General features: G+C 59.3%; 197 protein-coding genes, 2 tRNA genes, 3 rRNA genes, 1 other RNA gene and 23 pseudogenes (2 of these 226 cut by a window edge). 125 read left to right on the forward strand and 101 right to left on the reverse strand.

Annotated elements, in window-relative coordinates:
- The 10 genes and pseudogenes from BLW24_RS19135 to BLW24_RS27020 all read left to right on the forward strand — a co-directional run.
- Nucleotides 1-281, forward strand: a 16S ribosomal RNA gene (locus BLW24_RS19135) (it extends 1256 nt beyond the left edge of the window).
- Between the two features lie 65 nt (nucleotides 282-346).
- Nucleotides 347-423: transfer RNA gene (locus tag BLW24_RS19140), tRNA-Ile, on the forward strand.
- Between the two features lie 31 nt (nucleotides 424-454).
- Nucleotides 455-530 (forward strand) — tRNA-Ala (locus BLW24_RS19145).
- A 244-nt stretch (nucleotides 531-774) separates the two neighbouring features.
- Nucleotides 775-3665, forward strand: a 23S ribosomal RNA gene (locus BLW24_RS19150).
- Between the two features lie 133 nt (nucleotides 3666-3798).
- Nucleotides 3799-3914, forward strand: a 5S ribosomal RNA gene (rrf, locus tag BLW24_RS19155).
- The 16S, 23S and 5S rRNA genes sit together here with 2 tRNA genes alongside, the layout of an rRNA operon.
- Before the next feature lie 206 nt (nucleotides 3915-4120).
- A pseudogene (gene istA, locus BLW24_RS19160) lies at nucleotides 4121-5621 on the forward strand (IS21 family transposase).
- Nucleotides 5614-6417, forward strand: a complete 804-nt coding sequence (gene istB, locus BLW24_RS19165; protein ID WP_090385927.1) for an IS21-like element ISPst3 family helper ATPase IstB — start codon at nucleotides 5614-5616, stop codon at nucleotides 6415-6417. The pseudogene istA and the gene istB overlap by 8 nt, the downstream one beginning before the upstream one ends.
- A gap of 194 nt (nucleotides 6418-6611) precedes the next feature.
- Nucleotides 6612-7091: pseudogene (locus BLW24_RS19170) on the forward strand (methyl-accepting chemotaxis protein); the annotation flags it as partial.
- A gap of 100 nt (nucleotides 7092-7191) precedes the next feature.
- Nucleotides 7192-7288, forward strand: an RNA gene (ffs, locus tag BLW24_RS19175) — signal recognition particle sRNA small type.
- 143 nt (nucleotides 7289-7431) lie between these two features.
- Nucleotides 7432-7569, forward strand: a complete 138-nt coding sequence (locus BLW24_RS27020) for a DUF6538 domain-containing protein (protein ID WP_338062098.1) — start codon at nucleotides 7432-7434, stop codon at nucleotides 7567-7569.
- A gap of 277 nt (nucleotides 7570-7846) precedes the next feature.
- Here BLW24_RS27020 and BLW24_RS19185 read toward each other — a convergent pair whose 3' ends face one another.
- A complete protein-coding gene (locus BLW24_RS19185) occupies nucleotides 7847-8134 on the reverse strand; it encodes a DUF3509 domain-containing protein (protein WP_090385930.1) in 288 nt (95 codons plus the stop codon).
- Nucleotides 8135-8204: 70 nt separating this feature from the next.
- Nucleotides 8205-8381, reverse strand: a complete 177-nt coding sequence (locus BLW24_RS19190) for a hypothetical protein (protein ID WP_420875006.1) — start codon at nucleotides 8379-8381, stop codon at nucleotides 8205-8207.
- A gap of 485 nt (nucleotides 8382-8866) precedes the next feature.
- On the opposite strand from BLW24_RS19190, the gene dnaX reads away from it, so the two are divergent.
- The 4 genes from dnaX to BLW24_RS19210 all read left to right on the forward strand — a co-directional run bounded on the left by dnaX (nucleotide 8867) and on the right by BLW24_RS19210 (nucleotide 13281).
- Nucleotides 8867-10936: a DNA polymerase III subunit gamma/tau gene (dnaX, locus tag BLW24_RS19195; protein WP_090385934.1), complete on the forward strand. Its 2070-nt coding sequence runs from the start codon at nucleotides 8867-8869 to the stop codon at nucleotides 10934-10936.
- 18 nt (nucleotides 10937-10954) lie between these two features.
- Entirely contained in the window at nucleotides 10955-11281 is a 327-nt protein-coding gene (locus BLW24_RS19200; RefSeq protein ID WP_090385942.1) for a YbaB/EbfC family nucleoid-associated protein, read from the forward strand.
- A gap of 143 nt (nucleotides 11282-11424) precedes the next feature.
- A complete protein-coding gene (gene recR, locus BLW24_RS19205; RefSeq protein ID WP_090385944.1) occupies nucleotides 11425-12024 on the forward strand; it encodes a recombination mediator RecR in 600 nt (199 codons plus the stop codon).
- Between the two features lie 108 nt (nucleotides 12025-12132).
- Entirely contained in the window at nucleotides 12133-13281 is a 1149-nt protein-coding gene (locus BLW24_RS19210; protein WP_090385948.1) for an acyl-CoA dehydrogenase family protein, read from the forward strand.
- 75 nt (nucleotides 13282-13356) lie between these two features.
- Here BLW24_RS19210 and BLW24_RS19215 read toward each other — a convergent pair whose 3' ends face one another.
- From BLW24_RS19215 to BLW24_RS19220, 3 genes are all read right to left on the reverse strand, one after another.
- Nucleotides 13357-13569: a cold-shock protein gene (locus tag BLW24_RS19215; RefSeq protein WP_069516724.1), complete on the reverse strand. Its 213-nt coding sequence runs from the start codon at nucleotides 13567-13569 to the stop codon at nucleotides 13357-13359.
- Nucleotides 13570-13700: 131 nt separating this feature from the next.
- A complete protein-coding gene (locus BLW24_RS25720) occupies nucleotides 13701-13916 on the reverse strand; it encodes a hypothetical protein (protein ID WP_139272711.1) in 216 nt (71 codons plus the stop codon).
- A complete protein-coding gene (locus BLW24_RS19220; protein ID WP_139272712.1) occupies nucleotides 13913-14839 on the reverse strand; it encodes an AraC family transcriptional regulator in 927 nt (308 codons plus the stop codon). Before BLW24_RS19220 ends, BLW24_RS25720 begins: the two co-directional genes overlap by 4 nt.
- Before the next feature lie 296 nt (nucleotides 14840-15135).
- On the opposite strand from BLW24_RS19220, the pseudogene BLW24_RS19225 reads away from it, so the two are divergent.
- Nucleotides 15136-15872 (forward strand): annotated as a pseudogene (locus BLW24_RS19225) (SDR family oxidoreductase).
- Nucleotides 15873-15916: 44 nt separating this feature from the next.
- Nucleotides 15917-16177, forward strand: a complete 261-nt coding sequence (locus BLW24_RS19230; protein WP_167360411.1) for a putative quinol monooxygenase — start codon at nucleotides 15917-15919, stop codon at nucleotides 16175-16177.
- Nucleotides 16178-16232: 55 nt separating this feature from the next.
- Here the strand turns inward: BLW24_RS19230 and BLW24_RS19235 are convergent, their stop codons facing one another.
- The 5 genes from BLW24_RS19235 to BLW24_RS19255 form a co-directional block, all read right to left on the reverse strand.
- Nucleotides 16233-17249, reverse strand: coding sequence for an alpha/beta hydrolase (locus BLW24_RS19235; RefSeq protein WP_090385956.1), 1017 nt, complete (start codon nucleotides 17247-17249; stop codon nucleotides 16233-16235).
- A 52-nt stretch (nucleotides 17250-17301) separates the two neighbouring features.
- Nucleotides 17302-17730: an organic hydroperoxide resistance protein gene (locus BLW24_RS19240; RefSeq protein ID WP_090385959.1), complete on the reverse strand. Its 429-nt coding sequence runs from the start codon at nucleotides 17728-17730 to the stop codon at nucleotides 17302-17304.
- 511 nt (nucleotides 17731-18241) lie between these two features.
- Complete coding sequence (locus tag BLW24_RS19245) at nucleotides 18242-18691, reverse strand: MarR family winged helix-turn-helix transcriptional regulator (protein WP_090385962.1); 450 nt, start codon at nucleotides 18689-18691, stop codon at nucleotides 18242-18244.
- A gap of 227 nt (nucleotides 18692-18918) precedes the next feature.
- Nucleotides 18919-19803 (reverse strand): SDR family NAD(P)-dependent oxidoreductase, encoded by an 885-nt coding sequence (locus BLW24_RS19250; protein ID WP_090385965.1) that lies wholly within the window; start codon nucleotides 19801-19803, stop codon nucleotides 18919-18921.
- The gene (locus BLW24_RS19255) at nucleotides 19800-21353 is read right to left on the reverse strand and encodes a flavin-containing monooxygenase (RefSeq protein WP_090385968.1); all 1554 of its coding nucleotides are present in this window, start codon (nucleotides 21351-21353) and stop codon (nucleotides 19800-19802) included. The genes BLW24_RS19250 and BLW24_RS19255 overlap by 4 nt, the downstream gene beginning before the upstream one ends.
- Nucleotides 21354-21468: 115 nt before the next feature.
- Here BLW24_RS19255 and BLW24_RS19260 point away from each other — a divergent pair, with 115 nt between their 5' ends.
- Complete coding sequence (locus BLW24_RS19260) at nucleotides 21469-22203, forward strand: TetR family transcriptional regulator (RefSeq protein ID WP_090385971.1); 735 nt, start codon at nucleotides 21469-21471, stop codon at nucleotides 22201-22203.
- Between the two features lie 109 nt (nucleotides 22204-22312).
- On the forward strand, nucleotides 22313-23878 hold the full coding sequence (locus BLW24_RS19265; protein WP_090385974.1) for a cation:proton antiporter family protein: 1566 nt from the start codon (nucleotides 22313-22315) through the stop codon (nucleotides 23876-23878).
- A 23-nt stretch (nucleotides 23879-23901) separates the two neighbouring features.
- Here BLW24_RS19265 and BLW24_RS19270 read toward each other — a convergent pair whose 3' ends face one another.
- The 4 genes from BLW24_RS19270 to fnr all read right to left on the reverse strand — a co-directional run bounded on the left by BLW24_RS19270 (nucleotide 23902) and on the right by fnr (nucleotide 27263).
- On the reverse strand, nucleotides 23902-24729 hold the full coding sequence (locus BLW24_RS19270; protein WP_090385977.1) for a metal-dependent hydrolase: 828 nt from the start codon (nucleotides 24727-24729) through the stop codon (nucleotides 23902-23904).
- A 313-nt stretch (nucleotides 24730-25042) separates the two neighbouring features.
- Nucleotides 25043-25858, reverse strand: a complete 816-nt coding sequence (locus BLW24_RS19275; protein WP_090385980.1) for an ion transporter — start codon at nucleotides 25856-25858, stop codon at nucleotides 25043-25045.
- A 96-nt stretch (nucleotides 25859-25954) separates the two neighbouring features.
- On the reverse strand, nucleotides 25955-26503 hold the full coding sequence (locus BLW24_RS19280) for an adenine phosphoribosyltransferase (protein WP_090385983.1): 549 nt from the start codon (nucleotides 26501-26503) through the stop codon (nucleotides 25955-25957).
- Between the two features lie 25 nt (nucleotides 26504-26528).
- Nucleotides 26529-27263, reverse strand: a complete 735-nt coding sequence (gene fnr / locus BLW24_RS19285; protein ID WP_090385986.1) for a fumarate/nitrate reduction transcriptional regulator Fnr — start codon at nucleotides 27261-27263, stop codon at nucleotides 26529-26531.
- 152 nt (nucleotides 27264-27415) lie between these two features.
- Between fnr and BLW24_RS19290 the strand changes: the two genes are divergently transcribed.
- The gene (locus BLW24_RS19290; RefSeq protein ID WP_090385989.1) at nucleotides 27416-27880 is read left to right on the forward strand and encodes a DUF1931 family protein; all 465 of its coding nucleotides are present in this window, start codon (nucleotides 27416-27418) and stop codon (nucleotides 27878-27880) included.
- 10 nt (nucleotides 27881-27890) lie between these two features.
- On the opposite strand, the gene hemN is transcribed toward BLW24_RS19290, so the two are convergent.
- The 15 genes and pseudogenes from hemN to ccoN (BLW24_RS19365) all read right to left on the reverse strand — a co-directional run bounded on the left by hemN (nucleotide 27891) and on the right by ccoN (BLW24_RS19365) (nucleotide 41927).
- Nucleotides 27891-29273 carry an oxygen-independent coproporphyrinogen III oxidase gene (hemN, locus tag BLW24_RS19295; RefSeq protein ID WP_090385992.1) on the reverse strand — a complete coding sequence of 461 codons (1383 nt, stop codon included), beginning with the start codon at nucleotides 29271-29273 and terminating at the stop codon, nucleotides 27891-27893.
- 84 nt (nucleotides 29274-29357) lie between these two features.
- Complete coding sequence (locus tag BLW24_RS19300; RefSeq protein WP_090385995.1) at nucleotides 29358-30041, reverse strand: sulfite exporter TauE/SafE family protein; 684 nt, start codon at nucleotides 30039-30041, stop codon at nucleotides 29358-29360.
- A complete protein-coding gene (gene ccoS, locus BLW24_RS19305; RefSeq protein ID WP_090386000.1) occupies nucleotides 30034-30261 on the reverse strand; it encodes a cbb3-type cytochrome oxidase assembly protein CcoS in 228 nt (75 codons plus the stop codon). Before ccoS ends, BLW24_RS19300 begins: the two co-directional genes overlap by 8 nt.
- Nucleotides 30262-30264: 3 nt before the next feature.
- Nucleotides 30265-30543 (reverse strand): hypothetical protein, encoded by a 279-nt coding sequence (locus BLW24_RS19310; RefSeq protein WP_139272713.1) that lies wholly within the window; start codon nucleotides 30541-30543, stop codon nucleotides 30265-30267.
- Between the two features lie 101 nt (nucleotides 30544-30644).
- Entirely contained in the window at nucleotides 30645-33044 is a 2400-nt protein-coding gene (locus BLW24_RS19315; RefSeq protein WP_090386006.1) for a heavy metal translocating P-type ATPase, read from the reverse strand.
- An 8-nt stretch (nucleotides 33045-33052) separates the two neighbouring features.
- Nucleotides 33053-33577 carry a FixH family protein gene (locus BLW24_RS19320; protein ID WP_244161212.1) on the reverse strand — a complete coding sequence of 175 codons (525 nt, stop codon included), beginning with the start codon at nucleotides 33575-33577 and terminating at the stop codon, nucleotides 33053-33055.
- A gap of 12 nt (nucleotides 33578-33589) precedes the next feature.
- Nucleotides 33590-35002, reverse strand: a complete 1413-nt coding sequence (ccoG, locus tag BLW24_RS19325) for a cytochrome c oxidase accessory protein CcoG (RefSeq protein ID WP_090386009.1) — start codon at nucleotides 35000-35002, stop codon at nucleotides 33590-33592.
- Nucleotides 35003-35139: 137 nt separating this feature from the next.
- Entirely contained in the window at nucleotides 35140-36129 is a 990-nt protein-coding gene (ccoP, locus tag BLW24_RS19330) for a cytochrome-c oxidase, cbb3-type subunit III (RefSeq protein WP_090386012.1), read from the reverse strand.
- Complete coding sequence (locus BLW24_RS19335; RefSeq protein ID WP_090386015.1) at nucleotides 36126-36311, reverse strand: cbb3-type cytochrome oxidase subunit 3; 186 nt, start codon at nucleotides 36309-36311, stop codon at nucleotides 36126-36128. Before BLW24_RS19335 ends, ccoP (BLW24_RS19330) begins: the two co-directional genes overlap by 4 nt.
- Nucleotides 36312-36316: 5 nt before the next feature.
- The gene (gene ccoO, locus BLW24_RS19340) at nucleotides 36317-36925 is read right to left on the reverse strand and encodes a cytochrome-c oxidase, cbb3-type subunit II (protein WP_090386018.1); all 609 of its coding nucleotides are present in this window, start codon (nucleotides 36923-36925) and stop codon (nucleotides 36317-36319) included.
- Complete coding sequence (gene ccoN, locus BLW24_RS19345) at nucleotides 36925-38367, reverse strand: cytochrome-c oxidase, cbb3-type subunit I (protein ID WP_090386021.1); 1443 nt, start codon at nucleotides 38365-38367, stop codon at nucleotides 36925-36927. The genes ccoO (BLW24_RS19340) and ccoN (BLW24_RS19345) overlap by 1 nt, the downstream gene beginning before the upstream one ends.
- A 380-nt stretch (nucleotides 38368-38747) precedes the next feature.
- A pseudogene (gene ccoP / locus BLW24_RS19350) lies at nucleotides 38748-39681 on the reverse strand (cytochrome-c oxidase, cbb3-type subunit III).
- On the reverse strand, nucleotides 39678-39863 hold the full coding sequence (locus BLW24_RS19355; RefSeq protein WP_090386026.1) for a cbb3-type cytochrome oxidase subunit 3: 186 nt from the start codon (nucleotides 39861-39863) through the stop codon (nucleotides 39678-39680). Before BLW24_RS19355 ends, ccoP (BLW24_RS19350) begins: the two are co-directional and overlap by 4 nt.
- A gap of 4 nt (nucleotides 39864-39867) precedes the next feature.
- Nucleotides 39868-40476: a cytochrome-c oxidase, cbb3-type subunit II gene (ccoO, locus tag BLW24_RS19360; protein WP_090386030.1), complete on the reverse strand. Its 609-nt coding sequence runs from the start codon at nucleotides 40474-40476 to the stop codon at nucleotides 39868-39870.
- The gene (ccoN, locus tag BLW24_RS19365) at nucleotides 40476-41927 is read right to left on the reverse strand and encodes a cytochrome-c oxidase, cbb3-type subunit I (protein WP_090386033.1); all 1452 of its coding nucleotides are present in this window, start codon (nucleotides 41925-41927) and stop codon (nucleotides 40476-40478) included. The genes ccoO (BLW24_RS19360) and ccoN (BLW24_RS19365) overlap by 1 nt, the downstream gene beginning before the upstream one ends.
- Before the next feature lie 106 nt (nucleotides 41928-42033).
- On the opposite strand from ccoN (BLW24_RS19365), the gene BLW24_RS19370 reads away from it, so the two are divergent.
- Both BLW24_RS19370 and nfuA read left to right on the forward strand, forming a co-directional pair.
- Nucleotides 42034-42720 carry an alpha/beta family hydrolase gene (locus BLW24_RS19370; protein ID WP_090386035.1) on the forward strand — a complete coding sequence of 229 codons (687 nt, stop codon included), beginning with the start codon at nucleotides 42034-42036 and terminating at the stop codon, nucleotides 42718-42720.
- 108 nt (nucleotides 42721-42828) lie between these two features.
- Nucleotides 42829-43413 (forward strand): Fe-S biogenesis protein NfuA, encoded by a 585-nt coding sequence (nfuA, locus tag BLW24_RS19375; protein ID WP_090386038.1) that lies wholly within the window; start codon nucleotides 42829-42831, stop codon nucleotides 43411-43413.
- A gap of 102 nt (nucleotides 43414-43515) precedes the next feature.
- On the opposite strand, the gene BLW24_RS19380 is transcribed toward nfuA, so the two are convergent.
- Complete coding sequence (locus tag BLW24_RS19380) at nucleotides 43516-44547, reverse strand: RNA methyltransferase (protein ID WP_090386041.1); 1032 nt, start codon at nucleotides 44545-44547, stop codon at nucleotides 43516-43518.
- Between the two features lie 154 nt (nucleotides 44548-44701).
- Here BLW24_RS19380 and BLW24_RS19385 point away from each other — a divergent pair, with 154 nt between their 5' ends.
- Entirely contained in the window at nucleotides 44702-45004 is a 303-nt protein-coding gene (locus BLW24_RS19385) for a DUF1883 domain-containing protein (protein WP_090386043.1), read from the forward strand.
- Between the two features lie 54 nt (nucleotides 45005-45058).
- Here BLW24_RS19385 and BLW24_RS19390 read toward each other — a convergent pair whose 3' ends face one another.
- A complete protein-coding gene (locus BLW24_RS19390; RefSeq protein ID WP_167360412.1) occupies nucleotides 45059-45958 on the reverse strand; it encodes a sterol desaturase family protein in 900 nt (299 codons plus the stop codon).
- A gap of 97 nt (nucleotides 45959-46055) precedes the next feature.
- Between BLW24_RS19390 and BLW24_RS19395 the strand changes: the two genes are divergently transcribed.
- Entirely contained in the window at nucleotides 46056-46670 is a 615-nt protein-coding gene (locus BLW24_RS19395) for a Crp/Fnr family transcriptional regulator (protein ID WP_167360413.1), read from the forward strand.
- Nucleotides 46671-46873: 203 nt separating this feature from the next.
- Complete coding sequence (locus tag BLW24_RS19400) at nucleotides 46874-47419, forward strand: hypothetical protein (protein WP_090386049.1); 546 nt, start codon at nucleotides 46874-46876, stop codon at nucleotides 47417-47419.
- A gap of 57 nt (nucleotides 47420-47476) precedes the next feature.
- Here BLW24_RS19400 and metH read toward each other — a convergent pair whose 3' ends face one another.
- Nucleotides 47477-51193 (reverse strand): methionine synthase, encoded by a 3717-nt coding sequence (metH, locus tag BLW24_RS19405; protein ID WP_208600198.1) that lies wholly within the window; start codon nucleotides 51191-51193, stop codon nucleotides 47477-47479.
- Nucleotides 51194-51361: 168 nt separating this feature from the next.
- Here metH and BLW24_RS19410 point away from each other — a divergent pair.
- Nucleotides 51362-53614 (forward strand): annotated as a pseudogene (locus BLW24_RS19410) (fatty acid cis/trans isomerase).
- Nucleotides 53615-53733: 119 nt separating this feature from the next.
- Here the strand turns inward: BLW24_RS19410 and BLW24_RS19415 are convergent.
- Entirely contained in the window at nucleotides 53734-55299 is a 1566-nt protein-coding gene (locus tag BLW24_RS19415; protein ID WP_090386052.1) for a methyl-accepting chemotaxis protein, read from the reverse strand.
- 259 nt (nucleotides 55300-55558) lie between these two features.
- Between BLW24_RS19415 and rlmM the strand changes: the two genes are divergently transcribed.
- Nucleotides 55559-56614, forward strand: coding sequence for a 23S rRNA (cytidine(2498)-2'-O)-methyltransferase RlmM (gene rlmM / locus BLW24_RS19420; protein ID WP_090386055.1), 1056 nt, complete (start codon nucleotides 55559-55561; stop codon nucleotides 56612-56614).
- A gap of 4 nt (nucleotides 56615-56618) precedes the next feature.
- Here the strand turns inward: rlmM and BLW24_RS19425 are convergent, their stop codons facing one another.
- Entirely contained in the window at nucleotides 56619-58160 is a 1542-nt protein-coding gene (locus tag BLW24_RS19425) for an alpha/beta hydrolase (protein ID WP_090386058.1), read from the reverse strand.
- A 187-nt stretch (nucleotides 58161-58347) separates the two neighbouring features.
- Between BLW24_RS19425 and tusA the strand changes: the two genes are divergently transcribed.
- Together tusA and BLW24_RS19435 are read left to right on the forward strand one after the other, a co-directional pair.
- A complete protein-coding gene (tusA, locus tag BLW24_RS19430) occupies nucleotides 58348-58602 on the forward strand; it encodes a sulfurtransferase TusA (protein ID WP_090386063.1) in 255 nt (84 codons plus the stop codon).
- Nucleotides 58599-59054: a gamma-glutamylcyclotransferase family protein gene (locus BLW24_RS19435; protein ID WP_090386066.1), complete on the forward strand. Its 456-nt coding sequence runs from the start codon at nucleotides 58599-58601 to the stop codon at nucleotides 59052-59054. The genes tusA and BLW24_RS19435 overlap by 4 nt, the downstream gene beginning before the upstream one ends.
- Here BLW24_RS19435 and BLW24_RS19440 read toward each other — a convergent pair.
- Entirely contained in the window at nucleotides 59012-60094 is a 1083-nt protein-coding gene (locus BLW24_RS19440; RefSeq protein ID WP_090386069.1) for a DUF3080 family protein, read from the reverse strand. The genes BLW24_RS19435 and BLW24_RS19440 overlap by 43 nt on opposite strands.
- Nucleotides 60094-61473 (reverse strand): MATE family efflux transporter, encoded by a 1380-nt coding sequence (locus BLW24_RS19445; protein WP_090386072.1) that lies wholly within the window; start codon nucleotides 61471-61473, stop codon nucleotides 60094-60096. The genes BLW24_RS19440 and BLW24_RS19445 overlap by 1 nt, the downstream gene beginning before the upstream one ends.
- 179 nt (nucleotides 61474-61652) lie before the next feature.
- On the opposite strand from BLW24_RS19445, the gene pdxB reads away from it, so the two are divergent.
- Nucleotides 61653-62798 (forward strand): 4-phosphoerythronate dehydrogenase PdxB, encoded by a 1146-nt coding sequence (gene pdxB, locus BLW24_RS19450; protein ID WP_090386075.1) that lies wholly within the window; start codon nucleotides 61653-61655, stop codon nucleotides 62796-62798.
- 86 nt (nucleotides 62799-62884) lie between these two features.
- Here the strand turns inward: pdxB and BLW24_RS26065 are convergent, their stop codons facing one another.
- Nucleotides 62885-63061, reverse strand: a complete 177-nt coding sequence (locus tag BLW24_RS26065) for a PA1571 family protein (protein ID WP_338062079.1) — start codon at nucleotides 63059-63061, stop codon at nucleotides 62885-62887.
- A 137-nt stretch (nucleotides 63062-63198) separates the two neighbouring features.
- On the opposite strand from BLW24_RS26065, the gene BLW24_RS19455 reads away from it, so the two are divergent.
- From BLW24_RS19455 to BLW24_RS19485, 8 genes are read left to right on the forward strand one after another with little or no spacing between them, the layout of a single operon-like run.
- Nucleotides 63199-64314 (forward strand): ATP-NAD kinase family protein, encoded by a 1116-nt coding sequence (locus BLW24_RS19455; protein ID WP_090386078.1) that lies wholly within the window; start codon nucleotides 63199-63201, stop codon nucleotides 64312-64314.
- A gap of 24 nt (nucleotides 64315-64338) precedes the next feature.
- Nucleotides 64339-64914: a DUF1287 domain-containing protein gene (locus BLW24_RS19460; protein WP_090386081.1), complete on the forward strand. Its 576-nt coding sequence runs from the start codon at nucleotides 64339-64341 to the stop codon at nucleotides 64912-64914.
- Between the two features lie 23 nt (nucleotides 64915-64937).
- A complete protein-coding gene (locus BLW24_RS19465) occupies nucleotides 64938-65378 on the forward strand; it encodes a thiol-disulfide oxidoreductase DCC family protein (protein ID WP_090386084.1) in 441 nt (146 codons plus the stop codon).
- Entirely contained in the window at nucleotides 65371-65760 is a 390-nt protein-coding gene (locus BLW24_RS19470) for a DoxX-like family protein (protein WP_090386087.1), read from the forward strand. The genes BLW24_RS19465 and BLW24_RS19470 overlap by 8 nt, the downstream gene beginning before the upstream one ends.
- Nucleotides 65761-65787: 27 nt before the next feature.
- On the forward strand, nucleotides 65788-67566 hold the full coding sequence (locus tag BLW24_RS19475) for an ABC transporter transmembrane domain-containing protein (protein ID WP_090386090.1): 1779 nt from the start codon (nucleotides 65788-65790) through the stop codon (nucleotides 67564-67566).
- A 16-nt stretch (nucleotides 67567-67582) separates the two neighbouring features.
- Nucleotides 67583-67795, forward strand: coding sequence for an SDR family oxidoreductase (locus tag BLW24_RS26650; RefSeq protein WP_244161213.1), 213 nt, complete (start codon nucleotides 67583-67585; stop codon nucleotides 67793-67795).
- Between the two features lie 5 nt (nucleotides 67796-67800).
- Nucleotides 67801-68706, forward strand: coding sequence for a saccharopine dehydrogenase family protein (locus BLW24_RS19480; RefSeq protein WP_244161214.1), 906 nt, complete (start codon nucleotides 67801-67803; stop codon nucleotides 68704-68706).
- Nucleotides 68694-69158: a DUF2269 family protein gene (locus tag BLW24_RS19485; RefSeq protein WP_090386093.1), complete on the forward strand. Its 465-nt coding sequence runs from the start codon at nucleotides 68694-68696 to the stop codon at nucleotides 69156-69158. The genes BLW24_RS19480 and BLW24_RS19485 overlap by 13 nt, the downstream gene beginning before the upstream one ends.
- A 61-nt stretch (nucleotides 69159-69219) precedes the next feature.
- On the opposite strand, the pseudogene rhtA reads toward BLW24_RS19485, so the two are convergent.
- The 3 genes and pseudogenes from rhtA to BLW24_RS19500 form a co-directional block, all read right to left on the reverse strand.
- A pseudogene (gene rhtA / locus BLW24_RS19490) lies at nucleotides 69220-70092 on the reverse strand (threonine/homoserine exporter RhtA).
- Nucleotides 70093-70169: 77 nt separating this feature from the next.
- Entirely contained in the window at nucleotides 70170-70451 is a 282-nt protein-coding gene (gene ppnP, locus BLW24_RS19495) for a pyrimidine/purine nucleoside phosphorylase (RefSeq protein ID WP_090386096.1), read from the reverse strand.
- A gap of 61 nt (nucleotides 70452-70512) precedes the next feature.
- Nucleotides 70513-71064 (reverse strand): 3'-5' exonuclease, encoded by a 552-nt coding sequence (locus tag BLW24_RS19500; RefSeq protein ID WP_090386103.1) that lies wholly within the window; start codon nucleotides 71062-71064, stop codon nucleotides 70513-70515.
- Nucleotides 71065-71278: 214 nt separating this feature from the next.
- On the opposite strand from BLW24_RS19500, the gene BLW24_RS19505 reads away from it, so the two are divergent.
- From BLW24_RS19505 to BLW24_RS19525, 5 genes are all read left to right on the forward strand, one after another.
- On the forward strand, nucleotides 71279-72148 hold the full coding sequence (locus tag BLW24_RS19505) for an NAD(P)-dependent oxidoreductase (RefSeq protein WP_090386107.1): 870 nt from the start codon (nucleotides 71279-71281) through the stop codon (nucleotides 72146-72148).
- Between the two features lie 234 nt (nucleotides 72149-72382).
- Complete coding sequence (locus BLW24_RS19510; RefSeq protein ID WP_090386110.1) at nucleotides 72383-74329, forward strand: putative bifunctional diguanylate cyclase/phosphodiesterase; 1947 nt, start codon at nucleotides 72383-72385, stop codon at nucleotides 74327-74329.
- Nucleotides 74330-74445: 116 nt separating this feature from the next.
- A complete protein-coding gene (locus tag BLW24_RS19515) occupies nucleotides 74446-76341 on the forward strand; it encodes a sensor histidine kinase (protein ID WP_090386112.1) in 1896 nt (631 codons plus the stop codon).
- Between the two features lie 88 nt (nucleotides 76342-76429).
- Complete coding sequence (locus BLW24_RS19520; protein WP_090386115.1) at nucleotides 76430-76690, forward strand: YkgJ family cysteine cluster protein; 261 nt, start codon at nucleotides 76430-76432, stop codon at nucleotides 76688-76690.
- A 36-nt stretch (nucleotides 76691-76726) separates the two neighbouring features.
- Nucleotides 76727-77329 carry an START domain-containing protein gene (locus tag BLW24_RS19525; RefSeq protein ID WP_090387803.1) on the forward strand — a complete coding sequence of 201 codons (603 nt, stop codon included), beginning with the start codon at nucleotides 76727-76729 and terminating at the stop codon, nucleotides 77327-77329.
- Between the two features lie 68 nt (nucleotides 77330-77397).
- Here the strand turns inward: BLW24_RS19525 and gltA are convergent, their stop codons facing one another.
- Entirely contained in the window at nucleotides 77398-78672 is a 1275-nt protein-coding gene (gene gltA / locus BLW24_RS19530) for a citrate synthase (protein ID WP_090386118.1), read from the reverse strand.
- A 353-nt stretch (nucleotides 78673-79025) separates the two neighbouring features.
- On the opposite strand from gltA, the gene sdhC reads away from it, so the two are divergent.
- The 12 genes from sdhC (at nucleotide 79026) to BLW24_RS19590 (ending at nucleotide 93258) form a co-directional block, all read left to right on the forward strand.
- A complete protein-coding gene (gene sdhC / locus BLW24_RS19535) occupies nucleotides 79026-79412 on the forward strand; it encodes a succinate dehydrogenase, cytochrome b556 subunit (protein ID WP_208600239.1) in 387 nt (128 codons plus the stop codon).
- Entirely contained in the window at nucleotides 79406-79774 is a 369-nt protein-coding gene (gene sdhD / locus BLW24_RS19540) for a succinate dehydrogenase, hydrophobic membrane anchor protein (RefSeq protein WP_090386123.1), read from the forward strand. The genes sdhC and sdhD overlap by 7 nt, the downstream gene beginning before the upstream one ends.
- A gap of 3 nt (nucleotides 79775-79777) precedes the next feature.
- Nucleotides 79778-81550 carry a succinate dehydrogenase flavoprotein subunit gene (gene sdhA / locus BLW24_RS19545; protein ID WP_090386126.1) on the forward strand — a complete coding sequence of 591 codons (1773 nt, stop codon included), beginning with the start codon at nucleotides 79778-79780 and terminating at the stop codon, nucleotides 81548-81550.
- Between the two features lie 26 nt (nucleotides 81551-81576).
- Nucleotides 81577-82284: a succinate dehydrogenase iron-sulfur subunit gene (locus BLW24_RS19550; RefSeq protein WP_090387804.1), complete on the forward strand. Its 708-nt coding sequence runs from the start codon at nucleotides 81577-81579 to the stop codon at nucleotides 82282-82284.
- Between the two features lie 247 nt (nucleotides 82285-82531).
- Nucleotides 82532-85363, forward strand: coding sequence for a 2-oxoglutarate dehydrogenase E1 component (locus BLW24_RS19555; protein ID WP_090386129.1), 2832 nt, complete (start codon nucleotides 82532-82534; stop codon nucleotides 85361-85363).
- A 69-nt stretch (nucleotides 85364-85432) separates the two neighbouring features.
- Nucleotides 85433-86656 (forward strand): 2-oxoglutarate dehydrogenase complex dihydrolipoyllysine-residue succinyltransferase, encoded by a 1224-nt coding sequence (gene odhB, locus BLW24_RS19560; protein WP_090386133.1) that lies wholly within the window; start codon nucleotides 85433-85435, stop codon nucleotides 86654-86656.
- A 66-nt stretch (nucleotides 86657-86722) separates the two neighbouring features.
- Nucleotides 86723-88159 carry a dihydrolipoyl dehydrogenase gene (lpdA, locus tag BLW24_RS19565; RefSeq protein WP_090386137.1) on the forward strand — a complete coding sequence of 479 codons (1437 nt, stop codon included), beginning with the start codon at nucleotides 86723-86725 and terminating at the stop codon, nucleotides 88157-88159.
- Between the two features lie 208 nt (nucleotides 88160-88367).
- On the forward strand, nucleotides 88368-89534 hold the full coding sequence (sucC, locus tag BLW24_RS19570; RefSeq protein ID WP_090386140.1) for an ADP-forming succinate--CoA ligase subunit beta: 1167 nt from the start codon (nucleotides 88368-88370) through the stop codon (nucleotides 89532-89534).
- Nucleotides 89534-90421: a succinate--CoA ligase subunit alpha gene (sucD, locus tag BLW24_RS19575; RefSeq protein ID WP_090386142.1), complete on the forward strand. Its 888-nt coding sequence runs from the start codon at nucleotides 89534-89536 to the stop codon at nucleotides 90419-90421. Before sucC ends, sucD begins: the two co-directional genes overlap by 1 nt.
- A gap of 285 nt (nucleotides 90422-90706) precedes the next feature.
- Nucleotides 90707-92020: a branched-chain amino acid transport system II carrier protein gene (gene brnQ, locus BLW24_RS19580; RefSeq protein WP_090386145.1), complete on the forward strand. Its 1314-nt coding sequence runs from the start codon at nucleotides 90707-90709 to the stop codon at nucleotides 92018-92020.
- Between the two features lie 114 nt (nucleotides 92021-92134).
- Entirely contained in the window at nucleotides 92135-92869 is a 735-nt protein-coding gene (locus tag BLW24_RS19585; protein WP_090386150.1) for a DUF599 domain-containing protein, read from the forward strand.
- Entirely contained in the window at nucleotides 92866-93258 is a 393-nt protein-coding gene (locus BLW24_RS19590; protein ID WP_090386153.1) for an MAPEG family protein, read from the forward strand. Before BLW24_RS19585 ends, BLW24_RS19590 begins: the two co-directional genes overlap by 4 nt.
- Nucleotides 93259-93315: 57 nt before the next feature.
- Here BLW24_RS19590 and BLW24_RS19595 read toward each other — a convergent pair whose 3' ends face one another.
- The gene (locus tag BLW24_RS19595; RefSeq protein ID WP_244161215.1) at nucleotides 93316-93567 is read right to left on the reverse strand and encodes a hypothetical protein; all 252 of its coding nucleotides are present in this window, start codon (nucleotides 93565-93567) and stop codon (nucleotides 93316-93318) included.
- A gap of 228 nt (nucleotides 93568-93795) precedes the next feature.
- Between BLW24_RS19595 and BLW24_RS19600 the strand changes: the two genes are divergently transcribed.
- From BLW24_RS19600 to BLW24_RS19630, 8 genes are all read left to right on the forward strand, one after another.
- Nucleotides 93796-94260, forward strand: coding sequence for a PaaI family thioesterase (locus BLW24_RS19600; protein ID WP_090386156.1), 465 nt, complete (start codon nucleotides 93796-93798; stop codon nucleotides 94258-94260).
- Nucleotides 94257-94703 carry a PaaI family thioesterase gene (locus BLW24_RS19605; RefSeq protein ID WP_090386159.1) on the forward strand — a complete coding sequence of 149 codons (447 nt, stop codon included), beginning with the start codon at nucleotides 94257-94259 and terminating at the stop codon, nucleotides 94701-94703. Before BLW24_RS19600 ends, BLW24_RS19605 begins: the two co-directional genes overlap by 4 nt.
- Nucleotides 94704-94757: 54 nt before the next feature.
- On the forward strand, nucleotides 94758-96011 hold the full coding sequence (locus BLW24_RS19610; protein ID WP_090386162.1) for an MFS transporter: 1254 nt from the start codon (nucleotides 94758-94760) through the stop codon (nucleotides 96009-96011).
- 87 nt (nucleotides 96012-96098) lie between these two features.
- Complete coding sequence (htpG, locus tag BLW24_RS19615) at nucleotides 96099-98003, forward strand: molecular chaperone HtpG (protein ID WP_090386166.1); 1905 nt, start codon at nucleotides 96099-96101, stop codon at nucleotides 98001-98003.
- A 119-nt stretch (nucleotides 98004-98122) separates the two neighbouring features.
- On the forward strand, nucleotides 98123-98419 hold the full coding sequence (locus BLW24_RS26655; RefSeq protein WP_244161216.1) for an MHYT domain-containing protein: 297 nt from the start codon (nucleotides 98123-98125) through the stop codon (nucleotides 98417-98419).
- A complete protein-coding gene (locus tag BLW24_RS19620) occupies nucleotides 98356-101763 on the forward strand; it encodes a PAS domain S-box protein (RefSeq protein ID WP_244161217.1) in 3408 nt (1135 codons plus the stop codon). The genes BLW24_RS26655 and BLW24_RS19620 overlap by 64 nt, the downstream gene beginning before the upstream one ends.
- The gene (locus BLW24_RS19625; protein WP_090386169.1) at nucleotides 101760-102758 is read left to right on the forward strand and encodes a response regulator; all 999 of its coding nucleotides are present in this window, start codon (nucleotides 101760-101762) and stop codon (nucleotides 102756-102758) included. Before BLW24_RS19620 ends, BLW24_RS19625 begins: the two co-directional genes overlap by 4 nt.
- Nucleotides 102759-102872: 114 nt before the next feature.
- Complete coding sequence (locus BLW24_RS19630; RefSeq protein WP_090386172.1) at nucleotides 102873-103658, forward strand: dienelactone hydrolase family protein; 786 nt, start codon at nucleotides 102873-102875, stop codon at nucleotides 103656-103658.
- 41 nt (nucleotides 103659-103699) lie between these two features.
- Here the strand turns inward: BLW24_RS19630 and BLW24_RS19635 are convergent, their stop codons facing one another.
- From BLW24_RS19635 to BLW24_RS19660, 7 genes are all read right to left on the reverse strand, one after another.
- Complete coding sequence (locus BLW24_RS19635; protein WP_090386175.1) at nucleotides 103700-104491, reverse strand: DUF4394 domain-containing protein; 792 nt, start codon at nucleotides 104489-104491, stop codon at nucleotides 103700-103702.
- Nucleotides 104492-104644: 153 nt separating this feature from the next.
- A complete protein-coding gene (locus tag BLW24_RS26660; protein ID WP_244161289.1) occupies nucleotides 104645-104935 on the reverse strand; it encodes an anti-sigma factor domain-containing protein in 291 nt (96 codons plus the stop codon).
- Nucleotides 104935-105357 (reverse strand): hypothetical protein, encoded by a 423-nt coding sequence (locus BLW24_RS26665; protein WP_244161218.1) that lies wholly within the window; start codon nucleotides 105355-105357, stop codon nucleotides 104935-104937. The genes BLW24_RS26660 and BLW24_RS26665 overlap by 1 nt, the downstream gene beginning before the upstream one ends.
- Nucleotides 105354-105902: a sigma-70 family RNA polymerase sigma factor gene (locus BLW24_RS19645; protein ID WP_090386178.1), complete on the reverse strand. Its 549-nt coding sequence runs from the start codon at nucleotides 105900-105902 to the stop codon at nucleotides 105354-105356. Before BLW24_RS19645 ends, BLW24_RS26665 begins: the two co-directional genes overlap by 4 nt.
- A gap of 90 nt (nucleotides 105903-105992) precedes the next feature.
- Nucleotides 105993-106853, reverse strand: coding sequence for a pirin family protein (locus BLW24_RS19650; protein ID WP_090386186.1), 861 nt, complete (start codon nucleotides 106851-106853; stop codon nucleotides 105993-105995).
- Nucleotides 106853-107251 (reverse strand): OsmC family protein, encoded by a 399-nt coding sequence (locus tag BLW24_RS19655; protein ID WP_090386189.1) that lies wholly within the window; start codon nucleotides 107249-107251, stop codon nucleotides 106853-106855. Before BLW24_RS19655 ends, BLW24_RS19650 begins: the two co-directional genes overlap by 1 nt.
- On the reverse strand, nucleotides 107248-108072 hold the full coding sequence (locus BLW24_RS19660) for a substrate-binding periplasmic protein (protein WP_208600199.1): 825 nt from the start codon (nucleotides 108070-108072) through the stop codon (nucleotides 107248-107250). The genes BLW24_RS19655 and BLW24_RS19660 overlap by 4 nt, the downstream gene beginning before the upstream one ends.
- Nucleotides 108073-108223: 151 nt before the next feature.
- Here BLW24_RS19660 and BLW24_RS19665 point away from each other — a divergent pair, with 151 nt between their 5' ends.
- The 3 genes and pseudogenes from BLW24_RS19665 to BLW24_RS19675 all read left to right on the forward strand — a co-directional run bounded on the left by BLW24_RS19665 (nucleotide 108224) and on the right by BLW24_RS19675 (nucleotide 111575).
- The gene (locus BLW24_RS19665; protein WP_090386194.1) at nucleotides 108224-109246 is read left to right on the forward strand and encodes an amidohydrolase family protein; all 1023 of its coding nucleotides are present in this window, start codon (nucleotides 108224-108226) and stop codon (nucleotides 109244-109246) included.
- 62 nt (nucleotides 109247-109308) lie between these two features.
- Nucleotides 109309-109761, forward strand: a complete 453-nt coding sequence (locus BLW24_RS19670; RefSeq protein ID WP_090386197.1) for a DUF3859 domain-containing protein — start codon at nucleotides 109309-109311, stop codon at nucleotides 109759-109761.
- Nucleotides 109762-109949: 188 nt separating this feature from the next.
- A pseudogene (locus BLW24_RS19675) lies at nucleotides 109950-111575 on the forward strand (methyl-accepting chemotaxis protein).
- 77 nt (nucleotides 111576-111652) lie between these two features.
- Here BLW24_RS19675 and fabB read toward each other — a convergent pair.
- The 3 genes and pseudogenes from fabB to BLW24_RS19690 form a co-directional block, all read right to left on the reverse strand.
- The gene (gene fabB / locus BLW24_RS19680; RefSeq protein WP_090386200.1) at nucleotides 111653-112873 is read right to left on the reverse strand and encodes a beta-ketoacyl-ACP synthase I; all 1221 of its coding nucleotides are present in this window, start codon (nucleotides 112871-112873) and stop codon (nucleotides 111653-111655) included.
- A gap of 12 nt (nucleotides 112874-112885) precedes the next feature.
- Nucleotides 112886-113401: a 3-hydroxyacyl-[acyl-carrier-protein] dehydratase FabA gene (gene fabA, locus BLW24_RS19685; RefSeq protein ID WP_090386203.1), complete on the reverse strand. Its 516-nt coding sequence runs from the start codon at nucleotides 113399-113401 to the stop codon at nucleotides 112886-112888.
- A 172-nt stretch (nucleotides 113402-113573) separates the two neighbouring features.
- Nucleotides 113574-115503, reverse strand: a pseudogene (locus BLW24_RS19690) (ATP-binding protein).
- 251 nt (nucleotides 115504-115754) lie between these two features.
- On the opposite strand from BLW24_RS19690, the gene BLW24_RS19695 reads away from it, so the two are divergent.
- From BLW24_RS19695 to BLW24_RS26670, 11 genes and pseudogenes are all read left to right on the forward strand, one after another.
- Nucleotides 115755-116777 (forward strand): NAD(P)H-dependent glycerol-3-phosphate dehydrogenase, encoded by a 1023-nt coding sequence (locus BLW24_RS19695; RefSeq protein WP_090386205.1) that lies wholly within the window; start codon nucleotides 115755-115757, stop codon nucleotides 116775-116777.
- 34 nt (nucleotides 116778-116811) lie between these two features.
- On the forward strand, nucleotides 116812-117159 hold the full coding sequence (locus BLW24_RS19700; RefSeq protein WP_090386208.1) for a DUF4389 domain-containing protein: 348 nt from the start codon (nucleotides 116812-116814) through the stop codon (nucleotides 117157-117159).
- A 25-nt stretch (nucleotides 117160-117184) separates the two neighbouring features.
- On the forward strand, nucleotides 117185-117649 hold the full coding sequence (gene sixA, locus BLW24_RS19705) for a phosphohistidine phosphatase SixA (protein WP_090386212.1): 465 nt from the start codon (nucleotides 117185-117187) through the stop codon (nucleotides 117647-117649).
- A 114-nt stretch (nucleotides 117650-117763) separates the two neighbouring features.
- Entirely contained in the window at nucleotides 117764-119431 is a 1668-nt protein-coding gene (locus BLW24_RS19710) for an AMP-binding protein (RefSeq protein WP_090386215.1), read from the forward strand.
- Between the two features lie 68 nt (nucleotides 119432-119499).
- The gene (locus BLW24_RS19715; protein WP_090386217.1) at nucleotides 119500-119946 is read left to right on the forward strand and encodes a hotdog fold thioesterase; all 447 of its coding nucleotides are present in this window, start codon (nucleotides 119500-119502) and stop codon (nucleotides 119944-119946) included.
- A 137-nt stretch (nucleotides 119947-120083) separates the two neighbouring features.
- Nucleotides 120084-120883 (forward strand): annotated as a pseudogene (locus BLW24_RS19720) (alpha/beta fold hydrolase); the annotation flags it as partial.
- 6 nt (nucleotides 120884-120889) lie between these two features.
- Complete coding sequence (locus BLW24_RS19725; RefSeq protein ID WP_090386223.1) at nucleotides 120890-121753, forward strand: alpha/beta fold hydrolase; 864 nt, start codon at nucleotides 120890-120892, stop codon at nucleotides 121751-121753.
- Nucleotides 121754-121804: 51 nt separating this feature from the next.
- A complete protein-coding gene (locus BLW24_RS19730) occupies nucleotides 121805-122467 on the forward strand; it encodes a glutathione S-transferase family protein (protein ID WP_090386229.1) in 663 nt (220 codons plus the stop codon).
- Nucleotides 122464-123276 carry a DUF4892 domain-containing protein gene (locus BLW24_RS19735; protein WP_090386232.1) on the forward strand — a complete coding sequence of 271 codons (813 nt, stop codon included), beginning with the start codon at nucleotides 122464-122466 and terminating at the stop codon, nucleotides 123274-123276. Before BLW24_RS19730 ends, BLW24_RS19735 begins: the two co-directional genes overlap by 4 nt.
- 91 nt (nucleotides 123277-123367) lie before the next feature.
- Nucleotides 123368-124432: an AI-2E family transporter gene (locus BLW24_RS19740; RefSeq protein ID WP_090386235.1), complete on the forward strand. Its 1065-nt coding sequence runs from the start codon at nucleotides 123368-123370 to the stop codon at nucleotides 124430-124432.
- Nucleotides 124433-124663: 231 nt separating this feature from the next.
- Nucleotides 124664-126207 (forward strand): annotated as a pseudogene (locus tag BLW24_RS26670) (YdgA family protein).
- A gap of 305 nt (nucleotides 126208-126512) precedes the next feature.
- Here BLW24_RS26670 and BLW24_RS19755 read toward each other — a convergent pair.
- Nucleotides 126513-127538 (reverse strand): patatin-like phospholipase family protein, encoded by a 1026-nt coding sequence (locus BLW24_RS19755; protein ID WP_090387806.1) that lies wholly within the window; start codon nucleotides 127536-127538, stop codon nucleotides 126513-126515.
- A 244-nt stretch (nucleotides 127539-127782) separates the two neighbouring features.
- Here BLW24_RS19755 and BLW24_RS19760 point away from each other — a divergent pair, with 244 nt between their 5' ends.
- From BLW24_RS19760 to BLW24_RS19790, 7 genes are all read left to right on the forward strand, one after another.
- Complete coding sequence (locus BLW24_RS19760) at nucleotides 127783-128061, forward strand: hypothetical protein (RefSeq protein ID WP_090386246.1); 279 nt, start codon at nucleotides 127783-127785, stop codon at nucleotides 128059-128061.
- Nucleotides 128061-128669 (forward strand): flavin reductase family protein, encoded by a 609-nt coding sequence (locus tag BLW24_RS19765; protein WP_090386249.1) that lies wholly within the window; start codon nucleotides 128061-128063, stop codon nucleotides 128667-128669. The genes BLW24_RS19760 and BLW24_RS19765 overlap by 1 nt, the downstream gene beginning before the upstream one ends.
- Nucleotides 128670-128856: 187 nt before the next feature.
- Nucleotides 128857-130821, forward strand: coding sequence for a HAMP domain-containing methyl-accepting chemotaxis protein (locus BLW24_RS19770; RefSeq protein WP_090386252.1), 1965 nt, complete (start codon nucleotides 128857-128859; stop codon nucleotides 130819-130821).
- A gap of 65 nt (nucleotides 130822-130886) precedes the next feature.
- Nucleotides 130887-131867 carry an IS5 family transposase gene (locus tag BLW24_RS19775; protein ID WP_090375326.1) on the forward strand — a complete coding sequence of 327 codons (981 nt, stop codon included), beginning with the start codon at nucleotides 130887-130889 and terminating at the stop codon, nucleotides 131865-131867.
- Between the two features lie 215 nt (nucleotides 131868-132082).
- The gene (gene tnpB, locus BLW24_RS19780) at nucleotides 132083-132478 is read left to right on the forward strand and encodes an IS66 family insertion sequence element accessory protein TnpB (RefSeq protein WP_244161054.1); all 396 of its coding nucleotides are present in this window, start codon (nucleotides 132083-132085) and stop codon (nucleotides 132476-132478) included.
- An 18-nt stretch (nucleotides 132479-132496) separates the two neighbouring features.
- A complete protein-coding gene (gene tnpC / locus BLW24_RS19785; RefSeq protein ID WP_090386255.1) occupies nucleotides 132497-134053 on the forward strand; it encodes an IS66 family transposase in 1557 nt (518 codons plus the stop codon).
- A gap of 33 nt (nucleotides 134054-134086) precedes the next feature.
- A complete protein-coding gene (locus tag BLW24_RS19790) occupies nucleotides 134087-134887 on the forward strand; it encodes a hypothetical protein (RefSeq protein ID WP_139272714.1) in 801 nt (266 codons plus the stop codon).
- A gap of 580 nt (nucleotides 134888-135467) precedes the next feature.
- Here BLW24_RS19790 and BLW24_RS19795 read toward each other — a convergent pair.
- Complete coding sequence (locus tag BLW24_RS19795) at nucleotides 135468-136448, reverse strand: IS5 family transposase (RefSeq protein ID WP_090375425.1); 981 nt, start codon at nucleotides 136446-136448, stop codon at nucleotides 135468-135470.
- Nucleotides 136449-136603: 155 nt separating this feature from the next.
- Here BLW24_RS19795 and BLW24_RS19800 point away from each other — a divergent pair, with 155 nt between their 5' ends.
- The gene (locus BLW24_RS19800) at nucleotides 136604-137965 is read left to right on the forward strand and encodes a UDP-glucose dehydrogenase family protein (protein WP_090386261.1); all 1362 of its coding nucleotides are present in this window, start codon (nucleotides 136604-136606) and stop codon (nucleotides 137963-137965) included.
- A 45-nt stretch (nucleotides 137966-138010) separates the two neighbouring features.
- Complete coding sequence (galU, locus tag BLW24_RS19805) at nucleotides 138011-138850, forward strand: UTP--glucose-1-phosphate uridylyltransferase GalU (RefSeq protein WP_090386263.1); 840 nt, start codon at nucleotides 138011-138013, stop codon at nucleotides 138848-138850.
- A 51-nt stretch (nucleotides 138851-138901) separates the two neighbouring features.
- On the opposite strand, the gene BLW24_RS19810 is transcribed toward galU, so the two are convergent.
- Nucleotides 138902-139324 (reverse strand): VOC family protein, encoded by a 423-nt coding sequence (locus BLW24_RS19810; RefSeq protein ID WP_090386265.1) that lies wholly within the window; start codon nucleotides 139322-139324, stop codon nucleotides 138902-138904.
- Between the two features lie 83 nt (nucleotides 139325-139407).
- On the opposite strand from BLW24_RS19810, the gene gorA reads away from it, so the two are divergent.
- A complete protein-coding gene (gorA, locus tag BLW24_RS19815; RefSeq protein WP_090386267.1) occupies nucleotides 139408-140766 on the forward strand; it encodes a glutathione-disulfide reductase in 1359 nt (452 codons plus the stop codon).
- Nucleotides 140767-140773: 7 nt separating this feature from the next.
- A complete protein-coding gene (locus BLW24_RS19820; RefSeq protein WP_090386268.1) occupies nucleotides 140774-141397 on the forward strand; it encodes a trimeric intracellular cation channel family protein in 624 nt (207 codons plus the stop codon).
- A 336-nt stretch (nucleotides 141398-141733) separates the two neighbouring features.
- Here the strand turns inward: BLW24_RS19820 and BLW24_RS19825 are convergent, their stop codons facing one another.
- A complete protein-coding gene (locus BLW24_RS19825) occupies nucleotides 141734-142342 on the reverse strand; it encodes a hypothetical protein (RefSeq protein WP_139272715.1) in 609 nt (202 codons plus the stop codon).
- A 166-nt stretch (nucleotides 142343-142508) separates the two neighbouring features.
- Nucleotides 142509-142913, reverse strand: coding sequence for a substrate-binding domain-containing protein (locus BLW24_RS19830; protein WP_090386273.1), 405 nt, complete (start codon nucleotides 142911-142913; stop codon nucleotides 142509-142511).
- 80 nt (nucleotides 142914-142993) lie between these two features.
- On the opposite strand from BLW24_RS19830, the gene tnpB (BLW24_RS19835) reads away from it, so the two are divergent.
- The 3 genes and pseudogenes from tnpB (BLW24_RS19835) (at nucleotide 142994) to BLW24_RS19845 (ending at nucleotide 145471) form a co-directional block, all read left to right on the forward strand.
- A complete protein-coding gene (tnpB, locus tag BLW24_RS19835) occupies nucleotides 142994-143389 on the forward strand; it encodes an IS66 family insertion sequence element accessory protein TnpB (protein ID WP_244161054.1) in 396 nt (131 codons plus the stop codon).
- 18 nt (nucleotides 143390-143407) lie between these two features.
- Nucleotides 143408-144963 (forward strand): annotated as a pseudogene (gene tnpC, locus BLW24_RS19840) (IS66 family transposase).
- 229 nt (nucleotides 144964-145192) lie between these two features.
- Nucleotides 145193-145471 carry a helix-turn-helix domain-containing protein gene (locus BLW24_RS19845; RefSeq protein ID WP_090386274.1) on the forward strand — a complete coding sequence of 93 codons (279 nt, stop codon included), beginning with the start codon at nucleotides 145193-145195 and terminating at the stop codon, nucleotides 145469-145471.
- Between the two features lie 740 nt (nucleotides 145472-146211).
- Here the strand turns inward: BLW24_RS19845 and BLW24_RS19850 are convergent.
- From BLW24_RS19850 to BLW24_RS19955, 21 genes and pseudogenes are all read right to left on the reverse strand, one after another.
- Nucleotides 146212-147483, reverse strand: a complete 1272-nt coding sequence (locus tag BLW24_RS19850) for a zonular occludens toxin domain-containing protein (protein ID WP_090386275.1) — start codon at nucleotides 147481-147483, stop codon at nucleotides 146212-146214.
- Nucleotides 147484-147488: 5 nt separating this feature from the next.
- The gene (locus tag BLW24_RS19855; RefSeq protein WP_090386276.1) at nucleotides 147489-147779 is read right to left on the reverse strand and encodes a hypothetical protein; all 291 of its coding nucleotides are present in this window, start codon (nucleotides 147777-147779) and stop codon (nucleotides 147489-147491) included.
- A gap of 3 nt (nucleotides 147780-147782) precedes the next feature.
- A complete protein-coding gene (locus tag BLW24_RS25725; protein WP_139272717.1) occupies nucleotides 147783-149270 on the reverse strand; it encodes a hypothetical protein in 1488 nt (495 codons plus the stop codon).
- 142 nt (nucleotides 149271-149412) lie between these two features.
- Nucleotides 149413-149631 (reverse strand): hypothetical protein, encoded by a 219-nt coding sequence (locus BLW24_RS19860; protein ID WP_090386277.1) that lies wholly within the window; start codon nucleotides 149629-149631, stop codon nucleotides 149413-149415.
- Between the two features lie 248 nt (nucleotides 149632-149879).
- Complete coding sequence (locus BLW24_RS19870; protein WP_090386282.1) at nucleotides 149880-150173, reverse strand: hypothetical protein; 294 nt, start codon at nucleotides 150171-150173, stop codon at nucleotides 149880-149882.
- 68 nt (nucleotides 150174-150241) lie between these two features.
- Nucleotides 150242-150475 carry a hypothetical protein gene (locus BLW24_RS19875; RefSeq protein WP_090386284.1) on the reverse strand — a complete coding sequence of 78 codons (234 nt, stop codon included), beginning with the start codon at nucleotides 150473-150475 and terminating at the stop codon, nucleotides 150242-150244.
- A 160-nt stretch (nucleotides 150476-150635) separates the two neighbouring features.
- Entirely contained in the window at nucleotides 150636-151775 is a 1140-nt protein-coding gene (locus BLW24_RS19880) for a phage/plasmid replication domain-containing protein (protein WP_090386286.1), read from the reverse strand.
- A gap of 605 nt (nucleotides 151776-152380) precedes the next feature.
- Nucleotides 152381-152611 carry a hypothetical protein gene (locus tag BLW24_RS19890; protein ID WP_090386288.1) on the reverse strand — a complete coding sequence of 77 codons (231 nt, stop codon included), beginning with the start codon at nucleotides 152609-152611 and terminating at the stop codon, nucleotides 152381-152383.
- A gap of 192 nt (nucleotides 152612-152803) precedes the next feature.
- On the reverse strand, nucleotides 152804-154075 hold the full coding sequence (locus tag BLW24_RS19895; protein ID WP_090386275.1) for a zonular occludens toxin domain-containing protein: 1272 nt from the start codon (nucleotides 154073-154075) through the stop codon (nucleotides 152804-152806).
- A gap of 5 nt (nucleotides 154076-154080) precedes the next feature.
- Entirely contained in the window at nucleotides 154081-154371 is a 291-nt protein-coding gene (locus BLW24_RS19900) for a hypothetical protein (protein ID WP_090386276.1), read from the reverse strand.
- A 3-nt stretch (nucleotides 154372-154374) separates the two neighbouring features.
- Entirely contained in the window at nucleotides 154375-155862 is a 1488-nt protein-coding gene (locus BLW24_RS25730) for a hypothetical protein (protein WP_139272717.1), read from the reverse strand.
- A 142-nt stretch (nucleotides 155863-156004) separates the two neighbouring features.
- Nucleotides 156005-156223, reverse strand: a complete 219-nt coding sequence (locus BLW24_RS19905; RefSeq protein ID WP_090386277.1) for a hypothetical protein — start codon at nucleotides 156221-156223, stop codon at nucleotides 156005-156007.
- Between the two features lie 248 nt (nucleotides 156224-156471).
- Nucleotides 156472-156765 carry a hypothetical protein gene (locus tag BLW24_RS19915; protein ID WP_090386282.1) on the reverse strand — a complete coding sequence of 98 codons (294 nt, stop codon included), beginning with the start codon at nucleotides 156763-156765 and terminating at the stop codon, nucleotides 156472-156474.
- 68 nt (nucleotides 156766-156833) lie between these two features.
- Nucleotides 156834-157067, reverse strand: coding sequence for a hypothetical protein (locus tag BLW24_RS19920; RefSeq protein ID WP_090386284.1), 234 nt, complete (start codon nucleotides 157065-157067; stop codon nucleotides 156834-156836).
- A 160-nt stretch (nucleotides 157068-157227) separates the two neighbouring features.
- On the reverse strand, nucleotides 157228-158367 hold the full coding sequence (locus tag BLW24_RS19925) for a phage/plasmid replication domain-containing protein (protein ID WP_090386291.1): 1140 nt from the start codon (nucleotides 158365-158367) through the stop codon (nucleotides 157228-157230).
- Nucleotides 158368-158972: 605 nt separating this feature from the next.
- Nucleotides 158973-159203, reverse strand: a complete 231-nt coding sequence (locus BLW24_RS19935; protein ID WP_090386288.1) for a hypothetical protein — start codon at nucleotides 159201-159203, stop codon at nucleotides 158973-158975.
- A gap of 192 nt (nucleotides 159204-159395) precedes the next feature.
- Nucleotides 159396-160667, reverse strand: coding sequence for a zonular occludens toxin domain-containing protein (locus BLW24_RS19940; protein WP_090386275.1), 1272 nt, complete (start codon nucleotides 160665-160667; stop codon nucleotides 159396-159398).
- A 5-nt stretch (nucleotides 160668-160672) separates the two neighbouring features.
- Nucleotides 160673-160963, reverse strand: a complete 291-nt coding sequence (locus tag BLW24_RS19945) for a hypothetical protein (protein ID WP_090386276.1) — start codon at nucleotides 160961-160963, stop codon at nucleotides 160673-160675.
- Nucleotides 160964-160966: 3 nt separating this feature from the next.
- Nucleotides 160967-161962 carry a hypothetical protein gene (locus BLW24_RS25735; RefSeq protein WP_167360415.1) on the reverse strand — a complete coding sequence of 332 codons (996 nt, stop codon included), beginning with the start codon at nucleotides 161960-161962 and terminating at the stop codon, nucleotides 160967-160969.
- 182 nt (nucleotides 161963-162144) lie between these two features.
- Nucleotides 162145-163700 (reverse strand): annotated as a pseudogene (tnpC, locus tag BLW24_RS19950) (IS66 family transposase).
- A gap of 181 nt (nucleotides 163701-163881) precedes the next feature.
- Nucleotides 163882-164637: pseudogene (locus BLW24_RS19955) on the reverse strand (IS5 family transposase); the annotation flags it as partial.
- A 64-nt stretch (nucleotides 164638-164701) separates the two neighbouring features.
- Between BLW24_RS19955 and BLW24_RS19960 the strand changes: the two are divergent.
- Nucleotides 164702-165190, forward strand: a complete 489-nt coding sequence (locus BLW24_RS19960) for an FUSC family protein (RefSeq protein ID WP_244161219.1) — start codon at nucleotides 164702-164704, stop codon at nucleotides 165188-165190.
- A 33-nt stretch (nucleotides 165191-165223) separates the two neighbouring features.
- The gene (locus BLW24_RS19965) at nucleotides 165224-165574 is read left to right on the forward strand and encodes a hypothetical protein (protein WP_090386293.1); all 351 of its coding nucleotides are present in this window, start codon (nucleotides 165224-165226) and stop codon (nucleotides 165572-165574) included.
- An 80-nt stretch (nucleotides 165575-165654) separates the two neighbouring features.
- Here the strand turns inward: BLW24_RS19965 and BLW24_RS19970 are convergent, their stop codons facing one another.
- Both BLW24_RS19970 and katG read right to left on the reverse strand, forming a co-directional pair.
- Nucleotides 165655-166125 (reverse strand): ATP-dependent zinc protease family protein, encoded by a 471-nt coding sequence (locus BLW24_RS19970; RefSeq protein WP_420875041.1) that lies wholly within the window; start codon nucleotides 166123-166125, stop codon nucleotides 165655-165657.
- Nucleotides 166126-166352: 227 nt separating this feature from the next.
- On the reverse strand, nucleotides 166353-168563 hold the full coding sequence (katG, locus tag BLW24_RS19975) for a catalase/peroxidase HPI (RefSeq protein WP_090386297.1): 2211 nt from the start codon (nucleotides 168561-168563) through the stop codon (nucleotides 166353-166355).
- Nucleotides 168564-168769: 206 nt separating this feature from the next.
- Here katG and BLW24_RS19980 point away from each other — a divergent pair, with 206 nt between their 5' ends.
- Nucleotides 168770-168976, forward strand: a complete 207-nt coding sequence (locus tag BLW24_RS19980) for a hypothetical protein (RefSeq protein WP_090387808.1) — start codon at nucleotides 168770-168772, stop codon at nucleotides 168974-168976.
- 169 nt (nucleotides 168977-169145) lie between these two features.
- Nucleotides 169146-169400, forward strand: coding sequence for a cupin domain-containing protein (locus BLW24_RS26245; protein WP_208600244.1), 255 nt, complete (start codon nucleotides 169146-169148; stop codon nucleotides 169398-169400).
- On the opposite strand, the pseudogene BLW24_RS26675 reads toward BLW24_RS26245, so the two are convergent.
- Nucleotides 169363-169902: pseudogene (locus BLW24_RS26675) on the reverse strand (DUF1203 domain-containing protein). The gene BLW24_RS26245 and the pseudogene BLW24_RS26675 sit on opposite strands and share 38 nt — an antisense overlap.
- Between BLW24_RS26675 and BLW24_RS19995 the strand changes: the two are divergent.
- From BLW24_RS19995 to BLW24_RS20010, 4 genes and pseudogenes are all read left to right on the forward strand, one after another.
- Complete coding sequence (locus BLW24_RS19995; RefSeq protein WP_244161220.1) at nucleotides 169889-170464, forward strand: hypothetical protein; 576 nt, start codon at nucleotides 169889-169891, stop codon at nucleotides 170462-170464. The pseudogene BLW24_RS26675 and the gene BLW24_RS19995 overlap by 14 nt on opposite strands.
- A 73-nt stretch (nucleotides 170465-170537) precedes the next feature.
- A complete protein-coding gene (locus tag BLW24_RS20000) occupies nucleotides 170538-171038 on the forward strand; it encodes a disulfide bond formation protein B (protein WP_090386303.1) in 501 nt (166 codons plus the stop codon).
- Nucleotides 171039-171355: 317 nt separating this feature from the next.
- Nucleotides 171356-172343: pseudogene (locus BLW24_RS20005) on the forward strand (TRAP transporter substrate-binding protein).
- 261 nt (nucleotides 172344-172604) lie between these two features.
- On the forward strand, nucleotides 172605-173612 hold the full coding sequence (locus tag BLW24_RS20010) for a DctP family TRAP transporter solute-binding subunit (protein WP_090386305.1): 1008 nt from the start codon (nucleotides 172605-172607) through the stop codon (nucleotides 173610-173612).
- Between the two features lie 59 nt (nucleotides 173613-173671).
- Here BLW24_RS20010 and BLW24_RS20015 read toward each other — a convergent pair whose 3' ends face one another.
- The 8 genes and pseudogenes from BLW24_RS20015 to BLW24_RS20050 form a co-directional block, all read right to left on the reverse strand.
- Entirely contained in the window at nucleotides 173672-175117 is a 1446-nt protein-coding gene (locus tag BLW24_RS20015) for an efflux transporter outer membrane subunit (RefSeq protein WP_090386307.1), read from the reverse strand.
- Nucleotides 175114-178221: a multidrug efflux RND transporter permease subunit gene (locus tag BLW24_RS20020; protein ID WP_090386309.1), complete on the reverse strand. Its 3108-nt coding sequence runs from the start codon at nucleotides 178219-178221 to the stop codon at nucleotides 175114-175116. The genes BLW24_RS20015 and BLW24_RS20020 overlap by 4 nt, the downstream gene beginning before the upstream one ends.
- Entirely contained in the window at nucleotides 178218-181316 is a 3099-nt protein-coding gene (locus tag BLW24_RS20025; protein ID WP_090386311.1) for an MdtB/MuxB family multidrug efflux RND transporter permease subunit, read from the reverse strand. The genes BLW24_RS20020 and BLW24_RS20025 overlap by 4 nt, the downstream gene beginning before the upstream one ends.
- A complete protein-coding gene (locus BLW24_RS20030; protein ID WP_090386313.1) occupies nucleotides 181313-182539 on the reverse strand; it encodes an MdtA/MuxA family multidrug efflux RND transporter periplasmic adaptor subunit in 1227 nt (408 codons plus the stop codon). The genes BLW24_RS20025 and BLW24_RS20030 overlap by 4 nt, the downstream gene beginning before the upstream one ends.
- 161 nt (nucleotides 182540-182700) lie before the next feature.
- Nucleotides 182701-183201, reverse strand: coding sequence for a thiol peroxidase (gene tpx, locus BLW24_RS20035; RefSeq protein ID WP_090386315.1), 501 nt, complete (start codon nucleotides 183199-183201; stop codon nucleotides 182701-182703).
- A 142-nt stretch (nucleotides 183202-183343) separates the two neighbouring features.
- The gene (locus tag BLW24_RS20040; protein WP_090386317.1) at nucleotides 183344-184687 is read right to left on the reverse strand and encodes an alanine/glycine:cation symporter family protein; all 1344 of its coding nucleotides are present in this window, start codon (nucleotides 184685-184687) and stop codon (nucleotides 183344-183346) included.
- 294 nt (nucleotides 184688-184981) lie between these two features.
- On the reverse strand, nucleotides 184982-188647 hold the full coding sequence (locus BLW24_RS20045) for a translocation/assembly module TamB domain-containing protein (RefSeq protein WP_090386319.1): 3666 nt from the start codon (nucleotides 188645-188647) through the stop codon (nucleotides 184982-184984).
- Nucleotides 188644-189885 (reverse strand): annotated as a pseudogene (locus tag BLW24_RS20050) (autotransporter assembly complex protein TamA); the annotation flags it as partial. The gene BLW24_RS20045 and the pseudogene BLW24_RS20050, both read right to left, overlap by 4 nt.
- Nucleotides 189886-189952: 67 nt before the next feature.
- Here BLW24_RS20050 and BLW24_RS20055 point away from each other — a divergent pair.
- On the forward strand, nucleotides 189953-190933 hold the full coding sequence (locus BLW24_RS20055; protein ID WP_090375425.1) for an IS5 family transposase: 981 nt from the start codon (nucleotides 189953-189955) through the stop codon (nucleotides 190931-190933).
- A 147-nt stretch (nucleotides 190934-191080) separates the two neighbouring features.
- Here BLW24_RS20055 and BLW24_RS20060 read toward each other — a convergent pair.
- Together BLW24_RS20060 and BLW24_RS20065 are read right to left on the reverse strand one after the other, a co-directional pair.
- Nucleotides 191081-191566: pseudogene (locus BLW24_RS20060) on the reverse strand (POTRA domain-containing protein); the annotation flags it as partial.
- 310 nt (nucleotides 191567-191876) lie between these two features.
- Nucleotides 191877-192518, reverse strand: coding sequence for a GNAT family N-acetyltransferase (locus tag BLW24_RS20065; protein WP_090386325.1), 642 nt, complete (start codon nucleotides 192516-192518; stop codon nucleotides 191877-191879).
- A gap of 143 nt (nucleotides 192519-192661) precedes the next feature.
- On the opposite strand from BLW24_RS20065, the gene xthA reads away from it, so the two are divergent.
- The 6 genes and pseudogenes from xthA to BLW24_RS20095 all read left to right on the forward strand — a co-directional run bounded on the left by xthA (nucleotide 192662) and on the right by BLW24_RS20095 (nucleotide 197153).
- On the forward strand, nucleotides 192662-193477 hold the full coding sequence (xthA, locus tag BLW24_RS20070; protein ID WP_090386327.1) for an exodeoxyribonuclease III: 816 nt from the start codon (nucleotides 192662-192664) through the stop codon (nucleotides 193475-193477).
- A gap of 103 nt (nucleotides 193478-193580) precedes the next feature.
- Nucleotides 193581-194963 carry a substrate-binding domain-containing protein gene (locus BLW24_RS20075; RefSeq protein ID WP_090386329.1) on the forward strand — a complete coding sequence of 461 codons (1383 nt, stop codon included), beginning with the start codon at nucleotides 193581-193583 and terminating at the stop codon, nucleotides 194961-194963.
- Nucleotides 194964-195072: 109 nt separating this feature from the next.
- Nucleotides 195073-195360 carry a hypothetical protein gene (locus BLW24_RS25745; protein WP_139272719.1) on the forward strand — a complete coding sequence of 96 codons (288 nt, stop codon included), beginning with the start codon at nucleotides 195073-195075 and terminating at the stop codon, nucleotides 195358-195360.
- Nucleotides 195303-195815: a substrate-binding periplasmic protein gene (locus BLW24_RS20085; RefSeq protein ID WP_090386333.1), complete on the forward strand. Its 513-nt coding sequence runs from the start codon at nucleotides 195303-195305 to the stop codon at nucleotides 195813-195815. The genes BLW24_RS25745 and BLW24_RS20085 overlap by 58 nt, the downstream gene beginning before the upstream one ends.
- A gap of 146 nt (nucleotides 195816-195961) precedes the next feature.
- Nucleotides 195962-196945, forward strand: a pseudogene (locus tag BLW24_RS20090) (TerC/Alx family metal homeostasis membrane protein).
- A 4-nt stretch (nucleotides 196946-196949) separates the two neighbouring features.
- Entirely contained in the window at nucleotides 196950-197153 is a 204-nt protein-coding gene (locus tag BLW24_RS20095) for a hypothetical protein (protein WP_090386335.1), read from the forward strand.
- 54 nt (nucleotides 197154-197207) lie between these two features.
- Here BLW24_RS20095 and BLW24_RS20100 read toward each other — a convergent pair whose 3' ends face one another.
- Entirely contained in the window at nucleotides 197208-198437 is a 1230-nt protein-coding gene (locus BLW24_RS20100; protein WP_090386337.1) for an acyl-CoA dehydrogenase, read from the reverse strand.
- 158 nt (nucleotides 198438-198595) lie between these two features.
- Here BLW24_RS20100 and BLW24_RS20105 point away from each other — a divergent pair, with 158 nt between their 5' ends.
- The 10 genes from BLW24_RS20105 (at nucleotide 198596) to BLW24_RS20150 (ending at nucleotide 210232) form a co-directional block, all read left to right on the forward strand.
- Nucleotides 198596-199528 carry a LysR family transcriptional regulator gene (locus tag BLW24_RS20105; RefSeq protein WP_090386339.1) on the forward strand — a complete coding sequence of 311 codons (933 nt, stop codon included), beginning with the start codon at nucleotides 198596-198598 and terminating at the stop codon, nucleotides 199526-199528.
- Nucleotides 199529-199546: 18 nt separating this feature from the next.
- Nucleotides 199547-199876, forward strand: a complete 330-nt coding sequence (locus BLW24_RS20110) for a low molecular weight protein tyrosine phosphatase family protein (RefSeq protein WP_090386341.1) — start codon at nucleotides 199547-199549, stop codon at nucleotides 199874-199876.
- Nucleotides 199877-200021: 145 nt separating this feature from the next.
- Nucleotides 200022-200423, forward strand: a complete 402-nt coding sequence (locus tag BLW24_RS20115; protein WP_090386343.1) for a MerR family transcriptional regulator — start codon at nucleotides 200022-200024, stop codon at nucleotides 200421-200423.
- Between the two features lie 29 nt (nucleotides 200424-200452).
- The gene (locus tag BLW24_RS20120; RefSeq protein ID WP_090386345.1) at nucleotides 200453-201616 is read left to right on the forward strand and encodes an isovaleryl-CoA dehydrogenase; all 1164 of its coding nucleotides are present in this window, start codon (nucleotides 200453-200455) and stop codon (nucleotides 201614-201616) included.
- A gap of 103 nt (nucleotides 201617-201719) precedes the next feature.
- Nucleotides 201720-203327, forward strand: a complete 1608-nt coding sequence (locus BLW24_RS20125) for a carboxyl transferase domain-containing protein (RefSeq protein ID WP_090386348.1) — start codon at nucleotides 201720-201722, stop codon at nucleotides 203325-203327.
- 90 nt (nucleotides 203328-203417) lie between these two features.
- Complete coding sequence (locus BLW24_RS20130; RefSeq protein ID WP_090386350.1) at nucleotides 203418-204218, forward strand: gamma-carboxygeranoyl-CoA hydratase; 801 nt, start codon at nucleotides 203418-203420, stop codon at nucleotides 204216-204218.
- Entirely contained in the window at nucleotides 204215-206176 is a 1962-nt protein-coding gene (locus tag BLW24_RS20135) for an acetyl/propionyl/methylcrotonyl-CoA carboxylase subunit alpha (protein ID WP_090386353.1), read from the forward strand. The genes BLW24_RS20130 and BLW24_RS20135 overlap by 4 nt, the downstream gene beginning before the upstream one ends.
- A 242-nt stretch (nucleotides 206177-206418) precedes the next feature.
- Entirely contained in the window at nucleotides 206419-207321 is a 903-nt protein-coding gene (locus BLW24_RS20140; RefSeq protein WP_090386355.1) for a hydroxymethylglutaryl-CoA lyase, read from the forward strand.
- Between the two features lie 217 nt (nucleotides 207322-207538).
- Nucleotides 207539-209494, forward strand: coding sequence for an acetoacetate--CoA ligase (locus BLW24_RS20145; RefSeq protein WP_090386357.1), 1956 nt, complete (start codon nucleotides 207539-207541; stop codon nucleotides 209492-209494).
- A gap of 153 nt (nucleotides 209495-209647) precedes the next feature.
- The gene (locus BLW24_RS20150) at nucleotides 209648-210232 is read left to right on the forward strand and encodes a substrate-binding periplasmic protein (RefSeq protein WP_090387809.1); all 585 of its coding nucleotides are present in this window, start codon (nucleotides 209648-209650) and stop codon (nucleotides 210230-210232) included.
- Between the two features lie 88 nt (nucleotides 210233-210320).
- Here the strand turns inward: BLW24_RS20150 and BLW24_RS20155 are convergent, their stop codons facing one another.
- Entirely contained in the window at nucleotides 210321-211550 is a 1230-nt protein-coding gene (locus BLW24_RS20155) for a PilT/PilU family type 4a pilus ATPase (RefSeq protein WP_208600200.1), read from the reverse strand.
- Between the two features lie 155 nt (nucleotides 211551-211705).
- On the opposite strand from BLW24_RS20155, the gene BLW24_RS20160 reads away from it, so the two are divergent.
- From BLW24_RS20160 to BLW24_RS20170, 3 genes are all read left to right on the forward strand, one after another.
- Nucleotides 211706-211972: a peptidylprolyl isomerase gene (locus BLW24_RS20160; RefSeq protein WP_090386359.1), complete on the forward strand. Its 267-nt coding sequence runs from the start codon at nucleotides 211706-211708 to the stop codon at nucleotides 211970-211972.
- Between the two features lie 6 nt (nucleotides 211973-211978).
- The gene (locus BLW24_RS20165) at nucleotides 211979-212347 is read left to right on the forward strand and encodes an MmcQ/YjbR family DNA-binding protein (protein WP_090386360.1); all 369 of its coding nucleotides are present in this window, start codon (nucleotides 211979-211981) and stop codon (nucleotides 212345-212347) included.
- 133 nt (nucleotides 212348-212480) lie between these two features.
- Nucleotides 212481-212819 (forward strand): exonuclease/endonuclease/phosphatase family protein, encoded by a 339-nt coding sequence (locus BLW24_RS20170; protein WP_090386362.1) that lies wholly within the window; start codon nucleotides 212481-212483, stop codon nucleotides 212817-212819.
- 135 nt (nucleotides 212820-212954) lie between these two features.
- Here BLW24_RS20170 and BLW24_RS20175 read toward each other — a convergent pair whose 3' ends face one another.
- From BLW24_RS20175 to BLW24_RS20195, 5 genes and pseudogenes are all read right to left on the reverse strand, one after another.
- Nucleotides 212955-213935, reverse strand: a complete 981-nt coding sequence (locus BLW24_RS20175; RefSeq protein WP_090375222.1) for an IS5 family transposase — start codon at nucleotides 213933-213935, stop codon at nucleotides 212955-212957.
- A 385-nt stretch (nucleotides 213936-214320) separates the two neighbouring features.
- A pseudogene (locus BLW24_RS27225) lies at nucleotides 214321-215102 on the reverse strand (LrgB family protein).
- A complete protein-coding gene (locus tag BLW24_RS20185; RefSeq protein ID WP_090386365.1) occupies nucleotides 215099-215626 on the reverse strand; it encodes a DUF934 domain-containing protein in 528 nt (175 codons plus the stop codon). The pseudogene BLW24_RS27225 and the gene BLW24_RS20185 overlap by 4 nt, the downstream one beginning before the upstream one ends.
- A gap of 259 nt (nucleotides 215627-215885) precedes the next feature.
- Entirely contained in the window at nucleotides 215886-216866 is a 981-nt protein-coding gene (locus tag BLW24_RS20190) for an IS5 family transposase (RefSeq protein WP_090375570.1), read from the reverse strand.
- 88 nt (nucleotides 216867-216954) lie between these two features.
- A pseudogene (locus BLW24_RS20195) lies at nucleotides 216955-218423 on the reverse strand (nitrite/sulfite reductase); the annotation flags it as partial.
- A 221-nt stretch (nucleotides 218424-218644) separates the two neighbouring features.
- Here BLW24_RS20195 and BLW24_RS20200 point away from each other — a divergent pair.
- The 7 genes and pseudogenes from BLW24_RS20200 to BLW24_RS27240 all read left to right on the forward strand — a co-directional run.
- Nucleotides 218645-219301 carry a DsbA family oxidoreductase gene (locus tag BLW24_RS20200; protein ID WP_090386367.1) on the forward strand — a complete coding sequence of 219 codons (657 nt, stop codon included), beginning with the start codon at nucleotides 218645-218647 and terminating at the stop codon, nucleotides 219299-219301.
- A gap of 207 nt (nucleotides 219302-219508) precedes the next feature.
- Nucleotides 219509-220924 (forward strand): cytochrome c oxidase accessory protein CcoG, encoded by a 1416-nt coding sequence (gene ccoG / locus BLW24_RS20205; RefSeq protein ID WP_090386370.1) that lies wholly within the window; start codon nucleotides 219509-219511, stop codon nucleotides 220922-220924.
- A 64-nt stretch (nucleotides 220925-220988) separates the two neighbouring features.
- Nucleotides 220989-222398: a GntR family transcriptional regulator MpaR gene (gene mapR, locus BLW24_RS20210; protein ID WP_090387811.1), complete on the forward strand. Its 1410-nt coding sequence runs from the start codon at nucleotides 220989-220991 to the stop codon at nucleotides 222396-222398.
- A 126-nt stretch (nucleotides 222399-222524) separates the two neighbouring features.
- Entirely contained in the window at nucleotides 222525-223604 is a 1080-nt protein-coding gene (locus tag BLW24_RS20215) for a metal-dependent hydrolase (protein WP_090386372.1), read from the forward strand.
- A gap of 90 nt (nucleotides 223605-223694) precedes the next feature.
- A complete protein-coding gene (locus BLW24_RS27230) occupies nucleotides 223695-224072 on the forward strand; it encodes an MCP four helix bundle domain-containing protein (protein WP_208600201.1) in 378 nt (125 codons plus the stop codon).
- Nucleotides 224073-224120: 48 nt separating this feature from the next.
- Entirely contained in the window at nucleotides 224121-224639 is a 519-nt protein-coding gene (locus tag BLW24_RS27235; protein ID WP_208600202.1) for a methyl-accepting chemotaxis protein, read from the forward strand.
- 53 nt (nucleotides 224640-224692) lie between these two features.
- A pseudogene (locus BLW24_RS27240) lies at nucleotides 224693-225223 on the forward strand (methyl-accepting chemotaxis protein); the annotation flags it as partial.
- A gap of 13 nt (nucleotides 225224-225236) precedes the next feature.
- On the opposite strand, the pseudogene BLW24_RS20225 reads toward BLW24_RS27240, so the two are convergent.
- The 3 genes and pseudogenes from BLW24_RS20225 to maiA form a co-directional block, all read right to left on the reverse strand.
- Nucleotides 225237-227191 (reverse strand): annotated as a pseudogene (locus BLW24_RS20225) (methyl-accepting chemotaxis protein).
- 473 nt (nucleotides 227192-227664) lie between these two features.
- A pseudogene (locus BLW24_RS20230) lies at nucleotides 227665-229121 on the reverse strand (sodium-dependent transporter).
- Nucleotides 229122-229283: 162 nt separating this feature from the next.
- Nucleotides 229284-229714, reverse strand: the 3' portion of a protein-coding gene (gene maiA, locus BLW24_RS20235; protein ID WP_090386374.1) for a maleylacetoacetate isomerase. The gene runs 229 nt beyond the window's last position; the window shows 431 of its 660 coding nt (coding positions 230-660); the start codon falls outside the window, past its right edge; the stop codon is at nucleotides 229284-229286.

The following is a 229714-nucleotide window of genomic DNA, read 5'->3' on the forward strand; positions in this document are numbered from 1 at the left end:
AGCCGCGAGGTGGAGCTAATCCCATAAAACCGATCGTAGTCCGGATCGCAGTCTGCAACTCGACTGCGTGAAGTCGGAATCGCTAGTAATCGTGAATCAGAATGTCACGGTGAATACGTTCCCGGGCCTTGTACACACCGCCCGTCACACCATGGGAGTGGGTTGCACCAGAAGTAGCTAGTCTAACCGCAAGGGGGACGGTTACCACGGTGTGATTCATGACTGGGGTGAAGTCGTAACAAGGTAGCCGTAGGGGAACCTGCGGCTGGATCACCTCCTTAATCGAAGACTTCAGCTTCTTCATAAGTTCCCACACGAATTGCTTGATTCATTGCGAAAGACGATTGGGTCTGTAGCTCAGTTGGTTAGAGCGCACCCCTGATAAGGGTGAGGTCGGCAGTTCGAATCTGCCCAGACCCACCAATTGTTGTGGGGTTTGGCCTTGTAAGAATATGGGGCCATAGCTCAGCTGGGAGAGCGCCTGCCTTGCACGCAGGAGGTCAGCGGTTCGATCCCGCTTGGCTCCACCATATACAGCCTCGTTGAGAGTTCAGAAATGAACGTTCCTACTGCAAGTAGATGAATGTTGATTTCTGGTCTTTGATCAGTAACAAATCGTTCTTTAAAAATTTGGGTATGTGATAGAAGTGACTGATTAATTACTTTCACTGGTAATTAATCTGGTCAAGGTAAAATTTGTAGTTCTCAATTGCAAATTTTCGGCGAATGTCGTCTTCACGTTAGAGGCAATAACCAGATTGCTTGGGGTTATATGGTCAAGTGAAGAAGCGCATACGGTGGATGCCTTGGCAGTCAGAGGCGATGAAAGACGTTGTAGCCTGCGATAAGCTCCGGGGAGTCGGCAAGCAGACTTTGATCCGGAGATCTCTGAATGGGGGAACCCAGCCAGCATAAGCTGGTTATTACACACTGAATACATAGGTGTGTAAGGCGAACCAGGGGAACTGAAACATCTAAGTACCCTGAGGAATAGAAATCAACCGAGATTCCCTTAGTAGTGGCGAGCGAACGGGGACTAGCCCTTAAGTTGATTTGAGAATAGTGGAAGGCTCTGGAAAGTGCCGCCGTAGTGGGTGATAGCCCCGTACACGAAATTCTCTTATCAATGAAATCGAGTAGGACGGAGCACGAGAAACTTTGTCTGAATATGGGGGGACCATCCTCCAAGGCTAAATACTACTGACTGACCGATAGTGAACTAGTACCGTGAGGGAAAGGCGAAAAGAACCCCGGAGAGGGGAGTGAAATAGATCCTGAAACCGTATGCGTACAAGCAGTGGGAGCCCACTTTGTTGGGTGACTGCGTACCTTTTGTATAATGGGTCAGCGACTTATATTCAGTGGCGAGCTTAACCGAATAGGGGAGGCGTAGCGAAAGCGAGTCTTAATAGGGCGTTTAGTCGCTGGGTATAGACCCGAAACCGGGCGATCTATCCATGGGCAGGTTGAAGGTTAGGTAACACTGACTGGAGGACCGAACCGACTACCGTTGAAAAGTTAGCGGATGACCTGTGGATCGGAGTGAAAGGCTAATCAAGCTCGGAGATAGCTGGTTCTCCTCGAAAGCTATTTAGGTAGCGCCTCGTGTATCACTGCTGGGGGTAGAGCACTGTTTCGGCTAGGGGGTCATCCCGACTTACCAAACCGATGCAAACTCCGAATACCAGCAAGTGTCAGCACGGGAGACACACGGCGGGTGCTAACGTCCGTCGTGAAAAGGGAAACAACCCAGACCGTCAGCTAAGGTCCCAAAGTTATGGTTAAGTGGGAAACGATGTGGGAAGGCTTAGACAGCTAGGAGGTTGGCTTAGAAGCAGCCACCCTTTAAAGAAAGCGTAATAGCTCACTAGTCGAGTCGGCCTGCGCGGAAGATGTAACGGGGCTCAAACCATACGCCGAAGCTACGGGTTCAACGTAAGTTGAGCGGTAGAGGAGCGTTCTGTAAGCCTGTGAAGGTGAGTTGAGAAGCTTGCTGGAGGTATCAGAAGTGCGAATGCTGACATGAGTAACGACAATGGGAGTGAAAAACTCCCACGCCGAAAGACCAAGGTTTCCTGCGCAACGTTAATCGACGCAGGGTGAGTCGGCCCCTAAGGCGAGGCAGAAATGCGTAGTCGATGGGAAACGGGTTAATATTCCCGTACTTCTAATTACTGCGATGGAGGGACGGAGAAGGCTAGGCCAGCACGGCGTTGGTTGTCCGTGTTTAAGGTGGTAGGCTGGTTTCTTAGGTAAATCCGGGAAATCAAGGCCGAGAACTGATGACGAGTTACCTTTTAGGTGACGAAGTGGTTGATGCCATGCTTCCAGGAAAAGCTTCTAAGCTTCAGGTAATTAGGAACCGTACCCCAAACCGACACAGGTGGTTAGGTAGAGAATACCAAGGCGCTTGAGAGAACTCGGGTGAAGGAACTAGGCAAAATGGCACCGTAACTTCGGGAGAAGGTGCGCCGGTGAGGGTGAAGTATTTACTACGTAAGCCCATGCCGGTCGAAGATACCAGGCCGCTGCGACTGTTTATTAAAAACACAGCACTCTGCAAACACGAAAGTGGACGTATAGGGTGTGACGCCTGCCCGGTGCCGGAAGGTTAATTGATGGGGTTAGCTAACGCGAAGCTCTTGATCGAAGCCCCGGTAAACGGCGGCCGTAACTATAACGGTCCTAAGGTAGCGAAATTCCTTGTCGGGTAAGTTCCGACCTGCACGAATGGCGTAACGATGGCGGCGCTGTCTCCACCCGAGACTCAGTGAAATTGAAATCGCTGTGAAGATGCAGTGTATCCGCGGCTAGACGGAAAGACCCCGTGAACCTTTACTATAGCTTTGCACTGGACTTTGAGTTTACTTGTGTAGGATAGGTGGGAGGCTTTGAAGCGTGGACGCCAGTTCGCGTGGAGCCATCCTTGAAATACCACCCTGGTAACCTTGAGGTTCTAACTCTGGTCCGTTATCCGGATCGAGGACAGTGTATGGTGGGTAGTTTGACTGGGGCGGTCTCCTCCTAAAGAGTAACGGAGGAGTACGAAGGTGCGCTCAGACCGGTCGGAAATCGGTCGTAGAGTATAAAGGCAAAAGCGCGCTTGACTGCGAGACAGACACGTCGAGCAGGTACGAAAGTAGGTCTTAGTGATCCGGTGGTTCTGTATGGAAGGGCCATCGCTCAACGGATAAAAGGTACTCCGGGGATAACAGGCTGATACCGCCCAAGAGTTCATATCGACGGCGGTGTTTGGCACCTCGATGTCGGCTCATCACATCCTGGGGCTGAAGCCGGTCCCAAGGGTATGGCTGTTCGCCATTTAAAGTGGTACGCGAGCTGGGTTTAGAACGTCGTGAGACAGTTCGGTCCCTATCTGCCGTGGACGTTTGAGATTTGAGAGGGGCTGCTCCTAGTACGAGAGGACCGGAGTGGACGAACCTCTGGTGTTCCGGTTGTCACGCCAGTGGCATTGCCGGGTAGCTATGTTCGGAAAAGATAACCGCTGAAAGCATCTAAGCGGGAAACTTGCCTCGAGATGAGATCTCACTGGAACCTTGAATTCCCTAAAGGGCCGTCGAAGACTACGACGTTGATAGGTTGGGTGTGTAAGCGCTGTGAGGCGTTGAGCTAACCAATACTAATTGCCCGTGAGGCTTGACCATATAACACCCAAACAATTTGATGTTTGTGTGTCTCTATGAAGACTGCAACAGCCGAAAATTTGCGAAACTACAAACTAAGACATCACATACCCAATTCGGGATAGCGCCTAACCGCGACATCCCAGCTGAATCGCTTGACGACCATAGAGCATTGGAACCACCTGATCCCATCCCGAACTCAGTAGTGAAACGATGCATCGCCGATGGTAGTGTGGGGTTTCCCCATGTGAGAGTAGGTCATCGTCAAGCACCTACACCAAAACCCCCGACCGTGAAAACGGTCGGGGGTTTTACTTTGTGCACGATAAATTCAGACATGGTCTTGCAGCAAAGCGCGCTCTGTTGCCGCTGACCGAAAACTGACCCAGTAGAGGCTGTTCTGCCGACTGAAAACTGACCCAGGTGTTCAACTGCTTCTGCTCAATTTTTGAGCAGGAGAACACAGGGTGATCAGTATGGAAATGATGGGCGAAATTCGTCGGATGTATTTCCGCGACAAGCTGTCGCTGCATGAGATAGCCAAGCGCACTGGGTTGGCGCGCAACACCATTCGCAAGTGGGTCAGAGCGCCGGAAGCCAAGCAGCCGGTGTACCAGCGCCGTGCGATCTTCAACAAACTCAGCCCTTTTCACGCCACGCTGGAGCAGGCGCTAAAAGCCGATTCGCTGCGGCCCAAGCAACAGCGGCGCAGTGCCAAGGCGCTGTTGGCGCAAATCAAAGCCGAAGGTTATGACGGTGGCTACAGCCAGCTCACCGCGTTCATCCGTGCCTGGCGAGGGGGACAGGGCAAGGCGTCGCAGGCCTTTGTGCCGCTGACCTTTGCCTTGGGTGAGGCGTTTCAGTTCGACTGGAGCGAAGAAGGTTTACTGATCGGCGGCATTTACCGGCGCATGCAGGTGGCGCACCTGAAACTCTGTGCCAGCCGTGCGTTCTGGCTGGTGGCGTATCCGAGCCAGGGCCACGAGATGCTGTTCGACGCCCATGCCCGCTCATTCAGTGCCTTGTGCGGCGTGCCGCGCCGGGGCATCTACGACAACATGAAGACCGCCGTCGACAAGGTCAATAAGGGCAAAGGCCGGACGGTGAATGCGCGTTTTGCGGTGATGTGCGCGCACTACCTGTTCGATCCGGACTTCTGCAACGTCGCCGCTGGTTGGGAAAAGGGCATCGTTGAAAAGAACGTGCAGGACAGCCAGCGGCGCATCTGGCTGGGCGCCCAGGACTGCCATTTTCACTCCTTCGAGGAACTCAATGCCTGGCTGGGCCAGCGCTGCCGCGCGCTTTGGAACGAGCTGACGCACCCGCAATACAGCGGGCTGAGCGTGGCCGAGGTGTTGGAGTTGGAGCGCACCGAACTGATGCCGATGCCCGCGGCCTTCGACGGTTACGTCGAACGGCCTGCGCGGGTTTCCAGTACCTGCCTGGTCAGCGTCGGGCGTAACCGCTACTCGGTGCCTTGTGAGTACGCCGGTAAGTGGGTCAGCAGCCGTTTGTATCCGACCTGCATCGAGGTAGTGGCCGATGATGCGCTGATTGCCAGCCATGCGCGTTTGCTGGATCGCGACCAGGTCAGCTACGACTGGTAGCACGACATCCCGCTGATCGAACGCAAGCCCGGAGCGTTGCGCAACGGCGCGCCCTTTGCTGATTTACCAGCGGCGCTGCGTCAGCTCAAGCACGGCCTAAAACGTCATGCCGGCGGTGATCGGATCATGGCGCAAGTCCTGGCCGCCGTGCCGGTGGCTGGGCTCGATGCGGTGCTGGTAGCCGTTGAACTGGTACTGGAGAGCGGCAGCCTGAGCGCCGAACACATCCTCTAATGTGGTGGCACGCCTGACCGCGAGCGAACCGCCGCCCAGCGTCGAAACCCACTTGTCGCTCAAGGAAGCCCCCGTCGCCAACACGGCGCGCTACGACCGCCTGCGTGGCCATACCGAGGAGATCGGTCATGCGTGATTTGATGGCGGAACTCAAGGAACTGCGCCTGCACGGCATGGCCACTGCCTGCGCGGAGTTGACTGTGCAGGGTGAGTCGAACACAGCCTCGTCCAAGTGGTTGCTTGAACACCTGCTGGAACAGGAGCACACGGATCGTGCCATGCGCTCGGTGAGCCACCAGATGAACATGGCCAAGCTGCCGATGCACCGCGATCTGACCGGCTTCGACTTCAGCGCCTCCAGCGCCGACGCTCGCTTGATCAGCGAGCTGGCCAATCTGAGCTTTACCGACACCGCGCAGAACGTGGTGCTGATCGGCGGCCCAGGCACCGGCAAAACCCACCTGGCCACCGCACTGGCCGTGTCCGGCATCACCCGGCATGGCAAGCGCGTGCGCTTCTACTCCACGGTCGACCTGGTCAATCTACTGGAGCGTGAGAAACACGACGGCAAGGCTGGGCGGATCGCCCAGGCACTGCTGCGCATGGATCTGGTCATCCTCGACGAGCTGGGGTATCTGCCCTTCAGTCAAGCCGGTGGCGCGCTGTTATTTCACCTGCTGTCCAAACTGTACGAGCACACCAGCGTGGTGATCACCACCAACCTGAGCTTTGCCGAATGGTCGAGCGTGTTCGGCGACGCCAAGATGACCACAGCTCTGCTGGATCGGCTGACGCACCACTGCCATATCGTCGAAACTGGCAATGAGTCCTATCGCCTGCAACACAGCAGCTTGGCGGCCCAGGCCAAGATCAAATCACGGGAGCGAAAACGTAAGGGCGGCCAAGATCTGGAGGGCGATGAGCCGTTCTGAACAAAACGTGAGGGTGACCTGCTGCATGACTGGATGCGGTAGGTCTTCAATAGCCGAATTGGGCTAGCGAAGGAGTGGGTTCAAAAGCAGCTGCGTTGCTAAACTTATCCACAGTTGCTGATGCACAAATCAGCAATCCGCCCTGGGTCAAATTTCAATCGGCAGGGTGGGTCAATTTTCCATCAGCGCCAACAGAGCAGACCAACCTACTGGCACTAAATGCGGCCATTGAGGCTGCGCGTGCCGGAGAGCAGGGGCGCGGCTTTGCGGTTGTGGCTGATGAGGTGCGAGCATTAGCGGCGCGTACGCAGGAGTCGACAAAGGATATCCAGGTGATGATCGAGCGCTTGCAGATCGGCGTGCAGAATGCCGTGAAAGCTACTCATTCGGGGAGCAGTAAGGCAAGGCAGAGCGTCGAACAGGCTGCCGGAGTGGATCAGGCTCTCACTGACACCAGTGACTCGGTGCAGCGCATAAACGATATGACCGCGCAGATCGCGACAGCCAGCGAAGAACAAAGCAGTGTCACTGAGAAAATTGCACGCAATATCAGCGATATTCGTGACCTGTCCAATGAAGCAGCACTAACCTCCGAGCAGAGTGCTCGAGCCAGTCAGCGGCTATCTGAGTTATCGCACGGTTTAAGTGCGCTGGTTGGCCGGTTTCGTGTCTGATGTGCGTTTCGATGAGCTAAGTGTTTGAAACGGTTGTAACTTCGATCCAAGCCGGTACAATGGCGCGGCTCGCTTATGGCGAGCCGCGTTATGGTGGCCCTGCCGGTCCCCTCGCAACGATCAGCCGTGAACCCGGTCAGGCCTGGAAGGGAGCAGCCGCAGCGGTGACATTGTGTGCCGAGGTGTGGCTGGTAGGGTTGCCTCCAATATTTTATCTGGTTGATTTATAAAGGTTTTTCACTCCAAGCCACGCGGTGGTACAAGGAGTGATACAACCGTGTCGACCGTTCCAACCTATCTCCTGTTATCTCGCCACTCGGTCTATTACTTCCGAATCGTGGTGCCTGACGTCATTCGTTCGTTGTTTCATCGCAGGGAGATACGGCGCTCTCTTCAGGCCCGCTGCAGACGTGAAGCCCTGATACGTGGGCGTGAGCTATTGCTGCAGGTTCAGCGGCTTTTCACTGAGGTATTCTAGGGCATTAAGTCGACGGTCGAGCGCCTGCGTGGTGCATGGGGGGGCGGGCGGAAAAAGGGGCGCGAGTTGGGCGCTATGGCTTAGGCAGCAGCAACTTGAATCGCTGTCCTCCAGCGCGCTGCCGGCATTGCCGGAGAGGTCCATAGAGCCTCCGCAGGTGATTGCTCCGGTATAGCCGATGGGGTTACAGCGGGAAGGGGGCGCGAAGCGTCCTGTCTGTAAGCAATGGTGTGGGTGTTGGAGGCTGCCCTGCTGGCTGGCAGGGCGCCGAACGATCCTAGCTTGTGTGGTAGCTAAGCACGCTGTCCTGTTCCTTCAAGGCTTTGCGCATATCCGCTGGGATGCTGCCGGAGCGCATGGCAAGTTCCAGGCGGATGTCTTCAAGGCTTTGAGCAAAGGCTTGCGGGTCTGTGCGTTGAGCTGCACTGAGCACGCGGCTGTATGCAGTGGCGTCGCTGGCATCCAGCAGAGATAGAACAACCCCACCATCTGGGCGGGGTGGGCTGAATATAGCGCGCAGCGGGGCAAACAGCTGTTCAACGAGTTCGCGGTTAATGCTTTCCATGACCATGCTCCATCCTGAGGGTGATAGCTTCAGACCTCGAAGATGCTTGATGGTTCGCGGGCTTCGTTAATCAGGCAGTCAGTGACTGTCGCGCGCGTTCGATGACCTGCTCTAGGTGGGCGCCGCTGTACTGGCCGGGGTACAGGCGCTGGCTGTGCTTGGCGATGCCGGCATCGTTGACGATAGTGAAGCTGAAGCTGCCTTTGCGGGCGGCCAGGATGCGGCAATCAAAGGGTGCGAATAGCATCCTGAATTTGGTGTTGAGTGTTCATTTTTGGTGTTTCCTAAAACAGCGGGCGCGTCATTGCGCTAAATAGAGCTCCAGGCTGTCGACCTAATGTGTCGATTGCATGTGCAGATAGGAGCTGGACTGCGCGCACAAGTTCCCTAGTGGTTACAGTGTGCGGGTCGGTACGTCGGAGGCGGGCTTGAGTCAGCGCTTGCGCGGGACGGCCAGATCAGTCAGCAGGTTGGGATATGGGTTAGAGCTGTGCGGCATTACCCTTAGGTGATGCGCTCTTACCTGGAAACCATCGAGGTGGCCAAAAAGGCCTGATTGACTTACAGCGTGGTACGAACGAGGTAGATGATACTCACTTGGTTGATTTTTCGCCAGTTTATTTGCAGGCAATGCTGCAGCTTGGCCATTAGTGGGCTGCGCATCGGATGCATTTTGCCCCATGCTCCGTTAGGATTAGCCCCACTTTTGCTTTCCTCTCGTGACGGGTTTCGATGAGTTATCAGGTTCTTGCACGCAAGTGGCGTCCGCGCTCGTTCAACGAAATGGTTGGCCAGACGCATGTGCTCAAGGCGCTGATTAATGCGCTCGATAGCCAGCGATTGCACCATGCCTATCTGTTCACGGGCACACGTGGTGTGGGCAAGACCACTATTGCGCGAATTATTGCCAAGTGCCTGAATTGCGAGACTGGTATCAGCTCTACGCCTTGCGGTGTCTGTTCGATTTGTAAAGAGATTGATGAAGGCCGCTTTATCGACCTGATCGAAGTCGATGCTGCCAGCCGTACCAAGGTTGAAGACACCCGCGAGTTGCTTGACAACGTGCAGTACTCGCCGAGCCGTGGACGCTTCAAGGTCTACCTGATCGACGAAGTGCACATGCTCTCCACCAGCTCCTTCAATGCGCTGCTGAAGACCCTGGAAGAGCCGCCGCCCCACGTTAAATTCCTCCTGGCCACCACGGATCCGCAGAAGCTGCCGGTTACCGTGTTGTCACGCTGCCTGCAGTTCTCACTGAAGAATATGCCGCCGGAGCGGGTGGTCGATCACCTCACTCATGTACTGACGGCGGAAAACATCCCGTTCGAAAGTGACGCGCTCTGGTTGCTCGGCCGCGCGGCCGATGGGTCGATGCGCGATGCCATGAGTTTGACTGATCAGGCGATTGCCTTTGGTGAGGGTAAGGTGCTGGCCGCCGATGTGCGAGCCATGCTTGGCACCCTCGACCATGGCCAGGTCTACGGTGTGCTGCACGCCCTGCTGGAGGGTGATGCGCGCAGCTTGATCGAAGCGGTTCGGCATCTGGCTGAGCAGGGGCCGGACTGGAATGGCGTGTTGTCCGAGATGCTCAATGTGCTGCACCGCGTTGCGATTGCCCAGGCGCTGCCCGAAGCGGTGGATAACGGCCAGGGTGATCGTGAGCGGGTGCTTGAGCTGGCCAGGGCTCTGCCTAGCGAAGATGTGCAGTTTTATTATCAGATGGGTTTGATTGGGCGACGCGATTTGCCGTTGTCGCCCGACCCACGTAGTGGCTTCGAGATGGTGCTGTTGCGTATGTTGGCATTCCGCCCTGCGGATGCCCACGATGCGCCGAGGGTGGCGCTAAAGCCGCTGGGGATTAGTCAGGCCACTGCTGATCCCGCGACTAACCCAGTGGCCGGTGCGGCTGTCCCGCCACCGGTAAGCATTCCTGTTTCTGTTCTGCCTACGCCGCCGACTCCTGTAGTTGAAGCTGCGCCTGAAGCGGCTGTGGCAGTGCTGCCGCCCGCACCGGAAGCGGTCAGCGAGCCCGCCGCGCAGCCGTCGCTGACTGAAGCGACAGCTGCCCCTGTTGCATCCGCGCCCGTTGTGGATCTGCCCTGGGAAGAGCAGGTTAGTGTGCCGGTTGCTCAAACACCTGAGCCTGCTATAGAAGTCGTAGAGCCTGCCGTTGCTGCGATAGAGTCCGTCACGCTAACTACCGAGCCGCCGCAAGCGGCATTGCCTGATCCGCAACTGATTGAGCCGCCAGCTCCGTCCGCCGATACGGATGACGATGAACCTCCGCTGGGCGATTACGACTATGTCGAAATGGACGCCGAATCGTTTGATTACGACTTTGATGCAGTAGAGCGCACCGCACCTGCCGAACCGGAAGTTTTGCCTGCGGCGCAGCCGGCGACCGGGCTGGCGGCTGACTGGCTGGAACTGTTCCCGAAGCTTGGTTTGTCCGGGATGACTGGCAGCATCGGGGCCAATTGCACCCTGATAAGCGCAGAGGGCGATAGCTGGTTGCTGCACCTGGACCCGGCGCATTCGGCGCTGTTCAACCTGACCCAGCAGCGGCGCCTGAATGATGCGCTCAATCAGTTTCATGGGCGTGAACTCAAGGTGCTGATCGAGTTGTGCAAGCCTGAGCAGGAGACGCCAGCGCAGGCGGCTGCGCGTAAGCGGGCCAATCGCCAGCGTGAAGCGGAGGCATCGATCCATCAGGACCCGATTATTCAACAAATGATTCAGCAGTTCGCCGCAGTTATCCGCGCGGACAGCATTGAACCCCTGGACACTCCCGTTAACCCCTAATTACCGAGGACTTACACCATGATGAAAGGTGGCATGGCCGGCCTGATGAAGCAGGCTCAGCAGATGCAGGAAAAAATGCAGAAGATGCAGGAAGAGCTGGCAAACGCCGAAGTGACCGGTCAATCCGGGGCCGGGCTGGTCAGCGTGGTCATGACTGGGCGTCACGATGTCAAACGTGTCAGCCTGGATGACAGCCTTATGCAGGAAGACAAGGAAATCCTTGAGGACCTGATCGCTGCAGCGGTAAACGATGCCGTGCGCAAGGTCGAGCAGAACAGCCAGGACAAGATGTCTGGTATGACTGCCGGTATGCAGTTGCCACCAGGCTTCAAAATGCCATTCTAAAAAGCATCGGATCAGCGCACATAGCTGCGCTGCAGGCGGGTGTGGGTATCCTCAGCTCACGCCTGCTTGAGCCTTGATTTCTCAGGGCTCAATAGCCCCGTAGGGTTTTGTTGGTAAGCGTTAGTAGTCATCGAGTATTTCCCATGAGTTTCAGCCCGCTGATCCGCCACCTGATTGATTCTCTGCGCATTCTTCCGGGCGTTGGGCAGAAGACTGCACAGCGTATGGCATTGCAGATGCTTGAGCGTGATCGCTCCGGCGCCTTGCGTCTGGCGCAGGCGTTGACGCAGGCGATGGAGGGGGTGGGCCATTGCACGCAGTGCCGTAGCCTGAGCGAGGACGAGGTGTGCCAGCTGTGTCTGGATCCGCGGCGTGATGACAACCTGCTGTGCGTGGTCGAGGGACCGATGGATGTGTATGCGGTCGAGCACACCGGATTCCGTGGGCGTTACTTTGTGCTCAAGGGGCATCTGTCGCCGCTCGACGGCTTGGGCCCGGAGGCAATTGGCATTCCCGAGCTACTGGCGCGAATCACTGCCGGCAGTTTTACCGAGGTGATTCTGGCTACTAACCCAACAGTGGAGGGCGAGGCTACCGCGCATTACATCGCTCAGCTGTTGGCGGGCAAGGGGCTGATTGCCTCACGCATTGCCCATGGTATGCCGCTTGGCGGTGAGCTGGAGTTGGTGGACGGCGGCACTTTGGCGCATTCGATTGCCGGGCGTCGGCCTATCCAGCTCTAAGCCCGCGCCTTGCGATCGGCTTGATCGCCCTTGTGCATGGCATAATCCTCTTCTTGTAAACCAAGCAAGCGCTTGGTAATTTCCCTGAAAACTCAGTGGGAATACCTCATGTCTGCCTTCCAGGAATACTTCGACGAATCGCACCAGTTGGTGCGCGATTCGGTCAGGCGCTTTGTCGAGCGCGAAATTCTGCCGCATATCAATGATTGGGAAGAGGCCGAGGAGTTTCCGTGCGAGCTTTATCTCAAGGCAGGGGCGGCTGGGATTCTCGGTATTGGCTACCCGGAAGCTTTTGGCGGTAGCCATGAAGGTGATGTATTCGCCAAGGTCGCGGCCAGCGAGGAATTGATGCGCTCGGGTTCTGGCGGCTTGGTGGCTGGGCTCGGTTCCCTGGATATCGGCTTGCCGCCTGTGGTGAAGTGGGCCAAGGCGGAGTTGCGTGAGCGTATCGTGCCGCAGGTGCTGGCAGGTGAGAAGATCATGGCCCTGGCGGTGACCGAGCCATCTGGTGGTTCGGATGTGGCTAATCTGAAAACCCGCGCAGTGCGCGATGGCGACTTCTATCGCGTCAGTGGCAGCAAAACCTTTATCACCAGCGGCGTGCGTGCGGATTACTACACAGTGGCTGTGCGTACCGGAGGCGAAGGTTTTGGCGGCGTCAGCCTGTTGCTGGTGGAAAAGGGCACGCCTGGTTTCACCGTGGGGCGCAAGTTGAAGAAGATGGGTTGGTGGGCATCGGATACCGCCGAGCTTTTCTTCGATGATTGCAAGGTGCCGGTAGGCAGTCTGATCGGTGCTGAGAACATGGGCTTTGCTTGCATCATGGCCAATTTCCAGAGCGAGCGGTTGTCGCTGGCGATCATGGCCAATATGACGGCGCAGCTGGCGCTTGAGGAGGCACTGAAGTGGGCCAAAGAGCGCGAGGCGTTCGGTAAGCCTATCGGCAAGTTTCAGGTGCTCAAACATCGTCTGGCAGAGATGGCGACCCGGCTTGAGGTGTCGCGTGAGTTTACCTATCGGCAAGCAGCGAAGATGGCGGCAGGTAAAAGCGTGATCAAGGAGATATCCATGGCCAAGAACTTTGCCACTGATATTGCCGATCGACTGACCTATGACGCGGTGCAAATCATGGGTGGCATGGGGTATATGCGCGAAAGTCTGGTGGAGCGGCTGTACCGCGATAATCGCATTCTGTCGATTGGTGGTGGCTCGCGTGAAATCATGAACGAGATCATCAGCAAGCAGATGGGTTTATAGATAAGGTAGGTTTTACAACCGCCAGATAAAACAAACCCCGCGAGCGCGGGGTTTATTTTAAAGCAGGACAGGGGCTTAGGCCACCTGTACCTCTTCAGCTTGCATACCTTTCTGACCGCGAGCGGCCACGTAGGTAACAGTCTGGCCTTCTTTCAGGCTTTTGAAACCGTCGCTTTGGATGGCTTTAAAGTGAACGAAGAGATCATCGCCGCCGTTAGTCGGGGTAATGAAGCCGAAGCCTTTCTCATCGTTGAACCATTTGACGGTGCCAGTTTCGCGATTTGCCATGGTGTGTCTCTTAAATCGATACGAAGTGCGGTGCCAGAGTGCTCATAGCACCTATGCGGTTTTGCTGATAACTACAAGTCAGCTCAGCCATAATAGGCCGTTTTCACGGGAAGTGTTGGGTTTAACGTTAATTATTCATATTTTCTCTGCACATAACCTGCAACGTCCCTATTGGCCTGGGCTGCAGGGCGTTGGGCGTCTGTCAGATGTTGTGGCTGATAATGAAGTTTGGCCAGTTTTGCCTGCTTAAGCGCTAACTTGATTCCAAGTAAAACGCCCCGGTGCTCTTGAAAGGCGCCGGGGCGTTTGTTTTTCAGTCTGCGGCCAGAGATTTTTAGCCGTGTCATGCCAAACTGCGTAAGCGGGCCAGGTCGCGTAGCGGCGGTGCACCGAACAGGCGGCTGTATTCACGGCTGAACTGCGAAGGGCTTTCATAGCCGACGCGGTAACTGGCTGAAGCCGCTTCCAGCCCTTCGCAAAGCATCAGGCGCCGCGCTTCTTGTAGGCGTAGCAGTTTCTGATACTGCAGAGGGCTGAGGGCGGTTACGGCCTTGAAGCGGTGATGCAGGGTCGAGGTGCTGAGGCTGACTTCACGGGCCAGATCCTCGATGCGTAGCGGTTGGTCGAAATTCAGGTTCAGCCATTCGATGGCGCGGTTGATGCGTTGGCCCTGGCTATCGACGATGGCGATTTCGTGCAGACGATGGCCCTGCGGACTGTGTAGCAGGCGGTAGAAAATCTCGCGCAGAGCCAGCTGCGCAAGTATGGCGATATCGCGCGGAGTCTCCAGCAGGCGCAGCAGGCGCAATACCGCGTCGAGCAATTGAGTATCCAGACGATCCAGATACAGCGCCCGACGTGGGCCGTGATTGGGCACGCCGATGGGGCCAATATCGGCGATCAGGCTCGTGATCAGTGCCGGATCAATATCCAGGCGAAGACTCAGGTAAGGCTGCTCTGGGGTTGCGCCGATCACCTGGCCGGTAACCGGCAGGGTGACAGAGGCCACCAGGTAGTTCAGTGGGTCGTAGGCGTACTGTTCATCGCTGAGGCGCACATCCTTGCGGCCCTGGGCAATGATGCACAGGCATGGCCGATAGAGCGTTGGTATGGGTAGGCTGGGCTGCGTTGCACAGGCCAAGTCGAGGCCGACAATGGCACTGCTATGCAGGCCATCAGACGGGCACTGGCGTTGGATCAGCGCGGCCAACTCTGCCTGGCGCTGGGCAAGGTTTTCATCGAGGGCTTCGGGGTTTACGAGCGATGTCATGAGATGCTCCTGTTGTTGGCCGCAGGCTAGCTCGGTTTTTCAGGCAAGGCTGTGCTGAACATAAAGAGCTGCAGGATCAGGCAATAATTTGCTAGCAATAGGCAAACAGCCAGCGTTATGGGCTATCAGTGTAATTCTGATCTCGTCTTGGTTTGTGGTGAGTGAGTTGTATCCGATTTGATGCTTGCAGTTTTAGGCAATAATTCGCTAGAAATCGTCTAGCCCAAAACGTGTCATCTCGCCGAATCTGTTGTTGCTGCGGCAACCCTTGTCGCTTACCTGCAGAGGATTCGGCCATGTTGAATATCCAAGACAAAGTCATTCTGATCACCGGCGCCAGCAGCGGTATCGGCGAGGCCTGTGCCCGTTTGCTGGCCGAGAAGGGTGCGCGGTTGTTGCTTGGCGCACGGCGTACCGAGCGCCTGGAACAGTTGGTCGGCGAGATCCGCGAGGTTGGCGGCAACGCGGATTACCGTCGCCTGGACGTGACCAGCCAGGCTGACACCCAGGCATTTGTCGACGTTGCTCTGGCGCAGTACGGCCGCGTTGATGTGCTGATCAACAACGCCGGGGTCATGCCGCTGTCGCGCCTGGATGTGCTGAAGGTCGATGAGTGGAACCGCATGATCGACGTGAATATCCGTGGCGTGTTGCACGGCATCGCCGCTGCGTTGCCGGTGATGCAGCGTCAGCGCAGCGGTCAGTTCGTCAATATCGCCTCCATTGGCGCCTACAGCGTGGTACCGACCGGTGCTGTTTATTGCGCGACCAAGTATGCGGTGCGCGCTATCTCCGAAGGCTTGCGTCAGGAAGTGGGCGGCGATAGCGCGTGACCCTGGTATCGCCGGGCGTGGTCGAGTCGGAGCTGGCTGAGAGCATTTCCGATGAGTCGAGCCGTGAGGCGATGAAGGCATTTCGCAAGGTCGCCATTCCCCCGGATGCGGTTGCCCGCGCTATCGCCTATGCGGTCGAGCAACCGGCGGATGTCGACGTCAGCGAGCTGATCGTGCGGCCGACGGCCAGTCCTTATTGAGCCTGTATCCCTGGAGGGCAAGCCGATGCTGAGTCATAGCAGCAGTGCTGCATGCCAGGGCGGAACGCACCGAGCAGTTGGGGTTGTGCCTGCATGGCTTGGGTGAATCCATGCAGACCTTTCCCGGTTGCCTGGGTGTTGAGGTGCAGCAGCTGCCGGATGATGCGGCGCAGTGGCTGCTGCAGAGTCGCTGGCAATCGACAGCGGCGCTGCAGGCATTCTTCGCCGCGCCGCTGTTGCAGCAGGTGCTCGACCAGACCTTGCAGCAAGGCCTGTTGCGTAGCCTGCAATGCCAGGCCGCTTGAACAGCAGAACGCCCCGGCACGCTAAGCGCGTCGGGGCGTTTTGTTGTAACGCGGGCTACTTGAGATTGGCTTTCAACGCTGCTGCAGCTTGCTGCATGGCGCTTTGCGTGCCGGGTATCTGGCTGATCACGTTGAGTAAGCCGAAGTCATGGATCATGCCGTTGTAGCGTAAGTAGGTGACGTTGACACCAGCCGCATCCAGCTTGCGCGCATAGGCTTCGCCTTCATCACGCAGCACGTCGAACTCGGCGGTTTGCACCAGGGCTGACGGCAAGCCTTGCAGCTGTTCCACCGATGCCTGCAGCGGCGAGGCGTAGATTTCGGCGCGCTGTTTCGGGTCGGTGGTGTAGTTGTCCCAGAACCACTGCATCAGGCTCTTGCTGAGGAAGTGACCGTCGGCGAACTGGTTGTAGGAGGCGTTGTTGAAGTTGGCGTCGGTTACCGGCCACATCAGCAGCTGGAACTTGATCGCTGGGGTGCCTTTGTCTTTGGCCATCAGGCTGACCACAGCGGCCATATTTCCGCCCACACTGTTGCCGGCCACTGCCAGGCGCTTGCCGTCGACACCAATCTGCGCACCGTTTTGTGCCACCCACTGGGTTGCGGCGTAGGCCTGGTTGATCGCAGTCGGGTACTTGGCTTCGGGTGACGAGGTGTAGTCGACATACACCGCCGCCGCGCCGGAGCCTACCACCAGGTCACGGATCAGCCGTTCGTGGGTCGGGTAGTCGCCCAGTACCCAGCCGCCACCATGGAAGAACATAAAGACCGGCAGCGTGCCCTGGGCATCGGCCGGACGCACAACTTTGAGCTGGATCGACTGGCCATCGACGCTGATGTTTTTGTCAGTCACTTGAATGCCGGATACATCGACCTTGACCCCAGCCTGCGCACCGACCAATACGGCGCGGGCATCTTTCGGGCTCAGTTGTTCGAGGGGCTTGCCACCGCCAGCGGCGAGGGCATTGAGGAAACCTTGGGTATTGCGTTCCACCCCGGGGCTGCCAGCGGCAAACGCGCTATTGACGGCAAGGGCGAGTACGGCGATCGACAAACTGTGTTTGATGTTCATGTGCAGCCTCCTGGGTGGGCCGCTGACTGGCAGCGGCCGGGTGAGTGGTGGGTTAGTCGAGCAGCGTCAGGGTGACGTCGATATTGCCGCGAGTGGCGTTGGAGTACGGGCAGACGATGTGCGCGCGGTCGATCAGGGTCTGTGCTTGCTCACGGTCCATGCCCGGCAGGCTGATACGCAGCTCGACCTCGATGCCGAAACCGTTGGGGATCGCACCGATACCTACGACACCTTCAATCGAGGCGTCTGCTGGCATCGCTAGCTTGTCGCGGCCGGCAACGAATTTCATTGCGCCGATAAAGCAGGCTGAGTAGCCGGCAGCGAACAGCTGCTCGGGGTTAGTGCCCGTACCGCCAGCACCGCCGAGTTCTTTCGGGGTGGTCAGGGCGACGTCGAGTACGCCGTCGGAGGAGATGGCGCGGCCGTCACGGCCGCCGGTGGCTTCTGCATAGGCACGGTAAGCAATGGTTTGAATCGACATGGTGGTAATCCTCTCGAGCTGTTTGGGATGGTTTGTTTAAAGCGTTGCTGTGTCAGGTGGCGATCAACCTTCGTGGCTGATCAGCCAGTTCGGGTAAAGGCCTTTGCCATCTGCCTGGCTGTCGTCAGCCAGAACCGGGGCGGAAAGGGCGAGCAGGGCGGTGAAAGCGATCAGGGTTTTCATAACGGTGCTCCACGACTGTCAGGTTGTTGGGTTGGATGAAGATAACTGCAGGTCTACGTGGTATTTTCGCGCTAATATTTTGCGCGCTAATCAATCAATGAGGCGAACTCTAGCCAGCATTAATTTAGCGCGCAAGATATATTTTTGAACATTTAGCGATAAGCGCTGCTGTATTCAGGCATAAGCCAGGCGTGGCGGGCGGTTGCGCGAGCTTCTGAGCGTGGCGGTTGGATGGAGATGCTGAGCCGAGCGGGAAAATAACCGCTAAGAGGGCGGGAGGTGGACGGCGAGGTTACCGGCGCGGGCGACAGCCTCGTCGGCCTGGTGCTTACACGGCATGCTGCAGGTTGCTGCGCAGGGTGACCAGCTCAGCTTTCAGGGCGCCGAGTTCTGCCGCGGATTGCTGGGTGGCGGTGAGGATGCATCCGGGTATGCGCTTGGCTTGTTCGCGCAGGTTGTGGCCTTTGTCGGTGAGGAACAGCTCGACCACACGCTCGTCGACACTGCTGCGGGTGCGCTTGAGCAGGCCTTCGGCTTCCAGGCGTTTGAGCAGTGGGGTGACGGAACCTGGGTCGGTGAGCAGACGGTTGCTGATCTCGCCCACGGTGATGCCATCACCTTCCCAGAGCACCATCATCGCCAGGTATTGCGGGTAGGTCAGGCCCAGTTCCTGTAGCAGCGGCTTGTAGACCTTGGTCAACAGCAGCGAAGTCGAATACAGGGCAAAGCACAGCTGGTTATCGAGTAGCAGTTCGGCGCAAGGGTCTGGCGTAGTCATGGCGTTCTCCAGCGGCACAGGACAGGTGCCGACAATTTATCGCGCCAACTACTGTTATGCCAATTGAATGCGCGCGGTATTCATCCGGCCAAGCAAACGTTAGACGTTAAAAACGGCCGGGAGCCATTTTAACGTCCCGTAGCGACGGCCCGCAGGGTGGCCACCAGGGATGGCAGGCATAAAAAAGCCCCAGACACCTGCGGTGCTGGGGCTTGGGCGTTAGCCGACTACTCCACGGCCGCCTGGGCTTTCTTGCTTGAGCCTTTCGGCGCAAAGCGGGCGGCCAGACGCATGGAGGCGGTCACCAGGCGTTGATAGAAGGCCGGCCATAGGCGTTGCATGCCATCCAGGGCGTAGGCGTCCGGGCCGATCAGGATGCGCCGCTTGTTCGCCAGCGCACCGTTGATGATCACCTGGGCGGCTTTCTCCGGCGTGGTGCGCAGCAACTGATCGTTGAACTGCTGGCGCGCCTTGTCGGCGTCCTGGCCGGTGACGCTGCTCAGGCTGGCATTCATCCGCGCGGTCTTGGCGATATTGGTCTTGATCCCGCCAGGGTGCACGCAGCTGGCCGATACGCCGCAGTCGGCCATGTCCAGTTCCTGGCGCAGCGACTCGGTAAAGCCGCGCACGGCAAATTTGCTGGCGTTATAGGCGCTCATACCCGGCTGGGAAAACAGTCCGAAGACGCTGGAAACGTTGACGATATGGCCCTGGCCGCTGGCTTTGATATGCGGCAGGAAGGCCTTGGTGCCGTTGACCACGCCCCAGAAGTTGATGTTCATGATCCACTCGTAGTCGGCGTAGTCGTTGCCTTCCACGGTGCCGCCCTGGGCCACGCCGGCGTTGTTGAAGATTGCGTTGACCCGACCGAACTCGCTCACTACTTGATCGGCCCAGGCATGCACGGCCTCACGGTCGGCAACGTTGACCAGGGTTTCACTGACCTGCACACCGAGCTTGCGTGCCTGGGCGGCGGTTTCCGCCAGCCCTTCGGCATTCACATCGGAGAGCGCCAGTTGGCACCCCTGACGAGCCAGGCCGAAAGCCAGTGCACGGCCAATGCCGGAACCCGCGCCGGTGATGGCGGCTACCTTGTTTTCAAACGACTTCATGCGCTGGCCTCCTGGGCAGCCAACTGGATAGCGCTGTTCTGCGCCGGGTGTGCCGCGTGCTTGCGGCTGAAATGATAGGCCGCTGGGTCAAAGTTGCGCGTCAGCAGGCGAAAACGCCAGGTAAAACCAGGCCATACGGTGCAGTTGCGACCGCTCACCGGGTGCAGATACCAGCTCTTGCAGCCGCCGGCATTCCACACGGTGTTGCCCAGGCTGCCCTGCAGCTTGCCGTTGAACTTGTCTTGCACTGCCTGTTTGACCTCCAGGCTCTGCAGTTCTTGCTCACCCACCAGCTTGAGCGCGCCGAGCACGTAATGTATCTGCGACTCGATCATATAGACCATCGAGTTATGGCCCAGACCGGTGTTCGGCCCCATCAGGAAGAACAGGTTGGGGAAGCCGGCGGTCAGCGAGCCTTTGTAGGCCTGCGGGCCTTCCGGCCAGGTGTCGAGCAGGTCGACACCGCCACGACCAAACACCACGCCGCGCGGCAGTGGATCGCTCGGGGTGAAGCCGGTACCGAAGATGATCGCGTCAATCTCGCGCTCTTTACCGTCCACGGTGCGGATGCTGCCGCTGCGGATTTCCTCAATGCCATCGGTGATCAGGTCGACGTTAGGCTGGGTCAGCGCCGGGAAATAATCGTTGGAGATCAGCACGCGCTTGCAACCCATCAGGTAATCCGGGGTGACCTTGGCGCGCAGTACCGGGTCTTTGATCTGCTTGTTGATGTACCACTTGCCGACTTTCTGCGCGACGGTCATCACCTTGGGCAGCATGGCAAAGCCGATCACCCGGCTTTCCAGCAGGGCATAGATGGCGCCGCGCCAGAGTTTTTGCAGCAGCGGGAAGCGTTTGAAGCGGTTGCGCTCGCGCTCGCTGATGGCACGGTCGGGCTTGGGCATGATCCACGGTGCGGTGCGCTGGTACAGATCGAGCTGGCTGACCTGCTTCTGGATCTGCGGCACGAACTGAATCGACGAGGCGCCGGTGCCGATTACTGCGATACGCTTACCCGTGAGGTCATAGCTGTGGTCCCACTGCTGCGAGTGGAAGATCTTGCCGGTGAAGTCGCCCAGGCCCTTGAGCGCCGGAATCGAGGGAGTGGACAGTGCACCCATGCCGGACACCACAAATTGTGCGGTGTAGCTGTTACCGGCGCTGTCACTGATCTGCCACAGCTCCTGCTGTTCATCCCAGGCGAGGCGGGTGATTTCGGTGTTCAGCTGGGTGTGGTTTTGCAGGCGATACTTGCTCCAGCAGCCTTCCAGATAACCCTGGATTTCTGGTTGCTTGGCGAACATGCGCGTCCAGTTGGGGTTCTGCTCGAAGGAGAACGAATACAGGTGCGATTGCACGTCACAGCCGCAACCCGGGTAGTTGTTGACCCGCCAGGTACCGCCGACGCCAGCTTCTTTCTCGAACAGCAGGAAATCATGTTCACCAGCCTGCTTCAGGCGGATGGCCATGCCCAGGCCGGAGAAGCCCGTGCCGATTATGGCTACCTTGCAGTGGCGGGTGGCAGTTGGGGGTGAGACGGGTGCATTCATGGCCAAGCTCCTGTTATGTTTATTGCTGGCGTATACAGCTGTATACCAAGGTAGACAAATGTATACTCGCCAGCAAGCAGCATTCTCACAAGCCAACTTTTAGGTAGGGTTCGTTATGCAGGCAGACGCCAGCGAGCAGCAGCCAGCCGCAGAAAAAGCCACCGAGGCCCCAGGCAAGACTCTGCTACTGGAGGCCGCGTTACGTCTCACCTCAACTAGTCGCAGCTTGAGTAATCTGGGCCTGCGCGAGTTGGCGCGTGAGGCGGGGCTCAACCCCAATACCTTCTATAGGCACTTCAAGGATGTGGATGACCTGGGGTTGACGGTGATTCGGCAGATCTCCACCCAGCTGCGCCAACCGCTGCGCGACCTGCGCCGTGAGGCGGCCGAGCGAGCGGTGCAGACGAGACGCAAAAGCCTGCCGATGCTGTTTGGCATTGACTTGCAACGCGGCCGGCGGGTGTGCCACGAAACCGTGCAGCTGTTCTTCGATTTTGTTGCGCAGAACCCCGAAGCTTTCATCATCGGAGTGCGCGAACTGCATGGTGCTTCTGCGGTGCTGCGGGCGGCGCTGCGGGCGGCGCTGCAGGAGGTGATGGATGAGTTTGGCGCGGACATGGCCGAGGACATCATTGCCTTCAAGCTGTTGCCGGACATGGTCAACCCGTCAGTGGTACGGCAGGTGTCGAACCTGATCAGCCGCAACCTGTTCCAGCTGTCGCTGGACTATATCGAGCAGCCTGAGCGGCAAGCGGCGATCTGTGCACTGGCCGAAGAGCAGATCGTTATGCTGTTTACCGGGGCCAGCGTGTTGCAAAGTCTGGGGCAGTTGAAGTTGCCCGCCGAATAAACGCGGCTACAACTGAGGCGAATCAATGGCGGTGCCATCTGCGGGCGTTATGCTAGATCGGCATAGTGCTGCCGTGCTGTTCCAACGTTTTCCCCACTAAGGATCCCCCATGATTGAAGCCACCTGGATTGCTTTTGCCTTTGTCATGGGGCTGGTGGCGCGGGGTATTGGCCTGCCGCCGCTGGTGGGCTACCTGGCGGCTGGCTTTGCTCTGGCCGGTTTTGGCGAGCATATCGGCGTTGGCCCGCGTGACAGTGTGGTGTTGGATCACGTCGCCCATCTGGGTGTGCTGCTGTTGCTGTTTACCGTGGGCCTCAAGCTGAAAATCGGCAACCTGGTGCGGCGTGAAGTGATCGGCGGCGGCCTACTGCATTTCGCTATTTCCAGTCTGATCTTCCTCCCGGCGATTCTGTTGCTGCTGGAGTTGCCCTGGCAGCAGGGACTGCTGTTGGCCATTGCCCTGTCGTTTTCCAGCACGGTGCTGGCGGCCAAGGTGCTGGAGGGTAAGCGCGAGCTGCGCGCCTTCCACGGGCGCGTGGCGATTGGCGTGTTGATCATCCAGGACCTGATTGCCCTGGTGGTGATGAGCCTGGCCAGTGGCAAGGTGCCTTCGGCCTGGGCATTGCTGCTGTTCGGTTTGCCACTGCTGCGCCCGTTGCTGTTTAAGCTGCTCGATGTCAGCGGTCACGAGGAGCTGATGGTGCTGCTCGGCTTGCTGCTGGCGCTGGTGCTGGGCGGTTACGGCTTCGAGCAATTGGGGCTGAGTTCCGAGCTGGGCGCGTTGGCCTTCGGTGCCATGCTGGCCAAGCACAAGCGCGCCACCGAGCTGGCCAACTCGCTGTGGGGCATCAAGGAAATCTTTCTGGTCGGCTTCTTTCTGCAGATCGGCATTGGTGGGCTACCGGATGCCGCAGCCTTGAAGTTCGCCCTGGTCATGGCGGTGCTGCTGCCGCTCAAGGGCGTGCTGTTCTTCTTCCTCTTTCTGTTGTTCCGCTTGCGCGCGCGCAGTGCCTTTCTCAGCAGCGTGACCCTGACCAACTACAGCGAATTCGGCCTGATCATGGCCAGCGTGGTGCTGCCGGAGTGGATGATTCCCCTGGCCATTACCGTGGCCCTGTCTTTTGTGATTTCCGCACCGCTCAACCGGGTTGTTCACCCGCTATACGAGCGCCTGGCTAAACGTTTGACGGCCCTTGAACGCAATATCCGTCATCCGGATGAGCAGCCGGTTTCTCTCGGCTTTTCCCAGGTGCTGGTGATGGGTATGGGGCGTACCGGGCGTGCAGCTTATGACTACTTGCGGGAGAAGGGCTATCAGGTGGTCGGTCTGGATTCCGACCCGGTGGTGATCGAGCAGAGCAACAAGGTAGGACGTAGCGTGCTGTTTGCCGACGGTGAGGACCCGATGTTCTGGCAGCACCTGCAGATGCCCAATATCGACGCGGTGATCCTTGCGCTCAACGATGAAGAGGCCAAGGTGATTGCCACGCAGAAGCTGCGCGAGCGCGGGTTTAACGGTTTGGTGGTGTCCCATGCGCTGTACGAGGATATCGCCATGCGTATCCAGCAGGCCGGAGCCGACCGTACTTACCTGACGATGAGTGAGGCGGGTGCCGGCCTGGCCGAGCATGTGTTGCGCACGCTGAAAAGCCGGGCCGAGGCTGACGCGAATTAGCGGTCAGCCTCGGCAAGCTGGGCTTAGCTGAAGCCCAGACGCTGGCGCCAGCGTTTTTCCAGCGCCTTGCTATCGTGGTCCAGCGGATGGAAACCAGGGCGGTAGTAGTCCAGGTACGGCAGGATCAGTTTGCTCAGGAAGCCGTTGCGTGGGCCAAACAGGGTCTTCAGGCCTTTGCCCCAGCTGCGCCAGTTGAACAGTTGGCCGTCTTTGCGCAGCAGGTGTAGCTGGAACCAGCCGATCACGCCGAAGAAGATCACCGTGGAAATCGCCATCATGCCAACGCGGGTGAAGTAGCCGCCGTAGACCTTCTGGTATACGTCGTAGCAGACTGCCTTATGCTCGTTCTCTTCAATCGCGTGCCACATCCACAGTTGATACAGCTTGGGGTCGTTCATCTGGGTGGTCAGGTCTTCGCGTTGCAGCAGTTGCTCGGCCATGGTTGCGGTGAAGTGCTCCAGGGCACAGGTGGCAGCCAGACGCTGCTTCTTGGTGGTGATCTTGGTAACCCACTCCAGCAGCACCTTGATGCGCAGTTCCAGCAACTCTAGGTCGATATTGTGCTCGGCGGCGTAGTCGTTGTAGGCCGCGTGTTCCTTGGAATGCATGGCTTCCTGGCCGATGAAGGCGCTGATGTCCTTCTTCAGCTGCGGCTCGCTCACCTGTTCGCGCACGGCGCGCACGCTGTCGACGAAGAACTTCTCGCCATAGGGAAACAACGACGACAGGTTGTTCATGAAGTGGCTCATAAAGGGGGCGCCGGCAAACCAGAACTTCTGGCTTTCATCGAAGCTGAAGTCCATGCGACGCACGGGGAAACTGGCGGTTGGGGTGCTGGTTTTGGCTGTCATAAGGGCGACTCCTCGGCATCTTGATCGCGTTCGCGACCGCTCTTGTTATGGGGCTTGGGACGACAGGCTGGGCTGTCTTGGGCCGTGATTTATCTTTAGCCGAGGGCGTTTTAGGCGCGAGGTCATTCCTGGCCAGGGCGGCCGGAATTACGCCAACTTATGGATAGTTGTCGGACAGTTCGTCACGCCTGGCGCTTTAAGGACGCGAGCTAGCAGCGAGTGGGCTGGTCGGGGCGGGGCGGGGCGCTTCGATACAGCCCTGCCGCACGAGGAAGGCACGGCAGGGCTGCTGATTGTCACTGTTTTAGGACGCTCAGCGTTGCTGGCGCAGCTCAGCAACTTCCGTGCGCAAGGCGCGCAGTTCATCGAGCAGCAATTGTTCGGTGGGCGAGGGCGGCGCCAGCTTGGCTTCCTGTTCATGGGTGGTCTGCATGGCATTGACCACCACAGCGATAAACAGATTGAGCATCATAAAGGTGGCAATCAGGATAAACGGCAGGAAATACATCCACGCCAGCGGGAACTGCTCCATTACCGGGCGCACGATGCCCATCGACCAGCTTTCCAGGGTCATCACCTGGAACAGGGTATAGAGGCTGGCACCGAGGCTGCCGAACCATTCGGGGAAGGCTTCGCCGAACAGTTGCGTGGCCATCACCGCCGCCACGTAGAACACCAGGCCGAGCAACATGGCGATGCTGCCCATGCCTGGCAGCGAGGACAGCAGTGCTTCGACCACTCGGCGCATGTTCGGGTTGATCGAGATCAGTCGCAGCACGCGCAACACGCGCAGCGCACGCAGCACGGCGAATGGACCGCTGGACGGCACCAGCGCAACGCCTACCACCAGGCAGTCAAATACCGCCCAGGGGTCACGCAGCAGACCCAGGCCGCGGGCAACAAAGCGCAGCGCCAGCTCCAGGATAAACACCGCGAGAATCAGCTGATCCAGCGTCAGCAGCAGCTCGCCCCATTCGGCCATCAGGCCTGGGTAGGTCTGGATGCCGAGAATGGCGGCGTTGAGCACGATCAGGGTGGTAACCAGGCGGGTAATGGCTTTGCTTTCCATCAGCGCGCCGAGGCGCAGACGCCAGTGGCTGGCTGTCGGGTTCATGGGTATTTCATTCATGGTCTGTGGGTACTTGTGTAGACGGTGGGCGAATCAGTTGGCGAGGGGCAGCCAGGCCCGGACATGCAGCGCTGCCGTCAGGGCCGTGAAGCAGAGTTATTGGTCGGTGAGGGCGAAGCGGGTCAGGGCAAAGGTGGGGATGCCGCTGTCCTGCAGTTTCTGCGAGCCGCCCAGCTCGGGCAGGTCGATGATTGCGGCGGCTTCGATGATGCTCGCGCCCATGCGCCGTACCAGTTGTGCGGCGGCCAGCAGGGTGCCGCCGGTGGCGATCAGGTCATCGAAAATCAGCACCTTGTCGCCTTCGCAGAGGCTGTCGGCGTGCACTTCCAGTTTGGCTTCGCCGTGCTCGGTCTGGTAGCTCTCGCTGAGCACATCGGCAGGCAGTTTGCCCTGCTTGCGGAACAGAATCAGTGGCTTGTTCAGTTCATAGGCGATGATCGAGCCGATCAGAAACCCGCGCGCATCCATGGCGCCTATATGGCTGAAATCGGCTTCGACGTAACGCTGGATAAAGCTGTCGGCGACCATGCGCAGGGCACGTGGCGACTGGAACAGCGGGGTGATATCGCGAAAGATCATCCCCGGTTTGGGGAAGTCCAGCACCGGGCGGATCAGGGTTTTGATAGTGAATTCGTCGAAGATCATCGGCTAGGTCCTCAGGGCGGGTCGATCAGCCCTCGAGGTTACCGCCGGCCAGGGCGCACAGCTCGATGGGGTCGAGGATATGCACTTCCTTGCCTTCGGCTTCGAGCAGCTTGTTCTGTTGGAAGCGGGTAAATACCCGCGATACGGTCTCCACCGCAAGGCCCAAATAGTTACCAATTTCGTTGCGCGACATGGCCAGGCGGAACTGATTGGCTGAGAAGCCGCGGGCGCGGAAGCGTGCCGAGAGGTTGACCAGAAAGGTCGCAATGCGTTCGTCGGCGGTTTTCTTCGAGAGCAGCATCATCATCTGCTGATCGTCGCGGATCTCCCGGCTCATGATGCGCATCAGCTGGCGGCGCAGTTGCGGCAGCTGCACCGAGAGCTCGTCGAGACGTTCGAAGGGGATTTCGCATACCGAAGTGGTTTCCAGGGCCATGGCCGACACGGGGTAGCTCTCGCTGTCCATGCCGGACAGGCCGACCAGCTCGCTGGGCAGGTGGAAGCCGGTGATCTGCTCATCACCGCTGTCGCTCAGGCTGAAGGTTTTCAGTGCGCCGGAACGCACGGCGAACACCGAATTGAAGGCATCGCCCTGGCGGAACAGGAATTCGCCCTTTTTCAGCGGGCGGCCGCGTTTGACGATTTCGTCGAGCGCGTCCATGTCCTCCAGGTTCAGGGACAGCGGCAGGCACAAGCTCGCCAGGCTGCAATCCTTGCAATGGGCTTGGTGTGGGGTATGCAACTTGATGCTTTCGGACATCGCTGGCGATCCTGGCTAAACACACAATAGCCGTAAGGTTACAGCAGGGCGCAGAACAGAGCCACTAAGACGCAAGTCTGATCGAATGTTCAAGTTTTATCCTGGCTGGCCGATAACCCAGGCGGCTTTGAATATCGGCAAGGAGCATCGCTATGCGTCTGGAATCGACTCAGTTGAGCACCCGTATGAACCTCGCGCTGGAGCGCAAGAGTGCTGCGGCCGAGGGCGTTGTGGCGAGCAGCGAAGGGGATGAGCAGGCACTGCGCGACAGCCTGCGGGTTAGTCTGTCGGAGCTGGGCAAGGCGCGCTCCGCCGCCGCGCAGAAAAACCGCGATATTGATGAGAGCAGCCTGCCGGATGTGGTCAAGGATCTGCTCAAGCGAATCCGTGAGCTCAAGGCGCAGATCGAGGCGAAGAAAGACGAGCTGAAAGAGGTGATGAGCGATCAGAGCCTCGATCCCGAGGCCAAGCGTATAAAGATCGAAATGCTACAGGGCGAGCTGGCTTCTCTGCAGGGCGCCTTGAGCAGCGCCAATGCGACGCTGATCAAGGTTATGCGCGAGCAGGATCTGAGTGATCAGCAGATGCAGGAAGTGGCCAGCCTGATCATGAAATAGAGCTTGCCTACTAAATCACTCGGGAAAAACGCTGCCTGCTCAGCTCGGTCAGGTAGCGATCAAACAGCATACACAGCGAGCGCACCAGCAGGCGACCCGCGGGCCGCACTTCGATGCCCTGGGCATTCAGCTCAATCAATCCATCACTGGCCATCTGCTGCAGTTGCGGCCAGATATCGGCAAAGTAACTGCGAAAATCGATGGCATAAGCCTGCTCGATATCAACAAAGCGCAACTGGAAATGGCAGATCAGCTGTTGAATTACCGCCCGGCGCAGACGGTCGTCGGCATCACAATGCAGGCCGCGTAGGGTGGCCAGTTCGCTGTGGCCGAGGCAGTCCTGGTATTTGCTCAGGTCGCTGTTGTTCTGGCAGTACAGATCGCCAATCTGGCTGATCGATGACACGCCTAGACCGATCAGGTCGCAATGGCCGTGGGTGGTGTAGCCTTGGAAGTTGCGTTGCAGGCTGCCGTCTTCCTGGGCGCTGGCCAGTTCGTCGTCAGGCAGGGCGAAGTGATCCATGCCTATATAGCGGTAACCGGCGGCGCTCAGTTGCTCGATGCTGGCCTGCAACATGGCCAGCTTGTCACCTGGGCTGGGCAAGTCGCAGGTGTTGATCCGCCGCTGTGGCATAAAGCGCTCCGGCAGGTGGGCGTAATTGAACAGCGACAGGCGATCCGGCTGCAGGGCAATCACTTCAGCCACGGTGCGGGCGAAGCGCTCCGGGGTTTGCAGCGGCAGGCCGTAGATCAGGTCGATGTTTACCGAGCGGAACTGCAGGGTGCGCGCCGCTTCGACGATGGCGCGGGTTTCTTCCAGGGTTTGCAGGCGATTGACCGCCCGTTGCACGGCCGGGTCGAGGTCCTGCACACCCAGGCTGACCCGGTTGAAACCCAGCTCGCGGAGCAGGCCCATGGTCGACCAGTCGGCTTCGCGCGGGTCGATCTCGATGCTGTAGTCGCCGCTGTCGTCATCCAGCAGGTTGAAGTGCTGGCGCAGGTGGCCCATCAGATGGCGCAGTTCATCGTGGCTGAGAAAGGTCGGGGTGCCGCCGCCGAAGTGCAGTTGCTCGACTTTCTGCTGCGGGTCGAGGTGACGGCTGATGATCTCTATTTCGCGTTCGAGCTTTTCCAGATAGGGCTGAGCGCGGCCGCGATCCTTGGTGATCACCTTGTTGCAGGCGCAGTAGTAGCAGATGTGCGCGCAGAACGGGATGTGCACATACAGCGACAGCGGCCGCAGCGCTTTGCGACTTTCGCGCAGGGCGTGCAGCATGTCGAACTGGCTGATGCGCTCATGGAATTGCAGCGCGGTTGGATAGGAGGTGTAGCGCGGGCCGGCCTGGTCGTAGCGGCGAATCAGGGTGCTGTCCCACTGGATGGCGTTGAGCATGCGGGTATTCCCGGTTTGGCTTTCAATACCGGGCAGTCTATGAGCGCTGCGTCTGGGGTGTTTTGACCTGTATCAAGCGGCCTGCTAGTGACCCATCAGCCAGTGCTGGTGCGGGCCGGGCATTGTCCATAGGCCGAAGAGGATCACCAGAATACCGCCGGCCGTGCGCACGCCCTGTTTGCGCAGCAATGCGGTCAGGCGTTCGGCGGCCATGCCGGTGGCCAGCAGCACCGGCAGGGTGCCGAGACCAAAGGCCAACATCAGAGCAGCGCTGTCGACTGCACTACCTTGGCTCGCGGCCCATAGCAGGGTGCTGTAGACCAGGCCGCAGGGCAGCCAGCCCCATAGGCCGCCGAGCATCAAGGCGTGCGGCAGGCTGGTGACCGGCATAAAGCGCCGGGTCAGTGGCTGGATATGCCGCCAGAGACCACGGCCGAGAGCTTCGATACGGGTCAGTCCACTCCACCAACCAGCCAGGTACAGGCCCATGGCGATCAGCAGCAGCGCCGCAACCACCCGTAAGCCCATGACCAGCGGGCTATTGGCCACTACCCAGCCGGCCAGGCCGAGCAGTAGGCCTGCCAGGCTGTAGCTGAGAATGCGCCCCAGGTTATAGGCCAGCAGCAGCTGAAAGCGCTGGGCGCGCCGCTCGGGCGGAATGGCCAGGGTCAGCGCGCCCATCAGGCCGCCGCACATGCCCAGACAGTGCCCGCCGCCGAGCAGGCCGAGGATCAGTGCCGAGATCAGTAGCGGCAGTAGCTCAAGCACCGGGCTTGTCCTGTGGGGCCTGATCGGCCTGAGGCTCGTCGAGTTGTTGCACCTGGCTTACGGCTGCAGTGTGCTTGGGGTCTTCGTCGTCGAACAGGATGCTGTGCGCCGGGCCGTCGAGGTCATCGTACTGACCGCTGTCCACCGCCCAGAAGAACAGCCAGATGGCAAAGGCCACCAAAGCAATAGCAACCGGGATCAGAATATAGAGGGCGGGCATGGCTTAGTGGCTCCGGCGCAAGAGTTGCCGCAGATCAAGGCTGGCAACTGGGAAGAGTCTGTCCGGGCTGCGACCGGTCAGCGCGACGAAGGCAAGCAGAGCATTTAGGAAAAGCATGATCAGGGTGTCCGGCAGGCTGTCAGTAAACAGACTGCTGAGCGTGGTCTGCTGGCGGATCAGCGCGGTAGCAACGTGGTATGCCATAAACAGCTGCAGGCTGAACAGCGCTACGGCCAGTAAGCGCACCCGCCCGGCAACCTTGCCAGTCATGTTGTTTCGCATAGAACCTCGCCGAGCGTATTAGTGGACTGTTTGATCCGTGGATGTCGGTTGTTACTGCCCCCCCTACGGCGCGGTAGCGGATCGGTGAAGCGTGATCCACCTTAAGTGCGAGTCAGGCGCAGAGCGTTAACCACCACCAGCAGCGAACTGACCGACATACCAAGCGCCGCCCAGATCGGGGTAATCCAGCCGATAGCGGCGAAGGGCAGCACCAGGCCATTGTACAGGCTGGCCCAGGTGAGATTCTCGATGATGATGCGCCGGGTTCGTTGCGCCATGTGTAGTGCCTGCACCAGGCTGCTCAGGCGGTTGGACAGCAGCACGGCATCGGCGCTGGTTTTTGCCAGGTCGGTGGCACTGCCCATGGCCACGCTGATATCGGCGGCGGCCAATACAGGCACATCGTTGACCCCATCGCCGAGCATCAGCACCCGGCGGCCCTCGCTGTGCAGCTGTTTCAGTACGTCCAGCTTGGCATCCGGAGTCAGGCCGCCACGGGCATCATTGATGCCCAACTGGCGCGCCACTTCATTGACCATGGGCGAGCTGTCGCCGGACAGCAGCATGATCTGCCAGCCTTTGGCCTTGGCCATGTCGATCAGTTGCGGCGCGTCTTCGCGCAGGCGGTCATTCAATACAAACCAGGCCAGCGGCCCTTGCTCATCGCCCAGCAGCAGCCATTGGCCGTGTTCACCGCTAATCGCTGGCTTTGTCTGCGCACTCAGCGCGCAGACAAAGCCAGCCTCACCGATGCGCAGCAGCCGGTTGCCAACACGCCCCTGCAGGCCCTGGCCCGGATGGCTTTCAACTGCATCTGCAGCTTCTGGCGCCTGACCGAAGGCGCGGGCAATCGGGTGTTCTGAGCGGTTTTCCAACGCCGCGGCCAGGGCCAGACAGGCGTCGGCATCGAGCTCGCGCAGGGGGTGGATGGCGCTAAGGGTCAGGCGACCTTCAGTGAGGGTGCCGGTCTTGTCCAGCACCAGGGTGTCGATCTGGTTCAGACCTTCCAGTACGTGGCCACGGGTCAGCAGCATGCCCAGTTTGTGCAGTGAGCCGGTGGCGGCGGTCAGTGCCGTGGGGGTGGCCAGCGCCAGCGCGCACGGGCAGGTGGCGACCAGCAGGGCCAGGACAATCCAGAACGCCCGCGAGGGGTCGAGTTGCCACCAGACCAGGCCGACGACAGCGGCCACTATCAGGACAATCAGCAGGAACCACTGCGCAACCTGATCGGCCAGTACCGCCAGGCGCGGTTTGTCGCTCTGCGCGCGCTCCAGCAGGCGGACGATGGCCGATAGGCGCGTGGCATCACCGAGGGCCTGGACTTCAATCTGCAGCGGGCCTTCGACGTTGAGGGTGCCCGCCGTGACGCTGTCACCTGTGTTACGCGGTTGCGGCAGGTATTCGCCGGTCAGCAGCGATTCATCCACGCTCGACTGGCCCTGGATGATGCAACCATCGGCGGGCAGCAGGGCGCCGGGCGGCACCAGCACTTGATCGCCGACCTGCAGTTCATTGAGCAGAATGCGCTGGCTCTGGCCTGCTGCGTCCAGGCGTAGACAGGAGGCCGGTAGCAGATTGACCAGCTGTGCGGTGGCGGCAGCCGTGCGTTCGCGAGCGCGGCGCTCCAGATAGCGGCCTGCCAGCAGAAACAGGGCGAACATGCCCACCGCATCGAAATACAGCTCGCCCTGGCCGGTGACGGTTGACCAGATACCGGCGATGTAGGCGCCGCCAATCGCCAGGGACACCGATACATCCATGGTCAGGTGGCGGGTGCGCAGGTCGCGCAGCGCGCCACGGAAGAACTGGCCGCAGCAATAGAAGACAATCGGCGTGGTGAGAAACAGGCTGACCCAGCGCAGGATCTTGTCCAGCTCGGGGCTGAGGTCGATGTTGAATTCCGGCCAGGTGGCCATGGTCGCCATCATCACCTGCATCCACAGCATGCCGGCTACACCGAGCTCGCGCATGGCGCGGCGGTTCTCGCGGTGCAGCTGTTCGGCGGCGGCATCGGCCTGCCAGGGGTGAGCGGCGTAGCCGATCTTGCGCAGCGCCTTGAGCAGGCTGCTGAGCGGCAGTTGGCTGTCGGCCCAGCGCACTTGCAGGCGGTGGTTGGACAGGTTGAGGTGCGCCTCGCTGACGCCTGGAAGGCTACGCAGGTGTTTCTCGATCAACCAGCCACAGGCCGCGCAGCTGATGCCCTCGATCAGCAGACAGGTCTCGCTGAGTTCGCCGTCATGTTCGACAAAGGGCTGCTGTACATCGCTGCGGTCATACAGCGCCAGCTCGTCAGGCAGCGCCTGGGGCAAGCTTTGCGGGTTGGCGGCGCTTTCGCTGCGGTGCTTGTAGTAGTGCTCCAGGCCGCCGCTGACAATGGCTTCGGCCACTGCCTGACAGCCCGGGCAGCACATCTCGCGGGTTGCACCCAGTACCTGGGTCTGAAAACGGCTGCCGGCAGGAACCGGCAGGCCACAGTGATAGCAGGGAGTCGGACTGGCCATCGGTGTGCTTATTGGGCATCCCCGAGGTTGATCGTCTGTCCGCTCTGCACATTTTCTTCTTCGAACAGGCGCCAGTCCTTGCCGCCTTCCTGGCCGATCAGCTCGACAAAGCGGCGGCCTTGCACGGCATCAACCATCTGTCCGCTGTAACTGCCATCGGCCTGCGGCTGCAGAATCACCCGGCGGTCGCGCTCGGGTTGGGTTGGCGAGATCAGGTTGAGCACCAGTTGCTGCGGACGGCTATTGCCGCTCAGCTGCAGGGTGGCGGTGCCGTTGTCATCGTTGAGCAGCAGGCTGGCGTGCAGCTTGAGGCGAATGGCGTGGTTTTCCCGCTCCAGCGACTGGTTGATGCCTTTGCCGACATCGTAATAGTCATCGGAAATCAGCCCCGGTGGGTTCTTCGTGGCGATGGTCAGCAGGGTCAGCCCCTGGACCACTGAATAGGCCAGCAGGCCAATCAGGAACCAGGGCCAGAATTGCTTGTACCAAGGCTTGACGATATCGGGGTTCTTTTCAGTTATGGGTTCAGACATGGGCTTCTCTAATCAGCGCACGCTCGGGCCGATAAAGCGGCTGGCGGCGTCGGTTTTGATGCTTGGGTCATCCGCCGAGTGCAGGCGGAAGGTGATTTCATTGGTGCTCGAAGGTAATTTTTCCGGCTCGATGGACAACTCGACTGGCAGCGACAGCACCTCGCCAGCGATTGCCTTGATCTCGCGCTTGCCTTCGTACACCAGACCGTCGAGGCCATCGGCTTCGATCAGGTAGGTCACGTCGTGCTGGGCCTTGTTCATGATCTTCAGGGTGTAGACATTCTCGATCCGGCCTTCTTCGTTTTCGCGGTAGAGCACGCGGTCCTTGAGCACATCCAGTTCCACCAGCGAACGGTCGGCAATGGCCCAGGCGAAGACGCAGAACATGGCGGTCAGCGCCACTGCATAACCGATCAGGCGCGGGCGCACCAGATGGGTTTTTTGCCCGGACAGATTGTGTTCGGTGGTGTAGCTGATCAGCCCTTTCGGGTAGTTCATTTTCTCCATGATGCTGTCGCAGGCGTCGATACAGGCGGCGCAGCCGATGCATTCGATCTGCAAACCGTCGCGGATATCGATGCCGGTAGGGCAGACGTGTACGCACATCTTGCAGTCGATGCAGTCACCCAGGCCCTGGGCCTTGTAGTCGGCGTCCTTCTTGCGCGGGCCACGGGATTCGCCACGACGCGGGTCATAGGAAACGATCAGGGTGTCCTGGTCGAACATCACGCTCTGGAAGCGTGCGTAGGGGCACATATAGATGCACACCTGTTCGCGCAGGTAGCCGGCGTTGCCATAGGTGGCCAGGGTAAAGAAGCCGACCCAGAACAGTGCCCAGCCACTGGCCTCAAGGGTGAAAAGTTCCGGGATCAGTTCGCGAATCGGTGTGAAGTAGCCGACGAAGGTAATCGCGGTGACCAGCGATACGCCGACCCAGATGCCGTGCTTGGCCAGCTTGCGCAGAAATTTCTGCGTGGTCATCGGTGCCTTGTCGAGCTTCATGCGCTGGTTGCGATCACCTTCGGTGACCTTTTCCGCCCACATGAAGACCCAGGTGAACACGCTTTGCGGACAGGTGTAGCCGCACCACACGCGGCCGGCGAACACAGTGATAAAGAACAGGCCGAAGGCGGCGATGATCAACAGCGCCGAGAGCAGGACGAAGTCCTGCGGCCAGTAGGTGGAGCCGAAAATATAGAACTTGCGCTCCGGCAGGTTCCACCAGACGGCCTGACGGCCATTCCAGGTCAACCATACGGTGCCGAAGTACAACAGGAAGAGGGCTGCGCCACCGAGCATGCGCAGGTTGCGGAAGATGCCGGTGAAGGAGCGGGTGTAGATTTTTTCGCGGTTGGCGTACAGGTCGACAACTTCGACCTTGGCCGGGGCAGGGGTGACGTCTTTAACTGGAATCTGTGCACTCATCAGTTCGTACCACGGCGGTTGATTGGCTGCCCTGGTCGATGCGTGCCGGCCGGGGTCATACGGACTCTTGCGCTATGGTACGCCTGACGATTGCTCGGCAGGTGCGACCAGCGGTCGCGCCTGCCAGAGCCGGAGAATTACTTCTCGGTTTTACCTTGCGACAGGCTGTACACGTAAGCCGCCAGCAGATGCACCTTATCGTTGCCCAGGAAGTCAGCCTGGGCTGGCATCTTGCCGTTACGGCCATAGCGCAGAGTTTGTTGTACCTGAGCGAAACTGGAGCCGTAGAGCCAGGTTTTGTCGGTCAGGTTGGGTGCGCCCATGGCCTGTTGGCCCTTACCTTCAGCGCCATGACAGACTGCACAAGTCGTCGCGAAGATGTCTTGACCTGCGGCAAGGTCAACCGCGATACCTTCCGGGTTTTTCAAGCCGGAGAGGCTACGGATGTAGCCAGCCACGTTGCGGATACCTTCCTCGCCCAGTGCATCGAGCTGCGCAGGCATCATGCCCTGACGACCAGCCATGATGGTGGTCTTGATGGTTTCCGGCTCGCCGCCGTACAGCCAGTCGTTGTCGGTCAGGTTGGGGAAGCCATAGGCACCCTTGGCGTCGGAGCCGTGGCAGACCGAGCAGTTGGAGGCAAACAGGCGGCCGCCCATTTTCAACGCTTGCTCGTCCTGGGCCACTTGTTCGATCGGCATGGCGGCATATTTGGCGAAGATCGGGCCATATTGGCCTTCAGCCTTGGCCATTTCCTTTTCCCACTGGTGTACGCCGGTCCAGCCTGCGTTGCGCTCTACACCACCAGCAATTTCGATATTGGTGGCGAAGGGCGTTTTGGCTTCGGTGTCGAGGTAGTCGTAGCCTGGCAGCAAACCTTTCCAGTTACCCAGGCCCGGGTAGAGCGCCAGATAGCCAAGGGCAAAGATGATGGTGCCGACAAACAGCATGAACCACCACTTGGGCAGCGGGTTGTCGAACTCTTCGATACCGTCGAAGGAATGGCCGACGGTTTCTTCGGTGGTTTCTTCGCGCTGGCCCTTGCGGGTGCCGAAGATCAGCCAGGTCAGGGCAAAGATGGTGCCCAGAGACAGAATGGTTACGTACCAACTCCAGAACGTGGTCATTGGTTATTGCTCCTGGAAGATTGCTCGTCACGCTCAGTGGGTTTGGGATCGTCGGCGAAGGGCAGGTTAGCGGCCTCGTCGAAACTGGATTTACGCTTGCTGCTGTAGGCCCAGAGCACCACGCCAATAAAGGCGACGAATACCACTGCTGTGCCTATGCCGCGAATCATCCCGATATCCATGTGCGTTACCGTTTGTTCTTGATGGAAGTGCCGAGAACCTGCAGGTACGCAACGATGGCGTCCATTTCGGTCTTGCCTTTTACTGCGTCCTGGGCCCCTGCGATGTCTTCATCGGTGTAGGGAATGCCAAAGCCACGCATGATTTCCATCTTCTTGGCGGTGTCCTTGCCGTCGAGCTTGTGCTCGACCAGCCATGGATACGCCGGCATCTTCGACTCAGGCACCACGTTGCGCGGGTTGTACAGGTGCGCACGCTGCCATTCATCCGAGTAGCGGCCGCCAACACGGGCCAGGTCCGGGCCGGTACGCTTGGAACCCCACAGGAACGGGTGGTCCCAGACGCTTTCACCGGCTACCGAGTAGTGGCCGTAACGTTCGGTTTCAGCACGGAACGGACGAATCATCTGCGAGTGGCAGCCGACGCAGCCGTTGGCGATGTACACATCGCGGCCTTCCAGTTGCAGCGCGGTGTAAGGCTTGAGGCCTTCCACCGGCTCATTGGTAACGTCCTGGAAAAACAGCGGAACGATTTGAGTCAGACCGCCGATGCTGACGGCCAGAACCATCAGCAGCGCCATCAGGCCGATATTCTTCTCAATGATTTCGTGTTTCATCAGTGCGCTACTCCGGCAGGAATCTGTGCAGCCGCTTCGTATTCAGAAGCCTTGGCGGCACGCACGGTGCGGTAGGTGTTGTAAGCCATCAGCAGCATGCCAGCGACGAAGAAGGCGCCGCCGATCATGCGCACCACGTAACCGGGGTGGCTGGCTTCCAGCGCTTCAACGAAGGAGTAGGTGAGCGTGCCGTCTTCGTTGACTGCGCGCCACATCAGACCCTGGGTGATGCCGTTGACCCACATCGAGGCGATGTACAGCACGGTGCCGATGGTGGCCAGCCAGAAGTGCGCGTTGATCAGGCCAACGCTGTGCATCTGCGGACGACCAAAGACTTTCGGCAGCAGGTGATACAGGGCGCCGATGGAAATCATCGCAACCCAGCCGAGAGCGCCGGCGTGTACGTGGCCGATGGTCCAGTCGGTGTAGTGGGACAGGGCGTTGACGGTCTTGATTGCCATCATCGGGCCTTCGAAGGTCGACATGCCGTAGAACGCCAGCGATACCACCAGGAAACGCAGGATTGGGTCGGTACGCAGCTTATGCCAGGCGCCCGACAGGCTCATCATGCCGTTGATCATACCGCCCCAGCTGGGTGCCAGGAGAATGATCGACATCGCCATACCCAGGGACTGTGCCCAATCCGGCAGTGCGGTGTAGTGCAGGTGGTGCGGACCGGCCCAGATGTACAGGGTGATCAGTGCCCAGAAGTGCACGATGGACAGACGATAGGAGTAGATCGGACGCTCAGCCTGCTTGGGTACGAAGTAGTACATCATCCCCAGGAAACCGGTGGTCAGGAAGAAGCCTACGGCGTTGTGGCCGTACCACCACTGAATCATCGCGTCAGTCGCACCGGCGTAAGCCGAGTAGGACTTGAACAGGCTGACCGGAACGGCAGCACTGTTGACGATGTGCAGCATCGCAGTAACCAGGATGAAGGCACCGTAGAACCAGTTGCCCACATAGATGTGCTTGGTTTTACGCTTGACGATGGTGCCGAAGAACACCACGGCGTAAGTGATCCAGACGATGCCCAGAAGGATATCGATTGGCCACTCCAGCTCAGCGTATTCCTTGGAACCGGTGAAACCCATTGGCAGGGTGATCACCGCAGCAACGATCACTGCTTGCCAGCCCCAGAAGGTGAAAGCAGCCAGACCATCGGAAACCAGGCGCGTCTGGCAGGTCCGCTGGACCACGTAATAAGACGTGGCGAACAGCGCGCAACCGCCGAAGGCGAAGATTACCGCGTTGGTGTGTAGCGGACGCAGACGGCCGAAGCTCGTCCATTCCATGCCCAGGTTGAGTTCAGGCCACACGAGTTGCGCGGCGATGAAAACACCTAGAGCCATGCCAATGACTCCCCAAATCACCGTCATTACGGCGAACTGGCGAACCACCTTGTAGTTATAAGCAGTCTGACTGATTGCTGTGCTCATTATGGGTTCCACGGTTAATGGATTTTTTAGGGGCAAAAATCGGCGGCAAGTATGGAGAAAGCGGGTAGCCATTGCAACGACACAAGCCGGCGCGATAAGGCTTTCAGGGCTGTTGGCAAGCATGCATGGCCGCTTATGCAGGGCATTGCCGCGAGCATAAAACGCCTTAGACAGGCGTAGCGCAAAGATGGGAATCGCCTTGGAGTTATGACAGGTGGCGACTGTCGACAAGATTAGCTCAAGTCAAACATCGCGCATGCACTTGGTCGGAAGGGTGCGACCTTGGGTCGCATGGTTCGGGCGGCTGTCCGGGCGCGGGAGAGGTTTGCTTGAGTGGCTGACGACCTGGGGTCGCCAGCCGGATGCTGCGGTTCTAGTGATTACTGTGCGGCGGTGTTCTGTTGTTTCTGGCTCAGGCTCAGTACATAAGCGGCCAGCAGATGCACCTTGTCGTTGCCCAGATACTGTTCTTGCGCCGGCATCTGGCCGTGGCGGATGGTCTGCTGCAACTGCACCAGGCTGCTGCCGTAGATCCAGCCAGCCAGCCGGGCTGGTCAGGTCGGGCGCGCCGAGCATGGCCATGCCTTTGCCTTCTGCACCGTGGCAGGCCAGGCAGTTGGCGGCATAGATGGCGGCGCCTTTTTCCAGGTCGAAGTTCTTGTCGGCTGGCAGTGGCAAACCGGCCAGATCCTTGCGTACATAAGCGGCGACCTGCTGCACGCCTTCTTCGCCAATCACGGCGACCCAGGCCGGCATGGCACCAATGCGACCATTGAGGATGCTGGTCTTGATTACATTAGGCTCGCCGCCCCAGCGCCAGTGGCTGTCGGTCAGGTTGGGGAAGCCCACCGCACCCTTGGCGTCTGAACCGTGGCAGACCGAGCAATAGGTGGCAAACATACGGCCGCCCATTTTCAGTGCTTGCTCGTCTTTAGCAACTTCTTCCAGGGGCATGGCCGCGTATTTGGCGAAGATTGGCCCATATAGCTCGTCAGCCTTGTCGACTTCGCGCTGCCATTGCTTGACCTGGGTCCAGCCGTCTTCATAGCCCGGCAATACACCTTTCCAATTGCCCAGGCCGGGGTACAGCACCAGGTAGCCAATCGAGAAGATCAATGTGCCGAGAAACAGCATGAACCACCACTTGGGCAGCGGGTTGTCATACTCCTCGATGCCGTCGAAGGCATGGCCCATGGTCTGCTCGGTGGGATTCTTGTGAACCTCACTCTTGCGGGTGGCGAATATCAGCCAGAATAGCGCAAGCAGGGTGCCGACGGTCAGCAGGGTGATATACCAGCTCCAGAACGTGCTCATGGGGTCTTGCTCCTTGGTGCAGCCAGCTTGGGTTCATCGGCAAAGGGCAGTAAGGCGGCCTCATCGAACGCCGGGCGGCGCTTGCCGCTGTAAGCCCACAGGGTGACGCAGACAAACGACAGCAGAACCAGTGCCGTGCCGATGCCGCGCAGGGTGCCTATATCAATAAAGTCGAATGACATGGCTCTACCTCTTGTTCTTTACGGCAATGCCGAGCACTTGCAGGTAGGCAACCATGGCGTCCATCTCGCTCTTGCCTTTTACAGCTGCGGTGGCGCCGGCAATGTCCTCATCGCTGTAGGGCACGCCTAGCAGGCTCAGGGCCTTCATCTTGGCCGGGGTGTCTTGGCCATCCAGGGTGCTTTCCACTAGCCATGGGTAAGCGGGCATTTTCGACTCCGGCACCACGTTGCGCGGGTTGTACAGGTGCGCGCGGTGCCATTCATCCGAGTAGCGGCCGCCTACCCGAGCCAGGTCCGGCCCGGTGCGTTTGGAGCCCCAGAGGAAGGGGTGGTCATAAACGCTTTCACCGGCTACCGAGTAGTGGCCATAGCGCTCGGTTTCGGCGCGGAACGGGCGAATCATCTGCGAATGACAGCCGACACAGCCCTCGCGGATATAGATGTCGCGGCCTTCCAGTTGCAGCGCGGTGTAGGGCTTGAGACCGGCCACCGGCTCATTGGTAACGTCCTGGAAGAACAGCGGGACGATCTGCGTCAGGCCGCCGATACTCACGGCCAGCACCATCATCAGCGCCATCAGGCCGATATTCTTCTCGAGTATTTCGTGTCTCATCAGTGGGCTCCCTCAAGCGAAAACTGCGCGGCGGCGTCCATCTCGGCGGCTTTGGTATGACGCACGGTCTGCCAGACGTTCCAGGCCATCACCAGCATGCCGGCGAAGAAGATCGCGCCGCCGATTACCCGCACCACAAAGCCCGGGTGGCTGGCTTCCAGTGCTTCGACGAAGGAGTAGGTGAGGGTGCCGTCTTCGTTGACTGCACGCCACATCAGGCCCTGGGCGATACCGTTGACCCACATCGAGGCGATATAGAGCACGGTGCCGATGGTGGCGAACCAGAAGTGCACGTTGATCAGGCTGGTGCTGTGCATTTCGTCGCGGCCGAAGACTTTCGGCAGCATGTGATACAGCGAGCCGATGGACACCATGGCCACCCAGCCGAGTGCGCCTGCGTGCACGTGGCCGATGGTCCAGTCGGTGTAGTGGGACAGGGCATTGACGGTCTTGATCGCCATCATCGGGCCTTCGAAGGTCGACATGCCGTAGAACGCCAGGGAGACGACCAAGAAGCGCAGGATCGGGTCGGTACGCAACTTATGCCAGGCCCCCGAGAGGGTCATCATGCCGTTGATCATGCCGCCCCAGCTCGGTGCCAGGAGGATCAGCGACATCACCATGCCCAGGCTCTGCGCCCAATCTGGCAGCGCGGTGTAGTGCAGGTGGTGCGGGCCGGCCCAGATATACACGGCGATCAGCGCCCAGAAGTGCACGATGGACAAGCGGTAGGAATACACCGGCCGCCCGGCCTGCTTGGGCACGAAGTAATACATCATCCCCAGGAAGCCCGCAGTGAGGAAGAAGCCCACGGCGTTGTGACCGTACCACCACTGGATCATCGCGTCTGTCGCCCCGGCGTAGGCCGAGTAGGATTTGGTCAGGGTGACTGGCACTTCCAGGTTGTTGACCAGGTGCAGCAGCGCCACGGTGAGGATAAAACCACCGAAGAACCAGTTGCCCACATAGATATGGCTGACGTTACGCTTCATCACTGTGCCGAAGAACACGATGGCGTAGCTGACCCAGACAATGGTGATCAGAATGTCGATCGGCCACTCCAGCTCGGCGTATTCCTTGGAGCTGGTCCAGCCCAGTGGCAGGCTGATGGCCGCCAGGAGAATCACCAGTTGCCAGCCCCAGAAGGTGAAGGCCGCCAGTTTGGGGGCGAACAGTGTGGTCTGCGAGGTGCGTTGCACCGCGTAATAGCTGGTGGCGAATAGCGCGCAACCACCGAACGCGAAGATCACCGCGTTGGTGTGTAGCGGACGCAGACGGCCGAAGCTGGTCCACGGCAGGTTGAAGTTGAGTTCGGGCCAGGCCAGTTGCGCGGCGATAAATACGCCGAGTCCCATCCCGACAATGCCCCATACCACCGTCATGATGGCGAATTGGCGAACCACCTTGTAGTTGTAGGCGGAACTGGTTGCTGTGTTCCCGGTTATGTTCATTTCAGGGGGCTTCCATCCACGGTTATAGGTCAATCATCGAAAATCCATGGCTGCGCGCCTGTACGATCTGCGTCGCAGTCCAACGGATTCTTTAAGCGAGGCAAGCATGAGCAAAGGGCAGGTTGCGGGTATTGACGGGGATCAATACGGGCAGGGGCAGGGGCAGGGTGATGGCACGTGGCTGTGGGATCGCCCGCTTGGCGAGACGCATGCCACCCTGATTCTGGCCCACGGTGCTGGTGCGCCGATGGACAGCGAATTCATGCAAAACATGGCGCAAAGCCTTGCTGCGCGTGGGATTGCCGTACTGCGCTTCGAGTTCGCCTACATGGCCGCGCGGCGTCTGGATGGCAAGAAGCGCCCCCCCAATCCCCAGGCCAGACTGCTTGAGCAATGGCGTGAGGTCTATGCGCAGGTGCGCCAACAGGTCGCAGGGCCGTTGGCCATCGGCGGCAAGTCCATGGGCGGACGCATGGCCAGCCTGCTGGCCGACGAGTTGGGCGCCGATGCGCTGGTGTGCCTGGGTTATCCCTTCTACGCCGTCGGTAAGCCGGAAAAGCCGCGTGTCGCGCACTTGGCCGAGCTACGCACACTGACGCTGATCATCCAGGGCGAACGCGATGCCCTGGGCGATCGTCAGGCGGTGGCGCGCTACGCGCTTTCTGAGGCGATCACGCTGCACTGGCTGACCGCCGGCGACCATGACCTAAAGCCGCTGAAAAGCTCGGGCCTCAATCATCAGCAGCACATGCAGGCGGCAGCCGATGCGATTGCACAGTTTCTCTGTGCATAGCCGGCGAGGGCTGGCGTGGGTGAATAAGTTCTATTCCTACTAAAACACTAGGACTTTGCCGGCGCTGGCGAGTGGCGTACACTGCGCCCATGTTTGCGAGGAGTTGCCATGAGCACCATTACCATTACCGACGCTGCCCACGATTATCTGGCTGACCTGCTGAGCAAGCAGAACACCCCGGGCATCGGCATTCGCGTGTTTATCACTCAGCCGGGCACCCAGTACGCTGAAACCTGCATTGCCTACTGCAAACCGGGTGAGCAGAAGGCTGAAGATACTGCGCTGGGCCTGGCCAGCTTCACCGCCTGGATCGACGCCGTCAGCGAGCCGTTTCTCGAGGACGCCGTGGTCGACTACGCCACCGACCGCATGGGCGGCCAGCTGACCATCAAGGCGCCGAACGCCAAAGTGCCGATGGTCAACGAAGACAGCCCGATCAACGAGCGCATCAGCTACTACCTGCAGACCGAGATCAATCCCGGTCTGGCCAGCCATGGCGGTGAAGTCAGCCTGATCGACGTGGTTGACGATGGCATTGCCGTGCTGAAGTTCGGCGGCGGCTGTCAGGGCTGCGGTCAGGTCGACCTGACGCTCAAAGAAGGCATCGAAAAAACCCTGCTTGAGCGCATTCCCGAGCTCAAAGGCGTGCGTGACGTGACCGACCACAGCATCAAGGAAAACGCCTACTACTAAGTAGATGGCCAAACCAAAATGCCCGCGATCTGCGGGCATTTTTTATGCTGCTTACTTGGCGTGGGAGCGGCTTTAGTCGCGACGCAGCAGTGCAGTCATCACTTATGCACGGCTTTTGCGTCGATCGAGCACCTCGGTCGCCCGCGCGCGCAGTTGTCCGCAACCGCCATCGATGTCCTGACCCGCCGAATTGCGCACCTTGGTCAGTACGCCGCGGCTGTGCAGGTAGCGCACGATCTGCACGATGCGGTCGCCATCAGGGCGCTGGAATTCGTCGGCCTCCAGGCTGTTGTAGGGGATCAGATTCATGATCGCGTACTTGCCCTTGAGCAAACGCAGGATGCCGTCCATTTCTTCCTGGCTGTCGTTGATGCCCTTGAGCAGCGTCCACTGGTACTGAATCGGGTAATCGATTTGCCGCGCGTAGGTTTCTCCCAGCTCGACCAGCTCTTCAGGATCAATACGCGGTGCACGCGGCAGCAACGCCTGGCGCAACTCGGCATCGGTGGTATGCAGCGACAGCGCCAGGGCAGGTTTGATCTGCTGCTGCGGTAAGCGCTCGAACACCCGCGGGTCACCAACGGTGGAGAACACCAGGTTGCGTTGGCCGATACCACCTTCGGTGCCGAGCAGGTTGATCGCTTCGAGTACGTTATCGAGGTTATGCGCCGGTTCGCCCATGCCCATAAACACCACTTTCTTCACGGGGCGAAAGCGTCGGGCGAGCGCCACCTGGGCGACGATCTCGGCGGTGCTCAGCTGGCGCAGCAGGCCGCTCTTGCCGGTCATGCAGAACACGCAACCCACTGCGCAACCGACCTGGCTGGAGACACACAGGCCATCGCGCGGCAGTAGCACGCTTTCCACCATCTGTTTGTCGGCCAGCTCCACCAGCAAGCGCGCCGAACCGTCCGTCGCCGGGTGTTCAGAGCTGAGGCGCGCCAGTCCATCGAGTGCGCTGCTTATCTCGGGCAGGGCATTGCGTACCGCCAGCGGCAGGAAGTTTTCGGTCTTCTGGTTTCGCGTACCGGTATCCAGGGGCATGCCGCGCAGCCAGGCACGGGTAATCCGCCCGATGTGCATGGGCTTGGCACCGAGCTCGGTAAGGCGTTGTTGAAAGTCGTGAATATGCATGGGGCGCGCATGCTACCACCGGCCCGCTTGCGGTGGTATGTGTGACGGCGGGCAGGCGTCGGAGTGAGGCGAAACCGCTTAGTCTTTGCTCAAGCTGCCTAAGGCACTCATACTAGCGACCTGATTGGTCTGACCCAGCTGTGCGGAGCGGTAGATGAAATTTATACACCAGCGCGACCACCTCAACGAAGACGACGTGGTCGTGATCGAGTGCTCGCAAACCTGCAACATTCGCCTGATGAGCGATGCCAACTTCCGCAGCTTCAAGAATGGCGGCCGACACACTTACCACGGTGGCGCATTCGATACCTTCCCGGCCAAGATCACCGTACCCAGCAGCGGTTTCTGGAATATCACCATCGATACGGTCACGCGCAAAGCCATCAGCGTCACACGCAAACCGACGCTCAAACATTCGATCAAAATCGTGCGCAAATCGACTTCGCGCCTGAGTTGATGCGTTGGGGGGCGGCTAAGCGTCCTTGTTCCTCGTCCTTCTATCACTGTGTACCTATTTGCTCTGTTTAGGGTGCACTTCTCCCGGCCGCGAACGCCCGAACGGGTAGCTGAGGAGGCCACGAATATCGTGCTCGTCTGGGTGCTCGGAACTGGTTTTTACACCCAGTGCGGCAGGCTCGCCAGCGCTCCAGCGGAAGGTGCCGAACAGCTGGTCCCAGAGCGGTAGTGCGGTGCCGAAATTCTGCGCTTCGGCAATATTTACGCTGTGATGCCAGCGGTGCAGTTCGGCACTACCAATGAGAAAGTTCAACCAGCCCAGGGTGCCGCGGCTGTTGGCGTGAGTGGCGAACGACTGGGTCTGCGAGAACAGCGCCGCCAGTGCGATGGCCATGGGATCGAAGCCCAATAACCAGAGCGGCAGCATATGCACCGACTTGCGCAGAAGCAGGTCCAGCGGGTGCGTGGTGAAGTTGTTGCTGACGTTCAGAGCGCTGGGGCGGTGGTGCACGAAATGCACGCGCCACAGCCAGCCACCGCGATGCTTGTAACGGTGCAGCCAGTAGTCGCCAAACTCCCCCAGCAGCGCTGCTGCGGGCACTGCCAGCCAAAGTGACAGCTCCGTGGCAGGACCCTGTGCCTCGGCGTTAAACAGCATCACCAAGCTACGTATCAATGTGTCGGCCAGGGCGTCGGTGGCAAACAGCGCGAGCATAAATAGTCCGTCGCGCTTGCGGTCGACGGGGCGGGCTTGCCAATCCGTGCGGTGTGGCCAGCGCCATTCCCACAGGCCAAACCAGAGCAGCGCCAAAAGCAGTCCGCCACCCAGCAGAACGAAACTGCTCCAGCCCTTGTAAAGCCCCAGCGTTGCCCAAATGGCGACCAGTAACAGAGCGCCGAGATGGGCCCTGTTCAGGCCGCTGTATAAGGTTTTTTTGTCGGTATTTGAGGTCATGGGTTGTTTTAGGCTGTACATGCGGGGTGTCATCCAGAACGAGGTGGTGCTAGCTTCATGCTTGCGCCACTGGCTGCGCATTAACCTCGGTTTATCGATGTCCTCAGATTCTCTTTATGACTGCCTGGCCTGCGCGCCGCAGTTGCTCGGCATGCTTGAGCAATACCCGCAACTCACCGATCTCTGGCAGAACCTGCCGCGCCAGAGCTACGCGGCAAATCAGACAGTGCTACGGCCGGGGCAACTCAGTGACCGTTGCTGGTTCGTTGTCAGCGGTCTGCTGCGTGTGGTGCATTTGTCCGAGCAGGGGCTGGAGCGTACTGCGGCCTTTCATGCCGAGGGCAACTGGGTCGGTTGGGGAACGCCGCCCTATGCCGTTATCAGTGCGGTGGGCATCGTGACCCTGGAGCCGACTGTGCTGCTGGAGTTGCGCTATGAAGTGCTGCGCCGTTGGCAGGCTGAGTTGCCGGTGGTTCAGGAGATTCTTAGCGACGGTATTCGTGCCGTGTTGGAGCGCAGTGCTCAGCGGGAAGCCGAGCTGCTGTTGCTGGATGCGGGCGAACGCTACCGCTTGTTTCTGCAGCAGCGCGCCGCCCTGGCGCCGCGTATTGCGTTGCAGCATGTGGCCAGCTACCTGGGCATCACCAATGTGGCGCTGTCACGCATCCGTTCGCGTATGGGGCTGGTGCAGGGGCGGAGTAAGCAGCAGTAGCACTATCGAGTGAGTTACCGGACTGGGGATGATGCAGGCACTAGCAGTTAGCACCGAGTCATCCGAAAGAAATCTTGCCTTTGACGGGGCGCGCAGGAAAATCGTTATCCAGCCGGCAGTTCCTTGTTCTGCGACTCGCTTTTCCGACGGCCTACGATCAATCTGTCGCTCATTTCATCCGCCGTCATTGCAGGAGTAGGATCATGAATAGGATTTCACCGCTGGCTATCACCTTGGCTTTCGCATTGGGCACGCCAGCTGCTTTCGCCGAGGAAGCGGCAACGCATTCGAGCAGCATCAAGGATTCCGCCAAGGCGGCCGTGTCTACGGCGATTACCGCCGGCAAGAACCTGCTAGGTGGGGTGTCTGACGGCGTTACCGAAGGGCGGGTTGAAGCCCAGGGCGCCGACGGCTCGATTGTTGTCTCCAGCCTGGATCAGCTCGATGGCCAGGTCAGCGTGCAGCTGCTCAAGGTCTATACCGCCGAAGGTGGCAATCTGAATGCTTTGCTGGGGTTCAAGAACACCACCGACAAACCGCTGCGCCTGATCAACCTGCGCATGACCGGCGCGCTGTTGGCCATCGACCAGGAGGGTTATTCCAGTGCGCCATTGCCGGGCCTAGTCAATCCGGATGATGTAACCATTCCAGCGTTGACCGGTGTGCGCCAGAAATTCGTCTTCGAGGGGCCGGTCGAGGGTGTGCAGTCGATTCGTCTATGGGGGCGTGATTTCGAGGTGAAGAAGTAGACCCCGCCCATCCAACATAAAAAAGCCCGCGTCTGCGGGCTTTTTTATGTTGGGGCCTTAGTTGTCATAGCCCAGGTTGGGAGCCAACCAGCGTTCGCTGACGTTCAAGTCCTGCTTTTTCCGGGCCGTGTAGCTGTCAACCTGATCCTTATCCACCTTGCCTACGGCGAAGTACTGCGCCTCGGGGTGGGCGAAGTACCAGCCGCTGACGGCGGCGGCGGGGAACATGGCGTAGTGCTCGGTGAGGAACACACCGCTGCGGCCAGCCTTGTTGAACTCGGCCTCGGGGTCGAGCAGGGCGAACAGGGTCTTCTTCTCGGTATGGTCCGGGCAGGCCGGGTAGCCGGGGGCCGGGCGGATACCTTTGTACTGCTCCTTGATCAGTGCGTCGTTATCCAAGGCTTCGTCTTTGTCGTAGCCCCAGTAATCGGTGCGCACTTGTTTGTGCAGCCACTCGGCGCAGGCCTCGGCGAGGCGGTCGGCCAGGGCCTTGACCATGATCGAGTTGTAGTCGTCGCCGGCGTCCTGGTAGGCCTTGGCTACTTCCTCGGCGCCGATGCCGGCGGTGGTGATAAAGCCGCCCACATAGTCGGTGATGCCGCTGTCCTTGGGTGCAACGAAGTCGGCCAGGGAGAAGTTCGGCTTGCCGTCCGGCTTGATGGTCTGTTGGCGCAGGTGGTGCAGCTTGGCCAGCGGCTGGCCGTCCTCGCCGTAGACTTCGATGTCGTCATGCTCGACCTGGTTGGCCGGCCAGAAACCGAAGATAGCGCGGGCGCTGATCAGCTTCTCGTCGATCAGCTTCTTCAGCAGCGCCTGGGCGTCGGCGAACAGCGCGGTAGCGGCTTCGCCCACCACCTCGTCGGTGAGGATGCGCGGGTACTTGCCGGCCAGGTCCCAGGAGATAAAGAACGGCGTCCAGTCGATGTACTCGGCCAGTACATTGAGGTCGATATCGTCCAGCACCTTCACGCCGGTGAAGCTCGGCTTGCTGGCCTGGTAGGCGCTCCAGTCGAACTGCGGTTTATTGGCTACGGCGTCGGCGTAGCTCAGGCGTTCGGTGCGCGAGCTGCGCGCGGCGGTGCGCTCGCGCACCACCACGTATTCTTCGCGGGTCTTCTCGACGAAACCGGCTTTCAGCTCCTTGGACAGCAGCTGGGTGGCCACGCCGACTGCGCGCGAGGCGTCGGTGACGTAGATCACCGCGTCGTTCTGGTACTTGGGCTCGATCTTCACCGCCGTGTGAGCCTTGGAGGTGGTGGCGCCGCCGATCATCAGCGGCAGGTTGAAGCCCTGGCGCTGCATCTCGCGGGCGACATGCACCATCTCGTCCAGCGAGGGGGTGATCAGGCCGGACAGGCCGATGATGTCGCACTTCTCGGCGATGGCCGTTTGCAGGATCTTCTCCGCCGGCACCATCACGCCCAAGTCGACGATGTCATAACCATTACAGCCGAGTACCACGCCGACGATGTTCTTGCCGATGTCGTGCACGTCGCCCTTCACGGTGGCCATAAGGATCTTGCCCTTGGCTTCCGGCTTGTCGCCTTTCTCGGCTTCGATAAAGGGGATCAGGTGCGCTACGGCCTGCTTCATCACCCGGGCGGATTTCACCACCTGCGGCAGGAACATCTTGCCGGCGCCGAACAGATCGCCTACCACGCTCATGCCGGCCATCAGCGGGCCTTCGATGACTTCGATGGGGCGTGCGCACTGCTGACGGAACTCTTCGGTGTCTTCGACGATGTGCGTGGTCACACCTTTGACCAGCGCGTGCTTGAGCCGCTCTTCGACGCTCAGGTTGCGCCACTCTTCGGTTTCGGCCTCTTTGACGCTGCCATCGCCCTTGTAGTTGTCGGCAATCGCCAGCAACGCTTCGGTGGCACCGTCGTGGCGGTTAAGTACTACGTCCTCCACGGCGTCGCGCAGCTCTTTGGGAATCTCGTCGTAGATTTCCAGCTGGCCGGCGTTGACGATGCCCATGGTCAGGCCATTCTGGATCGCGTAGTACAAGAACACCGAGTGAATCGCTTCACGCACCGGGTTGTTGCCACGGAAGGAGAACGACACGTTGGACACGCCGCCGCTCGACAGGGCGTGGGGCAGGTGGTCGCGGATATAGGCGCAGGCCTCGATAAAGTCGACCGCGTAGTTGTTGTGCTCTTCGATGCCGGTGGCCACGGCGAAGATGTTCGGGTCGAAGATGATGTCTTCCGGCGGGAAGCCCACTTCGTTGACCAGAATGTCGTAGCTGCGCTGACAGATCTCGCGCTTGCGCTCGGCGGTGTCGGCCTGACCCACTTCATCGAAGGCCATGACCACCACGGCGGCGCCGTAGCGTTTGCACAGACGGGCGTGGTGCTTGAATTGCTCGACGCCTTCCTTCATCGAAATCGAGTTGACGATGCCCTTGCCCTGGATGCATTTCAGGCCGGCTTCGATCACTTCCCACTTGGAGGAGTCGATCATGATCGGTACGCGGGAGATGTCCGGCTCGCCGGCAATCAGATTCAAGAAGGTGACCATGGCCTTCTGTGAATCGAGCATGCCCTCGTCCATGTTGATGTCGATCACCTGGGCGCCGGCTTCGACCTGCTGCAGGGCGACTTCCAGGGCTTCGGTGTAGTTGTCCTCACGGATCAGTCGGGCGAACTTGGCCGAACCGGTGATATTGGTGCGTTCGCCGACGTTGATAAACAGCGAGTTGCGGTCGATGGTGAAGGGCTCCAGGCCCGACAGGCGACAGGCTTTGGGGATGTCCGGGATGGCGCGTGGCGGGTATTTGCTCACCGCTTCAGCAATCGCCTGGATATGCGCCGGGGTCGTGCCGCAGCAGCCGCCGACGATGTTCAAAAAGCCCGAGGTGGCGAACTCTTCGACCACCACGGCCATTTCCGCCGGGGTTTCGTCGTATTCACCAAAGGCGTTAGGCAGGCCGGCGTTGGGGTGCGCGGAGACAAAGGTGTCGGCTTTGTTGGCCAGCTCTTCCAGATACGGGCGCAGGTCGCTAGCGCCGAGGGCGCAGTTCAGCCCCACGGAAATGGGGTTGGCGTGGCGTACCGAGTTCCAGAGGGCTTCGGTGGTCTGCCCGGACAGGGTGCGGCCGGAGGCATCGGTGATGGTGCCGGAGATCATGATCGGCAGCTCGAAGCCCTGCTGCTCGAAGACTTCCTGCACGGCGAAGATCGCCGCCTTGGCGTTCAGGGTGTCGAAGATGGTTTCGATGAGAATCATGTCCGCGCCGCCTTCGATCAGGCCGCGGGTGGCTTCCACGTAGTTTTCCACCAGCTCGTCGAAGGTGACGTTGCGGTAGCCGGGATTATTCACGTCCGGGGAGATCGAGCAGGTACGGCTGGTTGGGCCCAGTACGCCGGCAACGAAACGCGGGCGATCCGGAGTTTCCAGGGTCTTGGCATCGGCCACGCTGCGGGCCAGGCGCGCGCCTTCGACGTTCAGCTCATACACCAGGCTTTCCATGCCGTAGTCGGCCTGGGACACCTGGGTGGCGTTGAAGGTGTTGGTTTCCAGGATGTCGGCGCCGGCATCCAGATAAGCTTTCTCGATAGCGCCGATTACATCCGGGCGGCTGAGGATCAGCAGGTCGTTGTTGCCTTTTACATCCTGCGGCCAATCGGCGAAGCGCGCACCGCGGTAGTCCTCTTCCTCCAATTTGTAGCTCTGGATCATGGTGCCCATGCCGCCGTCGAGGATCAGGATGCGTTCCTTCAGGGCTTGCTGAAGTGCGTTAGAGCGGGCGCTGCGATCGGACAGAGACATGGAGAGAACTACCTGGGACGCGTGAAAAAAAGATGCGCGATGATAACAAAGCTGCACGCTTTTGCAGTGTACTGCGCTTTTACATGAATCTTACTCATGTTTGCGGGTTGGCCTTGGCCAGCCGGCGCCAGCTAGAATCGGCGCTTAAGCCATTTTAGAGATGTTTCCATGGTCTGCCGTTTACTGCTTGGCGTGTGTTTGTTGTTCATCGGCTCATTACAAGCGGCCGAACCCATCTCCTACAGTCGCGATATCCAACCGATTTTTACCAAGAACTGCGTGGCCTGCCATGCCTGCTACGACGCTGCCTGCCAGCTCAATCTGGGCAGTGGCGAAGGTGTGCAGCGCGGCGCCAGCAAGGCCACGGTGTACAACGGCACGCGCACCGAGGCCCAGGCCACCACGCGCCTGTTTGTTGATGCCCATGGCGCAGAAGCCTGGCAGCGCAAGGGCTTTACCTCCGTGCTGGATGCGCAGGGCAGTCAGGCCGCGCTGATGGCGCGCATGTTGGAGCTAGGCCATCAGCAACCATTGGCCGCCAACAGCAAGCTGCCGGCGGAGCTGAATATCAACATCGACCGGGTCAACCAGTGCCCGTTGCCGCCGGAGTTCGACGAGTTTGCCCGCAAGAACCCGCAAGTCGGCATGCCGTTTGCGGTGACCGGGCTGAGTGAGGCCGACTACCAGACGCTGCAGGCCTGGGGGCGCCGATCAATCAGCAAGCGCTGCAGGCCAGCGCAGCCGAGGCGCAGCAGATCGCCACCTGGGAAGCTTTTCTGAACGCTCCCGGCGCTCGCGAGTCGCTGGTTTCACGCTGGCTCTACGAGCATCTGTTTCTTGCCCATCTGTATTTTGCCGGCGGCGAGCCAGGGCATTTTTTCCAGATGGTGCGTTCGCGTACACCCAGCGGTAAGCCGGTGGACATCATCGCCACGCGCTTGCCCAATGAAGACCCCGGTAACCAGTTCTACTACCGCCTGACGCCGGTGCAGGGGGTGATCGTGCACAAGACCCACATCACCTACGGGCTGAGTGCGGCCAAGCTGGCGCGGGTCAAGGAGTTGTTCTTTGCCAGTGACTGGCAGGCCGACGCCGTGCCCGGTTATGGCCTCCAGCGCCGCGCCAATCCATTTGAGACCTTTGCCGCGATTCCGGCGCAGGCACGCTATCAGTTCATGCTGGATAACGCCGAATACTTCGTGCGTACCTTTATTCGCGGCCCGGTATGCCGGGGGCAGATTGCCACGGATGTGATTCGCGATAACTTCTGGGCGGTGTTTCAGGACCCGCAGCACGACCTGTATATCACCGACCCCGAGTATCGCGATCAGGCCAAGGAGCTGCTGGCCATGCCTGGGCAACTGGACAGCATCAGTGATCTGCTCGGCCTGTGGCGCACCTACCGCGATAAGCGCAATGAGTACGAAGCCCTGCGTATGCAGCGCTATGCCGATGCGCCTGCGCCAAGCTGGTCGCATATCTGGGCCGGTAATGACAACGCATTGCTGTCGATCTTTCGCCAGCACGACAGTGCGTCGGTGCGCAAAGGCCTGATCGGCGAGGTGCCACAAACCATCTGGTGGCTGGACTTCCCGCTGCTGGAGCGCACCTATTACCAGTTGGTGGTGAAACGTGTCGCATCAGGCGCAAACACGGTTGTACTTCGACTTGATCCGCAACGGCGCCGAGGTCAACTTCTTGCGGCTGATGTCAGCCGAATCGCGCCAGGGCTATCTCAGCGACTGGTACCAGAGCAGCGGCAAGCTGAAGATCTGGCTGGATTACCAGCCCATCGACAGCGAAAGCCCGAGCGCCCTGCGCCTGCCTGGTAGCGATCCCAAGCGCAGCTTTGTCGACGCTCTGCTGGAGCGCTACGGCAGCCTGAATGCGCGACCTGATCCGATTAACCGCTGTACTGGCGCACATTGCCATCGCCCGGGGCTGGACGTCGAGTTGCAGCGCGCCGAGCAGTCCCTGAGTCGGTTGACGGCAAAACCTGCGGGCACGCTCAAGGTGATCGAGCAACTGCCGGAGGCAACCTTGCTACGGCTGGAAATGGCCGATGGCCAACGTGAGGTATACAGCCTGCTGCGCAACCGAGCGCACAGTAACGTGGCATTTATGCTCGGTGAGGAACTGCGCTACCAGCCGGCGCTGGATACCCTGACGGTGTATCCGGGGGTGCTTAGCAGCTATCCGAACTTTATCTTCAATATGCGGGTGGAGCAGGCGGCGGAGTTTGTCACGGCACTGGAACAGGCGCGTGATCAGTCGGCGTTTGAGAAGGTCGTCGAGCGCTGGGGTATTCGCCGCACTCATCCAGAGTTCTGGCGCTACTTCCACGACATGTCGGCCTATATCCAACAGACCGAACCGCTGGAAGCTGGTGTGCTGGATATGAACCGTTACGAGAACTTGTAGCAAGCAGGCAGGCGGCGCACTGCAGGGCGTAGGTTGGGTTAAGGCGCGCAGCGCCGAAGCCCAACATAGCTTGGCGTTCCTGCGTTGGGCTTCGCTGCGCTCAGCACCAACCTACGGTTTTAGCGATTGAAGCGTTCCACCAGTGCGTACTGACCATTGGCAGTGGCCGTCAGGGCTTCGCTGAGCAGGGCGGTGTCGTGCGCTTCACCTGCGGTCTGGTCGGCCAGTTGGGCAATGGTGGTGATACTGCGGTTGACCTCATCGGCCACCGCGCTCTGCTCTTCAGCGGCTGCCGCAATCTGGTTGGCCATATCGGTGATATTGGCCACCGCGTCGCTGATGCCGGCCAGCGCTTCATCGGCTTGCTGCACGCGTTCAACCCCTTCGTCGGCCTGTTTGCGGCCGACCTCCATGGTCAGCACCGCTTCTTCGGCGGTGCGCTGCAGTTTGGCGATCAGCTGGTGAATCTGCCCGGTGGATTCGGCAGTGCGCTGCGCCAGTGAGCGCACTTCATCAGCCACCACGGCAAAGCCACGGCCCATTTCACCGGCGCGTGCGGCCTCGATGGCGGCGTTGAGGGCGAGCAGGTTGGTCTGGTCGGCGATGCCCTTGATTACATCGACCACGCCGCCGATTTCAGTGCTGTCCTGGGCCAGGCGGGTCACGGTTTCGCCGGTATCACCGACCGATTGCGACAGGCGCTGAATGGCCTGGCGGGTTTCTGCTGCAATGCCACGGCCGGCGCTGGTCAGGCGGTTGGCGTCCTGGGTGGCGATGGCAGTGCGGGCGACGTTGCTTGCCACTTCCAGGGTGGTGGCGGCCATTTCGTTGATCGCGGTAGCGACCTGGTCGGTTTCGCTGCGCTGGCGTTCAAGTCCGGCGGAGCTGTTGTGCGCCAGGGCGTCGGCCTGTTTGGCTTGCAGGGTGAGCTGCTCGGCAGTGTCCTGCAGACGGGTCAGACAGGTTTTCAGGCGGGCTTCCTGGCTGAGGATGGACATATCCAGACGGCCCTGAGCGCCGCGGCTGTCGGTGTACATCTGCGCGATCAACGGGTCGGAGGTGGTCTGGTCGGCCAGGCGCAGCAGACGCTTGAGGCCGCGTTGCTGCCAGTTCAACCCGGCCAGCCCCAGTGGCACCGACAAACCGGCGGCGATGGCAAAGCCCCAGCTGGAGTCGAGCCATACGCCGATCAGAAAGCCGACCTGGCTGACCAGGATAAACGGCAACCAGTCCTGCACGATTGGCAGCCAGCGATCACTGTTGGGGATTGCCGATTTACCACTGTTGATACGTTGATACAGCGCCTCGGCGCGACGTACCTGCTCGGCAGTCGGCTTTACCCGTACTGATTCGTAGCCTACGACCTGGTTGTTTTCTGTGACCGGCGTGACGTAGGCGTTAACCCAGTAATGGTCACCGCTCTTGCAGCGATTCTTGACGATACCCATCCACGGCTGGCCCTTCTTCAGGGTGTCCCACATATGCTGGAACACCGCTGCCGGCACGTCCGGATGGCGCACCAGATTATGTGGCGCACGAATCAGCTCATCGCGGCTAAAGCCACTGATCTCGACAAAGGCGTCATTGCAGTAGGTGATCTGGCCTTTGAGGTCGGTGGTGGAGATCAGTCGTTGCTGCGCGGGGAAGGTGCGCTCGCGCTGAGTAATAGGTTGGTTGTTGCGCATGGCGTTCTTTATTCCTTTAAACGTTACCGGTACTTCGGCCGTTGCTGGCGGAAGTTTAGCCGTGAATCCAGGTGTAACTGGCAAGAGGCAGGTTGTGGTCGTTTACCCCGTTGTTTTGCTAGGGCGGCCGATGATCGATTGGCAGGGCCAGAGCCTTGCGCGATGGCGCCAGTCTAACCTGCAGATCAGGAAAAGGCCGATGCAAAGCAAGCATAGGCGGGTGACTCGGCTATGATGCGCGCCTTGAGGAGAGTCGCTGATGAATACGTTGTTGTTGCACTGCCGTCCGGGTTTTGAAAATGAGGTGTGCGCGGAAATCGCCGAGCACGCCGCGCGTCTGGACGTTGCCGGGTATGCCAAGGCCAAGCCGAGTACCGCCTGCGCGGAATTTATCTGCACCGAGGATGACGGTGCCGGGCGCCTGATGCACGGGGTGCGTTTCACTCAGCTGATCTTTCCTCGGCAGTGGGCGCGCGGCGTATTTATTGACCTGCCGGAAACGGATCGCATCAGTGTGCTACTGGCTTATCTGGCCGACCTGCCGGCGTTTGGCAGCCTGTGGCTGGAAGTGCTGGACAGCAACGACGGCAAGGAGCTGTCGAATTTCTGCAAGAAGTTCGAAGCGCCGCTGCGCAACGCCCTGAGCAAGGCTGGCAAGCTGGTTGACGATGCACGCAAGCCGCGCTTATTGCTGACGTTCAAAAGTGGTCGCGAGGTGTTTGTCGGCATGGCCGAGGCGAATAACTCGGCGCTGTGGCCCATGGGCATTCCTCGGCTGAAATTCCCCCGCGAAGCGCCGAGTCGTTCGACCCTCAAGCTGGAAGAGGCCTGGCACACCTTTATCCCCCGCGAGCAGTGGGATGAACGCCTGTCCGATGAAATGACCGGGGTCGACCTTGGCGCCGCGCCGGGCGGCTGGACCTATCAGCTGGTCAAGCGCGGCATGCTGGTCACCGCCATCGACAACGGGCCGATGGCGGAAAGCCTGATGGACACTGGCCTGGTCAATCACCTGATGGTCGACGGTTTCACCTGGACACCCAAGCAGCCGGTGGACTGGATGGTCTGCGATATCGTCGAGAAACCGGCGCGAACTGCGGCGATGGTGGAAACCTGGATTGGCGGCGGCCATTGCCGGGAAGCGGTGGTCAACCTCAAGCTGCCGATGAAGCAGCGTTACGCCGAAGTGCGTCGCCTGTTGCTGCGCATGCAGGACGCGTTTGCAGCGCGCAAGATCAAGGTGTCGATCGCCTGCAAGCAGCTTTATCACGACCGCGAAGAAGTCACCTGTCATCTGCGCCGCTTAGGTAAATAGCCCCTCAGTGCCTGGCCAGTTGCGGTTGCAGCGGCAGCAATTGCGGCCACTCGATGCTGCCGTGCAGTGTGCTGCTAGCGAACTGCCAGGAGCCATTGAACAGGTATTGGCCACTAAAGCCGCTGATACGCAGGCCCAAGGTGTCGCCCGGCTGCAGCTGTGCGCTGACGGCAGCCAGCTCTGTGCTGGCTTGCCCGTTGAGTGGGGTGACCTGTTCACTGAGCACTGTACTGCTGCCATCGGCACGCTTGACCACCATGGAGGCAAACAGTGTCGGCATTCCTTCGGCATTTTCCAGATACACGCGTGGCACGCCAACCAGGGCGCTGCTCGCCTGCACCTGTTGCAGCGGGATAAAGCGCGACGGTTGCAGCAGGCCGCTGCTTAACGGCCGAATCAGGGTGGCCGGCAGTTCGATACGTTGACTGGCCGGTAGTTGCTGCAGGGCCACACCCTGATCCAGATCGAGGCTGACGCAGAAATCGGGAATGCTCGCCGCCACGCCCTTGCGCCCGCGTAGTTTGTCTTCGTACCAACTGATGATGTTCTGGTAGAGATTGATCGCCCGGCCGTCGCAGTGCAGCACCGCTTCGTTATTAAAGGGGGGCAGGCCGCTCCAGCGCTGCACCGGGGGCGGCAGGATATGCCCGCCTTGCATACCCAGCAGGCGTACATCGCGGTTCGCCTGTTGCAGGCAATCTCGGATCGCCAGGCCCTGATTGAGCGGGAACAGGGTGTCACGCATGCCTTGGATCAACAGTGCGTCAGCCTGAGGGCGTTGGCCGCGTGCACAGAAACTGCTCAGGCTATGGGCTTTGAGTTCAGCGCGTACCGGCTCACGCATGCGACCATCAACGCTTTTCAGGTAAGGCGCTTGCACGAACTTGCCCAAGTCATACCCCGTCGACAAGCCCAGACCCAGTAGCACGCTAGTCCAGCCGCTCTTCAAGTGACCGTCGGGTGCCAAGGCCTCGCTCAAGTCATACCAGGTGGCAATCGGCACAATGGCATCAATGCGCGGGTCTGTCGCAGAGGCCAGCAATTGCACGGCGCCGCCGTAGCTTTCACCGAGCATGCCGACTTTGGGATCGTTTTCGGCATCCATGCTCAGACGTGGCAGGTGAGCACTGGCCCAGTCGATCACCGCCAGGGCGTCTTGCACTTCGTAGTCGGGGTTCATCATCTCAATGTCGCCCTCACTGCCGCCCCAGCCACGCTGGTCGTAGCTGATTACCCAGTAGCCAGCCTGCCAGGCTTTTAATGCGGCGCGCCCGGACATCATCTGCGTGCCGTAGAAACCGTTCGGCCGGGTGACGCGCCAGCCGCCCCAACCATGGGTGTGTACGATCACCGGAGCCTGCTCGCCGGCCTTCAGCGCCGGCTGGAATACCGTGGCAGACAGCCGTGTGCCATCGCGGCCATGGATCACAGCATCGAAATAGGTTGCAGGCAGGTTCTGCTGCGCGGTGGCGCTGAAGTCTGGCAGTTGGTCACGGGCGGCACAGCCGCTGAGCAGCAGGGCGGCAAGTAGCAAGGCAAGGCGCATAGATGGCTCTTATTGGAATGATGGACGCTGCGCAGCCTGCCTGATCAGGGCGTGGCTGCCTGCCCATCCAAGGTTGTGTTGACCTGTTGTCGGGCCAATCTCGTTCCGCAGGCGTTTTCCATCAGGCGCTAGATGACCTTTGGGTCAGCTTTGCGCGAGAATAGCGGCCTGCTACTGGAGCCAGCCGATGTCTTTGCAAACCACCGCCATTCCCGATGCCACCCTCGACGCCACTGGGCTCAACTGCCCCGAGCCGGTGATGATGCTGCACAACAAGGTGCGCGACCTGCAGGCCGGCGGCCTGCTCAAGGTGATAGCCACCGATCCCTCGACCCGTCGCGATATTCCAAAATTCTGCGTGTTTCTTGGCCATGAGCTGGTGGAGCAGGCTGAAGACGGCGCGACGTACCTGTACCTGATTCGCAAGAAATCTGACGAATGAATTGGTACTTCGCCTACGGCTCGAATATGAATCCGGCCCGCATGCAGGCGCGCGGCATGACGGTGCTGGAGGCGCTATCAGGGCATCTGCCGGGTTACAGCCTTTGCTTTAACAAGCGGGCGGCGGATCGAGCGCCGGGGCGGGCTTATGCCAATATTCGGCATCAGCGCGAGGGGCGGGTGGAAGGCGTTCTGTATCGCCTGGCCGACGCCGGTGAGATCGCCAAGCTGGATCACTTCGAAGGCACGCCGATCTATTACAGCCGCGAGTGTCTGCCGATTGTCGCGGCCCACGGCGTGCAGCCAGCCTGGGTGTATATCGCCAACCCGGCGTTTCGCGAAGAAGGTTTGCTGCCCAGCGCCGATTACCTGGCTCATCTGCTGGCTGGGCGTGAGTTGTTGTCCGAAGCCTACTGGTCGACGCTGGCGGCCTGGTCGGTCCATCCCGACTGACCGGGGGCCAGGCCGCAGCTGTTCAGCACCGTTTGCCAGCTGCGCACATGCCTTGCGGTGGCCTGCTGAAAGTCCGCCCATAACGACGCTTGGTTGCCGCTCAGTTGCTGCAGATACTCCCGCGTCGCTGGCGGTATCTGCGCCACGCCACTGAGGCTGCGCAGGCTGCTGCTCCAGGCCTGGCCACGCTGATCTACCTGCGCCAGGTAGGGCTGCAGGCTGCCAGCGTAATACTTGACGAAGATGTTCTGCACGATGCGTGCACGTTCCGTGGCCTTGCCCGTGGGGCAGAGCGGTCGGCCCTTTTGGCGACTGTCCAGCATGTCGCTGCCCTGGTTGAGGCTGTAGGTCAGGCTGGCCAGGCTGCTGATCAACTGGCCGCCCTGGTCGCTGGCATGTAAGGCGAAGAACAATGGATCAAGCTGCTCTGCACTCGGTGGCAGCGCATCAGGCAGCGCGCTGCCGATGGCGGCCAGCTGTGCCAGGGCATCCAGCGCGGCATTATCTTCGCTGGCATTGGGCGGGAGGGGCTGTTCGGCAAAGCGCAGGTAGCGTTCGACCTCCGGGCTGGCATTCAGGGCATTCCAGAATACGCCGGGCAGTTGTGCGCGTTTTTCCTGCGCCAGTTGTTCAAGGGTGTTGTGCAGGGGGGCGGATCCTGGCTGCGCAGGTGTGCGCTGCAGGCATCCAGGGCACGCAGCAGCGTCGCCTTCATAAGCCAGACGGCTGCTGGGTGTGAGTTGTTTACCGAGGCTGTTGTTGCGCTGGCTGATTTGCTGTTGCAAGGCAGGGCAACGACGCACATCGACCAGCAGGTCGAGCAGGCTGATGCGCAGCTCGGCAATTTCTATCAAGCGTTTGCGGCGTGCTGGCAGGCGGTAGTGGGTCAGTTCGCTGGAGTCGAAGGCGGTTGCCGGTTCGACATTCAGGGCATTGCTTAAACGCTGCAGGTAATCAGCCTGCAGCGCCAGGCCATCATCGGCGGGCGTGCAGGCGCACAGGCAAAGTGCAGCGAGCAGAAGCAGCAGGCGAGCGTTCATCAGGCCATCTTAGCGGCTCGAATACGTTTGCGCGCGCTGCTGGCCAAGCGCACGGCGAGCATGCCACCGGCACAGGTCAGGCCGACCACCAGGCCCTGCCAGAGCCCGCTGGGCCCGCTGGGCTCGCCGAACCAGTCGGTCAGGCCGAGCGCATAGCCCACCGGCAAGCCTATGCCCCAATAGGCGAACAGGGTCAGGATCATGGTCACGCGGGTGTCCTGATAGCCACGCAGCGCGCCGGCTGCGGTTACCTGAATAGCATCGGAGAACTGGAACAGCGCCGAATACACCAACAGCGTGGTGGCCACCACAATCACTGCGCGGTCCGGGGTATAGATCTGCGCAATTTGTTCGCGCAACAGCAGCATCAGACTGGCCGACAGGCAGGCGTAGCCTAGCGCCGCCGCCATGCTTACCCCCGCAGCAAAGCGCGCTTCACGCGGCTCGCCACGGCCGAGGGCCTGACCGACGCGCACGGTGGCGGCCATGCCGAGGGAATAGGGGATCATGAAGACCATGGAGCTGAAGTTCAGGGCGATCTGGTGCCCGGCCACAACGGTGGCGCCTAGGCCGCCGATCAGCAGCGCGATCACAGCGAAAATGCTCGACTCGGCAAACACCGCGATGCCAATCGGCAGACCGACCGAAAGCAGGCGCTTGAGCACCGGCCACTGCGGCCATTCGAAGTTGCTGAAGATTTTGCTCGGTTGATAGAACGGCGCCCACTTCACCCACCAGAGCATGCTCAGGAACATAAAGCCCATCACCAGACCAGTGGCCCAGCCGCAGCCGACGCCGCCCATGGCTGGCAGGCCGAGCTTGCCGTAGATAAAGATGTAATTGAGCGGAATATTCAGCGCCAGGCCGCACAGACCGATGACCATGCTCGGCCGGGTATGCCCGAGGCCGTCACTGAAGCAGCGCAGCACGTGGTACAGCGCTACGGCCGGAAAGCCGCAGGCCACGGCGCGCAGGTAACCCATGGCCGGTTCGATCAGCGCCGGGTCGACATTCATCAGGCTGAGGATGATTTCCGCGTTCCACAAAATTACCGCTGCCGCGATGCCTACGGCCAGCGCCAGCCACAGTGCCTGGCGCACCAGCGGGCCGATCTCGGTATGCGCGCCTGCGCCGAAGCGCTGCGCGACCTTGGGCGTGGTGGCCAGCAGAATGCCGGTCATCAGCAGAAACACCGGCACCCAGATCGAGTTGCCCAGCGCCACCGCGGCCAGATCCTGCGGGCTGACCCGGCCAGCCATCACGGTATCGACGAAGCCCATTGCAGTGTTGGCCAGTTGGGCAATGATGATCGGCGTTGCCAGCTTCAGCAGGCTGTAGAACTCGGTGCTGACGCGTTGCAAGCGGGTTTGGGCAAGCATTGAGGTGTATCCGGCTGTATATCAGGAAACCGCGCAGTCTACGCCTTGACGGCTTGGTCAGGAAACCTTGTTGCGCGATGTTTCAGTGCAATCGACGCATTACACGAGTCAGCGTAGCCAAGCGCTGCCGGCAGGTTAGAATGCCGGCCTGATTTGCGGAGCACGGGAACAGACCCTCTATGCGCATCGTTGCTGACGAAAATATCCCTCTGCTTGACGAATTCTTTGCCGGGTTTGGCGAGATTCGCCGCCTGCCCGGCCGCAGTATTGATGCGGCGGCGGTCGCCGATGCCGACCTGTTGCTGGTGCGCTCGGTGACTCAGGTTAACCGCGCGCTGCTCGAAGGCTCGCCAGTAAGATTTGTCGGTACCTGCACCATCGGCACCGACCATCTGGACCTCGACTACTTCCAGCAGGCCGGCATCACCTGGGCCAGCGCACCGGGCTGCAATGCCCGTGGCGTGGTTGATTATGTGCTGGGCAGCCTGCTGGTATTGGCCGAGCAGCAGGGCGTTGATCTTGCAACGCGCACCTATGGGATAGTAGGCGCGGGGCAGGTTGGTAGCCGTTTGCTCAAGGTGCTGCGTGACCTGGGCTGGCGTGTGCTGGTCTGCGATCCGCCGCGTCAGGCGGTGGAGGGTGGCGATTTCGTCAGCTTGCAGCAGGTGCTGGATGAGTGTGACGTGATCAGCCTGCATACGCCGCTGGAACGTCTGGGCGATCACCCGACGTATCACCTGTTCGATCACGCGCGTTTGAGCGCGCTCAAACCAGGCAGTTGGCTGATCAATGCCAGCCGTGGCGCGGTGGTGGATAACCAGGCCTTGCGTGAGTTGCTGATGCAACGCACTGACCTGCAAGTGGTGCTGGATGTCTGGGAGGGTGAGCCGCAGGCGGATGTTGATCTGGCCGCGTTATGCCGCATCGCCACGCCGCATATTGCCGGTTACAGCCTGGACGGCAAGCTGCGCGGCACGGCGCAGATCTACCAGGCGCTGTGTCAGTACCTGGGCGTTGCGCCCAGCGTTGAACTGCAGCAACTGATGCCTGCCGCCTGGCTAAGTGAGCTGACTATCGATGCCAGCGCTGATCCGGCCTGGGCCTTGGCCAGTATCTGCCGTGCGGTGTATGACCCGCGCCGCGATGATGCGGATTTTCGCCGTAGCCTGCAGGGCGATGTGGCAACCCGGCGTACGGCGTTTGACGGGCTGCGCAAGCACTACCCGATGCGCCGGGAAATTGACGGATTGGCGGTTTGCGTAAAGGATGATGCGCCGACGTTGGTCAGCCTGGTGCAGGCGTTGGGCGCAAAGCTGAAGGCGTAGGGTGGATGGCGCTTGACCCATCCACCATGAGCGGCCTACCTAAATGGTGGATGAAAAGAACGTCATCCACCCTGCAAAGGGCAGGCTTACTTGGCTTGAGAGGCTTGCTGTTGAGCTTTTTCCAGCGCGTTGCAGGCCTGTTGGATCATCTCTTCGGTGATCGGAATTTCACGGCCCTGGGCGTCGATGACAAAGCCGCCAATCGGCATGGTCGGGGCTTTTTGCGAATTCTGTTGTTGGCTGTGCATGGCGGGTCTCCTCATCGGTTAGCGCGATTTTATGAGTGTTGGATGAAGGCGCTATGACAACTGCGACGGCAGAAAACCGCCGCAAGACACAGGGCAAGTCAGGCATTGCAGACAATGTGCCAGGGCCTGCAGGTATTGAATCAGAGGGTGTTATGGGGCTTTTCCATATTGGCTTGATCATCAACCCATTGGCCGGGCTGGGCGGCCCGGCGGGGTTCAAGGGCAGTGACGGCATGGCCGAGCAGGCCCTGGCTTTGGGGGTTGAAGCCAAAGCGGCGCTGCGCACGCAAACGGCGCTTGAGGTGTTGCTGCCGCTACGTGAACGTCTGGAGTTCGTCACCTTTCCCGGCGCCATGGGCGCCGATCTGCTGACCGAGATGGGCTTTGCCCACCGTGTGGTCGGTGAGCTGGGCGAAGGGCCGAGCAGCGCCGCCGATACCTGTCAGGCCGTTGAACTGCTGCAGGATGTTGGCGTGGCGCTGATTCTGTTTGCCGGCGGCGATGGCACGGCGCGGGATATCTGCGCCGCAGCGCGCGAAGGGCAGCCAGTGCTGGGGATTCCGGCTGGGGTAAAGATCCAGTCCGGGGTCTACGCTATCAGCCCGCGCGCCGCCGGCGAGCTGACCGCACGGCTGATCGAGGGCGGCCTGGTGCGCCTGAGCAGTGGTGAAGTGCGCGATATCGATGAAAGCGCCCTGCGCGAAGGCCGCGTGACCGCGCGCTGGTACGGCGAGCTGACCGTACCGCAGGAAGGCGGCTATGTGCAGCAGGTCAAGCAGGGCGGGGTGGAGTCCGAAGAGCTGGTGCTGAATGATCTGGCCGACTGGCTGCAGGACAGCTGGGAAACCGATGTGCGCTATGTGTTCGGCCCCGGCTCGACCCTGCATGGCCTGGCGCAGAACCTCGGCGTGCAGACCACCTTGCTCGGCGTCGATGTGATCGAGAATGGTCAGCTGTTGGCCAGTGATGTCACCGAGGCGCAGTTGTTCGAGCTGATTGATGGCCATCCAGCGCGGCTGCTGGTGACTGCGATTGGCGGCCAGGGTCATATTATTGGCCGCGGCAATCAGCAGATCAGCCCACGGGTGCTGCGCGCCATCGGCCTGGAGAACCTGCGTGTCGTCGCTACCAAGCGCAAGCTCGGCACGCTGGAAGGCCGGCCGTTGCTGGTGGACAGCGGCGACGTGGCGCTGGACGATACCTTTCCCGATGCCGTGCGGGTGTGGGCCGGTTATAAGGAAGAGCTGCTGTATCCCGTGGGCAAATAGCCGTTGAACCACTGAGGAGGCGTTATGCGGGCGATTCTGCTGTTTGCATTGGCTATGTTGCTAAGCGCCCAGGCCTGGGCACTGCAGGGCGATGCCCTGGTCACAGCGGCCCGCGAGCAGGTCGGCGTAACCCTGAGTTATGACCCCGCCTACCGCCGCCTGAGTTACCCCAATGGCGATGTACCGCTTAATACCGGTGTGTGCACTGATGTGGTAATCCGCGCGCTGCGCAAGCAAGGCCTGGATTTGCAGCAAGCGGTGCATCAGGATATGCGCGCGAATTTTCGCCTGTATCCCAAGAACTGGGGGCTAAGCCGCCCCGACAGCAATATTGACCACCGCCGTGTGCCTAACTTGATGACTTGGTTCAAGCGTCAGGGCTGGGCGCTGGCGCTTGGCCAGGATGCTGAGCGCTATCGGCCTGGTGATATCGTCACCTGGGATCTGGGCGGCGGCCTGACCCATATCGGCATTATCAGCGACCGCCAAGCCGGTAGCGGCGTACCCCTGGTGCTGCACAATATCGGCCGCGGCACCCAGGAAGAGGACATTCTCTTCAGCTTTAAGATTACCGGTCACTACCGTATTCCCGCAGCCTGAGGGCTGTGCAGCAGGAGTTGGCTATGCAGGAGCAATCACAAACACCGCCACCGCTTATCCAGCCTGGCGAACGCGTGGTGCTATTTGATGGGATATGTAAGCTGTGTAACGGTTGGGCTAAGTTTCTGATTCGCCATGACGTTGAGCAGCGCTTTCGCTTGGCCTCGGTGCAGTCGGCCGAGGGCCAGGCGTTATTGAAGTGGGGCGGTTTGCCCACCGATCATTTCGACAGCATGGCGCTGATCGAGAATGGTCAGATGCTGTTGCGCTCGGACGCAGTGTTGAGCATTGTCGCCCTGCTGCCGCAGCCATGGCGCTGGCTGGCCTGGCTGCGGCTGATCCCACGGCCTGTGCGCGACTGGTGCTACGACCGTATTGCCCTGAATCGCTACCGGCTATTTGGTCGCTACGACAGTTGCCTCATACCAAACGCCGACCATGCCCGGCGCTTCTTGCATGACTGATCCCCGTTTACAGCAGATCGCCTGGGTCGCGCGTATCGCCCTGGCGCTGGTGTTTATCTGGCACGGCCTGGTGCCGAAGATTCTCTGGCTAAGCCCGGATGAGCTGACGATGATCCAGGCCCATAACCTGCCGGCTCCCGTATGGGTAGCGCGCATCGCCGGGCTGGCGGAAATTACTCTGGGTTTGTTGCTGCTGTGGCGGCGTCAGCGTTGGCCCTTGCTGCTGGCCGGCGTGCTGTTGATTGGGCTGCTGCTTGATGTGGCGCTATTCAGCCCCCATCTACTGCTGCAGGCATTCAATCCGCTGAGCACCAACCTCGCCGCCCTGGCGCTGTGTTGGCTGGCCTGGCGGGCGGAAACGCCGCAATCGCCTTCTCATTAACGGGCGTCAGCGCCCCAGCGAGCTTTCATGCTTTCGATCCTGTCTTCCCGTCAGCGCAATGCCCTGCGCATGGCGTGGCGCTTTATCGCGCCGTATCGCGGTCGCGTGTTCGGGGCCTTGCTGGCGCTGATGTTTACTGCGGCCATCACTCTGTCCATGGGGCAGGGCATCAAACTGCTGGTCGATCAGGGTCTGGCCACTCAATCGCCGGCAGCCTTGCAGCAGTCGATCGGGCTGTTTTTTGTGCTGGTGCTGGCACTGGCCATCGGCACCTTTACTCGGTTTTACCTGGTGTCGTGGATTGGCGAGCGTTTTGTCGCCGATATCCGCAAGCGCGTGTTCAACCACCTGATCGAACTGCATCCAGGCTTTTATGAGAGCAACCGCAGCTCGGAGATTCAGTCGCGTCTGACTGCCGATACCACGCTGCTGCAATCGGTGATCGGCTCGTCGCTGTCGATGGCGCTGCGCAACCTGATCATGCTGGTCGGCGGCAGTGTGCTGCTGGTGGTGACCAACGCCAAGCTCAGCGGCATCGTGTTGATGGCGCTGCCGCTGGTGGTCGCGCCGATTCTGATATTCGGCCGCCGCGTGCGCGCGCTGTCGCGGCAGAGCCAGGACCGGGTGGCAGATGTCGGCAGCTATGTCGGCGAGGTGCTGGGGCAGATCAAGACCGTACAAGCCTACAACCACCAGAATGAGGACAAGCGCCGTTTCGGCCTGTCCGCCGAGGCCGCCTTCGACACTGCGCGTCAGCGGATTGCCCAGCGTGCCTGGCTGATTACCGTGGTGATCGTGCTGGTGCTCGGCGCGGTGGGGGTGATGCTCTGGGTCGGTGGCATGGACGTGATCGCTGGGCGGATTTCCGGCGGTGAGCTGGCGGCGTTCGTGTTCTACAGCCTGATTGTCGGCTCGGCCTTTGGCACCTTGAGTGAGGTGATCGGCGAGCTGCAACGCGCCGCTGGCGCTGCCGAGCGCATCGCCGAGCTGTTGCAGGCGCGCAATGAAATCACCCCACCGGCTACGGATGCCTTGCATCTGACCCGGCCGGTGCAGGGCCGCATCGAACTGCAAGGGCTGCGTTTCGCCTATCCGTCGCGCCCCGGTAGTTTCGCCGTGGACGGTATTGATCTACAGGTTGCAGCGGGGGAAACCCTGGCGCTGGTCGGGCCGTCTGGCGCAGGTAAATCGACGCTGTTTGATCTGCTGTTGCGCTTTTTCGACCCGCAGCAGGGCGGCATCCTGATCGACGGCGTGCCGATCCAGCAGCTTGATCCGCGCGAGCTGCGCAACAGCTTTGCCCTGGTGTCGCAGAATCCGGCGCTGTTCTTCGGCTCGGTGGAGGACAACATTCGCTATGGACGTACCGATGCCAGCCTGGCTGAGGTCGAAGCTGCGGCCAAAGCGGCGCATGCCCACGAATTTATTATGAAGCTGCCGGATGGCTACCAGACTCACCTCGGCGATGCCGGGTTGGGACTTTCCGGTGGTCAGCGTCAGCGCCTGGCGATTGCTCGGGCATTGCTGGTGGATGCGCCGATTCTGCTACTGGATGAAGCTACTAGCGCGCTGGATGCCGAGAGCGAACATCTGATTCAGCAAGCCTTGCCGCCGCTGATGGAAGGCCGAACCACCCTGGTGATTGCCCATCGCCTGTCCACGGTAAAAAGCGCTGACCGCATCGCAGTGATCGAGCACGGCAAGCTGGCGGCTATCGGCAGCCATAGCGAGCTGGTCAGTAACAGTCCGCTGTATGCGCGGCTGGCCGAGTTGCAGTTCAATAGCGACAGCGTAGAAACCGCCTGAGAAAGGAAATCGCACAGTGTCAGATAAGAACTTCAAGGTTGTGGTGCTGGGCGGTTACGGCAATTTCGGCACTGTTATCGTCAATCGTCTGTGCAGCATCACTGGCATGAGTGTGTGGGTTGCCGGTCGCGATCAGGCCAAGGCCGAGCGGTTGGCGGCCCAGGCGGGTTGCCAAGCCGTGCGTCTGGATGGCAATCAGGCAGATCTGGCCGAGCGACTGAGCGACTGAGCGAATTGGGTACCGATTTGCTGATTTCCACCGCTGGCCCGTTTCAGGACCAGGATTATCGCGTGGCCCAGGCCGCCATTGCTGCCGGCGTGCATTACCTTGACCTGGCCGATGCCCGCAAATTCGCCTGCGGCATAGGCGAACTCGACCAGGCGGCGCGCCAGGCCAATGTGCTGATCAGCAGCGGTGCCAGTTCGGTGCCGGCTCTGAGCGCTGCGGTGATCGATCAGTTGCTGCCGCGCTTCGGTCGCCTGGACAGCATCTGGCACGGCATCAGCTCCTCGGAGAAAACCCCAGGGGTATCGACCCTGGCGGCGGTACTCAACTATTGCGGCAAGCCGTTTCGCCAGTGGCGCGAGGGTCAGTGGCGTGAGGTCTATGGCTGGCAGGAGCTGACGGCTCATGACTTTCCCGCACCGCTGGGCCGGCGCTGGCTGGGCAACTGCGATATTCCCGATCTGGAGCTGTTTCCCGCTCGCTATGTGGGCGTGCGCAATGTGCGTTTTTCGGCAGGGGTAGGTTTGCGCGTGACCCAGTTCGGCACCTGGTTGCTGTCCTGGTTGGTGCGCGGCGGCTTGTTGCGCAGCGGCGTGCCCTTGGCCGGCTTGCTGCATCGCGGTGCGGTGCTGGTGGAGCCCTTCGGCGACCGCCTGAGCGGCATGTTCGTCAAGCTGCAGGGGCAGGGCGCGGATGGCCAGCCCTTGGGCCTGTGCTGGGAACTGATCGCCCGTGACAACCATGGGCCGAATATCCCCTGCATGGCGGCGGTGGCGCTGGCGCGCAAACTGGCCGCCGGCAACCTCGAACAACGCGGCGCCATGCCCTGTATGGGATTGCTTAGCGTCGACGAATATCTGGCCGAACTGGAGGGGCTGCAGATCGAAGCAGGCCTACGCCCATGCTCTACCTAAGCCTTAAATGGCTACATATCCTCAGTGCCACCGTGCTGGTGGGCGTGGGGTTCGGTACTGCCTTCTACAAATGGATGATCGACCGCAGCGGAGATGTGCGGGCCATCGTCTATACCAGTCGACTGGTGGTGCTGGCCGATTGGCTGTTCACCACCCCGGCGATCATCCTGCAACCGCTGACTGGTTTGTGGATGCTGCATATCGCCGGCTATTCGCTGAGCAGCACCTGGATCGCCTGGACTCTGCTGCTATATGTCCTGGCCGGGGTCTGTTGGCTGCCGGTGGTCTGGCTGCAGTACCGCATGCGCGCCCTGGCAGCGGCGGCGCTGGCGACCGATCAGGCGCTACCGGCGAGCTATTGGCGCTGTGCGCGTATCTGGTTCTGGCTTGGTATCCCGGCTTTTTTCGCCATGTTGGCGATCTATGCACTTATGGTGTTCAAGCCACAGTAAGCACCGATTGCGGGTCTCACACCTGCCAGGCTACTGCTCGCCTGCATGTCACAGTGGCGACTCAGAAGGCCTTGGTTTTCGGCCTGATCGTCGCCGCCGCACCGGCTGAGGCAAGGATGATGGCGCTGATCGCCAGCCATTGACTGAGGGTCAAGCGCTCGCTGAGGAACAGCAGGCCGGAAAGCGCGGCAATCGCCGGCTCCATACTCATCAGGATGCTGAAGGTACGTGCGGGCAGGCGGGTCAGGGCGACCATTTCCAGGCTGTAGGGCAGGGCCGAGGACAACACGGCGACGCCGAGGGCAATGGGTAGCAGGTCCACGGAGAACAGACCGCTGCCGGCTTGCCAAAGGCCAATCGGGAACACCAGCAGGGCTGCGACTATGGTGCCGAGTGCCACGGTGTGCTTGCCGTGTTCCGATCCGGCTTTTTGCCCGAAAATGATATACAGCGCCCAGCACAGCCCTGCTGCCAACGCCAGGCCCATGCCGGCCGGGTCCAGCGGTACATCGCTTTGCCCAGTGGGTAACAGCAGTCAGAGGCCGAAAACCGCCAGGGCAATCCAGATGAAATCCACCAGACGGCGTGACGATAACAGCGCCAGGCCCAGTGGCCCGGTAAATTCCAGGGCTACGGCAATGCCCAGTGGAATGGTTTTCAACGAGAGATAGAACAGCAGGTTCATGCCGCCCAGCGACAACCCGTAAGCCAGCAGCGAACGGCAGGACTTCAGCGTCAGCTTGGCCTGCCAGGGTCGCATCAGGATGCACAGGATCAGCGCGCCAAGGCTCAAACGCAGGGCCGTGGTGCCGCTGGCACCAATCTCCGGGAACAGTCCTTTGGCCAGGGACGCGCCGCTCTGGATCGAGGTCATGGCGATCAGCAGCAACAGGATCGGCAGGATCACCAGAGAGAATTGCGCTGAGCGCGGCATGGCTGTTCCTTTGGATATCTATCCAGTAATAAAAAAACCGGCCACTGAGGCCGGCTTTTATGCACCACGGCTAAGGCTTAGCGGTATTCACACAGATAGGCGGTATCAGCTGCCACCTTGAGCAGAAATTTGCTGTCGGCCGGTACAGTGAACTTGCTGCCGCTGGTGAAGGTTTCCCAGCTGTCGCTGCCTGGCAGTTTCACGGTCAGGGCGCCGGCGACCAAATGCATGATTTCCAGCTGGTTGGTGCCGAATTCATACTCGCCTGCAGCCATCACGCCAATGGTGGCCGGGCCTTCAGCCATGCCGAAGGCGATGGATTTGACGGTGCCGTCGAAGTATTCATTGACCTTGAACATCTGCAGTTCCTCGAAAGGGGTTAGAAAAGGTCAGCCAGTATGCCCAAGCGGTTTTTCTTCGTCATCTGCTTTGCGCAGGCAAAACCAGTGGCAGCAGCCGGGCGGTATTGCGCGCATCGGTGAGGGCACGGTGTTGCTGGCCCTGGAACTGCAAACCCGCCAGATTCAGCGCCATTTTCAAACCAATCGGGCTGGGCAGCTGGCGGGCTTCGGCAAAGCGTTTTTTCAGGTTGATATGCGGGATCTGGCTCAGGTAACTGTTCAGCCCATGGGCATGCCATTCCTGTTCAAACTGACGGCGGTCGTAGTCGCCCCAGCTGGCCCAGCCCACCAGTTGCGCTTGATGGGCCAGCAACCAACGTTCGAATTGCGCCCACACCGTACTCAGCGGCGCCGCGGCATCGACATCGGCCTGGCTGATCTGCGTGAGCTGACGGCAGAAGTGGGTCAGGTGCGGGCGCCGAGTGGGCCGCACAAAGCGTTGGAAATGCTCAATTTCATGGCCGCCAGCATTGACCAGGCTGGCGCCGATTTCGATGATTTCCATATCTGTGACCGGCCAACCGCCTTCTTCGGTGGTGGCTTCCAGGTCGATTACCAGCCAATGCTGCATAGGCCCTCCTTAGCGTGCCGCGAGTATGGAAGCAGTTTTAACTCTGGGTAAAGCCTGTTGGTCGGGTGCATCCATACAGTTTTGCCCTATGGCTGTACTGGCGCTGACCCCATGTGGCGGGCATGCTTGCAGCCGGGTTCGTATCTGCCGGGCAATGCGGATATGAGGTTAAGCAAAAACGCGTTGTGAATGGCGCTAGAAGGTAGAGGTGGATATGGCAAAGCTGGCGTTTATCGGGCTGGGCGTAATGGGTTACCCGATGGCCGGGCATCTGGCGCGCGCCGGGCATCAGGTGTGTGTGTACAACCGCACTGCCGCCAAGGCTGTGCAGTGGGCCGCCGAATATGCCGGTAGCCACGCGCCGACCCCGCGTGAAGCGGCTGCGGGCGCTGAGTTTGTGATGGTCTGCGTGGGCAATGATGATGATCTGCGTGGTGTGGTGTTGGGTGAGCAGGGCGCCTTTGCCGGCATGCAACCCGGTGCGGTGTTGGTCGATCACACCACCGCCTCGGCGCAGGTCGCGCGTGAGCTGGCCGAGCAGGCCGCTGCCCACCAACTGGGTTTTCTCGATGCGCCGGTATCCGGCGGTCAGGCCGGTGCGCAGAACGGTGCGCTGACCATCATGGTCGGTGGCGAGGCTGCGACCTACGCCAAGGCTGAGCCGATCATTCAGGCCTATGCACGCATGACCCGCTTGATGGGCGAAGCCGGTAGCGGTCAGCTGACCAAAATGGTCAACCAGATCTGCATCGCCGGCCTGGTGCAGGGTTTATCCGAGGCCCTGCATTTTGCGGAGTGCGCCGGGCTCGATGCACATGGCGCGATGGACGTGATCAGCAAGGGCGCGGCGCAGTCCTGGCAGCTGGAAAATCGCCACAAGACCATGTTGGCTGGCGAGTTCGAGCACGGCTTTGCCGTGGACTGGATGCGCAAGGACCTGTCGATTCTGCTGGCCGAGGCACGCAGCAATGGCGCGCAGTTGCCGGTAACCGCGTTGGTCGATCAGTTTTACGCTGATGTGCAGGACATGGGCGGCGGCCGTTGGGACACTTCCAGTCTGTTTGCCCGCCTGAACAAGCGCTAGCTGGCAGCTACAGCCGTCTATACTGGGTTCAAAGCCAGTATGGATTCGGCGCTGTTCTCTCTGTTCAGGCAGGCGGGCACTGTTCATGGATGACCAATTTGCATTCAGTGACGACCTTCCCTGCACCACCAGCCAGCCCGTGTGGCGCGTGCTGGCAGTTGATGATGACGCCGCTTCCAGCGTGCCATCGCCTTTGCCCTGAGCGAACTGGAGCTGCTGGGCGGGCGTATTGAGTTGATTCAGGCGTTCAGCTGCCGTGAAGCCTCGATGCTGCTGGCCAAGCACCATGACATTGCCCTGGTGTTGCTTGATGTGGTGATGGAAACCGAAGACGCCGGCTTGCGCCTGATCAAGGCGCTGCGTGAGGTGATCGGCAATCGCGAAACCCGCGTGGTGATGCTCACCGGTGAGCCAGGCCTGGCGCCGGCCCATGAAGTGATGCGCGATTACGACATCATTGACTATTGGACCAAGAGTGAACTCAGTGCCGAGCGCTTGCTGACGGTGCTCACCGCCGCGGTGCGCGGTTATGCCCAGCTCAGGGCTGTAGCCAGTGCGCGGCGCGGTTTGCAGATGATCGTCGAGTCGAGCAATGCACTTTTCTGTTCGAAGAATACCCGCGAGCTATCGGCCAAGATTCTGTCGGAGATCACCTCGCTGCTTGATCTGCAGACCGAGGGCATTGTCTGCGTGCGCGCCGATGAGGGGGACGCCACGGCTGAACCCAATGCGCGAATTGTCAGCGCCAGCGGGCGTTTTTTCGACTGTGTCGACGCCAATCTGGACGTGTTGCAGCTAGAGGTCGCAGCGGCGGTGCGCCAATGCCTGCAGGCGCAGCAGACCCTGCGTCTGAGCGATTGCACGGTGTTGTTCTTTCCGCGCTTTCAGGCTGGCTCGGATTACGTTTGCTATATCGACAGTGCGCGGACTCTGGATGACACCGAGTTGGAGCTGCTCAAGGTGTTCAGTGTCAGTATCAGTCGTGGCCTGTACAACATCGCGCTGTTCAGCCGCCTGGAGGAGATGGCCTATCAGGACGACCTGCTGAAGATCCCCAACCGCAATGCGCTGATTCGCATGCTGGATATGACCCTGAAGTCCGAGGCCAAGGATCAGCGCGTGCTGGTGCTTATCGATATCGATAATTTCTCCGGTGCCAACACCGCCTTTGGCACCGGTTATGGCGACTTTATTCTCGGCCTGGTGGCGAAGAAACTACGTGACGCTTTCACCCATGAGGTTCTGATTGCCCGGGTACGTGATGACCTGTTTGCCATCCTCGGCCCGCAAACCCAGGTTAATGCCGCGGACGTGGTGGCACTGTTCCGCCGGCATAAACGCCCTTATGAGCTGGGCCAGGTGCACAGTCTGAGCAGCGTGACCATGCACCTGGCTGATTTTACCGGCAGCGCCAGCGTGGCCCTGCAAGATGCGTTGTTGACCCTGAAACAGGCCAAGCGCCTGGGTCACGACCAGCATGGTGTCTATGATCCGCGCCTGCAGAGTGCGCATGCCGAGTCATACCGCATGCTGCTGGCTTTGCGCGATGCGGTGGAGGCCGGGCAGATCAGTGTCGAGTTACAGCCGCAGATCGACCTGCAAACCCGTCGCATTACCGGTGTGGAAGCGCTGGCTCGCTGGCGCAAGGCCGACGGCAAGATGGTTCCGCCGCTGAGTTTTATCCCCCTGGCCGAGGCCACCGGTTACATCCTGCCGCTCGGCGATCTGTTGATGCGCTTGGCCCTGCAGGCGGCGAAACAGCTGACTGATGCCGGTTATCCGCATATTCGCGTGGCCGTTAACGTCTCCGCGCCGCAGCTGCTGCAGCATGACTTTATCGAGCGGTTCAACTCGCATCTGCAGGCGGCGGGGGTAGTGCCTGAGCAGATCGAGGTGGAAATTACCGAATCGGTAGCCATGCGCACCTTTGATACAGTCTGTGAAAAGCTCCGTGCGCTACGCGCTATGGGCGTAGAGGTGGCCATCGATGACTTTGGCACTGGTTTCTCATCACTCAGCTACCTGCGACTGTTGCCAGCCGATCGCTTGAAAATCGATCGCAGTTTTGTTCTGGAAATCGGTGAGGTCAGCGATCAGCAAATGATCGCCGAGGCGGTGATCCAGATTGCTGCGCGGGTTGGCATGCAGGTAATTGCCGAAGGCGTCGAAACCCAACAGTAGGCCGACTGGATTCTCAAGCATGGCTGCCGGCAGGCGCAGGGCTATCTGTTTGCCAAGCCGATGGCCTGCGCAGATTTACTCAGCTGGCTGAGTGACTGGCCAGGGCGCATGGCCTGATGCAGCAATCCAGGCGCGACAGGCTGTTGTCGCAACCGGTCAGGCGCAACCTATTGCTGTTATTTGTGCCGTGGACGTTGCTGATTCTGCTGCTGATGGCGCTGCTTTACGAGCGCCTGTTGGATGTGCGACTTGAGCCGTTGTTGCGCGATCAGCAGGTCAGCCTGAACGAGGGGGGCGGTGTGCTCAATCGGCACCTGGCGACCTTGCGTGGCAATCTGCAATTTCTCACTCAACAGCCGCTGTTGGCTGAAGTGCTACAGGACCCTAGTACGGATAACCGGCGTGCCCTGAGTCAACTGTTTGTCGAGTTCGCCCGTAGCAGTATGGTTTATGACCAGATTCGCTGGCTGGATGAGCGTGGTGTAGAGCAGGTGCGGGTTGATTGGCGTGATGGCGAGCCACTGGCGAGTGATCAGGCGCAATTGCACAACCAGGCGCAGCACTATTATTTCGTTGAAACCATGAACCTGCCACCGGGCGCGTTCTATCTCTCACGTTTTGACCTGAACGCTGATTTGGGCCGCGTCGAACAACCACTCAAGCCTACGCTGCGGGGTGCCGAGCCGATTTTCGATGGCGAGGGCGAGCGACGCGGAATTCTGATCCTCAATTACCTGGGGCAAGTGCTGCTGCAGCGTCTGGCCGAGGTGTCCAAGAGTTACGGCAACAACCTGACTCTGGTCGACCATGAAGGCTATTGGATGCTCGCCGCTGATGTGCAAGATGCCTGGGGCTTTGCTCTGGGCAGGCCTGAGGCAACGCTGGCCAGCCGCTTTCCGGGTAGCTGGCGGCGTATGCAGGCTGCCCGCAATGGCGTGTTTAGCGACAGTGGTGGTTATTGGGCCTTCAATAAGTTCGATCCCTACCAGGGCAACGGCCAAGGCGCGGCAGCGGGTGAGTACTGGTTACTGGTTTCACACCTGCCTCAGGAGCAGATTCAGGGGCTGCGTGGGCAAGTACTCTGGCAGGTTTTACTGTTTGTCTGCGTGATGCTCTCTCTTGGGTTATTGGTGGTGTTGCACCTCGGCTTGGCGGAGTTCGAGCGTGATCAGGTGCGTGAGGCTCTGGAAGTCAGCAGTCAGGCGTTGCAACAGAGCAATACTGAGCTGCGTGACACGGTGGAACAGTTGCAGCGCACGCGCGGGGCCTTGATTCAGGCGGAAAAACTATCCTCGCTGGGCACCTTGGTCGCCGGCGTGGCGCATGAGCTGAATACGCCGATTGGGGCCGCAATCATGGCTGCCTCAACCCTGGATAAGGGTAATCAAGGGCTGCAGAAGAGTCTCAGTGAAGGGTTGCAGCGTTCGGCGCTGGAGCGCTTTGTGCAGCGCAATGATGAAGGACTGGCGATTATCCTCAATAGCCTGACGCGCATGGCGCAGTTGACCCGGGCCTTCAAACAACTGGCCAGTGACCGTGCGAGTACCGAGCGTCGCTGCTTTGATCTGGTCGAGTTGGTCGGTGAGGTCATGCTGCTGTTTGCCCCCAAGCTCAAGCAGTCAAACCATCGGGTGCAGCTGGAGCTGCCGCCGAGCCTGATGCTCGACAGCTATCCGGGACCTCTGGGCCAGATCCTGCAGAACCTGATCGACAATGCGCTGATCCATGCCTTTGATTCGGGCATGAACGGCGTGGTTACGGTCAGGGTCGAGCATGATGAGATGCGCCGCGAATGCGTGATCGAAGTCAGCGATAACGGCGACGGCATGAGTGAGGAGGTGCTGGGGAAGATCTTCGATCCGTTCTTTACCACCCGGCGCGGACGCGGAGGCACCGGGCTTGGTCTGCATATCACCCACCAGTTGGCCGTGGATATTCTCGGCGCAGAACTGCAGGTACGCAGTGTGCCGGGGCAGGGCACGCAGTTCCGCCTGCGCTTACCGCTCGCCTGAATCTATAGATGGACGGCTGCCAAGCCATCTGTACCCACGTAGAATCGTCGGTCTGTACTCTGTGCTGTGATTTTGAGGTTTTCCTGTCATGAATTGCCGTGCCGGCTGCGGCGCCTGCTGCATTGCCCCTTCAATCAGCTCCCCCATCCCAGGTATGCCCGATGGCAAGCCGGCGGGTGTGCGCTGCGTGCAGCTGGATGCGAATAACTACTGCCTGATTTTCGGCCAGCCTGAGCGGCCTGCAGTGTGTTCCGCATTTCATGCTGCCGAGTATGTATGCGGCAGCACCACGGCAGAGGCGCTGCAGTTGATTGGTTGGCTGGAGCAGAGCACGGCCGTTGCAGTCTGATACTGTGGCGCAGAGTTATTGGCTGCCGGAGGCATGATGGTGCGGTTTACAGGGCTGCTCTTGGGCATTGTCGCGTTGCTGTCGGTGAGCGGGGCGCAGGCGACGCAATGGCGCCTGGTCAAGGATGAAGCGGGTATTCAGGTCTATCTGCAGCAGATCCCAGGTTCAAGTTTTCAGGCGTTTCGCGGTGTCACTCGTATACGAGTGGATATGCCACGCTTGTTGGCCCTGCAGGATGATGTCAGTGCAGCCTGCGCCTGGATTCATGCCTGCAGCGAGCAAAGGCTGCTCAAACATGAGGGCGATCAGAGTTGGGCCTATAGTCGCTTCCATACACCCTGGCCGGTGCAACCGCGTGATTCAATCCTGCAGGTAACCACCACGCGTGATACCGATGGCCGGGTGACCCGCACCCTGCATGGGGTTGCCGACTATTTGCCACTGCAGCAAGGCTTTGTGCGGGTGAGCAAGGTTGAAGGCTTCTGGAGCCTTACGCCGCGCGAGGGCGAAATCGAGGTGATCTACCAGGTGCATTCTGAGCCCGGTGGCAGCGTGCAGGCCTGGTTGGCCAATAGCTTTGTTGTGGATGCACCGTTCAATACCTTGCAGGGGTTGCGTCAGTTGGCTGAACAGCCGTAATGCTGGCTTATTCAGCACAATAAAAAAGGCTGCCCGAGGGCAGCCTTTTTTGTGCGGCGAAAGCTGAATTACTTCTTCAGGTCGCGCTGCTCGTAGCCGGTGTACAGCTGGCGTGGACGGCCAATCTTGTACGGGCTGGAGAGCATTTCTTTCCAGTGCGAGATCCAGCCGACGGTCCGCGCCAGGGCGAAGATCACGGTGAACATGCTGGTCGGAATACCGATGGCCTTGAGGATGATGCCCGAGTAGAAGTCGACGTTCGGGTACAGGTTGCGCTCTTTGAAGTACGAGTCGGTCAGGGCGATTTCTTCCAGACGCATCGCCAGTTCCAGCTGCGGATCGTTCTTGATGCCCAGCTCTTTCAGTACTTCGTCGCAGGTCTGCTTCATCACGGTGGCGCGCGGGTCGCGGTTTTTGTAAACGCGATGACCGAAGCCCATGAGTTTGAACGGGTCGTTCTTGTCCTTGGCCTTGGCGATGAATTTGTCGATGTTGGAAACATCGCCAATCTCATCCAGCATGCTCAGTACGGCCTCGTTGGCGCCACCGTGCGCCGGGCCCCAGAGGGCGGCGATACCAGCAGCGATACAGGCGAACGGGTTGGCGCCCGAGGAGCCAGCCAGGCGTACGGTAGAGGTAGAGGCGTTCTGCTCATGGTCGGCGTGCAGGATAAAGATCTTATCCATGGCCTTGGCCAGTACCGGGCTGATCGGTTTGATCTCGCACGGGGTGTTGAACATCATGTGCAGGAAGTTTTCCGCGTAGTTCAGGTCGTTACGCGGATACATCATCGGCTGACCCATGGAGTACTTGTAGGTCATGGCGGCGATGGTTGGCATCTTGGCGATCAGGCGCATGGCCGATACTTCGCGGTGATGCGGGTTATTGATGTCCAGTGAGTCGTGGTAGAAGGCCGAAAGGGCACCCACTACGCCGCACATGATGGCCATCGGGTGAGCGTCACGACGGAAGCCGTTGAAGAAGGTCTTCAGTTGCTCGTGAACCATGGTGTGGTTCTTGATGGTGCTGACGAACTTGGCTTTCTCTTCTGCGTTCGGCAGTTCGCCGTTTAGCAGCAGATAGCAGGTTTCCAGATAATCGGATTGCTCAGCCAGCTGCTCGATGGGGTAGCCGCGGTGCAGCAGGATGCCCAGGTCGCCGTCGATGTAGGTGATCTTCGACTCGCACGAGGCGGTGGACATAAAGCCAGGATCAAATGTGAAACGGCCCGTGGCGGTTAAGCCCCGCACGTCAATTACATCGGGACCAACGGTGCCGGTTAAAATGGGCAGCTCGACGGGGGCTGCGCCCTCGATGATCAACTGCGCTTTTTTGTCAGCCATGTTTGGCCTCCTAGTTATGCTTGAAATCATCTGACTGCCCCCCCCACGCAGGGCTCGCACCACTATAGTGAGATAAATTCGAATGTCAATTTGCGAAAACCCAGGCGGCAGAAGGGTTTGCGGGTTGTTTTCGGGCTTTTAAAGCGGCTCTTTACGCCATTTATTAGAGGTGTGCAATGCGCTTTTAGGTAGGGGGCTTTGCGTTGTCATTAGTAACCTAACTGTCTATACTCTGCGCCCAGCTACCAAGGGCTTTAGCCTGTCTTTTGGTGGCTGTCACTCCTTGGGTGATGGGTACCTGACCAGTGCACTTCCCGACAACTTTGCCCTGATAGTTAGGGGCTCTCAGTGTGATAAAAAAAGCCGTGAATAGCCAAAGACCTGTAAACCTCGACCTTAGGACGATCAAACTTCCTATCACTGGCGTTACGTCATTCCTTCACCGCGTTTCTGGAATCATTCTGTTTTTCGGCATTGCCGTGCTGCTGTACGGGCTCGACAAGTCGCTGACATCTGCAGAAGGTTTTGCCGAGGTGAAAGAGTGCTTGACCAGCCCGCTGGCCAAGTTTGTGATTTGGGGGCTGTTGTCCGCTCTGCTGTACCACCTGGTGGCCGGTATTCGCCACTTGATCATGGACATGGGCATCGGTGAGACGCTGGAAGGCGGCAAGCTGGGTTCGAAAATCGTTATCGTCGTTTCGACGATCGTGATCGTGCTGCTGGGGGTGTGGATATGGTAACCAACGTCACGAACTTCTCGCGTTCGGGTCTTTATGACTGGATGGCGCAGCGTGTATCTGCTGTCGTCCTCGCGGCTTATGTGCTTTTCCTGCTGGGCTATGTGGTGTGCAATCCGGGCCTGGGTTATGCCGAATGGCAGGCGCTGTTCTCCAATAACGCAATGCGTATCTTCAGTCTGTTGACCCTGGTGGCGCTCAGCGTACACGCCTGGGTTGGCATGTGGACAATTTCCACCGACTACCTGACGCCAATGGCGCTGGGTAAGTGGGCGACTGTTGTGCGTTTTCTGTTCCAGGCTGCGTGTGGCGTTGCCATGTTCGCGATGTTCGTCTGGGGCGTGCAGATTTTTTGGGGTAACTGATCCATGACAAGCATTCGCACTCTTTCTTATGACGCCATCATTGTTGGTGGCGGTGGTGCAGGCATGCGTGCCGCGCTGCAACTGGCTCAGGGCGGCCACAAGACCGCGGTGGTCACAAAGGTTTTCCCGACTCGTTCGCACACTGTATCTGCTCAGGGTGGTATCACTTGCGCCATCGCTTCGGCCGATCCGAACGACGATTGGCGCTGGCACATGTACGACACCGTCAAGGGTTCCGACTATATCGGTGACCAGGACGCTATCGAATACATGTGTTCCGTGGGTCCAGAGGCCGTATTCGAACTGGAGCACATGGGGCTGCCGTTTTCCCGTACTGAACAGGGCCGCATCTATCAGCGTCCGTTCGGTGGCCAGTCCAAAGGTCCGAATAACCCAACTCAGGCTGCACGTACCTGCGCTGCTGCTGACCGTACCGGTCACGCACTGCTGCACACCTTGTACCAGGCCAACCTGAAAGCTGGCACTTCGTTCCTTAACGAGTGGTATGCCGTGGACTTGGTGAAGAACCAGGACGGCGCGATTGTCGGTGTCATTGCCATCTGCATTGAAAACGGCGAGACCGTTTACATTCGCTCCAAGGCTGTGGTTCTGGCCACTGGCGGTGCGGGGCGTATCTACGCCTCCACTACCAACGCCCTGATCAATACCGGTGATGGCGTGGGCATGGCCCTGCGCGCTGGTGTGCCGGTGCAGGACATCGAGATGTGGCAGTTCCACCCGACCGGTATTGCCGGTGCTGGCGTACTGGTTACTGAAGGTTGCCGTGGTGAAGGTGGTTACCTGATCAACGCCCATGGCGAGCGGTTCATGGAGCGCTATGCGCCGAACGCTAAAGACCTGGCTGGTCGCGATGTGGTTGCCCGCTCCATGGTCAAGGAAGTCATCGCCGGCAACGGCTGTGGCCCGGACAAGGACCACGTACTGCTGAAGCTCGACCACCTTGGTGAAGACGTGCTGCACAGCCGCCTGCCAGGCATCTGTGAGCTGTCGAAGACTTTCGCTCACGTCGACCCGGTCGTCGCTCCGGTTCCGGTCATCCCTACCTGCCACTACATGATGGGCGGCGTGCCGACCAATATTCACGGTCAGGCCATCACCCAGGATGCCAACGGCAACGACAAGATCATCGAAGGTCTGTTCGCCGTGGGCGAAGTGGCGTGCGTATCGGTTCACGGTGCCAACCGTCTGGGTGGCAACTCGCTGCTCGACCTGGTGGTGTTTGGTCGCGCTGCTGGCCTGCACCTGGAAAAAGCGCTGAAAGAAGGCGTGGAAGTCCGTGGTGCCAGCGAAACCGACATCGAGCTGTCGCTCAAGCGTCTGGCGGGCGTCAACGAGCGCACCACTGGCGAAGATGTCGCGCCGCTGCGTAAAGAGCTGCAACAGTGCATGCAAAACTACTTCGGTGTATTCCGCACCGGTGAGTACATGCAGAAGGGCATCGCCCAACTGGCCGACCTGCGTGAGCGGATCGTGACTGTCAAGATCGCGGACAAGAGCCAGGCATTCAACACTGCGCGTATCGAAGCATTGGAACTGCAAAACCTTCTCGAAGTGGCAGAAGCCACCGCGATCGCTGCCGAGGTTCGTAAAGAATCCCGTGGTGCTCACGCTCGTGAAGACTTCGAAGAACGTGACGACGAAAACTGGCTGTGCCATTCCCTGTATATCCCAGGTGAAAAGCGCGTGAGCAAGCGTTCGGTCAACTTCTCGCCGAAGACAGTTCCAGCGTTTGAACCCAAGGTCCGGACTTATTAAGGGTGCCTGATATGTCGCAAGCCAATCTGTTGCAAGTAAGCGTTTATCGTTACAACCCGGAAAAAGATGCTGCTCCGTTTATGCAGGATTTCCAGGTCGACACCGGCGGCAAGGACATCATGGTTCTTGACGTACTGGCGCTGATCAAGGAACAGGACGAGGGTTTCTCCTATCGTCGTTCCTGCCGTGAAGGCGTGTGCGGTTCCGATGGCATGAACATCAATGGCAAGAATGGCCTGGCCTGCATCACGCCGATCTCGGCGGCTGGCCTGAAAGGCGGCAAGCTGGTAATTCGCCCGCTACCTGGCCTGCCGGTCATCCGTGACCTGGCTGTTGATATGAGCATCTTCTACAAGCAGTACGAGAAGGTGCAGCCATACCTGCAGAACAACACGCCGGCTCCGGCCATCGAGCGTCTGCAGTCGCCGGAAGAGCGTGAGAAGCTGGATGGTCTGTACGAGTGCATCCTGTGCGCGTGCTGCTCGACCAGCTGTCCGTCGTTCTGGTGGAATCCAGACAAGTTCCTCGGTCCAGCTGCGCTGCTGCAGGCTTATCGTTTCCTGGCGGACAGCCGTGATACCCAGACCGAACAGCGTCTGGCGTCGCTGGATGATCCGTTCAGTGTGTTCCGTTGCCGTGGCATCATGAACTGCGTGAACGTCTGCCCTAAGGGTCTCAACCCGACCAAGGCGATCGGCCACGTCCGTAACATGCTGCTGAAAAGCGGTACCTGATTCACGGTTGTTTGCTAGACCTGTAACACCTGCGGCGCTGCTTTCAACCCAGCGCCGTAGTTTTAGCCAGGGCTGCTGCTCACAAAGCGGTGGTTCTTAATTTGAAAAATATGACGACCAGCAGGGGCATCCGGGCTGGTGCCCGGACTATCTGCGGGATCCGTAGTGGCTTACCAGTCGCTGCTTCAGGACTGACAGCCATGCGGTTTCTTCGCCGGTGGTGTCCCCTTACCGAGGGTGACCAAGCATGCAAGAAAGCGTGATGCAGCGCATGTGGGACAGTGCCCACCTATCCGGTGGTAACGCTGCCTATGTGGAAGAGCTCTATGAGCTTTACCTGCACGATCCCAACGCTGTGCCAGAAGAGTGGCGCACTTACTTCCAGAAGTTGCCGACCGACGGCAGCGCCGCCACAGACGTATCGCACTCAACGATTCGCGATCATTTCGTCCTGCTCGCTAAAAATCAGCGCCGCGCCCAACCAGTGTCCGCTGGCAGCGTCAGCAGTGAGCACGAGAAGAAGCAAGTCGAAGTGCTACGCCTGATTCAGGCTTATCGCATGCGCGGCCATCAGGCTGCCCAGCTCGATCCGCTTGGCCTCTGGAAGCGTCCTGTGCCGGCTGACCTGGCAATCAATCACTATGGTCTGACCGATGCCGACCTGGACACTACCTTCCGTACCGGTGGGCTGTTCATTGGCAAGGAAGAGGCTACTCTGCGCGAAATTCGCGATGCGTTGCAGCAGACATATTGCCGCACCATCGGTGCCGAGTTCACCCATATCGTTGATTCCGAGCAGCGCAGCTGGTTCCAGCAGCGTCTGGAAAGCGTCCGTGGTCGCCCACAATTTTCGGTTGAGGTGCAGAGCCACCTGCTTGAGCGCCTGACCGCAGCTGAAGGTCTGGAAAAGTACCTTGGCACCAAGTATCCAGGCACCAAGCGTTTCGGTCTGGAAGGCGGCGAGAGCCTGATTCCGCTGCTCGATGAGCTGATCCAGCGTTCCGGTTCTTACGGCACCAAGGAAATCGTCATTGGCATGGCCCACCGTGGCCGCCTCAACGTACTGGTCAACACCTTCGGCAAGAACCCGCGCGACCTGTTCGACGAGTTCGAAGGCAAGAAAACCGAAGGCCTGTCCTCCGGTGACGTGAAATACCACCAGGGTTTCTCCTCCAACGTGATGACCGCTGGCGGTGAAGTACACCTGGCGATGGCATTCAACCCGTCCCACCTGGAGATCGTTTCTCCAGTGGTCGAAGGTTCCGTACGCGCCCGTCAGGACCGTCGCAGCGATGCCAGCGGCGAAAAAGTGCTGCCGGTTTCCCTGCACGGTGATGCGGCCTTCGCCGGTCAGGGTGTGGTCATGGAAACCTTCCAGATGTCGCAGACTCGCGGCTTCAAGACGGGCGGCACCATCCACATCGTGATCAACAACCAGGTCGGCTTCACCATCAGCAACCCGCTGGACTCGCGTTCCACCGAGTACTGCACCGATGTGGCGAAGATGATTCAGGCGCCGATCCTGCACGTGAACGGTGATGATCCGGAAGCAGTGCTGTTCGTCACCCAGCTGGCTGTCGATTACCGCATGCAGTACAAGCGTGATGTGGTCATCGACCTGGTCTGCTACCGCCGTCGCGGCCACAACGAGGCCGACGAGCCGAGCGGCACCCAGCCGATCATGTATCAGCAAATCACCAAGCAGCGCACCACTCGTGAGCTGTATGCCGAAGTGCTGACTGCAGCCGCGCGTCAGTCGGCCGATGAGGTGCAGGCCAAGATCGACGAGTACCGCACAGCGCTGGACAACGGTCAGCATGTGGTCAAGAGCTTGGTCAAAGAGCCGAACAAGGAGCTGTTCGTCGATTGGCGTCCGTACCTGGGTCACGCCTGGACCGCGCGTCACGACACGCGTTTCGAGCTGAAAACCCTGCAGGAGCTGTCCAACAAGCTGCTGGAAATTCCGGAAGGCTTCGTCGTGCAGCGCCAGGTTGCGAAAATTCTCGAAGACCGCCAGAAGATGAGCGCAGGTGCGCTGCCGATCAACTGGGGCTACGCCGAGACCATGGCCTACGCCACCCTGTTGTTCGAAGGCCACCCGATCCGCATGACCGGCCAGGACATCGGCCGCGGCACCTTCTCGCACCGTCATGCGGTGCTGCACAACCAGAAGGATGCCGGCACCCATCTGCCGCTGCAGAACCTGTATCAGGGGCAGCCACGTTTCGATCTGTACGACTCCTTCCTCTCGGAAGAAGCCGTACTGGCCTTCGAATACGGCTACGCCACCACACAGCCGCAGTCGCTGGTGATCTGGGAAGCGCAGTTCGGCGACTTCGCCAACGGTGCTCAGGTGGTGTTCGATCAGTTCATTTCCAGTGGCGAGCACAAGTGGGGCCGTCTGTGCGGCCTGACCATGCTGCTGCCGCACGGTTATGAAGGGCAGGGGCCTGAGCACAGCTCGGCGCGTCTGGAGCGTTATCTGCAGCTGTGCGCCGAGCACAACATGCAGGTGGCGGTACCGACCACCCCAGCGCAGATCTACCACTTGCTGCGTCGTCAGGTGATTCGCCCGCTGCGCAAGCCATTGGTCGTATTGACGCCGAAGTCGCTGCTGCGCCACAAATTGGCCATCTCGACTCTGGAAGATCTGGCCGAAGGCTCGTTCCAGACCGTGATTCCGGAGATCGATGCCATCGACCCGAAGAAAGTCGAGCGTCTGATTCTGTGCAGCGGCAAGGTTTACTACGACTTGCTGGAGAAGCGCCGCAACGAAGGCCGCGAAGACATCGCCATTGTGCGTATCGAGCAGCTCTATCCGTTCCCGGAAGATGATCTGGCCGAGGCAATTGCCCCGTACAAGAACCTCAAGCACATCGTCTGGTGTCAGGAAGAGCCGATGAACCAGGGCGCCTGGTACTGCAGCCAGCATCACATGCGTCGCGTGGCGACAGCGCACAAGAAAGCGCTGTTCCTCGAGTACGCCGGTCGTGATGCGTCTGCTGCACCGGCCTGTGGTTATGCATCGATGCACGCCGAACAGCAGGAAAAACTCCTGCAAGACGCCTTTACTGTTTAACGCCTTCGCGCAACAGGCGGCCAACTGGGCCGCCTGCTAGAAGAAACCGAATTTAAGGAACCACACACAATGGCTATCGAGATCAAAGCCCCTACTTTCCCGGAATCGGTTGCCGACGGCACCGTGGCCACTTGGCACAAGAAGCCGGGCGATGCGGTCAAGCGCGACGAACTGATCGTCGACATCGAAACCGACAAGGTAGTGATCGAAGTGCTGGCCGAGGCCGATGGCGTCCTCGCGCAAATCATCAAGAATGAAGGCGACACCGTTCTGTCCAACGAACTGCTCGGCACCCTGGGTGAAGGCGGCGCTGCTGCTCCTGCGCCGGCTGTTGCCGCTCAGGCTGCTGCACCTGCCGCCGCTGCACCAGCTGCTGCCGCAGGCGACGACCAGATCCTCTCCCCAGCTGCGCGCAAGATCGCCGAAGAAAATGGCATTGACCCGAACAGCATTGCTGGCACCGGTAAAGGCGGTCGTGTAACCAAGGAAGATGTGGTTGTTGCCGTTGAAGCGAAGAAGAACGCGCCGGCTGCTGCACCTGCCGCCAAGCCTGCCGCGCCTGCTGCTGCACCGGTATTCGCCACTGGCGATCGTACCGAGAAGCGTGTGCCAATGACCCGCCTGCGTGCCAAGATCGCCGAGCGTCTGGTCGAAGCTCAGTCCTCCATGGCGATGCTGACTACCTTCAACGAAGTCGACATGACCGAAGTCATGGCGCTGCGTTCGAAGTACAAGGACCTGTTCGAAAAGAGCCACAATGGCGTGCGCCTGGGCTTTATGTCGTTCTTCGTCAAGGCCGCTACCGAGGCGCTGAAGCGTTTCCCGGCAGTCAACGCCTCGATCGACGGTAATGACATCGTTTACCACGGCTACGCCGACATTGGTGTTGCCGTGTCCAGCGACCGTGGCCTGGTAGTCCCGGTGCTGCGTAATGCCGAGCTGATGAGCTTGGCTGAAATCGAGAACGGCATCGCCACCTTCGGCAAAAAAGCCAAAGACGGCAAACTGTCGATCGAAGAAATGACCGGCGGCACCTTCACCATCACCAATGGTGGTACTTTCGGTTCGATGATGTCGACGCCGATCGTCAACCCACCGCAAGCCGCGATTCTGGGTATGCACAACATCATCCAGCGTCCGATGGCCGTGAATGGTCAGGTGGTTATCCGTCCGATGATGTACCTGGCGTTGTCCTACGACCACCGCCTGATCGATGGTAAGGAAGCCGTGACCTTCCTGGTGACCATCAAGAACTTGCTGGAAGACCCGGCGCGTCTGCTGCTGGACATCTAAAAGCCAGTTTCTCCCACGGCGGCCCTCTAATCAGGGCCGTCCGGTTTATTCGAGAAGGAATACGTTATGACCCAGAAATTCGACGTGGTAGTCATCGGTGCCGGCCCTGGTGGCTACGTAGCCGCCATCAAAGCAGCTCAGCTCGGTTTGAAGACTGCATGCATCGAGAAGTACCAGGACAAAGAGGGCAAGGTTGCGCTCGGTGGTACTTGCCTGAACGTCGGTTGCATTCCCTCCAAGGCGCTGCTGGACAGCTCCTGGAAGTACCACGAAGCGCACGAAGGCTTTGCCATTCACGGTATCGAAGCCAAAGGCGTAACCATCGACGTGCCAGCGATGATCGGTCGTAAGGCCAACATCGTGAAAAATCTCACTGGCGGCGTTGCCACGCTGTTCAAAGCCAATGGCGTGACCCTGCTCGAAGGTCACGGCAAGCTGCTGGCGAACAAGCAGGTTGAAGTCACCGGCTCCGATGGCAAGACGCAGATCGTCGAAGCCGAGAACGTGATTCTGGCCTCCGGTTCCAAACCAATCGACATTCCGCCAGCTCCGGTTGACCAGGACGTGATCGTTGATTCCACTGGCGCTTTGGAATTCCAGAGTGTGCCGAAGAAGCTGGGTGTGATCGGCGCTGGCGTAATCGGTCTGGAACTGGGTTCGGTCTGGGCTCGCCTGGGTGCTGAAGTGACTGTGCTGGAAGCGCTGGACAAGTTCCTCCCGGCTGCCGATGAGCAGATCGCCAAGGAAGCGCTGAAAACCTTCACCAAGCAAGGCCTGAAAATCCGCCTGGGCGCTCGCGTGACCGGCTCGGAAGTGAAGAAGAAGCAGGTTACCGTCAACTTCACCGACGCCGAAGGCGAGCAGAAGATCGTGTTCGACAAGCTGATTGTTGCAGTCGGCCGCCGCCCCGTGACCACCGACCTGCTGGCGGCCGACAGCGGCGTCGACATGGACGAGCGTGGCTTCATCTTCGTTGACGACCAGTGCGCCACCAGCGTACCGGGCGTTTACGCCATTGGTGACGTGGTGCGCGGCGCGATGCTGGCTCATAAAGCCTCGGAAGAGGGCATCATGGTTGCCGAGCGCATCGCCGGCCATAAAGCCCAGATGAACTACGACCTGATCCCGTCGGTTATCTACACCCACCCGGAAATCGCATGGGTCGGTAAAACCGAGCAGCAGCTGAAGACCGAAGGCGTTGCCGTTAACGTCGGCACCTTCCCGTTCGCTGCCAGCGGTCGCGCCATGGCGGCCAACGACACCGGCGGTATGGTCAAGGTGATCGCCGATGCCACCACCGACCGCGTTCTGGGTGTACACGTGATTGGCCCAAGCGCTGCCGAACTGGTTCAGCAGGGTGCAATCGGTATGGAGTTCGGCACCAGCGCCGAGGATCTGGGAATGATGGTGTTCTCCCACCCGACGCTGTCCGAAGCGCTGCATGAAGCTGCTCTGGCAGTGAATGGCCACGCCATCCACATCGCCAACCGCAAGAAGCGTTAAGACGTTGTTTGTTTGAGCGGATGCCTTCACCGGCGTTGTGTACCGGTGAAGGTGCAGCTCAACAGGAAGAACCACGGCCGACTGCCCGCGTACAGCTCAGGTTCTGCGCGGAACGTCAGCCGGATTGCTGCAGAAGCAGTCACAGGTGGTGCGGCATCACAAGTGCAGCACCGTATGCGCAATACCTAAACGAAGACGGTAGACAAGCATGAATCTCCACGAGTATCAGGGTAAGCAGCTGTTCGCTGAATACGGCCTGCCCGTATCCAAGGGCTTCGCGGTAGACACCCCGGAAGAAGCCGCAGCAGCCTGCGAAAAAATCGGTGGCAGCGAGTGGGTCGTCAAGGCTCAAGTCCACGCTGGTGGCCGCGGTAAAGCGGGCGGCGTGAAGCTGGTTAAGAACAAAGAAGACGCCAAAGCCTTCGCCGCCAACTGGCTGGGCAAGCGTCTGGTGACTTACCAGACAGATGCCAACGGTCAGCCAGTGACCAAGATCCTGGTCGAGTCCTGCACCGACATCGCCAAGGAGCTGTACCTGGGCGCGGTCGTTGACCGTTCCAGCCGTCGCATCGTGTTTATGGCTTCCACCGAAGGTGGCGTGGACATCGAGAAAGTGGCGCACGACACCCCTGAGAAGATCCTCAAGGCGACCATCGACCCGCTGGTCGGCGCTCAGCCGTTCCAGGGCCGCGAGCTGGCATTCCAGCTGGGCCTGGAAGGTGATCAGATCAAGCAGTTCACCCAGATCTTCGTTGGCCTGGCCAAGCTGTTCCAGGACTATGACCTGGCTCTGCTGGAAGTGAACCCGCTGGTAATCAAGGCTGACGGCAACCTGCATTGCCTCGACGCCAAGATCAACATCGACAGCAACGCCCTGTACCGTCAGCCGAAGCTGCGCGCCATGCACGATCCGTCCCAGGACGATCCGCGTGAAGCCCACGCTGCCAAGTTCGAACTGAACTACGTAGCGCTGGAAGGCAACATCGGTTGCATGGTCAACGGTGCCGGCCTGGCCATGGGCACCATGGACATCGTCAACCTGCACGGCGGCAAGCCAGCCAACTTCCTCGACGTAGGTGGCGGCGCAACCAAAGAGCGCGTGACCGAAGCCTTCAAGATCATCCTGTCCGACAGCAACGTGGCTGCCGTACTGGTCAATATCTTCGGCGGTATTGTTCGTTGCGACATGATTGCCGAAGGCATCATCGGTGCAGTGAAAGAAGTCGGCGTGAAAATCCCGGTTGTCGTCCGTCTGGAAGGTAACAACGCTGAACTGGGCGCTAAAGTCCTGGCAGAAAGCGGCCTGAACATCATCGCGGCAACCAGCCTGACCGACGCTGCTCAGCAAGTCGTCAAAGCTGCGGAGGGCAAGTAATGAGCGTCCTGATCAATAAAGACACCAAAGTTATCTGCCAGGGCTTCACCGGCTCGCAGGGTACTTTCCACTCCGAACAAGCCATCGCCTACGGCACCAAGATGGTTGGCGGCGTGACTCCGGGCAAAGGCGGCACCACTCACCTGAATCTGCCGGTGTTCAACACCGTGCGTGAAGCAGTCGAGCAGACTGGCGCCACCGCCAGCGTGATCTACGTTCCGGCTCCGTTCTGCAAGGACTCGATCCTTGAAGCGGCCATGGGCGGCATCAAGCTGATCGTTTGCATCACCGAAGGCATCGCAACCATCGACATGCTGGAAGCCAAGGTCAAGTGCGACGAGCTGGGCGTGGTCCTGATCGGCCCGAACTGCCCAGGCGTGATCACGCCGGGCGAGTGCAAGATCGGCATCATGCCAGGCCACATCCACCTGCCAGGCAAAGTCGGCATCGTGTCGCGTTCCGGCACCCTGACTTACGAAGCCGTCAAGCAGACCACTGACGCCGGTTTCGGTCAGTCCACCTGCGTCGGCATCGGTGGTGACCCGATCCCGGGCTCCAACTTCATCGACATCCTGAAGCTGTTCCAGGAAGACCCGAAGACCGAAGCGATCGTGATGATCGGTGAGATCGGCGGTTCGGCTGAAGAAGAAGCTGCTGCTTACATCAAGGCCAACGTGACCAAGCCAGTAGTGTCCTACATCGCTGGTGTAACCGCTCCGGCGGGCAAGCGTATGGGCCACGCCGGCGCAATCATTTCCGGCGGCAAGGGTACTGCAGACGAGAAGTTCGCAGCCCTGCAAGACGCCGGTGTGAAAACCGTGCGTTCCCTGGCTGATATCGGCAAGGCTCTGGCCGAGCTGACCGGTTGGGAAGTCAAAAACGCCTAAGCGTTGCTGACTGCTCATGAAAGGCCACCTTCGGGTGGCCTTTTTTATTGCGGCCAGGGATGAACTGTTGTTGATGCGACAGCTTTTTTCACCAGTCCGACAGACTGACCTGTGCCAGTGCCGCTGTCGCGTCAATTTCGTTAGGCTTGCAACTATTAGCGCCTGCTCCGCCACAAGCGGTTCAGGGTGCTGCAGTGGCCCCGCTTAACCGGCTGGGTGACGTTTCCCCCGATCCATCGGGAAACCCTCGGAACCTTTAACTTTCTGCCTGTGGTATTCCCTTCTATGACTCGTTTGAAAGGCTCGGATCTCCTGGCCCTTGGTTTTATGACGTTTGCGCTGTTCCTGGGCGCCGGCAACATCATCTTTCCGCCTAGCGCCGGTATGGCGGCGGGCGAGAACATTGGCCTGGCGGCGTTGGGCTTTCTGCTCACCGGTGTCGGCTTGCCGCTACTGACCATCGTTGCCCTGGCGCGTGTCGGCGGTGGTATGGCGTTGCTCACCGCACCGCTAGGCAAGCGCGCTGGCGTGCTGTTTGCCGTTGCGGTTTACCTGGCCATCGGCCCGTTGTTTGCCACGCCGCGCACGGCTGTGGTGTCGTTCGAGATGGGCGTCGCCCCGTTCAGCGGCAATAACAGCACAGCGTTGCTGCTCTATACCTTGGCCTACTTTGCTGCGGTGTTGTTCCTGTCCCTTAATCCCGGGCAACTGGTGGATCGCATCGGCAAGTACATCACCCCGGTGCTGCTGGCTGCACTGTTGGTATTGGGCGGTGCGGCGTTGCTGGTTCCCGCAGGGGAGATCGGTCAGGTATCGCCTGATTATCAGAGTGCGCCCTTTGTGCAGGGTTTTCTGCAGGGTTACCTGACCATGGATACCCTCGGTGCGCTGGTGTTCGGCATCGTGATTGCCACTGCGATTCGTGACCATGGTGTGACCGACGGCAAGCTGATTACCCGTTACTCGGTGATTGCCGGCCTGATCGCTGCAGTCGGACTGTCGCTGGTCTACCTGGCGCTGTTCTATCTCGGTGCGACTAGCCAGGGGATTGCCGGAGAGGCGCAGAACGGCGTGCAGATTCTTACCGCCTATGTGCAGCACACCTTCGGCACGGCCGGCAGCCTGCTGTTGGCCGTGGTTATTACCCTGGCCTGCCTGACCACGGCTGTGGGGCTGTTGACGGCCTGTGGTGAGTTCTTCAGCGGCTTGTTGCCGGTTTCTTACCGTGCAGTTGTGATCACCTTCGGTCTGTTCAGTCTGTTGGTGGCCAATCAGGGTCTGACCCAACTGATCAGCTTTTCGATTCCGGTACTGGTCGGTTTGTACCCGCTGGCTATCGTTTTGGTGGCGCTGAGTCTGCTGGATGATCTGTGGTGCTCGTCGGCGCGGGTATTCCGCCCGGTGATGGCGGTTACTCTGGTGTTTGGCCTGGTTGACGGTATTGCCGCCGCCGGCGGCAAGGCGCTGGTCCCAAGCTTCTTCAGCCAATTGCCGCTGGCGGACCAGAGCCTCGGCTGGCTGTTGCCGGTGCTGCTGACCCTGGCCCTGGCTGTTGTGGTGGACCGCGTACTGGGTATGCCGAAAACTGCGGCAGCTTAAGTTCGGCTGCTCAGCCTCTGCTGTTTACCCTAGGCCGCTCATTGAGCGGCCTTTTTGTTGGCCAGCTGAAAGCCAGGCCTGTCTATAATCGGCGCAAGTTAACAAGGAGTCTGCATGCCAATCAGTGACTACTACCTACCGCACCTGCTTGCCGTTCTCTGGTTTGTCGTCTGCTGGGCCGGTTACACCCGTTATGCCCAGGCCAAGGGTCGCACCACGCCATGTCTGGCCAGTGTGCTGCACCTGTACCGCGAAGACTGGATGCGTCGCATGCTGCTGCGCGACAACCGCATCGCCGATGCCAACGTGATCGGCAATCTGGAACGCAACGCCTCATTCTTTGCCTCGAGTACGCTGATCATCCTCGCCGGTATTCTGACCGTGCTTGGCGCCTCTGATCGCGCGGTATCACTGCTGGCCGATCTGCCGTTTGTCCAGGCAGCCAGTCGTGAGCTGTCCGAAGTCAAACTGCTGTGCCTGGGGGTGGTATTTGTCTACGCCTTCTTTACCTTCAGCTGGTGCATGCGTCAGTACAACTTCGCCGCCGTGCTAGTGGGATCTGCGCCGATGGTGGGCGAGCGGCACGTGACGGAGCAGGAGCGCAAGGCCTTTGCCGAACGCACCGCGCGGGTGATCTCGATGGCTGCCAACCAGTTCAACCAGGGTTTGCGTGCCTATTACTTCGGCATGGCAACCCTGGCCTGGTTTATCAACCCATGGTTTTTCATGTTGGTCAGCACAGGTGTGGTATTGGTGTTGTACCGCCGTGAGTTTCACTCAGATGTACTGGAAGTGATGGTCTACACCCAGACCCCGGCGTTCGAATCGCCCAAGGAGAAAAGCGAATGAGCATCCCATTCTGGTGCATCTTTATCAGTGCATTACTGATCTTTATCGCCAAGGCCCCGGTGGCCAAGGCCATGGCGAAGGAGGGTGACGGTCATTACGACAATCACCATCCGCGCGCTCAGCAAGCGCGTCTGACCGGCTTTGGCGCGCGAGCCCTGGCCGCGCACCTGAACAGTTTTGAAGCGTTTCCGCTGTTTGCCGTTGGCGTACTGATGGCCCATGTGACCAGTAGCCACGGCGTTCTGGTGGATGTCTTGGCCGTGACCTTCGTTGTGGCGCGGGTGCTCTATCTGTTCTTTTACTGGGCTGACTTGCACTGGCAGCGCAGTCTGGTCTGGGTGGTCGGGCTGCTGTGTAGCCTGCTGCTGATGCTTACCCCGGCGCTTTGATTGCGCCATAAACAAACAGGCCCGCATCAGCGGGCCTGTTTGATTCAGCTGGAAGGCTTATTGGCCGTCGACAGCGTCTTTTACTTCATCGCCAGCATCTTTGAGAGCGTCAGCTGCATCATTGGCAGCGTCTTCGATTTTCTCGCCAGTGGTTGGCTCGGTGCCCATCACCTCATCAGCTTTCTGCTCGATGGCTTCGCCAGTTTCTTCAACGGCATCACCCATGGATTCGATGGCTTCAGCAGCGGACTCCTTGGCCGACTCTACTTTGTCTTCCGGGGTTTTCTCGCAGGCTGCCAGGCCGAGCATGGCGGCGAGAAGCAGAGCATAGGTGAATGGCTTTTGTACGGTTAGTACTCCTTGTAATGTAGAAATCAATGCCGGTCGCCCGGGCATAGCCATTAAATAGCGCAGTTTCGTCGAAGTTCCCTATTAATTTGCCGGCAGTTCTCGTCATCATGTCGGCTCCGTGGTGCCGGGCCTGGTGTCTGCGAGTATCATGCTCACCCTTTGTACAGTTGTCCTGAGTCTGAAGTCATGAGTGATTCTCCTATTGCTGTGCGGGCGCAGCGTTTTCTAGCGGTCCTGCGTCATTGCCAGGTGCTCGGTATAAGTGTGCACAGCGCTGATGCGCAGGGGCTGATCCTGCGTTTGCCCTACAGCCCACAGATTGTTGGTAACCCGGAAACCGGTGTGATCCACGGTGGTGCGATCACCACACTGATGGACACCACCTGCGGCATTTCCACCGTGTGCGTGCTGCCTGAGTTCGAAATCTGCCCGACCCTCGACCTGCGCATCGATTACATGCGCCCGGCAGAGCCGAACAAGGATGTATTTGGTTTCGCTGAGTGCTACCGGGTGACCGAGAACATTATCTTTACCCGCGGCTATGCCTATCAGGACAATCCCGATGAACCGATTGCCCATGTGGTCGGTGCCTTTATGCGCATGGGTAAACCTGCCGATCTGCAACGCACTGCCAAGGGAGCTGGCCAATGAGCACGCTGAACCTCAACCAGCTGGTGCGCGAAGCCCACGAGCAGAATAACTATGACCCGCTGATCAGTCTGATTCCTTACGCCAAATTGCTTGGCATCGAGTGCCTGCGCCTGGGCGATGACATGGTGTTTCGCCTGCCGGCCAACCAGGACAATATCGGTAACCCGACCTTACCCGCGCTGCATGGTGGGGTGATCGCCGGTTTTATGGAGCATTCGGCGATGCTTCATCTGCTGATGTTTATGGGCATTCCACATTTGCCGAAAATCATCGACTTCTCGATAGATTACCTTCGCGCCGGCCATTATCGTGACACCTTCGTGCAATGCCAGGTGTGGCGCCAGGGTCGCCGGGTTGCCAACGTGGCCATTACTGCCTGGCAAACCAACCAGACCGAGCCAATTGCCACGGCGCGGGCGCACTTTAAGGTCGATGAACCTTGAGGGCAGTCGGGTCTGCGGATAACCCCTTGTTTAACCATCGCTAAGGATTACTGAATGGATGCGCTGCTGATTCTGGGTGGCTTGCTGCTGATACTCGCCGGGTTGGTCTGGCTGGTGATGCGCGCCTTTGCTACCAGCCTGCTGTGGGGCTGGGCCAGTTTCATCCCGCCGTTCACCTTGCTGTATGTGTTGCGCCACTGGCGTTCGGCGCGGCCGGCCGTGATGTTGGCCTGTTTGGGGATTATTCCGCTGGTGGTCGGCCTGACGTTGCTGGCCAACCATGATGCGCAACGTCTGGAGGCCATCCTCAGCCTCAAGTGGCTCAAGCCTGAGGTGCAGGCACCGGCCGAGCTGGCTATCGATCTGCGCGGTGAGTTGAATGGCCGGCCATTTGCGCCGCAACAGGCCGAGTTGCTCGATGGCGTATTGAGCTTGCGTGAGGGGCAGGATTTCTTCGCCCAGAGCGAACTGGTGATTCGTCTGCCGAAAGTCGACAGGGGCCCGGTACGGTTCGATGTGTTGCCGGCCGATAAAGGCATACTGCCGGAGGTGGAAATCAGCTGGTTACTGCCTGAGCAGGAGTTGCCCGAAGCGCGGCGCTTGAGCCGCGGCTACACCTTGCATCTGGACCTGCAGCCGGTGCCGCCGAACAAGCTGGCCGGTGATTTCCACCTGGTACTGCCGCCGCAGTTCAAAACCACCCAGAGCGGCAAGCTTGAGCTGTTCCGCAATGGCCTGCGTTATCAGGGCGATACAGTCGATCGCCAGTTCGACTCGGTGGATACCGTCAGCCATGTGATTGAGGACTACTTGGAGCGCCGCTTTGCCACTCGCCGGGTGGAATTGTTGCCGATCGGTAACTTGAACTTTCCACTGCAGAGGGTTGATCTAGACGTCCAGGCACGGATCAACGGTGAGCTGCAGCAATTGCCGATCCTGTTGCAGAAGCAGGACAAGCGTGGCTGGCAGGTTGCTGCCGATAGCTTTCCGCCGTTACCTAGCGCCGTTGCGCCGCCTGTTGCCGAGGCCAAACCGGCTGCAGTGGCGGCAGTCGTTCCGGAGCGCGTCAGCCGGCCCCTAGATCGGCGCGTGCGCTTCAGCCTCGATGGCTTGCTGCGCAGTCCCAACCGTTATGAAAACCTCAGCATGCGTGCAACCACCGAGCGTGGTAACAGTGCCGAAGGGCGTTTCCATGGTATCGATCAGGACGGGCGGATCATTCTGCGTCAGCGCATGAGCGGGCAAGGTGAGGTCAGTTACAGCCTGCTGCCGGAAGAAATTACGCGCATCGAGTTGCTTGAGCCCTGAGCCAAGCACTTGAAATCGCACAACATGCCTCCACCTGTATGACATCCGCCGCACTGCGGCTTCGTCAACAACGTGGAGTAAGAGAGCATGAGTGTGGAAACTCAAAAAGAAACCCTGGGCTTCCAGACCGAGGTGAAGCAACTGCTTCACCTGATGATCCATTCGCTGTATTCGAACAAGGAAATCTTCCTTCGGGAACTGATTTCCAACGCATCGGATGCCACCGACAAGCTGCGTTTCGAAGCGCTGGCCAAGCCTGAGTTGCTCGAAGGCGGCGCTGAACTGAAAATTCGCGTCAGTTTCGACAAGGACGCCAAGACCGTTACCCTCGAAGACAACGGCATCGGCATGAGTCGCGAAGATGCGATCACTCATCTGGGCACCATCGCCAAATCCGGCACCGCTGATTTCATGAAGCACCTGACCGGCGACCAGAAGAAGGATTCGCACCTGATCGGTCAGTTCGGTGTGGGCTTCTACTCGGCCTTTATCGTTGCCGACAAGGTTGATGTGTACAGCCGCAGCGCCGGTAGCCCGGCCAGTGAAGGCGTGCACTGGTCGAGCAAAGGCGAGGGCGAGTTCGAAGTTGCCACTGTTGAAAAAGCCGAGCGCGGTACCCGTATCGTCCTGCACCTGAAAGCCGGCGAAGACGAGTTCGCCGATGGCTGGCGTCTGCGCAACATCATCAAGAAATACTCCGACCACATTGCTTTGCCGATCGAGTTGCCGAAGGAATTCCATGGCGAGGAGAAGGACAAGCCCGCTGAAGTCGAGTGGGAAACCGTCAACCGTGCCAGCGCCCTGTGGACCCGTCCGCGTACCGAGATCAAGGACGAGGAATACCAGGAGTTCTACAAGCACATCGGTCACGATTTCGAGAACCCGCTGAGCTGGAGCCACAACAAGGTCGAAGGCAAGCTGGAATACACCTCGCTGCTGTACACCCCGGCGCGTGCACCGTTCGATCTGTATCAGCGTGAAGCGCCGCGTGGCCTGAAACTCTATGTGCAGCGCGTATTCGTCATGGATCAGGCCGAGTCCTTCCTGCCGCTGTACCTGCGTTTTATCAAAGGCGTGGTCGACTCCAACGATCTGTCGCTGAACGTATCCCGCGAAATCCTGCAGAAAGACCCGATCATCGACTCGATGAAGTCGGCGCTGACCAAGCGCGTGCTGGACATGCTGGAAAAGCTGGCCAAGAACGAGCCTGAGCAATACAAGAGCTTCTGGAAGAACTTTGGCCAGGTGCTCAAGGAAGGCCCGGCAGAAGACTTCGCCAACAAGGAGAAGATCGCCGGCCTGCTGCGCTTTGCCTCCACCCGTACTGAAGATGGCGAGCAGAGCGTGGGCCTGGGCGAGTACATCGCGCGCATGGCCGAAGGTCAGGACAAGGTCTACTACCTGACTGGCGAATCCTATGCCCAGGTGAAGAACAGCCCGCACCTGGAAGTGTTCCGCAAGAAAGGCATCGAAGTGCTGCTGCTCACCGACCGTATCGATGAGTGGCTGATGAGCTACCTGACCGAGTTCGACGGCAAACATTTCGTCGACGTGGCACGTGGCGATCTGGACCTCGGCAAGCTAGATTCGGAAGAGGACAAGAAGGCCCAAGAGGAAGTCGCCAAGGCCAAAGAAGGTCTGGTCGAGCGTTTGAAGACTGCGCTGGGTGAGCAGGTTGCCGACGTACGCGTTTCGCACCGCCTGACCGATTCGCCAGCCATCCTGGCCATTGGTGAGCAGGACCTGGGCCTGCAGATGCGTCAGATCCTCGAAGCCAGCGGGCAGAAGGTGCCGGATTCCAAGCCGATCTTCGAGTTCAACCCAAGCCACCCGCTGATCGAGAAACTGGATGCCGAGGCCGATGAAGATCGCTTTGCCGACCTCAGTCATATCCTCTTCGATCAGGCTGCCCTGGCCGCCGGCGACAACCTGAAAGACCCGGCCGCTTACGTGCAGCGTCTGAACAAGCTGCTGGTCGAACTCTCCGCCTGATCGCTGTAAACCCCAAAAAGCCCGCCATTGGCGGGCTTTTTTTGTCGGCGTTTGATTGACACACCGGACAGTCTCGTTTGTCATGCTGTCATTGCGCCACTAGTGCGCATGCACAACCGATGCAGTCTTGGGGTGGTATGCATTTTCTTGATCAGTTGTTTATTGCCGGTGCCGATCCCAGCGTACTGGTACTCAGCAATTACGACCCGTTACTGGTGCTGATGTCGCTGTGCATTGCCGTATTCACCTCAGGCATGGCCCTGCAGCTGGCAGGCGTGGCCCGCGACAGTGAAACCGCCTGGTGGCGGCAGATTACCATTCTGACTGGCTCGCTGGCCCTGGGGTCTGGGCCATGCACTTTCTCGGCATGCTGGCGTTTCAGCTGTGCGCCGAGGTGCGTTTTGATCTCGACGTAACTTTGCTTTCAATGCTGCCGAGCCTGGCGGCTTCATGGGTGGCGTTGACGGTGCTGGCGCGGCGCAACCTGAGCCTGCTGCAGCTGTGTATCGGCGGGGTACTGGTCGGCGCTGGAGTTGGCGCGATGCACTACAGCGGCATGGCCGCGATGCAGATGGCGCCGCTGCTGCGCTACGACCCCTGGATGTTTGCCCTGTCTATTCTGGTGGCGGTCGGCCTGGCCATTCTCGCCCTGTGGGTGCGCTTTGGTCTGGAAGGCCGTTTGCCGGCGCTCTGGGCCTTGCTGATTAGCGCGTTGGTGATGGGCCTGGCGATCAGTGGCATGCACTACACCGGTATGGAGGCGGCCCGTTTTGTTGGTGTAGCCGAGTCCGAGCAGCCGATTGCCGTGGTTGACAGCCTGTACCTGGGCAGTGCGATCTCGCTGATTACCGTTGCCCTGACGGTCTTTGTCGTGGCGGCTAATGCGCTGCTGCGCTATCTCCGCCTGAGCCTGCAGCTGCAGGCCAGCGAGCAGCATTTACGTTCAATCTTCGACACCGCACTCGACTCGATCCTGACGGTCGACCACCACGGCATTATTCGCTCGGCCAACCGAGCCGCTATCCGTCTGCTGGGCTGGCAGCCCGATGAGCTGGTCGGTTTGCCGATCCGCCGTCTGCTCAACGAGCATGATGGCAACGTCTATGCGGCGCACCTGCGCAACTACCTGGAGAACGGCACTCTGGCATTGTCGGGCGCCGAGCAGGAATTGCACTGCATTGCCAGCGATGGTCAGGCCAAGCCGGTACGCATCAGCGTCGGTGTGACTCGCTCGGATAATCACCCGCTGTTTGTGGTGTTCGTCAACGACATCAGCGGGCGTATCCAGATGGAGCAGGCGCTGCGTGAGAGTGAACAGCAATACCGTTCGCTGATCAGCAATATCCCCGGGGTTTCCTTCCGCTGCCTGCTGGATAGCGACTGGACCATGCTGCTTGTCAGCGATGCGGTACAGGCTCTCACGGGTTGGAGTGCCGATGACTTCATCAGCAAACGCCAGTCGATTGCTGCGCTCTATCATCCTGACGACTATCAACCGGTGGCCGATCAAGTGCTGGCCGCCATTGAGCAGCGGCGCAATTACACCGTCGAATACCGTCTGTTCGACCGCGATGGCAAGGAGCACTGGATCTGGGAAAGCGGCAGTGCTGTATGCGATGAGCAGGGCATACCGCGCTGGATTGACGGGGTGCTGCTCGATCAGACCGAAACCAAGCTGCGTAACGCCGAGTACGAAGGCAAGGTCAATGCCATCAGCAAGGCCATGGCACTGGTCGAATTTGACCTGCAAGGCCGTGTGCTGGAGATCAATGACAACGCGCTGGATCTGTTTGGTTACACGCGTGCCGAGGTGATCGGCCAGAATCACAGTCTGTTCTGCGATCCGCTGTATGCCGACAGTGACGACTACCGACAGTTCTGGGCGGCCTTAGGCAATGGGCAGTTCTCTGCCGGTGAATACCGACGTATTGCCCGCGGTGGGCGAGAAGTCTGGATTCAGGCGACCTACAACCCGATTCTCGATACCGATGGCAAACCTTTCAAACTGGCCTCTGACCTGACGCCACGGCGCTTGATGGAGCAGGAAACCCGTGCGGCCCGCGACCGTGCCGAGGCGGCAGCGGCGGCGCGCAGCAGTTTCCTGGCGAACATGAGCCATGAGATTCGCACGCCAATGAACGCCATTATCGGCTTTACCGAACTGCTGATCGGGACTCAATTGGCCGAGGATCAGCGTCGCCATCTGCAGACTGTGCAGCAGGCTTCGCGCTCGCTGCTGGGCTTGCTCAACGACATCCTCGATACCGCTAAGCTCGACCGTGGCGCGATTGAGCTGGAAGACCTGGATTTCTCCCTGCATGAGCTGTGCGAGCAGGTCTGCGCTACCCAGCGTCTGGCGGCGGAAAACAAGGGTTTGGTGTTGCAGCTGGAATACCCGGCGCAGTTGCTGGAGTTCTACCGTGGCGATGCCTTGCGCCTGCAACAGGTGCTGACCAACCTGCTGGGCAATGCGGTGAAATTCACTGCCCAGGGCCGCGTCTGCCTGCGCGTGCAGGGCGAAGCCGGTGCGATCCGCCTGATCGTCGAAGACAGTGGCATCGGTATTGCCGCCGACCGTCTGGAGAAAATCTTCGAGCCCTTTGCTCAAGCGGATGCCTCGATGAGCCGGCGTTTTGGTGGCACAGGGCTGGGCACCACTATCTCGCGGCAGCTGGTCGAGCTGATGGGCGGGCGCTTGCGGGTGGAAAGTACTTTGGGCGAGGGCAGCCGTTTTATCGTCGAGCTGCCTTTGCGCGCCGGCCAGCAGCTGGCTCCGCAGGTACGTCAGGCGCTGCCACAACTGGCGGCATTGCATATTCTGGCCGCCGACGATGTACCGCAGAACCTGGAGCTGTTGCAGCTCAACTTGCAGCGTCTGGGCCACCAGGTTACCTGCGTTGCCGATGGGCAGGCGGCAGTCGAGGCCTTTATCAGCGGTCGTTTTGATCTGGTGCTGATGGATGTACAGATGCCCCTGGTCGATGGCCTGGAGGCATCCCGGCGTATCCGTGCACTGGAAGCCACTCAGCAGCGTGTGCAACTCCCGATCATTGCCTTGACCGCCAGCGTGCTTGATCAGGATCGCCAGGCCGCGCTGGATGCCGGGATGAACGGCTTTGCCTCCAAGCCCCTCGATTTGCCTGCCTTGCTGGCGGAAATGGCGCGCCTGCTGGGTACGACTCAGGAGCCAGGCGCTGTCGAGCATACTGCCGCAGCAACGAGCGGGCTGTTTGACTGGCAACGCGGGGCCAGTCTCTGGGGTGGGCCTGTGCAGATGAGCCAGGCGATTCAGCGTTTTCTGGCCGAGCAGGACGCTCTGGTCGAGCAACTGGGCAGCATGCTGGAGAAGAATGACTGGGATACCGGGCGCAGTCTGGCACACCGTTTCCGTGGTGCGGCGGCCAATCTGGCGCTGACCCACCTGTCCGGTCTGGGGCAGGCTATCGAGCAGGCGTTCAACCGGCGCGAGGGGCTGCATTTGCGCAGCCTGCTACAGGTGCCGGCGACGACTACTGAGACGCAGACGCTGGACCTTGAGCAGCTGCGTGCAGCGCTGCTGCGTTTGCAACACGCCGTCAGCCGTGGCGGGCTGGATGATCAGGCATTGGACTGTTTGAGCCTGGGGCTGCAGGGCGCGCAGCAGAAAAAGGCCTTGGCGCGTATCCGCCAGGCACTGGATGATTTTGACTTTGAGCAGGCGCAGCAAGCACTTAGCGAACTGCTACAGCAGTTGCATGACGAGGAAAGCCAGACACCATGATTACCCCAGTCGATGCCCGCCCGTTGCTCCTGCTGGTTGACGATGAGGCCACCAACCTGCAGGTGCTGCGGCATATCCTGCAGGAGGACTATCGCCTGCTGTTTGCCAAGGACGGCGGCAAAGCCCTGGAGATGGCTGAGCGTGAGCGACCGGATCTGATCCTGCTGGATGTGATGATGCCGGGTATGACCGGTTATGAGGTGTGTCAGGCACTCAAGGCTCAGGCGCATCTGGAAGCGGTTCCGGTGATATTTGTCACCGCCCTGGCCGATGTTGAGGATGAAGCACGCGGCTTTGCCGTGGGCGCAGTTGATTACATTACCAAGCCGGTCAGCCCGCCGATCGTGCGCGCTCGGGTGCGTACACACCTGTCACTGGTGCGCATGGATGAGTTGCGCCAGACCCGCCTGCAGATCGTTCAGCGCCTCGGTATGGCGGCCGAATACAAGGACAACGAAACCGGCTTGCACGTGATTCGCATGAGCCATTTCTCCAAGGTCCTGGCCCTGGCCGCAGGCTTCAGCGAAGCGGCCGCCGAAGAACTGCTCAATGCTGCGCCGATGCACGATGTTGGCAAGATCGGCATTCCCAATGCGGTGTTGCGTAAGCCGGGCAAGCTCGATGAGCAGGAGTGGGCGGTGATGCGCCAACACGTCGAGATCGGCGCGCGGATTATTGGCGAGCATGCCTCGGGCCTGTTGCGTACCGCGCAGCGCATTGCCCTGTCGCACCACGAGAAGTGGGATGGTACGGGCTACCCCAATGGCCTGAGCGGCGAGGATATTCCGCTGGAAGGGCGAATCGTGGCGATTGCTGATGTGTTCGATGCGCTGACCAGCGTACGTCCCTACAAGACCGCCTGGTCGGTTGAGGAAGCCGTCGGCCTGCTGCGCGAAGAGAGCGGCAAACACTTCGATCCGCAGCTGGTCGAGCTGTTTATTCAGCAGCTGCCGGCGATTCTAGAGATCAAGGAACGCTGGGCGGAGCAGGGTTGAGACGGTAACAGGCTGAAACCTTTGCAGCTGATCCAGGCGGCGTCCACGCTTGGTCATCACCCGGTGGCGGTCTATGGTTGTCGCTGCGCTTAATCCATCCCGAGGAGCCTCGCCATGTCCACGAAAACCCTGTTGCCCTTGCTGTGTGCCGGCATGATCGGTTTTGCTGAAGCCGCTGTGGTGGTCAACCCGGTGCCTTATGAGATCGATGGTGAAGCCTTCGAAGGCTTGCTGATCTACGACGATGCGGTGACCACGCCGCGCCCCGGACTGCTGATGGTGCCCAACTGGCTGGGCGTTACCGAGGGTTCGGCGAAGAAGGCCGCCCGCGCGGCCAGCGATAAATACGTGGTGTTTATGGCTGACATGTACGGCAAGGCCGTACGCCCGAAAAATGCCGATGAAGCCAAGGCCGCCGCGACCCTGGTGCGCAGCGACCGGCCGCTGATGCGTAAACGTGCGCAAGCCGCGGTGGCGGTGCTCAAGACGCAAACTGCGCAGGTGGCGCTGGATGTCAGTAAGCTGGGGGCGATCGGTTTCTGTTTTGGCGGCGGTGCGGTGCTGGAGCTGGCGCGTTCCGGCGCAGACCTGAAAGGCTTTGTCTCGTTCCACGGCAATCTGGATACCCCCAATCCGAATGACGCACAGAACATCAAGGCACCGGTTCTGGTGCTGCATGGCGCTGACGATCCGGCAGTGCCGCAGACGCAGGTCGATGGCTTTATTGCGGAAATGAAAGCGGCGAAAGCCGATTGGCAGTTGGTCAGCTACGGCGGTGCGGTGCATTCCTTCACCAATCCGGTGGCCAATGTGCCGGGGCGCAATGAGTACCACCCGGTGGTGGCCACGCGCGCCTTTAAGGCCATGGATGATCTGTTCGCGGAAGTCTTCGCCCAGTAAGGCGTAAGCGGGAAGGCCCGGCGGCCTTCCCACATGTGGATTTACATACCTGGCAACACGGCGATATCGATGATATTGCCCGGCAGGTCGGCAACCTCTCCCAGAGTGGTCGGCTTACCCGTGGCCAGATCCAGGGTGTGCAACGTGGTGCCGGTCAGCAGGTAGGCAGTGTTGCCACCCTTACCGTCGCTGGCGATGTCCATCGCCGCGTTCTTCAGGCCATCGGCGACCATGCCAACCACTTGCTGAATGCCATCGTTTGGCGGGTTCTGCAGCATCAGGCTGATGCTGGCGATATCAAAGTTGTACAGCGAGGTAGCCTGGGTACCGGCATAGGAGTTGGTATAGGCACCTGCCACCACCTGTGCACTTTTACCTGCAAAGGCGCCGTCAGCCGCGTAGGCCACTGAACCGTCGACTACCACTTCACCCGCTTCGACATTGACGCGGAAGTTAGTGCCGTCGGCGGCGAGCATGCGCAGTTTGTCGGCGACCGGATTGAAGTCGATCACCGCCTGACCGCGGCCTGGTAGCTGCTTGTTCAGACTGGCGACCTTGCTGGCGGCGCCAGTAGCCTGGTCCAGGGTGTAGAGCTGATTGTCACCGCCCAGGGCATAGAGCATACCGTTGGCCGGACGTACATCGATGCCGCGCAGTGGGCTTGGGCTGTTGGTAGCCATCGTGCCAGTGACTTTCTGACTGGCGCTGTCGACCTTGAACAGCTGGCCGTCGGCGCCAAGGGCCAGCAGCGTTGCTGCGCTGGCAGTGCCGGCGGCGAGGCTGAGGGTGGCAGTGGCAACGGCTGTTGTCAGCAGGGTATTGAGCCTGTTCATAAGCGTCCTCTCATCTGTGGTTATCCAGCATCGATACAAGGCCGAACATTGCCGGCCTTGCAGGTGCCTCGATGAAACACCTGATAGCTATACCCACGAGAGAACGTCTGGATGTCGCTGCCTGAAAATAAATTCAGTTTTTTGCAAATGACCTCAGTTGACCGAAGCCATCACCGCGCGGCCGATATACAGCACCTTGCCGGTTGGCCGATCCTTCGGCGAGCCGCCGGCCGGTTCCAGCGTCAGTTCGAATAGTTGGCCGGCTTGTACCGCGCAAATCTGCTCGGCAGACAGTTGCAACGGCTTACCCGGTTCGACCAGGCCCAACGAGCGCGGGCCGATGGTTGGGTCGATCAACGTCCAGAATTGCACGGAACGATCGGCCGGAATTTGATCGTCCAGCAGTGGTTGCAGACGCAGGCTGCCAGTGCCATCCACATGCATCACCAGCCGGGTTTGGCCGCTTCCCCGGGGGCTTGCAGCACCACGGTGTAGCTGTTGCCAGGCATATCCGTGCGCCACAGATCAGGCATAAGTACGACGATCAGGGCGAGTGCCAGAGCGGCGCTGGTCAGACGCCAGGTGGTCAGGCTCTGCCACCAGGCCAGCCAGGTACTCACCCGGCTAACGGCCGGCGTCAGGCCGAGGCTGTCCTGTAGGCGTTGCCACAGTTGCGCTGAGGGTGTCTGTGGCGGCAATTGGTCGCTCAGTTCGAGAAAGTGCTGTTGCCACTGCAGGGCCATTTGCGCGGCTTCGCTGTCGTGCTCGATCAGCTCGCGCACCTCAGCGGCTTCGGCCTCATCGAGCAGGCCCAGGATATATTCGCCGATCAAGGCGCGGCGTTCGGCAGGTTGCTGCGGAATCATGCTTGTAAACACTCCTGCAGTGCGCGCAGGCCTGTGCGAATACGGTCCTTGATGGTGCCCAGCGGGGTGGTCAGGCGGTTGGCGATCTGTTCATGGGTCAGGCCACGGTAGAAAGCCAGCAGAATCGGGTGACGGCGGTTGCGTTCGATACTTTGCAGGCAACGACCCAGTTGTTGCTGTTCGCCCTGTTGTTCAAGCAGTTCGGCGGCCTGCGGGCTGTCATCGGCGGCGCGCTCGATAAAGTCGTCATCCATCTCCAGCGTACGGCCACGGCTGCGCAACTGATTCAGCGCGCGGTAGCGCAGGATGCTGTAGATCCACGCACGGCCGCTGCCAAGCGCCCGCTGAAAGCGCTGGGCGTTGCGCCAGATTTGCACAAAGGCATCGTGCACGCAGTCTTCGGCTTGATCACGGCGGCCGAGCAGGGTGATGGCCAACCCGAGCATCTGCGCGGCCTCCTGTTGGTAGAGCGCCTGGAATGCGCGATCGTCCTGCCGGGCGCAGGCTTCCAGATGGCTTTCGTAATCAAACAGCGGCTGCGCCATGCACAGGGTTTTTGAATGTGTGAGCGTGCCAAGGGTTATACCCGAGCACCTGCGCTTTGGATGTCGTGCGAGTGCAACAAATCTTCTCCGTCAGCGCGGCAGCTCGATGCGTGCGGTTTCGCCAGGCACGCTTGGCCAGTCCTGTGCGGCCCAGCGCTGGCGGGCTTGCTCGATCAGCGCCGGATCGCTGGCGACAAAATTCCAGTTGATTCGGCGTGGACCAATCGGTGCCCCACCAATCAACATCAGGTGGCTCTCGCTGCAGGCGCTGAGGGTGTAGGTCTCGCCGTCAGGCAGCACCAGCAGGCCACGCAATGGCAGTTGATGGTCATCCAGGGTGGCCTCGCCATCAATCAGGTACAGCGCGCGTTCGGCATGCTCGGCAGGGATTTGCAGTGCGCTACCTGCGGCCAGTTTGATCTCGGCGTAGATAGTGGGCGACAGCACCGGTACCTGTGATTGCAGGCAGAAACCGGTGCCGGCAATCAGGCAGATGTCCACGCCCATACTGCTACTGCGCGGCAGGCTGTCGGCTGCGTGATGGCTGTAGCGGGGTTCGCCTTGCTCCTCGGCGGTGGGCATGGCCAGCCAGACCTGCAGGCCATGCATGTGCGAGCCGCTTTCCCACAGCGTTTGCGGTGTGCGCTCGACATGCGCGACGGCACGGCCTGCGGTCATCCAGCTGACTTCGCCGGGGCTGACCAGCTGATTCGAGCCGAGGCTGTCCTTGTGCTGCAGTTGCCCCTCGAACAGGTAGGTGAGGGTGGACAGGCCGATATGCGGGTGCTGGTTGATATTCATGCCGCTGCCGGCCGGGTAGGTGTTTTCCAGAATATGGTCAAAGAACACGAACGGCCCAACGCTGCGGCACTTGGCCGAGGGCAGGGGGCGCAGGATAGGTTGCCCGCCGAGGTTTTCCGGGCGTGGCTGGATCAGCAGAAAGTCGTTCATCAGACGCCCTTGCTCAGCTGAGTGCTGACCTCGACCGTGCTGCTGGTCAACAGTTTGTGGATCGGGCATTTATCGGCGACGCGCAGCAATTGCTGGCGTTGCGCGTCATCCAGCGCGCCGTGCAGGGTCAGTTCTACGTCCAGGCGGTAGATGCCCTGACGCTCCTGGCTGTCATCGCGGTTGAGCTTTACGTCGGGGCCTTCAAGCGGCAAACCACGTTGTTTGGCATACAGCGCCAGGGTCAGCGCCTTGCACGCGCCCAGCGCAGCATCGAACAGGTCATGGGGTTCGGGGGCCGACCCTTCACCACCCAGCTCCACCGAGACGTCGCTGTGCAAGGTGTGCGGGCCGATGCTGATGCGCTGCAGCAGGCCTTTTTCGTTGCTGATGCTGATCATTTGAGCTCCTTGGGCTGAAACCATAATTCTTTGCGGGCAAATGGCGTTGCTGGGGGCAGGTCGGGGTTGTGCAGTTCAATGATGCGCCGCTGATGCAAGTTGGCCTGGCGCAGGGTATCGCCGTGGTATTGCTCGAACAGGCGCTGAAAGCTGCCATCGGCAATCATCGCTTCCAGCCCGCGTTCGATATCGGCGGCCAGGTCCGCACGGTTGCGCGAGGTAAAAAAGTAGAACGCGGTTGGGTAATGCAGCAACAGGTGGTTGTCGATACTCAGCGCCAGCCCGTCTTCTACGGCTCGCGCCTGTTCCTGCCAGGCCACCACCACTTCGCGGGGAAACAGATCGAAGCGTCCGGCGGCGAGCATCTGGAACAAACCGCGGTAGTGCTGGCTGGTGACTACTTTCAGGCCATTGGCACGCAGAATCGCGGTGTCCGGCCAGTCGTGGCGTTGGCCGAAGTTGAAGCGCTTGAGCTCATCGAGGTTTTCTACCGAAGCCAGCTGCTCGGCCGCATTACCGCGCTGCATCAGCACACGCCAGCCGATCAGGCCACGGTAGATCGGGATACGGATTGGCAGCAGGCGGGCTTCACGCTCCCGGGTGGTCATGGTCCACATCACCTGCACGCTTTTGCTGTCGTGCTCGATGGCCAGCAGCGCGCGGCTTTGTGCCATGGGCACCGGTGTGGGTTGCAGCCGGTAGCGTCCGGGCGTGCGCTCCAGCGCTACGCTCAGCAGCGCCAGGGCATAGGCTTCGGGATCAATGCCGTCTGAGTGCAATGGGTAGTTCAGGCGCTCTGTCGCATGGCTTGTGGGCAGCAAGAGAAAGGCAAGAACCAGCAGTGTCTGCAGGGAGTTTGGCCAGGTGCATGGTCGGTGTGTCGAAGCTGAAGCCATTGCTGCAATCCTGGTTTCTGAACTAGAGCTCAGTGTAGTGAGTCAATTGTGCTCACGTCTTCCGGAGGGTTGGGGTTTGAAGCGACTTGCGTTGAGTCTGGCTGTTCTCGTCACTGTCTGTAGTCCGCTGGCGCTGGCACGCGATTACCGCTTTAGCGATGCTCATCTGCACTATGTCGACTTCTTTCAGGAAAGCGCGGGAATGACCGAACTGTTCGAGCAGATGGCCGCCGGCAATATCGAGCATGTGATGCTCTCGGGCATTCCGGTGGCGAAGAAGTGGCATGAAGACGAACCCAAGCGGCCACGTTACTACGCCGGCGACGATGCCAACGCCTATTGGTACAGCGCCACCGATGTACTGGTGGCGCATGCCTATAAGCAGGTGCCCGCCGAGCAGCGCAAGCGTCTGCATCCATTTCTCTCCGGCTTCAACCCGAATGACAAGAATGCCGATGCGCATATCCGCCGCATGCTCGAGCTCGATCCTGGCCTGTGGCAAGGCATCGGCGAGATTTTCACCCGGCATGACGACCTCACCGCGCTGATTCATGGTGATGCGCCGCGGGCTAACAACGAGGCTTTGGCGCGGGTCTTCCATCTGGCTGCCGAGTATGATCTGCCGGTGATGCTGCACTCCAATATCACGTCCAAGCGTGAGCGCAATCCGCTCTACCTGCAGGAAATCGAGGACCCGCTGCGCAACCATCCGCATGTGCGATTTATCTGGGCGCATGCTGGTACCAGCATGGAAGTTCATCGGCACCAGGAAAAGCTGGAATTCTTGTTGCCTACGCTTGAACGGATGCTCAAGCAGTATCCCAATCTGTATATCGATCTGTCCTGGACTGTGCTGCAGCCCTATCTGCTGGATGCTGACGGCAAGCCTGATCCTGCCTGGGTGAAGCTGGTCAGCAGCTATCCGGCGCGCTTTATGCTCGGCTCCGATGTGGTCGGACGCTTCACCAGCTTGGCGGACTATATGAGCGGTTTTAAGCCGTTTCTCGATGCCTTGCCTGAGGATGTCGCGCAGCAGGTGGCACGCGATAACTTTCTCGCGGTGCTGCCGCGCCGGGTTCAGACCGATCTGGCAGAGTAGGGCTGTCATTGCTCTGTCATACGGGTGTCATAGGCTCGCGCCATCTAAAAAAGGAGCGCGACATGCAATACACCCGTTTTAGTGCCCTGGCCGCACTTGTGTTGATCAGCAGCCTGGCGCAGGCCGAAGTCCGGGTAGACGGCCCGGTCGAGCACGGCGTTTTCGCCAGCGATTATCAGGACTTTCAGGAAGGTGAGCGGGTGTTGACCCGCAGTAACCAGCAGATTGAGCAAGGCGAAGTAATTCCTGCCAAGTTCGGCATGCGTTACACATTGGTTGGCAAAGTGGCAGAAGACTCGCCGCTGACGTTGCTGTACCTCACCCCTGGCGTGGTCACTCCACAAGGCACGCGTCACGACAAATTCGTTGTGACGCAAAAGCTGGTTCCCGGGGCGCCGCAGGATGTCATGGCCTTTGAGTTCACCGAGCGGCATGAAGTGGTGCCCGGTGAGTGGCACTTTATGGTGTTCCAAGATGATCGCAAGTTGCTGGAGCAGCGCTTTATCGTGCGTTGAAGTTAGCTGAAGTTTTCACGCTGAACCCGAGCCCAGGCTCGGGTTTTTTATGATCGATAGGTCAAGAAGGCTAAGAGTGAGTCGATAGCTGTATCTGTAGATATTGGCTGAAGGTCTTAAGGCATTCATAAGGATAATGGCCATACGCTATCGAATAAGCTGCTTCAGAACTGTAAAGGACTGCCGTGATGACCCTAAGAAATCTCAATATTGCGCCCAGAGCGTCGCTGGGCTTTGGCCTGGTGGCGCTACTGGTTCTGCTGCTCGGTAGCTTTTCGTTGCTGCAGATGAGCGAAATGAACAAGCAGTCGGAGCAGATAAATGGGAACTGGTTGCCCAGTATCCTGAGTCTGGCAGAGATGAATCAGGATCTGCTGCGGCTACGGGCACTGGCCCTGCGCTCAATGCTCAACAGCGATGAGTCATCGACCAAGCAGAACATCGCCAGAATGGAAGAGTTCCGAGGCCTCTTACACAAAGCCCAACGTGAATATGAAAAGCTGATTTCCAGTGCAGAGGAAAAGACTCTTTACGGGCGCTTCAAGCAGGCTGAGAGCAGTTATCTGCAGGAGCAAAACAGGATCGTTGATGCGTTAAAGAAAAATGACTTGGACGCTGCACTAGCGGTCGCCCACGGCTCGCTCAACGGCCACGCCGACAGCATGGCCAAGGCCCTGGCTGAACTGTCTGAGTTGAACCGGGTTGGCGCCACCGCCGCTGCCAAAAATGCCGATGAGGTATTTGAACGCTCGCGTTGGTGGGTAATCGTGATGATTGCTCTGGCACTTGGCCTGACGGTGATCCTGGCACTGCTGCTGACCCGCAGTATCGTTGCGCCGCTGAGCGAGGCGGTACGGGTGGCCGAAGTGGTGGCAAGCGGCAACCTGACCCAACCCATCGAGGTGCAGGGCAGTGATGAGCCGGCGCGTTTATTGAGTGCCTTGAAAAGCATGCAGCAGAGCCTGCGCAGCACCATCAGGAATATTTCCGACTCCTCCACGCAGCTGGCCTCGGCGTCAGAAGAACTCAGTGCGGTGACCGAGGACTCGACCCGCGGCTTACACCAGCAGAACAATGAAATCGAGCAGGCGGCTACAGCGGTCAATCAAATGACCAGTGCCGTGGAAGAGGTCGCGCGTAATGCCGTCAGCACCTCTGAGGCATCCAGTGAGTCCAACCGCACGGCCCAGCATGGCCGCGAGCAGGTGCGCCAGACTGTCGAATCGATCAGTAACCTGGCTGATGACGTGACCCATACCGCCTCCGAAGTTGAGCAGCTGGCCGGGCAGGTGCGCGATATCAGCAAGGTACTGGATGTGATCCGTTCGATTGCCGAGCAGGCCAATCTGCTGGCGCTGAACGCCGCGATTGAAGCCGCGCGGGCAGGTGAAGCCGGGCGCGGTTTTGCCGTGGTAGCCGATGAGGTGCGGGCCCTGGCGCATCGCACCCAGCAGTCGACCCGTTAAATCGAGCAAATGGTCAGCGGCATTCAGCAGGGCACCGACAAAGCGGTGAGCTCCATGCAGAACAGCAACAGCCGGGCGCGTTCAACTCTGGATGTAGCCAAGGCTGCAGGCCAGGCGCTGGATGAGATTGCGGCTGCGATTTCGCAGATCAACGAGCGTAACCTGGTGATTGCCAGCGCTTCGGAAGAGCAGGCTCAGGTGGCCCGCGAAGTGGATCGCAATCTGGTGAATATCCGTGATCTGTCGATGCAGTCTTCGGCCGGGGCCAACCAGACCAGTGCAGCCAGCCAGGAGTTGTCACGTCTGGCGGTGGACCTCAATGCACTGGTAGCGCGCTTCTCTATCTGAGTGAGCTCCGAGTAAAGCACAATAAAAAAGGCCATCCCGAGGGATGGCCTTTTTATGCTGCAAACACAGGGCGAGGCTTATTGGCCTGCCCAGCGCTTGAGCACCAGAGTGGCGTTGGTACCACCGAAGCCAAAGCTGTTGCTCATCACGGTGTCGAGCTTGGCATTCTCGACGGTACTGCGCTGGATCGGCAGGTCGGCGATTTCCGGGTCGACTTCGTCGATGTTGACCGAGCCAGCGATAAAGTTGCCTTCCATCATCAGCATGCAGTAGATCGCTTCCTGCACGCCGGCGGCGCCCAGGCTGTGGCCCGAGAGGCTCTTGGTCGAGCTGATGGTTGGCGCCTTGGCACCGAACACTTCGCGTACTGCGCGGCTTTCCGCGACGTCGCCGACTGGAGTCGAGGTGCCGTGGGTGTTCAGGTAATCGATAGGGGTATCGACGGTGGCCAGGGCTTGCTGCATGCAGCGCACTGCGCCTTCGCCGCTTGGGGCAACCATGTCATAGCCGTCGCTGGTGGCGCCGTAGCCGACGATTTCGGCGTAGATCTTGGCGCCGCGCTTGAGGGCGTGCTCCAGTTCTTCGACCACCACCATGCCGCCACCGCCGGCGATAACGAAACCGTCACGCTTGGAGTCGTAGGCACGCGAGGCTTTTTCCGGGGTTTCGTTGTACTGGGTGGAGAGGGCGCCCATGGCGTCGAACAGGAAGCTCTGGCTCCAATGTTCTTCTTCACCGCCGCCGGCAAACACTACATCCTGTTTGCCCAGCTGGATCTGCCCCATGGCATTACCGATGCAATGGGCGCTGGTGGCGCAGGCCGAAGAGATCGAGTAGTTGACGCCCTTGATCTTGAACGGTGTGGCCAGGCAGGCGGAAACGGTGCTGCCCATGGTGCGCGGCACGCGGTACGGGCCAACGCGCTTGACGCCCTTTTCGCGCAGGATGTCCATGGCCTCCATCTGGTTGAAGGTCGACGCGCCGCCGGAGCCTGCAATCAGGCCCACCCGTGGGTTGGAAATTTCTTCAGCACTGAGGCCCGAATCTTTGATCGCCTGTTCCATAGACAGGTAGGCAAATGCCGCCGCATCACCCATAAAGCGATAGACCTTGCGATCAATCAGCTCTTCCAGGTTCAGGTCAACGGAACCGGATACCTGGCTGCGCAGGCCCATTTCGGCATAGGCAGGGTTGAAGCGGATGCCTGACTTGCCAGCACGCAGGTTGGCAGAGACGGTGGCTTTGTCATTGCCCAGGCAGGAAACGATGCCCAGGCCGGTAATCACGACGCGACGCATGCGATAAGTCCTTTAGAAATTGTCGGTAGAAGTGAACAGGCCAACCCGCAGGCCTTCGGCGCTGTAGATTTCGCGGCCATCAACGCTGACGGTACCGTCGGCGATAGCCAGGACCAGGGAGCGGGCGATGGTGCGTTTGATCTGAATGTTGTAGGTGACTTTCTTGGCGGTCGGCAGGACCTGGCCGAAGAATTTCACTTCACCCGAACCGAGGGCGCGGCCGCGGCCGGGATTGCCCTGCCAGCCGAGGTGGAAACCCACCAGCTGCCACATGGCATCCAAGCCCAGGCAGCCTGGCATTACCGGATCGCCTTCAAAGTGGCAGGCGAAGAACCACAGGTCAGGAGTGATATCGAGCTCGGCGACAATTTCGCCCTTGCCGTACTTGCCGCCGGTGTCGCTGATGTGAGTGATGCGATCGATCATCAGCATGTTCGGCGCGGGCAGTTGCGCATTACCTGGGCCGAATAGTTCGCCGCGACTGCAAGCGAGCAGTTCTTCCCGGGTGAAGGCGTTTTGTTTTGTCATGCGAGCTCCTCAATTTGTCCCATGCGCCAAGGCTGGGCGAATCATCCTGGCTGGCGACGCAGCCTCTGCGCCTGCCAACAGCCTAGTCATAGACTGTTGCGTTGTGGTGAAAGTCACAGCCTTGTGAGTACAGTTGTACTCCGCTCTTGTTGGCCTGTCATAGCCCATGGCTCTAGCCTGCAGCAGTTGAGCCTTCTTGACTACCCGTCAAAGGTCGAGAGGGCAGCCAGCGTTGCAGGATTCGCTGCAAATCAGCCCGTTTGAAGGGTTTTGCCAGGTAGTCATTCATGCCCGATTGCAGGCAGGCCTCGCGGTCGCCCTGCAGGGCATTGGCGGTCAGGGCGATGATCGGCAATTCGGCGCAGCCCGGCAGGCGGCGGATCTGCCGCGTGGCCTCGTAGCCATCCATGATTGGCAGGCGGCAATCCATCAGAATTGCTGCATATCTCTGCTGGCTGACCTGATGCACGGCCTGGGCACCATCGCCGACCAGACTTACCTGATAGCCCAGGCTGCGCAGCATCGCCTCAATCTACGGTCTGGTTGACCGGGTTGTCTTCGACCAGCAGCACCGGCTGGCCTTTACCCTGGTCTGCTGGCAGTGGTGCGTCGCTGACAGCAGGTGCGACCTGCTGGGAAAAGGGCAGTGGCACTTCCAGGGTAAATACCGAGCCCTGGCCTTCCTGGCTGACCGCGCGCAGGGTGCCGCCCATGCGCTCGGCAAGGGTGCGGGCAATGGGCAAACCCAGCCCGGTGCCTCCGTAACGTCTTGAAATAGAAGTGTCGGCCTGCTGGAAGGCATCGAACATATGTTCCAGGCGCTCGGGGGAGATGCCGATGCCGCTGTCGTGTACCGCGCAGCTGAACCACAGTACCTGGTTGTCCAGCGCCTGCCAGGTGCTGTGTACGCGGATACTGCCGCTTTCGGTGAATTTCAGGGCGTTGCCGATCAGGTTGACCAGAATCTGCCGAATCCGCGTTGGGTCGCCCTGTACCTGTACCTGCAGCTGCTCCAGCCCGCTCTGCGTGTCCAAGAGCAATTGCAGGCCTCGCTGCTGGGCGCTGTGTTGGAATACCTGAATCGAGCTTTGCAGCAGGTCGAGCAGGCTGAAAGGGATGCGCTCCAGTTCCAGCGCACCGCGTTCGATGCGCGAGAAATCGAGAATATCGTTGATGACTTTCAACAGGTGCTCGGTGGACTCGGTGGCCAGGGCGGCGTATTCCGCCTGCTCCTGGGTCATTTCCGTGGTTTCCAGCAACTGCAGCATGCCCAGTACGCCATTCATCGGTGTGCGCAACTCGTGGCTCATCATCGCCAGGAAATCGGATTTGGCACGGTTGGCCAGCTCCGACTGTTCGCGCGCTTGAATCAGCAGGGCCATGGCCCGTTGTTGTTCTTCACTTGCGCTGGCCAGGCCGTGGGCGAGGTTGTTGATATGCCGCGCCAGCGCCTGCAATTCCCCTTCACCGACTTCGGGCAGAGTGGTCTGGTAGTTGCCGGCCTGAATCGCGCTAACCGCTTCGCCCATGGCGCTAAGCGGTTGTGACAGATGGCGGGCCAGGCGGCGAGCGAGAAGAAAGGTCAGTACCAGGGCAAACAGGGCGATCAGGGTGGCCTTGAAGAGGATTTCCTGCTGGCGGGTGTTGAAGGCATCGTTGGACATGCCCACGACGACATAACCCAGGTAGTCATCGGTCAACGTTTGCTGAGTGGGACTGTTTAATGCCGCGCGTTGCAGATGGATCGGCGCCTGGAATACCTCAACCAGGCTACTGGCGTGGCCGCTGCCGGGTGTCTGTTCGACGTAGACGAGAATCTTGCCGGTGTGGTCGCGTACTTCAAGGAAGCGCACATGCGGGGTCTTCAACGTGGCTTGCAGCAGGGCATCGAGGACATCGAGGTTGCCGGAAATCACCCCGTAGGTGCTGGCCGGGGCCAACTGGCTGGCGATCAGCTGGCCGTTGTGGTTGAGCTCCTGACGCAGGTCCTGCAGGCGGGCAAAGGTGAAGAATCCGGTGAGCAGCAGGGTCAGCAACAGGGCGGGGCCGACACTGATCAGTTGAGTACGGGTATGGATATTCCAGCCGCGGCGCAGAATCATCGGGCCACTCCGCTGCTGCGCAGAACTTGCGAGCGCTGGAGAGCTGGCCGATTTTTCACGACCTTAGGGTGAAGCCGGGCTTGGGTGCTATAGATCACGCCACAACCTTGTTTGCGTTTTAAAAGGCTGCATGTTAACTGAGCTGCCTGGCTTTGCCAGTGCCAGGCAACCTGCTAAAAGCTGGCTGCATACAGGTGTCGCCGTATAATGCGAGCGATTCGCCACTTTCAATGGTTTACCACGGATGCGTTATGACTGATCAGCACCCCATCGCAGTGCTTGGCGGCGGTAGCTTCGGCACTGCGATTGCTAATTTGCTGGCCGAGAATGGCCAGCACGTCCTGCACTGGATGCGCGACCCACAACAGGCCCAGGCGATTCGGCTGACCCGTGAAAATCCGCGTTACCTCAAAGGCATCAAGATTCACTCAGGCGTTGACCCGGTAACTGACCTGAGCGCGACCCTGAAGGCTTGTCAGCTTATTTTCGTGGCCTTGCCCTCCAGTGCTTTGCGCCAGGCCTTGCAGCCGGTGGCCGAGCTGCTGAGCGGCAAGTTGCTGGTGAGCACCACCAAGGGCATCGAGGCGCAGAGTTTTCTGCTGATGAGCCAGATTCTCGAAGACATTGCTCCGCAGGCGCGCATAGGCGTGCTGTCTGGCCCGAATCTGGCGCGTGAAGTGGCCGAGCATGCGCTGACTGCTTCGGTCGTCGCCAGCGAGGACGAAGATCTCTGCCAGCAAGTGCAGGCCGCGTTGCACGGCCGTACCTTCCGCGTGTACGCCAGTGGCGACCGTTTTGGCGTCGAACTGGGCGGGGCGCTGAAGAACGTCTACGCGATCATTGCCGGTATGGCGGCGGCCATGGACATGGGCGAAAACACCAAAAGCATGCTGATTACTCGCGCATTGGCGGAAATGACCCGCTTTGCGGTCAAACTGGGCGCCAATCCCATGACTTTCCTCGGGCTGGCCGGGGTGGGCGATCTGATCGTCACCTGCTCCTCGGCGAAAAGCCGCAACTATCAGGTCGGTTTCGCCCTCGGTGAGGGGCTGAGCCTGGAGGATGCTGTAACGCGTCTGGGTGAAGTGGCGGAAGGGGTAAACACCCTCAAGGTGCTGAAAGCCAAGGCTGAAGAGTTGCAGGTCTACATGCCGTTAGTCGCAGGTCTGCATGCCATTCTGTTCGAGGGGCGCACGCTGAATCAGGTGATCGGCGCACTTATGAGTGGTGAGCCGAAGACCGACGTCGACTTTATTCCCACCACCGGTTTCTAAGATTTAGCTTTCTAAACCCTGCAAGGAGATGAGCATGAGTGATGACAATCAGGAACTGCAGCGCGAATCGATTCTACTGCGCATCCTCTGGATGGTGATCTTCACCATTGTCTGGCAACTGGCGGAAATCCTCCTGGGCGCCGTGGTGTTGCTGCAGCTTGGTTACCGCTTGTTTTACGGTGCGCCGAATGCCGGTCTGCTGAGCTTTGGTGACAGCTTGAGCCAGTACCTGGCGCAGATCGGTCGCTTTGGCACCTTCAATAGCGATGAAAAACCCTGGCCTTTTGCCGACTGGCCTACCCCGCAAGCACCACAAGGTGAGACTCCGCACAGCATTCCGGCGGCGGCCCACCCAGTGCGTGACGAAGAACCGAAGCTTTGACTGGTCGGTTGATGGGGGCAGGGCGGTGAAGCTGTGGCTGCTGCGCCACGGTGAAGCCGAATCGACTGCACGCACTGATGCCGAGCGCAACCTGACTGCCCATGGTCGGCAGCAGGTGCGTGAGGCAGCTGCGCACTTGCTGGACCGGCCATTGCAGGCCGTTCTGGTCAGCCCCTATGTCCGGGCGCAGCAGACGGCCGATCTGGCCTGCGACGTTTTGGCCTTTAGCGGTAGCCGGCAGACTGTGCCCTGGCTAACGCCGGAGAGTGACCTGCGCCAGACGCTGCGCGAGCTGGACGGCTATGCGTTCGACGAGCTGTTGCTGGTTACCCATCAACCGCTGGTTGGCGCCTTGGCGGGCTTGCTGATTCATGGCCATCGCCAGCAACCGCTGCCCATGAACACCGCCAGCCTGGCGTTGCTGGAAGGTGATGATCTGCTGGCCGGGTTAATGAAATTGTCGCTCCACAAGCACCCGGCGCAGCGCTGACGGCTTACTACACGCCGAAACATTTCTCCTCTTGCGGGCCGCCTTTGTGCGTGGAATAGTCCGACCAAGCAATTGCTTGGTTGGCTCCACAAAAACAATAAAGGAGGAAGCCCTGTGGCTGATGCAATCCGTTTGCCGCTTGAGGTGTTTTATGAGCGCGAGGCTCGGCACCCGAATAAACGCTACATGGTGCAGCCGCTGCCGGGTGGTCAGCTGCAGGAACTGAGTTGGGCCGACGTCGGCGAGCAGGCGCGCCGTGCGGCCAACTGGCTGCGCAGCCGCGAACTGCCACAGGGCAGCCGCATCGCGATCATTTCCAAGAACTGTGCGCACTGGATTGTCACCGACCTGGCGATCTGGATGGCTGGTCACGTTTCGGTGCCGTTGTATCCCAACCTCACCGCCGAATCGGTTGGTCAGGTGTTGCGCCATTCCGAGGCCGCACTGGTGTTCGTCGGCAAGCTGGATGATTGGCCATCCATGTTGGCGGGTGTGCCTGAGGGCGTGCCTACTATCGGCCTGCCGCTGCGCCCGCAGGGCGAATTCAGCTTTACCTGGGATGACCTGCAGGGCTGTACGCCGATTCAGGACAACCCCAAGGCGGCTGCCGACCAGCTTGCCACCATCATCTACACCTCCGGCACCACCGGCACGCCGAAAGGGGTGATGCATCACTTCAGCAATTTCGGCTTCGCCGCCAGCCACGCCACTGAGCTGTTTGGCGTTGGCGAGAATGACCGGGTGCTGTCCTACCTGCCGCTGTGCCATGTGGCCGAGCGTATGTTTGTCGAACTGGCGTCGATCTACGCCGGACAGACGATCTTCTTTGCCGAGAGCCTGGACACCTTCCTCGAAGACCTCAAGCGCGCGCGGCCAACGGTGATGTTTGGCGTGCCACGGTTCTGGACCAAGTTCCAGATGGGCGTCTACAGCAAGATGCCGGCCGAGAAACTGGACTTCCTGCTCAAGCTGCCGATTATTGGGCGTATCGTCGGCAAAAAGGTACTGGTCGGCTTGGGTCTGGACGCTGTGCGCTATGCGCTGTCTGGCGCGGCGCCGGTGCCTGAGGCACTGCTCAACTGGTACAAGCGCCTGGGCCTGGATGTGCTGGAGGTCTATGGCATGACCGAGAACTGCGGTTACTCGCACGTATGCCGGCCAGGCAAGTTCAAACAGGGCTGGATCGGCCAGAACAGCCCCGGCGTCGAGGTGCGGATTGCAGAGGATGGCGAAGTGCAGGTGCGCAGCGGTGCGACCATGCAGGGCTACTACAAGGACCCGGAAAAGACTGCAGAAACCATCACCCCGGATGGCTTCCTGCGCACTGGCGACAAGGGCGAACAGGATGCCGAGGGTAACCTGCGCCTGACCGGGCGGATCAAGGAAATCTTCAAGACCAGCAAGGGCAAATACGTTGCTCCGGCACCCATTGAAAACCGCCTGGGCGAGCACTCGCGCATCGAACAGGTGTGTGTGGTCGGCGATGGCATGGCCCAGCCGATGGCACTCTGTGTGCTTTCTGATGTAGGCCGCAGCGAAGCCCTCAACGGCGCGCGTGGCGAGCTGGAAAGCAGCCTGAAAAAACTACTGGAAGAGGTCAATCAGAATCTCGACAAGCATGAGCGCCTGCAACGCCTGGTGCTGGTCAAAGAGGTGTGGGCGGTGGATAACGGCTTCCTCACCCCGACTCTGAAGATCAAACGCGCGGTGGTTGAAGGCACCTATGGTGAACGCTTCGACGAGTGGACCACTCGCAGCGAAGCGGTGCTCTGGCACGAGTGATCAGGCACGTGGCCGGCATACTTGTATGCCGGCCACGTTCTGGCTGAATCGACCTTAAAGGACTGACTATGGCCCTCTGGCAGCAAACCCCGAACCTGGCTCAGCTCAATGGCTTTCTGAAAAACACCATCGGCGAGCAACTGGATATCCGCTTTGACGCCTTCGACGACGAGTCGCTGACCGCCAGCATGGTGGTCGACTCACGTACTCACCAACCCTACGGCCTGCTGCATGGCGGCGCGTCGGTGGTGCTGGCGGAAACCCTTGGCTCCACCGCCAGCCATCTGTGCATCGACAGCAGCAAGTTCTACTGTGTTGGCCTGGAAGTAAACGCCAATCACCTGCGCGGCTTGCGCAGCGGCCGGGTGACTGCGGTCGCCCGCGCGGTGCATCTGGGGCGTACCACCCATGTATGGGATATCCGCCTGAGTGGCGAGGATGGCAAGGCCAGCTGCATTTCCCGGCTGACCATGGCCATTGTGCCGTTGGCTGAGAACGGTCCGGCGCAACGCTGAGGGCCGCCCGCGCTATTCGTTGGCGGGCCTCCCATCAGCTTTGGCTATAGTGCCGTCATTCACTGGCCGTTTTGTCATTGCTGCATCTCAAGCACTGCCGGACAATCGTTGGCAACTTCCCTGATAAGCCCGCCGCCATGACCCAGTCCGTATTCTTCGCCCATGCCAACGGCTTTCCCTCGGCCACCTACGGCAAGCTGTTTGCCGCGCTGGCGCCTGACTACTCGGTGCAGCACCTGGAGCAGCATGGGCATGACCCGCGTTTCCCGGTGAATGACAACTGGAGCAATCTGGTCGATGAGCTGATTCACCACCTCGAAGCCAGCCGGCAACCGGTCTGGGGTGTTGGTCATTCCTTGGGTGGCGTGCTGCATTACCATGCCGCCTTGTTGCGTCCCGAGCTGTATCTGGGCGTAGTGATGCTCGACTCGCCAGTGCTGACCCTGGCCGACAAGATGGTGATTCGCGCAGCCAAACGCTTTGGCTTTATCGACCGCATCACCCCGGCAGGGCGCACGCTGGGCCGGCGTGAGGAGTTTTTCGACCTGGCCGAAGCACGCGGCTATTTCGCCGGCAAGGGCCTGTTCCGCCGTTTCGATCCCGAATGCCTGGATGCCTATGTGCAACACGGTCTGCAAGCGGCGGGTAGTAACCTGCGCCTGCGCTTTGATCCGGCTACGGAAATCAGCATCTACCGCAGCGTGCCGCATACCAGCCCGGGTCGGCCGCAGCAGTTGAAGGTGCCGCTGGCCATGGTGCGTGGCCGCCATAGCCGGGTGGTACTGCCGCATCACGCCCATCTGGTGCGCCGCGTGCCGAAGGGTGAATACCTGACCCTGCCCGGCGGGCATATGTTTCCTCTGGAGCGCCCACAAGATACGGCGGAGTTGCTGAAAAAGCTGTTCCAGCGCTGGGCCGGGCAACCCGCGAGCGAGCAAAGCGCATGAGCCTGAATTTTGAAGAAGTCCGTCTGCGCCTGCCGCATATCGAGCTGGCTGCCCATCTGTATGGCCCGGAAGACGGCGTGCCGGTGATTGCTCTGCACGGCTGGCTGGACAATGCCGCCAGCTTTTCCCGCCTGGCGCCGTTGTTGCCTGGGCTGCGCATTGTGGCCCTGGATTTTGCCGGCCACGGCCATTCTGAGCATCGTCCGCCAGGCGCCGGTTACGCCATCTGGGACTATGCCCATGATGTGCTGCAGGTCGCCGAACAGTTCGGCTGGCAGCGCTTTTCTCTGCTCGGGCATTCCATGGGCGCGATCGTTTCGGTGTTGCTGGCCGGGGCGATGCCGGAGCGGATCGAACGCCTGGCGCTGATTGACGGGCTGATTCCCTACACCGGTGAGCCGGACACGGCGCCACAGAAACTCGGCGAAGCGCTCAAGGCGCAGCTGGCCCTGGCGGGCAAGAGCAAGCCGGTGTATGCCGAGTTCGACCGGGCCGTGCAAGCGCGGATGCGCGGGGTAGGGGCGGTCAGCCGTGAAGCCGCAGAATTGCTCGCTCAGCGTGGCCTGATGCCGGTGCCCGGTGGTTATACCTGGCGCACCGACAGCCGCCTGACGCTGCCATCGCCGCTGCGCCTGACCCAGGCCCATGCGTTGGCGTTTGTGCGCAGCCTGCAATGCCCGGCCAAACTGGTGATGGCGCAGCAGGGCATGTTGCTTGCTCAGCCGAGCATGACTCAGCTGGTCGAGGGCCTGGCCATCGAGGTGGCGCAGCTGCCTGGCGGCCATCATCTGCATCTGGATGACGACGCTGGGGCGGGCTTGGTAGCAGACTGTTTCAAAGCTTTCCTGGGCGCGCCTTGACTTGGTAAAGGCAACTGGGGAAAGGTGTGGGCGATAGCCACGGAGATTCGCATGATCGACCTGTATACCGCCGCCACCCCCAACGGCCATAAAGCGTCCATCGCACTGGAAGAGTTACAACTGCCGTACACCGTGCAGGCTTTGAGTTTCGACAAGCAGGAACAGAAGGCTGCGGCTTTTCTCAAGATCAATCCCAATGGCCGCATTCCGGCGATTGTTGACCGCGCCAATGATGATTTCGCCGTGTTCGAGTCCGGTGCCATTCTGCTGTATCTCGCCGAGAAAACCGGGCAGCTGCTGCCCAGCGACGCCAAGGGGCGCTCGCGGGTGATCCAGTGGTTGATGTTCCAGATGGGCGGGCTCGGCCCGATGCAGGGGCAGGCCAATGTGTTTTTTCGCTATTTTCCGGAAAAACTGCAGGGCCCGATCGACCGTTATCAGCACGAAACCCGCCGTCTGTATGAAGTGCTCGACACTCGCCTAGGCGAGTCGCAGTACCTGGCCGATGACTACAGCATCGCCGATATCGCCACCTATCCCTGGGTGCGCATCCACGATTGGGCCGGCGTCTCAGTCGACGGCCTGGAGCATCTGCAGCGCTGGATGGCTGAGCTGGCTGATCGCCCTGCAGTGCAGCGCGGCTTGCTGGTGCCGCAGCGTGAAGCAGACGGCGACAAAATCGTTAAAGCGGCGCAAGCGATGCTGATCAAATGAGCGGCCTTAATCGTTATTGCCTTGCTCTGAGTCTGCTGCTGGGCAGCGCCGTTGTCTGGGCAGATGTTGCTGGTAGCCAGGATCTGGACGTGCTGCCGCGTTTCGCCGGGAGCAAGATTGTCAGCTTCAAGGATGTTGCCGAACAGGAGCGCATTTACCCGCAGGGGGCGATTCGCCGCATCAGCGGCACTCTGCGTTACGAGCGCGAAGTGGCCGCCCAGGGCCAGTTGACCGCCGTGACCTATGAGCTGCCGCGCACTCACACGGCCAATGAGGTGTTCGCCAAGGCCCGCGGCGATCTGCAAGCCCAGGACGCCGAGTTGCTTTACTGGTGCGTGGGTCGTGAATGCGGTTCCAGTAGTCTATGGGCTAACGCGGTATTCAATAACGCTACCCTAACCGGTTCGGATGACCAGCAAACGTACGCATTGCTGCGTCTCGCTGAGCCACGTCAGGACAGCTTGTTGGCGCTGTACAGCATCACCCGTGGCAACAAGCGCGCTTACCTGCATGCCGAGATGCTGAACGCCAATGCGCCGTTGGGGGACGTCTTGCCTACCCCAGCCACCCTGCTGCGCCAGCTGAAAAGCACTGGAGAACTGCGCTTGGCCAAACAGGCCGAACCCAGCGCTGCCTGGGTCGAACTGCTTGCGCGCAGCCTCAAGCTCGACAGCACCCTGCGCATCGTCATCAGCGGCGCACAGGCTGAAGCCTGGCGCGATGCGCTGGTAGAACAGCGGGTGCGTGCCAGCCGTCTGGAGCTGGGTGATGCTGACGTGAGCGGCGTACAACTCAACGTGCTGCGCTAAGACGCTACTGCCGGTACTCTTGCGGTGATTAATTGATCCGGCTCTGTCCCATGCGGCAGAGCCTTTTTGCGTTGTGCAGGGAGCTGGTTGAATGGCCAATAACGATCGTTTGCTGGTGCAGATTCTCCTGCTGGTCCTGTTGGGTGCCAGCCTGTGGGTATTGGCACCGTTCTGGTCGGCGCTGTTGTCGTTTGCCAGCTGGCCGGTGATGCGCGTGCTGACACGCCTGCTCGGTGGCCGTCAGGCGCTGGCTGCGGGGCTGCTAACCCTGGTTTGGACCGTGGTGGTGGCCGTGCCATTGGTGATGCTGGGCTTCAACCTTGCGGATCACATCAAGGATGTCACCGCCTTGCTCAAGGACTTTCAGGTCGAAGGGCTGCCACCGGCACCCACCTGGTTGGCTGGCGTGCCGCTTGTGGGTGAGCGCCTGGTGGGCTTCTGGATGACCATCGACCAGCAGGGTGCGGCGTTTTTCGCCACAGTGCGGCCGTACCTGGGGCAGGTTGGCAACTGGCTGCTGGCGCGCAGTGCGCAGATCGGTGGCGGCATGCTGGAATTGGCCCTGAGCCTGATTCTGGTGTTCTTTTTCTACCGCGACGGGCCGCGCCTGGCGGCGTTTGCCGAAAGCCTGCTGCAGCGCCTGATCGGCGATCGCGCCGAGCATTACCTGGAGTTGGTGGCCGGCACCGTGCAGCGGGTGGTCAACGGGGTGATCGGTACTGCCGCAGCGCAGGCGATCCTGGCCTGGATCGGTTTCACCATCGCCGGCATACCCGGTGCGCTGGTGCTGGGGATTCTGACGTTTGGCTTCAGCCTGATCATGGTTCCACCGCTGATCTGGGGCCCAGCTGTAGCCTGGTTGTTCTGGCAGGGCGAAGTCGGTATGGGTGTGTTCCTGCTGATCTGGGGTTTCCTGGTAATCAGCGGCGTCGATAACATCCTCAAGCCGTACCTGATCAGTCGTGGCGGTAACCTGCCATTGATCGTGGTGCTGCTTGGTGTGTTTGGCGGCATCCTGGCGTTCCGCTTTATGGGCTTGTTCCTCGGCCCAACCCTGTTGGCCGTGGCGTATAGCCTGCTCAGTGACTGGGTTGGTAGCCCTGTTGTAAACGCCGCTGCGAGCAGCGCGGAGCCGGCGGACAAACCGCTCAGCTGAGTTCGCAGTGCAACCGTGCTGGTGTTCGAGCGGGTTGGCATTCTCGGGAAATTTCCCCCGCGGCGCCTTGGTCGCCTGTAGCCGGGGTGGTAGCCTTGCTGCGCTTCGCCGGCTGATACACGGCTTGCGCAGTCAGGCGTTGTGCGCAAGCCCGACGCCGCGCCTCAAACCGCAACAGGCGGTAGCAGGGAAGCCCCACACCTATAACGGACACGCAGGATTACTCCTCCCATGAAGAAAATTGCAGGCAGCGCCCTTGGCGCAGTTGTCGTTCTCGGCGCATTGAGCACCGCAGGCGCCTGGTACACCGGTCAGCAGCTTCCAGCGGTGCTGGAAACCTCGATTCAGCAAGCCAACCAGGATATGGGCAAAACCCTGCCGGCCCTTGGCCTCAGCGCCAGCATCGAGCTGGTTTCCCTGGAGCGCCAGCTGTTCAGCAGCAACGCGCGCTATCGCATTCAGTTTGCCGGCAGCCTGGATGGCGAATCGCCGAGCAACTTCGAGTGGTTAGTCACCGACCGCATCGAACATGGGCCTTTCCCGCTTTCGCGGTTGCAAAGCCTGAAGTTGCTGCCCGTTATGGCCACCAGCAACTATGCGCTGGAGCGCAGCCCGGAGCTGGAGAAGTGGTTCGCCGGTAGCCAGGGCGGTGCGCCGCTGCAGGGCCAGGTCAGCCTCGGTTATGACCGTTCGATGAGCGGCAACCTGCGTGTGCAGCCGCTGCAGATGGCGCTGGATGAACAGAGCCAGATTGATTTCAGCGGCCTGGAGATCGACTTCGACAGCAGCGCGAATGTCGAGAAAATCAGCGCCAGTGGCGTGATGGACAGTTTCAAGGTCACCTCAACCCTGTCCACCGATGAAAGCATGCGCCTTGAGTTCAGGGGTATGAACCTCACCAGCAACACCCGCAAGGGTACCAGCGACTTCTACCTGGGACAGAACGAGGTGCGTCTGCAGCAGATCGAGCTGCAGATTGGCGAGAGCGCGCCCATCCTGTTCAAGGATTTCGTTCAGCGTGATGAGACCAGCGAGGCCAACCAGCAGCTGTCGGCACGCTACAGCTATGACGTCGGCATGATCAGCTATCAGGGCACTGATATCGGCTCCTCGCAAATGCTCTGGACCGTGAAAAACCTCGACGCGCGGCTCTGCAGTCGATGATCGAGCTGTACGGCAGCCTGCTGCAGAGCGGCAAGGTCGACAGTGAAAGCGGTATGCCGCAGCTGACCGACGAGCAGACTGCGCTGTTCAAGACCGATCTGGAAAAACTGCTGGCCGGCAAACCGGGCCTGGCCCTGGAAAAACTGGCGTTCAAGACCGCCAACGGCGAGAGCAGCTTCAGCTTTGGCTTGGACTTGAACAAGCCGGCATCATTCGACCTGCCGGCGCCTGAGCTGGCCAAGCAGCTGATCGCTCAGCTGGATGCCAAACTGCTGGTGTCCAAGGCGATGATTGCCGATGTAATTGGCGTGCAGGCCACTCTGGCCGGGGAAACCGACAAGGAAGCGATTGCCCAGCAGGCTGCGATGGTAGGTGACATGGCCAGTGGCATGGCGGTGGCCAGCGAACTGGCGGTGGTGCAGGGCGAGGACATCAGCTCCAGCCTGCAGTACGCCAACGACCAGGTGACTTTCAACGGCAAGCAGATGACCGTAGAGCAGTTCGTCGCACTGGCCATGAGCAGCGGCGGCGGTTTGGCGGGCATGGCCCCTGAAACCCCGGCTGAGGAAATGCTGCTGGAAGAAAGCGAGGCTGAAAGCACCCTTCAGTAACGCTTTCAGCGCTACGCCCTCAGCGTAGCCAGCGCGTCACATACGGCCAGACGACCTGTAGAGCAGGGCGCCTGGCCGTTTTTTTGCCCATGGCCCGCGATCTTTACGCTTTCTTTATGCCGGGTGGCACCGCCCGCACTCGTTCCTTTACGCCCTGTCTGCTGACAGTTTGCCCACGCGGTAGAGGAGCAAACACATGAGCACTACTCGCCCTCTGGGTCGCGCTAAAGCGCGTTAGCCGCAGCAGCTTGCCGAGCCTGTTTTTAACGCAGCAGGGTCGACGCGCAGCAGATCGTAAAAAGGCTCTAGCGGTCCCCGCGCTCGTACTTATCCAGCGTATCGCTGGCGATCTGCCGGCCGAGCATGATCAGTTCCGGCGCCTTGTAGAACTCGAAGAAGCGGCACACGCGCTTGGGCACGTTGATCAGGATATCCGGCGGGTAACCAGCAATCTTGTACTGCGCCAACGAGGTCTGCATCACTTCGAAGCTCTGGTTGATCAGCTCCAGCAGGGATGCCGGGCCGCTGAGGTCGGCCACCCGTGAGCCGCTTGCAGATTTTGGCGCGGCAGGTTTGTCCAGACTGCTGCGGGTGTTCTGCTGCCAGGGGTTGATGGCTTCTGGCTGTAGTGCAGGGCTCTGGTCTTCCAGTAAAAGTAGTTCGTCATCTTCCCCGGGCTTGCGTTTGAACGAGGGTAGGCGTGAGCCGAGCGAACTCATCAGCAGGTCGAAGCGGCCCTTGAGCGCGGGTGCACGTTCGATAGTCGGCAGTTCGTAGTGTTGCTGATGGGCCGAGTTGAGGTTGACCGCGATAATCAGATCACAGTGCGCGGACACTACCGGGACGATGGGCAGGGGGTTGAGCAGGCCGCCGTCGACCAGCATGCGCTTGCCTTGCACCACCGGGGTGAACAGGCTGGGGATCGCAGCCGAGGCGCGCATGGCCTGGTGCAGGCAGCCTTCCTGGAACCAGATTTCCTGCTGGTTGGTCAGGTCGGTGGCCACGGCGGTGAAGGGGATGGGCAGCTCTTCAATATTGATCTCGCCGACTATTTCGCGAATTTTGCCGAAGACCTTTTCACCGCGAATCGCCCCTAGACGAAAGCTCACATCAAGCAGGCGCAATACGTCCAGATAATCCAAGCTCTGCGTCCATTCGCGGTATTCATTGAGTTTGCCGGCGGCGTAGATACCGCCGACCACCGCGCCCATGGAGCAACCGGCGATGCAGGCGATTTCATAACCACGGGCTTCCAGCTCCTCGATTACGCCGATGTGCGCATAACCGCGCGCACCTCCGGAGCCCAATACCAGTGCAATGCGCTTACTCATCTTGACGTCCCCCATCACTATTTATCTAGCGAACATACGCGCCGTGTCGTACGCCGCCAAGGCGCGATTTGCTAGTATCCAGCACATTCGAGTTTACCCGCTGTGGCTTGCTAGAGCGGTTGCAAGGGTGTTGGCACTTTTACCTGTTCTACGCGTCTTAGTGGCTGTATTGATGCGTCGCGAATATTGACGGCGATGCGTTGTGATGCCGAGTCAATCGTCTGTCTATTGCAGGAGTCACCTGATGAAACTGTGGATCGTGTTGCCCATGCTGCTGTTGGTGTTGAGCGGTTGTGCGGGGAAAACGGCTTATCGCAACAGCTGCGCCAATCAGCTGGACGCCGCCTGGCGCGAGCTGGACCTGGCCAAGGCCGAGGGTTTCGCCGGTACGGTGAGTTACTCCAAGGCGCTGTCGCTGCTGACAGCGGCGAAAACCCAGCAGCAGTTCGAGGGGTACAAAGGCTGTACGGCGAAGTCCGAGCGCGCCCGTTTCTATATCCGCGAGTCGCGAGCAGGCCGCTGATGCAACTGGACTTCAGCACACTGCAACCGCTCGAACGCTACCGCTGGCTGGCGTCGACCATCACCCCGCGACCGATTGCCTGGGTTTCCACGCAATCGACCGAGGGTGTCAGCAACCTGGCGCCGTTCAGCTTCTTCCAGGTGATCAGTGATGACCCGCCGACCCTGATGGTCAATGTCAATCACCGCGCCGATGGCGGCTTGAAAGACACTCTGCTGAATGTACAGGCCAATGGCGAACTGGTGATTCAACTGGTGTCCTTTGCCCAGGCCGAGGCGATGAATGCCAGCGCGGCGGTGCTGCCCTACGGCATCAGCGAGTTTGAGCAGTGCGGCATCGCCAGCCAGCCATCGCAGCGGGTTGCGCCGCCTCGGGTGGCTGGCGCAGCTGTGGCTTTTGAGTGTCGGGTGGCGCAGATTCAGGCTTATCCGGCAGAAAAGCCCAATTGCCATCTGATCTTCGCCGAAGTGCTGTTGGCGCATATCGACGATGCGGTGCTCAATGAGCAGGGCCGTATCGATGCGCACAAGCTCGATCTGGTCGGGCGTCTGGGTGGCATGGCCTATAGCCGCACCCGCGATACGTTCGAGATGCAGCGTCCCAACTAGCTCTGATCGCGGCTGACTCCTGTTGGGAGCGGTCGGCGCGGCAATCAAGCCAAAAGCGACCTCTGTTTAGCTGTTAGCACCACGCACCAGCCTGCTGGCTTGTCGCCAGCACGGCTGTGCTCCTATGTTGCCAACCTTGAATGCAGGCAGCGCCGGGCTGTCTTGTGGTCGTTCGACAGGGGGAGCTATGTGGACGGTGGTGCAGCGGCAGGTCGCCAGTTTGAGCACGGCGAGCAAACTGGCCTCGGGCTTTGGCATCGTTCTGGCGCTCACCGCTCTGGTGGCGGCCACCGGGTTTCTGGCACTGCGTGATGTCAGCGCGCGCTCGACGCTGCTGGAGCGCATGAGCGCGATCAATAGCCAGGTCATGCAGATTCGCCGCAGCGAGCAGGATTTTGTTCTCAGTAGCGACAAGCAGCACGCCACCCGGCTGCACGAACAGGCGCAGCAGATTCTCGACGCCAGTGCTGCGCTGCAGGCGTTGTTGCCGGAGGCCGAGCGGGCCGGGCTGGATCAGGTGGCCGAGGCTATGACAGCCTATCGCGCTGCCTTCGATCGCTATGTTGAGCAGAGCGACAATATGCACCTGTCGCTGGAGGCCGCGACCTGGTTGGTAGTCAGCGCGTCCAACAGCCTCGATCTGCTCAAAGACGGTTTGGCTGAAGACGGCGTCGATCTGCTCAAAAGCAGCCAGGGCCAGCAGGGCGGCGAATCCGTGCTGCAGGCGGGGCAGATCAGTCAGGTGCATCAGCTGTTGCTGCGTGCGCTGGATCAGGCTCGTGTGCTGCTGGAACAAAGCCGCAGCAGTGGCGAAGCGATTCCGACCCGTATTCAGGAAGCCGTCGAAGCCCAGCAGTTGGCCGGTGAGCTGCGCGATGCCATGGCGGACCCCGGTTATGCGGCGGTGTTGGCCGAGGTGATCGGCAACGTCAACTCCTTCAATGACCGGCTGGGCGAATACACCGGATTGTTGCAGCAGCAAAAGCGCGAATACCAGAGCCTGGTGCAACAGGCCGAACGCATCCTCAGTCTGGTTGATCAGGCCTACGGGCGGCAGAAGGCCAGCCTGCATGGACAGCTGCAGGCCAGTACCTGGTTGATTGTGCTGGCCACGGCGTTGGCGCTGCTGATCGGTCTGCTGGCAACGCTGACCATCACCCTGCTGATCGTGCGCCCGCTCAAACAGGTGATCGAACAGGCGCGGCGCATTGCCGAGGGTGACCTCAGCGTCCAGGTCGAGGTGCAGCGCGGCGACGAGATTGGCCAGTTGCAGGCGGCCATGCAGGGTATGTCCAGCAATCTGCGCGCGATGGTGGGGCGGCTGCAGGGTGGGGTGCTGCAGATATCCGCGTCTGCGCAGTCGCTGTCAGCCAGTACCGAGCAAACGCGTCTGGGCGTGAATGGGCAGAAGGTGGAAACCGATCAGGTCGCCACCGCCATGAGTGAAATGACCGCCACCGTGTACGAGGTGGCACGCAATGCCGAGGCTGCGGCGTCGTCCACCGAACAGGCTGATCACCGCGTCAATAGCGGCGTAGCGGTGGTGCAGCAGACCCTGGAGCGAATCAACCAACTGGCCAGTGCCATGCAGATCACCACCCAGAGCATCGAGCGGCTCAGCCAGGACACCCAGCGCATCGACTCGGTGCTGGATGTGATCAAGAGCGTGGCCGAACAGACCAACCTGCTGGCACTCAACGCGGCTATCGAAGCCGCACGGGCGGGTGAGCAGGGCCGTGGTTTTGCCGTGGTGGCCGATGAGGTGCGTGCGCTGGCGCGGCGTACCCAGCAGTCCACGGCGGAAATCGAAGGGCTGATCGCCACCCTGCGCGAGGGCACTCGGCGCTCTGTAGAGGACATGCGTCAGAGCGGCGCATTGGTGACGCAGACCGTGGCAGATGCCAACCAGACCGAAGGCGCGTTGGCGGAAATCGCCGCTGCAGTCAGCCAGATCTTCGAGATGAACCAACAGATTGCCGCTGCGGCCGAACAGCAGACGGCGGTGGCGGAAGAAATCAGCCGCAGCGTTACCTCGATTCGCGATATTGCCGATCAGTCCGCGTTGGCCATGGATGAATCCGCCAACTCCAGTATTGAGCTGGCAGAGCTGGGCCGCGAGCTGCAGGGTATGGCTGGGCGTTTCCGCCTTTAGGGATGGTCTGAAAAAGACTTCCTGATTTTGGCAAAATATCCGCACTCCACCCGCCGAGTTTTCCGATGAAGCAGATGACCTTCGCCGACGCCGAGTACGCCGGCAAGCGCAAGCAGACCCGCAAAGAATTGTTCCTGATCGAGATGGATCGGGTAGTGCCGTGGAAAGGGTTGATCGCTTTGATCGAGCCGCATTATCCAAAGGGTGAAGGCGGCCGACCGTCCTATCCGCTGATGGCGATGCTGCGAGTGCATCTGATGCAAAACTGGTTCGGTTACAGCGATCCGGCGATGGAAGAGGCGCTGTACGAGACCACCATCCTACGCCAGTTTGCCGGGCTGACTCTGGAGCGCATTCCTGACGAAACCACCATCCTCAACTTCCGCCGCTTGCTGGAAAAACACGAACTGGCTGCCGGCATCCTGGCCGTGATCAATGGCTACCTGGGTGACCGTGGTTTGTCGCTGCGCCAAGGCACCATCGTCGATGCCACGCTGATCAACGCGCCGAGTTCAACCAAGAACAAGAACGGTAAGCGTGACCCTGAGATGCACTCAACCAAGAAAGGCAATCAGTATTACTTCGGCATGAAGGCGCACATCGGGGTGGATGACGAGTCTGGCTTGGTGCACAGCGTGGTGGGTACTGCCGCCAACGTGGCGGATGTCACCCAGGTCGATAAGCTGCTGCACGGCGAGGAAAACATGGTGGGGGCCGATGCCGGATATACCGGTGTCGAGAAGCGCCCCGAGCATGAGGGCCGTCAAGTGATCTGGCAGGTTGCAGCACGGCGTAGCACTTACAAGAAACTCGGTAAGCGCAGCGCGCTGTACAAAGCCAAGCGCAAAATCGAGAAGGCCAAGGCCCAAGTGCGAGCCAAGGTCGAGCATCCGTTTCGGGTGATCAAGCGTCAGTTCGGTTATGTGAAGACGCGCTTCCGTGGCCTGGTCAAAAACACGGCGCAACTGGTGACTTTATTCGCGCTGTCAAATCTGTGGATGGCGCGCCGACATTTACTGACGAATGCAGGAGAGGTGCGCCCGTAATGCTGGAAATGGCTGCCGCGAGGTGCTCGCGGCGGCTAAAAACACAGAAATGAGCCGGTAATCTGATCGTTTTTGATCGATTTATCACTTTCGAAATCAGCAGAGGCTGACGTCAGCCAGAAATGCATTGCTACTTCAGAGGATCCTTAGCTGTGCCTGCGATGTATGGTAAGCGCTCCATAAACCTCATCTACAAATGATCCGCAGGCCAGCCAATGCTGAGCTCCAATTTCTTTCTGGAGCCAGCCGTCATGATGCGCCCCGACGCCAAAGTCGAAAAAGTCTATCTATACCCCAAGCCGGTGGATTTCCGAAAATCCATCGATGGCCTGGCCGCCCTGGTCGAGCTGGATATCAAGGTGGCGGTGTTCGACCCGGTGCTGTTCGTCTTCCTCAACCGCGCGCGCAGCCGGGTGAAGATTTTGTATTGGGAGCGCAACGGCTTTTGCCTGTGGCTCAAGCGATTGGAGGCTGAACGCTTCAAGTCGCATCCGGAACCTGGCGAAGATGCGATCGTGCTGACGGCCCAGGAGTTGAACTGGTTGTTGGACGGTATCGACCTGTGGCGCAACCGGCCGCACCAGGTTTTGACCCCTAGGTTCGTCACCTGAGCCGGTATAATCCACGGCATGATTTCTGTGCCCGAAACCCTTCCTGATGACCCCGCCGCGCTCAAGCAATTGCTCGCTGAGGTGTTGTCGTCGGCGCAGGAATTGGCCAAGGACAAGGATGGGCAGATCGAGCGCCTGCGCGAACAAAACGCGCTGTTGATCCAGCGCCTGTTCGGCCGTAAATCCGAGCAGAGCAGCGACCCGGATTCACCGCAGCTAGAGATGTTCAACGAAGCGGAAAGCCTGGCCGAAGCGGCGGCTGAAGCTCCGGCCGCTGAGGTCGAGGAAGAAGTCGTTGCGCCGACCAAGTGCCGCGGCAAGCGCAAGCCGTTACCGGCCGAACTACCGCGTGTCGAGGTCATCCACGAACTGCCCGAACACGAACTGACCTGCGAATGCGGTTGCCGCAAGCAGGCCATCGGCGAAGAAACCAGCGAGCAGCTGGAAATCATCCCGATGCAGGTTCAGGTGATCCGCCACGTTCGCAAGACCTATGCCTGCAAGGCCTGCGAAAGCGCGCCGGTCACCGCTGACAAACCGGCCCAACTGATCGAGAAAAGGCTGGCCAGCCCGAGCGTGCTGGCGATGCTGCTGACCAGCAAATACGCCGACGGCATCCCACTGTATCGCTTCGAAAAGATGCTCAGTCGCCATGGCATCGACATCCCCCGGCAGACCCTGGCGCGCTGGGTGATCCAGTGCGGCGAACTGCTACAACCGTTGCTCAACCTGATGCGCGACAGGCTGCTGGACAGTCCGGTGATCCACTGCGATGAAACCCGCGTGCAGGTGCTCAAGGAGCCTGGGCGCGATCCGAGCAGCCACTCCTGGATGTGGGTGCAGACCGGTGGCCCGCCTGGCAAACCGGTGATCCTCTTCGACTACACAACCAGCCGCGCGCAGGAGGTGCCGCTGCGCCTGCTCGACGGTTATCGCGGCTACCTGATGACCGACGATTACGCCGGCTACAACGCCGTGGCCGCACAACAAGGTGTTGAGCGCCTGGCCTGCTGGGCGCATGCGCGGCGCAAGTTCGTCGAAGCGCAAAAGGTGCAACCGAAGGGCAAAACCGGGCGTGCCGACATCGCGTTGGGGATGATCAACAAGCTCTACGGCATCGAGCGCGAACTTAAGGATGCCAGCGATGAACAGCGCTACCGGGGCCGCCAGCAGCACAGCCTACCGCTCCTCGATCAGCTCAAGACCTGGCTGGAGAAAACCCAGCCGCAGGTCACGGCGCAGAATGCCCTGGGCAAAGCAGTGAACTACCTGGCGAGCAACTGGAGCCGACTCGAACGCTACATCGAGGCTGGCCACCTGCAGATCGATAACAACGCTGCCGAGCGCGCGATCCGGCCCTTCGTCATAGGTCGCAAGAACTGGCTGTTCAGCGACACGCCGAAAGGCGCGACCGCCAGCGCCCAACTCTACAGCCTGGTGGAAACCGCCAAGACCAATGGCCAGGAGCCCTACGCCTGGCTGCGCCATGTCCTCGAACGCCTGCCGCTGGCCAACAGCGTTGAAGCCTACGAAGCGCTGCTGCCTTGGAACTGCCAACCAACGACGCCACTGTAAAACGCAAAACCTCTCCAGAGGGAGGTGGGGTCTATGGAGCGCTTACATTTGACCGACCCATCAGGACCGCTTGTGCCGCATCATCCATTGCGCTCCAAGGTGATTGACTGCTTCAGCAGTAGCTGGAAGCGGGCCAGTCCTCATCACACGATGAGGGCAGTTGAGTTTCTGACGTCGATATATGACCGCTTTCGAGCTGCTGGATTGGCTGACCCTCATTTTGAGAAAGAGCTGGCCAGCGGAAAAGCTGACACTTACGCCCAAAAAGTGGCCGAGCTTCTGCTAGCAGACATGCTTTGGAACGATGGGTTTTCCTTAGAAAGCTCCCCTCAAGGGCCAGATTTCTACGTCTCGAAAGGCGGGAAATCCGCGTGGCTTGAGTTGCATACCCCTATTCCTAACGGTGTTCCCTCGACTCTGTTTACCGGTAGCGGGGGCGTGATGGGCTTTCCTCATGAAAAGATAAATTTGCGTTGGACCAACGCCATATCCGAGAAGGCGAGAAAGCTAGAGGGGTACTTGGAGAAAGGGATAGTCCGACCAGATGATGGGTATGTGATTGTTGTGAACTCCAGCCTTTTGGCTCCAGGCCCGTCAGGCGGCCTCCATGGTGTGAGTCAGTTTCCTGTGCCAGTAGAGGTGCTGTTCGGTGTTGGCCCGATAGAGGTTGAGATAGACCGTGTTACTGGGGAGATTTTGGATCAACGAAACCAGCACAGGCCAATGATTACTAAGTCCCCGACTGTTGGAGTGCCGGCAGATACGTTCCTCGACAAAAAATTTACGGCGGTTAGTGCTGTGCTGGGGTTTCTCTCCGAGAGCAAAAAGGACTAGAGGAGGGGGGGCGATCACGTTTCGGTGATTGTGTACAACCCACTAGCACAGAACCCGGTTGAAGCTGGCTGGATAACTTCTCAAGCACATTGGGGGTGTACGGTTGGCGCAGAAAACTATGAGATAGCGGCTATTGAACCGCTATCAAAAGCCTAAGACTGAGTGTAGGCAAGAGGCACCAAGGCCCCGAAGCGGCAATAGGTTGCTTGCCTTCAAGCAAGTGGATTGAGATTTAGGGATACGTTTAGGGATACGCTGAAGTATTTCCATATGGCAAGGCCAGTAAAGACAGTGCCTATGGCGCTATGTTCGACTCCGGCTTCGGCACCATGTACATGATTTCAGATGTTCTTGCATGAACCTGAAATCCTCTAAAACCGGCCTTCGTTGCCGGTTTTTTTGTGTCTGATGTTTGTACAAATATCTTTATCTAGGGATGGTCTGAAGTAGCCATGTATTTCTGGCTGACTTCAGCCCCCGCCGATTTTGAAAGCGGCAAATCGATCAAAAACGATCAGATTACCCATTCATTTCTGTGTTTTTAGCCGCCGCGAGTAGCTCGCGGCAGCCATTTCCCGCATTACAGGCGCACCTCTCCTGCATTGGTCAGTAAATGTCGGCGTGCCATCCACAGGTTCGACAGCGCGAACAGCGTCACCAGTTGCGCCGTGTTCTTGGCCAAGCCACGGAAGCGTGTCTTTACATAACTGAACTGACGCTTGATCACCCGGAACGGGTGCTCAACCTTGGCGCGCACCTGGGCCTTGGCCTTCTCGATCTTGCGTTTGGCTTTGTACAGCGGGCTGCTCTTACCCAGCTTCTTATAGGTGCTGCGGCGGGCAGCAACCTGCCAGATCACCTCGCGCCCATCATGTTCGGGGCGCTTTTCGACACCGGTATAACCCGCATCGGCGCACACCACGTTTTCCTCGCCGTGCAGCAACTTGTCGACCTGAGTGACATCCGCCACGTTGGCCGCCGTGCCTACCACGCTGTGTACCAGCCCCGACTCGTCATCCACGCCAATGTGCGCCTTCATGCCGAAGTAGTATTGGTTGCCCTTCTTGGCCTGGTGCATCTCTGGGTCGCGTTTGCCGTCCTTGTTCTTGGTCGAACTCGGCGCATTGATCAGCGTGGCATCGACGATGGTGCCTTGGCGCAACGACAGGCCACGGTCGCCAAGATAGCCATTGATGACGGCCAGGATGCCGGCAGCCAACTCATGTTTCTCCAGCAGACGACGGAAGTTGAGGATGGTGGTTTCGTCGGGGATACGTTCCAGACTCAGCCCGGCGAACTGCCGCAGGATAGTGGTCTCGTACAGCGCTTCTTCCATCGCCGGGTCGCTGTAGCCGAACCAGTTCTGCATCAGGTGCACACGTAGCATCGCCATCAGCGGATAGGCCGGCCGACCGCCTTCACCCTTGGGGTAATACGGTTCGATCAGTGCGATCAAACCCTTCCACGGCACCACCCGATCCATCTCGATCAGGAACAACTCTTTGCGGGTCTGCTTGCGTTTGCCGGCGTACTCGGCATCGGCGAAGGTCATTTGCTTCATCGGAAAACTCGGCGGGTGGCGTCCGGGCATTTTGCCAAAATCAGGAAGTCTTATTCAGAGTTTCCCTAGGCTTGTCATCTGGATGTCGCGCGCATGTCATACCCCTGCCATCTGCTTTAGCTGCAATCGCGGTAACTCAGTGAGGAGTGCAGGCGATGCGGATTTGTGTGATCGGAGCAGGGTATGTAGGGCTGGTATCGGCGGCCTGTTTTGCCGAGATGGGCAATCGGGTGATCTGCATTGAGCGTGATGTGCAACGTGTGGTTCGGCTTGCCCGTGGCCAGTCGCCGATTTACGAGCCGGGGCTGGAGGCCATGCTGCAAACACATTTGAGCAGCGGTCAACTGAGCTTCAGCCGGCATCTGCATGAAGGTATCAAACAGGCCGAGATTATCTTTATCGCAGTCGGCACGCCGAGCGGGGAGGACGGCTCAGCGGACTTGTCGCATGTTCTGGCCGTGGCCGATGAACTGGGCGACCTGCTTGAGCAGAACTGCGTGGTGGTGAATAAATCAACGGTACCCGTAGGCACGGCAGAACGTGTTGCACAGCGCATCAACGGCCGATTGAGCAAACGCGGCAAACGCTTTGCGGTGACGCTGGCGAGTAACCCGGAGTTTCTCAAGGAAGGTTCGGCGATTGACGACTTTATGCGTCCCGACCGGGTGATTGTCGGCTGCGATGAGCCCGATGGGCATGAGTTGTTACGTCGCCTGTATGCGCCATTCCTGCGCAATCATGAGCGTTTGTTATGCATGGGGCTGCGGGCGGCTGAATTCAGCAAATATGCCGCCAACGCCTTTCTGGCCACCAAGATTTCCTTTATCAATGAAATGGCCAGCCTCTGTGCACGCCTGGATGTCGACATCGAGGATGTGCGGCGCGGCATCGGCAGCGACAAACGTATTGGTACCCACTTTATCTACGCCGGTTGCGGTTATGGTGGCTCCTGTTTCCCCAAGGATGTGCGGGCGCTGATTCGCTGCGCAGAGCAGGAAGGCATTGAACCGGGCATCCTGCGCGCAGTCGAAGCCCGTAACGCGCTGCAGAAAACCCTGTTGTTTCAGGCATTGCGTGAGCACTTTTCCGGTTATTGGCAAGGGCGGGTGGTGGCGCTGTGGGGCCTGGCGTTCAAGCCAGGTACCGATGATCTGCGCGAAGCACCCAGCCTGGTTTTGCTCGATGCCTTGCTGGCTGTCGGCGTCACCGTTCAGGCGTGTGATCCGGTCGCGACAACGGCTCTTGCAGAGCGCTACAGTCAGGCGATTGATAGCGGTCAACTGCGCTTGAGCACGTCGCCATATAGCGTTGTTGAAGGTGCAGATGCGCTGGTGCTCGTCACCGAATGGAAGCAGTTTCGCCAGCCCGACTTCGCCCGCATTCGTGGTTTGATGCGCATGCCTGTGCTGTTTGACGGGCGTAATATCTACGATGCCATGCAGTTGGCAGAGCTGGGTTTTCTTTACCGAGGCATTGGCCGGCCCGCGCAGGGGCATTGTAAGGCCAGTGCAGCCTGATAAACTGCGCACGCAATTTTCACCCCCATCTCCCCAAGGTTTCCCATGATCAAGAAATGCTTGTTCCCAGCAGCCGGTTACGGCACCCGCTTTCTGCCAGCCACCAAGGCCATGCCCAAGGAAATGCTGCCGATCGTGAACAAGCCGCTGATCCAGTACGGCGTCGAAGAGGCGTTGGAAGCCGGGCTGACGGAAATTGCCATGATCACCGGCCGCGGCAAACGTGCCCTGGAAGATCACTTCGACATCAGCTACGAGCTTGAGCAACAGATACGTGACACCGACAAGGAAAAATACCTGGTTGGCATTCGTCGTTTGATCGACGAGTGCAGTTTTTCCTACACCCGTCAGGTGGAAATGAAAGGCCTCGGCCACGCCATTCTCTGTGGCCGCCCACTGATTGGTGATGAGCCCTTCGCCGTAGTGCTGGCTGACGACCTGTGCCTGAACCTGGAAGGCGACGCGGTGCTGACGCAGATGGTCAAGCTGTACAACCAGTTCCGCTGCTCGATCGTCGCCATTCAGGAAGTGCCACCGGAAGAAACCCATAAATATGGGGTGATCGCCGGCGAGATGATTCGCGACGACATCTACCGTGTTAACAGCATGGTCGAGAAGCCCAAGTCGGAAGACGCGCCGTCGAATCTGGCGATCATCGGTCGCTATATCCTGACTCCGGACATCTTCGAGCTGATTGAGCAAACCGAACCTGGCAAGGGCGGCGAAATCCAGATCACCGACGCACTGATGAAGCAGGCGCAGAATGGCTGCGTGATGGCCTACAAGTTCAAGGGCAAGCGTTTCGATTGCGGCGGTGCAGAAGGCTATATCGAAGCCACCAACTTCTGCTTCGAGAACCTCTACAAAACCGGCAAGGCCTATTGATTAGGCACTTGACGCGGTAATACACAGCCACCTTCGGGTGGCTGTGTGCATTTAGGGCAAGGATATCTGCTCAGCGCCAGGCCCTAACGGCTGGCCGTAGCTGAACTCCACATAGTTGCCTGCGGGATCGCGCAGGCCGCAGTAGTAACCAACAGGGTAGGGCTCATCACGTGGCTCCCAGACCAGACACCCTGCCACTCGTGCTCGCGCCGCGATGCGATCAACCTGCTCTCGACTTTCCAGGGCAAAGCCCAAGTGACTGTAGTCGTCCGCAGCCAATTGGCGATCCTGCCCCCCCGGCATGATCACAAAAATAAAGCTGTGTTCCTTACCCTGTTCGGCCATCCAGACAATCCGTGAGCCTTTGCCAGCGCGCTGGTGAATCACCTGCATCGCGCAGAACTGCTCGTAAAAATTTACGCAGGCATCGAGGTCAGGCACGTGCAAGGCCAGATGAGTAAGAGTAGGGCGCATAACGACTCTCCTGTTCTGCATGGCATCAAGTTTAGGCACTGGAGCTCCTTGGGGTATGCTGGCAGCTTGTTCTGGAGGCTGAAATGACCTACGACTTCGACCTGTTTGTAATTGGCGCCGGTTCCGGCGGTGTGCGGGCTGCGCGATTTGCTGCCGGCTATGGCGCGCGCGTGGCGGTTGCCGAAAGCCGCTACCTCGGCGGCACCTGCGTCAATGTTGGCTGCGTACCGAAGAAACTGCTGGTTTATGGTGCACACTTCGCCGACGACTTCGCACAGGCGCAAGGCTTTGGCTGGGAACTGGGGGAGAGCAAGTTCGACTGGTCGACCCTGATCAGTAACAAAAACCGTGAAATCGACCGACTCAATGGCATCTATCGCAACCTGTTGGTTAACAGTGGTGTGACCTTGCTCGAAGGCCACGCGCGGATTGTCGATGAACACAGTGTTGAACTGGGCGGACAGCGTTACAGCGCCAAGCACATCCTGATTGCCACCGGCGGCTGGCCGCAGATTCCTGAAGTGCCTGGGCATGAACATGCCATTGGCTCGAATGAGGTTTTCTTTCTTGAGCAGCTGCCCAAGCGCGTGCTGGTGGTGGGCGGCGGTTATATCGCCGTGGAATTCGCTTCGATCTTCAACGGACTGGGCGCATGCACCTCGCTGCTTTATCGCGGAGAGCTGTTCCTGCGTGGCTTCGACAAGGCCGTGCGCTTGCACCTAGAGGAAGAGTTGAGCAAGCGTGGTGTGGATCTGCAATTCAACAGCGATATCGCCCGCATCGACAAGCAGGCCGATGGCAGCCTGCTGGCCACCCTCAAGGATGGCCGCGTGCTTGAAACCGACTGTGTTTTCTATGCCACCGGACGCCGGCCGATGCTGGATAACCTGGGACTGGAAAATACCCATGTGCAGCTCGATGAGCGCGGCTTTATCAAGGTCGACGAGCAATACCAGACTACGGTACCGTCAATCCTCGCCATCGGCGATGTGATCGGTCGCGTACAGCTGACGCCCGTAGCACTGGCCGAAGGCATGGCGGTAGCACGACGCCTGTTCAAGCCTGAGGAATACAGCAAGGTCGACTACCGGCTGATCCCTACGGCCGTATTCAGCCTGCCGAATATAGGCACAGTCGGGCTCAGTGAAGAGCAGGCGAAGGAGGAGGGCTACAACGTCACGGTCTTCGAAAGCCGCTTCCGTCCGATGAAGCTGACCATGACCGAAAGCCAGGAGCGCACCCTGATGAAACTGGTGGTGGACGCTGCCACAGACCGCGTACTGGGCTGTCATATGGTTGGCCCGGACGCCGGTGAAATTGTCCAGGGACTGGCAGTGGCGCTTAAAGCAGGCGCAACCAAGCAATTGTTCGATGAAACCATCGGCGTGCATCCAACGGCCGCCGAAGAGTTCGTCACCATGCGTACCCCTGTGTCCTCCTGAGGTCAGCATGGCGCAACTGTTCTATCTGGCCGATCTGTTCGGCGTTGCGGTCTTTGCCATCACCGGCGCACTGATGGCCGGGCGCAAGTCCATGGACCTGTTTGGTGTACTGGTGATAGCCATCGTTACTGCGCTTGGCGGTGGCACGCTGCGTGATGTAATACTGGACAACCATCCGGTTAGCTGGATTCGCAACGACCTGTATATCGTTGTCGCATCGCTGGCAGCCGTCGCTACGGTGCTCTGGGTACGTCTGACGCAGCCAATCCACGAGAAAGGCCTGTTACTGGCGGATGCTTTCGGGCTGGCGGTATTTACCGTGATCGGAACCGAGGTCGCCATGCAACACAACGTGCCCCACAGCACGGCAGTGATCATGGGCGTGATGACCGGTGTAGCCGGTGGGGTCATGCGCGATGTGATCTGCAATGAGATCCCGCTGATCTTCCAGAAAGAAATCTATGCAACAGCCTGCATTGCCGGTGCCCTGATGTTTATCGGCATGCGTGCGCTGGACACACCACACTGGCTAGATACCGGGGTGGCCATGCTGACCGTGCTGCTGATTCGCCTGGCGGCCATTCGCTGGCATATAGCGCTGCCCAGCTTTCATTTATTGGATCGTGACTGAAAGGAGTGAGCGGAGGCAACAGGGATTGAGCTAAGGGGGTTGGCATGAGTCAGGGACGCATACAACCGCCCGAAGCACGCCGAGAACTGCGACTGCTCTGTGTGCTGGTCATAACTGCAAATGGCCTCATTAACTGTCAGCCAAACAAACCGTAGTTAATCCAGCTGACGAAAGCCCGTAAACCCTTGATTTATGGGCCTCGTAATCTGCACCTGTGACGTGGCGTTATATTAACAGCACTTCCATAGCCCTTGGCATTTACCTTGTGAGCCCAATATTATATCGGGCTTCAATGCAGTGACTGATACCGAGAACACGAGTTTGGAGTGGCTTACTCTAGTGTGATTTGCTTATTGGAGACCATTCATTGCGCACTTTTTTGTAGTAGTCGCCCATGCCGTAACTAACCCAAATTGCACGAGTTTCCTCTGAGAAAAGGCCCTCTTTGAGCGCTTCGCGCAGTACTGCCTGCGTGGCTGAGTCGGTCTTTGGATTGCACGCCAACCAGCGATCCAACTGAGCGACCGTAAATAAGCGTGTGACCGCTATCTCTTCTCTAGCAGCCAGTTCTGAACTTACATCACTCAGTAATACGTCGAAGCGCTTGGCGTTGAGCATTTTTAGGCCAAGCGCATTGATATGCAGGGGGACGTATTTTATCCCGGCATCGTCGAGAAGGTATCGAACTTCGGCCATATCTACAGTGCTTACCTTGTAATTCTTCAGATCGTTGAGGGAAGTGGCCTCAACTTGAGCATCGCGGCGTGCATACGCCCATATGAAGATTGGGGTAATTTTACTGAGATAGATTAAAACCTCAGCATCAGAAGCTGAGTAATTTAATGCCAATACGCAGGTATCGGGTGTTTGTTGCGAAAACTGAAGGGCGCGCCGAATTGGCATTGACACTATTCGGGTCTTGATGCCTCGATTTTGCGCAATCATTTCGAACGAATCGACATATGGTCCGGAAATTTTCCCCGATCGCTCAGTGACAAATGGAGGGTAGGGCTCAACTAGAACAGTGACACCATTAGCCAGCGCGCCATGCGCCAGGCTCAGTAGCAGTACTAAAGGCAGCAACCTATAAACTGACATACTTTTTTGAGCCTCATTGACGAGTGATCAATTTCAGAGGGGTTTGTACAAATGTAGGCAGGTCCTTTTGTGGGGTTTCTTCTGAGAGTGCTTTTAGAGCCATTTCGATACCAAAAACGGCCTGCTGCCCTGCGAACTGATCGACCGTGGCCAATATACGACCGTCCGCCAGCATAGGCGCTATTGGTGAAATATTGTCGTAGCCAATAATCTTAATTTTGCCCTCACGGCCAGCATTGCGCACGGCAGTAGCTACACCCAGGGCCATGCTGTCGTTGCCACACAAAAAGGCCTTGAGGTCTGGGTATTTTTGTAGCATTTCGGTTGCAACTCTCTCAGCGATAACCGTCTCCCACTGACCACTCTGGACTTCTACGACATCTATCCCAGCACTCGCCATTGAGGCGCGCACGACCATCAAGTTTATTGTCGATATTGATTACGGTTATTCGTAAGCGCTCCATAAACCTCATCTACAAATGATCCGCAGGCCAGCCAATGCTGAGCTCCAATTTCTTTCTGGAGCCAGCCGTCATGATGCGCCCCGACGCCAAAGTCGAAAAAGTCTATCTATACCCCAAGCCGGTGGATTTCCGAAAATCCATCGATGGCCTGGCCGCCCTGGTCGAGCTGGATATCAAGGTGGCGGTGTTCGACCCGGTGCTGTTCGTCTTCCTCAACCGCGCGCGCAGCCGGGTGAAGATTTTGTATTGGGAGCGCAACGGCTTTTGCCTGTGGCTCAAGCGATTGGAGGCTGAACGCTTCAAGTCGCATCCGGAACCTGGCGAAGATGCGATCGTGCTGACGGCCCAGGAGTTGAACTGGTTGTTGGACGGTATCGACCTGTGGCGCAACCGGCCGCACCAGGTTTTGACCCCTAGGTTCGTCACCTGAGCCGGTATAATCCACGGCATGATTTCTGTGCCCGAAACCCTTCCTGATGACCCCGCCGCGCTCAAGCAATTGCTCGCTGAGGTGTTGTCGTCGGCGCAGGAATTGGCCAAGGACAAGGATGGGCAGATCGAGCGCCTGCGCGAACAAAACGCGCTGTTGATCCAGCGCCTGTTCGGCCGTAAATCCGAGCAGAGCAGCGACCCGGATTCACCGCAGCTAGAGATGTTCAACGAAGCGGAAAGCCTGGCCGAAGCGGCGGCTGAAGCTCCGGCCGCTGAGGTCGAGGAAGAAGTCGTTGCGCCGACCAAGCGCCGCGGCAAGCGCAAGCCGTTACCGGCCGAACTACCGCGTGTCGAGGTCATCCACGAACTGCCCGAACACGAACTGACCTGCGAATGCGGTTGCCGCAAGCAGGCCATCGGCGAAGAAACCAGCGAGCAGCTGGAAATCATCCCGATGCAGGTTCAGGTGATCCGCCACATTCGCAAGACCTATGCCTGCAAGGCCTGCGAAAGCGCGCCGGTCACCGCTGACAAACCGGCCCAACTGATCGAGAAAAGCCTGGCCAGCCCGAGCGTGCTGGCGATGCTGCTGACCAGCAAATACGCCGACGGCATCCCACTGTATCGCTTCGAAAAGATGCTCAGTCGCCATGGCATCGACATCCCCCGGCAGACCCTGGCGCGCTGGGTGATCCAGTGCGGCGAACTGCTACAACCGTTGCTCAACCTGATGCGCGACAGGCTGCTGGACAGTCCGGTGATCCACTGCGATGAAACCCGCGTGCAGGTGCTCAAGGAGCCTGGGCGCGATCCGAGCAGCCACTCCTGGATGTGGGTGCAGACCGGTGGCCCGCCTGGCAAACCGGTGATCCTCTTCGACTACACAACCAGCCGCGCGCAGGAGGTGCCGCTGCGCCTGCTCGACGGTTATCGCGGCTACCTGATGACCGACGATTACGCCGGCTCAACGCCGTGGCCGCACAACAAGGTGTTGAGCGCCTGGCCTGCTGGGCGCATGCGCGGCGCAAGTTCGTCGAAGCGCAAAAGGTGCAACCGAAGGGCAAAACCGGGCGTGCCGACATCGCGTTGGGGATGATCAACAAGCTCTACGGCATCGAGCGCGAACTTAAGGATGCCAGCGATGAACAGCGCTACCGGGGCCGCCAGCAGCACAGCCTACCGCTCCTCGATCAGCTCAAGACCTGGCTGGAGAAACCCCAGCCGCAGGTCACGGCGCAGAATGCCCTGGGCAAAGCAGTGAACTACCTGGCGAGCAACTGGAGCCGACTCGAACGCTACATCGAGGCTGGCCACCTGCAGATCGATAACAACGCTGCCGAGCGCGCGATCCGGCCCTTCGTCATAGGTCGCAAGAACTGGCTGTTCAGCGACACGCCGAAAGGCGCGACCGCCAGCGCCCAACTCTACAGCCTGGTGGAAACCGCCAAGACCAATGGCCAGGAGCCCTACGCCTGGCTGCGCCATGTCCTCGAACGCCTGCCGCTGGCCAACAGCGTTGAAGCCTACGAAGCGCTGCTGCCTTGGAACTGCCAACCAACGACGCCACTGTAAAACGCAAAACCTCTCCAGAGGGAGGTGGGGTCTATGGAGCGCTTACGGTCGATGCTGCTCAAGCTCAACAAATCGCCATAGCTGATAGTGATCTCCAAATACCGGCGCAAGCGGGATCTCGGCATGCCTGTAGGTGGTAAACATTCATGCGCCTCTTCATTTAAGCTATATACAGCATAGCTCATTCAGGGCCAAAAAGGCTTCATCGTTCCTTTTGCGAGGACGCAAAGTGGAACTGAATGAAGCGCTGGGTTTAGTGATAAAGGCGATTCGGCAGCAGAGGGCGCTCTCTCAGGAAAACCTGGGAGCAAGTCAGAGCTACATCAGTATGATCGAGCGTGGTAAGTGGAACCCCACCATTGGAAAAATTGAGCAAGTCGCAGAGGTTCTCTCTGTCCAACCAGCAACGCTGCTGGTTCTTGCACACCTGAAGCAAACATCTACGTCCGATGTGGACGCGATCCGAAAGGAAGTCCAAACCGAGGTTGCTGGTTTCATGGCTGGCTGAAAGTAGCGCAGATAGGCCCATGAGTTTCAAAATTGCCGACTGGGAAACGCTGTAATTTCAAATTTGCCTTTCAAACTCAAGGGAAGAAAGGTGTCAGGGTGAATTCGGTTTCGCAAGAAAGCCTCCTGTAGGGTAGGAATCGTCAAAATCCGGGGAGGCTGCCCCGGGTTTTGACAATTCCCCTCAATAATTTTGAGATTTCCTTCCGGGTATTGGAGGCCCCTTGCCCATGATCTGGAACGTGTTGCACAGCTGTCGCTTTTTGAGGGCGATTGAAGTCCTCCGCATGGTCAGAGGGCAACGGCAACGACGGGAGAGTCAGTGATGCCACTCGCGGCCGGCGCCGAACACCGCGCATGCCTCTCCGTACCAGGCCATCGGACCAGTCCGACGAAGGCGGGCGGGCACCATTTAGAGCAAAAATTAGTCCCGAGGATGGCGAGGGAATTTCGAATTTGCGATTTTCTGGGAGAGCTTGTTTCAAATTCAGACGAATTTTCCGGCCAGCCGTAGGAGTTTCAGATGAAAAGTCTCGAATTTCCGTATTCGCAAGGGTATTTCGGTTGCTGAGCACCTAAATTGCAACACTTCTGAAACGGCACTCACTTAACATAATATACATTATGCGAAGCCTCTAGTCAGGAAGGCGCCAGAACGGCGCTGTGCTTTGCGTTCTACGCGATCTGGTATCACGCAGCGGGTTTTAATCAAAAGCGCTCAGAAAACGATTCTAGGCGGTTTTATTCGAACGGGATGGTTCGCGGCGCTCTGGATGTGTCTGCAACGATAACCGGTGATCTGGCTGGCGGTTGAACTGGTGCTGCTGTGGCTACTGCGCTCTGTTCGCTCTGCTCACCGCGCGCAGTAGTCACAGCGGCAACGGTTTGAACCTGGGGCGGCAATATGCCGGTAGCGGTTTGCTGACCAGTCCAGGGCGTTATGCGCTCACCATCAACGTCACAGTAAACATCAATTTCACCCTCGTAATACTGGCAATCAGTGATGGCAACAATGCGGCGCATACCGGTAACGGTAGCAAGCAAGACTTGGCGGTTTAGATCTGGGTTTGGGTCTGATGCCTTGGATTTGTCGAGATAACCAGCAACGCGCCAGGTAGTGGATAAGACCACCTTAGGGGGCTGATCTGCAGGGACGACTGTAGTAACAACCTGCTCTGAAAGTAACGGACTAGTAACAGGCTCAAGACCTGGAGGCGGCGGATTTACCATAGCTGGGGATTGTTCAGGCTGAATTGCTGGGACTGACTTAGATTCCTTTGGTTGAACTGGGGCTTGAAGATAATCAAGTACAGCGATAACACCGAAAATAGGCCCGAGAGTGCCGAATATCAGACAGAACCATAGCCACTTGGAATGCCAAATATTGGAGCGTTTGTCTGCCATGGTTTCGTCACCAGCAGAGACGCTATCTGACTGGGTTGCACTGCGGTAGTACTGGTAAATCTCTGGCTTATAGGTGCCAGTGGTTTGCCGGATAAGGAGGCGCTTCGGAGGGTTATCACCGGTGGGACAACCCTTGTAAATATCGACGCGGAATCGCTTGGTTGAACCAAGAGCATCGAGCTTTTCCATACGGTAGGCATGGGCAACCAGCTTGCGAACCCAGGAACTCAAGTCGGCTGCATCCTGGGTGACCAGAATCACGCGCATAGCCTTGCCGGTGGCGTCTACGCGATGGCGGTGCTCTTTGAGTAACGCCATGTCCTGGACAGGAACCTGATTAACCTTTTGGCCTGACGGATACTTGCGCCAAACCTCGTCGAGTATCAGCACGCAACCGTTCGGAATGCTTTCGGAAAACTCAATATCCTCGTACCAATCATCGGGCAGCTGGGTTATTTCGCCGCCATAAACGGAGGTGAGCAAAGATACCTCTAAGGGAATATTGGTAACTACGTGCCTCCCCTCTTTCAACGAAGGAATAACGCAGTACTCAACTACACCGTATGACTTGCCAGAGCCTGGAAGGCCCATGTATGCGTCAATTGCCATAATGATTACCTTCCGATGAATGGGATTTTTGACCAAACCCAGCGAGTGGTTATGGCACTGATAACTAGCTGAATTCCCCAGTTGAACTGTATCAACTGAAGAAAGTAGCCAAAGGGGCCAGTCCACTGGGCGAGCAAGGAAACAGCCTGATCGAGAAATTCAGGCGGAACTTGATCACTAATAAAGTCGGCAATCTCAGCAAGAAAGTCTGAATAAAGCTTCTTTGGATACCAGCCTAAAAGCTCCATTAACCAGTCTAAAAAATTGCTTATTTGCAACTTGATCCAATCAATCATAAGTCACCCGAAGAATATCCAAACAGCGGCAAGCGCCCATAGGGTTTTAGCAATGAGAGTTATTAAATCCTCATTACCAGCAATAACAGCGCAATGGCCGTCATAAGTTACTGGGCCGAGAAGCTCAGTTTGACCCGTAAAAGTTGGACAAGCACCGCCAGAGGGAGCTTGGAGCTGACGCAACTTAGAAGGAATAGGCGAATTATCAACAGTATCGAAAAAAGTTGTAGTGGACTCAGCAAAGCTAGGAACTTCTTCTAGTTCTGGAAATGGAATATCAGCACCACCGCCCTCTCCTTCGCCGCAGTCGTCACCAGTGCAGTCGCCGAAGCCGTCACCGTCGCCATCGGGGTTGCCATTTTTATCGGGGCAGTTATCACCTGTACAAGTGCCAGAGACACTCTCAGTAGTGCCATTGCCATCCTTGATAGTGGTAGTTGTCGTAGTGGTGGTTTTGGTGGTACAGGCGCTGCCTTTGCAGCTTGTAGCGGTCTGAACATCGGTTTTAGTGATCTTAGTCTTACCGTCTGGCTGAGGCTTAGTATCGACCTTAGTTGCAATACTAATGCCCTCTCCTACTGCCTTGTTAAGGGCTTCTGAGCACTTGAATTCGGAACCTACAAAACCGCACTTTGTTTTACCCTCAGAGGCTTCAAACTTGGAGCTGACACAGACCTGATTGCCCTGGGAATCGGTAGTGTAAGTGCATGGCTTCTGCTCTTTCTTTTTCTCAAGCTCTTTGAGGGTGCAAGCTGGAGAACCAGGGTCAGCACAGATAGTGTCTGATGGTTTTTGCCCGCTACCAGTAGCTGGCGGAGTGTAATTGCCAGTTAGGACGGTTGAGGCCTTGCACTTGTATGTGCCGGGCTGAGAAACACCAGGGACGAGTACGCCCTCGCTAAAGTATGGGACAGCAGGTGTTGGAGGAAAATACTTGCAATCTGCCTCTGGCTTGAAACCTTCAGCGGTTGAAACTTCGCAACCATCTTTATTCTGCATGGCTTCAGCCTGGGGAGGGCCGCCGGGTGTTTCATACATCCAGAATCGACGGACGCCTCCAGTACCCGCGTAATACTTACATTGTGTTTGAGGGAGAGCTGTATTGAGGCTAACGCAAACACCGCCTTGAATAACGCGAGGCGGTGCTACGGATTCATCAAAACAAACAGAGCCATCTGGGTCGACGGGAGAAACGCACTTGCCGAGTAGAATGTCATAAGTTGAATTAGGGTCAGCACATTGATCACCGTAGCGATAAATATAAAGATTGAAGCCGTTACCGGGACTAGTTACTACACGGCAAACCCAAAAAGAGGAGTGGGGGTCACAGAACTGGACACTATGCCAACCATTACCGGTAATTGTAGCTTGGGCAGCCGCTTGGGGCGTGGGGCCTTGATGGTTCCCGGCGCCGTGGGCTTGCCAATAATAGGCCTGAGCAAAAGAAGAAGATGAAAATAGAAAAAGGGCAATTAAAATTATTGAACGCATTAGATACACCCTTAAAGACCATGAAAGAAAGAGTGAGCGGCAAGAATTCCGGTTATGAAAAAAACGAGTCCATACAAGTCAGCCATCGTTATTACCTCGAATAAAAAAGGGCCGGTTAAGGCCCTTTATGCTGTAGGCGCTGTTACTTGCCGCCGCGAGCCATGGAAACGAGCTTGTAGATACCGAAAGAGAGAGCAGCGACGCCGAGGAGGATTACGCCAATGGCGACCATGCCGCCCTTTACGGGAGCCATTTCGGCAGTAGCTGCGGCGGTCATGTCGGCCAGACCTTCAGCGAAGGCAGGCGAAGCGATGATTAGAGTTGCAGCACCGGCGGCGAGAAGTTGTTTCAGTTGTTTCATATGTCACCTCAGAAGGGTTTGTGCTTTTGAACGAAGTGGTACAGATACCTGACCGAGAAGGAGACAACCCCTAACGTCGTGTACAGGCTGAATCCGAGGACTACAGCGAGGCCCATTTGTACTGGATCAAGCTGTACGACCTCGAAAGGTGCAGGGACTGGAACAAGTGTCCAGACCCCATTACATAGGGGGGCACCGTCAGCAGCGACTGTTACGTCACCGTCGCAAATGAGAGTGCCAGCGGCCATTTAGCTGGCAGCCTGTACGCGAGAAGTAGCCGCGGCCGAAAGCTTGCGAGCCTGGCGCGGATCGATGTCAATGGTGATGCGTTCGTCTTTAACACCGATGGTCAAATCGGCTTCATATTCGCCGGCCTGGAGTACTTCGCTCGGCTGAGTGCAGTAGTACGAAAACTTTTGAGGAAACGGGACGCCGGGCAGATGCGCGTAGGCTTCGGCCATCGTGTAAGGCTTGCCAGAACCCTTGGCAGTGCCAGAACGGTAATTGCCAGTAGTGGTGATTTTCATAGTCAGTGCGGTCATGGTGTTGCCCTCTTGCTAGTGGCAGCTCAGCGCGTTGGCTGGCCGTTGGTTTGCCCTTGTGGGCGGAATCAGTAGCCCATCCATTCGGCAATGCAGGACGTGCCTTTTTCTTGCCGTTCGACGAACCAAAATTTTTCGGGTTTAGCGCCCTGCTCTTTCCGAAGTTCAACCGCGGCTAGTGCCTGATCGACGGATTCAGCCAAAACCGGATTAAGAAATGCGGTACGGGTCTGCTGCTGGAAAGCAAGGTTGCGACGCTGGCCAGCGCTGAGCTGAGTGCCCTGGAAGCTGACGGTTTTCATGCGGCAACCTCTGAGCAAGCTGCGTCAAGGCAATCAGGGCATATGGCAAATTCAGGCGGCAGGCGGTGGTCTGCAATCAGGTCTGGAGACTGGGCAGGCTGGGCCATTAGCTGACCCATTGACGTCTCACAGAGGTCGCAAAAAACGCGGTCGTGAATAATCATGCGGCCACCTGCTGAAGGTGGTTAGGGCGCTGATACCAAGAAGGTATCTGTAAATTCATTACCTTATTAATTTCACGAGACTGACGAACGAAGACCGGAGCAAAGCGGCTGGTATCACATGCATTACGAATGTTGATGCCAATACGATTAAGCCGAGCTGCGTGAGTCTCAAATGCACGCTGTGAGACGTTATGAGGCTGGCCATGCATCCAAATAAGGGCATGCGATGCGGTAGCGTTTGCGGAGGCTCTGCCCTTGCAGATTCCTTCCTCAATAAGCTTGTCAGCAATCGTCATCATGCCCATAGCTGTAACCTTCAATCGGTCGTCGACCTTCAAAAACTCGTCGTGGAGTTCGGCATATCGCCTTTCGTCAAAGAAGCCCCAGTAGCTGAGGTTTTCGCGCTGGAGAAGCTCACTTTTTAGCTCCTGCTCCATACGAACAACGCCATGCTCAGCGCAGTAGTTGCGGACACGCTGGGCATAGGCAAATTCGGAGGATGTTTCGCCATAAAGGCGCTTGAGCTTGGGCAGCAGGTTGGCATCCATTTCGAACGCCTTGTCATATGCCTTGCGATACTGGAGCCGACCGCCTTTACCATTACCCTTTGGCGTCCAAGTCACTGATCGGCCGTTTGGATAGAGGAAGCCGATTGAATGGCCAATACGCTGGCTAGAGACGCCACGGAGATAGGCAAGTACGTTGCCCTCACCTACCGAGACGTTAGTGGTTAGGTCGATACGCTCTATCTTTGCGCCGTCGCTAACCATCTGTTCATCAAAAGTACCTTTGAAGCCCTGCACTTGGCGCTGGCTAAAAATGGTGCCTTTGGTGAAGCCAGGAAGGCCGTATTGCGCCAGAAGTGAGTTGTAGACAGAAATACACTGGTCAATAGTGGTAAAGCCGAAAAGGTTATCTAGACGCCCTACTCGGCTTGGATTTCCTTCAACACGAACTTTGCGTCCCTGGACATGAATCGTCACAGATGTTGAGTGACTAGCTTCATGCTTAAAACGGGGCTGCCGACTGCTAAGAATTTCGTTTGTATTGGCGTCTATAGTGAGCGTGAAAACGTCACAGACGACCGGGAGGTCGTGGGCGTGTTCCTGCGAAACTGTGAGCCAATCGATAAGCATGTCGACAAATCACTTTGTTGATATGCGGCGGATTGTGTATTTGTCGACAAATCGCTGTCAATACATTTCAGCAGGTAAAACGTAGAATCCACGAGGAAAAGCCCATGGAGTCAAAAGACATGACAGACCAGCTACGTCTCACGAAGGACGAGCAGGAGTTGCTGCGGAAAAAGTCTATAGAAATCAATAACATACTAATAAAGCACGGACACAGACCGCTAGACGATCCCAAGCTTTTGCATAAAATCCTTGAAATATCATTGCCTTACGTGAGGGCAAAGCCTGACGGGGAGCTGTGGATTGAAGTGTGACCGAAGAACTCTTCGGTAAAGTGGGGGTGTAACAGCACCCCCACCCGTTCGCGCGCGAATCCGAAGGCGAGAGAGGCACCGACGCTGCCGGACGTTCGTCCTCTGCTTGGCAGGGGTTCCCCCTAGCGCAAAGCGCTACCCCAAATGACTATGACGACGAACACTGAGGCACGCTAAGAGCCGATTTGCTGTCGCGTGTGTACCTGAAGGGATTTACCTCCGGGACCCACCACCGAATGAACCTGACGTGCTTCTGCCGATGCGAAAAAGCAGGTTGATCAATGAAGGGGGTGGTCAGAGGTCGAGGATCTTCCGGGCAAGTACCTGGAGGTCAGAAACGAGAGCATCGAGGCTGGAGGATTCAGCATCGAGCTGGGCGAGCCTGGAGCGCATCTGCCGAAGGTCAGCAACAAGTCGCGGGTAATCAGTCAGCACATGGCACACCGCATCCAGGGCATCCCTGGACGGTGCGTAGAGCTGTGCTTGTTTGATCAGATGAGGCGGGATATCGAGGGGCGTTCGCATAATGGCCGTTACATTAAATCGGCCCTGGAGGCGTTGCCAGTATCCAGAGCCGCTTGAACGTAACGCCTGTGAATTATGCGAAGCCTCTAGTCAGGAAGGCGCCAGAACGGCGCTGTGCTTTGCGTTCTACGCGATCTGGTATCACGCAGCGGGTTTTAATCAAAAGCGCTCAGAAAACGATTCTAGGCGGTTTTATTCGAACGGGATGGTTCGCGGCGCTCTGGATGTGTCTGCAACGATAACCGGTGATCTGGCTGGCGGTTGAACTGGTGCTGCTGTGGCTACTGCGCTCTGTTCGCTCTGCTCACCGCGCGCAGTAGTCACAGCGGCAACGGTTTGAACCTGGGGCGGCAATATGCCGGTAGCGGTTTGCTGACCAGTCCAGGGCGTTATGCGCTCACCATCAACGTCACAGTAAACATCAATTTCACCCTCGTAATACTGGCAATCAGTGATGGCAACAATGCGGCGCATACCGGTAACGGTAGCAAGCAAGACTTGGCGGTTTAGATCTGGGTTTGGGTCTGATGCCTTGGATTTGTCGAGATAACCAGCAACGCGCCAGGTAGTGGATAAGACCACCTTAGGGGGCTGATCTGCAGGGACGACTGTAGTAACAACCTGCTCTGAAAGTAACGGACTAGTAACAGGCTCAAGACCTGGAGGCGGCGGATTTACCATAGCTGGGGATTGTTCAGGCTGAATTGCTGGGACTGACTTAGATTCCTTTGGTTGAACTGGGGCTTGAAGATAATCAAGTACAGCGATAACACCGAAAATAGGCCCGAGAGTGCCGAATATCAGACAGAACCATAGCCACTTGGAATGCCAAATATTGGAGCGTTTGTCTGCCATGGTTTCGTCACCAGCAGAGACGCTATCTGACTGGGTTGCACTGCGGTAGTACTGGTAAATCTCTGGCTTATAGGTGCCAGTGGTTTGCCGGATAAGGAGGCGCTTCGGAGGGTTATCACCGGTGGGACAACCCTTGTAAATATCGACGCGGAATCGCTTGGTTGAACCAAGAGCATCGAGCTTTTCCATACGGTAGGCATGGGCAACCAGCTTGCGAACCCAGGAACTCAAGTCGGCTGCATCCTGGGTGACCAGAATCACGCGCATAGCCTTGCCGGTGGCGTCTACGCGATGGCGGTGCTCTTTGAGTAACGCCATGTCCTGGACAGGAACCTGATTAACCTTTTGGCCTGACGGATACTTGCGCCAAACCTCGTCGAGTATCAGCACGCAACCGTTCGGAATGCTTTCGGAAAACTCAATATCCTCGTACCAATCATCGGGCAGCTGGGTTATTTCGCCGCCATAAACGGAGGTGAGCAAAGATACCTCTAAGGGAATGTTGGTAACTACGTGCCTCCCCTCTTTCAACGAAGGAATAACGCAGTACTCAACTACACCGTATGACTTGCCAGAGCCTGGAAGGCCCATGTATGCGTCAATTGCCATAATGATTACCTTCCGATGAATGGGATTTTTGACCAAACCCAGCGAGTGGTTATGGCACTGATAACTAGCTGAATTCCCCAGTTGAACTGTATCAACTGAAGAAAGTAGCCAAAGGGGCCAGTCCACTGGGCGAGCAAGGAAACAGCCTGATCGAGAAATTCAGGCGGAACTTGATCACTAATAAAGTCGGCAATCTCAGCAAGAAAGTCTGAATAAAGCTTCTTTGGATACCAGCCTAAAAGCTCCATTAACCAGTCTAAAAAATTGCTTATTTGCAACTTGATCCAATCAATCATAAGTCACCCGAAGAATATCCAAACAGCGGCAAGCGCCCATAGGGTTTTAGCAATGAGAGTTATTAAATCCTCATTACCAGCAATAACAGCGCAATGGCCGTCATAAGTTACTGGGCCGAGAAGCTCAGTTTGACCCGTAAAAGTTGGACAAGCACCGCCAGAGGGAGCTTGGAGCTGACGCAACTTAGAAGGAATAGGCGAATTATCAACAGTATCGAAAAAAGTTGTAGTGGACTCAGCAAAGCTAGGAACTTCTTCTAGTTCTGGAAATGGAATATCAGCACCACCGCCCTCTCCTTCGCCGCAGTCGTCACCAGTGCAGTCGCCGAAGCCGTCACCGTCGCCATCGGGGTTGCCATTTTTATCGGGGCAGTTATCACCTGTACAAGTGCCAGAGACACTCTCAGTAGTGCCATTGCCATCCTTGATAGTGGTAGTTGTCGTAGTGGTGGTTTTGGTGGTACAGGCGCTGCCTTTGCAGCTTGTAGCGGTCTGAACATCGGTTTTAGTGATCTTAGTCTTACCGTCTGGCTGAGGCTTAGTATCGACCTTAGTTGCAATACTAATGCCCTCTCCTACTGCCTTGTTAAGGGCTTCTGAGCACTTGAATTCGGAACCTACAAAACCGCACTTTGTTTTACCCTCAGAGGCTTCAAACTTGGAGCTGACACAGACCTGATTGCCCTGGGAATCGGTAGTGTAAGTGCATGGCTTCTGCTCTTTCTTTTTCTCAAGCTCTTTGAGGGTGCAAGCTGGAGAACCAGGGTCAGCACAGATAGTGTCTGATGGTTTTTGCCCGCTACCAGTAGCTGGCGGAGTGTAATTGCCAGTTAGGACGGTTGAGGCCTTGCACTTGTATGTGCCGGGCTGAGAAACACCAGGGACGAGTACGCCCTCGCTAAAGTATGGGACAGCAGGTGTTGGAGGAAAATACTTGCAATCTGCCTCTGGCTTGAAACCTTCAGCGGTTGAAACTTCGCAACCATCTTTATTCTGCATGGCTTCAGCCTGGGGAGGGCCGCCGGGTGTTTCATACATCCAGAATCGACGGACGCCTCCAGTACCCGCGTAATACTTACATTGTGTTTGAGGGAGAGCTGTATTGAGGCTAACGCAAACACCGCCTTGAATAACGCGAGGCGGTGCTACGGATTCATCAAAACAAACAGAGCCATCTGGGTCGACGGGAGAAACGCACTTGCCGAGTAGAATGTCATAAGTTGAATTAGGGTCAGCACATTGATCACCGTAGCGATAAATATAAAGATTGAAGCCGTTACCGGGACTAGTTACTACACGGCAAACCCAAAAAGAGGAGTGGGGGTCACAGAACTGGACACTATGCCAACCATTACCGGTAATTGTAGCTTGGGCAGCCGCTTGGGGCGTGGGGCCTTGATGGTTCCCGGCGCCGTGGGCTTGCCAATAATAGGCCTGAGCAAAAGAAGAAGATGAAAATAGAAAAAGGGCAATTAAAATTATTGAACGCATTAGATACACCCTTAAAGACCATGAAAGAAAGAGTGAGCGGCAAGAATTCCGGTTATGAAAAAAACGAGTCCATACAAGTCAGCCATCGTTATTACCTCGAATAAAAAAGGGCCGGTTAAGGCCCTTTATGCTGTAGGCGCTGTTACTTGCCGCCGCGAGCCATGGAAACGAGCTTGTAGATACCGAAAGAGAGAGCAGCGACGCCGAGGAGGATTACGCCAATGGCGACCATGCCGCCCTTTACGGGAGCCATTTCGGCAGTAGCTGCGGCGGTCATGTCGGCCAGACCTTCAGCGAAGGCAGGCGAAGCGATGATTAGAGTTGCAGCACCGGCGGCGAGAAGTTGTTTCAGTTGTTTCATATGTCACCTCAGAAGGGTTTGTGCTTTTGAACGAAGTGGTACAGATACCTGACCGAGAAGGAGACAACCCCTAACGTCGTGTACAGGCTGAATCCGAGGACTACAGCGAGGCCCATTTGTACTGGATCAAGCTGTACGACCTCGAAAGGTGCAGGGACTGGAACAAGTGTCCAGACCCCATTACATAGGGGGGCACCGTCAGCAGCGACTGTTACGTCACCGTCGCAAATGAGAGTGCCAGCGGCCATTTAGCTGGCAGCCTGTACGCGAGAAGTAGCCGCGGCCGAAAGCTTGCGAGCCTGGCGCGGATCGATGTCAATGGTGATGCGTTCGTCTTTAACACCGATGGTCAAATCGGCTTCATATTCGCCGGCCTGGAGTACTTCGCTCGGCTGAGTGCAGTAGTACGAAAACTTTTGAGGAAACGGGACGCCGGGCAGATGCGCGTAGGCTTCGGCCATCGTGTAAGGCTTGCCAGAACCCTTGGCAGTGCCAGAACGGTAATTGCCAGTAGTGGTGATTTTCATAGTCAGTGCGGTCATGGTGTTGCCCTCTTGCTAGTGGCAGCTCAGCGCGTTGGCTGGCCGTTGGTTTGCCCTTGTGGGCGGAATCAGTAGCCCATCCATTCGGCAATGCAGGACGTGCCTTTTTCTTGCCGTTCGACGAACCAAAATTTTTCGGGTTTAGCGCCCTGCTCTTTCCGAAGTTCAACCGCGGCTAGTGCCTGATCGACGGATTCAGCCAAAACCGGATTAAGAAATGCGGTACGGGTCTGCTGCTGGAAAGCAAGGTTGCGACGCTGGCCAGCGCTGAGCTGAGTGCCCTGGAAGCTGACGGTTTTCATGCGGCAACCTCTGAGCAAGCTGCGTCAAGGCAATCAGGGCATATGGCAAATTCAGGCGGCAGGCGGTGGTCTGCAATCAGGTCTGGAGACTGGGCAGGCTGGGCCATTAGCTGACCCATTGACGTCTCACAGAGGTCGCAAAAAACGCGGTCGTGAATAATCATGCGGCCACCTGCTGAAGGTGGTTAGGGCGCTGATACCAAGAAGGTATCTGTAAATTCATTACCTTATTAATTTCACGAGACTGACGAACGAAGACCGGAGCAAAGCGGCTGGTATCACATGCATTACGAATGTTGATGCCAATACGATTAAGCCGAGCTGCGTGAGTCTCAAATGCACGCTGTGAGACGTTATGAGGCTGGCCATGCATCCAAATAAGGGCATGCGATGCGGTAGCGTTTGCGGAGGCTCTGCCCTTGCAGATTCCTTCCTCAATAAGCTTGTCAGCAATCGTCATCATGTCCATAGCTGTAACCTTCAATCGGTCGTCGACCTTCAAAAACTCGTCGTGGAGTTCGGCATATCGCCTTTCGTCAAAGAAGCCCCAGTAGCTGAGGTTTTCGCGCTGGAGAAGCTCACTTTTTAGCTCCTGCTCCATACGAACAACGCCATGCTCAGCGCAGTAGTTGCGGACACGCTGGGCATAGGCAAATTCGGAGGATGTTTCGCCATAAAGGCGCTTGAGCTTGGGCAGCAGGTTGGCATCCATTTCGAACGCCTTGTCATATGCCTTGCGATACTGGAGCCGACCGCCTTTACCATTACCCTTTGGCGTCCAAGTCACTGATCGGCCGTTTGGATAGAGGAAGCCGATTGAATGGCCAATACGCTGGCTAGAGACGCCACGGAGATAGGCAAGTACGTTGCCCTCACCTACCGAGACGTTAGTGGTTAGGTCGATACGCTCTATCTTTGCGCCGTCGCTAACCATCTGTTCATCAAAAGTACCTTTGAAGCCCTGCACTTGGCGCTGGCTAAAAATGGTGCCTTTGGTGAAGCCAGGAAGGCCGTATTGCGCCAGAAGTGAGTTGTAGACAGAAATACACTGGTCAATAGTGGTAAAGCCGAAAAGGTTATCTAGACGCCCTACTCGGCTTGGATTTCCTTCAACACGAACTTTGCGTCCCTGGACATGAATCGTCACAGATGTTGAGTGACTAGCTTCATGCTTAAAACGGGGCTGCCGACTGCTAAGAATTTCGTTTGTATTGGCGTCTATAGTGAGCGTGAAAACGTCACAGACGACCGGGAGGTCGTGGGCGTGTTCCTGCGAAACTGTGAGCCAATCGATAAGCATGTCGACAAATCACTTTGTTGATATGCGGCGGATTGTGTATTTGTCGACAAATCGCTGTCAATACATTTCAGCAGGTAAAACGTAGAATCCACGAGGAAAAGCCCATGGAGTCAAAAGACATGACAGACCAGCTACGTCTCACGAAGGACGAGCAGGAGTTGCTGCGGAAAAAGTCTATAGAAATCAATAACATACTAATAAAGCACGGACACAGACCGCTAGACGATCCCAAGCTTTTGCATAAAATCCTTGAAATATCATTGCCTTACGTGAGGGCAAAGCCTGACGGGGAGCTGTGGATTGAAGTGTGACCGAAGAACTCTTCGGTAAAGTGGGGGTGTAACAGCACCCCCACCCGTTCGCGCGCGAATCCGAAGGCGAGAGAGGCACCGACGCTGCCGGACGTTCGTCCTCTGCTTGGCAGGGGTTCCCCCTAGCGCAAAGCGCTACCCCAAATGACTATGACGACGAACACTGAGGCACGCTAAGAGCCGATTTGCTGTCGCGTGTGTACCTGAAGGGATTTACCTCCGGGACCCACCACCGAATGAACCTGACGTGCTTCTGCCGATGCGAAAAAGCAGGTTGATCAATGAAGGGGGTGGTCAGAGGTCGAGGATCTTCCGGGCAAGTACCTGGAGGTCAGAAACGAGAGCATCGAGGCTGGAGGATTCAGCATCGAGCTGGGCGAGCCTGGAGCGCATCTGCCGAAGGTCAGCAACAAGTCGCGGGTAATCAGTCAGCACATGGCACACCGCATCCAGGGCATCCCTGGACGGTGCGTAGAGCTGTGCTTGTTTGATCAGATGAGGCGGGATATCGAGGGGCGTTCGCATAATGGCCGTTACATTAAATCGGCCCTGGAGGCGTTGCCAGTATCCAGAGCCGCTTGAACGTAACGCCTGTGAATTATGCGAAGCCTCTAGTCAGGAAGGCGCCAGAACGGCGCTGTGCTTTGCGTTCTACGCGATCTGGTATCACGCAGCGGGTTTTAATCAAAAGCGCTCAGAAAACGATTCTAGGCGGTTTTATTCGAACGGGATGGTTCGCGGCGCTCTGGATGTGTCTGCAACGATAACCGGTGATCTGGCTGGCGGTTGAACTGGTGCTGCTGTGGCTACTGCGCTCTGTTCGCTCTGCTCACCGCGCGCAGTAGTCACAGCGGCAACGGTTTGAACCTGGGGCGGCAATATGCCGGTAGCGGTTTGCTGACCAGTCCAGGGCGTTATGCGCTCACCATCAACGTCACAGTAAACATCAATTTCACCCTCGTAATACTGGCAATCAGTGATGGCAACAATGCGGCGCATACCGGTAACGGTAGCAAGCAAGACTTGGCGGTTTAGATCTGGGTTTGGGTCTGATGCCTTGGATTTGTCGAGATAACCAGCAACGCGCCAGGTAGTGGATAAGACCACCTTAGGGGGCTGATCTGCAGGGACGACTGTAGTAACAACCTGCTCTGAAAGTAACGGACTAGTAACAGGCTCAAGACCTGGAGGCGGCGGATTTACCATAGCTGGGGATTGTTCAGGCTGAATTGCTGGGACTGACTTAGATTCCTTTGGTTGAACTGGGGCTTGAAGATAATCAAGTACAGCGATAACACCGAAAATAGGCCCGAGAGTGCCGAATATCAGACAGAACCATAGCCACTTGGAATGCCAAATATTGGAGCGTTTGTCTGCCATGGTTTCGTCACCAGCAGAGACGCTATCTGACTGGGTTGCACTGCGGTAGTACTGGTAAATCTCTGGCTTATAGGTGCCAGTGGTTTGCCGGATAAGGAGGCGCTTCGGAGGGTTATCACCGGTGGGACAACCCTTGTAAATATCGACGCGGAATCGCTTGGTTGAACCAAGAGCATCGAGCTTTTCCATACGGTAGGCATGGGCAACCAGCTTGCGAACCCAGGAACTCAAGTCGGCTGCATCCTGGGTGACCAGAATCACGCGCATAGCCTTGCCGGTGGCGTCTACGCGATGGCGGTGCTCTTTGAGTAACGCCATGTCCTGGACAGGAACCTGATTAACCTTTTGGCCTGACGGATACTTGCGCCAAACCTCGTCGAGTATCAGCACGCAACCGTTCGGAATGCTTTCGGAAAACTCAATATCCTCGTACCAATCATCGGGCAGCTGGGTTATTTCGCCGCCATAAACGGAGGTGAGCAAAGATACCTCTAAGGGAATGTTGGTAACTACGTGCCTCCCCTCTTTCAACGAAGGAATAACGCAGTACTCAACTACACCGTATGACTTGCCAGAGCCTGGAAGGCCCATGTATGCGTCAATTGCCATAATGATTACCTTCCGATGAATGGGATTTTTGACCAAACCCAGCGAGTGGTTATGGCACTGATAACTAGCTGAATTCCCCAGTTGAACTGTATCAACTGAAGAAAGTAGCCAAAGGGGCCAGTCCACTGGGCGAGCAAGGAAACAGCCTGATCGAGAAATTCAGGCGGAACTTGATCACTAATAAAGTCGGCAATCTCAGCAAGAAAGTCTGAATAAAGCTTCTTTGGATACCAGCCTAAAAGCTCCATTAACCAGTCTAAAAAATTGCTTATTTGCAACTTGATCCAATCAATCATAAGTCACCCGAAGAATATCCAAACAGCGGCAAGCGCCCATAGGGTTTTAGCAATGAGAGTTATTAAATCCTCATTACCAGCAATAACAGCGCAATGGCCGTCATAAGTTACTGGGCCGAGAAGCTCAGTTTGACCCGTAAAAGTTGGACAAGCACCGCCAGAGGGAGCTTGGAGCTGACGCAACTTAGAAGGAATAGGCGAATTATCAACAGTATCGAAAAAAGTTGTAGTGGACTCAGCAAAGCTAGGAACTTCTTCTAGTTCTGGAAATGGAATATCAGCACCACCGCCCTCTCCTTCGCCGCAGTCGTCACCAGTGCAGTCGCCGAAGCCGTCACCGTCGCCATCGGGGTTGCCATTTTTATCGGGGCAGTTATCACCTGTACAAGTGCCAGAGACACTCTCAGTAGTGCCATTGCCATCCTTGATAGTGGTAGTTGTCGTCGTGGTGGTTTTGGTGGTACAGGCGCTGCCTTTGCAGTTTGTAGCGGTCTGAACATCGGTTTTAGTGATCTTAGTCTTACCGTCTGGCTGAGGCTTAGTGTCGACCTTAGTTGCGATACTAATGCCCTCTCCTACTGCCTTGTTGAGGTCTTCTGAGCACTTGAATTCGGAACCTACAAAACCGCACTTTGTTTTACCCTCAGAGGCTTCAAACTTGGAGCTGACACAGACCTGATTGCCCTGGGAATCGGTAGTGTAAGTGCATGGCTTCTGCTCTTTCTTTTTCTCAAGCTCTTTGAGGGTGCAAGCTGGAGAACCAGGGTCAGCACAGATAGTGTCTGATGGTTTTTGCCCGCTACCAGTAGCTGGCGGAGTGTAATTGCCAGTTAGGACGGTTGAGGCCTTGCACTTGTATGTGCCGGGCTGAGAAACACCAGGGACGAGTACGCCCTCGCTAAAGTATGGGACAGCAGGTGTTGGAGGAAAATACTTGCAATCTGCCTCTGGCTTGAAACCTTCAGCGGTTGAAACTTCGCAACCATCTTTATTCTGCATGGCTTCAGCCTGGGGAGGGCCGCCGGGTGTTTCATACATCCAGAATCGACGGACGCCTCCAGTACCCGCGTAATACTTACATCGTGTTTGAGGGAGAGCGGTATTGAGGCTAACGCAAACACCGCCTTGAATAACGGTAAGCGCTCCATAGACCCCACCTCCCTCTGGAGAGGTTTTGCGTTTTACAGTGGCGTCGTTGGTTGGCAGTTCCAAGGCAGCAGCGCTTCGTAGGCTTCAACGCTGTTGGCCAGCGGCAGGCGTTCGAGGACATGGCGCAGCCAGGCGTAGGGCTCCTGGCCATTGGTCTTGGCGGTTTCCACCAGGCTGTAGAGTTGGGCGCTGGCGGTCGCGCCTTTCGGCGTGTCGCTGAACAGCCAGTTCTTGCGACCTATGACGAAGGGCCGGATCGCGCGCTCGGCAGCGTTGTTATCGATCTGCAGGTGGCCAGCCTCGATGTAGCGTTCGAGTCGGCTCCAGTTGCTCGCCAGGTAGTTCACTGCTTTGCCCAGGGCATTCTGCGCCGTGACCTGCGGCTGGGGTTTCTCCAGCCAGGTCTTGAGCTGATCGAGGAGCGGTAGGCTGTGCTGCTGGCGGCCCCGGTAGCGCTGTTCATCGCTGGCATCCTTAAGTTCGCGCTCGATGCCGTAGAGCTTGTTGATCATCCCCAACGCGATGTCGGCACGCCCGGTTTTGCCCTTCGGTTGCACCTTTTGCGCTTCGACGAACTTGCGCCGCGCATGCGCCCAGCAGGCCAGGCGCTCAACACCTTGTTGTGCGGCCACGGCGTTGAGCCGGCGTAATCGTCGGTCATCAGGTAGCCGCGATAACCGTCGAGCAGGCGCAGCGGCACCTCCTGCGCGCGGCTGGTTGTGTAGTCGAAGAGGATCACCGGTTTGCCAGGCGGGCCACCGGTCTGCACCCACATCCAGGAGTGGCTGCTCGGATCGCGCCCAGGCTCCTTGAGCACCTGCACGCGGGTTTCATCGCAGTGGATCACCGGACTGTCCAGCAGCCTGTCGCGCATCAGGTTGAGCAACGGTTGTAGCAGTTCGCCGCACTGGATCACCCAGCGCGCCAGGGTCTGCCGGGGGATGTCGATGCCATGGCGACTGAGCATCTTTTCGAAGCGATACAGTGGGATGCCGTCGGCGTATTTGCTGGTCAGCAGCATCGCCAGCACGCTCGGGCTGGCCAGCCTTTTCTCGATCAGTTGGGCCGGTTTGTCAGCGGTGACCGGCGCGCTTTCGCAGGCCTTGCAGGCATAGGTCTTGCGAATGTGGCGGATCACCTGAACCTGCATCGGGATGATTTCCAGCTGCTCGCTGGTTTCTTCGCCGATGGCCTGCTTGCGGCAACCGCATTCGCAGGTCAGTTCGTGTTCGGGCAGTTCGTGGATGACCTCGACACGCGGTAGTTCGGCCGGTAACGGCTTGCGCTTGCCGCGGCGCTTGGTCGGCGCAACGACTTCTTCCTCGACCTCAGCGGCCGGAGCTTCAGCCGCCGCTTCGGCCAGGCTTTCCGCTTCGTTGAACATCTCTAGCTGCGGTGAATCCGGGTCGCTGCTCTGCTCGGATTTACGGCCGAACAGGCGCTGGATCAACAGCGCGTTTTGTTCGCGCAGGCGCTCGATCTGCCCATCCTTGTCCTTGGCCAATTCCTGCGCCGACGACAACACCTCAGCGAGCAATTGCTTGAGCGCGGCGGGGTCATCAGGAAGGGTTTCGGGCACAGAAATCATGCCGTGGATTATACCGGCTCAGGTGACGAACCTAGGGATGGTCTGAAGTAGCCCTGTATTTCCGGTCAACTTCAGCCTCCGCTGATTTTGAAAGCGGAAAACTGATCAAAAACGATCAAGTCATCCGCTCATTTCGGTGTTTCTGGCCGCCGCGAGCACCTCGCAGCGGTCATTTCCCACATTACAGGCGCACCTCTCCTGCATTCGTCAGCAAATGTCGACGGGCCATCCACAGGTTCGACAGGGCGAACAGCGTTACCAGTTGTGCGGTGTTTTTGGCCAGGCCACGGAAACGCGTCTTCACATAACCGAACTGACGCTTGATCACCCGGAACGGGTGCTCGACCTTGGCGCGAACTTGCGCCTTGGCCTTCTCGATCTTGCGCTTGGCTTTGTACAGCGCGCTGCGCTTACTCAACGTGTTGTACGTACTGCGGCGGGCTGCGATCTGCCAGATCACTTCACGGCCTTCATGTTCTGGCCGCTTCTCTACGCCGGTGTAACCCGCGTCGGCACCCACCATGTTTTCTTTGCCGTGTAGCAGCTTGTCGACCTGAGTAACGTCTGCAACATTGGCTGCCGTGCCGACCACGCTATGCACTAAACCCGACTCGTCATCGACGCCGATGTGCGCCTTCATGCCGAAGTAATACTGGTTTCCCTTCTTGGTCTGGTGCATTTCCGGGTCACGCTTACCGTCCTTGTTCTTGGTCGAACTCGGCGCATTGATCAGCGTGGCATCGACGATGGTGCCTTGGCGCAATGACAAACCGCGGTCACCCAAATAGCCATTGATGACGGCCAAGATGCCCGCAGCCAGTTCGTGTTTCTCCAGCAATCGGCGGAAGTTGAGGATGGTGGTTTCGTCGGGAATGCGCTCCAGGCTCAGACCCGCAAACTGGCGCAGGATGGTGGTCTCGTACAGAGCCTCCTCCATATTCCCGGACACGGGCGAGGTAGATGCAAACGTCACCGCGCCGTTTCGCCTTGAGCCTGGCAGAGTGACGCGCCAGGCAATGGTCAGTGCCGCAATTTTGCTGGGGATCGTTGCGCTGTGTTTGATTGATTCGCGCCTGGCCACGGCGATGGTCATACCGATTACCGTCGCTTCGCTGCTCAGCCAGTTTGAGCTGACGATGAGCAAGCGGGCAGCTTTCGGGCTGATCGCGCTTAACCTGCTGGGCGGGGTTGCGGCCTCTCTGGCATTTACCATGATCGAAATGAAGCCCAGTCTCTGGATGGTTACCCCCACGGTGCTGCTGGTAAGCCTGCTGTTTGCCGGCAAGGCGGTAATGGGTACCACGACGGGCAAGGTATTTGGCGGCGGGCTGACGACCTTTCTGATTCTCTTTGGCCTCGGCGTTTCGCCATTGCCTGGCGAAACGCCGGAGCTGTTTTCCACGCGAATTGCCTATGTGTTGTTCGCGATTCTGTATGCCTTGTGCATGGCCAGCCTGTTCTGGCCCAAGCCGCGTAACGCCAGCCACTAATCGCTGTACTGCTGCTAATTCAGGTGCCGTTTTATGCGCAAGCTCTGGAGCAAGTACCTGGCGCTGTTGGATGCCGATTTAAGCGCCAAGATCTTCGACAACATCAAAAACCTGTTGGTTTGCGCGCTGTTGCTTGCGGCCGGCACGGATGCATTGCAGGGTAACCATCAACTCTTTATGGGGCTTTGGGCCTCAACCCTCGCCGGTTGGGGGCTGATTGCAGTGTCGGCGATTTTGCTGCTCCTAAATATCAGCGATGCCCTGCACCGGCTGTCCAAACTGCGCCACCACGTCGCATGGCAAATTATCCTGTTTTTGATTTATCTCGTCCTGGCTGTACGCCTAGTGGAAATCGTCTGGAGTTTCAGGGCGGTGTCGGTGTAGCACGGTGTTTTGACACGCCCTGCACGTCACTGACTCGCGCTATAAACAGCGCCGGCACTTATGGGCGTTGGCGCATTGGCTCAGCTGGTTTGCGTACAGCTCGGTTGCCCTGCGGAATAACGAACCCCGGGGCTAACTGCCGCGTTGAACTCTTTTAACGCGGATGAGCCAATCAACAGAGGGAATTCAAACGCACTGCGATCCGTCAGATTGACCTCGATATTTTTCAGCTCAGCGCCCACGCAAATATCCATCTCAACTACCGGACGCACTGTATACAGCTGTTTGTCGCCTGGTTTGCGATCATCGGCGCGGCGCTTGATGTAGCTCATTCGCGTCAACGGCTTTTCGATGACCTGTGCTTGTTTGGGGTTTTCCATACCTAACTGGAAACGTACCCACTCACCACCATCGCGCTTGAACATTTCAATATTTTTAGCGCTTAGCGAAGCGGTCTCGGCACCGGTGTCGAGTTTTGCGGGTAGGTTTAACGCCAGTTCCTGTAACGCAATCTGTTCGTGCAGACCGTAAATCTGTGGCTGGTTTGCCATCGCACCGGTTGTAAACAGCGCGGCGCAGAGTGTCACTGCAGCCGTGATCTGCTTGCGGGGTACGAAGGTAAGAACTGGCATAACGAGGCTCCGTTTCGGCTAGAAAGTGAAGCCACAGTAACGGGGCTGGCTGAACTGAACCTGAATCAGCCATGTGCACAGAAAATCGCCCCGCCACGGGTAACCGTGGCGGGGCGAGGTTTGTTGCGTTAAAGCGTTTTATCCGGTCACTTGAGATCGAAGCGATCCAGGTTCATCACCTTGGTCCAGGCGGCGACGAAGTCCTGCACAAACTTCGCTTGTGCATCGCTGGTGGCGTAAACCTCCGCCTGAGCGCGCAGCTGGGAGTTGGAGCCGAACACCAGGTCAACCTGAGTTGCGGTCCATTTCAGATCGCCGGTCTTGCGATCACGACCTTCCAGCACACCCTCGCTGGCAGACTTCTGCCACTTGGTGCCCATGTCGAGCAGATTGACGAAGAAGTCAGTGCTCAGGGTTTCCGGGCGCTTGGTGAACACACCATGCTGGGCTTTGCCGACATTGGCATTCAGCGCGCGCAGACCACCGATCAGTACGGTCATCTCCGGCGAGGTCAGCTCCAGCAGCTGCGCCTTGTCTACCAGCAACTCGGCGACAACGTTTTCGTAACCCTTGCGGGCATAGTTACGGAAGCCATCAGCTTTGGGTTCCAGTACCGCGAAGGATTCGACGTCAGTTTGCTCCTGAGTAGCGTCAGTGCGGCCTGGCGCGAACGACACCACAGCATCCACACCGCCCTTCTTCGCGGCGGCTTCCACCGCAGCAGAACCGGCGAGGACGATCAGATCCGCCAGGGAGATTTTCTTGCCGCCACTTGCCGATGCATTGAAGTCCTTCTGGATGGTTTCCAGCGCTGCCAATACCTTGGATAGTTCGGCAGGTTGGTTAACTTCCCAGTCCTTCTGCGGAGCGAGACGAATACGCGCGCCGTTGGCCCCACCACGTTTGTCGCTGCCACGGAAGGTAGATGCGGAAGCCCAGGCGGTGTTGACCAGTTGCGCAATCGACAGACCGGATGCCAGTACCTTGGCCTTGAGGCCTGCGATGTCCTGTGCATCTACCAGTGCATGGTTGACGGCCGGAACCGGGTCTTGCCAGATCAGCTCTTCCTGCGGCACCAGCGGGCCGAGGTAACGAGCACGTGGGCCCATGTCGCGGTGGGTCAGTTTGAACCAGGCGCGGGCGAAGGCATCGGCAAAGGCTTGCGGGTTCTGGTGGAAGTGGCGCGAAATCTTCTCGTAGGCCGGTTCCATACGCAGTGACATGTCGGCGGTGGTCATCATCGGCGGATGTTTCTTCGCCGGGTCATGCGCGTCCGGGATCAAGTGCTCAGGTTTGACGTTCTTCGGCGTCCACTGGTGAGCACCTGCCGGGCTCTTGCTCAGCTCCCACTCGTAGCCGAACAGCATGTCGAAATAGCCGTTATCCCAGGTGGTTGGGTTGGGCTTCCAGGCGCCTTCAATACCACTGGTGGTGGTGTGTACGCCTTTACCAGTGCCGAGCTTATTGATCCAGCCCAGGCCCTGCTCTTCCAACGGTGCAGCTTCCGGCTCAGGGCCGACCAGCGACGGGTCACCCGCACCGTGAGCTTTACCGAAGGTGTGGCCGCCAGCAACCAAGGCCACGGTCTCTTCATCATTCATGGCCATGCGGGCGAAGGTTTCACGCACATCACGCCCCGAGGCGACGGGATCCGGGTTGCCATCCGGGCCCTCCGGGTTGACGTAGATCAGGCCCATCTGCACGGCGGCCAGCGGGTTTTCCAGTTCACGATTGCCGGTGTAACGGCTGTGCGGTTTGTCGCTGGTGGCCAGCCACTCGGTTTCTGAACCCCAGTAGGTGTCTTCTTCCGGCTCCCAGATATCCGGACGGCCGCCGGCAAAGCCGAAGGTCTTGAAGCCCATGGATTCCAGGGCGACGTTACCGGCCAGGACGAACAGGTCAGCCCAGGACAGTTTACGCCCGTACTTCTGCTTGATTGGCCAGAGCAGTCGACGGGCCTTGTCCAGGTTGCCGTTGTCCGGCCAGCTGTTGAGCGGGGCAAAACGCTGGTTGCCAGTACCTGCGCCACCACGGCCATCGTGAATGCGGTAAGTACCCGCAGCGTGCCAAGCCATACGGATCATCAGGCCACCGTAGTGCCCCCAGTCTGCGGGCCACCAGTCCTGAGAGTCAGTCATCAAGGCGGTGAGGTCCTTGATCACGGCATGCAGATCAAGGCTCTTGAATTCGTCGGCGTAATTGAAGCCTTCCCCCATGGGGTCAGACTTGGCGGAATGCTGGTGCAGAATCTTCAGGTTGAGCTGATTGGGCCACCAATCGGCGTTCTTCGGGGCGCCTCCAGTCAAGGTGTTCTTGCCGGCACCACCCGAGAACGGGCACTTCGCTTCATTGGACATGATTCTCTCCTGTTGTATTCACCTAACGGGGTGGACTCAGCTTGGTAGCTGGACTGCAAACGAGCCAATAGGATTTGGGTATGACCGTTATAGTAGTCCGGGTATATGACTCAGTGACTATAGAGTCACAACCGTAAAGCAGCTGATAAAGTGGCGAGCATTGGCACCTATTTGCGTCGAAATTAACCGTTCCTATTCACCCTATGATGAGCGCATGCACCGTGGAACAGAGCAACCAAACACCACCTGCCAGTGACGCCGACGTACTGGCTTATATGCAGCGTCAACTGCGCTCCGGCCGAGTCAAAACCAGCGTACTGGTGAGCTTGACGCAAAAGGAATTTGCCGATGTCAGCCATGAGCGCATCGTGCAGTGCTTCAATCAGCTGGACTCTTCCCTACTCAAACGCTGAGCCTGGACAAGACAAGGAGCACAGGATGAGCGCCGAGCAGCCTGAAAACATTCTGCACACCTATCTGCATGTGCAAGACGGCGGAAAAACTGAGTAGGCTGCCGTTACCGAGCAGTTCTGGAGAGACCTGGTCAGCGGCACCCGGCCTGAGCTGGACCAGGGCAGGTTGATGTCTGCCTTCAGCTTTTCGGCAGACTGGCCCAGCTGGGAATGCCATCCAGCTGGTGAAGAGCTGGTCATGTTGCTAAGTGGCAGTGCAGTGTTGCTGCTTGAAGAAGCAGACGGCGAGCGCGAACTACTGCTTGATACGGTTGGCAGCTACGTTCTGGTGCCACAGGGTGTATGGCATACGGCCAGAACTATGCAGCCCACCACTCTACTGTTTCTTACGCCTGGTGCCGGCACCGAACATCGTCCTGTCTGACCCAGCAGGCACTGGCGCGTTCTACCCGGTACTGGAAGCAGTTGAATTTGGAGCGAATGTGCACGTAGGCCTCGCTGGAGTCGCGAAGAATCTGTTGCCAGACTGCAGTTAGCACATTGCCTGACACTACCTGGCCGTTGTCATAACGAATCCAGCCATCACCGCCGTAACCGCGGACAACTGCCTGCTCCAGATAGGCAAACCAAGCCGGCAATATCTCGTGTTCGTAGCGCTCTCAAGGCTGCTCATGCAGAAAGATCGGTCCGGTTTCGGCATAGGGCTGCAGCGTCGCAAAGGGTCGGTAAGCAAGCACCAGTTTGACTGCCCCCGGGGTTATCAGCTTCAAACAATGTCGACAGGGATTGGCCAGCCCTTCAGCCGTTCGTTGCACGGGCAACTGGCCATTGGCATCCTGGCCGCCCTGCCAGATATGCATGGCCTCGGCACTGGCGATGCCGCGAACACGTAATACAACAGGTGCTGCATCGGTGGATGGGTTCATCGCCCAGCTCCTTTTCACAGGGTGTGCGACAGACCTTAGCCAGCTGAAATTCTGCCCGCTATGCACTTCTGGCTTTCAAACTTCAGGGCTTTTGCTCAACGCCTGGTGTGCCGTTATGCTCGCGCAACCTAATGCCTTGTTAGAGGGCGCATTACTTATGTTTGGCAAATTACTGGTGACCCTTGGCATCGTGTTTTATGCCGTGGTGGTACCGATCTTCGAGTTGAACGATTCGCATGTCTTCAACCCCAGCTGGACGGCGCATGCGCGGTTGCATGAGGTCTGGCAGCTGGCGACCAATTGCGCAATTGGTCTGTACTCGTTCTGGTTGGTGTGGTGTAGGGGCAACCTGCGCTTGAGCAGCCTGATGACCCTCTTCGTCACCGGCGGCTTTCTTTTGGCCTATGCCTTACGTAACCTCTATGGCGGTTCAATGGTGTTATCCGATGGTTCGGAAAAAATGATCCTGGGCATCAATCTGGGCTTGTTTGCCTATTCGCTGGCGATCATCCTTGCGCTGCTGGCCCTGTATCTGGATCGTTCAAACAGGTCTGCAACTTAACTCTGTGCCACGCATCTGATACGTCGACACAATACTGCCCTAACCAACGCGCCAGGCCCTTTCGGAGATTCAGATGTCCCGCGCCACCTCGCTCATGCCCCTGCTCGCCCTGATTACGCTCGCCTGTTTTGCCATGCTCGGCGGGGCCTTGCTGCTGCAGCATTTAGCCGGTTGGGAGCCCTGCACCCTGTGCATTCAGATTCGCCTATGGCTGCTCTGTGGTGGCGTTGTCAGCCTGCTGATTCTGGCGCTAGAAGCCCTCGGTCTGCGCTGGCTGACCTTGCCGCTATGGCCCTTGCTGTTGGCCGCTGCGGGTATGGCGGTGTATGACAACACGCACCTGGTGCTGATCGAAACCGGCGTGCTGGAAAGTTCCAGCTGCTCGCCGTTTCCTTTCTACGCCTTTTATCTGCCGCTGCATGACTGGCTACCCAGCGTATTTATGAGCGCTGGTGTGTGCGGGCAGAACGACTACAACATTCTCGGTCTGTCGTTTACCTACTGGACCCTGCTCAGCGTCGCCCTTCTCTTGGCCCTATGTCTGTTTGCTGCCTGGCGCGCCGTGCGCCGCTGATCTCCGGCCGTACTCCCTCCTGCAGGTGGCGGTAAAACGCCACCCTTGCCTTCAATAAGCGGCTATTTGCCGATTTTTAACTGAAAATGGCGGCTTCTCGCCAGCCACTGTGCGTTCAATCACGGCCATTTCGCGGCTGTTACGGCCCTGCAGACAAATGGCCACTCTGGCATAGGCATTGCGATATAGCCGGTGCACTGCGCACGGCAACCCATCGTGCTGCCGCGCCAACCTGACAGCCTGCATCAGCCAGCCTGCTGAAACTTATCCTGGCACGCCGTCAACACAACAACATAAGAACAATCAGGAACAACGCTATGTTCAAGTCGATCTGCGCTATCGCCGCTGGCAGCCTGCTGCTGGCGTCTACCACGCTTCACGCGGCAACCGACAAGGGACCAATCGTGATCAAGTTTGCCCATGTGGTTGCAGACAACACCCCAAAAGGCCAAGGCGCATTGCTGTTCAAGAAACTGGCCGAGGAGCGTCTGGGCGATAAGGTAAAAGTTGAGGTCTACCCCAACTCCAGCCTGTACGGCGATGCCAACGAGCTCGACGCATTGGCTAATAACGAGGTGCAACTACTGGCGCCGTCGCTGGCCAAGTTCGAGAAATACACCAAGCAACTGCAGGTGTTCGACCTGCCCTTCCTGTTCGATGATCTGGACGCCGTCAACCGCTTCCAGAAACGCGCTAAGGGCCGCCAATTGCTGCGTTCCATGGAAGACCACAACATCGTCGGTCTGGCCTATTGGCACAACGGCATGAAGCAGCTCTCGGCGACCAAAGCACTACTGGTGCCGGGCGACGCAGCGGGTTTGAAGTTCCGAATCCAGCCTTCTTCGGTGCTTGAGGCGCAGTTCAACCAGCTTGGCGCAACGCCGATGATCATGCCGTTTGCCGAAGTCTTCGACGCGCTGAAAAGTGGCAAGGTGCAGGGCGCGGAAAACCCCTGGTCGAACATCTACAGCAAGCAACTGCATAGCGTTCAGCCGTTTATCACCGAGACCAATCACGGTGTACTCGACTACATGCTGGTGAGTAACCCACGCTTCTGGTACGCCATCCCGCACCAGATACGCATGCAACTGGAAGGCATCATCGACGAAGTCACCTACGAGGTAAATCGCCAGGCCGAAGCCGCCAACCAGGTCGACCGCGACCGGTACCCAGGTGATCGCCCTTGACGACGAACAACGCGACGCCTGGCGTAAAGCCATGCAACCGGTATGGCAACAGTTCGAAGGCGTGATTGGTGCTGACGTGATAAAGGCCGCGCAAACGGTGAATCGCAACAAGCGTTAAGAACCTGCGCGCTAGAGCCCTGCTTTCAACGCAGTAGGGCCTAGGCGCAGCAGTTCGTGAGCTGGTTCTAAGACGTGCGCCATCGCACTCCACGGCTGCGCCAAGTGCAGTAACCTCCGCGCCGCTCAAACTAACCCCTTCTATCGCCCCAGGCTAATCACCCGGAGCGCTGGCAAAAAGCCGCTACGCTGAAAGTGCGTATAGCGTCTGATGATCCCGATTATTCAAGACTGCTCACCTGCCTCAACCAAAGACTCTCCTATGTTCAAGTCGATTGTTGCTATAGCCATTGGCACCCTGCTGTTCAGTGCATTCAACCTTTGCCACGCTCAAGAACAGGAGCCCATCCTGATCAAGTTTGTCCATGTCGCCGATGAGCAGACGCCCAAGGGCCAGGGTGCCTTACTGTTCAAACAGTTGGTCGATCAGCGCCTGGCAGGCAAAGTCAATGTCGAGGTTTACCCGACATCCAGCCTATTTGGCGATGACAACGAATTGCAGGCTCTGGCCAACAACGAGGTGCAACTGTTGGCACCGTCACTGGCCAAGTTCGAGAAATACACCAAACAGTTGCAGGTATTCGACCTGCCCTTCCTGTTCGATGATCTGGACGCCGTCACACGTTTCCAGAAGCGCGCCAAAGGCCGCCAATTGCTGCGCTCCATGGAGGCGCACAACATCATTGGCCTGGCGTATTGGCATAACGGCATGAAGCAGCTCTCAGCAACTAAAGCGCTGCAAGTGCCCAGTGATGCAGCGGGGCTGAAGTTCCGTATTCAGCCCTCCAGTGTGCTGGAAGCGCAGTTCTATCAAATCGGTGCGGCGCCGTTGGCGATGCCTTTTGCCGAGGTCTTCGCTGCGCTGCAAAACGGTAAGGTACAGGGCACCGAGAATGCCTGGTCGAACATCTACACCAAACAACTGCACACATTGCAGCCTTTTATCACCGAGACCAACCACGGCGCACTCGACTACATGCTAGTCAGCAACCAGCGCTTCTGGTTTTCCATTCCTCACCAGATTCGCAGCGAGCTGGAAGCCATCATCGATGAGGGGAGTTTCGCGGTGAACCGTCAATCCGAAGAGGCCAACCGTGCAGACCGTCAGCGTATCGAGGCGTCCGGCAGCAGCCAGATCATCACCCTGACTGACGAACAACGCGCTGCCTGGCGTGCCGCCATGCAACCGGTTTGGCAGCAGTTTGAGGCCGAGATCGGCGCAGACATACTCAAAGCCGCGCAAACGGTTAACCGCAAATCCCGCGACTAATCCTCCCCTAAACCTCAAGCGTCAGTTCGGTGGTTATCCGTACTGACGCTTGAGTTCGCTTAGCGCTCTGCTTGCTCTGGCACCTCTAACTCACCCTGCCAACCACCACCCAATGCAGCGATCAGCTGCACGCTGGCGGTCAGACGGCTGCCCAGTAGGCTGAGGTTGCTGCGTTCGTTGTTCAGCGCGGTGGCCTGTACATTGACCACGCTGTTGAAGTCCACGGTACCGGCGCGGTACTGGTTCTCGATCAGGCGCAGAGACTCGCGTGCGGCATCCAGCGCTTCCTGCTGGATCACGGCTTCCTGCTGCAGTACGCGCAGTTGCACCAGGTAGTCCTCCACTTCACGAAAGCTGTCGAGCACCGCCTGGCGGTATTGCGCCACAGTCTGATCGTAGGCCGCTTCGCTGCGTTCCAGCTCGGCGCTGCGCGCGCCACCATCGAACAGGCTCAGCGCCAGCTGCGGGCCGAGCGACCAGAAACGGTTGGGCAGATCAATCCAGTCGGCAAAGCTGCTGCCACGGTAACCGCCGCTGGCAGAAATGCTCAGGTCCGGATACCAGGCGGCTTCTGCAACGCCGATTTCGGCGTTGGCGGCAATAACCCGGCGCTCGGCAGCAGCCACATCCGGGCGACGTTCAAGCAATTGCGACGGCAAGGCCACAGGTATCTCGGGTAGCGCGGGTAATTGCTCGCGCACGGTAATGCTCAGTTCGCTGGGCGGTACGCCGACCAGTACGGCAATCGCATGCTCCAGCTGCGCGCGCTGCCATTTCAGGTCGGTGGCCTGGGCCTGGGGGCTTTTCAGCTGGGTCAGGGCCTGGCTGACATCGGATTTCGGCACGATGCCGGCGTTGTACTGATTTTCCGTAAGTTTCAGCGACCGCGCATAGGCCGCGACTGTGGCATCAAGCAGGCGCTGCTGATCATCCAGCACGCGCAATTGCAGGTAGTTCTGCACCAGTTCGGCCTGCAGGCTGAGTTTTAGTGCGGCCAGGTCGGCGGCGCTGGCCTCGAAGCCGGCGCGGCTGGATTCCAGCGAGCGGCGCAGCTTGCCCCAGATATCCAGCTCCCAGGCGGCATTCAGGCCCAGCTCATAACTCTTGCTGATGCCACCCGCGCTGCTCGTGGTACTGCCGCTGTTGTTGCCGCTGCCCTGACTGCTGCGAGTGGCCCCAGCGCTGCCCGACAGGCTCGGATAGAACGCCGCTCGCGCGCCGCGCACCAGGGCGCGGGCCTGGCGATACTGCGCCTCGCTGGCGGCCAGGTTCTGGTTGGAGATATTCAGCCGCTCAACCAAAGCATTCAGCTCGGAATCGCCATACAGCTGCCACCAGTTGCCACGCGCCAGCGCATCACCGGGCTGGGCCTGGGTCCAGCCTTCGATCTGTTTGAACTGCGCCGGGGTTTGCAGCTGCGGGCGCTGATAGTCCGGACCGATGGCGCAGGCGCTTAGCGCCAGGCTTAGTGCCAACAGAGTGGGTAAGGCAACTAGTGCTTTCATAACGGGTTTTCCAGGGCAGCGTCAGTGCGCACGCCGCGCCAGCGGTTGATCCGATGGCGCAGGCGGTCGAAATACAGGTAGATCACCGGTGTGGTGTAGAGGGTCAACAGCTGGCTCAATACCAGCCCACCGACAATGGTGATGCCCAGTGGCTGGCGCATTTCCGAGCCTTCGGCGCTGCTGAGCATCAGCGGCAGTGCGCCAAGAATCGCCGCCAGGGTGGTCATCATGATCGGCCTAAAACGCAGCAGACAGGCCTGGCGGATCGACTCCTCCGGGCTCAGGTGCTGCTGGCGTTCCAGCTGCAGGGCCAGGTCGATCATCAGAATCGCGTTCTTCTTGACGATACCGATCAGCAAAAACAAACCCAGCAGCGAGATCAGGCTGAACTCGATGCTCATCAGCTGTAACGCCAGCAGCGCTCCAACCCCGGCCGAGGGCAAGGTGGAGAGAATGGTCAGTGGGTGGATATAGCTCTCGTAGAGCACTCCGAGAACGATATACACCACCACCAGGGCCAGCAGAATCATCCACGGCTGATTCTGCTGAGTTTTCTGAAAGGCGCCGCCAGTGCCACCGAGCATGCCCTGCACCTCGGTGGGCAAGCCGACCCGGGCAATCGCGTTATCGATGGCCTGACTGGCCTGCTCCAGGCTGACGCCTTCGGCCAGGGCGAAACCGATATTCTCTGCGGCGAACTGGCCCTGGTGATGCACGCGGTCTTCTTCCAGGCTGCGCTCCCAGCGGGCGAAACTGGATAACGGCACTCGCGCGCCCTCGGCGGTGATCAGCTGAATCTGGTCGAGGGTTTCCGGGTACTGGGCGAACTGCGGGTTGATTTCCATCACCACGCTGTACTGATTGAGGCTGTCGTAGATGGTCGACACCTGACGCTGACTAAACGCGTTATTCAGTACCGCGGTGATCATGTTCATGTCCACGCCCAGGCGCTTGGCCATGTCACGGTCGACCACCAGGCGGATCTGCTGGGTGCCTTCGGCCTCCTTGGCGTCGATATCGGTCAGTTCCGGCAAGGCGCGCAGCGCTTCGCGCACCGGCGGCAACCATTTGCGCAGCTCATCCAGATCGCCGGACAGCAGCATGTATTCGTTTTCCGAGCTGCGCCCTTCCCGCCCGCCAATCTGCAGATCCTGATCGGGCATCAAAAACATCCGCCCACCTGGCACTTTCGGCACCGACTGGCGCAGGCGGTTGATCACCTCCTGGGCGCTGGCCTTGCGCTCGGATACCGGTTTGAGGCGCACAATCATAAAGGCGTTGTTGATGCCGCCACTGCCACCGATAAACCCGGCCACGCTTTCCACTGCAGGATCGGCCAGCACGGCACGGCGATAAATCTCCATTTTCGGCTGCATCACCTGGAATGACAGACCGTCATCGCCGCGAATAAAGCCGATCAATTGGCCAGTGTCCTGCTGCGGCATAAAGGTTTTCGGCACGCTGACAAACAGGAAGATATTCAGCGCAATGGTCGCCAGCAGGCTGAACAGCATCAACAGCGAATGGCGCAACGCCCAGTCCAGGCTGCGCCGGTAGAACGCCAATACGCGCGTCTGCACGGCCCCGCCCCAACGCTGCATGGCGCTGGGCTTATGCTCGGCGGTTTCGATCTTGAGCCAGCGTGCGCAGAGCATCGGCGTCAGGGTCAGCGACACCAGCAGGGAAATCACGATGGCCACGGCCAGGGTGATGGAAAACTCGCGGAATAGCCGCTCGACAATGCCGCCCATAAACAGGATCGAGATAAACACCGCGACAAGCGACAGGTTCATCGCCAGCAAGGTGAAGCCCACCTCGCGCGCGCCCTTGAACGCGGCCGTCATCGGCGTTTCACCGGCTTCGATATGCCGCGAGATGTTTTCCAACACCACGATGGCGTCATCCACCACCAGGCCAGTGGCGATAATCAGCGCCATCAGCGACAGGTTGTTCAGGGAGAAATCCAGCAGGTACATCACCGCAAAGGTGCCGACCAGCGATACCGGCACCGCCAGGGCCGGTATCAGCGCGGCGCGCCAACGGCCGAGAAAGGCGAATACCACCAGAATCACCAGCACCACGGCGATCAGCAGGGTCTGCTCTGCCTCATGCAGGGTGGCGCGAATCACCGGCGAGCGGTCCATCGCCACTTCCAGCTCGATGCTGGCGGGAATCACCGCACGCAAGGCCGGCAGTTGCTCACGAATGCCGGCGATAGTTTCGATGATATTGGCCCCGGCCTGCCGGTTGATCACCAACAGCACCGCCTGTTTATCGTTGAAGAAGCCGCTGTTGTAGCGGTCCTCGACGCCATCGGTGACGCTCGCCACATCGCCCAGGCGCACGGCCGCGCCGTCCTGATAGCGAATGATCAGCGGCAGGTAATCGGCGGCTTTTTCCAGCTGATCGCTGGCCTGCACCTGCCAGTGCCGCTCGGCATCTTCCACCGCGCCTTTCGGCCGTTTGGCGTTGGCGGCACTGATGCTCTGACGCACTTCATCTAAGGCGATGCCGTACTGATCGAGCAGGCGCGGCTCCAGGGCGACGCGCACGGCGGGCAAGGAGCTGCCGCCGATCTGCACTTCACCGACGCCGGTTACCTGGGCCAGCTTCTGCGCCAGGATGGTCGAGGCTACGTCGTACAGCTGGCCCTTGTTGAGCACATCACTGGTCAGCGACAGCACCATGATCGGCGCCTGCGACGGGTTGACCTTGGCGTAGGTAGGCATGCTACGCATACCGCTGGGCAGCAGCTCGCGTGAGGCATTGATCGCCGCCTGCACCTCGCGGGCGGCGGCGTTAATGTCCCGGTCCAAGTCGAACTGGATCATGATCAGCGTATTGCCCTGGCTGCTGCGGCTGTTCATCTGGCTGATGCCGGCGATGGTGCCGAGCGAGCGCTCCAGCGGCGTGGCCACGCTCGACGCCATGATCTGCGGGCTGGCCCCCGGCAGACTGGCCTGCACGGTGATGGTGGGGAAATCCATCTGCGGCAGCGGCGCCACCGGCAGCAGGCCGAAGCTGACGCCGCCGAGTAGCAGAATCGCCAGGCTTAGCAGCAGGGTTGCCACCGGCCGACGGATAAAGGGCGCGGAGAGATTCATGGGTTGACCACAAGCCCGGCCGCGCTACGGCCGCTGATGCGCCGCGACAGACGATCGAAGTACAGGTAGATCACCGGCGTAGTGAACAGCGTAAGGATCTGGCTCAGCAGCAGCCCGCCAACCATCACCAGGCCCAACGGTTGACGCAGTTCAGCACCGGAGCCGGTGGCCAGCATCAGCGGGATCGCCCCAAACAACGCGGCCAGGGTGGTCATCAGAATTGGGCGGAAACGCAACAGCGCTGCCTGGTAGATCGCCGCTTCCGGCTGCATGCCCTGGTTGCGTTCGGCGTCGAGGGCGAAGTCGATCATCATGATCGCGTTCTTCTTGACGATGCCAATCAGCAAGATGATGCCGATGATCGCAATCAACCCCAACTCGTTGCCGCTGATCAGCAACGCCAGCAGCGCGCCAACGCCCGCCGAGGGCAAGGTGGAGAGGATGGTGATGGGGTGGATATAACTCTCGTAGAGCACGCCGAGCACGATATACATGGTGACGATGGCCGCGAGAATCAGCAGCAAGGTGCTCGACAGCGAGGCGCGGAAGGCTTCAGCAGCGCCCTGGAAGCGCGTCTGCACCGCCGGCGGAATGCCGATCTCCTGTTCAACCCGTTCGATCACCGCCACCGCCTCGCCCAGCGACACGCCGCTGGCCAGGTTGAATGACAGGGTGGCGGCCGGGAATTGACCGATATGGTTGATCAGCAGGCTGGCGGCCCGCTCCTCGACCTGGGCCAGGGTCGACAGCGCGACCTGCTGACCATCGGCGGCCTTGACGTGAATCTGCCGCAGCGCCGCCGGACCGATGCTGCCGGCATTCTCGCTTTCCAGCACCACGCGGTACTGGCTGGCCTGGGTGTAGATGGTGGAAATCTGCCGCTGGCCGAAGGCGTCGTATAGCGCGTTGTCGATATCGGCAATGCTTACGCCGAGGCGCCCGGCCATGTCGCGGTCGATCTGCAGAAACACCTGCAAGCCGCGGTTTTGCAGGTCGCTGGCGACATCGGTCAGCTCCGGCTGCTCGCGCAGCGCGCTGACCAGCTTGGGCACCCACTCTTCGAGCAGGCTGATATCCGGCGACTCCATGCTGAACTGGAACTGCGTGCGGCTGACCCGATCCTCGATGGACAGGTCCTGCACCGGCTGCAGGTACAGCTCGATACCGGGAATCCGCGCCAGCTGCGGGCGCAGCCGCTCAATCACTTCACCAGCGCTGATATCGCGTTCGGCCCGTGGCGTCAGGTTGATCAGCAGGCGACCACTGTTCAGTGTCGGGTTGTCACCGTCCACGCCGATATAGGACGACAGGCTAGCCACAGCCGGGTCCTGCAGTATCACCTCGGCTAGGCGCTGTTGACGCTCGCTCATGGCGCGGAAGGAAATCGACTGCGGTGCTTCGGAAATGCCCTGAATCACCCCGATGTCCTGCACCGGGAAGAAGCCCTTTGGCACCGCCAGGTACAGCACTACAGTCAGCGCAAGGGTGCCGATGGCCACCAACAGAGTCAGTGGCTGATGCTTGAGCACCCAGGTCAGCCATACGCCGTAACGGGCGATCATGCCGTCGATCACTGCCCCGGCGGCGCGGTAGAAGCGCCCTTCTGCCTCGGGCTTTTCCGCCTTGAGCAGGCGCGCGCAAATCATCGGCGTCAGGGTCAGCGACACCACCAGGGAAATCAGAATCGCCACCGCCAGGGTGATGGCAAATTCGCGGAACAGCCTTCCGACCACATCGGCCATAAACAGCAGCGGAATCAGCACGGCAATCAACGAGATGGTCAGCGACACCAGGGTAAAGCCGATCTGCTTTGCGCCTTTCAGCGCCGCATTCAGCGGGGTTTCGCCCTCTTCCAGATGACGGGCGATGTTCTCCAGCATGACAATGGCATCGTCCACCACGAAGCCGGTGGCGATAGTCAGGGCCATCAGCGTCAGGTTGTTGATGGTGAAGCCGGCCAGGTACATCACGCCGAATGTACCGATCAGCGACAGCGGCACGACGATGGAGGGGATGATGGTGGCCGACACCTTGCGCAGAAACAGGAAGGTCACCAGCACCACCAGGGCGATGGCCAGCAGCAGCTCATGCTGCACGCCCCTGACCGCAGCGCGAATGGTTTCGGTGCGATCAGTCAGCACGCTGACCTCGACGCTGGCCGGCAGGCCCTGGGTCAGGTTGGGCAACAACGTCTGAATACTGTCGACTACATCAATCACGTTGGCGCCGGGTTGGCGCTGCACATTGACCAGCACCGCTTCGTTGCGATTGGCCCAGGCGGCCAGACGCTGGTTTTCCGCGCCGTCGATGATTTCGGCGACATCCTTCAGGCGCAGCGTGGCGCCATCCTTGTAGCCAAGAATCAGCTCGCGGCATTCATCGACAGATTTCAGCTGATCGTTGGCATCCAGCTGCGACACCCGCGTTGGGCCGTCGAAGTTGCCCTTGGGCTGATTGACGTTGCTGGCGGTGATCAGCGTGCGCACATCGCTGAGGTTCAAACCATAGGACGCCAGCGCCTCCGGCTTGACCCGCAAGCGCACGGCCGGCCGCTGACCACCAGCAAGGGTCACCAGGCCGACACCGCTGGTTTGTGCGAGTTTCTGTGCCAGGCGGGTATCGACCAGATCGAACACCTGCGGCAGCGGCATGGTTTTCGAGCTGATGGCCAGAGTCAGCACCGGGGTGTCGGCCGGGTTGACCTTGTTGTACACCGGCGGCGCCGGTAGATCATTGGGCAGCAGGTTGCTCGCGCCGTTGATCGCGGCCTGCACTTCCTGCTCGGCGACATCCAGCTGCACCTCCAGGTTAAAACGCAGGGTAATCACCGAGGCGCCGCCCGAGCTGGTTGAGGACATCTGTTTCAACCCGGCCATCTGGCCGAACTGGCGTTCCAGGGGCGCGGTGACTGCGCTGGTCATCACGTCCGGGCTGGAGCCGGGATACAGGGTCATCACCCGAATGGTCGGGTAATCCACTTCCGGCAGCGCCGATACGGGCAGCAGGCGGTAAGCGATCAGACCACTCAGGAAGATCGCCAGCATGATCAGCGTGGTGGCGACCGGGCGCAGGATAAACAGGCGAGAGGCGTTCATTGGGCGCGCGGCGCTCGTTTGCCTTCAGGCTTTGCCACTTGCGTCTGAGCGGCAACCGGCTTGTCGCCTATCACCTCGACCTTGTTGCCGGAGCGCAAGCGATCAGTACCTTCCAGCACCAAACGATCACCGGCCTTGAGACCCTGCTCGACCACACTGAGCTGGCCATCGCTGGCGCCGACACTGACCGGCGTCAGCTGTACCTTGTCTTCAGCGTCCACTACATAGGCGAAGGTGCCGCTGGCGCCGAATTGCAGTGCAGCGGCCGGCATCAGGGTGACGTTCTGCAGGGTTTTCACCCGCAGGCGCACGTTGACGAACTGGTTGGGAAAGAGCATTTCTTCGGCGTTGGCGAAGCGCGCCTTGAGCTTGACCGTGCCAGTGGCGGTGTCGATCAGGTTATCGACGCTCTCCAGCTCGCCGTCGGCCAGTTTGAGTTTTTCACTGCGGTCCCAGGCCTCGACGGTTAGGGTCGCACCACTTCTCAGTTGCTGCACCACTGCCGGCAGTTCGGCTTCGGGCAGGGTAAACATCACAGCAATCGGCAGAGTCTGGGTAATTACCACCAGCGGCAACGCATCGCCGGAGCTGACCAGGTTGCCAACATCGGCCTGACGAATACCCAGGCGGCCGGTAATAGGCGCGCGAATTTGGGTGAAATCGATGTTGAGCCGCGCAGTGGCGACATTCGCTTGTAGGCTCTTGATCCCGCCACGGTACTGATTAACCAGCGTTTCCTGGGTATCGAGGGTCTGCTTGGCAATCGATTCTTCGGCGTACAGACCGCGGTAACGCGCCAGGTCCAGTTCGGCATTGCGCAGCTGCGCCTGACTTTCCTGCAGGGCGCCCTGGGCCTGCTGCAGGGCGATTTCGTAAGGGCGTGGGTCGATCACTGCAAGCAGATCGCCAGCCTTGACCTGTTGGCCATCCTTGAACAGCAACTTGACCAGCTCACCCTCCACCCGGCCGCGCACATTCACCGTGTTATAGGCGGTGACGGTACCCAGGGCCTTGAGTTCAACCGGGAAATCGCCCTGGCTGACAGTCGCCACGCGCACCGGCACCGGGCCGCCATCACGCCAAGGTCCGCCACGCTGCGGCGCTTCCGGCGGGCTGGGCCAGAACCACCACAGCAATACGGCAAGAACAGCCAACGCGATTGAGCCGAGCAGCCATTGGCGCGACAGATTGCGAGGACGGTTGGTGAACTGTGTATCAGACATGGCGACGATCACTTCCTTGGGGAGCGTGAACGATATGCAATATCAGCCGGCCTGCAAAGCCTCTTTACCGCCTATTTACCTTTTCCTTACGTAACTAAATATCTGATCCACATATGAAAACGGCCTGCAGAGCAGGCCGTTGGACACGCATTGAGCAGGTGTTACTTGAGCGCAGCAATCGCGGCGTCGTAGTTCGGCTCGTCAGCAATTTCACCGACCAGCTCGCTGTGCAGCACTTTGTCGTTTTCATCCAGCACCACGACCGCACGGGCAGCCACACCCACCAGCGGGCCGCTGGCAATGGCCACGCCGTAGCTCTGCAGGAAGTCGGCGCCACGCATGGTCGACAAGTTGATCACGTTTTCCAGACCTTCGGCACCGCAGAAACGCGCCTGGGCGAACGGCAGGTCAGTGGAAATGCACAGCACCACGGTGTTGGCCAGCTTGCTGGCACTGGCGTTGAAGGTACGCACGGAGGTGGCGCAGGTTGGGGTATCAACACTTGGGAAAATATTCAGGACTTTGCGCTTGCCGGCCAGGCTGGCCAGGCTCACGTCACTGAGGTCACCGGCAACCAGGCTAAACGCCGGCGCTTGCTGACCAATCTGCGGCAGTTGACCGGTGACTTCAACCGGGGAACCTTTGAGGGTGACTTGTGCCATGGAGACGATCCTTTTCAACGAGATTGGAGAGGGTTAACAAGTAAGGGCGCGAACCCGCCAAATGGCAAGCCCGCGCCCTCTTGAAGGGAGGCAAGCATAGCTGACCAAAAAGTCAGACTACCCTGCCTGCCCAGGCGACACATCAATTTTTTGCGAAGTGATCCTTGGTCAGCTTGACCACGATAGGGCCGAGCAACAGCAGCGACAGCAGGTTAGGAATCGCCATCAGACCGTTGAGGGTATCGGCCACCAACCAGGCGAAGTCCAGCTGGGCAATCGCACCAAACGGCACGGCTACTACCCAGAGGATGCGGAACGGCAGGATCGATTTGGTACCGACCATATATTCCCAGCACTTCTCGCCGAAGTAGCTCCAGCCAAGGATGGTGGTAAAGGCAAACACCACCAGGGCAATGGTCAGAATATAACCACCAACGCCCGGCATCGCCTGTTCGAAGGCTGCCGCCGACAGCGCTGCACCGCTGGCACCGCTGGTCCACACGCCGGAGGTGATGATCGCCAAGCCAGTCATCGAGCAGATGATGATGGTGTCGATAAAGGTCCCGAGCATACCGATCATCCCCGAACGTACCGGACTGCTGGTGGTGCCGGCCGCCTGAGCGATACCTGAAGTACCCAGGCCTGCTTCGTTGGAGAAGATACCGCGCGCCACACCAAAACGAATCGCCGCCATCACCGCCGCACCGGCAAAACCACCGGTAGCAGCAATCGGGGTAAAGGCGTAGGTGAAGATCATTTCAAAGGCTTTCGGGATTTCCGCAGCATTGACCACCAGCACCACGAACGCGGCAATGATGTAGGCCACGCACATAAAGGGCACCAGGGTCGCGGCAACTTTACCGATACGCTTGATGCCGCCGAGGATCACCATACCGACAAACAGCATGGTCACCACACCGGTCACCCACAGCGGAATATTGAAGGTGGTGTGCAGGGCTGCGGCCATGCTGTTGACCTGCACCATGTTGCCGATACCGAAACCGGCAAAGCCGCCGAAGATGGCGAACGCGGTACCCAGCCACAGCCACTTCTTGCCCAGGCCGTTCTTGATCGCGTACATCGGACCGCCGACGTGTTCGCCGCGCTCATCCTTCTCGCGGTAATGCACCGCCAGCACTACTTCGCAGTACTTGGTGGCCATACCGACCAGTGCGGTACACCACATCCAGAACAATGCACCCGGACCGCCGAGGAAAATCGCGGTGGCCACACCGGCGATATTACCGGTACCGACGGTGGCGGCCAGGCAAGTCATCAGCGCTTGGAACGGGCTAATCTCGCCGCTCTCGGCATCGCCTTTCTGGCGGCCTTGCCACATCAGTTTGAAGCCTGCGCCGATCTTGCTCAGCGGCATAAATTTCAGGCGCAGCATGAGGAACAGACCAGTGCCGAGAATCAGCACCAGCATGGGCGGGCCCCAGACCACGCCATTGAGTTGATTAACCAGGGTGTTGACGAATTCCATGCTCTTTTCCTTATTCTTGTAGTGAACGCGAGGTGGGCACCCTTCGCTTGTCCGATTGCCGGGTAGGCCTGGCTGTTACACAGAACGCGAGCCGGGTTGGCACGCCTGTAAACAACGGATCGGGCTATACCAGTCAGCACAACGACTGCCCGGTGATCAGCGGCGGTCAGTATATGAAGACTGTGATAGTGGTTTTCACTGTTTAGATTTCAACGCTCAGACGTTTTGAGCGAGGCGCGCAATTTAAACGCGAATTTAATGGCTTAATCCAGCATTAACCCGCACAAACAGCCCCTAAAACTCGCGACGGTAGAACAAATCCAGAGAACTGGCCAACCCGCTGGCAGCCTCAAGGTAGAGCTTGCGGCTCAGTTCGTAGCGCAACGCGATGGTATTCGCCGGCTCGAATACCCCCACGCCATAGCGCAGGCTCAAACGCTCGGACAGATTGCCGCTGGCCACCACGCTGGTGGTTACCCCAGAGCCTTGGGTGTCGAGCTGAAAGTCACTGATACCCAGGCCCTGCGCGAGGCTATTAACCAGCGGTGCACTGCTGGCCATACCCAGGGCCAACGCCGCTTGCGCAAGCATATTGTTGTCACCGCCGCCCTGCCCCAGCGGCCGCCCCATAACCAGGTAGGACAATGCCTGTTCCTGGCTCATCGCTGGCTCGGAAAACACCGTGCTGGTCGGTTGCGCCGCATTGCCGCTCAAGCGCAGACCGGCGGTGACATCATCCACCTGACGCACCGCCTCGATATCGAGAAAAGGCTGATCGATGGGCCCGGCAAACAACAACCGCGCGCGGCGCACATTCAAGCGCTGGCCATAGGCGCGGAAGCGCCCCTTGTTCAGGCTCAGCTCGCCACGAGTGTCCAGATCATTGCCGATATGCACTCGACCAAGCAGCTCGGCGTCCAGGCCAAAGCCGCTGAAGGTCAGCCGCTGTTGACCAACCTCGACATCGATATCCATGGCAATCGCCGTGGCCTGTGGTTCAGTTCTATCGCGACCAATAACCTGAGCGTCACTGGAAACCTGCACGGTTGAGGGCGGCAACTCGCGCACCTCAATCTTGCCGCTGGGGATCAGCACCTTGCCGGCCAGCGACAGCTGCTCATCACGCAGGCTCAAGCGCAGATCCGGCTCGACCTCCAGCGCAGCATAGGGCTCTACCGTGACTGGTAGTCGGTTGCCCCGCAGCTGCATATCGGCCAAGAGCCCAGCGGCCCAGCTCAGCTCGCCATTCAGACTGCCCTGCCCTTGCTCGCCACTGCGCCAGTCGCCTTCCAACTGCAGCTGCTCACCCTCGATGCGCGCCTGCAGTTGCAGCTGCTCGATATTCATCGGCAGCTCAGCGCCGCTTATTTCGCCATTGACCACGCGCAGGTCGCCGTTGATCTGCGGCGCCAACAGCCCACCCGACAAGGCGCCCGTGCCATTCAGCTGCCCGGCGATACGCTCGACCATCGGCACAAACGGGCGAGCCAGCGCCAGGTCCAGGCCATTCAGGCGAAAGTTGCCGGACAGCGGCTTGCTCGCCGGGCGCGGATCAAGCTGAGCCTGCAGCGACAGTTCGCCAATCGCCGGGCCATGTAGTTCCAGCAGGCTATCGATGCGCTGCGGGCGTAACTGCGTACTCAGGCGCAGGCTGTCGTAGGCAAACTCCAGCCACTGCTGCTGATCACGAATGCGCCAGATGCCGCTACCAGCATCCAGCTCCAGGCTGCCATTCGGCCCGCTGGCCGGCAGATCCAGCTGCAGCCGACCATTCAACTCGCCTTGCCAGGCGAAATCCTTGGGCCACAGGGCCGCCAGGCTGTCCATGGGGAAGTTGCTCAGCTGGTAGTTCAGCTTGGGCTGCGGCAGCAGGCGCTGCTCTGTACCACATAGACTGGCATCGCCAGAACGCCAGCAATGCGCGCCTAGGCTGAGCTGCCCGCTGGCCAGCCGCACCAGCGTGGCCGGCTGTTGCAGGCGCCAATCCTGACCGCTGCTTTGTACCTCGGCCCGGCTCAGGCTGCCGCGCCAGTTGCCCTTGTCCAGCTTGCCGGCCAGGGCCAGTTGGCTATTCAGCAGCGGGCCTTGCAGCTGCAGCTCAAGGCTTTGCTGGTGCTGATCACCGGCGACCGTGGCATCCAGGCGACCCAGTTCGGTGTCACCCAGCGCAATGCCCACTGCCTGCAGAGTGACCCGGCCGCGCTGGGCGCTGTTCAAACCGGCATCGAGTTTGAGTTGTTGTATGCGTTGTTCTGCAAAAGCCAGGCGCTGGCCTTGCAGTTGCAGCTGGCCTTGCGGTGCTTGCAGATTGCCAGCCAGATCCAGCTGGCCATTGAGTTGGCCCTGCAAGCCCGGCCATAACTGGCCCAACCGTGGCATCGCCAGGAGCAGCTGACCGCTCAGCTGTTGCTGCAAGGCGGCCTTGCCGCTGATGCGGTTATCCCCCAGGCGGATATCCAATGCACTTAGCTCGCCCTGCTCCAGGCCGCCAACGAACTTCGCCAGCAGCTTGGCCGATTGGCCGCGCAAACGGCCGTTAAGGTCGATATCGGCGTCAAGATTGAGCTGCTGATTGATCAGACTGCCCGAGCTGTTGAGTGGGCCTGCCAGGCTGCCGGGCAACTCGGCCAGCCAGTAGGCCGGATCGAACTGACTCAACTGCAAACGCACATCCCAGCTCAGCTGCTCGGCAAAACCCAGGCTGACCTGGCCTTCGGCGCGACCCTGACCGGCGTGCAGGCGCAGCTCGGGCAGATAAAGCTTCTGCAGATCGCCACTGAGCGGGCTTTGCAGGCTAAACGCGCCGGCTGGGCCATCCAGCTCGGCAGCGAAATGCCCGAGGTAGTTGCCATCCTGATAGGCCAGCTCACCCTTTAGCATCCGCAGAGCCACAGGCGCTGGCTCCTCCAGCGGATAGAGGCGCTGCCAAGGGAAGTTCTGCCAGTTGAAGCGGCTGTCCAGGCTCAGGCCCTGCTGCCAGTTCAACTCACCGCTAAGCTGTATCTGCTGTTCAGGTTCGGCGGCCAGGCTCAGGTTGCTGATGGTCGCGCCGTCAGCCTTGAGCAGCCCCGCCAACGCCAGGGCAATCGGCCCCTCGGCTGCCGGCAAGCTGGCACTGCCCGTGAGCTGATAGCCCTCCTGCAGATCGCCTTGGGCATTTAGCTCAAGCTGCTCAAGACTCAAGGTGTCCGGCAGTTCAGTGCTGGCCTTGAAGGCCGCTACCTGTATACGCAGTTGCGCCGGCAGGTGCTCCGCCAAAGGCTGCAGCCAACCGCTCAGTTCTCCGGTCAGATAGCCACTGCTGCTGGCCGAGACTTGCACCCGCTCGCGCAGTTCACCTTTGAGCTGCAGCGCCAGCGGCCAGGCCTGTTGCTCGGGCGCTGGCAATTGCAGCTGTCCGCTGAGCTGCAGCGGCCAGTCGCCTGAGGTTTGCAGCTGGCCCTGCAACGCCAGCTGCAGATCGGCAGTGTGCAGGCTGAGGTTGTCGACCTGAATGCCCTGGGCAGTCCAGCGCGCGGCCAGCTGCAAGCCTTGCAACTGTTCGACGCCATTAAGCTGCAGGCTGTCGATCTGCACCTCTCCCAGTTGCAGCGCAAGCGGCAGGCTCAGATCCGGCAGGCTGAACGGCTCGCTGCTGGGCTGCTGATCAGCCGGGAAGACCAAGCTGATCGGCCCGCTGCGCAGTTGCTCGACACACAGGGTCAGGCGCAACAGGCAGGCTGGCGACCAATCCAGACTAGGCGCCATAACCTGCACGCTATTGCCGCCCTGCTGCCAGCGCAGCTGTGTCGCAGTCCAACGGCCGGCCAGACGGCCAGTGAAGTCGTCGACCTGCAAGCCCGGCACCTGCGCCAATAACCAGCGGCTGCCGCCTTGGGTGCCCAGCAGCAGACTCAGGCTGATCGCCAACACCAGCAGCCCCAGCAGACTGAACAGCACATTGCGTAGCATGCGCTTCACAGTTCCGGCCCCATGGAGAAATGCAGGCGTACGCCGCCCTGATCATCCAGTGGATGTGCCAGATCGAGGCGCAGCGGCCCCAGTGGCGACACCCAGCGCACGCCAAGGCCCACTGCGCTTTTCAGCGAGGGAATCTGCAGCGAATCGAAGGTATTGCCCTGATCGAAGAAACTCGCCAGGCGCCAGCGCTCAGTCAGGCTGTATTGGTATTCCAGGCTGCTGGTAAACAGATAGCGCCCGCCGATCTTGTCGCCGGCACGGTTTTCCGGCGACAGGCTCTGGTAGTCATAACCGCGTACGCTCTGATCGCCACCGGCAAAGAAACGCAGCGACGGCGGCACCTTGGCAAACCCGTCGGATTCGGTGCCGCCCACTTGCACCCGGCCCAGCACGCGGTGACGCTGAAAGAGCGTGGTCAGGCCTTTGAGCTGAAGATTGCCGTGCAGCACATTGGCATCAGACAGCAGCCCCTTGGCCGCGCCGGACAGATCGAGCTGCAGGCGATAGCCATGGTTGGGGTCGATCTGGTTATCGCTGTGCAGGTAGGAATAACTCAGGCCCGGCATCAACAGCGTACTGCTGCCGGCATCGTCGCCCAGATCGTACTGTTCGTGCTGCCACTTCAGCGACAGCACGCGCTGCCAACCGCTGTCGAGTTTGCTGTGCCATTCCGGGCCGAAGGTCAGCAGGCGGCTGCTGCTGTCGGTATTGGCCAGGTCTTCGGCCTGATAGCCGCCGGCCACCCGCAGTTTGTCGGTCAATGGCGGATCGAGCGGCACGTCGTACCACAGCCCGACATTCTGCCGCGGCGCCGACAGCTCGAACTCCGCGCCATAGCTATGCCCTTGCGGGTTGGCCCAGTGCCGCGTCCAGTTGGCCCTGCCACGCGGGCCAACGTCAGTGGAAAAACCCAAGCCCAGGCCCATACTGCGCGGTTTGCGCGCCTGCACTTGAACCTGCACCGGAATCTGCTCAGCCACGGCACTGCCAGGGTTGGCGTCCACCTGTACCGACTCGAAATAACCACTGGAGCGCAGCGTCTGATATAGCTCGGCAATCAGCGCTGAGTCATAGGGGGTATCCGCTGGGAACGGCACCATGCGCTGCAGCAATTGCTCATCGAAAGGCGCATCGCCGACAAAACTCACGTCGCCCAACTGATAACGCGGCCCGCTGAGATAGATCAGCTCGATATCGGCAACCCCGGCCTCGGGGTCAATTGTCAGTCGCTGACGGCTAAGGAAACTCTGAATAAGACTTCCTGATTTTGGCAAAATGCCCGGACGCCACCCGCCGAGTTTTCCGATGAAGCAAATGACCTTCGCCGATGCCGAGTACGCCGGCAAACGCAAGCAGACCCGCAAAGAGTTGTTCCTGATCGAGATGGATCGGGTGGTGCCGTGGAAGGGTTTGATCGCACTGATCGAACCGTATTACCCCAAGGGTGAAGGCGGTCGGCCGGCCTATCCGCTGATGGCGATGCTACGTGTGCACCTGATGCAGAACTGGTTCGGCTACAGCGACCCGGCGATGGAAGAAGCGCTGTACGAGACCACTATCCTGCGGCAGTTCGCCGGGCTGAGTCTGGAACGTATCCCCGACGAAACCACCATCCTCAACTTCCGTCGTCTGCTGGAGAAACATGAGTTGGCTGCCGGCATCCTGGCCGTCATCAATGGCTATCTTGGCGACCGTGGCCTGTCGTTGCGCCAAGGCACCATCGTCGATGCCACGCTGATCAATGCGCCGAGTTCGACCAAGAACAAGGACGGCAAACGCGACCCAGAGATGCACCAGGCCAAGAAGGGCAACCAATACTACTTCGGCATGAAGGCGCACATTGGCGTGGATGACGAGTCGGGGCTGGTACACAGCGTGGTAGGCACGGCGGCCAACGTGGCGGATGTCACTCAGGTCGACAAGTTGCTGCACGGCGAGGAAAACGTGGTGTGCGCCGATGCGGGTTATACCGGCGTCGAAAAGCGCCCCGAACATGATGGGCGCGAGGTGATCTGGCAGGTTGCTGCCCGCCGCAGCACCTATAAGAAGCTGGGTAAGAGCAGCCCGCTGTACAAAGCCAAACGCAAGATCGAGAAGGCCAAGGCCCAGGTGCGCGCCAAGGTTGAGCACCCGTTCCGGGTGATCAAGCGTCAGTTCAGTTATGTAAAGACACGCTTCCGTGGCTTGGCCAAGAACACGGCGCAACTGGTGACGCTGTTCGCGCTGTCGAACCTGTGGATGGCACGCCGACATTTACTGACCAATGCAGGAGAGGTGCGCCTGTAATGCGGGAAATGGCTGCCGCGAGCTACTCGCGGCGGCTAAAAACACAGAAATGAATGGGTAATCTGATCGTTTTTGATCGATTTGCCGCTTTCAAAATCGGCGGGGCTGAAGTCAGCCAGAAATACATGGCTACTTCAGACCATCCCTAAAGCGCCCGGTGAAGAAACCATAACGCGAGGCCTGATTCTGAATTTCGCGCTTGGCCGCGTCGTAATGCCCGTGGTTAAGCTGCGCACCGCTATGCAATTGCGGGTCATTGGGCGTACGAAAGGCGCGCAGTTGCGCAGCGGGCCCTTCGACGCGCACCACCACATCACGCAGACGCACCGGTTCACCTGGCTGAATGCGCACGGTCAGGCGCGGTGTTGCCCCCTCGCTTACCTCGGTGGTGATGTGCGCCTGGTAGTAACCCAGGGCCTGGGCAGCTTTTTCCGCCTGGTTCTCGGCGACCCGACGATAGCGTTGCAAGGCCTCGGCATCGCGCTCGCCCAGACTGCCGATATAGCCTTCGATATTGCCTTTCAGCGCGCTGTTGGCCGGCTCAACCCGCACGCGCAGCTGAGCTTCGGCCAGGACCGTAGCACTCAGCAACAGAAGAAATAGCCCTGAGAAAAGGTTGGAGAACAAAGACATGGGGCGATGCTAGCACGAGCCGATAGCCGATTTAGAGCGCTGACCAGTGCTTTAAGTTGCGCGTCGACATGTAACCACGCATACCGAGCCCGCTGCTTAGAGCCTGCTTCGGCTCTAGCGAGCTAGAGCCGTGCAAGGCAAAAACCGGCGAAAAACGCAGCGCAATGGAGTAACAACCAATGGCTGCCCCATGGGTGAGCGCAGCGAATCAAGCGGAGTGTACGAGCTGTACATGAGCATTCCGCGACGCCGCGTCCCGGCCTGCCTTTAACGCGACACGGCCGACGCGCAGCAGATCCGGGGCGGGCTTTTAGGCGCTGGCTTTGACTGCCACTTGCGGGCTTGGATGGAAGAACACGTGCTCGATAATCGGGCCGATGGCCACCTCGCCGATTTCCTCGTAACCCTGACGTTTATAGAACTCCAGGTAGTGCCCGTTGCCGGTATCCAGCACCACCCCCTGGGAACTGGCGTCTTCGGCGCACCAATTGTGCAGCGCTTCAAGCAGTTGCTCGCCGAGGTGCTTGCCCTGGTATTCCGGGTGAATGCCGAGCAGCGGCAACACATGATAGGGACCCGGCGGCAGGCAGGCGATTACCGCATCGTGGTATTCCAGATACCTTTTGGTGCAACGAAAACCGGTGGTCAGCAGCATGCGCATGCGCCAGCCCCAGCTTTCGGTGATGTCCATGCGTCGCTGCGGCGGGGCGATCAGCGCCATGCCGATCAGGCGGTCGTCGATCAGCAGGCCAATCGCCGGCAGGTCTTCGGCAAAGTGCTGCTGCACCAGCTCACGCACCGTGGCGCGTACGCGCTGGTCATAGCCCGGCCGCTCGGCTTCAAACAGGTAGGCAAAGGTGGGGTCGTGGCGATAGGCGTGATACAGCAGCGAGCGTGCTTCGCGGGCATAGCCACCATCGAGCATACGTACTTCGGCGAGACTGTCAGGCATCTGCGTGACCTCTGTTGTTCTTGATTTACTGGGCCTGCAGCCACGTTAGCACCGCACACCCAGTGCCGCCACAGGCTGGCCGGCAGGGCCGCTAATCGGCTAGCATCGCGGGCTTTCCAGAGCCACAGCCAGGACTGCCGCCCATGAAGATCGTCTCCTTCAATATCAATGGCCTGCGTGCACGCCCGCATCAACTGGCCGCATTAATCGAGAAACACCAGCCGGATGTTATCGGCCTGCAGGAAACCAAGGTGGCCGACGAGCAGTTCCCCGAGGCGGATATCCGTCAGCTCGGCTACCACGTGCACTACCACGGCCAGAAAGGCCACTACGGCGTCGCCCTGCTCTCGCGCCAGAAACCATTGAGCCTGCACAAAGGCTTTCCCGGTGATGCCGAAGACGCACAGCGACGCTTTATCTACGGCACCTTCGCCGATGCCCAGGGCAACCCGGTAACAGTGATGAATGGCTACTTCCCGCAAGGTGAAAGCCGCGACCACCCGACCAAGTTCCCGGCAAAACAGCGCTTCTACGCCGACTTGCAGCAATTGCTGCTCAACCAGTTCAGCCCCGAACAGGCGCTGGTGGTAATGGGCGATATCAATATTTCGCCGGAAGATTGCGACATCGGCATTGGCGAGCCAAACCGCCTGCGTTGGCTGAAAACCGGCAAATGCAGCTTCCTGCCGGAAGAGCGCGAATGGCTGGCCACCCTGAAGAGCTGGGGCCTGGTCGACAGCTTCCGCCACCTCAACCCAACGGTGAATGACCGCTTCAGCTGGTTCGATTACCGCAGCCGCGGTTTCGAGGACGAACCCAAGCGCGGCCTGCGCATCGATGTGATTCTCGCCTCTCAGGCGTTGCAGGCGCGGATCAAGGATGCCGGCGTTGACTACGAACTGCGTGGCATGGAAAAGCCATCGGACCACGCCCCCATCTGGCTTGAACTGGCGCATTAAGCCTGCAACAGAGCCTTCACATAGATAAGTGACTGTCATATTACAGTCACTTTTTTGTCTTATCTTCGCGGCACTTTCACTCACCCATATAGGTGTTTGCCGCATGCCGCGCGCCTCCTCTGCCTTCGAACGTGATACCTGGATTCGCACCGTCAGCTTTCTGCTGCTCGGCTCCATCTGCTACGCCCTGCCCTGGTCGGTATTCGCCGCCCTGCCCATCCCCAGCGATAGCAACAGCGTGCTGCTCATTCAGGGTTCCAACACCATCGGCGCGAGGCTTGGCCCTGCACTGGTCAAAGGCCTATTCGAAGAACAGGGGCTGAGCGCCATTCGCATCGAAGCTGGCGCGGCGGAAAACGAGCAGAAGATCATCGGTAAAACCGCCGATGGCCGCAGTGTGAGCATTGAAGTGGCGGCCCATGGTTCGGGCACGGGGTTTACCTCATTGGCCGACGGCAGCGCCGAACTGGCCGCTTCGTCCCGGCCGATCAAGGACAGCGAAGCCACCAGTCTGCTGAGCCTGGGCGACCTGAAAAGCGCCAGCGCCGAGCAGATCATCGCCCTCGACGGCCTGGCCATTATTCTGCACCCGAGCAACCCGCTCGCCGCGCTCAACACCACGCAACTGGCGCAGGTATTCGCCGGGGAGATCAACAACTGGGCGCAACTCGGTGCACCGGCCGGGGCCATCACCCTGTACGCCCGTGATGACAAATCCGGCACCTTCGACACCTTCAAGGAACTGGTGCTGAGCGCCAATGGCAAAGCCCTGGCTACCAACGCCAAACGCTTCGAGTCCAGCGAGAAACTTTCCGACTCGGTCAGCCAGGACCCTAACGGCATCGGCTTTATCGGCCTGCCTTATATTCGCCAGGCCAAAGCCGTGGCGATTGCCGCCGGTGACTCGCAACCGATGCTGCCGAGTCTGACCCTGATTGCCACCGAGGATTACCCGTTGTCGCGCCGGCTGTTTCTGTATAACCAGCCGGAGCTGAGCAATCCCTGGGGGCGCGCCCTAGTGCAGTTCGCCCACAGCACACGTGGCCAGGCGATTGTCGACCAGAACGGCTTTATCGCGCAGACCGTGCAGGCAGTGAAAATCCCCGCCAATACGCAAATGCCGGCGAACTACCAGACCCTGGCACAGAATGCTCAGCGTCTGTCGGTGAACTTTCGCTTTCAGGAAGGCAGCGCCAACCTCGACAACAAAGCCCTGCGCGACCTTAACCGGCTGATGGCCTACCTGCGCGAACAGAACAAGCTGCATGACAAAGTGGTGCTGGTGGGCTTTGGCGATGCCAAGGCCGACACGGCTCGCGCTGAACTGTTGTCCAAGCTGCGCGCCATGGCCGTGCGTCGCGAGCTGAACAAGGGTGGTGTGATCTTCCGCGACATCATCGGCATGGGCGATGAGCTGCCGGTAGCCGCCAACAGCGGCAATGACGGACGGATCAAGAACCGTCGAGTGGAAGTCTGGGTTTACTAGAGCAGACTCAACCCCGGCGTTGTGCGCAGAATTGCGGCGTCAAGCAGTGATTAGCAACGCCGAATGGCTAAGCTGAACAGACTTTATCGCCTCTATTTGAGCTTCTGCCATGCCCGCTACACCTCTGCGGCTGATCCTGCTGCTGGCTCTGCTGCTTGTACAAACCGCCCAGGCCGAGGTGTTCCGCGTGTTTGGCGCACACGATGGCTTCCCCAAGTACTTTGAGGAGGATGGCGAGGCCAAGGGCATTGTCGTGGACATCAGCAAACACTGCCTGAACCAGATGCAGGTGCCCTATCAGATCCAGCTGCTGCGCTGCCATGGAAACGCGCCTACACCATGGCCGAGCGCAGCGAAGGCGGTGTCATCGGCCTGTCGATCAGTGATGAACGCCTAACTCTGTTCGACTTTTCCGAACCGATCTTCACCGAACATATCGTGCTGGTGGTGCAAAAAGGCCGCGAATTCCCCTACCAGAACATTACCGACCTGAAAGACAAGCTAATCGGCACCAGCTATGGCACCGCCTATGACGAAACCGTGGCCAACGGCACCCTGACCATCGTCGGTTTCAACGACACCCGCAGCGGCCTGGGTATGCTGCAGCGTGGTCGCATCGATGCGATCCTGCTCGGTTCAAGCATCGATATCAGCAGGCTCGCCCAGAGCTGGCCTGGCTTACATCCGGATGCCTTTACCACCTTGCCGGTGCCGGTCAAGAGCGACAGCAAGCACATGGGCATCGCCAAAGCGCTGAAGATGGGCTGGTTTCTGGAGCAGTTCAATCAGTGCCTGAAAAATGGTCACGACACCGGATTTTTTGCCCCGATCATCTACCAGTACAGCAACTGAACCCCCGCTCCTGCGCTTGCCAAGTTCGCCAGCAAAGCCTATTGCTTAATCAGCGTGACGCCGGGCCCCTCTGGCGGTGAGCCTTCACCGTGATGTCGGAGTCACTGAGTTGATTCTCAACTTAGGCGGACATTCGAGGTGGCTCCATGGATAGCCTGGCAAGCATGCTCACCACTCCATTATTCGGCACCCCAGGCTGGTTCTGGCTGGCCTTTCTACTGATCATCCTCGGCTTGCTGATACTCGACCTCGGCGTGCTGCACCGCGACCAGCATGAAATCGAAATGCGCGAAAGCCTGCTGCTGTACAGCGGCTACTTCGGTGTTGGCATAGCCTTTGGCGGCTGGATCTGGTGGCAGCTGGGGGCAACCAAGGCGCTGGAGTTCTACACCGGTTTTCTGGTTGAGCAATCGCTGTCGATGGACAACGTGTTCGTTATGGCGGTGATCCTCAACTTCTTCGCCATCCCGCGGCGCTACCAGCACCGCGTGCTGTTCTGGGGCATCCTCGGGGTGATCGTGCTGCGCGCAACTATGATCGGCCTGGGCACGGCGCTGGTGCAGAACTTCGAGTGGGTGCTGTACCTGTTCGGCGCGTTTCTGCTGTTTACCGGGGTGCGCATGCTTTCGGCCAAGGAAGAACAGCACCCCGACCTGAGCCAGAACCGCTTGCTGCAGTTCCTGCGCAGGCATATCCGAGTGACCGCGGATACGCACGGCGGACGCTTCCTGGTGCGTCAGCCAGACAGAAAGTCGGGCAAGCACCTGCTGCATGCAACGCCACTGCTGCTGGCCCTGGTGCTGATCGAACTGGCTGATCTGGTGTTTGCCGTGGACAGCGTGCCGGCGGTGCTGGCCATCTCCCAGGACCCGTTTATCGTCTACACCTAGAACATCTTTGCGATTCTCGGCCTGCGCGCGCTGTACTTTGCCCTGGCGGCGCTGATGCACCGCTTTATCTACCTGAAGTACGCCCTGGCGCTGGTGCTGATGTTTATCGGTGGCAAGATCTTTCTCCACGATATCGTCAAGGTGCCCGCCCTGCTCTCGCTGTGCATGACCCTCGGCTTGCTGGCAGGCGGAGTGCTATTGTCGCTACTGAAGACCCGCGCACCCAGGCAGGAGCATTGATCGTTTGAGTTCACCGAGCATCGTTATCGAGCCGCTGGTGCAGCGCGGCAAGCTGCGTTGGCAAGTGCGCATGGGCAGGCGCAGCCTGATCTTCCATCAGGAGCAGGCCGCCCGTGCCTTCGCGGCGCAGTTGCATATGCGCCTGCTTTGGCTGCAACAAAGCGCGAATCCCGATGATGGGTTTGCTCCGCCGGGGACACCGCATTAGCCATAACGCACAAGGCCCGCATTTGCGGGTCTTGTGGTTTTTCAGTGAAGCGCTTTAGCGGCTGGCGTTCATCACTTCTTTCGACACGTACTTGCCGATCTCGAACTTGCCGATGGCTGCGCGGTGCACCTCGTCCGGGCCGTCGGCCAGACGCAGGGTGCGCTGCATGGCGTACCAGTAGGCCAGCGGGAAGTCGTTGGAAACCCCGGCGCCGCCGTGGATCTGGATCGCCCGGTCGATCACCTTCAGCGCCACGTTGGGTGCAACCACCTTGATCTGGGCGATTTCACTGGCGGCAATCTTGTTGCCCACGGTGTCCATCATATAAGCCGCGTTCAGGGTCAGCAGGCGGGCCATATTGATCTCCATGCGCGAGTCAGCGATGTGATCGATATTGCCGCCCAGGCGGGCCAGTGGCTTGCCGAAGGCAGTGCGGTTGATCGAGCGCTCGCACATCAGTTTCAGTGCGCGCTCAGCCATGCCAATCGAGCGCATGCAGTGGTGAATCCGACCTGGGCCAAGGCGACCCTGGGCGATCTCGAAGCCACGGCCCTCACCTAGCAGCACGTTCTCGTAAGGCACACGGACGTTTTCGAACAGCACTTCGGCGTGGCCGTGTGGCGCGTCGTCGTAGCCAAATACCGGCAGCGGGCGCAGCACTTTCACACCTGGGGCGTCCATCGGTACCAGAATCATCGAGTGTTGTTGGTGGCGAGGGCCATCCGGGTTGGTCAGGCCCATGAAAATCATGATTTTGCAGCGTGGGTCGCAAGCGCCGGAAGTCCACCACTTGCGGCCGTTGATCACCCACTCATCGCCCTGGCGTACGGCGCTGGCCTGCATATTGGTGGCATCCGAAGACGCCACGCCCGGTTCGGTCATGGCGAAGGCGGAGCGGATGGTGCCGTCCAGCAGCGGCTTGAGCCATTGCTCTTTCTGCGCTTCGTTGGCGTAGCGCACCAGCACTTCCATATTGCCGGTGTCCGGCGCGGCGCAGTTGAACGGCTCGGCACCGATCAAGGAGCTGCCCATGATTTCTGCCAGTGGCGCGTATTCAGTGTTGGTCAGACCGGCGCCCAGCTCGGACTCCGGCAGAAACAGGTTCCACAGGCCTTCGGCTTTAGCCTTGGTTTTCAACTCTTCCATGATCGCGGTGGGCTGCCAGCGGTCGCCTTGATTGACCTGTTGCTCGAACACGGCTTCGGCTGGATAGACATGGGTCTCCATAAACGCGGTGACGCGTTCACGCAGCTGCTGAACCTTGGGGGAGTAGGCGAAATCCATGATAGCTACCTTCTGACGCTGATTTTTGGGGAGTTCGGTGAAGTGGAAATGATGCTAGAACAGGGCTTAGGATTTATCTAATCTATTCTCACTGTGTATAAACATTCATCACCGATATATGATCCACTGATACCGACAACCTGCGGAGCGAGCGTGTAATGAATCTGAACAAGGTCGACCTCAACCTCTTTGTCGTCTTCGATGCCATCTACACCGAGGCCAATCTGACCCGCGCCGGACAGATCGTCGGTATTACCCAGCCCGCCGTGTCCAACGCCCTGGCACGCCTGCGGGAAACCTTCAATGACCCGCTGTTTGTACGCACCGCCCAGGGCATGGTGCCCACGCCAATGGCGCAGAACATCATCGGCCCGGTGCGCAATGCGCTGCAGCAACTGCGCATCTCCGTGCAGGAAAGCCGCATCTTCAATCCGGCGCAGGCCAACAAAACCTTCCGCATCAGCATGACCGACCTCACCGAGGCCATCGTCCTGCCGCCGCTGTTCCAGCGCCTGCGCCGTATGGCGCCCAATGTGAATATCGAAAGCATGCTGGCCCGACGCCGCGAAACCACCAAGGAGCTGGCCGCCGGCCGCCTGGACTTCGCCGTGGACGCGCCGTTGAATACCGACCCGCAGGTGCGCCACGTCAAACTGATGGAAGACCGTTATGTCTGCGCCATGCGCCGCGGCCATCCGCTGGCCAAGGACAAGATCACCCTGGATGAATACATGGGCCTGACCCACATCCATATCTCCAGCCGCCGCAGCGGTCTCGGTCACGTTGATCTGGCCCTCGGCCGTATGGGTATTCAGCGCAAGATCGCCCTGCGCTCGCAGCATTACCTGATGGCCACCACCGTGCTGCAAGGCACAGACATGGCCATGACCGTACCGGAGCGCTTTGCCCGCCGTAATGACCTGCATTTTGTTGAACTGCCAGTCAAAGACATGACGCCGCTGGAGACCCATCTCTACTGGCATGAAAGCACCGACCAGGACCCGGCCAACCGCTGGATGCGCGAACAAATCATCGAGATTTCCCAGCAGGCCACGGCCCAGGAAAAGAAAACCCTGAAAACCCAGGCCTGAGCCTTCGGATAGCACAACATGTCACTCAAGGTTCTATTCATCTGCGCCAAGAACCGCCTGCGCAGCCCCACCGCCGAACAGGTTTTCGCCAATTGGCCTGGGGTTGAAACAGCCTCGGCCGGGGTCAACCGCGATGCCGACAACCCAGTCAGCCCGGAACTGCTGGAGTGGGCCGAGTTGATCCTGGTGATGGAAAGCCGCCATCGGCGCAAGCTGGCCGAGAAATTCCGCCGCCAGCTTGGCAACAAGCCTGTCTACAGCCTGAATATCCCCGACGACTACGCGTTTATGGACCCCGCGCTGGTGCAAGTGTTGCAACAGCGTGTACCTCCCTATCTTTCTAGATAAGCGCTGCAAGCCTTTATCGCATAACAGTTTTTAGTTCATAAACCCGCATTAGGCTCGATCAACCCGATAACCCTGCACGCGCTCTGGTTGACTACAGGCGCCGGCAAGCTTACGTTAACGTAAAGGTAAACAAGAGCACTGCCGTATGTCCGCCACCACCTACTCCATTTCCGAACTGGCCCGCGAGCTGGATATCACCACCCGCGCCATTCGCTTTTACGAAGAACAGCAGATGCTCAGCCCCGAGCGCCGCGGCCAGGAGCGTATCTACACCGCCAAGGACAAGGTCACCCTCAAGCTGATCCTGCGCGGCAAGCGCATCGGTTTCTCGCTCGCCGAGTGCAAGGAACTGATCGAGCTGTACGACCCGGTGCACGGCAATCACAAGCAGCTGCACACCTTTATGGCCAAGATCGCCGAGCGTCGCGCCCAGTTGCAGCAGCAACTGCTGGACATCGAACAGATGCAACTTGAGCTGGATACCGCCGAAGAGCGCTGCATGGCGGCTTTAGCTGAAACCGATAAAAAACAAACTGTTATCTCCTGAACTTAATTCTAACAATTACAGGTGGAACCATGAGCTATCCAACCCTCAACTTCGGTCTCGGCGAGACCATCGACATGCTGCGCGACTCGGTCTACCAGTTCGCCCAGGCCGAGCTGGCCCCGCGTGCTGCGCAGATCGACCGCGACAACGAGTTCCCCATGGACATGTGGCGCAAGTTCGGTGACATGGGCCTGCTCGGCATGACCGTGGAAGAGGAATACGGCGGCACCAACATGGGTTACCTGGCCCATGTGGTGGCCATGGAAGAGATCAGTCGAGCCTCGGCCTCAGTCGGCCTGTCCTACGGCGCGCACTCCAACCTGTGCCTCAATCAGATCCGCAAGAACGGCACCCATGAGCAGAAGGCCAAGTACCTGCCCAAGCTGTGCTCCGGCGAGCACATCGGCGCCCTGGCCATGAGCGAGCCAAATTCTGGTTCTGACGTGGTGTCGATGAAGCTGCGCGCCGAGAAACGCGGCGACCGCTACGTGCTCAACGGCAACAAGATGTGGATCACCAACGGCCCCGACGCCCACACCTACGTGATCTACGCCAAGACCGACATCAGCGCCGGCTCACGCGGCATGACCGCGTTTATCGTCGAGCGCGACTACAAGGGTTTCTCCCGCCACCAGAAGTTGGACAAGCTGGGCATGCGCGGCTCCAACACCTGCGAGCTGGTATTCGAGGACTGCGAAGTACCGGAAGAGAACATCTTAGGCAGCGAAGGCGCTGGCGTGCGCGTGCTGATGAGTGGCCTGGACTACGAGCGCACCGTGCTCTCCGGCGGCCCGACCGGAATCATGACGGCCTGCATGGACGTGGTGCTGCCCTACGTGCACGAGCGCCAGCAGTTCAAGCAGTCGATCGGCGAGTTCCAACTGGTGCAGGGCAAGCTGGCCGACATGTACGCCGGCATGAACGCCTCCAAGTCCTACCTGTACAACGTGGCCAAGGCCTGCGACCGCGGCGAGGAATCGCGTAAAGACGCCGCCGCGGTGATCCTCTACACCGCCGAGATGGCCACCAAGATGGCCCTGGACACCATCCAGCTGCTCGGTGGTAACGGCTACACCAACGAGTACCCGGCCGGCCGCCTGTTGCGCGATGCCAAGCTCTATGAGATCGGCGCCGGTACCAGTGAGATTCGTCGCATGCTGATCGGCCGCGAACTGTTTAACGAAACCAAATAAGGCGTTTGCCTGCGTAGGATGGAAAACCGCGAAGCGTTTTCCACCAATGCCGGTGGATGGATAAAGCGCCATCCACCCTACGGATTGAACCGGAGCCAACTCGATGGCCATTCTGCACACCCATATCAACACCCGTTCGCCGGAGTTCGCTGCTAATAGCGCGGCCATGCTGAGCCAAGTGAACGACCTGCGCGCCCTGCTCGCCCGTGTTCATGAAGGCGGCGGCGCCAAGGCTCAGGAACGTCACACCTCGCGGGGCAAATTGCTACCGCGTGAGCGTATCAACCGCCTGCTGGACATCGGCTCGCCATTTCTGGAGATCGGCCAGCTGGCCGCCTACGAGGTCTACGGCGAGGATGTACCCGCCGCTGGCGTGGTCGCGGGTATCGGCCGGGTCGAGGGTGTGGAATGCATGATCGTGGCCAACGACGCCACGGTCAAAGGCGGCAGCTACTACCCGCTGACCGTGAAGAAGCACCTGCGCGCGCAAACCATCGCCCAGCAGAACCGCCTGCCGTGCATCTACCTGGTCGACTCCGGCGGTGCCAACCTGCCGCGCCAGGATGAGGTATTCCCCGACCGCGAGCACTTCGGCCGGATCTTCTTCAACCAGGCCAATATGTCGGCCATGGGCATCCCGCAGATCGCCGTGGTCATGGGCTCCTGCACCGCCGGCGGCGCTTATGTGCCGGCCATGGCGGATGAAGCAATCATGGTGCGCAACCAGGCCACCATCTTCCTCGCCGGCCCGCCGCTGGTAAAAGCCGCCACCGGTGAGATGGTCAGCGCCGAAGACCTCGGTGGCGCCGATGTGCACTGCAAGACCAGCGGCGTGGCTGACCATTACGCCGACAACGACGAACACGCCCTGGCCCTGGCCCGCCGCTCGATCGCCAACCTCAACTGGCGCAAGCTGGGCGTGCTGAACAGCCTGGCGCCAATCAACCCGCTATATAGCGGCGAAGAGCTGTATGGGGTGATTCCAGCAGACGCCAAGCAGCCCTTTGATGTTCGCGAAGTGATCGCTCGTATCGTCGATGGCAGCGTATTCGATGAGTTCAAGGCGCTGTTTGGCACCACCCTGATCTGCGGCTTTGCGCATATCCACGGCTATCCGGTAGCGATCCTCGCCAATAACGGGATTTTGTTCGCTGAATCGGCGCAGAAAGGCACGCACTTTATCGAGCTGGCCTGCCAGCGCGGCATTCCGCTGCTGTTCCTGCAGAACATCACCGGCTTTATGGTCGGGCAGAAGTACGAAGCCGGCGGCATCGCCAAGCATGGGGCCAAACTGGTCAACGCCGTGGCCTGCGCCAAGGTGCCGAAATTCACTGTGATCATCGGCGGCAGCTTCGGCGCCGGTAACTACGGCATGTGCGGCCGCGCCTTTGAGCCGCGCTTCCTGTGGATGTGGCCGAATGCGCGGATCGGCGTAATGGGCGCCGAACAGGCTGCCGGCGTGCTGGTACAGGTCAAGCATGAACAGGCTGCTCGCGCCGGGCAAAGCTTCTCCGCCGAAGATGAAGCCGCGCTTAAGCAGCCAATCCTCGAACAGTACGAGCGCCAGGGCCACCCCTACTACTCCAGTGCGCGGCTGTGGGACGACGGCGTGATCGACCCGGCGCAAACCCGCGACGTACTGGGCCTGGCCCTGTCCGCCAGCCTTAACGCGCCGATCGAGCCAAGCACCTTTGGCGTGTTCCGCATGTGATTCGTGGGAGGGGCTTTAGCCGCGACAAGGTGAAAAGCTTGCGGCTAAAGCCCTTCCCACAGAGCCAACTCATTTTTCGAGTCGAACACCATGACCGACTTCAACACCCTCGAACTGCAAACAGACCCACGCGGCTTTGCCACCCTCTGGCTCAATCGTGCGGACAAGAACAACGCCTTTAACGCCGAGATGATCCGCGAGCTGATTCTCGCCCTCGACGCGGTGATGGCCGAAAAAAGCCTGCGCTTTCTACTGCTACGCGGCCGTGGCAAGCACTTCTCCGCTGGCGCCGACCTAGCCTGGATGCAGCATGCGGCGACCCTGGACTACAACGCCAACCTGGCCGACTCACGCGAGTTGGCCGAGCTGATGCACAACCTGTATCAACTGAAAATCCCGACCCTGGCTGTGGTGCAAGGCGCCGCTTTCGGTGGCGCGCTGGGCTTGATCAGCTGCTGCGATATGGCCATCGGCACCGTTGATGCTCAGCTGTGCCTGTCCGAGGTGCGCATCGGCCTGGCCCCGGCGGTGATCAGCCCTTTTGTCGTACAGGCGATTGGCGAACGCGCGGCGCGGCGCTATGCCCTGACGGCCGAGCGCTTTAGCGGCGAACGCGCCCAGGAGCTGGGGCTGTTCGCCGAATGCTACCCGGCAGAGCAACTCGATGACGCGGTAAACACCTGGGTCGACAACCTGCTGCTCAATAGCCCGCAAGCCATGCTGGCGAGCAAGGATCTGCTGCGCGAAGTCGGCAGCGGCGTGCTGACCCCGGCGCTACGTCGTTATACCGAGAACGCCATCGCCCGTATCCGCGTCAGCCCCGAAGGTCAGGAAGGTCTGCGGGCCTTTCTGGATAAACGCAAACCCGCATGGCAGGAGCCGCAAGCATGAGCCTTAAGCCTATCGACACCTTGCTGGTGGCCAACCGTGGCGAAATCGCCTGCCGGGTAATGCGCACGGCCAAGGCCATGGGCATCCAGACCGTGGCGGTACACAGCGCCATCGACGCCGGCGCGCGCCATGTGCGCGAAGCCGATCTGGCGGTGAATCTGGGCGGCGCCAAACCAGCGGACAGCTATCTGTTGATCGACAAGATCATCGCGGCGGCCAAGGCCAGCGGTGCTCAGGCGATTCACCCAGGCTATGGCTTTCTCTCGGAAAACGCCGGCTTCGCACGCGCCATCGAAGCCTCTGGTTTGATTTTTCTCGGGCCGCCTGCCTCGGCCATCGACGCCATGGGCAGCAAATCTGCCGCCAAAGCGCTGATGGACGCCGCCGGAGTGCCGCTGGTGCCGGGTTATCACGGCGAAGCACAGGATGTGGAAACCTTCCGCAGCGCCTCAAACACAATCGGCTACCCGGTGCTGCTCAAGGCGGCGGCCGGCGGTGGTGGCAAGGGCATGAAAGTGGTCGAGCGCGAAAGCGAACTGGCCGAGGCCCTGGCCAGCGCCCAGCGCGAGGCGCAGTCATCGTTCGGCGACTCGCGCATGCTGGTGGAAAAATACGTGCTCAAGCCGCGCCATGTGGAAATCCAGGTGTTTGCCGACCAGCATGGCAATTGCCTGTACCTGAATGAGCGCGACTGCTCGATCCAGCGTCGCCACCAAAAGGTGGTGGAAGAAGCCCCTGCGCCGGGCCTGTCGCCAGAGCTGCGCCGCGCCATGGGCGAGGCGGCAGTCAAGGCCGCCCAGGCTATCGGCTATGTCGGCGCCGGCACCGTGGAGTTTCTGCTGGATGAGCGCGGCGACTTCTTCTTTATGGAGATGAACACCCGCCTGCAGGTCGAGCACCCGGTTACCGAGCTGATCACTGGTCTCGATCTGGTCGCCTGGCAGATCCGCGTTGCCCGTGGCGAGCCACTGCCGTTGACACAAGATCAGGTGCCGCTTATCGGCCACGCCATTGAGGTGCGCCTGTATGCCGAAGACCCGGAAAACGACTTTCTCCCGGCCACCGGCACCCTGGCGCTGTACCGCGAAGCCAATCCCGGACCGGGCCGCCGAGTCGATAGCGGCGTAGCAGAAGGCGATGAAGTCTCGCCCTTCTATGACCCGATGCTCGGCAAGCTGATCGCCTGGGGCGAAAACCGCGAAGAAGCGCGTCTTCGCCTGCTGGCCATGCTTAAGGAAACCTGCGTGGGCGGAGTCAGAACCAACCTGACATTCCTGCAACGTGTGTTGTCCCATCCGGCCTTTGCCAAGGCCGAGCTGGATACCGGCTTTATTCCACGTCACGAAGCTCAGTTGCTGCCTCCGGTAACCGATTTACCGAGCGAATTCTGGCAACTGGCTGCCGAAGCCTTTGTGCAGAGCGAAGCACCGCAGCAGTGCCACGACGATTTCCATTCACCCTGGTCAGGCAACAACGGTCTGCGCCTGGGTTTACCGGCCGAGACTGACGTGCATCTGGTCTGCCAGAGCGAGCGCCAGGTGGTACGCCTGCGCCATGCTTCGGCTGCCACCGCTCATCTACAAAGCGAAGTTCTGCAGGTAGAGCGCGACGGCCTGCGTCAGCAACATCTGGCCATTCGCCGGGGCGACACCCTGTACCTGCACTATGCCGGCGAGCTGCGCAGCATTCAGCGCGTAGACCCGATTGCCGAAGTCGAGGCCAGCCATCAGCATCACGGTGGCCTGACGGCGCCGATGAACGGCAGTATCGTCCGGGTGCTAGTCGAGACCGGCCAGCAGGTCGAAGCCGGCACTGCGCTGGTGGTACTGGAGGCGATGAAGATGGAGCACAGCATCCGCGCGCCGCAGGCCGGAACGGTCAAGGCCTTGTATTGCGGCGAGGGAGAGATGGTCAGCGAAGGTACAGTGCTGGTGGAGCTGGAAGAAGCCAGCGCATAAATTGATGACCTCTGTGGGGGGGGGCTTTAGCCGCGATAACAGCGACAAAACGCTCGCCGCTAAAGCGCTCCCACAAATAGACGCGCGTAGGGTGGACATCGCTTTTATGTCCACCTGGGCATGCACAGCGAAGGGGCTTGGTGGGTGTATAAAGCGACATCCACCCTACAACTACCGCACCTCAAGCAACGCAGGATGGGTTGAGCAGCGCGATACCCATCGAAATAAACAACGAGGCAACGATGAACCTACCCAAACAAGTCCGGCTGGTCGAAGTCGGCCCGCGCGACGGTTTGCAGAATGAGAAACAGCCGATCAGCGTGGCCGACAAGGTACGCCTGGTCGATGGCCTGTCTGTCGCTGGCCTCAGCTATATCGAAGTAGGCAGCTTTGTCTCTCCCAAGTGGGTGCCGCAGATGGCCGGCAGCGCTGAGGTGTTTGCGCAGATTCAGCAGCTGCCAGGTATTACCTACGCCGCCCTGGCACCCAACCTGAAAGGTTTCGAAGGTGCGCTGCAAGCGGGAGTGCGCGAAGTGGCGGTGTTTGCCGCCGCTTCGGAAGCCTTCTCGCAGAAAAACATCAACTGCTCGATCAGCGAGAGCCTTGAGCGCTTTGTCCCGGTAATGGACGCAGCCAAGCAGCATGGCATTCGCGTGCGCGGTTATGTGTCCTGCGTGCTGGGCTGCCCGTATGACGGCTTTGTACCGCCCGAGCAGGTCGCCAGCGTAGCCCGTGAGCTGTACGCCATGGGCTGCTACGAGGTGTCCCTGGGCGACACCATCGGGGCCGGTACCGCCGGGGCCACTCGCCACCTGTTCAACGTGGTCGGCCGCGAGGTACCACGCAACCTGCTGGCCGGGCACTTCCATGACACCTACGGACAGGCACTGGCGAATATCTACGCCAGTCTGCTGGAAGGCATCAGCGTATTCGACAGCTCGGTCGCCGGGCTGGGCGGTTGCCCTTACGCCAAAGGGGCCACCGGCAATGTCGCAACCGAAGATGTGCTGTACCTGCTTGAGGGCCTGGGCATCGAAACCGGCATTGATATAAACAAGCTGATCGCAGCCGGCCAGCGCATTTGTGCGGTACTGGACAAACCCAATGGCTCACGGGTGGCACGGGCCAGACTGGCCAGTGCCTAGCGGCAGGCAGTGCGTAAGGTTTTGTTTACGCACTGTAAAGCACACGCCTCAGGCTGACGGCCTATCGCCTGAGGGCGGTGCAAAGTGACTACAGCTACAGCTGATACTGATCAAAACAGCGCAGCAACTGCTCGACGCAAGCCCGCCGCCAGTCAGTAGGCTTGCCGCACCAAGCCGGCTAACAATGTCGGCATAACAAGAATGATGAGGAAGCACGATGCAACAGCCCCTGTGGACGCCTTCTGCCGAACGTATTGCGGCGACACGAATGGACAGCTTTCGCCGCTTCGTCAATCAGCGCCACAGCCTGCAGCTGGTCGACTACCCCGCCCTGCACGCCTGGAGCGTGACGCAACGTGAAGCCTTCTGGCAGGCGGTGGTCGAGTTCTTCGAGGTGCGTTTCAGTGCACAACCCGACGCCGTATTGCAGGAAGGCAAGGCCATGCCCAGCGCCCACTGGTTTCCTGGCGCAACCCTGAATTTTGCCGAACACCTGCTGCGCCGCCGTGATAACCACCCGGCCCTGATCGCCATTGGCGAAGATGGCTCGCGCGAGCAACTGAGCTATGCCGAGCTGGCGGCCCATGTCGCGGGCCTGCAACGCAGCCTGCGTGATGCCGGCGTGAGTATCGGCGACCGCGTTGCTGCCTTTATGCCCAACACCTGGCAAACCCTGGTCGGCATGCTCGCCGCGACCAGCCTGGGTGCAACCTGGTCGAGCTGCTCGCCAGACTTTGGCACCCAGGGGGTAATCGACCGCTTCGGCCAGATCGAACCCAAGGTGCTGATCGCCGCCGCCGGTTACCGCTATGCCGGCAAGAATCTGGATCTGACCGCCAAGCTCAATGAAATCCTCGACCGCCTGCCCTCGCTCGAGCAGCTGATTGTGGTGCCCTATTCCAATGCCCAGGCCAAAGCCGCCGACTTCCATTCGGCGGCCAAGGTGGCGTTGTGGCAGGACTTCTACCAGGCCGGCGGCGAGCCCGAATTCACTCAGGTCCCGTTCGACCACCCGCTGTATATCCTCTATTCCAGCGGCACCACCGGCGTGCCCAAGTGCATCGTGCATGGCGTCGGCGGCACCTTGCTGCAGCACGTCAAGGAGCTCGGCCTGCACACCGACCTGCACGCCGACGATACGCTGTTCTACTACACCACCTGCGGCTGGATGATGTGGAACTGGCTGGTCTCAGGCCTGGCCCTGGGCGCCACTCTGGTGCTGTTCGACGGCTCGCCCTTCCACCCTGGGGCCGAGCGCCTGATCGACCTGATCGACGCGGAAAACATCAGCATCTTCGGCACCAGCGCCAAGTTTCTCGCCGCGCTGGAAAAAGCCGGTGCCAAACCCGGTAGCACACACGCGCTGCAGCGCCTCAAGGCGATTCTGTCTACCGGATCACCGCTGTCCCATGAAAGCTTCGAGTACGTCTACCGCGAGATCAAAGCCGATGTGTGTCTGTCGTCGATCTCCGGTGGCACCGACATCGTCTCCTGCTTCGCCCTCGGCAACCCAGTGCTGCCGGTGTGGCCTGGTGAGCTGCAGTGCAATGGCTTAGGGATGGATGTGCAGGTGTGGAACGAAGCCGGCCAACCGGTAAGCGGCGAGAAAGGCGAACTGGTCTGCGCGCAGCATTTCCCATCGATGCCGATTGGCTTCTGGAAGGATGCCGATGGCAGCAAGTTCCAGGCAGCTTACTTCGACACCTTCCCCGGCATCTGGGCCCATGGCGATTACGCCGAAATCACTGCCCACGGCGGCCTGGTGATTCACGGCCGCAGTGATGCGGTACTTAACCCCGGCGGCGTGCGGATCGGTACAGCCGAAATCTACCGCCAGGTGGAAAAGGTCGAAGCCGTGCTGGAATCCATCGCCATCGGTCAGGAGTGGGACGATGACGTGCGTGTGGTGCTGTTTGTCCGCCTACGCGATGGCATCGAACTGAGCGACGCGCTGCAAACGCAGATTCGCCAGGTCATCCGCGCCAACACCACACCGCGCCATGTCCCGGCCAAGATCATCGCCGTGGCGGATATCCCGCGCACCATCAGCGGCAAGATCGTCGAGCTGGCGGTACGCAACGTGGTGCACGGCAAACCAGTAAAAAACACCGATGCCCTGGCCAATCCGCAGGCGCTGGAGCTGTACCGCGACCTGGCAGAACTGCTGGACTGAAGCCGCAGAAACCCAGCCAGCACCCCTGCTGTGTCTATACTCCGAGCCAGTCGCTGCGGGAGTATTGATGTGGCTGTGCGCTGGCTCTTTTTCGCAGTATTGCTGACCTCGCTGAGCCTGAGCGCAACAGCACGGGAGCCTTTGGTGCTGCATATGCCGGATGCGCCGCCGCTGACCTTCGTCAGTTTTCAGGGCGGCTACGGCATGGTCGGCGATGTGGCATTGGCCGCGATTGTCCGCGCGGGGTATCTCAGCCATATCCATGTAACCCCTTGGGCCCGTGCCCAGCAGCGGGTCAGTCGCGGGAAAAACCTACTGATCATCCCGCTTTCGCGCACCCCGGAGCGCGAAGCGCTGTACACCTGGATCGTCCCCATTTCGTCGCTTGAGCGCGCCTTCTTCAGCCTCGATGCACCGGTGGCCAACTTTGCCGAGGCGCGTCAGCGTTACCGGCGTATTGCCGTCGGTCATGGGACTGCACAAATGGAAATACTCAAGAGCGAGGGCTTTAGCGAAACGCAGATTGTCAGCCTCAAGCTTGGCGATAATCCCGCCCGCATGCTTGAACTGGATCGTGTCGATGCCTGGTTTACCGGGGTGCCGGAAGGATTGTATCTGTGGCCACACAGCGACAATCGCTTGCAGATGAGCCCTGTGCTGGCCAGCACCGACATGTACCTAGCCTGCTCGAAAGACTGTGATGCGCAGTTGCAAGAAGATCTGCGCAAGGCCGTTTAAGCGCTACGTGCCGAAGGCATGATCCAGCGCATTCAGGACGCCTACCGGCCCGTACATTAATGGCGGACACACCAGTCGCCATCGGATTTCAGATACCTTTGCGCCCGGGGTCCTCGGGCAGTTGCTCTTCTTCAATATCTTCCAGCTTCAATTCCAGCCCCCACTCACCCGCCGACGCGGCCGGTGCCGCAGGTGCAGCAGGAGTCGGAGCTGCGGCCACTGGCGCGGGGGCTGCGGCCGGCACGGAGGCTCCTGGATTGTCGCGGTAGAGTTTGAGCTTGAGGCGCACGTTGTTCGCCGAATCGGCGTTTTTAACTGCTTCTTCTTCATCAATCGAGCCATCGTTGACCAGGTCGATCAGCGCCTGATCGAAGGTCTGCATGCCGAGATTTTTCGACTTTTCCATGATCTCCTTGATCTCGGAAAACTCGTTGCGCTTGATCAGGTCACGGATGGTCGGCGTGCCGAGCAGCACTTCCACCGCTGCCCGGCGCTTGCCGTCGATGGTCTTGACCAGCCGCTGTGAGACAAATGCCTTGAGGTTGTTACCCAGGTCATTGAGCAGCTGCGGACGGCGGTCATCCGGGAAGAAGTTGATGATGCGGTCCAGCGCCTGGTTGGCGTTGTTCGCGTGTAGCGTGGAGATCGCCAAGTGGCCGGTGTCGGCAAAGGCCAGGGCATGCTCCATGGTCTCGCGGTCACGGATCTCGCCGATCAGGATTACGTCCGGCGCCTGACGCAAGGTGTTCTTCAGTGCGGCATGGAAGCTGCGGGTATCCACCCCCACCTCACGCTGATTGATGATCGACTTCTTGTGCTTATGCACGTACTCCACCGGGTCCTCAATGGTGATGATATGGCCACCGCTGTTGCGGTTGCGGTAGTCGATCAGCGCCGCCAGGGAGGTCGATTTGCCCGAACCGGTACCACCGACAAACAACACCAGACCGCGTTTCTCCATCACGGTTTTAAGTAGCACTTCCGGCAATTTGAGGTCTTCGAACTTGGGAATGTCCATCTTGATATTGCGCGCGACTATCGACACTTCGTTGCGCTGCTTGAAGATATTGATGCGAAAACGCCCGACGCTGGCAATCGAGATGGCCAGGTTCATTTCCAGCTCACGTTCAAACTCATCGCGCTGCGCACTATCCATCACCGAGTCGGCAATAGCCGCCACCTCGCCGGCCTTTAGCGGCTCGGCGCTAAGCGCCTTGAGCACGCCATTGAACTTGGCACAGGGCGGCGCCCCGGTGGAAAGATAAAGGTCGGACCCGTCCTGGCTGGACAGGATTTTCAGCATGGCATTGAGGTCCATAACGAGATTTCCCGCAGGTTGGATTTATTACGTTAGGCCAAGATTACGCTTCGCCCTCGAGAAACTCGGCGCGAGCCCGGCTCAAGCGCTAAGCGGCTGAGAATGCTGGCACAATACGCTCATCCAAATCCGAGGAGCCCGTCACGCCGAAGGCAATGGCCCGCCATATTCTGGTGAAAACCGAAGCAGAAGCCGCCGCACTGAAAAAACGTATTGCCGCCGGCGAGGCGTTTGACGTGCTGGCGCGCAAGTACTCAACCTGCCCCTCTGGCAAGAAAGGCGGCGATCTGGGTGAGGTGCGCCCCGGGCAGATGGTGCGCGCCATCGATCAGGTGATCTTCAAAAAGCCGGTACGTGAAGTCCACGGCCCAGTGAAAAGCCAGTTTGGCTATCATCTGGTGCAGGTTTTCTACCGCGAGTGATCTGTTATGACGCCCGAACATGTTGCTGCTTTCTGCCTGAATCTGCCGGGTGCCCGTGAGGACATCAAATGGGGCGGCGTAAGGGTGTTCTCGGTGGCCGAGAGCAAGATGTTCGCCCTCTTCCACCTGGGCAGCCATGACGGCTTGGCCTTCAAGGTTGATGCAGATCTATTCCTCGGCTACTGCGACCGCCCGGGCATCCGCCCCGCGCCTTATCTGGCCCGCGCGCACTGGATCAGCATGGCCGCACCTTACCCGCTCAGCGATACCGAACTGCGCGAGCTGCTGACGCGCTCCCATCAGTTGGTGGTGGCCAAACTGCCCAAAGGCCTCAAGCTGGCCCTGCTGCTCGACCCGCCAGCAGCGGATTCGTAACAGCCGCGTCATGCCGCTGTAACCCGCTCAATGCAGACTGCGCTGGTGCTGGTCTAGCCCACCCACCTTTCGATCATTTTCGCAGTTAACGGTGACTGGAAGACTGGCCATTCCCCTACCCGGAGGCCACCCCATGCATCGCTGCCTGTTGCCACTGCTGTGTTTCAGTACGTTTGCCCTATCCGCCCCGACCTTTGCCCAGGCAAACCCGGATGAGCAGTTCAAACTGCTAGCGCATAACGTGTTCCTGCTGCCCAGCACGATAAAACCGGGTTGGGGCCAGCAACAGCGCGCGGCGCTGATCGCGGAGGCGGCGTATATCCAGGGCCAGGATGCTGTCATTCTCAACGAACTGTTCGATAACCCGGCGTCGAATATTCTGCTCAATGGTTTGCAAAGCCATTACCCATTCCAGACCCCCGTGCTCGGTCGCAGCCGCACAGGCTGGGATGCGACCCTAGGGATCCTCTGAAGTAGCCATGCGTTTCAGGCCGACTTCAGCCTCCGCTGATTTTGAAAGCGGAAAATCGATCAAAAACGATCATATCATCCGCTTATTTTTGTGTTTTTAGCCGCCGCGAGCACCTCGCGGCGGCTATTGCCCATATTACGGGCGCACCTCTCCTGCAGTTGCCAGTAAATGTCTGCGTGCCATCCACAGGTTCGACAGCGCAAACAGCGTGACCAACTGCGCCGTGTTCTTGGCCAGGCCGCGGAAGCGCGTCTTCACATAGCCGAACTGCCGCTTGATCACCCGAAACGGGTGCTCGACCTTGGCGCGCACCTGGGCTTTGGCCTTCTCGATCTTGCGCTTGGCTTTGTATAGCGCGCTGCGCTTATCGAGTTTCTTGTAGGTGCTGCGGCGTGCCGCCACCTGCCAGATAACCTTCCGACCCTCATGCTCCGGACGCTTTTCCACACCGGTGTAACCTGCGTCGGTACAAACCACGTTCTCGTCGCCATGCAGCAGCTTATCCACCTGGGTGACGTCCGCCACGTTGGCCGCCGTGCCCACCACGCTGTGCACCAGTCCAGACTTGTCATCCACACCGATGTGGGCCTTCATGCCGAAGTAGTACTGGTTGCCCTTCTTGGTCTGGTGCATCTCCGGGTCGCGTTTACCGTCTTTGTTTTTGGTCGAGCTGGGCGCATTGATCAACGTCGCATCGACGATGGTGCCCTGGCGCAGGGACAGGCCGCGATCCCCCAGGTAGCCGTTGATCACAGCCAAGATGCCAGCCGCCAGTTCGTTTTTTTCCAGTACGCGACGGAAGTTGAGGATGGTGGTTTCGTCAGGGATACGCTCCAGGCTCAACCCGGCGAACTGCCGCAGAATGGTCGTTTCGTACAGCGCCTCTTCCATCGCAGGATCGCTGTAACCGAGCCAGTTTTGCATCAGATGAACACGCAGCATCGCCATCAACGGGTACGCCGGGCGACCGCCTTCACCCTTGGGGTAATGTGGATCGATCAGGGCAATCAAGCCCTTCCACGGCACCACCCGATCCATCTCGATCAGGAACAACTCTTTGCGGGTCTGCTTGCGCTTGCCGGCGTACTCGGCATCGGCGAAGGTCATCTGCTTCATCGGAAAACTCGGTGGGTGGCGTCCGGGCATTTTGCCAAAATCAGGAAGACTTATTCAGAGTTTCCTTAGCTGGAGTTGCACCAGGTTTCGTAACCACTCGATGGGGGATGCCTCTGGCCGGCTCCGGTCTCGACCGGCAGTCGTCGCCCCATCACAGCCAGTGGAAAGCAGCTGGAAACGGCCAAAACAGTCATCGCCCGTCTGCATATAAACAAGCAAATCGCTAAAAGTCTTTCCACAAACACCAAGAACAAGACTTCGAAGCCAGCGATGAGCCGGATCAACTTGCCCTTGGCGCGGTAGCTGTATTGAGCTTGGTCGCTGCCCAGCTAAGTACCTTGCAAGGCTGACAGGCGCACAACTCCGCCAAACCTTAAACTGTATGTCACAAGCCGGCGAGCGCCCAGCCGGCCAGCAATGGCAAGAGTACGGCGCTGATTACACCGAGCAGGCTCATGCCTAGAGCGGCAAAGGCACCACACTCGGAGCCTTCCTCCAGCGCCCGTGCGGTGCCAATTGCGTGAGCATTGATGCCGTAGCTCAACCCACGCGCCGCCGGGTGAGTGACCTTGAACACGCCCAGCAACCAAGGCCCCAATGCCGTACCAATTACACCGCTGCCAGGGAAGCAAGGCCGCCGAGTTGCTCCGCCGCCAGCATGGCAAAGGGCATGGTCACCGACTTACCCGATAGGCTCGCCAGTACTGGAAGTTGTGCACCCATTGCATGGGCAATCAGCAGCGTCAGCGTAACCGTCAACGAGCCGCCGACCAGTACAGTCAGCGGCACCGGCCAGGCCAGCAGGCGGATGCGTTTGATGTTGTTGTACAAGGGGACGGCCAGGCACTGCATCATCCAGCCGCACAACGGCAACGTGACCAGTAACGACAGACACAACGCAGTGAGAATGGCCGGCAGGTCAGCAAGCAGTGCATCGCTGGCCAGCATGATTCCCGCAGCGGGCACGACAAACAGCAACGGCAGGTACTGCAACAGGGTGCTGCTTGCCTGGCTCAGCGGCTCACTGACCTGCCCGCGCAGCAGCAGATAGGCAAACAACAGCAGTAGGCCAATCACGCTACCCGGCAGCGCGGGTAGCAACAGCTCACAGACAAGACTGCCGGATATTTGCAGGAGGACCAGCCAGGTAAGGCCTTTGAGCATCATCCTTGGCTGCCTTCAGCTCGCCGACGAAACAAAGGGCGCGGCTCTATCGCTGAGCGACCGTACAACACACTCATGCCCGCCAAGCCTTTAAGCGCCTCTTCGACCGACTTGTCCTTACGCACGGCAAACGCATCGAAACCGCATTGGCGCATATGACTGAGCTGGTCTCGCAGTACATCGCCTACCGCGCGCAATTCACCCTGCCAGCTCAGTCGCGTACGCAACAAATAAGCCTGACTGTAGCCACGGCCGTCACGAAAGCTGGGGAAGTCGATAGCGATCAACGGCACGATCGGCAGATGAGTTTGCAGGCTCTCCACGTCATCATCCGGCGCGAGGCAAACGCCCTCTAGACTGAAACGCTCACCCCGTAAAACGCTCTCGTCCTGCCGTTCAAACCAAGTACTCAGCGGCAAGATCAGCGGCGTGGCCGAATGAGCCGCAAGGTTGTCAGCCAATAAGCACCAAGGGTCGTTCTCGACGATGCTCGGCACACCATCAATCAGCCTGATCAAATTGTTCATGCGCTCACCTGCTGCTTGCGATAGACCTGTTCCTTGAACGGCTCCAGGCCGATTCGCTGCACGGTATCGACAAAGCACTCCTCGGCTTCACGGTAATCGGTGAAGGTGCGTAGGGATGGTCTGAAGTAGCCCTGTATTTCCGGTCAACTTCAGCCTCCGCTGATTTTGAAAGCGGAAAACTGATCAAAAACGATCAAGTCATCCGCTCATTTCGGTGTTTCTGGCCGCCGCGAGCACCTCGCAGCGGTCATTTCCCACATTACAGGCGCACCTCTCCTGCATTCGTCAGCAAATGTCGACGGGCCATCCACAGGTTCGACAGGGCGAACAGCGTTACCAGTTGTGCGGTGTTTTTGGCCAGGCCACGGAAGCGCGTCTTCACATAACCGAACTGGCGCTTGATCACGCGAAACGGATGCTCGACCTTGGCGCGCACTTGGGCTTTGGCCTTCTCGATCTTGCGCTTGGCTTTGTATAACCCGCTGCGCTTATCGAGCTTCCTGTAGGTGCTGCGGCGTGCCGCCACCTGCCAGATTACCTTCCGACCTTCATGCTCCGGACGCTTTTCGACACCGGTGTAACCTGCGTCAGTACACACCACGTTTTCGTCGCCGTGCAGCAGTTTGTCTACCTGGGTGACATCCGCCACGTTGGCTGCCGTGCCTACTACGCTGTGCACCAGACCCGACTCGTCATCCACGCCGATGTGCGCCTTCATGCCGAAGTAGTACTGGTTGCCCTTCTTTGTTTGGTGCATTTCCGGATCGCGCTTACGGTCCTTGTTCTTGGTCGAACTCGGCGCATTGATCAACGTGGCATCGACGATGGTGCCCTGGCGCAGTGACAGACCACGGTCGCCCAGGTAGCCGTTAATCACGGCCAAGATGCCTGCAGCCAGCTCGTGTTTCTCCAGCAAGCGACGGAAGTTGAGGATGGTGGTTTCATCGGGAATGCGCTCCAGGCTTAAGCCGGCGAACTGGCGCAGGATGGTGGTCTCGTACAGCGTTTCCTCCATCGCCGGATCGCTGTAACCGAACCAGTTTTGCATCAGATGCACACGCAGCATCGCCATCAGCGCATAGGCGGGCCTGCCACCTTCGCCCTTCGGGTAGTGCGGATCGATCAGGGTGACCAATCCTTCCCACGGCACTACTCGATCCATCTCGATCAGGAACAACTCTTTGCGGGTCTGCTTGCGCTTGCCTGCGTACTCGGCGTCGGCGAAGGTCATCTGCTTCATCGGAAAACTCGACGGGTGGAATCCGGGTATTTTGCCAAAATCAGGAAGTCTTCTTCAGAGTTTCCCTAGCAACCCATCGATCACGTCGGGGGATCTGCTCGGCACTGAACGCCGGACCAATCACCTTACCCAGCGAACTGCTCTTGCCTTGCGAGCCACCGATGGTTACCTGGTACCACTCGCTGCCGTTTTTATCGACACCGAGAATACCGATGTTGCCAATGTGGTGATGACCGCAGGCATTCATGCAGCCGGAGATATTCAGGCTGATATCGCCCAGGTCATGCAGGTAATCGAGATCATCAAAACGCTGCTGAATCGCCTGGGCAATCGGGATCGACTTGGCGTTGCTAGGCCAGCCTCTCCCGCCGCTTGCCACAAGGCATACAAATCCGTCTTACGGATGTCGGGCAGCACAACGTTCTGCTCATGGGCAATGCGCAACTCGGCGAAGCCAAAGCGCTCAGCCAAATCGGCAAGCACGTCCATCTGCTGCGCGGTCACATCACCGGGCGGCGCGCTGATGCCCGGTTTAGTCGACAACACCACGGCGGTATAACCCGGCACCTTGTGCGCCAGGGTATTGCGCGACACCCAACGGGCAAACTCAGCGTTCTGCGCCATGGCAGTACCGAAGCCCAGGTCAACCTCAGGTAATTGCTCATAGGCCGGCGCGACGAAGGCATCGGCCACCCGTTGATACTCTTCCTGGGTCAATTCGGCCGGGCCATCTTTGATGTGCTGCCACTCAGCCTCAACCTCGCGTGCGAACGCCTCGATCCCCAGGGCTTTGACCAGGATCTTGATGCGCGCCTTGTACTTGTTGTCGCGGCGGCCATGGCGGTTGTACACACGCAGCACCGCCTCGACATAGGACAGCAGATGCCGCCAGGGCAACGCCTCGCGAATCTGCTGACTGAGGATTGGCGTACGCCCCAAGCCGCCGCCCACCATTACTCGCAACAACAACTTTCCCACCTCATCGCGGTACAGGTACAGGCCGATGTCATGCATCATCACCGCCGCGCGGTCTTGCTCTGCCGCGCACAAGGCGATCTTGAATTTACGCGGCAGGTAGAGGAATTCTGGATTGATAGTCGACCACTGACGCAAGATTTCTGCCAACGGACGCGGGTCGAGCAGCTCATCGGCAGCGACCCCGGCGAAGGCTTCAGTGGTGATGTTGCGTACACAGTTACCGGAGGTCTGGATCGCATGCATCTCCACCTCTGCCAGGTGCTCGAGAATATCCGGCACCTGCTCAAGCTCGATCCAGTTGAACTGGATGTTCTGCCGGGTAGTGAAGTGCCCATAACCCCGGTCGTAATGCTGCGCGATATTTGCCAATGCACGCATCTGCCGTGCCGCCAACGTCCCGTAGGGGATCGCCACCCGCAGCATGTAGGCATGCTTCTGCAGGTACAGACCGTTCTGCAGGCGCAGTGGTAGAAACTCTTCCTCGCTCAGCTCGCCACTGATACGGCGCTCAACCTGATCGCGAAACTGCGCAACACGCTCATGCACCAGCGCGTGGTCGTATTCATCGTATTGGTACATCGGCGGCCTCGGCTATTGTCGATGGCCGCACTATGCCCGTGGCTCTGATACCGAAACAGCGGCAGATTAAGCGGAAAAATACAGAGCAGATGCTGCAGCCAATGTTTCAGGACGCGGCAGCACGGAAATTCACATCGGTTATTTTCAGCCCGACGCGGTCGCTGAGAAACCTATCACCGGGCTATCCTACGACGCATTGAATTCTCCCTGGGGAAGCGTCCATGACCACTCTCAACTCAAAAAAACTGCACATCGACATCGTTTCTGATGTGGTTTGCCCGTGGTGCATCGTCGGTTACCGGCAGCTGGAAAAGGCCCTGCAAGCCAGCGGCACCGACTATGAGCTGCATTGGCAGCCGTTTGAGCTAAACCCCGACATGGTGCCCGAAGGACAAAACCTGAGCGAACACCTCGCCGAGAAATATGGGGCGAGCAAAGAGCAGTCGCAAGAGAACCGTCTACGCATAACGCAGGCCGGCGCAGAGCTGGGCTTCGAGTTCAGTTTTGCCGACGACATGCGCATGCACAACACCTTCAATGTTCATCAGCTTCTGCATTGGGCCGATCAACAGGGCCACATGCACGACTTGAAACAGGCGTTTTTCGTCGCGCACTTCACCCATCGCCGCAATCTCTCGGATAACAACGTACTGGCCGATGTGGCCGCAGAGATTGGGCTAAATCGTGACGACGCGCTGGCCGTTGTTGCAGACCAACGCTTCGCCAACGAAGTGCGCGCGACTGAACAGTCGTGGATAAGCCAAGGTATCAGTGGTGTCCCAGCCGTGATCTTCAACCGCCGCCACCTTGTGACCGGCGCGCAAGGTGTCGAAAACTACACACGCATTTTGGAACAGTTGGCAGCGGCGGGAGACTGAATAATCACGCACTTGCGTAATGCTGACGTACTCCAGCACCATGATGATCAGCATACCTTCTGTGGTGAGATAGCTGTCGGCAACGCCATCATGTGTCTTTGCCTATTTTTCATCTGATCCGCTTTTTATTGGAAAACCTGAGTCTGTTATCCAAACAGCTGCGCTCGCATCATTCGCCTCGCCTGATATAGCCCGACGAGGCCCGTAATGAGCGAACGAATTCCCGCGCAGATCATCGAGACCATCGACCCGTGCCAGCCTATCCGCCTGACGCCCTCCCAGGCTGGCGGGCCGATCCATACCCGCAGTTTCAGCGGCCGCTTTCGCAATCTGCGCCTGTACGGCGCGGGCTTGCTGTTTCTGATCTTCTTCGGCACCGCCTGGCTGGACTGGGACGGTCGTCAGGCGGTGCTGTGGAACCTGGCCGAGCATCGTTACTACATCTTCGACGCGACCTTCTGGCCGCAGGATTTCACCCTGCTCTCGGCGCTGCTGATCATTGCCGCCTTTGGCCTGTTCACCATCACCGTGGTGGCCGGGCGGGTGTGGTGTGGCTATACCTGCCCGCAGAGCGTATGGACCTGGGTGTTTATGTGGGCGGAAAAAGTCACCGGGGGCGAGCGTAATCAACGCATCAAGCTCGATGCTGCGCCCTGGTCACTGAACAAGCTGGCGCGGCGCAGCGCCAAACACGCGATCTGGCTAGGCGTCAGTCTGCTCACGGCGCTGACCTTTATCGGTTACTTCACACCAATCCGTACACTTGCCAGCGACCTGCTGCACCTGCAACTGGACGGCGGCACGCTGGTGTGGGTGCTGTTCTTTATGGCCGCCACCTACCTTAACGCCGGCTGGCTGCGCGAGAAGGTCTGCGTACACATGTGCCCCTACTCGCGCTTCCAGAGTGCAATGTTCGATGACGACACCCTGCTGGTGGCCTACGACGCCAAGCGCGGTGAAGGCCGTGGCCCGCGCAGGAAAGACAGCGACCACAAGGCCGAAGGCCTGGGCGATTGCATCGACTGTTACATGTGTGTGCAGGTCTGCCCAACCGGTATCGATATCCGCGATGGCCTGCAGATCGACTGCATCAGCTGCGGCGCCTGTATCGATGCCTGCGATTCGATCATGGACAAAATGGGTTATGCCCGAGGCCTTGTCGGCTATCACTCCGAGCGCGAACTGCAAGGTGGCAAAACCCACTGGCTGCGGCCACGGCTGGTTGGCTACGGCATTGCCCTGGTGCTGATGCTTGCCGCCTTTGCCTGGGCCTTGAGCGCGCGTTCGATGTTGTCCATCGACTCGGCCAAGGACCGCAGCATGTTCCGCGAGAACCAACTGGGGCAGATCGAGAACACCTACCTGCTCAAGGTGATCAACAAGACCCAGCAGCCGCAGCGTTATGCTCTGGCGCTGGTCGACACCCCCGGCCTGCGCCTGGATGCGCCGCAGCAGTTGCAGCTCAACCCCGGAGAAATCCTCGATGTCCCGGTGACCGTGGTGCTGGAACGTGAGCAGGCCGAGGCCAGCACCCTACCCGTGCGCTTCGCGATCCATAACCTGGCCGATAGCAGCGAGCAGGCACAGACGCAGAGCGTTTTTCTCTCGCCGCGCGGGCGCTGAGAGTCGCATGGCAAGGCAACTCCCCGTAGAGTGCGGTCATCTGCAGGCCGCACCTATGGACACGATGAAACGCTACGAGAAATTCGCCGACCAGATTGCCGAACTGATCCGCACGGGCATGCTCGCACCCGGCGAAAAGGTGCCCTCGGTGCGCCACGCCAGCCGTACCTATGGGGTCAGCCCATCCACGGTGTTCCAGGCCTATTACCTGCTGGAAGACCGCGGCCTGATCCAGGCCCGCGCGCGCTCTGGCTACTTCGTCCGCGAACTCGCGCGGCATTCCCTGGCCGAACCGCAAACCTGCCAACAACCGACGCAAACCACCGAAGTGGATGTCAGCGAGCTGGTGTTCTCGGTCCTCGCCTCACTCAAAGACCCAGGCACCGTGCCATTCGGCTCGGCCTTCCCCAGCCCGCAGTTGTTTCCTCTGGCGCGCCTGGCCCGCGCTATGACGCACAGCCTGCGTGATATTCCGCCGCAAGCGGTGATCGCCGATATGACCGAGGGCAACCCCAACCTGCGCCGGCAGATTGCCCTGCGTTATATGGTCAGCGGCGTGATGTTGCCCCTGGAAGAACTGGTGCTCACCAGCGGCGCCATGGAAGCTCTCAATCTGTGTCTACAAACGGTGACCCAACCCGGCGATCTGGTGGCCATCGAGGCGCCGGCCTTCTACGCCACGTTGCAGGTGCTGGAGCGGTTAAAGCTCAAGGCGGTGGAAATCCCGGTCAACCCCCGTGAAGGTATTGATCTGGGTGTATTGAGCGAGCGTCTGGCCAGCCTGCCGATCAAGGCCTGCTGGTTTATGAGCAGCCTGCAGAACCCACTCGGCGCGAGCATGAGCGATGACAAGAAGCGTGCACTGTATGAACTGCTGCAGCGCCATCAGGTGCCGCTGATCGAGGATGACGTGTACGCCGAGCTGTACTTCGGCAGCCAACCGCCAAAACCGGTGAAAAGCTTCGACCACGCCGGCCTGGTGATGCACTGCGGCTCGTTTTCCAAATGCCTGGCGCCGGGTTATCGGGTTGGCTGGGTGGCCGGCGGGCGCTATGCCGAGCAGATCAGCCGGCTCAAGCTGATGACCACCATCTCGCCCTCCGTGCCGGCCCAGGCCGCCCTGGCCGAGTACCTGCAGCACGGCGGCTACGACCGCCACCTGCGCAAGCTGCGCCACGCCCTGGAGGCGCAGCAGGCATCGATGCTCGCCTCGGCCGCGCGGCATTTCCCGGCCTGCACCAAGGTCACCCGTCCCAGCGGCGGCTACTTTCTCTGGTTCGAGTTTCCCGAGCAGATCGATGCCCTGCGCCTGTTTCAACTGGCTCTGGCCCAGGGCATCAGCCTGGCACCAGGGCCGATCTTCTCGGCCACCCGGCGCTTCGGCAATTGCGCACGGCTTAACTACGGCCACCCCTGGGATGCGCAGAGCGAACAGGCCATGGCCGTGCTGGGGCGGATTATTTCCTCCTTCTAGAGCCTTGTTACGTTCAGCCAACCCCGCCTTTGCGGTGCATGGGCTGAAATCTTTCTTCGATATTTTTCGCAGCAAACGGCCGGCAGCTCGGCTAATTTAGCCGCCTGTTCAATTCAGAGATCAGTCATGGATTCGATAACCCAAGCGGTACTTGGTGCCACTATTCAAGGCGCACTGCTCGGCCGCTGGCAAGGACGCAAGGCACTGCTTTACGGCGCCATGCTCGGCACATTGCCGGATCTGGATGTAGTCATCGATTACGGCGACGCCGTGGCCGATATGACCTATCACCGTGGTTTCAGCCACTCGCTGTTTGTTCTCACCGGCCTCGCGCTGTTTCTGACCTGGCTGACCCGACGCGTCCGGCATAACCCCGGTTATTCAGCACAGCGGTTATTTATCACCCTGTGGCTGGTGCTGATTACCCATCCGCTGCTCGACAGTTTCACCAGCTACGGCACCCAGCTGCTCTGGCCACTGACGCCCATACCTACCGCCTGGTCGAGCATCTTTATCATCGACCCGCTCTACACCATTCCTCTTTGCGTCGCCGTGGCCCTGGGGCTGCTTTATGGCCTGCGCGACCACAGCCTGCAAAACAAGGCGGCCAGGGCTCCGGCTCTAGCCTTGCTGATTTCCTCCTTGTTCCTGGGCTCTACCCTGGGCGGCAAATACATGGCCGAGCAGCGCGTGGAAGCCGAACTGGCGCGTCAGGGCATCGAAGCTCAGCAAATCTTCAGCACCACCACGCCGTTCAACAGCCTGCTGTGGCGGGTGATCGTGCTCGATGGTGAGGATTACCACGAGGCGCTGGTCAGCTGGTTTGACGATGCACCGCCGCAGCTCGCGCGCATCCCGCGCGGCACACACCTGGCTGCAGCCCTGGCCGACTCGCCGGCGCATGTGCGGCTGGCCTGGTTTACCAATGGCGTGCTGCGCTATGACCAGTTGGGCGAGCAACTGGTCGTCACCGACATCCGCCTGGGCATGACCGGTTTCCACCCCTTCCGCTTCGACTTCGCCACCCTGAAAGACGGCGAGTGGCACGTGCATGACGATATCCAGCGCCTGCCAATAGAGCGTGGTGATGTATCGCGCCTGCAGCTGCTGTGGGCGCGTATATGGCAGCCCGAGGTGCAAGTACCGCTTCTGGCCTGGGCTGATGAGTTACGTAAAGTGCCGCTGGCCAGCAGCGACTTGCCATAACCACGCCTGCCGGCCTTCATGGGCCGGCCCTACAGCGATGCTGCGCATGGTCTAGGCTGAATTCCAACCTATCTCCGTTGGAGTCTAGCCATGAATATCCGGCAGAAAATGATCGCCTGTGGCGCGATCAGCGTACTGGCAGCCACCCTGCTGGGTAGCATCGGTTTCTGGGGGCAAACGCGCCTGGCCAGCGCCCTTAACGAAAATCAGCTGAGTGTCAGCGCCCTGCGCAACCACCTGGAAGGCGACATGATGCATGACGCCCTACGCGCCGATGTACTCGCAGCCTTCTATATCGACCCTGCCGACAGCGCGGCGGTAACCCAGGTGCGCGATGACCTGCGCGAGCACAGCGAATGGTTTACCCGCACCCTCAACGACAACGCCAAACTGCCGCTCAGCGCGGATATTCGCCAGGCCATCAGCCAGTCGCAGCCAGCCCTGGCCAGTTACATCCAGCAGGCCTAGGGCATCGTCAACCTGGCCCTGACTGACCCGCAGGCCGCACGCCAACAGATGGCCGCCTTCGATGCCAGCTTCGGTGATCTGGAAGAAAAGAACGAAGCCCTTAGCGGCCTGATCGAAGCGCACTCGGCAAAAACCCGTAGCGACGGCGAAGCTGCCGTGCAACAGGCCGCCTGGTTGCTAATTGGTGGCATTTTGCTGGTCTGCTGCCTGCTCTGCCTGCTCACCACCCAGTTGATGAAAGCTGTCTTGCGCCCACTGGAGAAGATCATCGGGGTGGCGCGCAACATTGCCCAGGGCAATCTGCGGCAGATGATCGACGGCATCCGCCAGGAAGGTGAACAGCTGCAGCAAACCGCGCGCAGCCTTAATGGCGCCTCGCAGAGCATCGTGCGCAGCACCACTGAAGAGTCGCAGAGTGCCAGCAGCACGGCCGGGGCCATGGAGCAGATGATGCAGAACATCGAACAGATCGCCGGCCACGCACGCAATGCCCAGGAAATTTCCTCGCATTCCGAACACCTGGCCAGCAACGGCGGTCAGGTGATCATGGGTGTGGTGACGGCATGAGCCGGATTGCCGAAGCGGTTAACGAATCCAGCGCCACCATCACCGTACTGGGCGAATCATCGGAAGAAATTCACTCGATTATCCAGGTAATCAAAAGCATCGCCGAACAGACCAACCTGCTCGCGCTGAACGCCGCCATCGAGGCCGCGCGCGCGGGTGAGGCCGGCCGTGGCTTTGCCGTGGTGGCCGATGAGGTACGCAACCTGGCCGCGCGCACCGCGCAATCGACCCAGGAAATCACCGGGATGATCGAACGCATCCGCACCAGCACCGAGCAGGCAGTCAATAGCATGCAGACCGGCGTTACCCGGGTGAACGATGGCGTGTCCCTGGCGCGTCAGGCCGGCGAGTCGATCAGTGAAATCCGCGGCGGCGCACAACGTGCGGCCGAGGTGGTGGAGGAGATATCGCAGACCATCGACGAACAGAGCCGCGCCAGCAGCGAGGTGGCGCAGCAGGTCGAACATATCGCGCAGATGTCGCAGCAAAACAGCCGCACCGTGCATGAACTGGCCGACGCTGCGCAAAGCCTCGACCGCGTGGCGCGCAGCATGCAGAGCGCAGTGCTGCAGTTTCAGACCTGAGCGTGACTTCTGACTAGCTGCGGAACTGCGCCACGAGCCCCTGCAGTTCAACCCCCAGGCGCGCCAGCTCCGCGCTGGATGCTGCGGTCTGCTGGCTGGCGCTGGCGCTTTGCTCCCCGATATCACGCACCCGCGTCACGCTTTCACTGATGGTTTCCGCCACTGCGCTCTGCTCTTCGGCGGCGGCGGCAATCTGCTGGTTCATCTGCTCGATGGTGCTTACCGCCTGGGTAATACGACCCAGCGCGGCGCCGGCTTCACCCGCCAGCGTTACGGTGCGCTGAGTCAGGCTGCGGCTGCTGCCCATCTTCTCCACCGCACCCTTGGCCAGGCGTTGCAGACTGGCGATCAGCCCTTCGATTTCTTCGGTGGAATCCTGCGCGCGCTTGGCCAGGGCTCGCACTTCATCGGCCACGACGGCAAAGCCGCGCCCCTGCTCGCCAGCCCGTGCAGCTTCGATGGCGGCGTTCAGCGCGAGCAGGTTGGTCTGTTCGGCGACATTGCGAATCACCTCCAGCACCCCGCCAATCCGCGCGCTTTCCTGATTCAGCGCGGCGATGGCCTCGGCGGATTCTTCAACTTCAGTGGCCAGGTGACCAATCTGGCTGACTGCCTGCTGCACCACCTGGTTACCCTGCTGCGCTTCCTGATCAGCCGCACGAGCAGCCAGAGAAGCCTGCTCGGCGTTCTGCGCCACTTCCTGCACGGTTGCGGCCATTTCATGCATGGCGGTGGCGGTCTGTTCGGTTTCCATCTTCTGGTTCTGCACGCCCGCGCTGGTTTGCGCGGTGATCGCCGAAAGCTGCTCGGCGGCGGCGGCAATCTGGCTGACGCCACCGCCAATACGCCCAACCAGGGTGCGCAGACTCACGCTCATCACCTGCATGGCGGCCATCAATTGACCGGGCTCGTCACGGCGATCCTGCGGCAGGTCGTGGGTCAGGTCGCCAGCCGCAATGCGCTGGGCAAACACCACGGTCTGCTGCAGGGGCGAGACAATCAGGCGGGAGATAATCAGCGCCGCCAACATGCCAATAATCACCGCAGCAATGCCCATCGCGCCGAGCAACAGCATGGCCTGGCGGCTGTCCGCGGCCATGGCCTGCTCTTGCTGAACTTTGGCTTCATCCACCAACGCCAGCACGGCCTGGGCACGTTCAACCATGGCCACTTCGCTCTGCTGGCTCTGTCCACGCACCTGCTGGTAATTAGTGAAGGCCTGCTGATACAGGGTCAGCGCCTTCAGGGCAGTTTCAATGGCGCCTTTCTGATCGTCGTCCAGCAGGCCATCAGGCTGCGCGCCACGGTTTGCAGGTCGTCGTTGATATAGGTCCACTCTTCCAGGGCTTCGGCCGAGCCATCGATGATGTACTGGCTTTCATGGCCGCGCAGGTCAAGCATGCGTTTGCTCAGGCCCGAAGCGGTTTCCGCCAGGGTCAGCGGGTCACTGCCGCGCAATTTGTCACCTTCCAAGCGCAGTTCACGCACCGCGTCGTACATGTCCAACTCGATCACATCGAACTGATCACGCGCCTCACCAGCCGCTTCACGCATCTGCGTGCGCGCCGCGCGGGCATTGTTCTGCTGCTCGACAAAACTGTCGAACTGCCGGCGATAGTCGTCAATGGCCTGCTGCATGCTTTTCAGACGCGCCTGATCGGCACGGGATGCGGCCGCCAACTGCTGGACAAGTATCACGCCGACCCGGTCCAGTTGCTCATGCACCTGGGCGGCTGCCTCGCTGGTCTGCCGCAGAGCAAAATCACGCTCTGCACGGCGTGCCTGCAACACCTGCGCATCGATGGCCGATAAGCCACTGGTACTGGTATGCCCGTCCAATACGGCTTGCACCGCCAGAAAGCCACTGCCGGTAACGGCAACTGTGAGCAACAGCACCAGGCCGAAGCCACACATAAGCTTTTTTCCGACAGACAGATCGGCGAACAGACGCGCGGCTGAAGAGGACATAACAACTCCGTTTTTATTATCGAGCGCAGCAAGGCTGCACGATGGCGGCCCAGGCAAGCACATAAACAACTGATGGCAGTTTAGCTCCGCTTTATTGCAACCCTTGCGCCAGAGGCCTGACCTGAGTTTAGGCAACAACGCAAAGGCCGGAGCCAGAGCCGTTGACGGTGGACCAGGGCGATAAAGCCAAAAGCCGAATACTGCGGACAACCTGGTTTATCGGCAGGTTTCCGCTGATCCTTTATCGCGAATGGCGAGTTATCGCCAGAAAGTCCACGCCAAGGATATGACGACCATAAGAAAGGCCATGAGCCCATCACATGTTGCGAGACGACAAATCGCAGGCTGACGTTGAGCAAAGCCCAGCAGGCAGCGACATATCTTTAGGCAACAGGTATTCAGGCATCGCCAATAAAAAGGGCGCACGGCTTTTGCTTGTGCGCCCTTCTCTACTGCGGCTCAACGTGGCGTGATTAACGCCCGGCGAGCACCGGTACGACTCGTGGCCTGAGCACTTCACCAAGCACCGCGAGCAGGCCGATGGCGCCAGCAATCCAGTACCACTGGGCAATCGGGTCAAACATCAACCAGCCCAGGGCGTGCAGGAACACCACCATGATCAGCACCGGGCTGACGTAGCGCACCATAAACAGCCACAGGGCATAGCCCAGCGGCGGCAGATTCAGCTCATCACGCATGATCTCGCTGCGCAGGGCGTAACCGGCCAGCAACACCATGAAGATACCGCCCAGCGGCATCATCCAGCGTGAAGTCAGGTAATCCAGCCAGTCGAAGAAGTTCTTGCCCAGCGGCGTCCAACCGGACAGCAGGTTGAACGAGAGTATCGCCAGCAGGTGATCACCAGCAGCACCGCACCGGAAGTGGCTGCAGCCTTGAAGCGGCTGATACCGTACTTCTCATTCAGGTAGGCCACCGTGGCTTCGATCATGGAGATCGCCGAAGTCAGCGCGGCAATCGACACCATGGCGAAGAACAGCACGCCGAATGCAGTACCGAACGGCATCTGCTGGAAGGCCAGCGGCAGGCTCATAAAGATCAACCCCGGCCCGGCGCTCGGGCTCATGCCGTTGGCGAAGATAATCGGGAAAATCGCCAGCCCCGCCAGCAACGCCACGCAGGTGTCGCAGATGGCCACAACAAAGGTGGTGCGCGCCACCGACTGGCCGTCCGGCAGGTAGGAGCCGTAGGTGAGAATTGCCCCGGAGGCCAGACTCAGGGTAAAGAAGGCATGGCCCAGCGCGGCCAGCAACGCTTCACCGGTAATTTTCGAAGCATCGAAGGTAAACAGAAAATCGAAGCCAGCGCTGAAGCCGCCACTGGTAAAGGCGTAGCCCACCAGAATCAGCAGCATCAAGGCCAGACCCGGCATCATCCAGCGCACGGCATTCTCGATGCCCTTCTGCACGCCCTTGGCGACGATCCACAAGGTCAGCAGCGCCACCAGCACGCTCCAGCCGCCGAGCTGCCAGGGGTTGGCGTTATGCGCTTCGAATACCCCGCCAAGGGCTTCCACGCTGGTAGCTGCCAGGGAGCCGTCGAGCATTTTCACCGTGTAGGCAAAGGCCCAACCGGCCACCACCACGTAGAAACACAGGATCATAAAGCCGGCCAGCATGGCCATGCCGCCGACCGCCTTCCACAGCGGGTTGCCGTTGTTTTCCTTGACCACCCGACCGATCGCATCGATGGGGCTGCCACGGCCGCGCCGGCCAATGGCGATCTCGGTCATCATCACCGGGATACCAATGGCCAGGATGCAGGCCAGGTACATCAGCACAAACGCGCCGCCGTATTCGCCGGTGATGTAGGGGAATTTCCAGATATTGCCCAAGCCCACAGCGGAGCCGGTTGCAGCAAGAATAAAGCCCCAGCGCGAGAGCCAGAGGCTCTTCGGTTTTTCACGGGTCATGCGTCACCTGTTTGTTTTTATCTGTGACGAAATAGAACCCGCAGCGCTTGTGGCGCGGCGGAGTGGCAAGGCACACAGAGTGTGAAGGCAGCCGATCTGGCCACCTGGCTCGCTCTGCAAAACCGGGTTCGCCTGTGCCTGACGGCGGCGAAGCCGGCAGGATCACTGGGCGTCGGGTTGCACCTCCGGCGCAGCCTGTTTAAAGGCTTCCAGGGATTCACAACGCGCCGCCATGGCGAGGATGCGCGGGTACGCATCAAGGTCACAGTTAAAACGGCGCGCATTATACAGCTGTGGAACCAGACAGGCTTCCAGATATCCTGGCCGCTCACCGAGCGACAGGCGATCATTGAACACCGCCAGCCCCGTCTCGACCGCCGCCAGGCCCTTGTGCAGCCAATGGCGATACCAAAGGTCCTTGGCATTCTCGCCAACGCCCAGCTCACCGCTCAGGTACTGCAGCACCCGCAGGTTGTTCAGCGGGTGCAGGTCGCAGGCGATATGCAGGGCCAGGGCACGCACCTGAGCACGCTGCGTCGGATCGCTGGGCAGCAATGCCGGCGCCGGAAACACCTCATCGAGGTATTCGAGAA

The organism is Pseudomonas anguilliseptica (assembly GCF_900105355.1).
Classification (GTDB): Bacteria; Pseudomonadota; Gammaproteobacteria; order Pseudomonadales; family Pseudomonadaceae; genus Aquipseudomonas; species Aquipseudomonas anguilliseptica.

Bases quoted from the DNA above. Each gene is read 5' to 3' on its own strand.
- BLW24_RS19585 (WP_090386150.1), top strand. From the start codon at position 92,135: ATGCCAATCAGTGACTACTACCTACCGCACCTGCTTGCCGTTCTCTGG.
- BLW24_RS26665 (WP_244161218.1), bottom strand. From the start codon at position 105,357: ATGATTCCGCAGCAACCTGCCGAACGCCGCGCCTTGATCGGCGAATAT.
- mapR (WP_090387811.1), top strand. From the start codon at position 220,989: ATGAAACGCTACGAGAAATTCGCCGACCAGATTGCCGAACTGATCCGC.
- BLW24_RS19610 (WP_090386162.1), top strand. From the start codon at position 94,758: ATGGATGCGCTGCTGATTCTGGGTGGCTTGCTGCTGATACTCGCCGGG.
- BLW24_RS27230 (WP_208600201.1), top strand. From the start codon at position 223,695: ATGAATATCCGGCAGAAAATGATCGCCTGTGGCGCGATCAGCGTACTG.
- BLW24_RS19210 (WP_090385948.1), top strand. From the start codon at position 12,133: ATGTCTGCCTTCCAGGAATACTTCGACGAATCGCACCAGTTGGTGCGC.
- BLW24_RS20100 (WP_090386337.1), bottom strand. From the start codon at position 198,437: ATGGATTTCGCCTACTCCCCCAAGGTTCAGCAGCTGCGTGAACGCGTC.
- BLW24_RS19395 (WP_167360413.1), top strand. From the start codon at position 46,056: ATGTCCTCAGATTCTCTTTATGACTGCCTGGCCTGCGCGCCGCAGTTG.
- odhB (WP_090386133.1), top strand. From the start codon at position 85,433: ATGGCTATCGAGATCAAAGCCCCTACTTTCCCGGAATCGGTTGCCGAC.
- sdhA (WP_090386126.1), top strand. From the start codon at position 79,778: ATGACAAGCATTCGCACTCTTTCTTATGACGCCATCATTGTTGGTGGC.
- BLW24_RS19890 (WP_090386288.1), bottom strand. From the start codon at position 152,611: ATGCGAACGCCCCTCGATATCCCGCCTCATCTGATCAAACAAGCACAG.
- BLW24_RS19440 (WP_090386069.1), bottom strand. From the start codon at position 60,094: ATGAACGCTCGCCTGCTGCTTCTGCTCGCTGCACTTTGCCTGTGCGCC.
- BLW24_RS19935 (WP_090386288.1), bottom strand. From the start codon at position 159,203: ATGCGAACGCCCCTCGATATCCCGCCTCATCTGATCAAACAAGCACAG.
- BLW24_RS20075 (WP_090386329.1), top strand. From the start codon at position 193,581: ATGCCGCGCGCCTCCTCTGCCTTCGAACGTGATACCTGGATTCGCACC.
- BLW24_RS20025 (WP_090386311.1), bottom strand. From the start codon at position 181,316: ATGAACGCCTCTCGCCTGTTTATCCTGCGCCCGGTCGCCACCACGCTG.
- BLW24_RS19520 (WP_090386115.1), top strand. From the start codon at position 76,430: ATGAATTGCCGTGCCGGCTGCGGCGCCTGCTGCATTGCCCCTTCAATC.
- ccoN (WP_090386021.1), bottom strand. From the start codon at position 38,367: ATGAGCACAGCAATCAGTCAGACTGCTTATAACTACAAGGTGGTTCGC.
- BLW24_RS19235 (WP_090385956.1), bottom strand. From the start codon at position 17,249: ATGAACATCAAACACAGTTTGTCGATCGCCGTACTCGCCCTTGCCGTC.
- BLW24_RS19695 (WP_090386205.1), top strand. From the start codon at position 115,755: ATGACTGATCAGCACCCCATCGCAGTGCTTGGCGGCGGTAGCTTCGGC.
- BLW24_RS19895 (WP_090386275.1), bottom strand. From the start codon at position 154,075: ATGGCAATTGACGCATACATGGGCCTTCCAGGCTCTGGCAAGTCATAC.
- fabB (WP_090386200.1), bottom strand. From the start codon at position 112,873: ATGCGTCGCGTCGTGATTACCGGCCTGGGCATCGTTTCCTGCCTGGGC.
- BLW24_RS19335 (WP_090386015.1), bottom strand. From the start codon at position 36,311: ATGGATATCGGGATGATTCGCGGCATAGGCACAGCAGTGGTATTCGTC.
- BLW24_RS25745 (WP_139272719.1), top strand. From the start codon at position 195,073: ATGCCCGCTACACCTCTGCGGCTGATCCTGCTGCTGGCTCTGCTGCTT.
- BLW24_RS20105 (WP_090386339.1), top strand. From the start codon at position 198,596: ATGAATCTGAACAAGGTCGACCTCAACCTCTTTGTCGTCTTCGATGCC.
- BLW24_RS19315 (WP_090386006.1), bottom strand. From the start codon at position 33,044: ATGGCCAGTCCGACTCCCTGCTATCACTGTGGCCTGCCGGTTCCTGCC.
- BLW24_RS20175 (WP_090375222.1), bottom strand. From the start codon at position 213,935: ATGAAGCAGATGACCTTCGCCGATGCCGAGTACGCCGGCAAGCGCAAG.
- BLW24_RS19445 (WP_090386072.1), bottom strand. From the start codon at position 61,473: ATGCTTGCCCAAACCCGCTTGCAACGCGTCAGCACCGAGTTCTACAGC.
- BLW24_RS19725 (WP_090386223.1), top strand. From the start codon at position 120,890: ATGAGCCTGAATTTTGAAGAAGTCCGTCTGCGCCTGCCGCATATCGAG.
- BLW24_RS19275 (WP_090385980.1), bottom strand. From the start codon at position 25,858: ATGAATGAAATACCCATGAACCCGACAGCCAGCCACTGGCGTCTGCGC.
- BLW24_RS19385 (WP_090386043.1), top strand. From the start codon at position 44,702: ATGAAATTTATACACCAGCGCGACCACCTCAACGAAGACGACGTGGTC.
- BLW24_RS19370 (WP_090386035.1), top strand. From the start codon at position 42,034: ATGAGCAAAGGGCAGGTTGCGGGTATTGACGGGGATCAATACGGGCAG.
- BLW24_RS25730 (WP_139272717.1), bottom strand. From the start codon at position 155,862: ATGCGTTCAATAATTTTAATTGCCCTTTTTCTATTTTCATCTTCTTCT.
- BLW24_RS19765 (WP_090386249.1), top strand. From the start codon at position 128,061: ATGCAACTGGACTTCAGCACACTGCAACCGCTCGAACGCTACCGCTGG.
- BLW24_RS19380 (WP_090386041.1), bottom strand. From the start codon at position 44,547: ATGCATATTCACGACTTTCAACAACGCCTTACCGAGCTCGGTGCCAAG.
- BLW24_RS20020 (WP_090386309.1), bottom strand. From the start codon at position 178,221: ATGAATCTCTCCGCGCCCTTTATCCGTCGGCCGGTGGCAACCCTGCTG.
- BLW24_RS20130 (WP_090386350.1), top strand. From the start codon at position 203,418: ATGACCGACTTCAACACCCTCGAACTGCAAACAGACCCACGCGGCTTT.
- BLW24_RS20200 (WP_090386367.1), top strand. From the start codon at position 218,645: ATGACCACTCTCAACTCAAAAAAACTGCACATCGACATCGTTTCTGAT.
- BLW24_RS19240 (WP_090385959.1), bottom strand. From the start codon at position 17,730: ATGTCGATTCAAACCATTGCTTACCGTGCCTATGCAGAAGCCACCGGC.
- BLW24_RS19415 (WP_090386052.1), bottom strand. From the start codon at position 55,299: ATGCGCAACAACCAACCTATTACTCAGCGCGAGCGCACCTTCCCCGCG.
- ccoS (WP_090386000.1), bottom strand. From the start codon at position 30,261: ATGCCCGCCCTCTATATTCTGATCCCGGTTGCTATTGCTTTGGTGGCC.
- dnaX (WP_090385934.1), top strand. From the start codon at position 8,867: ATGAGTTATCAGGTTCTTGCACGCAAGTGGCGTCCGCGCTCGTTCAAC.
- BLW24_RS19760 (WP_090386246.1), top strand. From the start codon at position 127,783: ATGAAACTGTGGATCGTGTTGCCCATGCTGCTGTTGGTGTTGAGCGGT.
- BLW24_RS20135 (WP_090386353.1), top strand. From the start codon at position 204,215: ATGAGCCTTAAGCCTATCGACACCTTGCTGGTGGCCAACCGTGGCGAA.
- tpx (WP_090386315.1), bottom strand. From the start codon at position 183,201: ATGGCACAAGTCACCCTCAAAGGTTCCCCGGTTGAAGTCACCGGTCAA.
- ccoN (WP_090386033.1), bottom strand. From the start codon at position 41,927: ATGAACATAACCGGGAACACAGCAACCAGTTCCGCCTACAACTACAAG.
- BLW24_RS19390 (WP_167360412.1), bottom strand. From the start codon at position 45,958: ATGACCTCAAATACCGACAAAAAAACCTTATACAGCGGCCTGAACAGG.
- BLW24_RS19775 (WP_090375326.1), top strand. From the start codon at position 130,887: ATGAAGCAGATGACCTTCGCCGACGCCGAGTACGCCGGCAAGCGCAAG.
- BLW24_RS19525 (WP_090387803.1), top strand. From the start codon at position 76,727: ATGGTGCGGTTTACAGGGCTGCTCTTGGGCATTGTCGCGTTGCTGTCG.
- BLW24_RS20110 (WP_090386341.1), top strand. From the start codon at position 199,547: ATGTCACTCAAGGTTCTATTCATCTGCGCCAAGAACCGCCTGCGCAGC.
- BLW24_RS19470 (WP_090386087.1), top strand. From the start codon at position 65,371: ATGACTGATCCCCGTTTACAGCAGATCGCCTGGGTCGCGCGTATCGCC.
- BLW24_RS19965 (WP_090386293.1), top strand. From the start codon at position 165,224: ATGCGCAAGCTCTGGAGCAAGTACCTGGCGCTGTTGGATGCCGATTTA.
- BLW24_RS19515 (WP_090386112.1), top strand. From the start codon at position 74,446: ATGCAGCAATCCAGGCGCGACAGGCTGTTGTCGCAACCGGTCAGGCGC.
- sucD (WP_090386142.1), top strand. From the start codon at position 89,534: ATGAGCGTCCTGATCAATAAAGACACCAAAGTTATCTGCCAGGGCTTC.
- fabA (WP_090386203.1), bottom strand. From the start codon at position 113,401: ATGACAAAACAAAACGCCTTCACCCGGGAAGAACTGCTCGCTTGCAGT.
- BLW24_RS19880 (WP_090386286.1), bottom strand. From the start codon at position 151,775: ATGCTTATCGATTGGCTCACAGTTTCGCAGGAACACGCCCACGACCTC.
- BLW24_RS20120 (WP_090386345.1), top strand. From the start codon at position 200,453: ATGAGCTATCCAACCCTCAACTTCGGTCTCGGCGAGACCATCGACATG.
- BLW24_RS19730 (WP_090386229.1), top strand. From the start codon at position 121,805: ATGATCGACCTGTATACCGCCGCCACCCCCAACGGCCATAAAGCGTCC.
- BLW24_RS19925 (WP_090386291.1), bottom strand. From the start codon at position 158,367: ATGCTTATCGATTGGCTCACAGTTTCGCAGGAACACGCCCACGACCTC.
- recR (WP_090385944.1), top strand. From the start codon at position 11,425: ATGAGTTTCAGCCCGCTGATCCGCCACCTGATTGATTCTCTGCGCATT.
- ccoG (WP_090386009.1), bottom strand. From the start codon at position 35,002: ATGAGTGCACAGATTCCAGTTAAAGACGTCACCCCTGCCCCGGCCAAG.
- BLW24_RS20160 (WP_090386359.1), top strand. From the start codon at position 211,706: ATGGCCCGCCATATTCTGGTGAAAACCGAAGCAGAAGCCGCCGCACTG.
- BLW24_RS20170 (WP_090386362.1), top strand. From the start codon at position 212,481: ATGCATCGCTGCCTGTTGCCACTGCTGTGTTTCAGTACGTTTGCCCTA.
- BLW24_RS19455 (WP_090386078.1), top strand. From the start codon at position 63,199: ATGGGGCTTTTCCATATTGGCTTGATCATCAACCCATTGGCCGGGCTG.
- BLW24_RS19505 (WP_090386107.1), top strand. From the start codon at position 71,279: ATGGCAAAGCTGGCGTTTATCGGGCTGGGCGTAATGGGTTACCCGATG.
- tusA (WP_090386063.1), top strand. From the start codon at position 58,348: ATGTCTTTGCAAACCACCGCCATTCCCGATGCCACCCTCGACGCCACT.
- BLW24_RS19250 (WP_090385965.1), bottom strand. From the start codon at position 19,803: ATGAAGTCGTTTGAAAACAAGGTAGCCGCCATCACCGGCGCGGGTTCC.
- hemN (WP_090385992.1), bottom strand. From the start codon at position 29,273: ATGCTCAACGCCATCCAGTGGGACAGCACCCTGATTCGCCGCTACGAC.
- BLW24_RS19260 (WP_090385971.1), top strand. From the start codon at position 21,469: ATGCAGGCAGACGCCAGCGAGCAGCAGCCAGCCGCAGAAAAAGCCACC.
- BLW24_RS20190 (WP_090375570.1), bottom strand. From the start codon at position 216,866: ATGAAGCAGATGACCTTCGCCGACGCCGAGTACGCAGGCAAGCGCAAG.
- BLW24_RS19635 (WP_090386175.1), bottom strand. From the start codon at position 104,491: ATGAACAGGCTCAATACCCTGCTGACAACAGCCGTTGCCACTGCCACC.
- BLW24_RS19605 (WP_090386159.1), top strand. From the start codon at position 94,257: ATGAGCACGCTGAACCTCAACCAGCTGGTGCGCGAAGCCCACGAGCAG.
- BLW24_RS19770 (WP_090386252.1), top strand. From the start codon at position 128,857: ATGTGGACGGTGGTGCAGCGGCAGGTCGCCAGTTTGAGCACGGCGAGC.
- BLW24_RS20140 (WP_090386355.1), top strand. From the start codon at position 206,419: ATGAACCTACCCAAACAAGTCCGGCTGGTCGAAGTCGGCCCGCGCGAC.
- tnpB (WP_244161054.1), top strand. From the start codon at position 132,083: ATGCTGAGCTCCAATTTCTTTCTGGAGCCAGCCGTCATGATGCGCCCC.
- BLW24_RS20040 (WP_090386317.1), bottom strand. From the start codon at position 184,687: ATGGAATTCGTCAACACCCTGGTTAATCAACTCAATGGCGTGGTCTGG.
- BLW24_RS19870 (WP_090386282.1), bottom strand. From the start codon at position 150,173: ATGACCGCACTGACTATGAAAATCACCACTACTGGCAATTACCGTTCT.
- BLW24_RS19320 (WP_244161212.1), bottom strand. From the start codon at position 33,577: ATGTCTGAACCCATAACTGAAAAGAACCCCGATATCGTCAAGCCTTGG.
- galU (WP_090386263.1), top strand. From the start codon at position 138,011: ATGATCAAGAAATGCTTGTTCCCAGCAGCCGGTTACGGCACCCGCTTT.
- BLW24_RS19875 (WP_090386284.1), bottom strand. From the start codon at position 150,475: ATGAAAACCGTCAGCTTCCAGGGCACTCAGCTCAGCGCTGGCCAGCGT.
- BLW24_RS19800 (WP_090386261.1), top strand. From the start codon at position 136,604: ATGCGGATTTGTGTGATCGGAGCAGGGTATGTAGGGCTGGTATCGGCG.
- BLW24_RS19555 (WP_090386129.1), top strand. From the start codon at position 82,532: ATGCAAGAAAGCGTGATGCAGCGCATGTGGGACAGTGCCCACCTATCC.
- BLW24_RS20085 (WP_090386333.1), top strand. From the start codon at position 195,303: ATGGCCGAGCGCAGCGAAGGCGGTGTCATCGGCCTGTCGATCAGTGAT.
- BLW24_RS19595 (WP_244161215.1), bottom strand. From the start codon at position 93,567: ATGCTCGGCCTGGCAGCCTGCGAGAAAACCCCGGAAGACAAAGTAGAG.
- gltA (WP_090386118.1), bottom strand. From the start codon at position 78,672: ATGGCTGACAAAAAAGCGCAGTTGATCATCGAGGGCGCAGCCCCCGTC.
- BLW24_RS19280 (WP_090385983.1), bottom strand. From the start codon at position 26,503: ATGATCTTCGACGAATTCACTATCAAAACCCTGATCCGCCCGGTGCTG.
- ccoO (WP_090386018.1), bottom strand. From the start codon at position 36,925: ATGAAACACGAAATCATTGAGAAGAATATCGGCCTGATGGCGCTGCTG.
- BLW24_RS19655 (WP_090386189.1), bottom strand. From the start codon at position 107,251: ATGATCAGCATCAGCAACGAAAAAGGCCTGCTGCAGCGCATCAGCATC.
- xthA (WP_090386327.1), top strand. From the start codon at position 192,662: ATGAAGATCGTCTCCTTCAATATCAATGGCCTGCGTGCACGCCCGCAT.
- BLW24_RS19435 (WP_090386066.1), top strand. From the start codon at position 58,599: ATGAATTGGTACTTCGCCTACGGCTCGAATATGAATCCGGCCCGCATG.
- BLW24_RS19735 (WP_090386232.1), top strand. From the start codon at position 122,464: ATGAGCGGCCTTAATCGTTATTGCCTTGCTCTGAGTCTGCTGCTGGGC.
- BLW24_RS19255 (WP_090385968.1), bottom strand. From the start codon at position 21,353: ATGAATGCACCCGTCTCACCCCCAACTGCCACCCGCCACTGCAAGGTA.
- gorA (WP_090386267.1), top strand. From the start codon at position 139,408: ATGACCTACGACTTCGACCTGTTTGTAATTGGCGCCGGTTCCGGCGGT.
- ppnP (WP_090386096.1), bottom strand. From the start codon at position 70,451: ATGTTCAAGGTCAATGAATACTTCGACGGCACCGTCAAATCCATCGCC.
- sdhD (WP_090386123.1), top strand. From the start codon at position 79,406: ATGGTAACCAACGTCACGAACTTCTCGCGTTCGGGTCTTTATGACTGG.
- BLW24_RS19265 (WP_090385974.1), top strand. From the start codon at position 22,313: ATGATTGAAGCCACCTGGATTGCTTTTGCCTTTGTCATGGGGCTGGTG.
- istB (WP_090385927.1), top strand. From the start codon at position 5,614: ATGCGTGATTTGATGGCGGAACTCAAGGAACTGCGCCTGCACGGCATG.
- katG (WP_090386297.1), bottom strand. From the start codon at position 168,563: ATGTCCAATGAAGCGAAGTGCCCGTTCTCGGGTGGTGCCGGCAAGAAC.
- BLW24_RS19905 (WP_090386277.1), bottom strand. From the start codon at position 156,223: ATGAAACAACTGAAACAACTTCTCGCCGCCGGTGCTGCAACTCTAATC.
- ccoO (WP_090386030.1), bottom strand. From the start codon at position 40,476: ATGAGACACGAAATACTCGAGAAGAATATCGGCCTGATGGCGCTGATG.
- BLW24_RS19270 (WP_090385977.1), bottom strand. From the start codon at position 24,729: ATGACAGCCAAAACCAGCACCCCAACCGCCAGTTTCCCCGTGCGTCGC.
- tnpB (WP_244161054.1), top strand. From the start codon at position 142,994: ATGCTGAGCTCCAATTTCTTTCTGGAGCCAGCCGTCATGATGCGCCCC.
- BLW24_RS19425 (WP_090386058.1), bottom strand. From the start codon at position 58,160: ATGCGCCTTGCCTTGCTACTTGCCGCCCTGCTGCTCAGCGGCTGTGCC.
- BLW24_RS25720 (WP_139272711.1), bottom strand. From the start codon at position 13,916: ATGACACGGCTAAAAATCTCTGGCCGCAGACTGAAAAACAAACGCCCC.
- BLW24_RS19290 (WP_090385989.1), top strand. From the start codon at position 27,416: ATGCGTCTGGAATCGACTCAGTTGAGCACCCGTATGAACCTCGCGCTG.
- BLW24_RS19740 (WP_090386235.1), top strand. From the start codon at position 123,368: ATGGCCAATAACGATCGTTTGCTGGTGCAGATTCTCCTGCTGGTCCTG.
- BLW24_RS20185 (WP_090386365.1), bottom strand. From the start codon at position 215,626: ATGAACAATTTGATCAGGCTGATTGATGGTGTGCCGAGCATCGTCGAG.
- BLW24_RS26660 (WP_244161289.1), bottom strand. From the start codon at position 104,935: ATGCATGTGGATGGCACTGGCAGCCTGCGTCTGCAACCACTGCTGGAC.
- lpdA (WP_090386137.1), top strand. From the start codon at position 86,723: ATGACCCAGAAATTCGACGTGGTAGTCATCGGTGCCGGCCCTGGTGGC.
- BLW24_RS20215 (WP_090386372.1), top strand. From the start codon at position 222,525: ATGGATTCGATAACCCAAGCGGTACTTGGTGCCACTATTCAAGGCGCA.
- brnQ (WP_090386145.1), top strand. From the start codon at position 90,707: ATGACTCGTTTGAAAGGCTCGGATCTCCTGGCCCTTGGTTTTATGACG.
- BLW24_RS19855 (WP_090386276.1), bottom strand. From the start codon at position 147,779: ATGATTGATTGGATCAAGTTGCAAATAAGCAATTTTTTAGACTGGTTA.
- BLW24_RS20115 (WP_090386343.1), top strand. From the start codon at position 200,022: ATGTCCGCCACCACCTACTCCATTTCCGAACTGGCCCGCGAGCTGGAT.
- BLW24_RS19245 (WP_090385962.1), bottom strand. From the start codon at position 18,691: ATGACTACGCCAGACCCTTGCGCCGAACTGCTACTCGATAACCAGCTG.
- BLW24_RS20150 (WP_090387809.1), top strand. From the start codon at position 209,648: ATGCCGGATGCGCCGCCGCTGACCTTCGTCAGTTTTCAGGGCGGCTAC.
- BLW24_RS20000 (WP_090386303.1), top strand. From the start codon at position 170,538: ATGTCCCGCGCCACCTCGCTCATGCCCCTGCTCGCCCTGATTACGCTC.
- BLW24_RS19860 (WP_090386277.1), bottom strand. From the start codon at position 149,631: ATGAAACAACTGAAACAACTTCTCGCCGCCGGTGCTGCAACTCTAATC.
- pdxB (WP_090386075.1), top strand. From the start codon at position 61,653: ATGCGCATCGTTGCTGACGAAAATATCCCTCTGCTTGACGAATTCTTT.
- BLW24_RS20055 (WP_090375425.1), top strand. From the start codon at position 189,953: ATGAAGCAAATGACCTTCGCCGATGCCGAGTACGCCGGCAAACGCAAG.
- BLW24_RS19920 (WP_090386284.1), bottom strand. From the start codon at position 157,067: ATGAAAACCGTCAGCTTCCAGGGCACTCAGCTCAGCGCTGGCCAGCGT.
- BLW24_RS19850 (WP_090386275.1), bottom strand. From the start codon at position 147,483: ATGGCAATTGACGCATACATGGGCCTTCCAGGCTCTGGCAAGTCATAC.
- BLW24_RS19970 (WP_420875041.1), bottom strand. From the start codon at position 166,125: ATGGCAAACCAGCCACAGATTTACGGTCTGCACGAACAGATTGCGTTA.
- ccoG (WP_090386370.1), top strand. From the start codon at position 219,509: ATGAGCGAACGAATTCCCGCGCAGATCATCGAGACCATCGACCCGTGC.
- tnpC (WP_090386255.1), top strand. From the start codon at position 132,497: ATGATTTCTGTGCCCGAAACCCTTCCTGATGACCCCGCCGCGCTCAAG.
- rlmM (WP_090386055.1), top strand. From the start codon at position 55,559: ATGAATACGTTGTTGTTGCACTGCCGTCCGGGTTTTGAAAATGAGGTG.
- BLW24_RS19460 (WP_090386081.1), top strand. From the start codon at position 64,339: ATGCGGGCGATTCTGCTGTTTGCATTGGCTATGTTGCTAAGCGCCCAG.
- BLW24_RS19825 (WP_139272715.1), bottom strand. From the start codon at position 142,342: ATGATTGCGCAAAATCGAGGCATCAAGACCCGAATAGTGTCAATGCCA.
- BLW24_RS19185 (WP_090385930.1), bottom strand. From the start codon at position 8,134: ATGGAAAGCATTAACCGCGAACTCGTTGAACAGCTGTTTGCCCCGCTG.
- BLW24_RS19700 (WP_090386208.1), top strand. From the start codon at position 116,812: ATGAGTGATGACAATCAGGAACTGCAGCGCGAATCGATTCTACTGCGC.
- nfuA (WP_090386038.1), top strand. From the start codon at position 42,829: ATGAGCACCATTACCATTACCGACGCTGCCCACGATTATCTGGCTGAC.
- BLW24_RS19645 (WP_090386178.1), bottom strand. From the start codon at position 105,902: ATGGCGCAGCCGCTGTTTGATTACGAAAGCCATCTGGAAGCCTGCGCC.
- BLW24_RS19790 (WP_139272714.1), top strand. From the start codon at position 134,087: ATGGAGCGCTTACATTTGACCGACCCATCAGGACCGCTTGTGCCGCAT.
- BLW24_RS19600 (WP_090386156.1), top strand. From the start codon at position 93,796: ATGAGTGATTCTCCTATTGCTGTGCGGGCGCAGCGTTTTCTAGCGGTC.
- BLW24_RS26245 (WP_208600244.1), top strand. From the start codon at position 169,146: ATGTCTGCCTTCAGCTTTTCGGCAGACTGGCCCAGCTGGGAATGCCAT.
- BLW24_RS25725 (WP_139272717.1), bottom strand. From the start codon at position 149,270: ATGCGTTCAATAATTTTAATTGCCCTTTTTCTATTTTCATCTTCTTCT.
- BLW24_RS19945 (WP_090386276.1), bottom strand. From the start codon at position 160,963: ATGATTGATTGGATCAAGTTGCAAATAAGCAATTTTTTAGACTGGTTA.
- BLW24_RS19820 (WP_090386268.1), top strand. From the start codon at position 140,774: ATGGCGCAACTGTTCTATCTGGCCGATCTGTTCGGCGTTGCGGTCTTT.
- BLW24_RS20015 (WP_090386307.1), bottom strand. From the start codon at position 175,117: ATGAAAGCACTAGTTGCCTTACCCACTCTGTTGGCACTAAGCCTGGCG.
- BLW24_RS19670 (WP_090386197.1), top strand. From the start codon at position 109,309: ATGCAATACACCCGTTTTAGTGCCCTGGCCGCACTTGTGTTGATCAGC.
- BLW24_RS19715 (WP_090386217.1), top strand. From the start codon at position 119,500: ATGGCCCTCTGGCAGCAAACCCCGAACCTGGCTCAGCTCAATGGCTTT.
- BLW24_RS20065 (WP_090386325.1), bottom strand. From the start codon at position 192,518: ATGCCTGACAGTCTCGCCGAAGTACGTATGCTCGATGGTGGCTATGCC.
- BLW24_RS20010 (WP_090386305.1), top strand. From the start codon at position 172,605: ATGTTCAAGTCGATTGTTGCTATAGCCATTGGCACCCTGCTGTTCAGT.
- BLW24_RS19830 (WP_090386273.1), bottom strand. From the start codon at position 142,913: ATGGTCGTGCGCGCCTCAATGGCGAGTGCTGGGATAGATGTCGTAGAA.
- htpG (WP_090386166.1), top strand. From the start codon at position 96,099: ATGAGTGTGGAAACTCAAAAAGAAACCCTGGGCTTCCAGACCGAGGTG.
- BLW24_RS19355 (WP_090386026.1), bottom strand. From the start codon at position 39,863: ATGTCATTCGACTTTATTGATATAGGCACCCTGCGCGGCATCGGCACG.
- BLW24_RS26655 (WP_244161216.1), top strand. From the start codon at position 98,123: ATGCAGTCTTGGGGTGGTATGCATTTTCTTGATCAGTTGTTTATTGCC.
- BLW24_RS19900 (WP_090386276.1), bottom strand. From the start codon at position 154,371: ATGATTGATTGGATCAAGTTGCAAATAAGCAATTTTTTAGACTGGTTA.
- BLW24_RS19220 (WP_139272712.1), bottom strand. From the start codon at position 14,839: ATGACATCGCTCGTAAACCCCGAAGCCCTCGATGAAAACCTTGCCCAG.
- BLW24_RS19190 (WP_420875006.1), bottom strand. From the start codon at position 8,381: ATGCTATTCGCACCCTTTGATTGCCGCATCCTGGCCGCCCGCAAAGGC.
- BLW24_RS19915 (WP_090386282.1), bottom strand. From the start codon at position 156,765: ATGACCGCACTGACTATGAAAATCACCACTACTGGCAATTACCGTTCT.
- BLW24_RS20030 (WP_090386313.1), bottom strand. From the start codon at position 182,539: ATGTCTGATACACAGTTCACCAACCGTCCTCGCAATCTGTCGCGCCAA.
- BLW24_RS19650 (WP_090386186.1), bottom strand. From the start codon at position 106,853: ATGAACGACTTTCTGCTGATCCAGCCACGCCCGGAAAACCTCGGCGGG.
- BLW24_RS19795 (WP_090375425.1), bottom strand. From the start codon at position 136,448: ATGAAGCAAATGACCTTCGCCGATGCCGAGTACGCCGGCAAACGCAAG.
- BLW24_RS26065 (WP_338062079.1), bottom strand. From the start codon at position 63,061: ATGAGGAGACCCGCCATGCACAGCCAACAACAGAATTCGCAAAAAGCC.
- BLW24_RS19620 (WP_244161217.1), top strand. From the start codon at position 98,356: ATGCACTTTCTCGGCATGCTGGCGTTTCAGCTGTGCGCCGAGGTGCGT.
- metH (WP_208600198.1), bottom strand. From the start codon at position 51,193: ATGTCTCTGTCCGATCGCAGCGCCCGCTCTAACGCACTTCAGCAAGCC.
- BLW24_RS19810 (WP_090386265.1), bottom strand. From the start codon at position 139,324: ATGCGCCCTACTCTTACTCATCTGGCCTTGCACGTGCCTGACCTCGAT.
- BLW24_RS20165 (WP_090386360.1), top strand. From the start codon at position 211,979: ATGACGCCCGAACATGTTGCTGCTTTCTGCCTGAATCTGCCGGGTGCC.
- BLW24_RS19940 (WP_090386275.1), bottom strand. From the start codon at position 160,667: ATGGCAATTGACGCATACATGGGCCTTCCAGGCTCTGGCAAGTCATAC.
- BLW24_RS19400 (WP_090386049.1), top strand. From the start codon at position 46,874: ATGAATAGGATTTCACCGCTGGCTATCACCTTGGCTTTCGCATTGGGC.
- BLW24_RS19200 (WP_090385942.1), top strand. From the start codon at position 10,955: ATGATGAAAGGTGGCATGGCCGGCCTGATGAAGCAGGCTCAGCAGATG.
- BLW24_RS20145 (WP_090386357.1), top strand. From the start codon at position 207,539: ATGCAACAGCCCCTGTGGACGCCTTCTGCCGAACGTATTGCGGCGACA.
- BLW24_RS19625 (WP_090386169.1), top strand. From the start codon at position 101,760: ATGATTACCCCAGTCGATGCCCGCCCGTTGCTCCTGCTGGTTGACGAT.
- BLW24_RS20125 (WP_090386348.1), top strand. From the start codon at position 201,720: ATGGCCATTCTGCACACCCATATCAACACCCGTTCGCCGGAGTTCGCT.
- BLW24_RS25735 (WP_167360415.1), bottom strand. From the start codon at position 161,962: ATGCAGAATAAAGATGGTTGCGAAGTTTCAACCGCTGAAGGTTTCAAG.
- BLW24_RS19215 (WP_069516724.1), bottom strand. From the start codon at position 13,569: ATGGCAAATCGCGAAACTGGCACCGTCAAATGGTTCAACGATGAGAAA.
- BLW24_RS19485 (WP_090386093.1), top strand. From the start codon at position 68,694: ATGCTCTACCTAAGCCTTAAATGGCTACATATCCTCAGTGCCACCGTG.
- BLW24_RS19465 (WP_090386084.1), top strand. From the start codon at position 64,938: ATGCAGGAGCAATCACAAACACCGCCACCGCTTATCCAGCCTGGCGAA.
- BLW24_RS20155 (WP_208600200.1), bottom strand. From the start codon at position 211,550: ATGGACCTCAATGCCATGCTGAAAATCCTGTCCAGCCAGGACGGGTCC.
- BLW24_RS19310 (WP_139272713.1), bottom strand. From the start codon at position 30,543: ATGCGAAACAACATGACTGGCAAGGTTGCCGGGCGGGTGCGCTTACTG.
- BLW24_RS27235 (WP_208600202.1), top strand. From the start codon at position 224,121: ATGGCCGCCTTCGATGCCAGCTTCGGTGATCTGGAAGAAAAGAACGAA.
- fnr (WP_090385986.1), bottom strand. From the start codon at position 27,263: ATGTCCGAAAGCATCAAGTTGCATACCCCACACCAAGCCCATTGCAAG.
- sucC (WP_090386140.1), top strand. From the start codon at position 88,368: ATGAATCTCCACGAGTATCAGGGTAAGCAGCTGTTCGCTGAATACGGC.
- BLW24_RS19980 (WP_090387808.1), top strand. From the start codon at position 168,770: ATGAGCGCATGCACCGTGGAACAGAGCAACCAAACACCACCTGCCAGT.
- BLW24_RS19755 (WP_090387806.1), bottom strand. From the start codon at position 127,538: ATGAGTAAGCGCATTGCACTGGTATTGGGCTCCGGAGGTGCGCGCGGT.
- BLW24_RS19590 (WP_090386153.1), top strand. From the start codon at position 92,866: ATGAGCATCCCATTCTGGTGCATCTTTATCAGTGCATTACTGATCTTT.
- ccoP (WP_090386012.1), bottom strand. From the start codon at position 36,129: ATGACCACGTTCTGGAGTTGGTACGTAACCATTCTGTCTCTGGGCACC.
- BLW24_RS19475 (WP_090386090.1), top strand. From the start codon at position 65,788: ATGCTTTCGATCCTGTCTTCCCGTCAGCGCAATGCCCTGCGCATGGCG.
- BLW24_RS19630 (WP_090386172.1), top strand. From the start codon at position 102,873: ATGTCCACGAAAACCCTGTTGCCCTTGCTGTGTGCCGGCATGATCGGT.
- BLW24_RS19500 (WP_090386103.1), bottom strand. From the start codon at position 71,064: ATGCAGCATTGGCTGGTAATCGACCTGGAAGCCACCACCGAAGAAGGC.